General features: G+C 66.4%; 209 protein-coding genes and 3 pseudogenes. 87 read left to right on the top strand and 125 right to left on the bottom strand.

What is annotated here, in order from left to right; translation table 11 throughout:
- Nucleotides 1–157 precede the first annotated feature (157 nt).
- From AWC31_RS35155 to AWC31_RS35130, 6 genes are read left to right on the top strand one after another with little or no spacing between them, the layout of a single operon-like run.
- Entirely contained in the window at nt 158–1,180 is a 1,023-nt protein-coding gene (locus tag AWC31_RS35155; protein ID WP_085150285.1) for a ferredoxin--NADP reductase, read from the top strand.
- Nucleotides 1,177–1,920, top strand: a complete 744-nt coding sequence (locus AWC31_RS35150) for an SDR family NAD(P)-dependent oxidoreductase (RefSeq protein WP_085150283.1) — start codon at nt 1,177–1,179, stop codon at nt 1,918–1,920. Before AWC31_RS35155 ends, AWC31_RS35150 begins: the two co-directional genes overlap by 4 nt.
- Nucleotides 1,921–1,938: 18 nt before the next feature.
- Nucleotides 1,939–3,192: an aromatic ring-hydroxylating oxygenase subunit alpha gene (locus tag AWC31_RS35145; RefSeq protein ID WP_085150281.1), complete on the top strand. Its 1,254-nt coding sequence runs from the start codon at nt 1,939–1,941 to the stop codon at nt 3,190–3,192.
- Between the two features lies 1 nt (nt 3,193).
- Nucleotides 3,194–3,529, top strand: coding sequence for a hypothetical protein (locus AWC31_RS35140; protein ID WP_207626494.1), 336 nt, complete (start codon nt 3,194–3,196; stop codon nt 3,527–3,529).
- A gap of 22 nt (nt 3,530–3,551) precedes the next feature.
- Nucleotides 3,552–4,397: a TauD/TfdA dioxygenase family protein gene (locus AWC31_RS35135; protein WP_085150319.1), complete on the top strand. Its 846-nt coding sequence runs from the start codon at nt 3,552–3,554 to the stop codon at nt 4,395–4,397.
- 16 nt (nt 4,398–4,413) lie between these two features.
- Nucleotides 4,414–4,944, top strand: a complete 531-nt coding sequence (locus AWC31_RS35130) for a carboxymuconolactone decarboxylase family protein (RefSeq protein WP_085150321.1) — start codon at nt 4,414–4,416, stop codon at nt 4,942–4,944.
- Between the two features lie 81 nt (nt 4,945–5,025).
- Here the strand turns inward: AWC31_RS35130 and AWC31_RS35125 are convergent, their stop codons facing one another.
- The 5 genes from AWC31_RS35125 to AWC31_RS35105 form a co-directional block, all read right to left on the bottom strand.
- Nucleotides 5,026–6,444, bottom strand: coding sequence for a WS/DGAT/MGAT family O-acyltransferase (locus AWC31_RS35125; RefSeq protein ID WP_085150279.1), 1,419 nt, complete (start codon nt 6,442–6,444; stop codon nt 5,026–5,028).
- A 24-nt stretch (nt 6,445–6,468) separates the two neighbouring features.
- Nucleotides 6,469–7,692 (bottom strand): alpha/beta hydrolase, encoded by a 1,224-nt coding sequence (locus AWC31_RS35120; protein ID WP_085150277.1) that lies wholly within the window; start codon nt 7,690–7,692, stop codon nt 6,469–6,471.
- Between the two features lie 64 nt (nt 7,693–7,756).
- Entirely contained in the window at nt 7,757–8,929 is a 1,173-nt protein-coding gene (locus AWC31_RS35115; RefSeq protein WP_085150275.1) for an ABC transporter ATP-binding protein, read from the bottom strand.
- Between the two features lies 1 nt (nt 8,930).
- Entirely contained in the window at nt 8,931–9,611 is a 681-nt protein-coding gene (locus AWC31_RS35110) for a phosphonatase-like hydrolase (RefSeq protein ID WP_085150273.1), read from the bottom strand.
- A 13-nt stretch (nt 9,612–9,624) separates the two neighbouring features.
- Nucleotides 9,625–10,740 carry a TIGR03364 family FAD-dependent oxidoreductase gene (locus AWC31_RS35105; protein ID WP_085150271.1) on the bottom strand — a complete coding sequence of 372 codons (1,116 nt, stop codon included), beginning with the start codon at nt 10,738–10,740 and terminating at the stop codon, nt 9,625–9,627.
- A 109-nt stretch (nt 10,741–10,849) separates the two neighbouring features.
- Between AWC31_RS35105 and AWC31_RS35100 the strand changes: the two genes are divergently transcribed.
- The 3 genes from AWC31_RS35100 (at nt 10,850) to AWC31_RS35090 (ending at nt 13,019) form a co-directional block, all read left to right on the top strand.
- A complete protein-coding gene (locus AWC31_RS35100) occupies nt 10,850–11,365 on the top strand; it encodes an HD domain-containing protein (protein WP_085150269.1) in 516 nt (171 codons plus the stop codon).
- Nucleotides 11,362–12,057: a GntR family transcriptional regulator gene (locus AWC31_RS35095; RefSeq protein WP_085150267.1), complete on the top strand. Its 696-nt coding sequence runs from the start codon at nt 11,362–11,364 to the stop codon at nt 12,055–12,057. Before AWC31_RS35100 ends, AWC31_RS35095 begins: the two co-directional genes overlap by 4 nt.
- Before the next feature lie 65 nt (nt 12,058–12,122).
- Nucleotides 12,123–13,019: an alpha/beta hydrolase gene (locus AWC31_RS35090; RefSeq protein WP_085150265.1), complete on the top strand. Its 897-nt coding sequence runs from the start codon at nt 12,123–12,125 to the stop codon at nt 13,017–13,019.
- On the opposite strand, the gene AWC31_RS35085 is transcribed toward AWC31_RS35090, so the two are convergent.
- Complete coding sequence (locus AWC31_RS35085; RefSeq protein ID WP_085150263.1) at nt 12,999–13,253, bottom strand: hypothetical protein; 255 nt, start codon at nt 13,251–13,253, stop codon at nt 12,999–13,001. The genes AWC31_RS35090 and AWC31_RS35085 overlap by 21 nt on opposite strands.
- Nucleotides 13,253–14,788 carry an APC family permease gene (locus AWC31_RS35080; RefSeq protein WP_085150261.1) on the bottom strand — a complete coding sequence of 512 codons (1,536 nt, stop codon included), beginning with the start codon at nt 14,786–14,788 and terminating at the stop codon, nt 13,253–13,255. Before AWC31_RS35080 ends, AWC31_RS35085 begins: the two co-directional genes overlap by 1 nt.
- 184 nt (nt 14,789–14,972) lie before the next feature.
- On the opposite strand from AWC31_RS35080, the gene AWC31_RS35075 reads away from it, so the two are divergent.
- Genes AWC31_RS35075 through AWC31_RS35030 form a run of 10 tightly spaced genes read left to right on the top strand, consistent with a single transcriptional unit; the run spans nt 14,973 to nt 22,793 of the window.
- A complete protein-coding gene (locus tag AWC31_RS35075; protein WP_067848532.1) occupies nt 14,973–16,253 on the top strand; it encodes a class-III pyridoxal-phosphate-dependent aminotransferase in 1,281 nt (426 codons plus the stop codon).
- Nucleotides 16,250–17,809, top strand: a complete 1,560-nt coding sequence (locus AWC31_RS35070) for an aldehyde dehydrogenase family protein (RefSeq protein ID WP_085150258.1) — start codon at nt 16,250–16,252, stop codon at nt 17,807–17,809. Before AWC31_RS35075 ends, AWC31_RS35070 begins: the two co-directional genes overlap by 4 nt.
- Before the next feature lie 5 nt (nt 17,810–17,814).
- A complete protein-coding gene (locus tag AWC31_RS35065; protein ID WP_067848538.1) occupies nt 17,815–18,426 on the top strand; it encodes a BMC domain-containing protein in 612 nt (203 codons plus the stop codon).
- Nucleotides 18,423–18,911: a hypothetical protein gene (locus AWC31_RS35060; RefSeq protein ID WP_085150256.1), complete on the top strand. Its 489-nt coding sequence runs from the start codon at nt 18,423–18,425 to the stop codon at nt 18,909–18,911. Before AWC31_RS35065 ends, AWC31_RS35060 begins: the two co-directional genes overlap by 4 nt.
- Complete coding sequence (locus AWC31_RS35055; protein ID WP_067848544.1) at nt 18,908–19,159, top strand: EutN/CcmL family microcompartment protein; 252 nt, start codon at nt 18,908–18,910, stop codon at nt 19,157–19,159. The genes AWC31_RS35060 and AWC31_RS35055 overlap by 4 nt, the downstream gene beginning before the upstream one ends.
- A 10-nt stretch (nt 19,160–19,169) precedes the next feature.
- Nucleotides 19,170–19,451 carry a BMC domain-containing protein gene (locus AWC31_RS35050; RefSeq protein ID WP_085150254.1) on the top strand — a complete coding sequence of 94 codons (282 nt, stop codon included), beginning with the start codon at nt 19,170–19,172 and terminating at the stop codon, nt 19,449–19,451.
- Between the two features lie 2 nt (nt 19,452–19,453).
- The gene (locus AWC31_RS35045; RefSeq protein WP_085150252.1) at nt 19,454–20,131 is read left to right on the top strand and encodes a microcompartment protein; all 678 of its coding nucleotides are present in this window, start codon (nt 19,454–19,456) and stop codon (nt 20,129–20,131) included.
- 31 nt (nt 20,132–20,162) lie between these two features.
- Nucleotides 20,163–21,167 carry a phosphotransferase enzyme family protein gene (locus AWC31_RS35040; RefSeq protein ID WP_085150250.1) on the top strand — a complete coding sequence of 335 codons (1,005 nt, stop codon included), beginning with the start codon at nt 20,163–20,165 and terminating at the stop codon, nt 21,165–21,167.
- Between the two features lie 29 nt (nt 21,168–21,196).
- Nucleotides 21,197–21,976, top strand: coding sequence for a 3-oxoacyl-ACP reductase FabG (gene fabG, locus AWC31_RS35035; protein WP_085150248.1), 780 nt, complete (start codon nt 21,197–21,199; stop codon nt 21,974–21,976).
- A gap of 49 nt (nt 21,977–22,025) precedes the next feature.
- Nucleotides 22,026–22,793 carry a GntR family transcriptional regulator gene (locus AWC31_RS35030; protein ID WP_067848560.1) on the top strand — a complete coding sequence of 256 codons (768 nt, stop codon included), beginning with the start codon at nt 22,026–22,028 and terminating at the stop codon, nt 22,791–22,793.
- A 7-nt stretch (nt 22,794–22,800) separates the two neighbouring features.
- Here AWC31_RS35030 and AWC31_RS35025 read toward each other — a convergent pair whose 3' ends face one another.
- Genes AWC31_RS35025 through AWC31_RS35015 form a run of 3 tightly spaced genes read right to left on the bottom strand, consistent with a single transcriptional unit; the run spans nt 22,801 to nt 26,404 of the window.
- The gene (locus AWC31_RS35025; protein ID WP_085150246.1) at nt 22,801–23,163 is read right to left on the bottom strand and encodes a hypothetical protein; all 363 of its coding nucleotides are present in this window, start codon (nt 23,161–23,163) and stop codon (nt 22,801–22,803) included.
- Between the two features lie 45 nt (nt 23,164–23,208).
- On the bottom strand, nt 23,209–25,329 hold the full coding sequence (locus AWC31_RS35020; protein WP_085150245.1) for a catalase: 2,121 nt from the start codon (nt 25,327–25,329) through the stop codon (nt 23,209–23,211).
- A 16-nt stretch (nt 25,330–25,345) separates the two neighbouring features.
- A complete protein-coding gene (locus AWC31_RS35015; RefSeq protein WP_085150317.1) occupies nt 25,346–26,404 on the bottom strand; it encodes an alpha/beta hydrolase in 1,059 nt (352 codons plus the stop codon).
- A 78-nt stretch (nt 26,405–26,482) separates the two neighbouring features.
- On the opposite strand from AWC31_RS35015, the gene AWC31_RS35010 reads away from it, so the two are divergent.
- A complete protein-coding gene (locus tag AWC31_RS35010) occupies nt 26,483–27,127 on the top strand; it encodes a UdgX family uracil-DNA binding protein (RefSeq protein WP_085150244.1) in 645 nt (214 codons plus the stop codon).
- Between the two features lie 5 nt (nt 27,128–27,132).
- On the opposite strand, the gene AWC31_RS35005 is transcribed toward AWC31_RS35010, so the two are convergent.
- Complete coding sequence (locus AWC31_RS35005) at nt 27,133–27,675, bottom strand: MarR family winged helix-turn-helix transcriptional regulator (protein ID WP_085150242.1); 543 nt, start codon at nt 27,673–27,675, stop codon at nt 27,133–27,135.
- A 75-nt stretch (nt 27,676–27,750) separates the two neighbouring features.
- Here AWC31_RS35005 and AWC31_RS35000 point away from each other — a divergent pair, with 75 nt between their 5' ends.
- Nucleotides 27,751–28,476, top strand: coding sequence for an SDR family NAD(P)-dependent oxidoreductase (locus AWC31_RS35000; protein WP_085150315.1), 726 nt, complete (start codon nt 27,751–27,753; stop codon nt 28,474–28,476).
- A 5-nt stretch (nt 28,477–28,481) separates the two neighbouring features.
- Here AWC31_RS35000 and AWC31_RS34995 read toward each other — a convergent pair whose 3' ends face one another.
- From AWC31_RS34995 to AWC31_RS34970, 6 genes are read right to left on the bottom strand one after another with little or no spacing between them, the layout of a single operon-like run.
- A complete protein-coding gene (locus AWC31_RS34995) occupies nt 28,482–29,939 on the bottom strand; it encodes an aminotransferase class I/II-fold pyridoxal phosphate-dependent enzyme (protein ID WP_085150240.1) in 1,458 nt (485 codons plus the stop codon).
- Nucleotides 29,940–29,966: 27 nt separating this feature from the next.
- A complete protein-coding gene (locus AWC31_RS34990; RefSeq protein ID WP_308204513.1) occupies nt 29,967–31,088 on the bottom strand; it encodes an MFS transporter in 1,122 nt (373 codons plus the stop codon).
- Nucleotides 31,085–32,350 (bottom strand): amidohydrolase family protein, encoded by a 1,266-nt coding sequence (locus tag AWC31_RS34985; RefSeq protein WP_085150238.1) that lies wholly within the window; start codon nt 32,348–32,350, stop codon nt 31,085–31,087. The genes AWC31_RS34990 and AWC31_RS34985 overlap by 4 nt, the downstream gene beginning before the upstream one ends.
- Nucleotides 32,344–33,435 carry a CoA transferase gene (locus tag AWC31_RS34980; protein WP_085150236.1) on the bottom strand — a complete coding sequence of 364 codons (1,092 nt, stop codon included), beginning with the start codon at nt 33,433–33,435 and terminating at the stop codon, nt 32,344–32,346. The genes AWC31_RS34985 and AWC31_RS34980 overlap by 7 nt, the downstream gene beginning before the upstream one ends.
- A gap of 12 nt (nt 33,436–33,447) precedes the next feature.
- On the bottom strand, nt 33,448–34,431 hold the full coding sequence (locus AWC31_RS34975; protein ID WP_085150234.1) for a hotdog family protein: 984 nt from the start codon (nt 34,429–34,431) through the stop codon (nt 33,448–33,450).
- Nucleotides 34,432–34,446: 15 nt separating this feature from the next.
- Nucleotides 34,447–35,265: a helix-turn-helix domain-containing protein gene (locus tag AWC31_RS34970; protein WP_067848585.1), complete on the bottom strand. Its 819-nt coding sequence runs from the start codon at nt 35,263–35,265 to the stop codon at nt 34,447–34,449.
- Nucleotides 35,266–35,351: 86 nt separating this feature from the next.
- Between AWC31_RS34970 and AWC31_RS34965 the strand changes: the two genes are divergently transcribed.
- The gene (locus AWC31_RS34965; protein WP_067848588.1) at nt 35,352–36,062 is read left to right on the top strand and encodes an SDR family oxidoreductase; all 711 of its coding nucleotides are present in this window, start codon (nt 35,352–35,354) and stop codon (nt 36,060–36,062) included.
- On the opposite strand, the gene AWC31_RS34960 is transcribed toward AWC31_RS34965, so the two are convergent.
- Together AWC31_RS34960 and fadD4 are read right to left on the bottom strand one after the other, a co-directional pair.
- Nucleotides 36,040–36,933: an enoyl-CoA hydratase/isomerase family protein gene (locus tag AWC31_RS34960; RefSeq protein ID WP_085150311.1), complete on the bottom strand. Its 894-nt coding sequence runs from the start codon at nt 36,931–36,933 to the stop codon at nt 36,040–36,042. The genes AWC31_RS34965 and AWC31_RS34960 overlap by 23 nt on opposite strands.
- Before the next feature lie 4 nt (nt 36,934–36,937).
- The gene (gene fadD4, locus AWC31_RS34955) at nt 36,938–38,458 is read right to left on the bottom strand and encodes a fatty-acid--CoA ligase FadD4 (protein ID WP_085150232.1); all 1,521 of its coding nucleotides are present in this window, start codon (nt 38,456–38,458) and stop codon (nt 36,938–36,940) included.
- 62 nt (nt 38,459–38,520) lie between these two features.
- Here fadD4 and AWC31_RS34950 point away from each other — a divergent pair, with 62 nt between their 5' ends.
- Nucleotides 38,521–39,078, top strand: a complete 558-nt coding sequence (locus tag AWC31_RS34950) for a TenA family protein (RefSeq protein WP_085150230.1) — start codon at nt 38,521–38,523, stop codon at nt 39,076–39,078.
- 24 nt (nt 39,079–39,102) lie between these two features.
- On the opposite strand, the gene AWC31_RS34945 is transcribed toward AWC31_RS34950, so the two are convergent.
- From AWC31_RS34945 to AWC31_RS34935, 3 genes and pseudogenes are all read right to left on the bottom strand, one after another.
- Nucleotides 39,103–40,923: a phosphoenolpyruvate carboxykinase (GTP) gene (locus AWC31_RS34945; RefSeq protein WP_085150228.1), complete on the bottom strand. Its 1,821-nt coding sequence runs from the start codon at nt 40,921–40,923 to the stop codon at nt 39,103–39,105.
- Between the two features lie 174 nt (nt 40,924–41,097).
- Nucleotides 41,098–42,553, bottom strand: a pseudogene (locus AWC31_RS34940) (hypothetical protein).
- The gene (locus AWC31_RS34935; protein ID WP_085150226.1) at nt 42,550–43,479 is read right to left on the bottom strand and encodes a P-loop NTPase family protein; all 930 of its coding nucleotides are present in this window, start codon (nt 43,477–43,479) and stop codon (nt 42,550–42,552) included. The pseudogene AWC31_RS34940 and the gene AWC31_RS34935 overlap by 4 nt, the downstream one beginning before the upstream one ends.
- Before the next feature lie 197 nt (nt 43,480–43,676).
- Between AWC31_RS34935 and trmB the strand changes: the two genes are divergently transcribed.
- The 3 genes from trmB (at nt 43,677) to mmpL3 (ending at nt 48,181) form a co-directional block, all read left to right on the top strand.
- Nucleotides 43,677–44,459: a tRNA (guanosine(46)-N7)-methyltransferase TrmB gene (gene trmB, locus AWC31_RS34930; protein ID WP_165766109.1), complete on the top strand. Its 783-nt coding sequence runs from the start codon at nt 43,677–43,679 to the stop codon at nt 44,457–44,459.
- A 26-nt stretch (nt 44,460–44,485) separates the two neighbouring features.
- The gene (locus AWC31_RS34925) at nt 44,486–45,166 is read left to right on the top strand and encodes an NYN domain-containing protein (protein ID WP_234790830.1); all 681 of its coding nucleotides are present in this window, start codon (nt 44,486–44,488) and stop codon (nt 45,164–45,166) included.
- A gap of 66 nt (nt 45,167–45,232) precedes the next feature.
- Entirely contained in the window at nt 45,233–48,181 is a 2,949-nt protein-coding gene (gene mmpL3, locus AWC31_RS34920) for a trehalose monomycolate exporter MmpL3 (protein WP_085150222.1), read from the top strand.
- 6 nt (nt 48,182–48,187) lie between these two features.
- Here the strand turns inward: mmpL3 and AWC31_RS34915 are convergent, their stop codons facing one another.
- Nucleotides 48,188–49,327, bottom strand: a complete 1,140-nt coding sequence (locus AWC31_RS34915) for an AI-2E family transporter (RefSeq protein ID WP_067848612.1) — start codon at nt 49,325–49,327, stop codon at nt 48,188–48,190.
- 71 nt (nt 49,328–49,398) lie between these two features.
- Between AWC31_RS34915 and AWC31_RS34910 the strand changes: the two genes are divergently transcribed.
- The 3 genes from AWC31_RS34910 to AWC31_RS34900 are packed head-to-tail and all read left to right on the top strand — an operon-like array spanning nt 49,399 to nt 52,081.
- A complete protein-coding gene (locus tag AWC31_RS34910) occupies nt 49,399–50,508 on the top strand; it encodes a lysylphosphatidylglycerol synthase transmembrane domain-containing protein (protein ID WP_085150220.1) in 1,110 nt (369 codons plus the stop codon).
- A gap of 9 nt (nt 50,509–50,517) precedes the next feature.
- Nucleotides 50,518–51,726, top strand: coding sequence for a M23 family metallopeptidase (locus tag AWC31_RS34905; RefSeq protein ID WP_085150218.1), 1,209 nt, complete (start codon nt 50,518–50,520; stop codon nt 51,724–51,726).
- The gene (locus tag AWC31_RS34900) at nt 51,713–52,081 is read left to right on the top strand and encodes a DUF3054 domain-containing protein (protein WP_085150216.1); all 369 of its coding nucleotides are present in this window, start codon (nt 51,713–51,715) and stop codon (nt 52,079–52,081) included. Before AWC31_RS34905 ends, AWC31_RS34900 begins: the two co-directional genes overlap by 14 nt.
- Here the strand turns inward: AWC31_RS34900 and AWC31_RS34895 are convergent.
- The 4 genes from AWC31_RS34895 to AWC31_RS34880 all read right to left on the bottom strand — a co-directional run bounded on the left by AWC31_RS34895 (nt 52,069) and on the right by AWC31_RS34880 (nt 55,289).
- Nucleotides 52,069–53,409: a HAMP domain-containing sensor histidine kinase gene (locus AWC31_RS34895; protein ID WP_067848625.1), complete on the bottom strand. Its 1,341-nt coding sequence runs from the start codon at nt 53,407–53,409 to the stop codon at nt 52,069–52,071. The two genes, AWC31_RS34900 and AWC31_RS34895, sit on opposite strands and share 13 nt — an antisense overlap.
- Before the next feature lie 26 nt (nt 53,410–53,435).
- Nucleotides 53,436–54,104, bottom strand: a complete 669-nt coding sequence (locus AWC31_RS34890) for a response regulator transcription factor (RefSeq protein WP_198538857.1) — start codon at nt 54,102–54,104, stop codon at nt 53,436–53,438.
- Nucleotides 54,105–54,181: 77 nt separating this feature from the next.
- Nucleotides 54,182–54,562, bottom strand: coding sequence for a heme-binding protein (locus AWC31_RS34885; protein WP_085150212.1), 381 nt, complete (start codon nt 54,560–54,562; stop codon nt 54,182–54,184).
- Nucleotides 54,563–54,731: 169 nt separating this feature from the next.
- Nucleotides 54,732–55,289, bottom strand: coding sequence for a hemophore (locus tag AWC31_RS34880; protein ID WP_085150210.1), 558 nt, complete (start codon nt 55,287–55,289; stop codon nt 54,732–54,734).
- A gap of 283 nt (nt 55,290–55,572) precedes the next feature.
- Between AWC31_RS34880 and AWC31_RS34875 the strand changes: the two genes are divergently transcribed.
- From AWC31_RS34875 to AWC31_RS34865, 3 genes are read left to right on the top strand one after another with little or no spacing between them, the layout of a single operon-like run.
- Nucleotides 55,573–58,431 (top strand): MMPL family transporter, encoded by a 2,859-nt coding sequence (locus tag AWC31_RS34875; RefSeq protein WP_085150208.1) that lies wholly within the window; start codon nt 55,573–55,575, stop codon nt 58,429–58,431.
- Complete coding sequence (locus AWC31_RS34870; RefSeq protein WP_165766107.1) at nt 58,428–59,051, top strand: hypothetical protein; 624 nt, start codon at nt 58,428–58,430, stop codon at nt 59,049–59,051. The genes AWC31_RS34875 and AWC31_RS34870 overlap by 4 nt, the downstream gene beginning before the upstream one ends.
- A 1-nt stretch (nt 59,052) precedes the next feature.
- Nucleotides 59,053–59,835: a phosphotransferase family protein gene (locus tag AWC31_RS34865; RefSeq protein WP_085150206.1), complete on the top strand. Its 783-nt coding sequence runs from the start codon at nt 59,053–59,055 to the stop codon at nt 59,833–59,835.
- A 7-nt stretch (nt 59,836–59,842) separates the two neighbouring features.
- Here AWC31_RS34865 and AWC31_RS34860 read toward each other — a convergent pair whose 3' ends face one another.
- Both AWC31_RS34860 and AWC31_RS34855 read right to left on the bottom strand, forming a co-directional pair.
- The gene (locus AWC31_RS34860) at nt 59,843–60,532 is read right to left on the bottom strand and encodes a hypothetical protein (protein ID WP_085150204.1); all 690 of its coding nucleotides are present in this window, start codon (nt 60,530–60,532) and stop codon (nt 59,843–59,845) included.
- Nucleotides 60,529–61,137, bottom strand: a complete 609-nt coding sequence (locus AWC31_RS34855; RefSeq protein ID WP_085150308.1) for an Rv1363c family protein — start codon at nt 61,135–61,137, stop codon at nt 60,529–60,531. Before AWC31_RS34855 ends, AWC31_RS34860 begins: the two co-directional genes overlap by 4 nt.
- A gap of 66 nt (nt 61,138–61,203) precedes the next feature.
- On the opposite strand from AWC31_RS34855, the gene AWC31_RS34850 reads away from it, so the two are divergent.
- Nucleotides 61,204–63,180: a M13 family metallopeptidase gene (locus tag AWC31_RS34850; protein WP_085150202.1), complete on the top strand. Its 1,977-nt coding sequence runs from the start codon at nt 61,204–61,206 to the stop codon at nt 63,178–63,180.
- Between the two features lie 148 nt (nt 63,181–63,328).
- Here the strand turns inward: AWC31_RS34850 and AWC31_RS34845 are convergent, their stop codons facing one another.
- Entirely contained in the window at nt 63,329–64,336 is a 1,008-nt protein-coding gene (locus tag AWC31_RS34845; protein WP_085150200.1) for a L,D-transpeptidase, read from the bottom strand.
- Nucleotides 64,337–64,478: 142 nt separating this feature from the next.
- Nucleotides 64,479–65,702 carry an MFS transporter gene (locus AWC31_RS34840; RefSeq protein WP_085150198.1) on the bottom strand — a complete coding sequence of 408 codons (1,224 nt, stop codon included), beginning with the start codon at nt 65,700–65,702 and terminating at the stop codon, nt 64,479–64,481.
- Between the two features lie 42 nt (nt 65,703–65,744).
- On the opposite strand from AWC31_RS34840, the gene AWC31_RS34835 reads away from it, so the two are divergent.
- Nucleotides 65,745–66,044, top strand: a complete 300-nt coding sequence (locus AWC31_RS34835; RefSeq protein WP_085150196.1) for an MTH1187 family thiamine-binding protein — start codon at nt 65,745–65,747, stop codon at nt 66,042–66,044.
- Here the strand turns inward: AWC31_RS34835 and ricR are convergent.
- The gene (gene ricR, locus AWC31_RS34830) at nt 66,041–66,340 is read right to left on the bottom strand and encodes a copper-sensing transcriptional repressor RicR (RefSeq protein ID WP_067848655.1); all 300 of its coding nucleotides are present in this window, start codon (nt 66,338–66,340) and stop codon (nt 66,041–66,043) included. The two genes, AWC31_RS34835 and ricR, sit on opposite strands and share 4 nt — an antisense overlap.
- A gap of 112 nt (nt 66,341–66,452) precedes the next feature.
- Here ricR and ilvD point away from each other — a divergent pair, with 112 nt between their 5' ends.
- Nucleotides 66,453–68,165 (top strand): dihydroxy-acid dehydratase, encoded by a 1,713-nt coding sequence (gene ilvD / locus AWC31_RS34825; protein ID WP_067848657.1) that lies wholly within the window; start codon nt 66,453–66,455, stop codon nt 68,163–68,165.
- Nucleotides 68,166–68,395: 230 nt separating this feature from the next.
- Nucleotides 68,396–69,625: an ankyrin repeat domain-containing protein gene (locus AWC31_RS34820; RefSeq protein WP_085150194.1), complete on the top strand. Its 1,230-nt coding sequence runs from the start codon at nt 68,396–68,398 to the stop codon at nt 69,623–69,625.
- Between the two features lie 127 nt (nt 69,626–69,752).
- Here AWC31_RS34820 and AWC31_RS34815 read toward each other — a convergent pair whose 3' ends face one another.
- Nucleotides 69,753–70,334 (bottom strand): TetR/AcrR family transcriptional regulator, encoded by a 582-nt coding sequence (locus tag AWC31_RS34815; RefSeq protein ID WP_067848663.1) that lies wholly within the window; start codon nt 70,332–70,334, stop codon nt 69,753–69,755.
- A gap of 156 nt (nt 70,335–70,490) precedes the next feature.
- Here AWC31_RS34815 and AWC31_RS38070 point away from each other — a divergent pair, with 156 nt between their 5' ends.
- From AWC31_RS38070 to AWC31_RS34800, 3 genes are read left to right on the top strand one after another with little or no spacing between them, the layout of a single operon-like run.
- Complete coding sequence (locus AWC31_RS38070) at nt 70,491–71,177, top strand: class I SAM-dependent methyltransferase (RefSeq protein WP_234817106.1); 687 nt, start codon at nt 70,491–70,493, stop codon at nt 71,175–71,177.
- A complete protein-coding gene (locus AWC31_RS34805; RefSeq protein WP_234817105.1) occupies nt 71,092–71,478 on the top strand; it encodes an MmpS family transport accessory protein in 387 nt (128 codons plus the stop codon). The genes AWC31_RS38070 and AWC31_RS34805 overlap by 86 nt, the downstream gene beginning before the upstream one ends.
- The gene (locus AWC31_RS34800; protein WP_085150188.1) at nt 71,475–74,372 is read left to right on the top strand and encodes an MMPL/RND family transporter; all 2,898 of its coding nucleotides are present in this window, start codon (nt 71,475–71,477) and stop codon (nt 74,370–74,372) included. Before AWC31_RS34805 ends, AWC31_RS34800 begins: the two co-directional genes overlap by 4 nt.
- Here AWC31_RS34800 and AWC31_RS34795 read toward each other — a convergent pair.
- The 6 genes from AWC31_RS34795 to AWC31_RS34770 form a co-directional block, all read right to left on the bottom strand.
- Nucleotides 74,365–74,994: an O-methyltransferase gene (locus AWC31_RS34795; protein ID WP_067848882.1), complete on the bottom strand. Its 630-nt coding sequence runs from the start codon at nt 74,992–74,994 to the stop codon at nt 74,365–74,367. The genes AWC31_RS34800 and AWC31_RS34795 overlap by 8 nt on opposite strands.
- A gap of 37 nt (nt 74,995–75,031) precedes the next feature.
- Nucleotides 75,032–75,505, bottom strand: coding sequence for a TIGR04338 family metallohydrolase (locus AWC31_RS34790; RefSeq protein WP_085150186.1), 474 nt, complete (start codon nt 75,503–75,505; stop codon nt 75,032–75,034).
- Nucleotides 75,502–76,245 carry a DUF2786 domain-containing protein gene (locus tag AWC31_RS34785; protein WP_067848674.1) on the bottom strand — a complete coding sequence of 248 codons (744 nt, stop codon included), beginning with the start codon at nt 76,243–76,245 and terminating at the stop codon, nt 75,502–75,504. Before AWC31_RS34785 ends, AWC31_RS34790 begins: the two co-directional genes overlap by 4 nt.
- Nucleotides 76,246–76,307: 62 nt before the next feature.
- Nucleotides 76,308–77,285, bottom strand: coding sequence for an alpha/beta fold hydrolase (locus AWC31_RS34780; protein WP_067848681.1), 978 nt, complete (start codon nt 77,283–77,285; stop codon nt 76,308–76,310).
- The gene (locus AWC31_RS34775) at nt 77,282–78,121 is read right to left on the bottom strand and encodes an alpha/beta hydrolase (protein WP_067848687.1); all 840 of its coding nucleotides are present in this window, start codon (nt 78,119–78,121) and stop codon (nt 77,282–77,284) included. The genes AWC31_RS34780 and AWC31_RS34775 overlap by 4 nt, the downstream gene beginning before the upstream one ends.
- 24 nt (nt 78,122–78,145) lie before the next feature.
- On the bottom strand, nt 78,146–78,472 hold the full coding sequence (locus tag AWC31_RS34770) for a hypothetical protein (protein WP_067848689.1): 327 nt from the start codon (nt 78,470–78,472) through the stop codon (nt 78,146–78,148).
- 13 nt (nt 78,473–78,485) lie between these two features.
- Here AWC31_RS34770 and AWC31_RS34765 point away from each other — a divergent pair, with 13 nt between their 5' ends.
- Nucleotides 78,486–79,502 carry a sigma-70 family RNA polymerase sigma factor gene (locus tag AWC31_RS34765; RefSeq protein WP_085150184.1) on the top strand — a complete coding sequence of 339 codons (1,017 nt, stop codon included), beginning with the start codon at nt 78,486–78,488 and terminating at the stop codon, nt 79,500–79,502.
- A gap of 11 nt (nt 79,503–79,513) precedes the next feature.
- On the opposite strand, the gene AWC31_RS34760 is transcribed toward AWC31_RS34765, so the two are convergent.
- The 3 genes from AWC31_RS34760 to AWC31_RS34750 all read right to left on the bottom strand — a co-directional run bounded on the left by AWC31_RS34760 (nt 79,514) and on the right by AWC31_RS34750 (nt 81,213).
- Nucleotides 79,514–80,056, bottom strand: a complete 543-nt coding sequence (locus tag AWC31_RS34760; RefSeq protein ID WP_085150182.1) for a hypothetical protein — start codon at nt 80,054–80,056, stop codon at nt 79,514–79,516.
- Nucleotides 80,049–80,540, bottom strand: coding sequence for a hypothetical protein (locus AWC31_RS34755; RefSeq protein ID WP_133060245.1), 492 nt, complete (start codon nt 80,538–80,540; stop codon nt 80,049–80,051). The genes AWC31_RS34760 and AWC31_RS34755 overlap by 8 nt, the downstream gene beginning before the upstream one ends.
- Before the next feature lie 181 nt (nt 80,541–80,721).
- Nucleotides 80,722–81,213, bottom strand: coding sequence for a VOC family protein (locus AWC31_RS34750; RefSeq protein WP_085150306.1), 492 nt, complete (start codon nt 81,211–81,213; stop codon nt 80,722–80,724).
- Between the two features lie 174 nt (nt 81,214–81,387).
- Here AWC31_RS34750 and AWC31_RS34745 point away from each other — a divergent pair, with 174 nt between their 5' ends.
- Nucleotides 81,388–82,512, top strand: coding sequence for an NDMA-dependent alcohol dehydrogenase (locus AWC31_RS34745; RefSeq protein ID WP_085150178.1), 1,125 nt, complete (start codon nt 81,388–81,390; stop codon nt 82,510–82,512).
- 3 nt (nt 82,513–82,515) lie between these two features.
- Here the strand turns inward: AWC31_RS34745 and AWC31_RS34740 are convergent, their stop codons facing one another.
- Together AWC31_RS34740 and AWC31_RS34735 are read right to left on the bottom strand one after the other, a co-directional pair.
- Entirely contained in the window at nt 82,516–82,929 is a 414-nt protein-coding gene (locus AWC31_RS34740; protein ID WP_085150176.1) for a YkvA family protein, read from the bottom strand.
- A 36-nt stretch (nt 82,930–82,965) separates the two neighbouring features.
- Nucleotides 82,966–83,742 (bottom strand): SDR family NAD(P)-dependent oxidoreductase, encoded by a 777-nt coding sequence (locus tag AWC31_RS34735; protein ID WP_085150174.1) that lies wholly within the window; start codon nt 83,740–83,742, stop codon nt 82,966–82,968.
- A 62-nt stretch (nt 83,743–83,804) separates the two neighbouring features.
- Here AWC31_RS34735 and AWC31_RS34730 point away from each other — a divergent pair, with 62 nt between their 5' ends.
- The 7 genes from AWC31_RS34730 to AWC31_RS34705 all read left to right on the top strand — a co-directional run bounded on the left by AWC31_RS34730 (nt 83,805) and on the right by AWC31_RS34705 (nt 90,819).
- On the top strand, nt 83,805–84,518 hold the full coding sequence (locus AWC31_RS34730) for a pirin family protein (RefSeq protein WP_085150172.1): 714 nt from the start codon (nt 83,805–83,807) through the stop codon (nt 84,516–84,518).
- Nucleotides 84,496–85,761, top strand: a complete 1,266-nt coding sequence (locus AWC31_RS34725) for a PQQ-dependent sugar dehydrogenase (protein ID WP_085150170.1) — start codon at nt 84,496–84,498, stop codon at nt 85,759–85,761. Before AWC31_RS34730 ends, AWC31_RS34725 begins: the two co-directional genes overlap by 23 nt.
- 19 nt (nt 85,762–85,780) lie before the next feature.
- On the top strand, nt 85,781–86,401 hold the full coding sequence (locus AWC31_RS34720) for a DUF6461 domain-containing protein (protein WP_133060244.1): 621 nt from the start codon (nt 85,781–85,783) through the stop codon (nt 86,399–86,401).
- A gap of 7 nt (nt 86,402–86,408) precedes the next feature.
- Nucleotides 86,409–86,852, top strand: a complete 444-nt coding sequence (locus tag AWC31_RS34715; RefSeq protein WP_110775416.1) for a helix-turn-helix transcriptional regulator — start codon at nt 86,409–86,411, stop codon at nt 86,850–86,852.
- A 5-nt stretch (nt 86,853–86,857) separates the two neighbouring features.
- Nucleotides 86,858–87,268, top strand: a complete 411-nt coding sequence (locus tag AWC31_RS37025) for a VOC family protein (RefSeq protein ID WP_110775422.1) — start codon at nt 86,858–86,860, stop codon at nt 87,266–87,268.
- Nucleotides 87,269–89,635, top strand: coding sequence for an ATP-binding cassette domain-containing protein (locus AWC31_RS34710; RefSeq protein ID WP_110775415.1), 2,367 nt, complete (start codon nt 87,269–87,271; stop codon nt 89,633–89,635). It abuts the gene before it with no gap.
- Nucleotides 89,636–89,739: 104 nt separating this feature from the next.
- Nucleotides 89,740–90,819: a phosphodiester glycosidase family protein gene (locus tag AWC31_RS34705; RefSeq protein ID WP_207626492.1), complete on the top strand. Its 1,080-nt coding sequence runs from the start codon at nt 89,740–89,742 to the stop codon at nt 90,817–90,819.
- A 12-nt stretch (nt 90,820–90,831) separates the two neighbouring features.
- Here AWC31_RS34705 and AWC31_RS34700 read toward each other — a convergent pair whose 3' ends face one another.
- The 3 genes from AWC31_RS34700 to AWC31_RS34690 all read right to left on the bottom strand — a co-directional run bounded on the left by AWC31_RS34700 (nt 90,832) and on the right by AWC31_RS34690 (nt 92,256).
- Nucleotides 90,832–91,359 carry a LuxR family transcriptional regulator gene (locus AWC31_RS34700; protein WP_234817104.1) on the bottom strand — a complete coding sequence of 176 codons (528 nt, stop codon included), beginning with the start codon at nt 91,357–91,359 and terminating at the stop codon, nt 90,832–90,834.
- A 238-nt stretch (nt 91,360–91,597) separates the two neighbouring features.
- Nucleotides 91,598–91,876 (bottom strand): barstar family protein, encoded by a 279-nt coding sequence (locus AWC31_RS34695; protein ID WP_067848751.1) that lies wholly within the window; start codon nt 91,874–91,876, stop codon nt 91,598–91,600.
- On the bottom strand, nt 91,873–92,256 hold the full coding sequence (locus AWC31_RS34690; RefSeq protein ID WP_067848754.1) for a guanyl-specific ribonuclease: 384 nt from the start codon (nt 92,254–92,256) through the stop codon (nt 91,873–91,875). The genes AWC31_RS34695 and AWC31_RS34690 overlap by 4 nt, the downstream gene beginning before the upstream one ends.
- Nucleotides 92,257–92,370: 114 nt before the next feature.
- Between AWC31_RS34690 and AWC31_RS34685 the strand changes: the two genes are divergently transcribed.
- On the top strand, nt 92,371–94,467 hold the full coding sequence (locus AWC31_RS34685; protein WP_085150163.1) for an acyltransferase family protein: 2,097 nt from the start codon (nt 92,371–92,373) through the stop codon (nt 94,465–94,467).
- A 25-nt stretch (nt 94,468–94,492) separates the two neighbouring features.
- Here the strand turns inward: AWC31_RS34685 and AWC31_RS34680 are convergent, their stop codons facing one another.
- The 4 genes from AWC31_RS34680 to AWC31_RS34665 all read right to left on the bottom strand — a co-directional run bounded on the left by AWC31_RS34680 (nt 94,493) and on the right by AWC31_RS34665 (nt 101,276).
- Nucleotides 94,493–96,622 (bottom strand): PE-PPE domain-containing protein, encoded by a 2,130-nt coding sequence (locus AWC31_RS34680; protein ID WP_165766106.1) that lies wholly within the window; start codon nt 96,620–96,622, stop codon nt 94,493–94,495.
- Between the two features lie 537 nt (nt 96,623–97,159).
- The gene (locus AWC31_RS34675) at nt 97,160–99,397 is read right to left on the bottom strand and encodes an AAA family ATPase (RefSeq protein ID WP_133060243.1); all 2,238 of its coding nucleotides are present in this window, start codon (nt 99,395–99,397) and stop codon (nt 97,160–97,162) included.
- A gap of 272 nt (nt 99,398–99,669) precedes the next feature.
- Nucleotides 99,670–100,437, bottom strand: coding sequence for a fructosamine kinase family protein (locus AWC31_RS34670; protein ID WP_085150157.1), 768 nt, complete (start codon nt 100,435–100,437; stop codon nt 99,670–99,672).
- Nucleotides 100,437–101,276, bottom strand: coding sequence for an SDR family NAD(P)-dependent oxidoreductase (locus AWC31_RS34665; protein WP_085150155.1), 840 nt, complete (start codon nt 101,274–101,276; stop codon nt 100,437–100,439). The genes AWC31_RS34670 and AWC31_RS34665 overlap by 1 nt, the downstream gene beginning before the upstream one ends.
- 108 nt (nt 101,277–101,384) lie before the next feature.
- Between AWC31_RS34665 and AWC31_RS34660 the strand changes: the two genes are divergently transcribed.
- Nucleotides 101,385–102,899, top strand: coding sequence for an HNH endonuclease signature motif containing protein (locus AWC31_RS34660; RefSeq protein WP_085150152.1), 1,515 nt, complete (start codon nt 101,385–101,387; stop codon nt 102,897–102,899).
- Here the strand turns inward: AWC31_RS34660 and AWC31_RS34655 are convergent.
- From AWC31_RS34655 to AWC31_RS34600, 12 genes and pseudogenes are all read right to left on the bottom strand, one after another.
- The gene (locus AWC31_RS34655) at nt 102,896–103,435 is read right to left on the bottom strand and encodes a TetR/AcrR family transcriptional regulator (protein ID WP_207626491.1); all 540 of its coding nucleotides are present in this window, start codon (nt 103,433–103,435) and stop codon (nt 102,896–102,898) included. The two genes, AWC31_RS34660 and AWC31_RS34655, sit on opposite strands and share 4 nt — an antisense overlap.
- A 58-nt stretch (nt 103,436–103,493) precedes the next feature.
- Entirely contained in the window at nt 103,494–104,555 is a 1,062-nt protein-coding gene (locus AWC31_RS34650; protein WP_085150149.1) for an alcohol dehydrogenase catalytic domain-containing protein, read from the bottom strand.
- A gap of 76 nt (nt 104,556–104,631) precedes the next feature.
- Nucleotides 104,632–105,300, bottom strand: a complete 669-nt coding sequence (locus AWC31_RS34645; RefSeq protein WP_085150147.1) for a YoaK family protein — start codon at nt 105,298–105,300, stop codon at nt 104,632–104,634.
- A 16-nt stretch (nt 105,301–105,316) separates the two neighbouring features.
- A complete protein-coding gene (locus AWC31_RS34640) occupies nt 105,317–106,132 on the bottom strand; it encodes a mammalian cell entry protein (RefSeq protein WP_085150302.1) in 816 nt (271 codons plus the stop codon).
- The gene (locus AWC31_RS34635; protein WP_085150145.1) at nt 106,099–106,650 is read right to left on the bottom strand and encodes an Rv1363c family protein; all 552 of its coding nucleotides are present in this window, start codon (nt 106,648–106,650) and stop codon (nt 106,099–106,101) included. The genes AWC31_RS34640 and AWC31_RS34635 overlap by 34 nt, the downstream gene beginning before the upstream one ends.
- Nucleotides 106,647–107,615 (bottom strand): RDD family protein, encoded by a 969-nt coding sequence (locus AWC31_RS34630; RefSeq protein ID WP_085150144.1) that lies wholly within the window; start codon nt 107,613–107,615, stop codon nt 106,647–106,649. Before AWC31_RS34630 ends, AWC31_RS34635 begins: the two co-directional genes overlap by 4 nt.
- Nucleotides 107,612–108,235, bottom strand: a complete 624-nt coding sequence (locus AWC31_RS34625) for an Rv1363c family protein (RefSeq protein ID WP_085150143.1) — start codon at nt 108,233–108,235, stop codon at nt 107,612–107,614. The genes AWC31_RS34630 and AWC31_RS34625 overlap by 4 nt, the downstream gene beginning before the upstream one ends.
- Nucleotides 108,205–109,761, bottom strand: a complete 1,557-nt coding sequence (locus AWC31_RS34620; protein ID WP_085150142.1) for an MCE family protein — start codon at nt 109,759–109,761, stop codon at nt 108,205–108,207. Before AWC31_RS34620 ends, AWC31_RS34625 begins: the two co-directional genes overlap by 31 nt.
- Nucleotides 109,762–109,764: 3 nt before the next feature.
- Nucleotides 109,765–110,916, bottom strand: coding sequence for a virulence factor Mce family protein (locus AWC31_RS34615; RefSeq protein ID WP_067848802.1), 1,152 nt, complete (start codon nt 110,914–110,916; stop codon nt 109,765–109,767).
- On the bottom strand, nt 110,916–112,553 hold the full coding sequence (locus AWC31_RS34610; RefSeq protein WP_067848805.1) for a virulence factor Mce family protein: 1,638 nt from the start codon (nt 112,551–112,553) through the stop codon (nt 110,916–110,918). Before AWC31_RS34610 ends, AWC31_RS34615 begins: the two co-directional genes overlap by 1 nt.
- Before the next feature lie 9 nt (nt 112,554–112,562).
- Nucleotides 112,563–114,137, bottom strand: a complete 1,575-nt coding sequence (locus tag AWC31_RS34605) for a virulence factor Mce family protein (RefSeq protein WP_085150300.1) — start codon at nt 114,135–114,137, stop codon at nt 112,563–112,565.
- Nucleotides 114,134–114,901 (bottom strand): annotated as a pseudogene (locus AWC31_RS34600) (MCE family protein); the annotation flags it as partial. The gene AWC31_RS34605 and the pseudogene AWC31_RS34600, both read right to left, overlap by 4 nt.
- Before the next feature lie 14 nt (nt 114,902–114,915).
- Here AWC31_RS34600 and AWC31_RS34595 point away from each other — a divergent pair.
- Complete coding sequence (locus tag AWC31_RS34595; RefSeq protein WP_085150141.1) at nt 114,916–115,584, top strand: GntR family transcriptional regulator; 669 nt, start codon at nt 114,916–114,918, stop codon at nt 115,582–115,584.
- A gap of 7 nt (nt 115,585–115,591) precedes the next feature.
- On the opposite strand, the gene AWC31_RS34590 is transcribed toward AWC31_RS34595, so the two are convergent.
- Nucleotides 115,592–116,029 carry an SRPBCC family protein gene (locus AWC31_RS34590; RefSeq protein WP_085150140.1) on the bottom strand — a complete coding sequence of 146 codons (438 nt, stop codon included), beginning with the start codon at nt 116,027–116,029 and terminating at the stop codon, nt 115,592–115,594.
- Nucleotides 116,013–116,459, bottom strand: a complete 447-nt coding sequence (locus AWC31_RS34585) for an acyl-CoA thioesterase (RefSeq protein ID WP_085150298.1) — start codon at nt 116,457–116,459, stop codon at nt 116,013–116,015. The genes AWC31_RS34590 and AWC31_RS34585 overlap by 17 nt, the downstream gene beginning before the upstream one ends.
- A 35-nt stretch (nt 116,460–116,494) precedes the next feature.
- On the opposite strand from AWC31_RS34585, the gene AWC31_RS34580 reads away from it, so the two are divergent.
- From AWC31_RS34580 to AWC31_RS34570, 3 genes are read left to right on the top strand one after another with little or no spacing between them, the layout of a single operon-like run.
- The gene (locus tag AWC31_RS34580; protein WP_085150139.1) at nt 116,495–117,580 is read left to right on the top strand and encodes an alcohol dehydrogenase catalytic domain-containing protein; all 1,086 of its coding nucleotides are present in this window, start codon (nt 116,495–116,497) and stop codon (nt 117,578–117,580) included.
- Between the two features lie 39 nt (nt 117,581–117,619).
- Nucleotides 117,620–118,738, top strand: coding sequence for an L-talarate/galactarate dehydratase (locus tag AWC31_RS34575; RefSeq protein ID WP_085150138.1), 1,119 nt, complete (start codon nt 117,620–117,622; stop codon nt 118,736–118,738).
- Nucleotides 118,735–119,415: a FadR/GntR family transcriptional regulator gene (locus AWC31_RS34570; protein WP_085150136.1), complete on the top strand. Its 681-nt coding sequence runs from the start codon at nt 118,735–118,737 to the stop codon at nt 119,413–119,415. The genes AWC31_RS34575 and AWC31_RS34570 overlap by 4 nt, the downstream gene beginning before the upstream one ends.
- Here the strand turns inward: AWC31_RS34570 and AWC31_RS34565 are convergent.
- Genes AWC31_RS34565 through AWC31_RS34555 form a run of 3 tightly spaced genes read right to left on the bottom strand, consistent with a single transcriptional unit; the run spans nt 119,368 to nt 122,454 of the window.
- Nucleotides 119,368–120,891, bottom strand: a complete 1,524-nt coding sequence (locus AWC31_RS34565) for a tripartite tricarboxylate transporter permease (RefSeq protein ID WP_085150134.1) — start codon at nt 120,889–120,891, stop codon at nt 119,368–119,370. The genes AWC31_RS34570 and AWC31_RS34565 overlap by 48 nt on opposite strands.
- 4 nt (nt 120,892–120,895) lie before the next feature.
- Nucleotides 120,896–121,429 (bottom strand): tripartite tricarboxylate transporter TctB family protein, encoded by a 534-nt coding sequence (locus AWC31_RS34560; protein ID WP_085150132.1) that lies wholly within the window; start codon nt 121,427–121,429, stop codon nt 120,896–120,898.
- Nucleotides 121,429–122,454: a tripartite tricarboxylate transporter substrate binding protein gene (locus AWC31_RS34555; protein WP_085150130.1), complete on the bottom strand. Its 1,026-nt coding sequence runs from the start codon at nt 122,452–122,454 to the stop codon at nt 121,429–121,431. The genes AWC31_RS34560 and AWC31_RS34555 overlap by 1 nt, the downstream gene beginning before the upstream one ends.
- 131 nt (nt 122,455–122,585) lie before the next feature.
- Here AWC31_RS34555 and AWC31_RS34550 point away from each other — a divergent pair, with 131 nt between their 5' ends.
- A complete protein-coding gene (locus AWC31_RS34550; RefSeq protein ID WP_085150128.1) occupies nt 122,586–123,524 on the top strand; it encodes a LysR family transcriptional regulator in 939 nt (312 codons plus the stop codon).
- Between the two features lie 3 nt (nt 123,525–123,527).
- On the opposite strand, the gene AWC31_RS34545 is transcribed toward AWC31_RS34550, so the two are convergent.
- Nucleotides 123,528–124,301 carry an SDR family oxidoreductase gene (locus AWC31_RS34545; RefSeq protein ID WP_085150126.1) on the bottom strand — a complete coding sequence of 258 codons (774 nt, stop codon included), beginning with the start codon at nt 124,299–124,301 and terminating at the stop codon, nt 123,528–123,530.
- Nucleotides 124,298–124,981 (bottom strand): TetR/AcrR family transcriptional regulator, encoded by a 684-nt coding sequence (locus AWC31_RS34540; protein WP_067849675.1) that lies wholly within the window; start codon nt 124,979–124,981, stop codon nt 124,298–124,300. The genes AWC31_RS34545 and AWC31_RS34540 overlap by 4 nt, the downstream gene beginning before the upstream one ends.
- A 114-nt stretch (nt 124,982–125,095) precedes the next feature.
- Between AWC31_RS34540 and AWC31_RS37020 the strand changes: the two genes are divergently transcribed.
- Nucleotides 125,096–125,206 (top strand): hypothetical protein, encoded by a 111-nt coding sequence (locus tag AWC31_RS37020; RefSeq protein WP_110775414.1) that lies wholly within the window; start codon nt 125,096–125,098, stop codon nt 125,204–125,206.
- Here AWC31_RS37020 and AWC31_RS34535 read toward each other — a convergent pair.
- Entirely contained in the window at nt 125,191–125,721 is a 531-nt protein-coding gene (locus AWC31_RS34535) for a CGNR zinc finger domain-containing protein (protein WP_067849677.1), read from the bottom strand. The two genes, AWC31_RS37020 and AWC31_RS34535, sit on opposite strands and share 16 nt — an antisense overlap.
- Nucleotides 125,722–125,807: 86 nt before the next feature.
- Here AWC31_RS34535 and AWC31_RS34530 point away from each other — a divergent pair, with 86 nt between their 5' ends.
- From AWC31_RS34530 to AWC31_RS34515, 4 genes are read left to right on the top strand one after another with little or no spacing between them, the layout of a single operon-like run.
- On the top strand, nt 125,808–126,671 hold the full coding sequence (locus AWC31_RS34530) for an alpha/beta fold hydrolase (RefSeq protein WP_085150124.1): 864 nt from the start codon (nt 125,808–125,810) through the stop codon (nt 126,669–126,671).
- On the top strand, nt 126,668–127,345 hold the full coding sequence (locus tag AWC31_RS34525; protein WP_085150122.1) for a haloacid dehalogenase type II: 678 nt from the start codon (nt 126,668–126,670) through the stop codon (nt 127,343–127,345). Before AWC31_RS34530 ends, AWC31_RS34525 begins: the two co-directional genes overlap by 4 nt.
- Nucleotides 127,342–128,334 (top strand): zinc-binding alcohol dehydrogenase family protein, encoded by a 993-nt coding sequence (locus AWC31_RS34520; RefSeq protein ID WP_110775413.1) that lies wholly within the window; start codon nt 127,342–127,344, stop codon nt 128,332–128,334. The genes AWC31_RS34525 and AWC31_RS34520 overlap by 4 nt, the downstream gene beginning before the upstream one ends.
- 21 nt (nt 128,335–128,355) lie before the next feature.
- Nucleotides 128,356–128,547, top strand: coding sequence for a hypothetical protein (locus tag AWC31_RS34515; RefSeq protein WP_133060242.1), 192 nt, complete (start codon nt 128,356–128,358; stop codon nt 128,545–128,547).
- A 38-nt stretch (nt 128,548–128,585) separates the two neighbouring features.
- Here the strand turns inward: AWC31_RS34515 and AWC31_RS34510 are convergent, their stop codons facing one another.
- From AWC31_RS34510 to AWC31_RS34495, 4 genes are all read right to left on the bottom strand, one after another.
- Entirely contained in the window at nt 128,586–129,374 is a 789-nt protein-coding gene (locus AWC31_RS34510) for an ABC transporter ATP-binding protein (protein ID WP_067849686.1), read from the bottom strand.
- Nucleotides 129,355–130,386 carry a taurine ABC transporter substrate-binding protein gene (locus tag AWC31_RS34505; RefSeq protein ID WP_085150118.1) on the bottom strand — a complete coding sequence of 344 codons (1,032 nt, stop codon included), beginning with the start codon at nt 130,384–130,386 and terminating at the stop codon, nt 129,355–129,357. Before AWC31_RS34505 ends, AWC31_RS34510 begins: the two co-directional genes overlap by 20 nt.
- Nucleotides 130,383–131,243, bottom strand: coding sequence for an ABC transporter permease (locus tag AWC31_RS34500; RefSeq protein WP_085150116.1), 861 nt, complete (start codon nt 131,241–131,243; stop codon nt 130,383–130,385). Before AWC31_RS34500 ends, AWC31_RS34505 begins: the two co-directional genes overlap by 4 nt.
- Before the next feature lie 141 nt (nt 131,244–131,384).
- Nucleotides 131,385–131,999 (bottom strand): DUF3159 domain-containing protein, encoded by a 615-nt coding sequence (locus AWC31_RS34495; RefSeq protein ID WP_110775412.1) that lies wholly within the window; start codon nt 131,997–131,999, stop codon nt 131,385–131,387.
- A gap of 174 nt (nt 132,000–132,173) precedes the next feature.
- On the opposite strand from AWC31_RS34495, the gene AWC31_RS34490 reads away from it, so the two are divergent.
- From AWC31_RS34490 to pntB, 3 genes are all read left to right on the top strand, one after another.
- Nucleotides 132,174–133,181, top strand: coding sequence for a magnesium transporter CorA family protein (locus AWC31_RS34490; RefSeq protein WP_085150112.1), 1,008 nt, complete (start codon nt 132,174–132,176; stop codon nt 133,179–133,181).
- A gap of 109 nt (nt 133,182–133,290) precedes the next feature.
- The gene (locus tag AWC31_RS34485; protein WP_085150110.1) at nt 133,291–134,826 is read left to right on the top strand and encodes a Re/Si-specific NAD(P)(+) transhydrogenase subunit alpha; all 1,536 of its coding nucleotides are present in this window, start codon (nt 133,291–133,293) and stop codon (nt 134,824–134,826) included.
- Between the two features lie 4 nt (nt 134,827–134,830).
- Entirely contained in the window at nt 134,831–136,267 is a 1,437-nt protein-coding gene (gene pntB / locus AWC31_RS34480; protein WP_067849703.1) for a Re/Si-specific NAD(P)(+) transhydrogenase subunit beta, read from the top strand.
- A gap of 74 nt (nt 136,268–136,341) precedes the next feature.
- Here the strand turns inward: pntB and AWC31_RS34475 are convergent, their stop codons facing one another.
- Entirely contained in the window at nt 136,342–139,131 is a 2,790-nt protein-coding gene (locus AWC31_RS34475) for a cadherin-like domain-containing protein (protein WP_085150108.1), read from the bottom strand.
- A gap of 123 nt (nt 139,132–139,254) precedes the next feature.
- Here AWC31_RS34475 and AWC31_RS34470 point away from each other — a divergent pair, with 123 nt between their 5' ends.
- The 4 genes from AWC31_RS34470 to AWC31_RS34455 all read left to right on the top strand — a co-directional run bounded on the left by AWC31_RS34470 (nt 139,255) and on the right by AWC31_RS34455 (nt 143,672).
- Nucleotides 139,255–140,415 (top strand): ROK family transcriptional regulator, encoded by a 1,161-nt coding sequence (locus AWC31_RS34470; RefSeq protein ID WP_085150106.1) that lies wholly within the window; start codon nt 139,255–139,257, stop codon nt 140,413–140,415.
- A gap of 30 nt (nt 140,416–140,445) precedes the next feature.
- Nucleotides 140,446–141,585: an acyl-CoA dehydrogenase family protein gene (locus AWC31_RS34465; protein WP_085150104.1), complete on the top strand. Its 1,140-nt coding sequence runs from the start codon at nt 140,446–140,448 to the stop codon at nt 141,583–141,585.
- 142 nt (nt 141,586–141,727) lie between these two features.
- Nucleotides 141,728–142,561 carry a mycofactocin-coupled SDR family oxidoreductase gene (locus AWC31_RS34460; RefSeq protein ID WP_085150102.1) on the top strand — a complete coding sequence of 278 codons (834 nt, stop codon included), beginning with the start codon at nt 141,728–141,730 and terminating at the stop codon, nt 142,559–142,561.
- Nucleotides 142,562–142,601: 40 nt separating this feature from the next.
- Entirely contained in the window at nt 142,602–143,672 is a 1,071-nt protein-coding gene (locus AWC31_RS34455; RefSeq protein ID WP_085150100.1) for a LacI family DNA-binding transcriptional regulator, read from the top strand.
- Between the two features lie 27 nt (nt 143,673–143,699).
- On the opposite strand, the gene AWC31_RS34450 is transcribed toward AWC31_RS34455, so the two are convergent.
- From AWC31_RS34450 to AWC31_RS34410, 9 genes are all read right to left on the bottom strand, one after another.
- Nucleotides 143,700–145,328 (bottom strand): APC family permease, encoded by a 1,629-nt coding sequence (locus AWC31_RS34450; protein ID WP_085150098.1) that lies wholly within the window; start codon nt 145,326–145,328, stop codon nt 143,700–143,702.
- 328 nt (nt 145,329–145,656) lie between these two features.
- Nucleotides 145,657–146,316 carry a ThuA domain-containing protein gene (locus AWC31_RS34445; protein WP_085150096.1) on the bottom strand — a complete coding sequence of 220 codons (660 nt, stop codon included), beginning with the start codon at nt 146,314–146,316 and terminating at the stop codon, nt 145,657–145,659.
- A 31-nt stretch (nt 146,317–146,347) separates the two neighbouring features.
- The gene (locus tag AWC31_RS34440) at nt 146,348–147,739 is read right to left on the bottom strand and encodes an aspartate ammonia-lyase (RefSeq protein WP_085150294.1); all 1,392 of its coding nucleotides are present in this window, start codon (nt 147,737–147,739) and stop codon (nt 146,348–146,350) included.
- A complete protein-coding gene (locus AWC31_RS34435) occupies nt 147,736–148,287 on the bottom strand; it encodes a VOC family protein (protein WP_085150094.1) in 552 nt (183 codons plus the stop codon). Before AWC31_RS34435 ends, AWC31_RS34440 begins: the two co-directional genes overlap by 4 nt.
- A 15-nt stretch (nt 148,288–148,302) precedes the next feature.
- Complete coding sequence (gene hisD / locus AWC31_RS34430; RefSeq protein ID WP_085150092.1) at nt 148,303–149,640, bottom strand: histidinol dehydrogenase; 1,338 nt, start codon at nt 149,638–149,640, stop codon at nt 148,303–148,305.
- A gap of 141 nt (nt 149,641–149,781) precedes the next feature.
- Nucleotides 149,782–150,951 carry an MFS transporter gene (locus AWC31_RS34425; protein ID WP_085150090.1) on the bottom strand — a complete coding sequence of 390 codons (1,170 nt, stop codon included), beginning with the start codon at nt 150,949–150,951 and terminating at the stop codon, nt 149,782–149,784.
- 2 nt (nt 150,952–150,953) lie between these two features.
- On the bottom strand, nt 150,954–152,966 hold the full coding sequence (locus tag AWC31_RS34420) for an oxidoreductase (RefSeq protein ID WP_085150088.1): 2,013 nt from the start codon (nt 152,964–152,966) through the stop codon (nt 150,954–150,956).
- A gap of 40 nt (nt 152,967–153,006) precedes the next feature.
- Nucleotides 153,007–154,572: an FAD-dependent oxidoreductase gene (locus AWC31_RS34415; protein WP_085150086.1), complete on the bottom strand. Its 1,566-nt coding sequence runs from the start codon at nt 154,570–154,572 to the stop codon at nt 153,007–153,009.
- A gap of 145 nt (nt 154,573–154,717) precedes the next feature.
- Nucleotides 154,718–156,274 carry a PucR family transcriptional regulator gene (locus AWC31_RS34410; RefSeq protein WP_207626490.1) on the bottom strand — a complete coding sequence of 519 codons (1,557 nt, stop codon included), beginning with the start codon at nt 156,272–156,274 and terminating at the stop codon, nt 154,718–154,720.
- A 146-nt stretch (nt 156,275–156,420) separates the two neighbouring features.
- On the opposite strand from AWC31_RS34410, the gene AWC31_RS34405 reads away from it, so the two are divergent.
- Nucleotides 156,421–158,205 (top strand): thiamine pyrophosphate-binding protein, encoded by a 1,785-nt coding sequence (locus AWC31_RS34405; protein ID WP_085150082.1) that lies wholly within the window; start codon nt 156,421–156,423, stop codon nt 158,203–158,205.
- Between the two features lie 96 nt (nt 158,206–158,301).
- Nucleotides 158,302–159,174 carry a mycofactocin-coupled SDR family oxidoreductase gene (locus AWC31_RS34400; RefSeq protein WP_085150080.1) on the top strand — a complete coding sequence of 291 codons (873 nt, stop codon included), beginning with the start codon at nt 158,302–158,304 and terminating at the stop codon, nt 159,172–159,174.
- Here AWC31_RS34400 and AWC31_RS34395 read toward each other — a convergent pair whose 3' ends face one another.
- Nucleotides 159,175–160,191: an aldo/keto reductase gene (locus AWC31_RS34395; RefSeq protein WP_085150078.1), complete on the bottom strand. Its 1,017-nt coding sequence runs from the start codon at nt 160,189–160,191 to the stop codon at nt 159,175–159,177.
- 261 nt (nt 160,192–160,452) lie between these two features.
- Between AWC31_RS34395 and AWC31_RS34390 the strand changes: the two genes are divergently transcribed.
- Nucleotides 160,453–162,048 carry an LCP family protein gene (locus tag AWC31_RS34390; RefSeq protein WP_085150292.1) on the top strand — a complete coding sequence of 532 codons (1,596 nt, stop codon included), beginning with the start codon at nt 160,453–160,455 and terminating at the stop codon, nt 162,046–162,048.
- A 3-nt stretch (nt 162,049–162,051) separates the two neighbouring features.
- On the opposite strand, the gene AWC31_RS34385 is transcribed toward AWC31_RS34390, so the two are convergent.
- Nucleotides 162,052–163,212: a sensor histidine kinase gene (locus AWC31_RS34385; RefSeq protein WP_085150076.1), complete on the bottom strand. Its 1,161-nt coding sequence runs from the start codon at nt 163,210–163,212 to the stop codon at nt 162,052–162,054.
- Between the two features lies 1 nt (nt 163,213).
- Complete coding sequence (locus tag AWC31_RS34380; protein WP_234817103.1) at nt 163,214–163,852, bottom strand: response regulator; 639 nt, start codon at nt 163,850–163,852, stop codon at nt 163,214–163,216.
- 121 nt (nt 163,853–163,973) lie between these two features.
- Between AWC31_RS34380 and AWC31_RS34375 the strand changes: the two genes are divergently transcribed.
- From AWC31_RS34375 to AWC31_RS34360, 4 genes are read left to right on the top strand one after another with little or no spacing between them, the layout of a single operon-like run.
- Nucleotides 163,974–164,855, top strand: a complete 882-nt coding sequence (locus AWC31_RS34375) for a LysR family transcriptional regulator (protein WP_085150072.1) — start codon at nt 163,974–163,976, stop codon at nt 164,853–164,855.
- A 46-nt stretch (nt 164,856–164,901) separates the two neighbouring features.
- Nucleotides 164,902–166,098 carry an MFS transporter gene (locus AWC31_RS34370; protein WP_085150070.1) on the top strand — a complete coding sequence of 399 codons (1,197 nt, stop codon included), beginning with the start codon at nt 164,902–164,904 and terminating at the stop codon, nt 166,096–166,098.
- Nucleotides 166,099–166,130: 32 nt separating this feature from the next.
- A complete protein-coding gene (locus tag AWC31_RS34365) occupies nt 166,131–167,357 on the top strand; it encodes an acyl-CoA dehydrogenase family protein (RefSeq protein WP_085150068.1) in 1,227 nt (408 codons plus the stop codon).
- A gap of 23 nt (nt 167,358–167,380) precedes the next feature.
- On the top strand, nt 167,381–168,166 hold the full coding sequence (locus AWC31_RS34360; protein ID WP_374214035.1) for a tyrosine-protein phosphatase: 786 nt from the start codon (nt 167,381–167,383) through the stop codon (nt 168,164–168,166).
- 65 nt (nt 168,167–168,231) lie between these two features.
- On the opposite strand, the gene AWC31_RS34355 is transcribed toward AWC31_RS34360, so the two are convergent.
- The gene (locus tag AWC31_RS34355; protein WP_085150064.1) at nt 168,232–168,504 is read right to left on the bottom strand and encodes a hypothetical protein; all 273 of its coding nucleotides are present in this window, start codon (nt 168,502–168,504) and stop codon (nt 168,232–168,234) included.
- Nucleotides 168,505–168,518: 14 nt separating this feature from the next.
- Nucleotides 168,519–172,979 (bottom strand): cation-translocating P-type ATPase, encoded by a 4,461-nt coding sequence (locus AWC31_RS38365; RefSeq protein WP_234817102.1) that lies wholly within the window; start codon nt 172,977–172,979, stop codon nt 168,519–168,521.
- Nucleotides 172,980–172,985: 6 nt separating this feature from the next.
- Here AWC31_RS38365 and AWC31_RS37580 point away from each other — a divergent pair, with 6 nt between their 5' ends.
- Nucleotides 172,986–173,294 carry a hypothetical protein gene (locus tag AWC31_RS37580; RefSeq protein ID WP_067849724.1) on the top strand — a complete coding sequence of 103 codons (309 nt, stop codon included), beginning with the start codon at nt 172,986–172,988 and terminating at the stop codon, nt 173,292–173,294.
- Between the two features lie 273 nt (nt 173,295–173,567).
- Here AWC31_RS37580 and AWC31_RS34340 read toward each other — a convergent pair whose 3' ends face one another.
- The 6 genes from AWC31_RS34340 to AWC31_RS34315 are packed head-to-tail and all read right to left on the bottom strand — an operon-like array spanning nt 173,568 to nt 177,856.
- Nucleotides 173,568–174,125, bottom strand: coding sequence for a YceI family protein (locus AWC31_RS34340; protein ID WP_085150063.1), 558 nt, complete (start codon nt 174,123–174,125; stop codon nt 173,568–173,570).
- Nucleotides 174,122–174,607: a DUF456 domain-containing protein gene (locus AWC31_RS34335; RefSeq protein WP_085150288.1), complete on the bottom strand. Its 486-nt coding sequence runs from the start codon at nt 174,605–174,607 to the stop codon at nt 174,122–174,124. Before AWC31_RS34335 ends, AWC31_RS34340 begins: the two co-directional genes overlap by 4 nt.
- Nucleotides 174,604–175,326, bottom strand: coding sequence for a methyltransferase domain-containing protein (locus AWC31_RS34330; protein ID WP_085150061.1), 723 nt, complete (start codon nt 175,324–175,326; stop codon nt 174,604–174,606). The genes AWC31_RS34335 and AWC31_RS34330 overlap by 4 nt, the downstream gene beginning before the upstream one ends.
- A gap of 9 nt (nt 175,327–175,335) precedes the next feature.
- Nucleotides 175,336–176,031 carry a haloacid dehalogenase type II gene (locus AWC31_RS34325; protein ID WP_085150059.1) on the bottom strand — a complete coding sequence of 232 codons (696 nt, stop codon included), beginning with the start codon at nt 176,029–176,031 and terminating at the stop codon, nt 175,336–175,338.
- A complete protein-coding gene (locus tag AWC31_RS34320; RefSeq protein WP_085150056.1) occupies nt 176,031–176,993 on the bottom strand; it encodes an NADPH:quinone oxidoreductase family protein in 963 nt (320 codons plus the stop codon). Before AWC31_RS34320 ends, AWC31_RS34325 begins: the two co-directional genes overlap by 1 nt.
- The gene (locus tag AWC31_RS34315; protein ID WP_067849730.1) at nt 176,990–177,856 is read right to left on the bottom strand and encodes an SDR family oxidoreductase; all 867 of its coding nucleotides are present in this window, start codon (nt 177,854–177,856) and stop codon (nt 176,990–176,992) included. Before AWC31_RS34315 ends, AWC31_RS34320 begins: the two co-directional genes overlap by 4 nt.
- A gap of 190 nt (nt 177,857–178,046) precedes the next feature.
- Here AWC31_RS34315 and AWC31_RS37575 point away from each other — a divergent pair, with 190 nt between their 5' ends.
- A complete protein-coding gene (locus AWC31_RS37575; protein ID WP_165766104.1) occupies nt 178,047–178,214 on the top strand; it encodes a hypothetical protein in 168 nt (55 codons plus the stop codon).
- A gap of 57 nt (nt 178,215–178,271) precedes the next feature.
- On the opposite strand, the gene AWC31_RS34310 is transcribed toward AWC31_RS37575, so the two are convergent.
- From AWC31_RS34310 to AWC31_RS34300, 3 genes are read right to left on the bottom strand one after another with little or no spacing between them, the layout of a single operon-like run.
- Nucleotides 178,272–179,207 carry a class I SAM-dependent methyltransferase gene (locus AWC31_RS34310; protein ID WP_085150054.1) on the bottom strand — a complete coding sequence of 312 codons (936 nt, stop codon included), beginning with the start codon at nt 179,205–179,207 and terminating at the stop codon, nt 178,272–178,274.
- On the bottom strand, nt 179,204–180,166 hold the full coding sequence (locus tag AWC31_RS34305) for a class I SAM-dependent methyltransferase (protein WP_085150052.1): 963 nt from the start codon (nt 180,164–180,166) through the stop codon (nt 179,204–179,206). The genes AWC31_RS34310 and AWC31_RS34305 overlap by 4 nt, the downstream gene beginning before the upstream one ends.
- 60 nt (nt 180,167–180,226) lie before the next feature.
- Nucleotides 180,227–180,862 (bottom strand): TetR/AcrR family transcriptional regulator, encoded by a 636-nt coding sequence (locus AWC31_RS34300; protein ID WP_067850061.1) that lies wholly within the window; start codon nt 180,860–180,862, stop codon nt 180,227–180,229.
- 124 nt (nt 180,863–180,986) lie between these two features.
- Here AWC31_RS34300 and AWC31_RS34295 point away from each other — a divergent pair, with 124 nt between their 5' ends.
- Both AWC31_RS34295 and AWC31_RS34290 read left to right on the top strand, forming a co-directional pair.
- A complete protein-coding gene (locus tag AWC31_RS34295) occupies nt 180,987–181,553 on the top strand; it encodes a TetR/AcrR family transcriptional regulator (RefSeq protein ID WP_085150051.1) in 567 nt (188 codons plus the stop codon).
- Nucleotides 181,554–181,574: 21 nt separating this feature from the next.
- Nucleotides 181,575–183,722 carry an FUSC family protein gene (locus AWC31_RS34290; RefSeq protein WP_085150049.1) on the top strand — a complete coding sequence of 716 codons (2,148 nt, stop codon included), beginning with the start codon at nt 181,575–181,577 and terminating at the stop codon, nt 183,720–183,722.
- Between the two features lie 7 nt (nt 183,723–183,729).
- Here AWC31_RS34290 and AWC31_RS34285 read toward each other — a convergent pair whose 3' ends face one another.
- Both AWC31_RS34285 and ptsP read right to left on the bottom strand, forming a co-directional pair.
- Nucleotides 183,730–184,704 carry a pirin family protein gene (locus AWC31_RS34285; protein WP_085150047.1) on the bottom strand — a complete coding sequence of 325 codons (975 nt, stop codon included), beginning with the start codon at nt 184,702–184,704 and terminating at the stop codon, nt 183,730–183,732.
- A 55-nt stretch (nt 184,705–184,759) separates the two neighbouring features.
- Nucleotides 184,760–186,448 (bottom strand): phosphoenolpyruvate--protein phosphotransferase, encoded by a 1,689-nt coding sequence (gene ptsP, locus AWC31_RS34280; protein ID WP_234817101.1) that lies wholly within the window; start codon nt 186,446–186,448, stop codon nt 184,760–184,762.
- A 102-nt stretch (nt 186,449–186,550) separates the two neighbouring features.
- On the opposite strand from ptsP, the gene AWC31_RS34275 reads away from it, so the two are divergent.
- From AWC31_RS34275 to AWC31_RS34260, 4 genes are read left to right on the top strand one after another with little or no spacing between them, the layout of a single operon-like run.
- Complete coding sequence (locus AWC31_RS34275; protein WP_067849746.1) at nt 186,551–187,318, top strand: DeoR/GlpR family DNA-binding transcription regulator; 768 nt, start codon at nt 186,551–186,553, stop codon at nt 187,316–187,318.
- Complete coding sequence (locus tag AWC31_RS34270; RefSeq protein WP_085150043.1) at nt 187,315–188,298, top strand: 1-phosphofructokinase family hexose kinase; 984 nt, start codon at nt 187,315–187,317, stop codon at nt 188,296–188,298. The genes AWC31_RS34275 and AWC31_RS34270 overlap by 4 nt, the downstream gene beginning before the upstream one ends.
- Nucleotides 188,295–190,319 carry a PTS fructose transporter subunit IIABC gene (locus tag AWC31_RS34265; RefSeq protein WP_085150041.1) on the top strand — a complete coding sequence of 675 codons (2,025 nt, stop codon included), beginning with the start codon at nt 188,295–188,297 and terminating at the stop codon, nt 190,317–190,319. The genes AWC31_RS34270 and AWC31_RS34265 overlap by 4 nt, the downstream gene beginning before the upstream one ends.
- A gap of 8 nt (nt 190,320–190,327) precedes the next feature.
- Entirely contained in the window at nt 190,328–190,585 is a 258-nt protein-coding gene (locus AWC31_RS34260; protein ID WP_067849752.1) for an HPr family phosphocarrier protein, read from the top strand.
- A 75-nt stretch (nt 190,586–190,660) separates the two neighbouring features.
- On the opposite strand, the gene AWC31_RS34255 is transcribed toward AWC31_RS34260, so the two are convergent.
- The 7 genes from AWC31_RS34255 to AWC31_RS34225 all read right to left on the bottom strand — a co-directional run bounded on the left by AWC31_RS34255 (nt 190,661) and on the right by AWC31_RS34225 (nt 199,217).
- Nucleotides 190,661–191,008, bottom strand: a complete 348-nt coding sequence (locus AWC31_RS34255) for a hypothetical protein (protein ID WP_085150039.1) — start codon at nt 191,006–191,008, stop codon at nt 190,661–190,663.
- A gap of 68 nt (nt 191,009–191,076) precedes the next feature.
- Nucleotides 191,077–191,823 (bottom strand): hypothetical protein, encoded by a 747-nt coding sequence (locus tag AWC31_RS34250; protein WP_085150037.1) that lies wholly within the window; start codon nt 191,821–191,823, stop codon nt 191,077–191,079.
- 63 nt (nt 191,824–191,886) lie between these two features.
- Nucleotides 191,887–192,987: an IQM protein middle domain-containing protein gene (locus AWC31_RS34245; protein WP_133060241.1), complete on the bottom strand. Its 1,101-nt coding sequence runs from the start codon at nt 192,985–192,987 to the stop codon at nt 191,887–191,889.
- A 13-nt stretch (nt 192,988–193,000) separates the two neighbouring features.
- Nucleotides 193,001–193,291 (bottom strand): hypothetical protein, encoded by a 291-nt coding sequence (locus tag AWC31_RS34240; RefSeq protein ID WP_085150033.1) that lies wholly within the window; start codon nt 193,289–193,291, stop codon nt 193,001–193,003.
- Between the two features lie 34 nt (nt 193,292–193,325).
- Nucleotides 193,326–198,137, bottom strand: coding sequence for a toxin glutamine deamidase domain-containing protein (locus tag AWC31_RS34235; protein ID WP_085150031.1), 4,812 nt, complete (start codon nt 198,135–198,137; stop codon nt 193,326–193,328).
- Nucleotides 198,125–198,409, bottom strand: coding sequence for a WXG100 family type VII secretion target (locus AWC31_RS34230; RefSeq protein WP_085150029.1), 285 nt, complete (start codon nt 198,407–198,409; stop codon nt 198,125–198,127). Before AWC31_RS34230 ends, AWC31_RS34235 begins: the two co-directional genes overlap by 13 nt.
- Nucleotides 198,396–199,217 (bottom strand): WXG100 family type VII secretion target, encoded by an 822-nt coding sequence (locus AWC31_RS34225; RefSeq protein WP_085150028.1) that lies wholly within the window; start codon nt 199,215–199,217, stop codon nt 198,396–198,398. The genes AWC31_RS34230 and AWC31_RS34225 overlap by 14 nt, the downstream gene beginning before the upstream one ends.
- A gap of 429 nt (nt 199,218–199,646) precedes the next feature.
- Between AWC31_RS34225 and mycP the strand changes: the two genes are divergently transcribed.
- From mycP to AWC31_RS34205, 4 genes are read left to right on the top strand one after another with little or no spacing between them, the layout of a single operon-like run.
- Nucleotides 199,647–200,996 carry a type VII secretion-associated serine protease mycosin gene (gene mycP, locus AWC31_RS34220; RefSeq protein WP_085150026.1) on the top strand — a complete coding sequence of 450 codons (1,350 nt, stop codon included), beginning with the start codon at nt 199,647–199,649 and terminating at the stop codon, nt 200,994–200,996.
- Entirely contained in the window at nt 200,993–202,387 is a 1,395-nt protein-coding gene (gene eccE / locus AWC31_RS34215; RefSeq protein ID WP_085150024.1) for a type VII secretion protein EccE, read from the top strand. Before mycP ends, eccE begins: the two co-directional genes overlap by 4 nt.
- An 8-nt stretch (nt 202,388–202,395) precedes the next feature.
- On the top strand, nt 202,396–203,997 hold the full coding sequence (locus AWC31_RS38195; protein WP_085150022.1) for a PPE domain-containing protein: 1,602 nt from the start codon (nt 202,396–202,398) through the stop codon (nt 203,995–203,997).
- On the top strand, nt 203,997–204,326 hold the full coding sequence (locus AWC31_RS34205; RefSeq protein ID WP_085150020.1) for a YbaB/EbfC family nucleoid-associated protein: 330 nt from the start codon (nt 203,997–203,999) through the stop codon (nt 204,324–204,326). Before AWC31_RS38195 ends, AWC31_RS34205 begins: the two co-directional genes overlap by 1 nt.
- 54 nt (nt 204,327–204,380) lie before the next feature.
- Here AWC31_RS34205 and AWC31_RS34200 read toward each other — a convergent pair whose 3' ends face one another.
- From AWC31_RS34200 to AWC31_RS34115, 17 genes are all read right to left on the bottom strand, one after another.
- Entirely contained in the window at nt 204,381–205,151 is a 771-nt protein-coding gene (locus tag AWC31_RS34200; protein WP_234817100.1) for an EspK C-terminal domain-containing protein, read from the bottom strand.
- Between the two features lie 1,545 nt (nt 205,152–206,696).
- Nucleotides 206,697–207,653 carry an ESX-1 system-associated protein gene (locus AWC31_RS34190; RefSeq protein WP_234817099.1) on the bottom strand — a complete coding sequence of 319 codons (957 nt, stop codon included), beginning with the start codon at nt 207,651–207,653 and terminating at the stop codon, nt 206,697–206,699.
- 244 nt (nt 207,654–207,897) lie between these two features.
- Nucleotides 207,898–208,674: a hypothetical protein gene (locus tag AWC31_RS34185; RefSeq protein WP_133060240.1), complete on the bottom strand. Its 777-nt coding sequence runs from the start codon at nt 208,672–208,674 to the stop codon at nt 207,898–207,900.
- A 104-nt stretch (nt 208,675–208,778) separates the two neighbouring features.
- Nucleotides 208,779–210,314, bottom strand: coding sequence for a type VII secretion integral membrane protein EccD (gene eccD / locus AWC31_RS34180; RefSeq protein WP_085150010.1), 1,536 nt, complete (start codon nt 210,312–210,314; stop codon nt 208,779–208,781).
- Nucleotides 210,311–211,741 carry an ESX-1 associated ATP-binding protein EpsI N-terminal domain-containing protein gene (locus AWC31_RS34175; protein WP_085150008.1) on the bottom strand — a complete coding sequence of 477 codons (1,431 nt, stop codon included), beginning with the start codon at nt 211,739–211,741 and terminating at the stop codon, nt 210,311–210,313. Before AWC31_RS34175 ends, eccD begins: the two co-directional genes overlap by 4 nt.
- A 116-nt stretch (nt 211,742–211,857) precedes the next feature.
- A complete protein-coding gene (locus tag AWC31_RS34170; protein ID WP_067849771.1) occupies nt 211,858–212,145 on the bottom strand; it encodes a WXG100 family type VII secretion target in 288 nt (95 codons plus the stop codon).
- 31 nt (nt 212,146–212,176) lie between these two features.
- Nucleotides 212,177–212,476 carry a WXG100 family type VII secretion target gene (locus AWC31_RS34165; protein ID WP_067849773.1) on the bottom strand — a complete coding sequence of 100 codons (300 nt, stop codon included), beginning with the start codon at nt 212,474–212,476 and terminating at the stop codon, nt 212,177–212,179.
- Nucleotides 212,477–212,565: 89 nt separating this feature from the next.
- Nucleotides 212,566–213,894, bottom strand: a complete 1,329-nt coding sequence (locus AWC31_RS34160; protein ID WP_085150006.1) for a PPE family protein — start codon at nt 213,892–213,894, stop codon at nt 212,566–212,568.
- Between the two features lie 41 nt (nt 213,895–213,935).
- The gene (locus AWC31_RS34155; protein ID WP_085150004.1) at nt 213,936–214,229 is read right to left on the bottom strand and encodes a PE family protein; all 294 of its coding nucleotides are present in this window, start codon (nt 214,227–214,229) and stop codon (nt 213,936–213,938) included.
- 149 nt (nt 214,230–214,378) lie between these two features.
- Nucleotides 214,379–216,160, bottom strand: coding sequence for a type VII secretion protein EccCb (gene eccCb, locus AWC31_RS34150; protein WP_067849779.1), 1,782 nt, complete (start codon nt 216,158–216,160; stop codon nt 214,379–214,381).
- Nucleotides 216,160–218,388 carry a type VII secretion protein EccCa gene (gene eccCa, locus AWC31_RS34145; RefSeq protein WP_067849781.1) on the bottom strand — a complete coding sequence of 743 codons (2,229 nt, stop codon included), beginning with the start codon at nt 218,386–218,388 and terminating at the stop codon, nt 216,160–216,162. Before eccCa ends, eccCb begins: the two co-directional genes overlap by 1 nt.
- A complete protein-coding gene (gene eccB, locus AWC31_RS34140) occupies nt 218,385–219,827 on the bottom strand; it encodes a type VII secretion protein EccB (protein ID WP_085150002.1) in 1,443 nt (480 codons plus the stop codon). Before eccB ends, eccCa begins: the two co-directional genes overlap by 4 nt.
- Nucleotides 219,828–219,830: 3 nt before the next feature.
- Entirely contained in the window at nt 219,831–221,555 is a 1,725-nt protein-coding gene (gene eccA / locus AWC31_RS34135; RefSeq protein ID WP_085150287.1) for a type VII secretion AAA-ATPase EccA, read from the bottom strand.
- Nucleotides 221,548–222,090, bottom strand: a complete 543-nt coding sequence (locus AWC31_RS34130; RefSeq protein ID WP_085150000.1) for a secretion protein EspD — start codon at nt 222,088–222,090, stop codon at nt 221,548–221,550. Before AWC31_RS34130 ends, eccA begins: the two co-directional genes overlap by 8 nt.
- Before the next feature lie 14 nt (nt 222,091–222,104).
- Nucleotides 222,105–222,953: an ESX secretion-associated protein EspG gene (locus AWC31_RS34125; RefSeq protein ID WP_067849788.1), complete on the bottom strand. Its 849-nt coding sequence runs from the start codon at nt 222,951–222,953 to the stop codon at nt 222,105–222,107.
- Nucleotides 222,954–222,956: 3 nt separating this feature from the next.
- Nucleotides 222,957–223,274 (bottom strand): ESX-1 secretion-associated protein, encoded by a 318-nt coding sequence (locus AWC31_RS34120; RefSeq protein ID WP_085149998.1) that lies wholly within the window; start codon nt 223,272–223,274, stop codon nt 222,957–222,959.
- Nucleotides 223,275–223,307: 33 nt separating this feature from the next.
- Nucleotides 223,308–224,822: an EspA/EspE family type VII secretion system effector gene (locus AWC31_RS34115; RefSeq protein WP_085149996.1), complete on the bottom strand. Its 1,515-nt coding sequence runs from the start codon at nt 224,820–224,822 to the stop codon at nt 223,308–223,310.
- 388 nt (nt 224,823–225,210) lie between these two features.
- Between AWC31_RS34115 and AWC31_RS34110 the strand changes: the two are divergent.
- Nucleotides 225,211–225,559, top strand: a pseudogene (locus AWC31_RS34110) (MinD/ParA family ATP-binding protein); the annotation flags it as partial.

Raw genomic sequence — 225,559 nt, 5'->3', positions numbered from 1 at the left:
CACCCCCGCCGAAGAACTCCACCGACTACTGTCAGACCCGTCCACATTCGTTGCAGCCACCGCTTGAATCCAAGCCGACGCACCCGTATGAGGCCGCACAATCGACAACGTATCTAGTACTTGATACTAATGACAAGTAGTTGATACTCTGGCCGGGATGCTTGAACCAGCCACCACCCGGGCCGAGGGCTTCGTACCACTGCGCGTAAAGCAAGTGGTTCGCGAGACCTCCGATGCGGTGTCGCTCGTCTTCGACCGCCCACCCGGTGGCGCAGCGGAATTCCGGTACCTTCCCGGCCAATTCCTCACCCTGCTGGTCCACGTCGACGGCCAGGAACACCGGCGCTGCTATTCGATGTCGTCGTCCCCCGCGCTCGACGAAAATCTGCAGATCACCGTCAAACGCGACCGCGACGGCGTCGTGTCCAACTGGCTGAACAACACCGCGGCACCCGGTGACGAGTTGCATGCCGCGCCTCCGCAAGGCCGGTTCGTGATGCGCGAGCAGGAGCGCGACCTCGTGGCCTTCGCCGGCGGAAGCGGGATCACCCCGGTGTATTCACTGTTACGGTCGGCGCTCGAAACGACCGGCCGCTGCGCGCGCCTCTTCTACGCCAACCGCAGCCGCGATTCGATCATCTTCGAGAAGTCGTTGGCCGCGCTGCGGGAGGGCCACCCGGACCGTTTCACGTTATGTCATCACCTCGATGACGAAAAGGGTTTGGTCACGGCCGAACAGGTCGAAACATTCATCGCCGAGGTCACCGACGCCGACTTCTACGTCTGCGGGCCTGGGCCGTTCATGGACACGGTCGAGAAGGCACTGCTTTCAGCCGGGGTATCGGCGGACCGGCTCCACCTGGAGCGGTTCACCATCGCGCCGGCTCCTGTCGAAACCGCCACGGTGACCGAGGAAGTCACGATCGAACTCGACCGCCGCTCGGTCACACTTGCGTACCGCCCCGGACACACGTTGCTGCAGACCGCTCGGATGGGCGGGCTGCGCGCGCCCTCGTCATGTGAAACCGGTTCGTGCGGGACGTGTATCGCGCAGATCACCGAAGGTAGTGCTCGCATGCTCAACAACGACGCGCTCGATGACGACGAGGTGGCCGACGGCTTGGTGGTGACGTGTCAGGCATTGCCGACGAGTCGCACGGTGAAGGTCGTGTACGAATGAGCAGGGTCGCGGTGGTTACCGGCGGCGCCTCGGGCATGGGGGAATCGACCTGTCACGAGCTCGGCAGACGGGGCTTCAAGGTCGGCGTCGTCGACATGAATGAAGATGCAGCTCAACGGGTTACCGATGATCTGCGCGCCGCCGGCTGCACTGCCATGGCCATCGGAGCCGATGTTACCGACAGCCGGGCCGTCGACCAGGGGTTTGCGAAGGTCCGCGGCGAGCTCGGACCGGTAAGCGCGTTGGTAACCAGCGCGGGCGTGTTCGGATACTCACCGTTCCTGGACATCAGCGACGACGCGTGGGCGCGGATCATCGACGTCAACCTGACCGGCACGTTCTACAGCTGCCGTGCCGCACTGCCGGACATGATCGACGCCAAATGGGGCCGCATCGTGATGATCTCGTCGTCCAGCGCCCAGCGCGGGTCGCCGTTCGCCGCCCATTACGCGGCGTCGAAGGGCGCCGTGATCACGCTGACGAAGTCGCTGGCCCGCGAATACGCGGAGTACGGCATCACAGTGAACAACATCCCGCCCTCGGGCATCGAGACGCCGATGCAGCATCAGTCACAGGCCGCCGGCTATCTGCCGCCCAACGAGCAGATCGCCGGAAACATCCCGCTGGGCCGCTTGGGTACTGGCGCGGATATCGCCGCAGCCGTGGGGTTTCTGTGCTCGGACGAGGCCGGGTTCATCACCGGTCAGGTGCTCGGTGTCAACGGTGGAGCGGTGATGTGACCAGACAGGGAGGTACCGATGAAGCGATGGCCTAAACCGGCAGAAGGCTCCTGGACCGAGCATTACCCGGAACTGGGCACCGGTCCGGTGTCGTTTCGTGACTCGACCTCGCCGGAGTTCTACGAGGTGGAACGTGAGGCGGTGTTCAAACGGGCCTGGCTCAACGTCGCACGCGTCGAGGAGGTCCCAGCCGCCGGACACTACGCGACCAAGGAGATCGAGGCCGCCCGCGCCTCGGTGATCCTGGTCCGAGGTGCCGACGACCAACTCAGGGCGTTTCACAAGACCTGCCGACATCGCGGAAACAAGCTGCTATGGAACGACTTCCCCGAGCGGGAGACTGCTGGCTCCGCCGAGTTCTTCGAGTGCAGGCAATGCGGCTGGCGCTATGGCCTCGACGGGACGCTGACATATGTTCCCGAACCATTCGCGGTCGACACCGCGGACTACGGCCTGGTTCCGGTGCACTGCGATGTGTGGAACGGCTTCGTGTTCATCAACTTCGACGCGACACCGCGGCAGAGTTTGCGAGAATTCCTCGGGCCGATGATCACGGATCTCGACGACTATCCGTTCCACAAACTCACCGAACGCTACGACTGGGTTGCCCACAACAACAGCAACTGGAAGATCTTCGCCGACGCGTTCCAGGAGTACTACCACGTGCCGTCGCTGCACACCCAACAGGTGCCGCCCGAGGTGCGCGACCCCAACGCGGGTTTCACCTGTGGCCACTTCCAGCTCGACGGGCCTCACCGGCTGGTGTCGACCGCAGGCACGCGCCGCTGGCTGCTGGCCCCGGAGTACATGTACCCGATCGAGCGGGCCACCCGCAGCGGCCTGGTGGGTCCGTGGCGGACGCCCGACATCGGCGAGCTGCCACAGGGTTTGAATCCGGGCGGCATCGAACCGTGGGGCATCAGCAACTTCCAGATCTTTCCCAACACCGAGATCCTCATCTACGGCGGCTGGTATCTGCTGTACCGGTACTGGCCCACATCTCACAACACCCACCGCTTCGAGGCATACACGTACTTCCACCCGGCGCGAAACGTGCGTGAACGCATCGAACACGAGGTTGCCGCCGTGGTACTCAAGGAATTCGCGCTGCAGGACGCCGGCATGCTCGGCGGCACCCAGGCCGCGCTGGAGTACGGCATCGTCGACGACTACCCGCTCAACGACCAGGAAATCCTGGTCCGCCACCTGCACAAGGTCGTTGTCGACTGGGTCGACGAGTACCAACGCGACCGCACTCCGGCGGGGGTGTGAGATGTCAGAACCCATGCTGCCCAGCGCGTTCGCCGAACTCGAGCCGTACGCCGAGACCTGGTGTCTGGCCACCGAAACCGAACGCTGGAACGCCCGTCTGTCGTCCACCATGCCGCAGATGGAGCAGTTCTACGACGCCTTCTTCCCGCGTCTCGAAGAGGCGATCGACTACTGCGACAAGTTCCCGCTCGACGGATTGCCCGACGATGCACTCAATCTTCTGCACCTGATCTATTCGCTCATCATGGTGGCGATGTCGGTGGAGATCATGCATCAGCCCGCCCCGGTCGACGCGGCCGATGCCGTGATGATCCGCACCGGTGAACCGGTGCCATGACCGCACCCGAAAGGACACTCCGATGAGCGTGCTCACGATCAACAAACTGACGACGTCGGTAGGCGCCGAGGTCTGCGGCGTCGACCCCGACCGCCTCGCAAGCGACAGTGGTCTTGGCGCCGCGATCCTCGACGCACTCGAAGACAACGGCGTGTTGGTGTTCCACGATCTGCATCTGGAACCCGAAGCACAGGTGGCATTTTCGCAACGGCTCGGCGAGATCGACCGGTCCGCCGACGGCCATCACCCGGTCTCGGGCATCTACCCGATCACGTTGGACCAGTCGAAGAACAAGGCCGCCGAATACCTCAAGGCGACGTTCGACTGGCACATCGACGGCTGCACACCGCTCCACGACGAGTGCCCGCAGAAGGCGACAGTGCTCTCGGCGCTGCAAGTCGCCGCGCGAGGCGGTGAAACAGAATTCGCGAACTCGTATGCCGCATACGACACGCTCGAGGACTCCGAGAAGGAACGCTACCAAGGTCTTCGGGTGGTCCACTCGCTTGAGGCCTCCCAACGACGGGTCTATCCCGACCCCACCCCGGAACAGTTGCAGCGGTGGCAATCCCGGCCGACACACGAGAACCCGCTGGTGTGGACACATCGCAGCGGCCGCAAGTCGCTGGTGCTCGGCGCCTCCGCGGATTACATCGTCGGTATGGATCGCGACGAAGGCCGCGCGCTGCTCGCCGAGCTCCTCGAGCACGCCACCACGCCCGACAAGGTGTACAGCCACAAATGGTCCGTCGGTGACACCGTCATCTGGGACAACCAGGGTGTGCTGCATCGTGCCGCCCCCTACGAGCCCAACTCACCCCGCCACATGCTGCGCACCACGGTGCTCGGCGACGAACCGATCCAGTAGATTGCACCCGCTACGGTTGACCCCATTGCCATTTGAGCAATGGGACGACAACACGCGCGCGGCCCTGGCCTCCCTCATCCCGGCCGAACGAGCGAACCCCGAAGGCGCGGGCAACGTCCTGTCGACGTTGGTGCGCAATCCGGACCTGACGCGCGCTTACCTGCCGTTCAACGCCTACCTGCTGCGCGGATCGCGGCTGTCCCCACGTATTCGGGAAGTGGCGCTACTGCGAATCGTGCTGCGCAGCGACTGCGACTACCTGTGGACACACCACTTGCCCATCGCACGGCAGGCCGGCCTGACCGACGACGACATCGACGGCATCCTGTCGGGTCACTGCTCGGACACCCATGATGACGTGATCGTGTGTGCGGTCGACGATCTCGTCGCTTTCCACACCATCACGCAGTCGACGTGGGACCGCCTCGCCGAGTTCCTCGACGAGAACCAACGCATGGACCTCGTGTTCCTCATCGGTGGATACCAACTGCTGGCGCTGGCCGTCAACGCCTTCGGCGTAGAGAGCGAATCCGACCACTCACCGTGAGCGGGTGTCGAATGGCCAGTTGTGACACGTTGTTCAGCGAGAACCGTGACATAACTGGCCGCTCGGCGTCCAGGGCCTCACCTACTGCGGCATCGCGGTCTCGACGACCGTGAGTTTGTCGGGAAGCCCTGCGCACCTTCGGATGTCGCGGAACTCGTCGAGCATCGCGTCGGTCACCTCATGCGGATCGTCGACAGTGGCGTCGTCGGCGATCACCGAGATGTTGAGTTGATCGACATAGCTCCACACCGTGATGTTCAACCCGCTGCCCGCGGTGATCGGACCGACGGAGTAGATCTCGGTGACCGTGGCCCCACCGACCTTGCCCCGCTCACGCGGACCGGGAACGTTGGAGATGTTGAGGTTGAGAACCTTGTTCTGGCCGTCCTTGCCAGAGAGCCATTTGAACGCCGCTTCGACCGGGGCCGGCGGGATGTAGGCGGCCCAGCGTGCGATGAGCTCGGGCCCGATGAGTTGGTGACTCTCTTTGGCGAGGCCGGCCGCCTCGCGCGCCTTGCGGACCCGTTCGGCGGTGTCGGCCTCATCGACCGGCAACGCCACGAGCACGCCGCTGAATCGATTGCCCGAGATCCGGTCGGGTGAGAAGTCGAAGCTCATCGGCACCGAGGCCAACAGTGGATGGTCGGCCTTGCCGTCGTACTTGAGTAACAGGGTGCGCAACGCCCCCGAGGACATGGACAGCACCAGGTCGTTGATCGTGATGCCGAGCTTTTTGCTCGTCTCCTTGACATCGGACAGCGCGAGCGTCGCCGTCGCGAACAGCCGTCTGGGCGTCAGCACGTGGTTCATGAAGCTCGGCGGCGGCGTGAACGGACGGGTCAGCTCAGGCGAGAGCTTGCGGCTGCTACGTCGTACCCGTCCGACGCCCTCCGCGGTGTAACGGATGGTCCCCGGCAACCGGCCGATCTGCCGCAGGTGATCGCGGAATGCCGAACGCACCAACTCGCTCTTGGATGGTGCCGGATCCGTCGCGTAGGAATCGCGATCGCGTTGCGGCCCCTCCTGCAGGTCCATCCCGCGGGCCAGCAGGTTCGCCGACGCGATGCCGTCGGCCAGTGCATGGTGGATCTTGCCGACCACCGCGATGCGGTCATTGGCCAGCCCTTCGACGAAGTACATCTCCCACAGCGGGCGGCTGCGATCCAGCGGCGTGCTGGCTATCGCACCGATGGCCTCGTCGAGTTCGCGCCGGCCGCCGGGAGCGGGCAGCCGCCACGGCCGGACGTGGTAGTCCAGGTCGACGTCGCAGTTCTCGCGCCACATCGGGTGGTGGAACTTGAACGGGATGTCGATGAGCTGATACCGGAACGGGTCGAGCTTGTAGAGCCGGCCGTGCAGCACTTTACGAAAGTCGTCGACACCGAAGGTGCGGTCGCCGATCCCCTCAAGATCGATGACGGCGATCTTCAATGTATGCATGTGGACGTTGGGCGTCTCGGTGTACAGCAGGAACGCGTCCCACCCACTCAACCGCTTCACGGTGTACCTCCCCTGTGGAGGCGTCTATATAACCGCTTTAGTCCGGTCAATCGTCCGGTTTCGGTGAATTTCATTGAGGAACAAGCCAATTGCCGTGGCCATCGCTCCGGTCCTGGCCCCGTCGGTCATGTCGAAGGCGTGGCCCGCGCCAGGCAGTTCCACATAGCCGACCGGGGCATGCGACACCGCTTTGAGACGGTCGACGAAGCTGCGCGCCTGCGCGACCGGGATGACGGTGTCGGCCGTACCGTGAACCACCAGGAACGGTGGAGCGTCCGGATGGATCTGGGCTATCGGCGAAGCGAGCCGGAAGATTTCCGGGTGCCGGTCGATCTTGCGTTTGACCACAACGCGTTCCAGGAAATCGACGAACCGCACCCGTTCGGCGGTCGAGCGATCCTCCCAGTCGTAGCGGCCGTAGATGCCCACGACGGCATCGACCGTGGTGTCCGAACTTTCGGACAGATCACCCTGCAGATCAGGGTGGTTGGGGGTCAGGCCGGCAAGGGCGGCCAGGTGTCCGCCCGCCGAACACCCGGCAATCGCAACGAAATTTCGGTCCCCGCCGAACTTGTCGACATTCGCGCGCGCCCAGGCGATTGCGGCCTTGACGTCGGTGATGTGACGCGGCCAGCGATGGTGCGGCGCCACGCGGTAGTCGATCGACAGACACACCCATCCCTGCTGCGCGAGGTGCGACATCAACGCGTAACCCTGCAGCATGCGACTGCCGTGGACCCACGCGCCACCGGGCACGAAGATCAGCACTGGCGCCGGTTCGGTCGGCAGATCCTTTGGCCGCCACACATCGAGCAACTGCGACGGACTGTCGCCGTAGCGTACGGAAGTCCGGTAAACGCTGCGCCGGTGCGCGATCGTGTTCCACAGCGGCGGCATGCTCTGCGGCGCGGGCCAGTCGATCGCCAAATCAGCGGCGGCCACGAGGTTTTGCAGTGCCTGCCGAGCAACGGAATTGGTCTTGTCCCGATCTGCCTTACGCAGCCCGGCCGGATCCGGGGCCAGCCAGGACCTCGCGGATGCGGCGACGAAGTCGGGCATGTGGCGGAAACCCCACACACTCATGGCCGCCATCGCACCGAGCGGTTCCAGGTGCTTGCCGACGACGGGCAGCGAAGCCGATGCGACGCTCAATGCCAGCATGTGATCGGCAGGCTTGGCGTGTAGCAACCACCGGGCGCGGCTGGCCAAGCTCGGTCCGGAGTACCGGGTATCCGGTCGTGCCGTCATTTTTCGAGCCTACCGCGCGGCACGGCCCATCAGTCGACAACTTCGCGAAGTTGTTCACTGCGAATTACCCCGCCCGCACGAGCACACCGGCCGGTTCGGGGATGCGCACGCCGACCTCACTGCCCACCTCGAAGCGGGCATGGCCAGGTACGTCGACCTCGATCGAGTGGTCGGGCAACTGGTTGACCGAGGCCACCAGCCGCGTCGTCGCACCGCGCCATATCGCGGCATTCACGGTGGCGCGCAGGGCGTCCCGATTGCCGAGCGACACGACCTGCAAGGCGTGCGGACGGATACACAGCAGTGCGGCCGAACCCGGCGCCCAGTCGATCCGGCCCACCGCCGGTTGCGGCGCCTCGGCGCTGACCGTGCGATTCGCGACCGTCACCAACGCCGAGGTGCCGATCACCCGGCCGACGGTGCATGGCAGCAGGTTGGCTCCGCCGAGGAACGTGGCGGTGTAGGTGGTGGGCGGACGCTTCCAGAGGATTTCAGCCTTGTCGACGTCCACGAGCCGACCATCGGCCATCACCGCGATGCGGTCGGCCAGCGCGAGCGCCTCTGCCGGGTCATGGGTGACATAGAGCATCGCGATGTCCGGCAACGTCTTCTTCAGCTGTTGCAGCTCGACCAGAACGGACTGCCGCAGTTGGACATCCAGCGCGGCCAGTGGTTCATCCAGCAACAGCACCGTGGGCCGGATGGCCAGCGCCCTGGCGACCGAGGCGCGCAGCTGCTGGACGTCGGAAAGCTCACGCGGAAAACATCTTCCGTAAGACGTCATGCCGACGGTCTCGAGCGCATCGGTGACACGGCCCTCGATCTCTCGCCGCGGGACACGCTGGGCCCGCAGACCGAACGCGACGTTGTCGGCCACCCGCATATGCGGGAAAAGCGAACCGGACTGCAGCACCACCCCGATGCCCCGCTTGACGGCTGGCAGGCCGGTGACGTCACGACCGGCCGCCCAGAGCGTGCCCGAGCTGGGCCGCACGACTCCGGCAAGGGCGCGAAGCGCAGTCGACTTCCCCGCTCCGCTCGGTCCCAGCAGTGCGACCGTCTCCCCTCGGGCCACGCGCAGGCTGAAGTCGATCAGCGCAGGCGTCGCACGCGCGCCGCGGCCGTACGACACGCCGACACGGTCGAAGACGACAGCCGGGGTCGCCGGTTCCTTCGCGACGAACCGCCGCCGGGCCAGGCCGGCAACGCTGACGTCGCCCAGTCCGGTATCGGTCATCTCAGCGCAGCAGAAGATCTGCGAAGTCGGTGATCGACCCCACGACATGGGTGGCGCCGGCGGCCCGCAACTGCTCCTCGACATGCGCGCCGGTGAGCGCACCCGCGGCAATGGCGACGCCCGCACGGCGAGCACTTTCGACATCGTTGGCGGTATCACCGAGGGCGGCGACATTGGCGACGCCGTCGGCCTGCAGACGGATGAGCGCGGTCAGGATGAGATCGGGGTACGGGCGGCCACGCACGCCGTCATCCGGGGCGAGCACGAGGTCTGCCACGTCCTGCCAACCCAGCGCGGCGAGCAGCTTTTCCTGGGTGGGGCCGCTGAATCCCGTCGTCAGGGCAACCTTGATGCCGGCGTCACGCAGCTCCGTGATCGCCTCTGCCGCACCGTCTATCGCGTGAGCCTGACCGTTGTCGATCAGCTCGGCGTAGGTGCGCTCGAATTCGGCGTTCGCGAGCTGCGCGAGTTCCTCGGTGTCGAGCAATGCGCGGAACACGACGATCTTCGACTGCCCCATGGTGTCGAGTACGTATTGACGCGCGTTCTCCCGCTCCTCCCCTTCCGCGGGGATCCCGGCCGCGGTGGCGGCGGCCTCGAAGGCGCTGTTCACCAGACCGTCGTCGGCCACGGTGGTTCCGGCCATGTCGATGACAGCGAGCTGGATATCGTCGTTCGGCATTTTCTTTCCTTACTCAGAGACCGATCAGGTCTGCGGTCTGCTCGGCGATGGCCGGGCCCAGCGTCATGCCCCGGCCGCCCGGGCCGGTGATCACCCACACGTCGTCCTCGGGTGCGGCGCGGCACACCAACTGGTGTGGATCCAGGCATTGGCTGTAGACGCCGGCCCAGCGCTGCCGGATCGGCGGAAGTGCCCGGCCGAGGAATTCTTCGACGACGTCGACGAGGTAGGCGTATGGCGCTTCGTGCACGTCGAAGCCGAACGGCTCGTCGTATTCGTGCGTGTCGCCGATCGTCAGACCACCGTGCAGCCGCTGGACGCACAGCAGTTGCATGTGCTGCTCCTCGGCGACCGGATGCTGGGTTTCGCTGCTACGCAGGGTATCCAGCGCGGGCCCGGCGAACCCCGGGTAATAGCGGAAGCTGTCGGCGTCGGCGATCGCGGTGGTCAATTGTTCGTCGAGCGGTTCGGTCTGCATCATCTGCAACCGCACCCGGCGCACGGGAAGCTCGCCGGCGAGGTCGCGCACCAGCCCGCCGTGGGCGGCTCCGGCGCACACCAGCACGAGGTCGGCTTCGTACCGGTTGCCGCGGTCGTCGCGCACGGTCCGGTTGTCCACCGCGCGCGCTTCGGAACCCGCGATGAAATCGTAACGCCTACTGGCAGTGAGGTATTCACGAATGGCAGGCAATGCCTGGCGGGATTCGACCGCGGCATCCAGCGAGCAGTGCAGGCCACCGACGTAACGCCCACGCAGCGCGGGATTGAGCGCGCGCACCTGCTCGGGGTCCAGCAGGGTGAAACCGCGATGTCCGGCGTCGGCGCGGGCCGCGGCCTCTTCGGCAACCGCGAACTCGGCTTCCGTTCGCAGCAGGGTGATGGATCCCGCAGGGCGGAAACCGATTCCGGGTATGTCCGCGCCGAGTTTCTCCCACAGTTCGCGGGAACGCAGCGCAGCTTCGAGCTCAGCGGTGGACCGGCCCGACACCCAGATCAGACCGAAGTTGCGTACCGTGGCGCCCCGCGCCTCCCGTTCGCGTTCCAGGTGCACCACCCGGTGCCCGCGATGCACCGCTTCGAGTGCGTGGGCTGTGCCGAGGATGCCGCCACCGATGATCGTCACCCGCATAACCGTTGACCCTCTCGACTGATCAAGTCCGTCCCGCCACCTGCGGGTGTTGTGTCGCCGAACAGCAGGTTAAGAACTGGTATAGACCAAATCCGGGTACGCTGTCATCATGCAACACGTCGAGGAAGTCGGCCGGGTACTGCGCTCGCTGCGTGGGATATGGGACGAGGAAGCCGTCGACGAACTGGATCACGCCCTGCAGTCGGCGGCCCGCGCCCGCGACGACGGCGCCGACGACGAACTGGTGCTGGCCGCCGCGCTGCACGATCTCGCCCACAGCCCGTTGTTCCACGGGCCCCATGCCGAGCACCACGACCTGTTCGCGCGCGAATGGCTGTCCCCGAGATTCGGCGAACGAGTGGGCTGGCTGGCCGGTGCGCATGTCGCGGCCAAGCGGTATCTCGCCGCGACCGATCCGGGCTACGCGCTGTCGGACACGTCTGCGGTATCGCTGCGCCACCAGGGTGGTCCGGGTGTCGACGCCGAATTCGTCGACCATCCGTGGTTTTCCGACGCGTTGCGCCTGCGCCGCTACGACGACGCCGCCAAAGATCCGTACGCTGACGGGATGACGATCGACGATGTGCTTGCCGTCGCCGAACGCGTTGCCCGGCACGCGATATGAAGCCTCTTCCCAAGCCCTACGTCATTCGGACCGCACTCGACACGATGCTCGCCGATCTCGCCGAGGGCGACCCGGTGCCCGCCGAGCGCGAACTCGCCGTGCGATTCGGGGTGGCGAGGGAAACCGTGCGCCAGGCGCTGCACGAGCTGCTGGTCGCCGGACGGATCGAGCGGCGCGGGCGAGGCACCGTGGTGTCGCGGCCCAAGCTCACCCAACCGCTCGGCCTGCAGTCCTACACCGAGGGCGCGCTCGCGATGGGGCGGCGGCCGGGCCGTCTACTCGTGACGTGGGAAACCGTCGAGGCCACCACCGAACTCGCCGCCGGGCTCGACATTGCGCCGGGCGCGCCGGTCATGCACCTCGAACGCATACTGCTCGCCGACGATCAGCGCATCGGCCTGGAGAGCACATACCTGTCCTCGGCCCGGTTCGGACACTTGCACGACAGCTTCGATCCGTCGACGTCGCTTTACGCCGCGATCCGCGCCGGCGGCGTCGACTTCGGCTCGGCCACCGAACGCATCGAGACCGCCCTGGCCTCACCCAGGGAGGCCACGCTGCTCGAGTCGTCGACAGCCATGCCGATGTTGCTGCTCAACCGCCGAACGGTGGACACCGATGGCTTGCCGGTCGAGATCGTGCGGGCGCTGTACCGCGGCGACCGGGTGGCGTTCGAAACCCTGCTGACGTGACAAATTCTGGCGAGACCGGTGACCTCGTCCGACGCTACTGAACGCCACACGGTAGAACGGACGGTGTGACGTCAGCCGCTGAGACCACCGCGTTTCATCCCGATCTGGAACGCATCGCCCGCTTCATCCCGCGCCAACTGGTCACACGCCGTACGCTGCCGATCTTTCAGCGCCTGACCGGACTGCAGGGCCGTCGCACCCCGAAGGATGTCGAGGTGTTGACGCTGACCTCGGGCGCCGGGGTCCGGTTGTTCCGGCCGGCCGGCCGCGCGACACCCGGTCCGGCGCTGCTGTGGATGCACGGCGGCGGATATGTGCTCGGGAGCCCGGCCCAGGACGACGCGCTGTGCCGGCGCTTCGCCAACGAGCTCGGCGCCACGGTGGCCGCCGTGAAATACCGGCTCGCACCCCAGAACCCATATCCGGCTGCGCTTGAGGACTGCTACTCCGCGCTGACCTGGCTGGCCGCGTTGCCCACGGTCGATCCGGCACGCGTCGCGATCGGCGGGGCAAGCGCGGGCGGTGGCCTGGCCGCTGCGCTGGCCATCCTGGCCCGCGACCGTGGGGTAACACTGGCCGCACAACTGCTGGTCTATCCGATGCTCGACGATCGCAGCACGGGACGGGAACTCGATTCGCCGGGACACCGGCTCTGGACCCAGGGCAGCAACAAGTTCGGGTGGTCGGCGTATCTCGGCGACGCCGACCCGGCACTCGCGGTGCCTGCCCGCCACGAGGATCTGTCGGGCCTCGCGCCGGCATGGATCGGCGTTGGCACGCTCGACCTGTTCCACGCCGAGGACCTCGCGTACGCGGAGCGGCTCCGGGCAGCGGGGGTGCCCTGCGAGGTCGAAGTGGTCGACGGGGCCTTCCACGGCTTCGACCAGATCGCACCGAAGACGCCGGTGTCACGCGACTTCTTGGCCAGCCAGTTCACAAACCTACGGGCGGCGTTCGCCTGACCGGGCCACCATCCGCTGCTTGCGCAGGTACACACAGGCTTGCTCAAGCAGACACCGGTCGGGCGTGGGGAGCGACCGGACCCGGGGCAGCAGGCCCGTGACGACGCGGGCGAACCGGCCGCACAACTGATCGGCCGTCATGCCGAACTCAAGCCAGACATCGTCCTCGCGTGGACCCCCGTAGGGAGCCCACGCGAGGACGAACCTCAGTAGGTCACGCTCGTACGAGTCCATCAATCCCGTATTTCGGCGTCCTCGTACACGATTCGGCCGATCAACTCGTAGCGGCGCGGATCGCGCAGCTTGAAGTAGGTGGCCATGGCAGCGCCGAAGATGAACAGCCCAACCACGATCCACGGCGTCAGCTGGAACAGCAGCGTGCCCGACGCGGTTCCCGCGGCAGTGTCGCGGTGCTGCCACAGCAGGTAGACGACATAGAGCATGCCGATCCCGCCGAGTCCGGGGGCGACGAGCGTCTTGAACCAATGCTTGGACACCGGGTGGTTCTTGCGGATGTGGAAGTAACTGATCACCGAGAACGCACACAGCGACTGCACGATCAGGATCGCCATCGTTCCGAGGATCGCCAGCAGCGTGTACATGTGCACGTAGGGGTCCATGCCGGCGAACAGGAAGGCCAGGACGATCACGAGCGTGATGCCGCTCTGCACGAACGACGCGATGTAGGGCGAGCCATGCTTGGGATGCGTTGCGCCGATGGTCTTTTGCAACCCCACGGACAGACCCTCACGCCCCAGCGCGTACAGATAGCGCGACGCGCAGTTGTGGAAGGCCATGCCGCACGCGAACGACCCGGTGACCAGCAGGATGTTGAACACGGTGATCGCCCACTCGCCGTATGTGCCGCGCACCGGGCCGAAGAAGATCTCCGACGACGTCGCCGCGTCCTGCGCGAGTTCGACCGACTGCTGCGGACCGGTGCCCGCGATCGCCATCCACGACACGAAGACGTAGAACAGGCCGACACCCAGAACGCTCAGCATCGTCGCGCGCGGGATGATGCGCTTGGGATCGCGGGACTCCTCGCCGTACATCGCCGTCGACTCGAAGCCGACCCATGACCAGAACGCGAAGAACAAGCCGAGACCCGCACTGGCACCGGCGATTCCCGCCGCTGGCGTGAAGGCGCCGATCGGGTTGAGCGTCTCGGCGACGGCGAAGCCGTCGGGACCGCCGCCCTTGAACAGCACCGCGAGCGCGCCGAGAGCCAGCATCACGATCTCGGTCACCAGGAACACACCGAGCACCTTGGCGGTCAGGTTGACGTCGAAGTACGTGAGGATTGCGTTGGCCGCCAACATGAGTAGCGCGGGCACGATCCAGTGGATGTGGATCCCGAGTTGGGACAGGAACAGGTTCTGGAAGAAGAACGCGAAGATGCCGATCAGCGAAGCCTCGAACACGACATAGGCCATCGTGATGAGGGCGCCGCTCGCCATGCCGACGATTCGGCCCAGACCGTGGGAGATGAAGCCATAGAACGCCCCCGTGGCGGTGATGTGCTTGGCCATGGTCGCGTAACCGATGGCAAACAGTCCGAGCACGATCGTAGCCACGATGTACCCGGCTGGCGCGTGTGAACCATTTCCGAAGCCGACCGCGATCGGGACGTTGCCGACCATTGCCGTGATAGGCGCAGCGGTGGCTACTGCCATGAAGATGACGCCGACGGTGCCGACGGCGTTGCGTTTCAGTCTCTGGACATCATGAGCTGCATTTTCGCTACCAGCGACAGCTTGATCGGTCATCTAGCGGAGTACCTTCCAGGTTACAGTGGACGTTCGGTGTGGCCTGCGCCACAGTGCGAACCCTACGTATATTGGCACTACCAAATGCCTATGGCAAGGCCCTTTCTGAACCATTGACATAAATGGTTGCAACCGTTTACGGTGAGGGCCATCACAGCTACCGGGTAGCTCAAGAGGGAGCCGCATGTACGACTACGGCACGTTCGCATTCGCGTCCAAGGCCGAGGTACTGGAACAAGCCAAAACGTTCTGGAATCCGGACAAGACACAGTTCTGGACCGACTCCGGCGTCGATCTGGTGATCGACCGCCGCGAGGGGTACTTCCTGTGGGATATGAGTGGCCGCCGCCTGATCGACATGCATCTCAACGGCGGCACCTACAACCTGGGCCACCGCAATCCCGAAGTGATGCAGGCGATCTCGGAGGGCATGTCGCACTTCGACGTCGGTAACCACCACTTCCCGTCGGTGGCCCGCACGGCACTGGCACAGCGACTGGTGGCTACGGCTCCGGCGTCGATCAGCAAGGTGGCCTTCGGATCCGGCGGCGGCGAGGCCATCGACATCGCGCTCAAGAGCGCGCGGCATGCCACCAAGCGCCGCAAGATCGTCTCGATCATCAAGGCCTATCACGGTCACACCGGCCTGGCCGTCGCGACCGGCGACGACCGGTTCGCCAAGATGTTCCTCGCCGATCTGCCCGAGGAGTTCATCCAGGTGCCGTTCGGCGACGTGGCCGCCATGGAACAGGCGCTTGCCGGCAACGACGTCGCCGCCGTCATCATGGAGACCATCCCGGCCACTTACGGATTCCCGCTTCCTCCACCGGGTTACCTGGAAGCCGTCAAGGCCGCGACCGAGAAGCACGGCACGCTCTACATCGCCGACGAGGTACAGACCGGGCTCATGCGCACCGGCGAGCTGTGGGGCATCACCAAGCACGGCATCGACCCCGACATCCTGGTGACGGGCAAGGGCTTGTCCGGCGGTATGTATCCGATCACCGCGGCGCTGCTGAGCGAGCGCGCCGCGCAGTGGCTCGACGAGGACGGCTTCGGCCACATCTCGACGTTCGGCGGCGCGGAACTCGGCTGCGTCGCGGCGATCAAGACGCTGGAGATCTGCACCCGCCCAGAGGTGCGGTCGATGGTGCATTACATCGCCGACCTGTTCGACCAAGGGCTGCGCCGCATCCAGGACGACCACCCCGACTGGTTCGTCGGCGTCCGGCAGAACGGCGTGGTGATCGGGCTGGAGTTCGATCATCCCGAAGGCGCCAAGTTCGTGATGCGCGAGCTCTACGAGAACGGGGTGTGGGCGATCTTCTCGACGCTGGATCCCCGTGTGCTGCAGTTCAAACCGGGTCTTCTCCTCTCACGTGAACTGTGTGAGGACGTCCTGGACCGCCTCGAAGTCGCGGTGTCCCGGGCCAAGACCGCTGCGAAGGGACGAAAAGCATCATGACAAACGTTGCGCAGGCCGGCCACATGCTCGAACGGGCCCGCTGGGCCGCCGCAGCCTATGCCGAATATGACGCCGCGACCGTGGCCGACATCGTCAACGCCGTGGCCGACGCGGGCTATGCGCAGGCCGAGCGGTTCGCCGCCGAGGCCGTCGCCGAGACCGGTATGGGAGTTGTCGCCGACAAGGTGATGAAGAACCGGGCGTGCTCGCGCGGCATCGTCGACTTCTACCGTGGAGAAGACTTCGTGTCCCCACGGATCGACGAAGCCCGCAAGATCGTCGAACTGCCCCGGCCGGCGGGTGTGGTGCTGGCCCTGACGCCGACGACCAATCCCGTTGCGACGGTGTACTTCAAGGTGATCCTCGCGCTGATGACACGTAACGCCGTCGTCGTCGCACCGCACCCGCGGGCCAAGCAGTGCTCGGCCGACGCCGCGCGGGTGCTGGCCGAGGCCGCGGTGGCGGCGGGTGCGCCCGACGGCGTCGTGCAGGTCATCGAGGAACCGTCGATTCCCCTCGTGCAGGCGCTCATGGCCGACGAGCGCACGGACGTCATCGTCGCGACCGGCGGCACCGGCGTCGTCCGCGCCGCATACGCGTCGGGCAACCCCGCGCTGGGTGTCGGTCCCGGCAATGTGCCGGTGTTCGTCGACGCGAGCGCCGATGTCGCCGCGGCCGCCAAACGCATCGTCGACAGCAAGGCCTTCGACAACTCGGTGTTGTGCACGAACGAATCGGTGTTGATCGCCGAGGATTCGATCGCCGACAAGCTGCGCGGGGCGTTGACCCGGGCCGGCGCCCACATACTCGACGAGGACGGTGCGCGCCGGCTGCGGGCCTACATGTTCGCCGACGGACACCTCAACACCGACGTGGTCGGCCGCGATGCGGCATGGATCGCGGGACAGGCCGGTTTGCGGGTCACGCCCAAGACCCGTGTGCTCGTCGCGCCGTTCACCGATGTGGTCGCCGAAGAGATGCTCGCCCACGAGAAGCTGTCCCCGGTACTCGGCATGACCACCGCGGCCGACGCCGCCCGCGGTATCCGGGCCGCGCGTGCGGTGGTGCGCATCGGCGGGGCCGGCCACTCGGCGGCCATCCATAGCGAAAACCCCGCTGTCATCACCGATTTCGCCGCGCAGGTGCCGGTGTTGCGAGTGTCGGTCAACGTCGGCAATAGCACGGGCAGCTCGGGCCTGGACACCAACCTGGCGCCGTCGATGACGATCGGCACCGGCTTCGTCGGCCGCAGCTCGATCGGCGAGAACCTGCAGCCCCACAACCTCGTCAACTGGGCCCGGGTCGCCTACAACAGCGAACCCGGCGTGGTGATGGGCAATTTCGCGGGCATCAACCCCTGGCGTTCGCCGGCCGGCCCGGTTCCGGAGTATCCGCGTGCCTCCAACGACCGCGACGGTGCGCCGTCCCGGACAAGCATCGCGGCGCGCCGCTCGTACCCGACCGTCAACCGGCCCGGCGACCCCGGACTCGATGCGCTGCGTGCCGAGTTGCGGGCGCTGGTCGTCGAAGAACTCGCTCAACTGATCAAGAGGTGACAGCTGTGGCCCAACTGCGTTCCTTCATCTTCATCGACCGGCTGCAGCCGCAGACCATGTCGTATCTGGGTACCTGGATCAAAGGTGCGTTGCCGCGCGCCGACATGGCCGCCCAGATCATCGAGGTGGCCCCTGGCCTCGACATCGAAGGGGTCACTGACGTCGCGCTCAAGCACGCCGAGGTGAAGGCCGGGATCCTGGTCGTGGAACGACAATTCGGGTATCTGGAGTTCCACGGCGAAACGGGTGCGGTCAAGGCCGCTGCCGACGCCGCCCTGGATTTCCTCGGCGGTGACCCCGACGCCGCGGTGCGCCCGACGGTGCTCGCGTCCCGGATCATCTCCAGCATCGATCACCAGCACGCGTTCCTGATCAACCGCAACAAGATCGGATCGATGGTGCTGCCGGGCGAATCCCTGTTCGTGCTGGAGGTCCAGCCTGCGTCGTATGCGATCCTGGCGACCAACGAGGCCGAGAAAGCCGCCGACATCAAAGTCGTCGACTTCCGGATGATCGGCGCCACGGGCCGGGTGTACCTGTCGGGCGCCGAGGCCGACGTCCGACAGGCCGCCGAGGCCGCACAGGACGCGCTGGCCGTACTGCAGGGTGTGCGATGACCTATCCCCGCGAGGAACTGCGCGCGCTGGTGCGCGAGGTGGTCCGCGAAGCCGTGGCAGGTCTCAAGACCGCGCCGCCGGCACGCAACGAGCCGGCCCCGCCACCGCCGCAGACAGTCGCCGAGCAGATGGGTCTGGAACCCACCGGACCGCGAGCCGTCGACGGACGCAACCGCACCGAAGAGGTGCGGTTGGCCAACGACAAGGACCTCGACTCGTTCGTACGGAAACTGTTGCGGCTCTTCGAAAGCCCGAAGTCCCGCGCGGACCTCAAAGCCGGACGGTTGACTTTCCGGCTCGCCGGCGCGCCGCGCACGTCCGGCGGTCCGGTCACCCACCGGATCGAGAGCGGTGCGGTGACCGAACGGCACATCGCCGACATGGCGGGCGGCACGCTCGTGCTGGGCCGCCGGGCGGTACTGACCCCGCTGGCGCGGGAGAAGGCTAGGGCTCTGGGGATCACGATCGAGAAGGAGCGCAAATGATTTCAGCGACAGTCACCGGCAACGTGTGGTCGACGCGCCGGATCGACGGCGTCCCGGCCGGCGCGTTCCTCGAGGTCGAGATCGACGGATCGGGCTCGCGGATGATCGCCTTCGACGTCCTGGGCAGCGGGGTCGGTGAACACGTCCTCATCGCCCAGGGTTCGGTGGCCGCGAGCTGGTTCACCGGCACCCCGCCCCCGATCGACGCCCTCATCATCGGATCCATCGACAACAACCCCAACCAATAAGGAGAAACCAATGTCCAGCAACGCAATCGGACTGATCGAGACCAAGGGTTACGTGGCCGCGCTGGCAGCCGCCGATGCCATGGTGAAGGCCGCGAACGTCACCATCACCGACCGTCAGCAGGTCGGCGACGGGCTGGTCGCCGTGATCGTCACCGGCGAGGTCGGTGCCGTCAAGGCCGCCACCGAGGCCGGCGCCGAGACCGCATCGCAGGTCGGCGAACTGGTCAGCGTGCATGTCATTCCGCGTCCGCACAACGAGCTCGGCGCGCACTTCTCGGTGTCCAGCAAGTAGCCATGGCTCCGCCCGACACCGTGACCGAGACGGCGCGGGAACCTGGGATCCGCACCCAGATCCGCGTCTACCTCCTGGTCGAGGATCTCCAACGCCAGTTCGCCGCCTATCTGGGGACACCGACCCGGGCCCGGGGATACCCGCCGTACGAAGGCGAACACGCGCTGATCGTCGAGGTCTCCCCGGCCTTGGCGATCGAGCGGGTGATCGATCTGGCGTTGCGCGAGGTCCCCGGCGTGCAGCCCGGAATCCTCTATGTCGAACGGCAATTCGGCGTCCTGGAGATCCATTCGGCCAACCTGGACGATGTCCGCCGGGCCGGCGAGGCGATCCTGGCCGGTACCGGCAACAAGGCAGCCGACCAGCTGCGGCCCCGGGTGCTCTACCACGACATCATCGAGGACATCACCGACCAGCACGCGGTGATCCTCAACCGCAACCGGCAGGCCTCGATGATCCTGCCGGGCCAGTCGCTGCTGGTGTACGAGATGACGCCGGCGTTGTTCGCCGCGGTGGCGGCCAACGAGGCCGAGCGGGCCGCGCCGGGGCTTACGGTGGTGGACGTGCAGATGATCGGGGCGGCCGGCCGGCTGTACATCGGCGGCAGTACGGCCGATGTCACGATGGCCCGTGACCGCATAACGGTGGTGTTGGCGGGGATCGAAGGACGGGAGCACTGATGAGCGCTTGCGCGAAGAAGCGAGGGCACTGATGGGGGTGATCTCGGACGACCGGGTCGTCGCGCAGCTTGCGCTGGCCGAGTACGACATCTCGCCCGACGCGTCGCTGCGGCTGCTGAACTTGTCGGAGAACGCCACCTATCTCGTCGAAGACGGCGGCACGCAGTCGATCCTGCGGGTGCACCGGCAGAACTATCACCGCCCGCACGAAATCGAATCGGAACTGGACTGGCTGGCGGCGCTGCGCGCTGACAGCGATGTCACGGTGCCGACGGTGCTGCCCGCACGTGACGGCCGCCGTCTCGTCAGCGTGAAGAGCGATGACCCGGCCGGGACCACCCGCCACGTCGTGCATTTCGACATGGTGGGTGGTGTCGAGCCCGACGAGAGTTCGCTCACCGTCCAGGATTTCCACACGCTGGGCTGTATCACCGCTGCGCTGCACGAGCATTCGCAGCGGTGGACCAGGCCTGCGGGTTTCGGTCGGTTCTCGTGGGACTGGGAGCACAGCCTCGGAGCCCAGCCGCGGTGGGGCCGTTGGCAGGACGCGGAAGGCGTCGGGCCGACCGAGACGCGTCTGTTGGAACGGGCCCAGACGCTGTTGCGGCAACGCCTGGAGAAGTACGGCACGACACCCGACCGGTACGGCCTGATTCACGCCGACCTGCGGTTGGCCAACTTGCTGGTCGCTCCGGGTGACGGGGAATCGCAGATCACCGTCATCGATTTCGATGACTGTGGATTCGGCTGGTATTTCTACGATTTCGGCACCGCGGTGTCATTCATCGAGGATGACCCGGCGTTGCCGGATTGGCAGGCGGCCTGGGTCGAGGGTTACCGCACCCGCCGCGAACTACCTGCGGCCGACGAGGAGATGCTGGCCTCGTTCGTGCTGCTGCGCAGACTGCTGTTGCTGGCCTGGATGGGCAGCCACAGCCACTCCAGAGAATCGGCCACCAAGGCGATCAGCTACGCGGCGGGAAGCTGCGAACTGGCCGAGCGTTACCTCAGTTCCGACGGCCTGAGCCTCACCTGAGCCCATCACAAATCCCGAAGGACACAGCCATGTTCACTTCTCTGCAGGGCCGCTCGGCCATAGTCACCGGCGGCAGTAAAGGCATCGGCCGCGGCATCGCCCAGACGTTCGCCAACGCGGGCGTCGACGTGTTGATCACCGGGCGCAATCAAGCCGACCTCGAAGCCGCGGTCACCGATCTGGCCGACGCGCCGGGCCGCGTCAGCGCGCTGAGCGCCGATGTCTCCAGCCCCGAGGACGCGCAGCGTGCGGTGGCAGAGGCGGTGCAGCGGCACGGCGGTCTCGACATCGTCTGCGCCAACGCCGGAATCTTCCCGTCGGGCCGGTTGGAGGAGCTCACGCCCGAAGACATCGAGCAGGTGCTCGGCGTCAACTTCAAGGGCACGGTCTACATCGTGCAGGCCGCCCTGCAGGCGCTGACCGCCAGCGGTCACGGCCGCGTGGTGATCACGTCGTCGATCACGGGCCCGATCACCGGTTATCCGGGCTGGTCGCACTACGGGGCCAGCAAGGCCGCGCAGCTCGGCTTCCTGCGGACCGCCGCGATGGAACTCGCGCCCAAGAAGATCACGATCAACGCGGTGCTGCCCGGCAACATCATCACCGAGGGTCTCGGTGAAATGGGCCAGGATTACCTCGACCAAATGGCCTCCGCAGTGCCCGCCGGCCGGCTCGGTTCGGTCGCCGACATCGGCAATGCGGCACTGTTCTTCGCCACCGACGAGGCGGCCTACATCACCGGCCAATCGCTGGTCGTCGACGGTGGGCAGATTCTGCCGGAATCGCATCTGGCCATCGCCGAACTCTGAGGCACCTCCGGCTAGAATTGGCTGGACCAATACACGGTGAGGGGGCCGGGTGGCAATCCAGAGCGAGGAGTTGCGGCGTCGCATAGTCGCCGACATCAACGCGGGTGCCCCCGGCGCGAAACTCGGCAGTGAACGTGATCTCGCCGACCGGTACGGCACCAGCCGGTCCAGCCTGCGCCAGGTTCTGGCCGCCTTGGAGGAGGCGGGGCTGGTGCACCGGGTCATCGGCCGGGCCGGCGGCATCTTCATCAGCCACGGGCAGGTCGAACGCAACCTTTCCGACGTCGTCGGGGTGCCTGCCTTCCTGGCCAACCAGGGCTATATCGCCGGCACTCGCGTCCTGTCCACGCGGATCACGACACCGGACCAGGCCACCCGGACCGCGTTACGCCTCGGACCGGGCGACTACGTCGTCGAGATTCAGCGGGTCCGCCTGGCCGACGGCTCGCCCATCTCGCTCGAGCACGCCCAGTTCCCGGCCGACGCCTTTCCCGGCCTGCTCGAACAACAACTGGGCGGGTCCCTCTACGAAATCCTCGAATCCCAGTACGGCAAGGTCGCCGGCCGCGCCGACGAGCGCATCGAGGCCGTCAACGCCACCAGCAGTGAAGCAACCCTGCTCGGCATCAAACCAAAAGCCGCGCTGCTGCTGATCACTCGCGTCACATACGACCAGGACGGGTCACCGTGCGAGTTCTCGCGCGACCTGTTCCGCGGGGACCGCACCGCGCTGGCGGTCACCGCGAAAGGCCAAGGGATCGCCGCGCAGGCCGACGCGAACACCGCGTCGGTCACGCTGCAGCGCCAGGCCGGCTGACCTTCGGTCACCGAACCACCGGGAAGAGGGACTCCTCTCCGTCATCCGGCCTGTCATCGGGCCGGTCCTCGCGCCGGTCGTCGGGGTGCACGATTTCGACGTCTCTCGGCTCGGCCGCGGTTTCGTCGATGTCACGTGGCGCGGGCTCCTGCGCGGAAACATCCGGTTCTTCGGCTTCGAGCTTGCGGTCGAGCGACTCCTCGGGTTCCGTCTCATCGGCGGCCTGCCAATCCTCCGGCGGATCGACGACCTCGTCACCGTCGGCGTTGGCCACCTCGTCCGAATCCGTTGCCTCACTTGGCGACAGCGTGTCGTCCGGACCGCCTTCCTCGGGGGTCTCGGACGTCACGTCGCTGCGTTCGTCAGTCATCTCAGTTGGGTGCCCACGGCACCGGCCGGGGAAACACGTCGATCATCACGCCGGCACCGCGTCGGTTTCGCGGTCCCACACCCGGTGTAGGGCCAAGGCGTCGACAACCGCGTCGACGAAATCGGCCGAGACCTCACCGGTGGCGGCCGTCGTCACGACGCCGCGCTCGGCGGTGACGTCGCCGCTTTCGGACACCTGCTCACCCACTCCCGCGGTACGCAGCATCTCGCAACCGTCGCCGAAAGCCGCGACGACCTTGAGGTGCTTGTAGGCCTCCCGCACGAAGTGCACCGCATAGCCGTCACCGGTCAGCCCACTGACCGATTCGGCGCCGCCCGGCACCACAACGGCGTCGTAGAGCACCGAGGCCATCGTGGTCATGCCGCGATCGACCGCCAGCTCACCGCCGGACGCACCCTGCAACGTGCCGCCACCCGCGGGTGCGAGCACCTCGACCGTCGCTCCGCGTTCATCCATTGCGGCGCGGAACTGCTCGACGGCCGCCACGTCGACTCCGTTGTCGGCCAACAGTGCGATCTTGCGCGTCTCGATGCCGCCGCTGACCAGATTGAGCTGGGACAACGCCGGTGATTCCGGCAGGTCCAGCTCGATCGACACCGCGCTCGGCGCAGGCAGACCGAGCTTGGCGGCGACCTGCGTAGCGAGATCGTTGTCCACCAGGTTGAGCTGCTCGACGACCCTGGGCCGGATACCGGTCGACTCGTGGACCTTGCCCAGCTCGAATGCGAACGCCGCGACGATGTGCCGGGCTTCCACCGGCGACATGCTCTTCCAGAACAGTCGGGCCTGACTGTAGAAGTCCTTGAAGCTCTCGGCGCGTTGCCGGATCGTGTGGCCGTCGACCTTCTGCGTGTAATGCCGGAAGACGTCCTCGTCGGCGAGCGCCGGGCAGCCGCCCCCGAGGCTGTTCTTGAAGTAGCTCGTCTTGCCCCGCGGAATGGTGTGCTGGCTGTATCCGTCGTGCTGGTTGTTACGCACCTCGGCGATCGGCCGGTTGACCGGAAGCTGGGCGAAATTCGGCCCGCCCAGGCGAATGAGCTGCGTGTCGAGGTAGGAGAAGTTCCGGAACTGCAACAGCGGATCATTCGTGAAGTCGATACCCGGCACGACGTTTGCGGTGTGGAAGGCCACCTGCTCGGTCTCGGCGAAGAAATTGTCCGGATTCCGGTTGAGCACCATCCGCCCCACGGGCCGTACCGGGACCATCTCCTCGGGAATGATCTTCGTCGAGTCCAACAGATCGAACGGGAAGTTGAACTCGTCCGACTCGTCGACCAGCTGCACGCCGAGTTCCCACTCCGGGTACTGACCGGATTCGATGGAATCCCACAGATCTCGCCGGTTGTAGTCGGGATCGGTACCGGCGATCTTCTGGCATTCCTCCCACAGCAGAGAATGCACGCCGAGCCGCGGTTTCCAGTGGAACTTGACGAAAACGCCTTTACCGGAGGCGTTTACGAACCGGAACGTGTGCACGCCGAAACCCTGCATCATCCGGTAGCTGCGCGGCAACGCGCGGTCGGACATCAGCCACATGATGGCGTGCAGGGTTTCCGGCTGCAGCGATACGAAATCCCAAAGCGTGTCATGGGCGGACGCCGCCTGCGGAATCTCGTTGTGCGGCTCGGGTTTTACCGCGTGCACGAAATCCGGGAACTTGATGCCGTCCTGGATGAAGAACACCGGGAAGTTGTTGCCCACCAGATCGTAATTGCCCTGCTCGGTGTAGAACTTCGTGGCGAAACCGCGGACGTCGCGCACGGTGTCGGCCGATCCACGTGAACCGGCGACCGTGGAGAACCGGACGAACACCGGAGTCTGCAGACCGGGTGTCGTGAGGAACTTCGCGGCCGTGTACTCGGCCAGCGAATCGTCGTAGGGCTCGAAGAACCCGTAAGCTCCTGCGCCACGCGCATGCACCACCCGCTCCGGTATGCGTTCGTGGTCGAAATGGGTGATCTTCTCCCTGGCGTGGAAGTCCTCCAGCAGCGTCGGGCCGCGCTCCCCGACGGTCAGCGCATCGTCGGTGTGGTCGACCCGGACACCCTGCTGTGTCGTGAGATATCCGGTCGCCCGGTCCACCCGGTTCTCGTCGAGCTGATCTTGTTTCGGATTTGCCTTGCCATCGTTTACGTCGGCCACCATGTACTCCCTCGTCGCATCAGGCACCAGGCGCCGAATACCCCTGGCCCCGACCCGACAAACTCGATGCGACGCGGCCTCCGGTACGGGTGACCTCCCTGACGAAATCGCCGAGATACCGGATAGCCCGGCGGCCTTCCGGCAACACATCCGCGGCCAACGGGAAGTCGTGAATCTGCCCGTTCCACACATGCAGATCACACCGGACGTTCGCGTCGGCGAGCCGGTCCGCCAACAGCTCCGAATCCGCCAACAGCGATTCGTCACCGCTGACGTGCACCGCCACCGGCGGCATGTTCGACAGATCGACGGCGGCCGGGTTCACCACGGCCTGCGCATCGCGGTCACGGACGAGCCCCTGTTCACACTGGTGCAGGTACCTTGCGAAGGCCGACAGCGCCGCGCCGGTGAACATCGAGCACCGGCGTGCGTTGCGGTGCGCGAGCTTGCGGGCCGGGTCCAGATCGGTCAACGGCGAGATCGCCGCGACGCCGGCAGCGGGCTCGACACCCCGCGCGATGAGGCGCAGCGCCGTGGCGAGTGCCAGATAGCCGCCCGCCGAATCGCCTGCGATGACCACCTGTCGCGAGTCGTAGCCGCGACGCCGCAACCACCGAAGACCCGCGAGCGCGTCGTCGATCGCCTCGGCCAACCCCCACGCGGGCAGCATCCGGTAGCCGACGTTGAGCACGGCCGCATCGGCGGCCTTCGACAGCCGCGCCACCAGGCCTCGGTGAGTGTTGAGCCCGCACGTCATGAACGCGCCGCCGTGCAGGTAGAGGATCGCGCGCCGGTCCGATGCACCGGATGCGCGCACGAATTCGGCTCGACACATGGGTAAGGCCACCGGCTCGACTGTCGCACCGATGCGCCGCGGGATCAGGCCCACCATGCGGTCGATCGAAGCCAACGGCCAGCCCAGACCGGGCTGCAAGGCCCACATCCGGACGGCGTTGCGCACCACGACCCGACAGCCCGTGGCCAGAGCAATCGCTTCAACACTTCGCCGGCGATGTTCGATGCGCTTGCCGGTCGACGTGCCCAGGCTGTCGTCAACCGAGACTGCGGCCGTGGTCATGGTTACCTTCTCCTGTTTGCTGATGGCGGCATACCCCGGCGAAAGCTGTTGAAACGGCAAAGTGGGTATCCAGTCGGTATGGCCGGAGCAGAGGTATTCGTCCCGGACTCCCGGGACCTGGAAGTGCTGACCACCGCGGCCCGGGGTTGCCGTGGCTGCGATTTGTACCGCGACGCCAGTCAGACGGTGTTCGGGGCGGGCGCGCGGGATGCGCGCATGATGCTGATCGGTGAACAGCCCGGCGACCGGGAGGACCGAGCGGGCGCACCGTTCGTCGGCCCGGCCGGCCGGGTCCTCGACGACGCGTTGCACGCGGCGGGCATCGAGCGCGATTCGGTGTATTTGACCAACGCGGTCAAGCATTTCAAGTTCACCCAGGCGGAGCGCGGTAAACGGCGCATCCACAAGACACCGAGCCGCACCGAGGTCGTCGCGTGCCGGCCGTGGCTCGTGGCCGAACTGGATGCCGTCGAGCCCGAGGTCGTCGTGCTCCTCGGCGCCACGGCGGCGAAATCGGTGCTGGGCAACGATTTCCGAGTCACCCAGCACCGCGGCGAGGTGCTGCACCTACCGAGCGGGATCGCCACGGGCGAACCCGAACTCGTGGCGACCGTGCACCCGTCGTCGTTGTTGCGCGGACCGAAAGAGGACCGAGACATCGCCTTTGACGGGTTGGTCGACGACCTCCGGTTGGCGGCTTCGCTCTGCCACGCGCCGGCTTAGCGGTGCTACTCGGCGATGTCGCCGACCTGGCTGATCTTCTGGTTCCCGAGCTTGCGGTCGAGACCGTCCAACAGCCGGCGCAGAAGCTCGGCGAGTTGTCGTTGTTGATCGGCGTCGAGATGATCGATCAACTCGGCCTCTCGGCCCAGCACCCGGTCGACGAGCTCCTCGACGAGCGCGTGGCCCGCGGCCGTGAGCTCGACATCGACCTTGCGTGAGCCGTCCACCCGGGCGGTGCGCGTGACCAGGCCGTCACGTTCGGCCCGCGCGATCCGTTGCGAGATCGCGCCTGCGGTGATCATGGTCGCCTCCGCCAGTTCGCGGGTGGTCAACCGGTACGGTTCGCCGCTGCGGCGCAGCACCGACAACAAGTCGAGCACCGCGGCATCCGCGCCGGCCGCGGCCAGGGTGCGGCGACGGTCCTCGCCGAGAAGCTTCGCGGCGTGCCAGACGCGCGTGACGATGCCGATCGATCCGACCGCGGTGCCTGGCCGTTCGTTGGCCCACGCCAACGCGATCGCATCGACGGGGTCGTGCGGATCAAGCATGCCATCTCCTCGTTTAGCACTAAACGATCTGCTACGTTTAGCTCTAAACAACCTACCCGAAGCAGAGGAGTGATCATGGGACGCACCGTCGTGGTGACCGGCGGCGGCACCGGAATAGGCCGGGCCATCGCGCAACGATTTGCCGCATCCGGAGACTCGGTCGTCATCACCGGCCGCCGCAAGGCTGTGCTCGAAGAGACGACAGCCACATTGCCGGGCAACGTCGTATCCGCCTGCTTCGACGCCACCGATCCCGATGCCGTCGGCGGGTTCGTGGAATCGCTTGGCGCCGTGGACGTCCTGGTCAACAACGCGGGTGGCAACCGCGACTTCGACGCCGACTCCCCCGGCCAGACCCTGCGCGAGGTCGCCGACGCCTGGCTGTCGAACTTCACCGCCAACGTGCTGTCCGCGGTCATCATGACCACCGCGTGTCGCGACAAGCTCGCGAGCGGCGGGGCGGTCATCACGCTCGGTTCGATCGCCGCCGACCAGGGCTCAGGCTCCTACGGGGCGGCGAAAGCCGCTGTCGCATCGTGGAACATCGAGCTGTCCAGAGCGCTCGGACCACTGGGGGTGACCGCAAACGTCGTATCGCCCGGCTACATCGCCGACACCGAGTTCTTCCGCGACAAGCTGTCCGGTGAACGCACATCAGAGCTCATCGCTGCCACCGCGACGGGACGGGCAGGCACGCCACAGGACATCGCTGCCACCGTGGAGTTCCTTGCGTCGCCGGGCGCGCGTCACCTCACCGGTCAGGTGCTGGCCGTCAACGGTGGTGCGTGGGCGACGCGTTGACCCGGCTAGGCCGTCACACGGACCGTGCGCAGCTGGGGATCCGCCGGATCCGGCAGATTCATGCCGGCCTCCAAACCCGTTCGGAGATAGTCGAGTACGGCCTGATTGAGACGTTCGCCGGGGACCACTGCTGGGATGCCCGGCGGATAGGGGGTGATCTGCTCGGCGGATATCCGGCCCGCCGCCTCCTCGACCGGAACCTTCTCGACCCGACCGAAGAATGCGTCGCGCGGTGACGTGACGGTCGTCAGCTGGATCTCCTCGGGTGACGGCAGATCGACGCGCGGTGGCCGGTCGAAGTCGTCGGCGGCTTTGCGCCACAGGGTCAATGCGTCGATCAACCGGCCCGCGGTGTCGGCGCCGTCGGCGAACGACATGGTCGCCAGGATCCTGCGGTGGTCGGTCATCCCCATGTCCACCTGGCAGTACTCGCGCAGCCAGTCGGCGGCCTGGTAACCCGACGTCCCGGTTTCCGCGACGTCGATCAGTACCTGCAGCCGGTCGAGGTCGTGCGAGGCCTGCACTCCGAGAAGCTCGTCGTCGAGAACCTCGATATCGGGGATCTTCTCGATCTGGTGCCTGGTCTGCTCGGCCAGTTCGAGCGCAGCGCCCATCAACTCGTGCCCGCGCTGCACCATCTGCCGGCGCCATCCGTCGATCGCGGTGTACAGCAACACGTTCGGGCTGGTCGTCATCAGCAGATCGGCACACTGCGACAGCCGGTCCTGGTCGACGAGATCGCCCTGTAGGTGGAATACGGAACCCTGTTCGAATCCGGCACCCATCTTGTGCACGCTCACCACGCACACATCCGCACCGGCATTCATCGCCCATGTCGGCAGGTCCTCGTGGAACGGCAGATGCGCACCCCACGCCTCGTCGACGATCAGCGGCTTGCCGCGCGCGTGACACACCTCGGCGATGCCCTCCAGATCCGCGCAGGTGCCGTACGGGCTCGGGCTGACGATCAACGCCCCGGCGGCGTCGGGATAGCGCTGCCACGTTTCTTCGACCTGCTGTGGCGACGGTGGATGGGACATGTGCCGTTCGGCGTCCCAGCGCGGCGTGATCCAGCGCGGTGTCACCCCGGAGAAGATCAGCCCGGCCACGACCGACTTGTGACTGTCCCGGCTCAGCAGCAGGCTGCCGTCACCACCGGCGACGGCCATCATCGCGGCCTTCACCGACAACGAACTGCCGCACGTGGAAAACCAGGCCACGTCGGCGCCCACGGCCTCTGCCATGAGATCTTCGGCGCGCGTCAGATAGCCGTTGCTGCTACGCCGATCGTCGAGTCCGCCGCTCGCCAGCACATCGCTCAGGAACGGCTCGCGGCCGAGGACCCGCAGAACCCGCTCGTCCACACCACGGCCCTGCCGGTGCCCGGGCGGCGAGAAACCGTACCGGTTTGACGCGTGGTAGGAGTTCAAGGCGTCGAGGAGAGGTGCTTCGGACTGGTTCATCCAGACGGTTTACCCGTCGCTGGGCACTTACAATCGGCGCCCGACGGTCCAGCAGGCCCCGACCACGACGCATCCGATGGCCATCGCCGCGAACGCCGACGGAAACGAATTCGACGTGGCCAATGCACCGACGGCCAGCGCGCCAAGGCCCGTGCCCGCATCGAACCCGACATTCCAGGCCACACTGACGGCGCGGCGGGCGTGTTCGCCGGACGCCGCGAACGCCTGGACCAGCGTGACGTTCTGCAACGACCCGTAGGCCACGCCGACCAGCACCGCGCCCGCGACGACGAGCAAGCCGTGAGCGCCGATCCCGAACGCGACCGTAACCAGGCCGATCGCACCCACATACAGCATCGGATCGATGAACTTTGCCGGGCCGAATCGGTCGGCCACACCGCCGACCAGCCACCGCGTCAACGCCGCCGCACCGGTCAGACCCAGCAGTGCACCGAATGCCACCTCCGCACTGCCGAATTGCGGTGCGAAGGTGAGGATCGCGCCACCCGACGCGGTGATCACGACGAGCGCCGCGATGGACCCCACCAGGCCACGGCTCACCGAGATTCGGTCCTCGGTGGTGCGCGGCGGCGTCGGCACCGAGCGGGTGAACGCCAGTGCCAGCGGCACCGCCAGCAGCGGGGCGGCGGCGAGCACGAACACCAGCTCGAAACCGACGTGCTCGGCCAGCCACGGCCCGGCCGGGGTGAGGACGAATTGCGGTGCGGCGAGGGCCAATCCGTATGCCCCGACCGCGCGGCCCCGATACTCCTGCGGTACCAGACCGGCGATGCCGTCGACACCGGTCACCGTGAGAATCCCGAAACCGAAACCTCGCAGCGCCGCGAGCAGCAGCACCGCCCACAACGAGCCCGCGGCCATGTGCGCCAGTGCAGGCGCGCCCAACAACACCAGTCCGATCGCCAGGGTCACCGGCGCGCCGACACGCTTGAGCAGCCGTCCGACCAGCAGCTGCGCCAGCACCGTGCATCCCATCAGCACGCTGTTGACCAGGCCGGCCCCGAGATTGTCGGCGCCGATGTGCACAGCCCACATCGGCGCGACCGGCAACAGCAATGCGAACCCGGTGAATCCGAGTGCGGCCGATGCCAACAGGGCCGGCATGCCCGGCGTGCGCCATACGTTCACCGGGCGAACACCACGACACCGCCGACGATGGTGGCCGCTACCAAATCCGCGTCCAATTGGTCGAGCACCTGCGCCGGCCCCGCCGACAGCACGCACAGATCGCCGGGCTGGCCCGGCGCGATCGTCCGCGGGACTGCCGGACGTTCGGCCGCACCGCAGAACATCTCAAGGGCCGTGCGCGCCGACACGCGTTCGGCCGGATTCAGCACCACGCCCCGCGGCGTTCGGCGATGCACCGCGGCGCGCATCGCCGCCCACGGGTCCGCGTCACCGAACGGGGCATCGGTGGACAACGCGACGGGGATGCCTGCGGCCGACAACGTCGCCAGGCGCCACAGTTGATCCTGTTCGGTTTCAGCGACGTCGGTGCGATATTGGTCGCCGCGTTCGGCGACGAAGTTCGGCTGCGTCACCACGGTCACCCCGAGGTCGACGAGGTCGGCGATGCAGTCGTCGGGAACCATCGCCGCATGTTCGATGCGGTCGGCGGGGTGGATTCCGGCGACGCGCAGCGCCGCGATCGTCACGATGAGTTGGGCCGCGGTGACGCAATGGATCGCGACGGGGTTGCCGTCGTCGTGGCGGCGGCCGATCCACGCGGTCAGGGCGTCCAGGTCGAGATCGTCGTCGTGCAGTATGCGTTTGCCCGGTGCGAGCCGGTGCACCCGTTGACGTAGGCCGGTCGGCAGGGCGTCGAGGTCGGGCGTGGCGTCGGTGACACCGGTGACGCCGTAGCGGGCCAGGCGCTCGCTGAACTGCCCCACCTGAATTTGTCTGCGTTGCAACGGCTCAGCCCAGGTCGGATCGGCGCTGCGCAATCTGCCGTCAGGATGATCGGGGCGCCCGACGGCCTCCAGCCCGGCCGAGTTGAGGATCCACAGGACGCCGCTGCGATGCTGTACCCGCACCGGCACGGTCGACGTGAGCTCGTCGAGCCGATGCCGGTCCAGCGGTCCGGCCACCACTTCGTGATAGCCGACCGCCCTGATCCAACCGTCACCGCCCGGCTGTGCGCTCGTCAGCGCGCGCCGCAGCTGTGCGGCATCCCGCACATAGTTCGGCCCGACCCGGATCGAATCCTGTTCGGCGGCGGCCGAGTACACGTGCAGGTGATGGTCGTGCAGGCCAGGGATGACGGTGCCGAAGGCCGCGTCGAGCACCGGTTCGCTCTCCGGCAACGACGCCGCGACCTCTTCGATCCGCTCACCGACCCGGATGTCGACCACTGCCCCGTCGATCAGGCTCGCACGCCGAATCAGCATGCCTGCGCCTCACGTTCGGCTATCAGCCGCCGCACTTCGGCGTCGTCGGCGCCCAGCGCGGGCCCGGACGGCGACAGCGGCGGCGCGACCACGCCGACCGCGTCGCCGTCGCCGGCAAGCGGCGCGTACTCGGCGGCAACCGCGGCCATCGCGAACTCGATGAGCTCGCCGCCCCCACGTGCGCAGGACTCCACGACGGCGTGCGCGGCATGCAGACCGGTGAGTGGGTCGGCGATCGCGTCACCGGTGAAAGCCGGTGCCCCGGCGCGGTATTCGACCAGACCTCCGGACACCGCGGCGTCGTCGCCGAATGCCACCCAGTCTGCCCGCTCGCCGGCCGCGCCGTGTCCGGTGATGCGCAGCCACACCCGCCCGTCGCGGGCACTCGCCGATTCCGGGCCGAGTCCGCGGCGCGTGAGCGCGGTGGGGCGCGACGCTTCGATCACGACGTCGGCTGTTTTGAGCAGCGGGCCGATGTCATCGAAAGTCGCTGCGTACGAGAGCTTTCCGTGGTTCATCCAGTCGAAGAACGCCGTGGATCCGGCGCGGGTGCCGTCCGGCCGTCCCGGGTTTTCGACCTTCACCACGGTGGCGCCCGCACGCATGAGCAGTTGGCCGCACAGCGGCCCGGCCCACATCGACGACAGATCGGCGACCAGCAGGCCGGTCAGCGGCCGGGCCGTACTCCGATCGCCGACTCGGGCGATCCGTGGTGGGGCCGCAGCGGTTTCGCCGAGGACGGCGGCGGGCAGGCCGAGAAGCCGGGCCCGCTCGGCGAACTGCGCGGCATCGCGGCGGGCGGCCCACTGTTCGACGGCCGGCCATGGGTCGCTGTTCACCGTGTCGGCGCCGACCAGTGCGGGTACCGCGGCGACGTCATCCGGGCGCGACAACGTCAACGCGACCCAGCCGTCGCCGGTCTTCAGCAGACGTGTGGCCCCGCCCGCCGAGATGCGGCTGCGCGGCGCCAAGCCGAGCAGTGCTGCACGTCCGGTCAGGATTTCGGCGGCATCGACGGCGACACCGGTGGAGGCGGCAAACGCGTCCGCCACCTGTTGCGCCCGGCCGAGCACCGCCGAATTCATCACACGTGTCTCTCAGAACAACAACGCACTGAACCGCCAGTCGAGCACCTGGCGGTCCGCTGCGTCGTCGGGACCGGCGGCGGCGAACACGAGCGAGCGCAGCCGCAGCACACCTGCTTCGGCCGACTCCACGTGCAGTTCGCTGAACAGCGTGTCGTTCTCGTGCACCGGCCCGGTGTGATCGCACGATTCCCAGCCCAGCACCGTGACCAGGTTCGGCAACAGCCGGCAGGCTTGCGCCAACGCCAGCCCGATGGTGTGACCGCCGTACACGAGCCGCTTGCCGCCGGCACGCCAATCGTGGTGTGTGGCAGCGATATTCAGTGTCAATCGAGCGAGCTCGGGTGCGCTCGAGACCACGTCGGCGGTGCTGTGCAAGACGCTACCTACCAATGCCGCGTCGAAATGCGGGCCGGGAACCCTCGCCCGGTAGGCGTCGGCGTCCCACCCTGCGGTCGGGTCGGGGGTCGCGTCGGTACCGATCGCGGTCAGGTCGTCGGTATGGCCGGTGTCTCCCGCGCCGTCGGACAGCGGCAACATGGCGCACCGGTAGAAATCCAGCACGAGTCGTTGGTCCTGGTCGACGGTCGTCATGCGCAACGCGGCCAAGCCGGTCGGCGCACGCCCGGGCTTGTTCGAGTTCTGTTTGAGGCCAACCACTTCGGTGCACGTGAACAACGTGTCACCGATGACTGGATAGCGGTGGAATGCCAGCCCGCGATAGAAGAGGTTGGCTTTCACCCGCTGCGTGACGAGCGTGCTCTGGCCGATCGCGACGTCGCATACGAGCGCCGGGTGGGCGAGCGGGCCGGAGGCGCCGGTGACCGCGGCGGCCAGTTCGGCGTCGAGCGCCAACCGCAGCCGGTCTCCGATGATCGCCTGGTGGGCGGCTGCGGCACCGGCCGTCAGCGTCATCGACGGCGCGGTGTCGAATACCTGGCCCACTTCCAGGTCGTCGAAGTACGGACCCCCGGAAAACTGGCCATGAGCAGTCACGAATTCACATGCTATTCACATGCCGATCGAGGCGGTGAGGCTGCCCAGAAGCTTCAGCGCATCGGCGCTCGTCGTGGCCGGCTCGGCCTGGTAGACCACCAATTCCTGGCCGGGCGCCGACCGCACGTCGAACGTCTGCATCTCCAAGGTCAGCGTGCCGACATCGGGATGGCGAAAGGTCTTGGCCGCGATGGATTTTCCCCGGACCTCATGCCTGGCCCACAGGTCGGTGAACTCCGTGCTGCGGGCGAGCAGTTCGTTGAGCACGGCCGCGACGCGCGGATCATGTGGCGCCAGGCCATGGTTGCGACGAAATCCGGCCACCGCATTGGCTGCGATGTCGTGCCAGTCGACATAGAAATCGCGGGCCCTCGGCTCGGTGAACACCAACAGGATCAGGTTCCCGTCCGCGCCGAAGTCGCCGAACAGCGCCTCGGCCAGCGGGTTCGCGGCCAGCACGTCGAACGCCCGGTTGTAGATCAGCGCCGGATTGTCGGGCCAGGCCGTCATGAGCCGCAGGAGCGCGGGATCGACCCGGTCGGCCGTCCGGACGCTACGCGGGCGCGGCGCCAGCCCGGCCACCCGGAACAGGTGACCGCGGCCGTCGTCGTCGAGCCGCAACGCGGCCGCGAGGGCATCGAGCACCTGCGCCGACGGCGACCGCTCGCGGCCCTGTTCCAGCCGCACGTAGTAGTCGACGCTGACCCCGGCGAGCAGCGCCACCTCCTCACGCCGCAGCCCGGGCACGCGCCGGTGCCCCACGCTCGTCAAGCCGACCTCGGCCGGCCCGACCAGCGCGCGCATGCTGCGCAGGTAATCCCCGAGCTCGGTCATACCGCCACATTATGCGCGGCCCGGCTGCCGTGCCTGGGTGCGCTGCACCCTGGTTCATGATGGCGCGGCGCGGCAGCCTGGCTGGCATGAGCGAATCCAAGATCATTCTCGTCACCGGAGTCACCAGCGGTATCGGCGCGGCCATCGCGACCCGACTGGCCGCCGAAGGCCACCACGTCATCGGCGGTGCCCGCCGCGAAGACCGCCTCGCCGCGCTGGCGCGCGACAACTTGGCCGTGCGCCGCCTGGACGTCACCGATCGCGCCGACGTGGTGTCGTTCGTCGACTGGGCGGTGTCGGAGCACGGGCGCATCGACGTGATCGTCAACAACGCCGGTGTGATGCCGCTGTCGCGACTCGACGCACTGCTGGTCGACGATTGGGACACCATGATCGACGTCAACGTCCGCGGCCTGCTCAACGGCATCGCCGCCGCGCTACCGCATTTCCAGCGGCAAGGTCACGGCCACTTCGTCACCATGGCGTCGATCGGTGCCCATGAAGTGGCGCCGACCGGCGCGGTGTACTGCGCGACGAAGTACGCCGCCTGGGCCATCACCGAGGGGCTGCGGTTGGAGCTCGACCCCGCCATCCGTGTCACGACCATCTCGCCCGGTGTCGTGGAATCCGAACTCGCCGATACCATCACCGATCCGACGGCAGCGGAAGCGATGCGCACGTACCGGGCCGATTCGATCCCGCCCGATGCGATCGCCCGTGCGGTGTCCTACGCCGTGAACGAGTCGCCAGAGGTCGACGTCAACGAGATGATCATCAGGCCGGCCCGCCAACGCTGACGATCTCGTCGACCAGTCCCCACGCCAGTGCGGTCGCAGCGTCGATGGTACGGCCGGACAACACGAGAAAGGCCGTGCGCCAGCGGCCGATTCGGCGAGTGATGCTGACCGTGCCGCCGGCACCGGGGATCAGGCCCAGTGCGAGTTCGGGCAGTCCGAGCGTGGCGTGGGGGTCACAGCTCACCCAGCCGCAGTAGGCGGCCATCTCCAGTCCGCTGCCGAGCACCTGCCCGTGCACGTGCGCACGGCAGCGACGGCCCAAGCGCGCGGTGAGTTCGTCGAGCACCAGCGCGGGGCTGTGCCGGGTGCGGGCGAGGTGCGCGCTCGCCGGATCGGCGAACGAGCCGAATTCGGCGAGATCGCCTCCGCTGCAGAAGGATCGGCCGTTGCCGCCGAGCACGACCTCGTCGACGGACGGATCGAGCCGCGCCACCTCGAGCGCCTCGAGCAGCGCGGCCCTCGCGTCGGTGGAGAACGCGTTGTGTCGCCGCGGCCGGTTGAACCGCACGTGCAGGGTGTTGCCGTCGCGGCGGGCCTGCACCGGATCGGGCAGTTCCGGCACGGTCGCCGGTCCACGTTCGGCCAGCCAGCGGGCGAACTCCGGCCCGGACTGCAGAGTCGAGTACGCGAGCGACTCGGTGATCACGCCACCGAATGCGGGTGCGGCGACGTCGATACTGCGCAACACGTCGTCGCACACCGCGGCGGCTTGCGGCCAGCGTCCGCATCGCTCGGTGAGTTCGGCGAGCGTGTGCTCCACCGAGTCCACGGTGACCGTCATGCGATCGTCGGCCGCGGACTCGGTGAGCGTGAACGTGGCGCCCTCGTCCGGAGTTTCGACACTGACGCGGATACCACCCGGCAGCTCGATCACGTCATGAATACTTCTTGATCAGCTCCTGCTTGTACAGCTTGCCGGTGTCGGTGCGGGGCAGCTGCTCCTCGAACGATATGGATCGCGGACACTTGTAGTGCGACAGGCGCTCCCGCAGCCAGCTCAGCAGTTCCTCGGCGAATTCCGGCGTGGCGTCGGAGGGGTCGACAGTCTGTACGACACCTTTGACGCTCTGGCCCATCTCGTCGTCCGGCACGCCGAACACCGCGGCATCCATCACCTTCGGGTGGACCACGAGCATGTTCTCGGCTTCCTGCGGGTAGATGTTGACCCCGCCCGAGATGATCATGTGGTGGCGCCGGTCGGTCAGGTAGAGGTACCCGTCCTCATCGACGTATCCGATGTCGCCCACCGTCTTCCAGCCGTGCGAGTCGCGTGACGATGCCGTCTTCTCGGCGTCGTTGAGGTACTCGAAGTCCTGGCCGCCCTCGAAGTAGATCTCCCCGGCCTGGCCCGGCGGCAGCTCGTTGCCGTCCTCGTCGAGGATGTGCACGACGCTCGTCATCGCCTTGCCCACCGAACCGGGATGCGTCAGCCACTCTTCGGCGGTGATCAGCGTTGCGCCAATGGCTTCCGAGGACGCGTAGTACTCGTCGACGATCGGCCCCCACCAGTCGATCATCTGTTTCTTGATCTCCACCGGGCACGGCGCCGCGGCGTGCATGACGCGCTGCAGGCTCGACAGGTCATACGAATTACGTACGGATTCCGGCAGTTTCAGCATGCGCGTGAACATGACGGGGACGAACTGGCCGTGCGTCACACCGTGCTTCTGGATCGCGTCGAGCGCGCCTTCGGCGTCGAACTTCTCCAGCACCACGGTCGTGATGCCGCCGGCCTGCACCTGCATCGACCACACCGACGGCGCGGTGTGATACAGCGGCGCCGGGCTCAGATACACCGCATCGGGATGCATCCAGAAGCCGACGAGCGCGGCCATCATGCCGGGGGTTTCCGACGGGGGCACATGCGGCAGTTCGCGTTTGATGCCCTTGGGCCGGCCCGTGGTGCCCGACGAGTACTGCAGCAGATCGCCGTCCATCTCGTCGTCGATCGGGGTATCGGGCTGATCGGCGACGGCCTGCGGATAACGCTGCCAGCCGTCGAGGTCCCCGTCGGCGATCAGCAGGATGTCGGGCAGCCCGTTCGGCAGGTCGCTTTCGAGACCGCTCAGGACGTCGGTGAGCGCGGCCGAGCCGACGATCGCCTTGGCGCCGCTGTTGTCGACGATGTATGCCGCCTCGGCGGGTGTCAGATGCGTGTTGATGGGCACGTAGTACAGCCCGCTGCGGCGCGCCGCCCACATCACGGCGTGGATGTGCTCGTTGTTCTCCATGAGGATCGCGACCACGTCACCCTCCCGCAGCCCGTGCTCACGGAAGTAGTGGGCCAGCCGGTTGGCACGGGCCTCCAACTCACCGAACGTGACGACGGTTCCCGACGGGTACAGGATGATGGCCGGCTTGTCCGGGCTGGCCTTGGCGTGCTCACGGATCTGCATGAGCCGACTGTAATCGGCGCCACTTGACGGGTGTCAAGTGGCTGGTCGCTATTGTTCGTGGCGTGTCAGATGAGCTTTGGACGACCGCGACCCGACACCCGTTTCTCGACGCCGTGCGTGACGGCACCATCACCGATGCGGCGTTCGACCGCTGGTTGTGCCAGGACGCGATCTTCGTCGCCGACCTGCTGACGTTTCAGGCCCGGTTGCTGGCGCGGGCGCCGCGGCGGGCGCAGACCACGCTCGCGGCCGGGTGCGCGGCACTGGTCGCCGAACTGGACTGGTTCGACGAGCAGGCGCGGCGACGCGGCCTGCAGATGACGCAGGAAGCGCTGCCGGCCACGCTGGCCTACCGGAAGCTGCTGGACCGCCTCGACGCCGAGCCGTTCGATACCGCCGTGACCGCGTTGTGGGTCGTGGAACGCGTCTACTTACTGGCCTGGACGTATGCCGCATCGGAGACGTCGAAGTTCCGCGATTTCGTCGAGCATTGGACCACACCGGAATTCGGCGATTACGTCGATGCGCTCGGCGAGCTCGCCGTCACACACGGCAACGACGATGTGGTGCGCGAGGTACTCGAGCACGAGGTGGCGTTCTGGGACATGGCGCAGCGTTGACCCGCGCCGAGCAGACGCCGAAAGCTACTCGGCCAGCCGGTGCTTGAGGGCGTCGAACTCGTCCTTGATGCCGGTCGGCAGTTTCTCGCCGACGAACTCGAACCACTCCTCGATGAGCGGAAGCTCGGCACGCCATTCCTCGGCGTTGACGGCGAGCGCCTCGTCGACATCGGCGGGGTCGACGTCGAGACCGCTCAGGTCGAGGTCCATGGCCGACGGCACGATGCCGATCGGGGTGGAACGGCCCTCGGCCTTGTGCTCGATGCGCTCGATGGCCCACTTGAGCACGCGGCTGTTCTCGCCGAATCCCGGCCAGAGGAACCGGCCGTCGTCGCCACGGCGGAACCAGTTGACGAAGAAGACCTTCGGCAGCTTGGACTCGTCGGCGTTCTTGCCGATGTTGATCCAGTGCTGGAAGTAGTCACCGACGTTGTAGCCGAGGAACGGCAGCATCGCCATCGGGTCGCGGCGCACGGTGCCGACCTTGCCCTCGGCGGCAGCGGTCTGCTCGGAGCCGAGCGTCGCGCCGATGAACACGCCGTGCTGCCAGTCGCGCGCCTCGGTGATCAGCGGAACCGTGGTCTTGCGGCGGCCGCCGAACAGGATCGCCGAGATCGGAACGCCCTGCGGGTCGTCCCACTCCGGCGCCAGCGTCGGGCACTGGGCGATCGGGGTGCAGTAGCGCGAGTTCGGGTGCGCCGCCTTGTCCTCCGACTCGCGGTACCAGTCGTTGCCCTTCCAGTCGATCAGGTGGTCGGGGTCGCCCTCAAGGCCCTCCCACCACACGTCGCCGTCGTCGGTCTTGGCCACGTTGGTGAAGACCGTGTTGCCCTTGGCGATGGTCTTCATCGCGTTGGGGTTGGAGTCCCAGTTGGTGCCCGGCGCGACGCCGAAGAAACCGAACTCGGGGTTGGTCGCGTAGAGCCGGCCGTCCTTGCCGAAGCGCATCCACGCGATGTCGTCGCCGACGGTCTCGGCGCGCCAGCCCGGGATGGTGGGCTGCAGCATCGCGAGGTTGGTCTTGCCGCAGGCCGACGGGAACGCGGCCGCGATGTAGTAGGCCTTGTTCTCCGGCGAGATCAGCTTGACGATCAGCATGTGCTCGGCGAGCCAGCCCTCGTCGTGGGCCATGGCCGAGGCGATGCGCAGCGAGTAGCACTTCTTGCCGAGCAGCGCGTTGCCGCCGTAGCCCGAGCCGTAGCTCCAGATCTCGCGGGTCTCGGGGAAGTGGGTGATGTACTTGGTGTCGTTGCACGGCCACGGCACGTCGGCCTGGCCGGGCTCCAGCGGAGCACCGATCGAGTGCAGCGCCTTGACGAAGAATCCGTCGTCACCCATCTTCTCCAGGGCGGCCTTGCCCATGCGCGTCATGGTGCGCATGGAGACGACGACGTACTCGGAGTCGGTGATCTCGACACCCAGCTTCGGGTCCTCGGCGTCCAGCGGACCCATGCAGAACGGCACCACCCACATGGTGCGGCCACGCATCGAGCCCCGGTACAGGCCGGTCATGATCTCGCGCATCTCGGCCGGGTCCATCCAGTTGTTGGTCGGGCCTGCGTCGATCTCGCGCTGCGAGCAGATGAAGGTCCGCGATTCCACGCGCGCGACATCGGAGGGATCGGAGAGGGCGAGGAACGAATTCGGCTGCTTCTCGTCGTTGAGCTTCTGGAAGGTGCCTACCTCGACAAGGTGCGCGGTGAGCCGGTCGTACTCCTCTTCGGAGCCGTCGGCGAACACCACCCGGTCGGGTTGTGTCAGCTCTGCGACCTCCTGAACCCAGGCCAGCAGTCCTTCGTGTTTGGTCGGTGCGGTGTCCAGACCCGGAATGGTCGCTGAGGTCATCGAATTCTCCTGCGTAGGATTTTTTTGTCGAACGTGAGTGGATACCCAAGCCACGTCACGACGCGGTCACGGCTGCCCCTTTGGGTAGAGGTTAACGCGGGTGACATACCCAGAGTGAACCAGTGCTATGTCCGATGACTCACAGGAACGATTCAGTTTTACGTAAGAAGCCGGTTACTCGTCAGTAGCGCCCGAATCGGCATAAAGTTCGGCCCGAACAGCCTCCAGTGCACGCCGCAGCGGCGGGATCCGCCGGTCGCGTTGGGCAGCCGCGCGGGCCGTCGCGACCGCGTGCTCACGCAACTCGGCATCGATCGCGGCGATCTGTTCGGCCGCGGTCGCGCTCTCGCTCTCGTCGCGTCCGGCCAGTTCGGTGGTGAGCGCGGTTTCGGCCGCGAGCACCCGGGTCGCGACGAGCTCCTCAACGCTGGACCGCAGGTCGGTCGTGGCGTCGTTGACCCAACGGTCCAGCACCGCCCGGTCGTGCAGCAGGCCCCGTGTACTGACCACCCACCCCGCCAGCAGCAGGCCAACGACGGCACCGACGACCAGGCCGGCGACGGCCAACCGGGGCGCCGCACCCGCCAAGAGGCGGCTCACCGCCAACGCGACACCAAGGCCGAAGCCGACGCCGAGCACCATCATCAGCCGCGTCTCCAGGTTGCGGGACTTCAGCGGCGGCGCGGCGATGTCCGGTTGCCGCGGCATCGATGCGGGCGCGGGCGGCGTCAGACCGAGCTCGGCCGCGACATCGCCGAGGTGTTTGGTGACGCCCTCGTCGACCTCGGTCACCACCTCGCCGGCCCGCTGCCGCGCGTACGCCTCGAAGCCCGAAATACGGCGTCTGCCGATGCCTGCGATGTCCTCCTGCAATTCGGTACGTACCGTTGCACCGGTTCCTGGCGAAATACCCGAGCTGAACCCGGGCCTGCTGCAGTTGGCTGCGCAGCGCGATGCTGCGTTCGGTCTTGGCGAGCCTGCGGCTGCGGTTGATCTCGTCACGCCGCTCGCGCAGCGCATCCACGCGCGCCTTGCGGTCGGCGCCCGACCCGTCGGCCTCGTACCGGCCGATCACGGCCTCCAGTCGAGTTTCCCAGGCCCGCAATCTGTTTCGACGCAACAGATCAGGATCGGCCAGGCGCTGCGACAACAGCTCGACAAGGTCGTCGAGCTGGGGTTCGCCGAGGTCGGGCGCCGCCGCGACCCCGACCCACGGCATCCGCTCATAGCGCGATGCCCGCTCGGCGAGAACGGCCGCGTCGGCGTCGCGCACCTCGCGCCAGTTGCGGTGCGCGTCGATCTTCGACAGCACCCCGACCACCAGGTCGGTGTATCGGGACACCAGATCGACCAGGGCGCAGTCGGATTCGGTGACGACAGCGGCGGCGGACACGACGAACACCACTGCCATCGGTGCTTCCCCGGCGAGCAGATCGGTGGACTCGACGAACGTGTAGTCCGGCATCCGGTCGCGCAGCGCCGCCAGCACGCTGCTCGCGCCCGCGAGCCACGGACCGGCTACCAGCACGACGTCACGGGATTCCACCCCCGGCGAGTTGAGCCCAGGGTCGATCGCCGCCACCACAGCATCTGCGGCGTCCGCGGCTCCGACCGGATGCGGCCCAGTCACCGCCCGATGACCCGGTGGTCTGGCGAACTGTCGAGGAGCCGCAGCGAGCCCCGCGCGATGTCGGCACCGCAGCTGCGATGCAGCGCGTTGACCGGGCCTCGGCTGTAGCGCCGCCAGTAGTGGGCGCGGTGCAGGTGCGACTTCCGGTCGTCACCCCGGTCGACCGCGACCCCGTCCGCCTCCACGACGTCGACGGCGGCCCCCATAATCGCGAACACGGTCTCATCGGCGGCCAGGAAACGCGCGGCAGGCTCGCTGCGCAGGGCGCGAAGTTCGGCAAGCGCGCGACGCATCCGGCGATACCGGACCGGTGCGGCGACCGCTGACAGCGCAGCAAGCACCTGGTCGACCTCGCTGAGACGATGCAACAGCGTGGGCAGCCCGTCGGCGTCGGCGCCGCGACTCAGCGCCAGGGCCGCGTGCGCGATGCCGAACCGGTCCAATGCGTCCAACAACTCGACGCGCACCTCGACCGGCAAACCGTGCGGCGCGCGCAGGAACGCGTCGGGCGAGGTCAGATCCGCGGGCTCGGCCGCCACCACCCGCAGCGCCCGCACCAGATGCGGCGCGGGATCGGCACCCGCGAGCAACGCCACCATCGGGACCACCGGAACCCCGGCCAGGCGCCGCAGCTGATCGGCCCGCCCACGGGCGGTGGCCATCGGGCCACCCGGACCCGACCCGGCGAGATCGGCCTTGTTGAGCACGATCAGCACCGGGGTGCCGTCCTGTCGCAGCCGGGCCAGACTCGCGCGATCCTCGGGTTTGAGTACCTCGGCGATCACCAGAACGGAGATTTCGCCGGAGTCGCGCACCGCCACCCCGCAGCCGGCCAGTGCACCGGCGACAGTGCTGACACCGACCCCGCGACGACCGTGAACGGCAACGGTCACATCGGCCGACACGCGCGCGCTGATCTGGGCCAACCGCCGATCGCCGTCGCGGTCGGCAAAGCGCTTGAGCTCGTCTGCGAAAATCTGGCGGCCTTCCCTGTGAGCTCCCCGGTCCTCCGAGAAAATCGTGGCACGTCCCGGGCAGGCTCGCGAACGGATGTTTGGGACCTAACAGTTCAAGGCAACTGTTGGGTATCAATCTGTACCACGATGCGGGCACTTCGCCGCCGATAGGCGACGATGGACGGATGCACGCGCCGAAGTCTGATGTCGTCGGCGAACCGACCCCGACATCCGATGTCGCAGGCGACCCGGCCGGGACCCACCGCCTTCCGCGGGTGACGAGCTTTCGCACCCGCCGCTCGACGCTGTCCGGCGGCCAGCAGAACACGTGGGACCGGCGCTGGCCGGACCTGGGCATCCAGGCCCGCGACGACGACGGCAACCCGGTCACCGACCTCGACATCGAAGCCTGGTTCGGCCGCTCCGCACCGCTGGTCCTCGAGATCGGTTCGGGCACCGGCACGTCGACATTGGCAATGGCCCAGGCCGAGCCGGACATCGACGTGATCGCCGTGGAGGTGTACCGCAAAGGGCTGGCCCAACTGCTCACCGCCATCGACCGCGAGGGCGTGACGAACATCCGCATGATCCGCGGCGATGGTGTCGACGTGCTCGAACACGTGCTCAAGAGCGAGTCGCTCACGGGCGTGCGCGTGTTCTTCCCCGACCCATGGCCGAAGTCCCGCCACCACAAGCGCCGGCTGCTGCAGCCCGCGACGGTCGCGCTGATCGCCGACCGGCTGCGCCCCGGCGGCATCCTGCATGCGGCCACCGACCACATGGGATATGCCGAGCACATCGCCGAGGTCGGCGATGCCGAGCCGCTCCTGCGCCGCGTCGACCTGGACTCGACGCTGCCCATCTCGGTGCGACGGCCCGTCACCAAGTACGAGCGCAAAGCCCTGGCCGGCACCGACGTCGCCGAACTGGTCTGGGAGAAGCGACCGTGACTGTGAGCCCCGACATCGAACAGGGCCTGAGCCAGGATGTCTCACCCGCGGACACGTCCGCGCGCACCGGCGTCCGGCGGGTGCTCTTGGTCTGGGACGCACCGAATCTCGACATGGGGCTGGGTTCGATCCTCGGGGGCCGCCCGACCGCCGCGCACCGGCCGCGTTTCGACGCGTTGGGCCGGTGGCTGTTGGCATACACCGCCGACCTTTCGGCCGCCTCCGCGGCCGAGGGCGAACCGACGATTTCCCTCGAGCCCGAAGCCACCGTCTTCACCAACATCGCCCCAGGTAGCGCGGATGTCGTCCGCCCATGGGTGGAGGCGTTGCGTAACGTGGGTTTCGCAGTCTTCGCAAAACCGAAGATCGATGACGACAGCGACGTCGACAGCGACATGCTCAACCACATCGCCCTGCGGAGGAGTGAGGGGCTGGCGGCGGTGTTGGTTGCCTCGGCGGATGGTCAGGCATTCCGGGAACCGCTTGAGGAAATCGCCCGTGAGGGCACACCCGTGCAGGTGCTTGGATTTCGCGAACATGCAAGCTGGGCGCTAGCGTCGGATACCTTGGAGTTTGTCGATCTGGAGGACATTCCTGGTGTTTTCCGGGAACCGCTGCCACGGATCGGCCTGGACTCGCTACCCGAGCAGGGCGCGTGGCTGCAGCCATTCCGGCCGTTGTCATCGCTACTGACCTCGCGTGTGTAACAACTGCAAATGACCGGTTTCAAGTGCGATATGCGGGTCACACAAGTTTTTTAGTTAGGAGCGTAAGTGTTCGCCTGGTGGGGTCGAACGGTGTACCGATTCAGGTACATCGTCATCGGTGTCATGGTGGCGCTATGCCTCGGTGGCGGCGTCTATGGGATAAGTCTGGGCGACAACGTCACCCAGAGCGGCTTCTACGACGAGGGCAGCCAGTCCGTCAAGGCCTCGCTCTTGGCCGACGAGGTGTACGGCCGTGACCGGACCAGCCACATCGTGGCGATCCTCACCCCGCCGGACGACAAGAAGGTCACCGACAAGGCCTGGCAGAAATCGGTCACCGAAGAGCTGGACAAATTCGTCGAGGACAACCCGGACCAGGTCGTCGGGTGGGTCGGGTGGCTGAAGGCGCCCGACACCACCGACCCGACGGTCAGCCAGATGAAGACGCAGGATTTGCGTCACACCTTCATCAGCGTGCCGCTCAACGGTGAGAACGACGACGAAATCCTCAAGAACTACCAGGCCATCGAGCCCGAGCTGCGGCAGGTCAACGGCGGCGACATCAAACTGGCGGGCCTCAACCCGCTCGCGAGCGAACTGACCGGAACCATCGGCACCGACCAGAAGCGTGCCGAGATCGCCATCATCCCGCTGGTGGCCGTCGTGCTGTTCTTCGTGTTCGGCGGCGCGGTCGCCGCGGCCCTGCCTGCGATCATCGGCGGCCTGACCATCGCAGGCGCATTGGGCATTCTGCGGCTCACCGCCGAATTCGGGCCCGTGCACTTCTTCGCCCAGCCGGTGGTGACGATGATGGGCCTAGGTATCGCGATCGACTACGGCCTGTTCATCGTGAGCCGGTTCCGGGAGGAACTCGCCGAAGGCTATGACACCGAGGCGGCCGTACGAAGATCTGTGATGACCTCCGGCCGAACGGTGGCGTTCTCCGCGGTGATCATCGTCGCGTCATCGATGCCGCTGCTGCTGATCCCGCTCGGCTTCCTGAAATCGATCACTTACGCGATCATCGCGTCGGTCATGTTGGCCGCGATCCTGTCGATCTCGGTGCTGCCTGCGGTTCTGGGCATTCTCGGCGCCCGTGTCGACGCACTGGGGGTTCGCACCCTGCTCAAGGTGCCGTTCCTGGCCAACTGGCCGTTCTCGCGCCGCATCATCGACTGGTTCGCGGAGAAGACCCAGAAGACCAAGACCCGCGAAGAAGTCGAGAGGGGCTTCTGGGGCAAGCTGGTCAACGTCGTGATGAAACGGCCCGTCGCGTTCGCCACGCCGATCCTCGTCGTGATGACTCTGCTCGTCATACCGATCGGTTCGCTCACGCTCGCGGGCATCAGCGAGAAGTATCTGCCGCCGGACAACTCGGTGCGGCAGTCCCAGGAGGAGTTCGACAAGCTCTTCCCCGGCTTCCGCACCGAACAGATCACGATGGTGATGCAGCGCGAGGACGGCGAACCGATCACCGACTCGCAGATCGCCGACATGCGGGCGAAGGCGCTGACCGTCCCCGGGTTCACCGATCCTGACAACGATCCCGATGCCATGTGGAAGGAACGCCCGGCCACCGACAGCGGATCGAAGGACCCGTCGGTGCGGGTGATCCAGAACGGCCTGGTGAACCGCGGCGACGCGGCGACGAATATCGAGGGGTTGCGCGCGCTGCAGCCGCCACACGGCATCACCGTTTATGTCGGTGGTACACCCGCGCTGGAGCAGGACAGTATCCACAGCCTGTTCTCCCGGCTGCCGTTGATGGTGACGATCCTGGTCATCACCACGACCGTCCTGATGTTCCTGGCCTTCGGGTCGATCGTGCTGCCCATCAAGGCCGCGTTGATGAGCGCGCTCACGCTTGGCTCGACGATGGGCATCCTTACCTGGATGTTCGTCGACGGCCATGGATCTGGCCTGTTGAACTACACACCACAGCCGCTCATGGCACCGATGATCGGGTTGATCATCGCGGTGATCTGGGGCCTGTCGACGGACTACGAGGTATTTCTGGTGTCCCGCATGGTGGAGGCCCGCGAACGCGGCATGTCCACCGCCGAGGCAATTCGGATCGGTACCGCGACCACGGGTCGGCTGATCACCGGCGCCGCCCTGGTCCTGGCCGTCGTCGCCGGCCCGTTCGCGTTCTCCGACCTGGTGATGATGAAATACCTTGCGTTCGGTCTGCTCATCGCACTTCTGTTGGACGCCACCGTCATTCGTATGTTCCTGGTGCCCGCGATCATGAAGCTGCTCGGCGACGATTGCTGGTGGGCGCCGCGCTGGATGAAGCGGATCCAGGAAAAGATCGGCCTCGGCGAGACCGAACTGCCCGACGAGCGCAAGCGTCCGACCGTGCGCGAGCCGGCCGACGACGAGCGTGCACTGGTGGGTGTCGGTGCCCCGCCACCACCACCCCGGCCGCACGATCCCACGCACCCGGGCGTCGATCCAAGCCGCCAGGCACCGCCGATGCGGACCAACGCGCCGTCGGCCGCAGGCACGGTACGGATCGGGCCGCCGCCGCAGCAGGCCGACGAGCCCGCGACAACGCGGTTCGCCATGGCGCGCAACGCCGTCCGTAACGCGGTCAACAGCGCGGTAAACACCGCGACCGGCAATGCCAACGCGCCGACGGCCCGCACGCCGCGACCCGGGGCCCAACCGGCTCCGCCGCCGCCCCCGCCGCCACCTGGCACTCCGCGCGAGGAACGCGAGATCGAGTCGTGGTTGGGTGCACTGCGTGGCGGGCCGGCGAACGGCCCGGCGAAGAGCACCCCGCCGCCACCTCCCCCGCCGGCACGCCCGTCGGCCGATGCGACGCGCGCGATGCCGCAGTCGCGGCAGGCGCCCGGCGACAACGCACCCACGACGGCGTTCAGCGCGCAGCGCCCGCCCGCGGGTGCCGATCCGGCGACCGAGAAGCTCAACACCCGCGAGACCGACGAGCCCAAGCGGCGCGGTGGCGGAATGAGCGCACAGGACCTGCTGCGGCGCGAGGGCCGGCTCTAGCCGCGGCTACTCGCGTTCGGACAGGTCGTCCGAGGGCGCTTCCAGGATGGTTTCGCCTTCGGTTTCCTGTCTGGCCTCTTCGGCGGCGGGATCTCGGGCCAGCAGCACGCGTGCCGAGCTGTTGAGGAACGCGACGGCCGGGACGGCGAGCAGCGCGCCGACGATTCCGGCGAGCACGCCGCCACCGGCGATCGCGAGCACCACGGCCAAGGGGTGGATCGACACGGCGCGGCCCATCACGAGCGGCTGCAACACGTGTCCTTCCAGCTGCTGGACCGCGATGATCAGCCCCAGGGTGATCAGCGCGTAGACGAAACCCTTGGACAGCAGCGCGACCACCACCGCGAAGAACCCGGCGACCACCGCGCCGACCAGCGGCACGAACGCGCCGAGGAACACCAGCGAGGCGAGCGGCAGCGCCAGCGGGATGCCCATGATCGCAAGGCCCGTGCCGATCCCGACCGCGTCGACGAGCGCGACGAGGAACGTCGCCCGCACATAGCCGACGAGTGAGTGAAAGCCGGCACGCCCGGCGTCGCGCACGCGTTCGCGAACGTGGTCGGGGAAGATCTTCGTCACGAACGCGAAGATGTTGCGCCCGCCCTGCAGCAGGAAGATCAGCGTGAACAACATCAGCAGCGCACCGGTCACGAGTTCGGTGAGCGTGCCCGCGGTGGACAGCGCACCCGTGGTCAGCTGCTCCTGGTTGCGCTGCAGCGCCTCGATCGCGGTGTTGCCCGCCTGGTCGATCTGCTCCCTGCTCAGGTGCAGCGGGCCCTCGATCAGCCAGTTGCGGACGCCGTCGATGCTGCGCGTCATCTGCTCCACGAGATCGGGCGCACCCTCGATGAACTGCGACACGACGAACGTCAGGATGCCGCCGACGATCGCGATGCCGGCCAGCAGCACGAGCGCCACCGCGGATCCGCGCGGCGCACCGCGGCGGTCCATGAAGTCGACGGCAGGCAGGAGCAACGCGGTGACCATGGTGGCCAGCGCCACCGGCACCACGAGCAGCTCGAGCCGTTTGACCAACCACAGCAACGCCACGACGGCGCCAAGGATGACCAACAGGCGCCATGACCAGGCTGCAGTCTTGCGAACGAGGGGCGTCACCGACTCATCGGCAACGGAATCCGAAAGCATGTCGGTAGCGTAGCCGCGGCGCGCCCGCCGAGCGGCGATGTCGGCACGACCTGCACGGCTACCCTTAGGGCGTGTCACACGACGCGCCGGCGGACACTGCCCGCGACCGGGCCGGCTCCACGCGCGGCAAGTACTGGTGGGTCCGCTGGGTGATCATCGCGATCGCGGTCACCGTGCTGGCGGTCGAGATCACGCTCGTGTGGGACCAGTTGGCGAAGGCGTGGAAGAGCCTGATCTCGGCGAACTGGTGGTGGGTGCTGGCCGCGGTGGTCGCCGCCCTTGCCTCGATCCACAGCTTCGCGCAGATCCAGCGGACGCTGCTGCGCTCGGCCGGCGTGAAGGTCAAGCAGTGGCGCTCGGAGGCCGCGTACTACGCGGCCAACGCGCTGTCGACCACCATGCCGGGCGGCCCGGTGCTGTCGGCGACCTTCACCTACCGCCAGCAGCGCATCTGGGGCGCCACTCCCCTGATCGCCTCGTGGCAGCTCGTGATGTCGGGCGTACTGCAGATCGTGGGGCTGGCGCTACTGGGGCTCGGCGGGGCGTTCCTGCTGGGAGCCAGCAAAAACCCACTGTCGCTTATCTTTTCGCTGGGCGGTCTGCTGGCCATCGTGCTGCTCGGTCAAGCTGTGGCGACCAAACCCGAACTGATCGACGGCATCGGCGCGAAAGTGCTGTCGTGGGCGAACTCGTTGCGCGGCAAGCCAACAGATACCGGGCTGGCGAAATGGCGAGAGATCCTGCAGCAACTGGAATCGGTCAGCCTCGGCCGGCGCGATCTGGGCTTGGCGTTCAGCTGGTCGATGTTCAACTGGATCGCCGACGTCGCCTGCCTGGCGTTCGCCTGCTATGCGACGGGCGGGCATCCGTCGCTGGCCGGCGTCACCGTGGCCTACGCGGCCGCCCGCGCGGTGGGCACGATCCCGTTGATGCCGGGCGGTCTGCTCGTGGTCGAGGCCGTGCTGGTACCCGGTCTGGTGTCGTCGGGCATGACGTTGGCCTCGGCCATCTCCGCGATGCTCATCTATCGGCTGGTCAGCTGGATCTTCATCTCCGCCATCGGTTGGGTGGTGTTCTTCTTCATGTTCCGGACCGAGAAGGACATCGACCCCGACGAGCCTGACGAGCCCGAGGCGGAGCCAAATCTGGACACGGCAGCCGAAAACGAAACCGAACGCTAGGAGACAGCCATGCGGGTCCGAACCCTCGCGTCCGGTACGGCGCTGCTCGCGCTCGCGCTGACGTCGTGTTCGTCGGCGGAGACGTCGCAGTCGGAGCCGACGACGACCACCACGCCTCCTCCGGTCGCGACTCCGGTGATCGGATCGGTTCTGGCAGCCCCGGTTCCGGTGCCCGCCACCGATGGCCGGACGCACCTGGCCTATGAGTTGATGCTGACCAACACGATGGCGAGCAACGTCACCCTGACGTCGGTGAGTGCACTGGCCGGCGATCGCAAGCTGCTCACGCTGTCCGGTGACAGCCTCAAATACTGGACTCGCCTCGTGGGAAGCCCGGCCGCCGGTGCGAATGTGCTCGGGCCGGGTCAGAGCGCATACGTGTGGCTCGACGTGGTCGCCGACGACCCCGCACAGGTTCCGACCGAACTCACCCACGCCGTCGGCGTCAAGGTCGCAAAACCCATGCCGCCGCTCATCCCGCCGGATCTGACCGAGACGGTCGCGCCGGTGTCGGTGCAGACGCGCAAACCGGTGTCGATCTCGCCACCGCTGGCCGGCGAGGATTGGGTGGACGCCAACAGCTGCTGCGACATGACCCCGCACCGGATGGCGCTCAACCCGATCAACGGAAAGGTCTGGGCCGCCGAGCGATTCGCGATCGACTACGTCCAGCTCGGCGCCGACCGCACGCTGTTCTCCGGCGACAAGGCCAAGGTCGAGAGCTACCCGTACTTCGGTGCCGAGATCCACGCGGTCGCCGACGGTCCGGTGGTCGCGGTGCTCGACGGCCTGCCGGAGCAGACCCCGGGCACGGCGCCCAGCGGGCTCGCGCTCAACGAATACGGCGGCAACCACATCGTGCAGGACATCGGCGACGGCAACTACGCGTTCTATGCCCACCTGCAACCGCACAGCCTCAAGGTCAAGGCGGGCGATCAGCTCAGCACCGGGCAGGTCATCGCCGCGCTGGGCAACTCCGGGAACTCCGATGCGCCGCACCTGCACTTCCACGTGATGGACGGCCCGGACCCGTTGGCGTCCAACGGCTTACCGTTCGTCCTCAAAGCATTCCGGCTCGACTCCCGGCTGGCCGGTATGGGGGCACTCGATCCGTTGATCGACGGCAGGCCCGTTACGCTGCAGCCAGGCTTCGCAGCCCGCGACCAATCCGAAGTCAGCCCACTGGTACTGGACGTGATGACCTATGCGACGAACTAGCACCCTTTCGCTCCTCACCGACGTGGTCTGCGTGGTGGTGTTCTGCACCATCGGACGGCGCAGCCACGACGAGGGCATCACCTTGGCGGGCGTCGCCGAGACCGCGTGGCCGTTCCTGGTGGGCACGGGCGTCGGCTGGCTGGTGTCCCGTGGTTGGCAGCGCCCGACCTCGTTGGCGCCCACCGGAATTGCGGTGTGGGTGTGCACGGTGGTGATCGGGATGCTGCTGCGCAAGCTCACGTCGGCCGGGGTGGCGGCGAGTTTCATCGTCGTCGCCTCGCTTGTCACCGGAGTGCTGCTGCTCGGGTGGCGCGCGGCGCTGACGGGCGTGCGCCGTCGCGCTCAGTCCGGCTGACCGGGTTCGGCCGCGGGCGACATCGAGATCGTCAGGGTGGCGCGCAAACCCCCGAGCGGCCCGTCGGACAACTGGATCTCACCGCCGTGCAGCTGAGCCTGCTGCGCGACGAGCGCGAGGCCCAGACCTGATCCCCCGCTGACGGCGGTGCTGCCGCGGCGGAACCGGCCGAGCACGGTTTCGTGCTCCTCGACCGGCAGACCCCGGCCGTTGTCGTCGACGACGATCGTCAGCATCTGCCCGCTGCGGTGGGCGGCCAGCACGATGCGGGTGGCCTCGCCGTGCGTGATGGCATTGCGCACCAGGTTGTCGACGGCGATCCGCAGGCCGCCCGGCCAGCCCAGCACGAGGCCGACGTCGTCGGCGACCTGAACGTCGATGCTCACCGGGCCGCCCGGTCGGCTGTTCTCTCTCGCAACCCGGTCGAGCATGTCGGTGATGTCGATGAGCTCGCGGTCCTCGGCCTGCGCCAACTGACCGGAGGCCAGCTGCCCCAACGCGGTGATGATGGCCTCCACGCGCCGCTGGGCGCGCGACAGGTCGGCGACCACCTCGTCACGCTCGTCCTCGGGCAGGTTGTGGATCCGCAGGGTGTCGAGGTCGGCCCGCATCGCGGTCAGCGGGGTGCGCAGCTCGTGGGCGGCGTTGGCGGCGAAATCCTGCGCTGCCTGAAGGGAATTCGTCGTTGCCCGCTGTGCGGCCGCCAGCCGGGTCAGCATCCCGGCCATCGCCTCGGAGAGGTCTTCGGCCTCACGGACGCCGCGCACCTCGGGCATCGTCTCGGTGCCGCTGCCGAGCTTGGAGGTGTGCTCGGTCAGCTTGCGCAGCGGCCGTATCGCCGGGCCGGCGAGCAGCCAGCCGAGCCCACCCGCGACGAGCACGGTGACCAACCCGACCGCGGCGTACAGCGGAATTCGGTTGGCGCTCAACAGGATACTGTCGGCGCGAATGCCGATCGACATCAGCACGCCGCCCTGCTGGTCGACCTGGATGGTGCGGACGCGATAGTCAACGCCGTTGACCTGGACGGTCTCGGTGCCCGGCGGCAGTGCAGGCAACTGGAAGCCGCGCTGGAACACCACCTGCCCCGTCGACCTGGACCGGCCCGTGGTGAGCACGCCGCGGCGCGGATCCTGCAGGTGTTCAGGGTTGATGCTGGCATCGACGATCGAGTCGAGCCTGCGGTCGAGTTGCGCCGCGTCGTTGTTGACGAGCACGAGCGAGGTCAGGATCGTGAACGCCGCGACGACCGCGGCAGCCGCTGCCGCGGACGCGACGGCCACCCTGGTACGCAGCGACGCAGAACGGATGAAGCGAAAGAGCCGCACCTAGTCGCGCGTCCCGGGCTCGATCGTCACGTTTCTTCCCTCAGCACGTACCCGATGCCGCGCACGGTGTGGATGACGCGGGGCACGCCCTCACGTTCGAGCTTGCGCCGCAGGTAGGAGATGAACACGTCGGCCACGTTGGTGTCGACGTCGAAGTCGTAGCCCCACACGAGTTCCAGCAGCCGCTGCCGGGACAACACCACCCCGGCGTTCTCGGCGAGAACCGCCAGCAGGTCGAACTCCCGCTTGGTCAGGTCTGCGCGTTCACCGCCGACGAACACGAGACGCCGGGCGGTGTCGATGGTCAGCGGCCCGACGGTCATCGTGTCGGAGGGCCGGTCGGAATGGCTGGCACGGCGCAGCAGCGCGTGCAGTCGCGCCACGAGCTCGCCGAGATCGAACGGTTTGGTCAGATAGTCGTCGGCGCCCGCCTCCAGGCCGGCGATGCGGTCGTTGACCGTGTCGCGGGCCGACAGCACGCAGATGGGTATGTCATTGCCCAGCGCACGCAGCGCGGTGACCACGGCAACCCCGTCCAGTTCGGGCATCTGGACGTCCAGAACGAGCGCGTCATGCGACTCGTTCGACAGCAGCCGCAACGCTTCCTTGCCGGACGCCGCGACCCGAACGTCGAAACCCGAATGCCGCAATCCGCGGGCAACCGAGGTCCTGACGTCCGGGTCGTCGTCGACCATCAGCACCGTTCGATTCACGCCGTCGGGCGTGTGTGGTCCTTCGCCGCCGGCGGGGATGGTTTCCGCCCGCACTCGGACTACGGGGTTTCAGGCGCCGGAGCGGTACCGCAGCGGTTCTTCAGGTCGACGAGCGGCTGACGGATGCCGGTCAGCTCGGCCTTCACCTGCTGGTTCTGCTCCAGGTAGTCGTGGACCTTGGTACGGACCTCTTCGCGGGGCAGGCCCTCGAGGCTCGTGAAGAAGTTGTTCACATCGGGATGGGTGAACAGGTAGGCCGAGGTCGACGCCGACACCCCGGCGGCCACACCGGCCAGATCGGCGGCCGTGCAGTTCGGGGGATTGGGCGCCGGTTCGGCCAGGGCCGACGGGACAGCACCGAACAGCATCGCACCGGCGACTGCGCCGGCGCCGGCCGCGCCAGCTACTACACGCCGGGCATTTCGGGCCGAGAGCAACATGGTCAAGCTCCTTCATCGGATGTGGATGGCCGTAACGCCAAACGGTTACCGGCTTAGGAAAGCTAAGCAGAATCTGTGGAGAGTTTCTTGCCTTGTGCTCAACCAATCGTGAGAACGTCGGAACCCGCAGTTCAGAACGACTGCTGTCGACGACGCGACGGGTCCGTTTTCAGCGACCGATGACGCTCGCGGGTCCGGGGAGCGGGCCCGCGCCCTGGGTCACCGCCGACGCGGGCGACGACTGGGCCGGCACCGAAGCGCTCGGCACCCCGACGGTCTGTGCCGACGGAAGCCCTCCTGGCAAACCTCCGGGAAGCGTGGCACCCTGCTGCTGGGCGGCCTGCATCAACCCGAGCAGTTGCGGGAGCGTGACCGGCAGCTTGCACTTCGTGCCGAGGCTCTGCAACGGCTGCTGCAGTTGCTGCATGTCCTTGGCCACCTGCGGGTTGGCATCGAAGTAGGCCTTCAGGGAAGCGAGCGTCTGCGGCCCGGCCTGCTGCTGCAGGATCGTGGTCAGCGCCTGGTTGGTCTGCGGATGCGAGTCGAGGTAGTCACCGGTGTTGGTGGCCACCTTGCCGACCGTCCTCGACACCTCACTCGCCGCGCACGGATCGGATGCGGCGGTAGCCGATGGCCCCAAGAGCGCGGCGACGGCGGCGCCTCCAGCCGCGGTGGCCGCGAACGCGACGGCCAGTTTGCGACGCAGTTCACCCTTGGTCGGTTTCATGGAAGTGCTCCTTCGAGTTTGCGAACGTTTACTTCCTCGCAAACGCTGCGATCGGCGGCATGACAGAACTCGGGCCCCCGACGCTCATCTAGATCGAGGGCCATCTTGCCATCTATGTCGCCGGGCCAACCACTTCCGTTAGCAACTCCACAGGTAACGGAAAGCACGTCTCGGAGCGATCTCAGATGCGGAGAGCGGCGGGCCACCATACTCCCGTGGAGGTACGCTCACGCTGACGCAACGCCGCCGGGGGAGAAAGAAGGGGCCTCGCATCCAGCAGTTCATGATGCGCTTGAGCAGCAGCCTGCGCAGATTCCGCTGGGCGGTGTTCGCGACGTGGCTGCTGCTACTGGTGCCCTCGATCTACCTGGCACTCAATCAGTCGTCGAATCTGACCGGTGGCGGGGCCGAGGTCGAGGGTTCGCAGTCGCTGCAGGTACAGCGGCAACTCGAGGAACACTTTCCCGATCAGGGGTCGTCACCTCTCGCGCTGGTCGCCGCCCCGCGAGCGGATGCGTCGTTCGACGACATGAACGCCGCGGTGGTGCGACTGGAGCGGGTCGCATCCGAGGTGCCGAGCGTCAAGATCGTGCCCAATCCGCAGCAGCCCGCGCCACAGCCCGACCGGCCCTATGTCATCACCCTGCAACTGGACTTCGACAACACCGGAGCCACCGACGTCGCCAAGCAGCTGCGCCAGAAGGTCGGGATACACGGCGAGGAACCCGGCGAGAGCGAGAACGGCAAGGTCAAGTACTACGTCATCGGTCAGGGCGCGCTGAGCGCGGCCGCCTCGGGGGCGATCAAGACCGACATCGCCCAGGCCGAGAAGTGGAACCTGCCGATCGTCCTGATCGTGCTGCTCGCCGTGTTCGGCTCGCTGGCCGCCGCCGCGCTGCCGCTCGTGCTCGGCATCTGCACGGTCGTGGTGACGATGGGCTTGGTCTATCTGCTGTCGATGTACACCACCATGAGCGTGTTCGTGACATCGACGGTGTCGATGTTCGGCATCGCCCTCGCCATCGACTATTCGCTGTTCATCCTGATGCGGTTCCGCGAGGAACTGCGCGCGGGCCGCGAGCCCGCCGATGCCGTCGACGCGGCGATGGCCACGTCGGGACTCGCGGTTGCGCTGTCCGGCCTGACGGTCATCGCCTCGGTCACCGGCATCTACCTCATCAACACCCCGGTGCTCGTGTCGATGGCAACCGGCGCGATCCTCGCGGTCGCGGTCGCGGTGTTGACCTCGACGACGCTGACACCCGCGGTACTCGCGACGTTCGGCCGCGCGGCCGCCAAACGTTCGTCGTACCTGCACTGGTCGCGGCGCGCCGAAGCCACGCAGTCGCGGTTCTGGACCCGCTGGACCGGCGCGGTGATGCGCCGCCCGTGGGCATCGGCGCTGGGTGCCGTCGTGCTGCTGCTGGCGCTCGCCGCCCCGGCCTTCGGGATGGTGCTCGGCAACAGCATGCAGCGTCAGTTCGAACCGACCCACGAGATCCGCGGCGGGGTCAACGCCGCGGCCGACGCGCTCGGGCCCGGCGCGCTCGGGCCCGTGCGCGTGCTCGTGACGTTCCCCGACGGGAACGCGTCGGGGCCTGCGGGTACCGCGACGCTCGACGCGGTACGCCAGCAGATGACCAAGGCGCCGAGCGTCGTGACGGTGCAGCCGCCGGTGTTCGCCGACAACGACGACAGCGCCCTGCTGTCGGCGGTGCTGTCGGTGGATCCCGAGGACATGGCCGCCCGTGAGGCGGTCGACTGGATGCGGGCCGAGCTCCCCGCGGCCGCCGGGCCCGACGTGTCCGTGGCCGTCGGCGGCCCCACCGCACTGATCAAAGACTTCGACGACCGGGTGTCCGCCACGCAGCCGCTGGTGTTCGCGTTCGTCGCGATGATTGCGTTCGTCATGCTGCTGGTGTCGATCCGGTCGGTGTTCCTTGCGCTCAAGGGCGTGCTGATGACGGTGCTGTCGGTGGCCGCGGCCTACGGCAGCCTGGTGGCCGTCTTCCAGTGGGGCTGGTTCGAGAAGCTGGGCTTTGAGAAGATCAGCTCGCTCGACAGCACCATCCCGCCCCTGGTCCTGGCCATGACGTTCGGCCTGTCGATGGACTACGAGATCTTCCTGCTCACCCGGATCCGGGAACGGTTCCTGCAAACCAACAACACTCGCGACGCCGTCGCATACGGCGTCAGCACGAGCGCGCGCACCATCACAAGCGCGGCACTGATCATGATCGCGGTTTTCATCGGCTTCGCATTTGCCGGCATGCCGCTCGTGGCACAGCTGGGCGTGGCCTGTGCGGTCGCGATCGCCGTCGACGCCACAGTCGTGCGGCTGGTCCTCGTGCCCGCGTTGATGGCGATGTTCGATGAGTGGAACTGGTGGCTGCCGCGCTGGCTGGACAAGTTGCTGCCCGAGGTCGACTTCGAGAAGCCGCTGCCCAAGGTCGAGGTCACCGATCTGGTCATCATCCCCGACGACATCTCGGCCCTCGGCCCGTCGGGCGCCGATCTGCGCATGATGGTACGAACCGCCGCGCGCATGAAAAGCCTTGCACCGCAGACCATCATCGTCACCGATCCGTTGGCGTTCAGCGGCTGCCACCAGCCGACCACGCGACTTTCACAGCGTCCCGGCAAGGCCAAACCGTGCCCGCCCGGTGTGCATCCGGTGACGATGTGGCGCGGCCGGCTCTCGGTTGCCGTGGATGCGCTCGAAACCGAGGCCGACGCGGAACGGGCGCCCGTCGAACGCCGCGGCCCGGTCGAGACGACCAACGTCCAGCTGCCCACCGGGGACCGGCTGCAGATCCCGACCGGCGCGGAAACGCTGCGGTTGAAGGGCTATCTGATCATGTGCCGGAACAGCACCCGCGACTATGCCGAGTTTGCCGATCTTGTCGAGTCGATGGAAACTGAAACTGCAGCTCTGGTGTTGTCGGGCATGGACCGGTATTACTGTGGGCAGCACCCACGGAATCGATGGGTGTCCACCCAGTTGGTACGCCGGTTGGCCGACCCACAGCCGTCCGACGAGCACGACGTGAGAATGTCGGGACCCGACGCGGCTGCAGACTGGGCAAAGGTCAGGCAGCGTTGCCTGTCGGTTGCGGTAGCAATGCTGGAGGAGGCGAAGTGACGTTGGCCCCCGACGTTCGGGTTGCGCGGGATGCGCGTCGCGAAGGCGTTCCGCCGAGTCAACAGTCTTCGGGCCGGTCTTCGGGCCAACGCTCCCAGGCTCTGCGCCCGCAGGGACAGCGCCCGCAGAACGCCCGGCAGCGGCCGGCGCAGGGCGCCCAGCAGCAGCCGCCGCGACAGCCCCCGTTCGACGACCGCCCGGTCGAGTACTGGCCCACCGCCGCGATCCGCGCCGCGCTGGAAACCGACGACATGACGGTGTGGCAGCGGATCGTGGCCGCGGTCAAGCGCGACCCCTATGGCCGCACCGCGCGCCAGGTCGAGGAAGTGCTCGAAACCGCGCGCCCGTACGGCGTTTCCAAGGCTTTGTCGGAGGTGCTCGTGCGCACCCGCGAGCATCTTGAGGCGACCGAGCGCGCCGAGGTGGCCCGCCAGATCCAGGCGATGCTGCGGCGCTCCAAGCTCGAACCGCAGGAGTTCGCGTCGCGCATAGGGGTTTCCAACGAGTCGTTCGCGACGTACCTGGAGGGCAAGACCAGCCCGCCGGCGTCGCTGCTGCTGCGGATGCAGCGGCTCTCGGACCGGTTCGCCAAGATCGCCGCGCAGCGCGCCGCGAAGTAGCATTCCGGATCTTCCCGACGCCGAGGTCCGCGAGGGCCAGTTCTATCGCGTCGTTCTCGGTGCCGAGCGGGTGGTCTGCTATCCGCGCACGCCGGCGGCCGCTGCTCGTCTCGGCGACCGAGCCAAGCGACTGCGCATCGTGTCGGCCCTCGATCTCGGTGTCGATGTGCCCGAGCCCATCGCGGAATCTGCCCCGGGCGAGCCCCCGTATCTGGTGTTGAGCCGCATCGCGGGTGAACCCCTGCAACCGGCCTTCTTCGACGAGCCGCGAGTCGCCGAACAGTGCGGCCGGTTACTCGCCCGACTGCAGCGCGCCGGCGCCGACCCGGCGGTCCGTGCGGCGTTGCCGGTCGCGGGCGCCGACCGGTGGCGGCAGTTCGCGGACGCGGTGCGCGCCGAGCTCTACCCGCGCATGTCGACGGCCGGTCGTGACCGCGCCGAGGACGAGTTGGCGGCCGCGGCCACGCTGCCGCACCTCACCGCGGCCGTCGTGCACGGTGATCTCGGTGGCGAGAATCTGCTGTGGCGGCACGACGCCGACGGCCCTCGCCTGTCCGGCGTAATCGACTGGGATTCGGTGATGTTGGGCGATCCCGCCGAAGATATTGCCGCACTTGCGGCGAGCTTCGGCCCGCCGGTGCTCGAGCACCTCGCGGGTTCCGATCCGTCGCTGCTGGGTCGGGTGGCCGCAATACGCGCGACGTTCGCCCTGCAGCAAGCGCTCGACGGACACCTCGACGGCGACGAGGCGGAACTCGCTGCCGGGCTCGCCGGTTACGTCTGACGCCGGCTCACCGCGAGTGCAGCGGCGTCACGTTGTCGACGAGCCAGCGGCCGTCGGACTTGCTCAACGTGACCCGCAGCGCCAGCACCGCATTGTCGGTCGGTTTGCCCGGCACACTCTGCGTACCGCGCAGCACCACGGCCACGCTGGCGGCCTGCGGTCCGAGGGCCTCGACACCCGCCGATATGGTGCTGGCCTGCGCCGAGACGTTGCGGCTCGTCAAATCCTTTGCGACCGTGGCGAACTCGTTCTTGAACGCCTCGGCGCGCTCGGGTGACATCTGACCGGCCGCGCGGTCGATCGACGCCGTCGGACTCTGCGGGGTGAACGTCGCGGTGGCCTCCGAGACGCTGCTGGCGATCCGCACGACCTCGCCCCGGTCCTGCTCGAAGGTCCGGTCGGGCACGGTCCAGCGCAGGTAGCCCACGACCACCGCGGCGATCAGCGCGGCGGTGGCCACGCCGACCACCGCGAGCCGCAAACCCGGTCCGTCGTCGTCGGTGCCGACCGTGACGCCGTCGCGCCGGGCCAACACGACGTTGACGACGACGCCCTGCACGATCAGCACACACAGCACCGAGCACACCGAGACCCACCACAGCGGCCAGGCCAGGGCGACGCCCAGGAAGACGAGTGCGGCGATCGCGGCGAGTGGTGCGGCGATGTCGAAGGCCAGTACCCGAAGTCGGTTTCTCATCGGATCGGCTCCAGTCGCGAGATCATCAGCGCTCCGTCGACGTCCGAGACGTCCAACCGCAGTGTCCATCGCACGGTTTGAGGCTTGTCCGTGCCTGCGTTCTCGGTGACCGACGTGGCGACCACGAGCACGGTGTCCACTCGCGACACCATGCCGCTCAATCCGGGCGGCGGCCCGGGCTGCGCGGCGCCGTCCGGACCGGTGGGCGGGTGGTAGAGGGATTCGATGGACACCGAGTCGATCTGCCCGGAGGTCCTCGACTTGAGCCGCTGCACCAGGTCCCGGTACGGCTGCACGGCGGAATCGAAGTCGGTGTTGAGCTGCCCGACGGTGCCCTCGTGCAGTTTCTGCATGTCGGTTTCGACGGTGTCGGCGTTCATGTTGATCAGCACGCCGGTCCAATCGGCCGCGGCCTGCAGCACGCGCGTCTGATAGTTGCGCTCGGCGACGTCGCTGCGATGCCCGGACCAGATCATCGCCGCGAGCACGACGGCGGCCACCGCGATGACGCCCAGCACTGCCGACGCGACCCCGTAAGCAGTGAACATTCCGTCACCGCGGTCGGGGGCCTCGTCGGGTCCGTCCTTGCTGGGCGCGTCTGGCATGGCCGTGAGGGTACCGGTGCGCCGCAAGCCCCCGGCCACCGCCGAGGCGTCTGGAAGAATGTCGGGGTGACGGTAGAAGCCATCAAGTCGGGTATCGACCTGAGCCATGTCGACCCGCAATCCCGCCCTCAAGACGATCTGTTCGGCCACGTCAACGGCCGCTGGTTGACCGACTACGAGATTCCCGCCGACCGGGCCACCGATGGCGCGTTCCGCTCGCTCTACGACCGCGCCGAGGAGCAGATCCGCGATCTGATCACCGAAGCAGCTGAGTCCGGGGCCGAGAAAGGCACCGATGAACAGCGCATCGGCGATCTCTATGCCAGCTTCATGGACGAGCAGACGATCGCCGAGCGTGGTCTGCAGCCCTTGCTCGACGAACTCGCGTTGATCGACGACGCCCCGGACGCGGCCGCGCTCGCCGTCGTAATGGGCGGGTTGCAGCGCACCGGCGTCGGAGGTGGTACCGGCGTGTACGTCGACACCGATTCCAAGGATTCGACGCGCTACCTGCTGCACATGGGCCAGTCGGGCATCGGCCTGCCCGACGAGTCGTACTACCGCGACGAACAGCACGCCGAGATCCTGGCCGGCTATCCGCAGCACATCGCCCGCATGTTCGGGCTGGTGTACGGCGGGGACCAGGCCGAGACGGCGGCGCGCATCGTGGCGCTGGAATCCAAGATCGCCGCAGCCCACTGGGACGTGGTCAAGCGCCGCGACGCCGATCTCACCTACAACCTGCGGCGGTTCGCCGAGCTCTCCGACGACGCCCCGGGCTTCGACTGGTCGGGTTGGGTGCAGGCCCTCGGCGCGACGCCGGACAAGGTCGCCGAGCTGGTCGTGCGTCAGCCCGATTTCCTGACGGCATTCGCCGCGCTGTGGTCCTCGGAAGATCTAGAGGACTGGAAAGCGTGGGCGCGCTGGCGGGTGATCCACTCGCGTGCCGCGCTGCTCACCGACGATCTCGTCGCCGAGGACTTCTCGTTCTACGGCCGCACGCTGAGCGGCACCGAGCAGATCCGCGACCGGTGGAAGCGCGCGGTGTCGGTGGTGGAGAACCTCATGGGCGACGCACTGGGCAAGCTCTATGTGCAGCAGCACTTTCCGCCCGAGGCCAAGGCCCGTATGGACGAGCTGGTGGCCAACCTGCGTGAGGCGTACCGGGTCAGCATCAACGAGCTCGAGTGGATGACCCCGGAGACCAGGGCCAAGGCGCTGGCCAAGCTCGACAAGTTCACCCCGAAGATCGGCTATCCGGCCCGCTGGCGCGACTACTCGGCGCTGGTGATCGAGCGCGACGACCTGTACGGGAACTACCGCCGCGGCTACGTCGTGAGCTCCGACCGCGAGCTCGCCAAGCTGGGCGGACCGGTGGATCGCGACGAGTGGTTCATGACGCCGCAGACGGTCAACGCCTACTACAACCCCGGCATGAACGAGATCGTCTTTCCCGCAGCCATTCTGCAGCCGCCGTTCTTCGACGCGCAAGCCGACGACGCCGCGAACTACGGCGGCATCGGCGCGGTGATCGGTCACGAGATCGGTCATGGCTTTGACGATCAGGGCGCCAAGTACGACGGTGACGGCAATCTGGTCGACTGGTGGACCGACGCCGACCGGGCCGAATTCGGTGCGCGCACAAAGGCTCTCATCGAGCAGTACGAGCAGTTCACGCCTCGTGGCCTTGACCCCGCACACCATGTGAATGGCGCCTTCACGGTCGGCGAGAACATCGGCGATCTCGGCGGGCTGTCGATCGCGCTGCTGGCCTACCAGCTCTCGCTCAAGGGCGAGCCGGCCCCGGTTATCGACGGGCTCACCGGCGTGCAGCGCGTGTTCTTCGGCTGGGCTCAGGTGTGGCGCACCAAATCCCGTGACGCCGAGGCGATCCGGCGCTTGGCGGTGGATCCGCATTCCCCGCCGGAGTTCCGGTGCAACGGCGTCATCCGCAACATCGACTCGTTCTACGAGGCGTTCGACGTGAGCGAGTCCGACGAGCTCTACCTGGAGCCCGCCGCGCGCGTTCGCATCTGGAACTGACCGCCGCCGCACTCTCCTCGCGCGAGCAGACGTGAACGTACCCTGGAATGCGCGTTCCCGGGTACCTGCGCGTCTGCTCGGCGAGGGAACTCAACGGTAACGAAAAAGCGCCCGACCCAACAGGATCGGACGCTTTTCACGGCTCGTTCTAGAACATCTGCCAGTCGGATGCGCCGTCGGGCAGGTCGTAGAGGGCGCCCTTGCTGTTTTTGATCACCACGGGGTCACCGCTACCGAACTGGTCGTAGAACCACTGGGCATTGGCCGGGCTGAGGTTGATACAGCCGTGGCTGACGTTGCGCTTGCCCTGGTCACCCACCGACCACGGGGCGCTGTGCACGAAGATGCCGCTGTTGTCGATGCGAACGGCATCCTGCACCTTGAGCTTGTAACCCTCGGCGGAGTCGACCGGCACACCGTAGGTGGACGAATCCATCACGATGTCGGGGAACTTCTCGAGCACGTAGTACGTGCCGTTCCTGGTCTCATGCTTGCCGTCGCTCTTGCCCATCGACACCGGGAAGGTCTTCTCCAGCTTCCCGTTCCGCATGATCTCCATCTGGTGGGTGCTGTCGTCGACCGTCGCCACCAGGTAGTCACCGACGCGGAAGCTCGACTTGGTGCCCGCGGCATCGATGTTCACCACGGTGTTGGCCGGCCAGAAGTCCTGTGGGCGCCACCGCAGCTGCGTGTCGGTGACCCAGTAGAACCGGCCCGGCACCGGCGGATTCGACGTGATGCGGATGGCGTCCTGGGCCATCTGCCGATCCGCGATGGGCCGCTGGAAGTTGATGTAGATCGGCTTCGCGACGCCCACCATCGAGCCGTTGACCGGGTTGAACGACGGCGGCAGGAACGGCGGCTGGCCGGTGAACGGCTCCGGGTTCTGGCCGGCAGGCGTGCCCTCGATCGGGACGGCCGGTGCGCCATAGTTGTTGACGGGCTCGGGCACGGCCGGGTCGGCCGCCGTCACGGGCGCCAACGGATCCGTCGGTGGCGGGACGACCGGCGCGGGCGCGGCGGCCGGATCGATCGGTGCCGGCGGTGGCGGCGGCGGGACGGGCTCTGCGAGTGCGGACGGGGCCGTGACCAGTCCGCCGACCAAACCCGCTGCCATGAGTGCGGTGATCAGTCTGCGTTTTGCCGAATTCGGCATGCGTTACCTCCAGACAGCACAACTCGCTCCAGTGTCGCACAGCGCGGAGACCAGCTACTGCCGCGCGAGGCCGTTTCACCCCGACACCGACCGAGCCCACGGCGCTGAACTGCGGTGTTGATCGTCGCGAACGTGTCGGGCGTTACTTGTCGCTGGTCGCGTAGGGAACTCGGAACAGGCCTCGCGTTGCCAGCACACCGCTCATCGCGACGATGATCAGCGCTGCGGCCGTGCCAACCATGGCAGCCAAGCCGCCATGGTCATAGATCCCGCCACCGATGAGCGCGCCGCCCATGATGCCGACCTGGAATGCGGCCACATACAAACCGGAAGCACCGTCGGGGTCGTCGGGGGCAGATCGCATCGCCGACGCCTGCAGCATCGGTGGCAGCGCTGTCGAGGCCGCACCCCACAGCACGACCGCCAGCGCGCCCACCAGCACCGTCGCCAGGCCCGGGCGTTGATCGACGGCCAGCCCCGTCAACGCCGTCAGCGCGGCCGCCAGCGCTGCCAGACACCCGACCACCGATGCCTTGGGCCAGTGATCGAGCGGCCGGGCCATCGCGGCCATCGCAAGCAGGCCCGCGACGCCGTAACCCGCCAACAGCCAGGCGAGGTGCGCGCCGTGCACACCGACCACGTCGCGGATGATGACGACGATGAACGTGTAGGCGATGAAGTGGCCCGTGACGCCGACGAGCGTCAGCGCCGACAGCGTGATCAGCCGCCGGTTGCGCCGGTGCTTGCGCGGTGCGGCAGCGACGTCCTGCGTCGACGGCATGGCGGGCAACGTCGCCCACGCCGCAAGCGTCACCGCGAACGCGGTCACGGCCACCGCTCCCACCGCAAGGCGCCACCCCCACAGCGCACTCAGCGCCGCGGTCAGCGGATTGCCCACCACCAACGCCAGGGCCGTGCCGACATAGACGGCGGCAGTCGCCCGCCCGGCATGGCTCGGCGGCACCAGCCTCGCACCGATCGGTGCGATCACCGACCACATGAGGCCATGGGTCAGAGCACACAACACGCGCCCGCCGGCCAGCACCGCGAAGTTCGGTGCGAGCGCCGAAATGATCTGGGAGACAGTCAGACACACGAGGGTGAGCAAGAGCGTGCGGCGGCGCGGCCAGTGCGAGGTCACGCGGACGAGCAGCACCGTGGTGAGTGCGGCGACCAACGCGTAGGTGGCCATGAGCGTGCCGACCAGGCCTTCGCTGACATCGAGATCGGCCGCGATCGCGGGTAGCGCGCCGACCGGCAGGATCTCGGCGGTGACGTAGACGAAGGCGGCCGCCGCGAGCACCGTGAGCTGCACGGTGACGCGCAGCGTCCACGGGCTTGCCGTCGTCGGCGATTCCACGGTCATCTGGGTGTCACGGTAATGCCTCGACCGCGCAGAATCGACGATGTGATTGTTGCTTTCAGTGTCAGCCCCACGGGTGGTGACGACTCCGGCAGTGTCGGCGCGGCGGTGGCCGAAGCCGTGCGGGTGGTGCGTGAGTCGGGCCTGCCGAACGAGACCAATGCGATGTTCACGAACATCGAAGGCGAATGGGACGAGGTGATGGCGGTGGTCAAGCGGGCGGTGGAGGCCGTCGCGGCCGTGTCCTCACGGGTGAGCCTGGTGCTCAAGGCCGACATCCGCCCCGGCTACACCGGCCAGCTCACCGCGAAGGTCGAACGGATCGAGCGCGAGCTCGGCACCTAAGACCGCACGAGCCGCGCGATGGCGGCCGACGCTTCGGCCAGTTTGGCGTCGGCCTGATCGCCGCCCTCGGCGACGGCCTGGGTGACACAGTGCCCGAGGTGCTCATCGAGCAGGCCAAGGGCGACCGACTGCAGCGCACTGTTGACGGCGCTGATCTGGGTCAGCACGTCGATGCAGTACTTGTCCTCGTCGATCATCTTGGCGATGCCACGGACCTGACCCTCGATGCGGCGCAGCCGCTTCGCGTAGTTTTCCTTCTGCGGCGAGTAGCCATGCAGTACCGACTCGTCAGCCACGTTCCACCATCCGCCTCATTGTCGTCGCGTTATCACACCAGCATACCGGTACCCCACCGGGGTATGCATATCGGTTTGGTCAGGGTAAACGCCCGGGGGCATACTTGCAGCTATGTCTTCTGCGCCCTCAGATGCGAAACCCGATATCAAGCCCCGTAGTCGCGACGTCACCGACGGCCTGGAAAAGGCCGCGGCCCGCGGGATGCTGCGCGCGGTGGGCATGGGTGACGAGGACTTCGCCAAACCGCAGATCGGGGTCGCGTCCTCGTGGAACGAGATCACGCCGTGCAACCTCTCCCTCGACCGGCTCGCCAAGGCCGTCAAGGAAGGCGTGTTCGAGGCCGGTGGCTTCCCGATGGAGTTCGGCACCATCTCGGTGTCCGACGGCATCTCGATGGGCCACGAAGGCATGCACTTCTCACTGGTGAGCCGCGAGGTCATCGCCGACAGCGTGGAGACCGTCATGCAGGCCGAGCGCCTGGACGGCTCGGTGCTGCTGGCCGGCTGCGACAAGTCGCTGCCGGGCATGTTGATGGCCGCCGCGCGACTCGACCTGGCCAGCGTCTTCCTCTACGCCGGTTCGATCCTGCCCGGCAAGGCCAAGTTGTCCGACGGCACCGAGCGCGACGTCACGATCATCGACGCGTTCGAGGCGGTCGGCGCATGTGCCCGCGGCCTGATGTCGCGCGAGGACGTCGACACCATCGAACGCGCCATCTGTCCCGGCGAAGGCGCGTGCGGCGGTATGTACACCGCCAACACCATGGCCTCGGCCGCCGAGGCGCTCGGCATGTCGCTGCCCGGTAGCGCAGCTCCCCCGGCCACCGACCGCCGCCGTGACGGTTACGCCCGCAAGAGCGGCATGGCCGTCGTCGAGTTGCTGCGCCGCGGGATCACCGCACGCGACATCCTGACCAAGGAGGCCTTCGAGAACGCCATCGCGGTCGTGATGGCGTTCGGCGGTTCCACCAACGCCGTGCTGCACCTGCTGGCCATCGCCTACGAGGCCGGTGTCAAGCTCACGCTCGACGACTTCATCCGCGTCGGCGCCAAGGTGCCGCACCTGGCCGACGTCAAACCGTTCGGCAAACACGTGATGTTCGACGTCGACCGCATCGGCGGCGTTCCCGTGGTGATGAAGGCGCTGCTGGATGCCGGTCTGCTGCACGGCGATTGCCTGACCGTGACGGGCAAGACCATGGCCGAGAACCTCGAGCACATCGCCCCGCCGGATCCCGACGGCAAGGTGCTGCGCGCGCTCGCCGACCCGATCCACCCGACCGGCGGCATCACGATCCTCGGCGGATCGCTCGCCCCCGAGGGCGCCGTCGTCAAGTCCGCCGGCTTCGACTCCGACGTGTTCGAAGGCACCGCAAGGGTTTTCGACCGCGAACGGGCCGCGATGGACGCGCTCGAAGACGGCACCATCACCGCGGGCGATGTCGTCGTCATCCGCTACGAAGGTCCCAAGGGCGGCCCGGGCATGCGCGAGATGCTGGCCATCACCGGCGCGATCAAGGGCGCCGGCCTCGGCAAGGACGTGCTGCTGATGACCGACGGCCGGTTCTCCGGTGGCACCACCGGTCTGTGCGTCGGCCACGTGGCACCCGAGGCCGTCGACGGCGGCCCGATCGCGTTCCTGCGCGACGGTGACCGCATCCGTCTCGACGTCGCCAAGGGCACGCTCGACGTTCTCGTCGATCCGGCCGAATTCGAAGCCCGCAAGGCCGGTTTCGAGCCACTCCCGCCGCGCTACACCACCGGCGTGCTGGCCAAGTACACCAAGCTCGTCGGCTCGGCCGCCGTCGGCGCCGTCTGCACGTAGCAGCCCCCTGTCCCCTGCCCCTCACACCGCGAGCGACCGTCTCTGTACGCCGACACACCGCAAATTTGCGTACTTCAGCGGTCGCTCGCGGGCCGGTAGGGTGACGTTCGGGCGCGCAGGATCGCCCGACGTCCGCTCGAAGAGGCTCAGCCTCCCCTGCTGGTTAGTTGCTTGTGACCGACCTCTTCTCAGCCCGATTCGCGGACGCGGGCACATGAGAGGAGGCCGTCATGGCCAGCACCCTGCCCAACAATCCTTCCCTCGACCGTCTGCGCGACGAGGCCCGCAAGCTGCAACGCGGCGTCATCGCGGGCGATCCCCAGTCCACCGGACTCGTCCATCGGCATCACCCGCGACCCGACATCGCGCTCGCGAAGGACCGTCTCCCGCTTCACGACGCCCACGTGACCGTCGCCCGGGCCTACGGGTTCACCGGCTGGCCGGCCCTGGTGCGCTATCTTGAGGCGGCCGCCGACCTCAGCGTCGATCCAGGCGCACTCGACGAAGACTCAATCGACCCGCCGGACCGATTCTGTGCGTGGGCGTCCTTGCGTTACAACGAATCCGACGCGCCACCGCGCCGGCAGGCCGCCGCCGAGCTGTTGGCCGCCGACCCCGGCATGGTCGACCGGCATGTGTGGGCGGCTGCCTCGGCGGCGGATCCTGGCGCGCTGGCCCGTCATCTCGATGCCCGCCCCGAATCGGCCAGCATCGGAGGCGGCCCGTTCGGCTGGGCTCCGCTGATGTACCTGAGTTACTCACGGGCACCGCTGAATCGCAGCCGTGACGACGTGCTCTCCGCGACGCGGCTGCTGCTCGACGCCGGCGCGGACCCGAACGCCGGATACCTGTGGTGTGGCATGTCGACACCGTTCACGGTGCTGACCGGAGTCTTCGGCGAAGGCGAGCAGGGACCGCGTCGACAGCCCCGGCACCCGTTCGCCACCGAGCTCGCGACGCTGTTGCTGCAACGTGGCGCGCATCCGGTCGACCAGCAGACGTTGTACAACCGGATGTTCCGCGCCGACGATTCGCACCTCGAATTGCTGTTCGCATACCGTCTCGCCGACGCCGGGCCGAGCCCGTGGGAGCTTCGCCTCGGGGAGGCGATGGAGACCCGCAGCCAGATGTGGCAGCGCCAAATCGATTGGGCCGCAACGCATGGTTTCACCAATCGACTCGAGCTGCTCGCGCGGCACGGAATCGACGTCGCCGGCGCCGAAGTGGTCGAGCCCACCACGCCGGACGACCTCAATGCGCGAGACCAGGAAGGCGCGACGCCACTGCACCACGCGGCATGGGAAGGCGATCTCACATTGATCCAGCGCCTGCTCGACGCGGGGGCCGACCCATCCGTGACCGACTCACGGTTCGAAAGCACGCCGCTGGGCTGGGCCGAACATGCCTACCAGACCGAGGCCGCGGAGTTGCTTCGTGCGTATACGCGCAAAGCCCGGTAAGCGACTGACTCCGATCGCCCCTGGCGTTGAGTTCGACACCAGGGCTGTGAATTGCGGCCCTCAAGCGATGATCAGCAGCCCTCTGGTCAAAGTCAATGCCAGGGGACCTCAGCCCGTCGCACCGCGCCTAGCTCTGAACCACCGGCCTCGCCGGTTCGCGCAACAACCTTTGCGTGCAGTCCAGCAGGACCCGGTGCAGGTCGTCGTCGTTGACGTCGTTGAGCTCGGGGTCGGTCGCGCTGCCATAGACGCCCGACATCAGCATCGACATCACGATCCTGCTCGCGGTGTCGGGGTCGGGCCCGAGGAGAATCGCGGTGAGCCGTTCGATCGTGGACTGAAGCTCGGCGCGGGTGTGGACGAGGCTGTCGATGACAGGATCGCCGTGGAAGATCGCGGTGACGCGGCGGTGCCGCACGGACAGTTCGACCATGCCGCTCACGGCAGCCTCACGCCGTGCCTCGGGCGTCGACATCGCCTCGGCGATCCGGACCAACCGGATCATGTCGTCGAAAACCGGCTGGACGACCGCCAGCACGATGTCGTCCTTGGAATGGAATTGGTAGTAGACCGCCGCTTTACTGACCCCGAGGCGGTCGGCGATCATTTGCAGCGAGGTTCCGTTGACACCATGCTCAGCAAACAGGCCGAGCGCTGCCTCGAGCACCCGCTCGCGCGCAAACCCGCGCGGCGACACCGTCTTCGCCACACCTGTCCCTTCGTCGCGCTGAGCGTACCCAAGCGCGGGCTAGATCACACCGTCAATTGACCGAGCGACTTGATCGCAGTTAGCCGACTGTATAGGTTTCATTTGACATGCGGCAAGGACATCTGCGGGGAGGAGCCACCGTTGCCAATTTCGTGCGTGGCGAGCCCCGCCGCACCTCCCCTCCTCGATAAATACCTGATCAAAGCCGTTGAATCCGGCATCCGCCAAGTGATCTTCCTCGCGTCGGATCTGGACCCGCGCCCATATGTCCTTCCCTGGCCCGCCGGCACCACCGTCTACGTGGTCGACGAGCCCGCGATCCTCGACGTCAAGACCGAGGCACTCGCCGACGCACGTCCGACGGCGGACCTGCGGCCGGTGCCCGCCGATCTCGATCGGGGCTGGACGACGGAACTCGTCAAGGCCGGCTACCGCGCCGACCAGCCGACGATTTGGAGCGTCGAGGGTCTGCTGCCCTACCTTCCATTCGATGAGCAACGGCGAATGGTCGTTGACATCACTGCGCTCAGTGCCGCGGGCAGCAGGCTGGTGACCGAGATGTCGGCGAACCCGTTCACGGGCTTCGAGCAGTGCCGCGCGGATAAGGATTGGCGCGATTTCGCCGACGTCGACATGATCGTGAAGTGGCAGTGGCGCTTCGCAGCCGGCCAGTACGTGACTGCACACCTCCCATCCGAAAGGCCCACGAGCGAACATGAGGCTGTTGAAGCGGTTCTGGATTCCGTTGCTCATTACCGTGGTGGTGGTCGTCGGGGCATTCACCGTCATGCGGGTACGCACCTTCTTCGGCGCCGGCGATGGGACCGGGATCGCCAGCGCTAAGGTCGATGACACCAAGCCGTTCGATCCCAAGGTCGTGGTCTATGAGATCTACGGCGAGCCGGGCGCGATCGCTGACGTGAACTACCTCGATCTCGACGCGCAGCCGCAGCGGATCGACGGGGTCACGCTGCCGTGGTCGCTGCGGCTGGAATCGACTGCCCCTTCGGTCTTTCCCAACATCGTGGCCCAGGGCAACGGGAGTTCTATCAGCTGCCGCATCACCGTCGATGACGAACTCAAAGACGAGAGAACCTCCAACGGCGTGAACGCCCAGACCTTCTGCTTGGTGAAATCTGCATGAGCAACCACGACGCCCCCACCGACGCCTTCCCGACCGCAGGCGCCAAGCACAGCAAGCACGGCGGCATCGCCAAGCTGATCCGGTCTTTCGCGATCCCGATCATCCTGGTCTGGGTCGCCATCGTCGCGTTCCTCAACGTGAGCGTCCCGCAGCTCGAAGAGGTCGGCAAGCTGCGGACGGTGTCGATGACGCCCGACGATGCACCGTCGATGATCGCGATGAAGCGCGTCGGCGAGGTCTTCCAGGAGTTCAAGTCCAACAGCTCGGTGATGATCGTGCTCGAGGGCGACGAGCCGCTCGGCGACGCCGCGCACAAGTACTACGACGAGATCATCGACAAGCTCGAGGCCGACAAGAAGCACGTCGAGCACGTCCAGGACTTCTGGGGCGACCCGCTGACCGCGTCGGGCGCCCAGAGCTCCGACAGCAAAGCGTCGTACGTGCAGGTCTACACCGCGGGCAACCAGGGTGAGGCACTGGCCAACGAGTCCGTCGAAGCCGTGATGGACATCGTCGACAGCGTGCAGGCCCCGCCGGGCGTCAAGGCCTACGTGACGGGCCCGGCCGCGATGTCGGCCGATCAGCAGATCGCCGGTGACCGCAGCATGCGGATGATCGAAATGCTGACCTTCACGGTCATCATCATCATGCTGCTGATGGTCTACCGATCCATCATCACGGTGATTCTCTCGCTGGTCATGGTGGTGTTCAGCCTGACGGCCGCGCGCGGCGTGGTGGCGTTTCTCGGCTATTACGAGATCATCGGGCTGTCGACGTTCGCCACGAACCTGTTGGTGACGCTGGCGATCGCCGCGGCGACCGACTACGCGATCTTCCTGATCGGCCGATATCAAGAGGCCCGAGGTGCCGGTGAAGACCGGGAACAGGCCTACTACACCATGTTTCACAGCACCGCCCACGTGGTGCTGGGCTCGGGTCTGACGATCGCCGGCGCCACGCTGTGCCTGCACTTCACCCGGCTGCCGTACTTCCAGACCCTGGGCATTCCGCTCGCGATCGGCATGACGGTCGTCGTCTTCACCGCCCTCGCGGTCGGGCCGGCGATCATCACGGTGGCAAGCCGGTTCGGCAAGGTGCTCGAGCCCAAGCGGGCCATGCGTACCCGCGGGTGGCGCAAAGTCGGTGCGGCCGTGGTGCGTTGGCCCGGTCCGATCCTCATCGGCGCGACCGCGATCTCCCTGATCGGCCTGCTGACCCTGCCGGGGTACCGGACCAACTACAACGACCGTCATTACCTGCCGCAGGATCTGCCGGCCAACTCCGGTTATGCGGCCGCCGACCGGCACTTCTCGCCGGCACGCATGAACCCCGAGCTGTTGCTGATCGAGACCGACCACGACCTGCGCAACTCAGCTGACTTCCTCGTCATCGAGCGCATCGCCAAACGTGTGGTCGGGGTGCCGGGTATCTCTCGGGTGCAAGCGATCACGCGCCCGCAGGGCACGCCGATCGAGCACACCTCGATCCCGTTCAACATCAGCATGCAGGGCACCACGCAGACCATGAATCAGAAGTACATGCAGGACCGCATGGACGACATGCTGATCCAGGCCGATTCGATGCAGGTCACGATCGACACGATGACCAAGATGATCGCGCTCATGGAGCAGATGCAGGTCACCATGAACAGCATGGTCGGCAAGATGCACGACATGGTCAAAGACATCCGCGAATTGCGGGACCACATATCGGATTTCGACGATTTCTTCCGTCCGATCCGCAACTATCTGTACTGGGAACCGCACTGCTACAACATCCCGATGTGTTACGCGATGCGGTCGGTCTTCGATGCGCTCGACGGGGTCGACACCATGACCGCCGACTTCGAGCAGATCCTCCCCGACATGGATCGCATGAACGCGTTGATCCCGCAGATGCTCGCGACCATGCCGCCCATGATCGCGACGATGAAGACGATGAAGACCATGATGCTGACGATGCAGGCCACCAACGGTGGTTTGCAGGATCAGATGGCGGCCATGCAGGAGAACTCCACCGCCATGGGCGAGGCGTTCGACAAGGCCAAGAACGACGATTCGTTCTACCTGCCGCCCGAGACCTTCGAGAACCCAGAGTTCAAGCGCGGCATGAAGATGTTCCTGTCCCCCGACGGACACGCGGTGCGGTTCATCATCAGCCACGAGGGCGACCCGATGAGCCCAGAAGGCATCAAGCACATCGACGCGATCAAGTTGGCCGCCAAGGAAGCCATCAAGGGCACGCCGCTCGAAGGCTCCAAGATCTACCTCGGCGGTACCGCGGCCACCTTCAAAGACATGCAGGAAGGCGCCAACTACGACCTGCTCATCGCCGGAATCGCCTCGCTGTGCCTGATTTTCATCATCATGCTGATCATCACCCGCAGCGTCGTGGCGGCCGCGGTGATCGTCGGCACCGTGGTGATCTCGCTCGGTAGCGCCTTCGGCCTGTCCGTGCTGATCTGGCAGCACTTCATCGGCCTGGAGCTGCACTGGATGGTGCTGGCGATGTCGGTCATCGTGTTGCTGGCCGTCGGCGCCGACTACAACCTGCTACTCGTATCCCGCCTCAAAGAGGAGATACACGCGGGTCTCAACACCGGCATGATCCGCGCCATGGGTGGCAGTGGTTCGGTGGTGACGGCGGCCGGCCTGGTGTTCGCGTTCACCATGATGTCCATGGCCGTGAGCGAATTGGCCATCATCGGTCAGGTCGGCACCACGATCGGCCTGGGTCTGCTGTTCGACACCCTGGTCATCCGGTCCTTCATGACACCGTCGATCGCGGCGCTGCTCGGCAAGTGGTTCTGGTGGCCGCAGATGGTCCGTCAGCGGCCGAAGCCGCAGCCGTGGCCCCAACCGGTCCAGAAGGATCCGCAGGACGCGCTCACCTGACGAGCGCGACGGCGAAGCCGTCCCAGCCCTTGGCGCCGACTGTCTGAATGGCCGCGGCGTCGAGGCGGGGATGGTTTCCCATGAGCTCGAGCATGTCGTGCACCGCGAGCGCCTGCGGGTCGTCGGCGGCCGGCTCGAGCACGCGGCCGAACCGGGTCACGTTGTCCACCACGATGACTGAGCCGGGCCGGCCGAGTTTGATCGCCCATTCGACATAGGAGACGTTGTTCTCCTTGTCGGCGTCGATGAAGATGAAGTCGAACACATCGCCCCGCTCGGCCAGCGTGGGAAGCGTGTCCAGCGCGGCGCCGACGATGATCTCGACGCGGTCGGCGACGCCGGCCCGCTGCAGGTTCGCGCGGGCCACCTCGGCGTGGCGGGGTTCGTATTCGAGGGTTACGACGTGGCCGTCGGCGCCGATGCCGCGCGCGAGGTTGATGGTGCTGTAGCCGGCCAGAGTGCCGATTTCGAGGACTCGCCGCGCCCCGGAGATCGTCGCCAGCAGCGACAGCAGTTTCCCGTACTGCGCCGACACCTCGATCGGCGGCATGTCCGCGGCGGGTGCGGATTCGCGCGCCGCGATCAGCGCTTCGTCCTCCGTGCGTAGCAGCTGATCGAACATGACATCGACATCACGGGGCTCGGCCACGTCCGCCAGGTTAGATGACACCTTCTTTGGCGTACACCATGCGCAGTACGAGACCCACTTCCGGACCCATCACGGTCGCGCACAGCTCGCAGTACGTCGCGACGAATGCCGGACCATGTGGTGGCTCTTCGCTGCACAGGTGATGTGCGAGCTCGTGCAGCACCACGAGCTCACGCAGCGCCCAGGTCGTGTCGCGTTCGGGGACCGCGATCACCGCCGCACCGTCGACCAGTTCGTAGTGCGCGGCGGTCGTGCCACGGCGGGCCCGTACGGTGACGGGCGCCGCGCCGACACGTGCGAGCACGTCGTCGACGTAGCGCTGTACGGACTCCACCGAGGCGAACCTGGCCTCCGGCGGCAGGGTCAGCGACGTACCGAAGAAGTCAATGGCACGTGAACTGTGTTGCGCCGCACGGTCGAACACCGTTCGCACGAACTGTTCCGCGGCGTACACCCGCGCCCGCTGGGCGTCCTTGGCCGTCACTTCTCCAATGCGCCGCGGGCGCCCGACAACTCCTGGCTCGGCCCCAGCCGTGCGCGTTTGCCGGCCCGGTCCCCGGCCCGCCGCGCGGCCGACGAGTATCCGGCCGACGCACTCGTGGCGCGCCACGTGCCGCGCGCCTGCGACGCCTCGCGGTAGAAACTCCTCAGCTCGATATCCTTGTCCCGCAACGCGATTGCCGTACCCGGGCGGTGCGCCTCGTCGACTTCCCGCTTTGCTTCCTCGCGCGCCTCCGACAGGCGCTGGCCGATGCGCGCACCGAAAGCCAACTGGAAGTTCAGGCGCGCCGTGATGGTCGGGGTGGGCCGGTGTGCGCCGGACGCGATGTACGCCTCGGACGCCTTGACCATCTGCAACACCAGGCTGGCGTACAGCGCGTGGGTGGCGTCGATGTCCTCGGCGAAGCCGTACGCGTAGACGAACGTCGAATTGGACGCCACATCGCATTTCACGTCGTTGGCCAGCCCGATCACCACGAACAGCTGCACGTAGGTCCGCAGGCCCTTGGTGCCGGCCTGGCCGATCGTGATGGTGCGCTGCACGGGCATCTGCGACTTGGTGCGCTCCGCCGAGTGCGCGCGGGCCAGCGCCAGGTCGATCGACGTCGCAGTCGCCAGACGCTGCGCGGCGGCCATGAACGCCTCGGCCTCGTGCTGATTGTCGGTACCCTCGGCCTGGCGCAACAGCGCGGCGATGCGCGCGAGCATCTTGTCGTCAGCCATAGCGCGATCCGCTCCGCTTCTCGCTGAAACTCATGAAGACAACCTAGTCAAAACCACTGACATCACTTCGACACGAAACCTGCCAGCGCATCGACGACCTGGGGTGAGAGCGGCGCGGGCTTGCTGTAGTTGGCGATGCTGTCGGTGGGGTCATCACGCAAGATGTGGTTGACGCCTTTGAGTTCGACGACGGTCAGCGCGGTGTGGCCGAGCGCGTCGATGAGCGGACGTTCGGCTTCACAGGTCGCCTGCTTGTCGACATCGGAACAGGTCAGCAGCACCGGCATCCCGTCGGGGAGCTTCGCGGCGAGCTCCAGCGGGTCGATCTTGTCGGCTTCCACGACCGCGCTGAGGTTGCCCGGATTGACGATGGCGCTCAAACCCTGGGGAAGATTGGGCGGCAGCGTGCCTTTCGTGCGGATCTGCTCGACGGCTGCCAGCCACGTCGTCAACGCCTCCGGGTTGCCGTCGGTGCGCACGCGGTTGGTGATGATGTCCAGATAGCGGCCGGGCAGTGGTTGAAAAAGGCCGAGGGAATGGACTTTCGGGTCACCCGCACCGGCCAGGGTCATGGCGTGGATGGCGCCCTCCCCCACCGCGTAGACCGACAGCCTGCCGTCGTCGGTGTCGGGTTGATCGGCCAGATAGCGCAGGGCCGCGGCCGCGCCCGTGGTGTAGACCGCGCTCGTGACGTCGGTGGGCTTCTGCTCGTAGGGGCCAAGCCCGGTCTTGCCGGTGCCGACCTTGTCGTAGCGCAGGCTCGCAACACCTTTGTCCGACAAGGTTTCAGCGAGTTGGCGCATGTTGCCGATGGGTCCGACGACCTTGTTGTCGCCGTTGCGGTCGGTCGGCCCGCTCTCGGAGATCAGCAGCGCGGCGGGACCTTGCTTGCCCTCGTGCCGGTAGGTGCCGTGGATCGTGAGACCGTCGGCATCGAAGCTGACGTCGTTGTCGGACCAGCCGGCGGGCTTCTCGGCCTCCTGCGATCCACAGGCAGCGAGAACGAGCACTGAAAACAGTGCTACCGCAATCTTTTTCACAGGTGCGTCTCGATCCAGGAGGTGACGTCATCGAGGACAACGGCCTTCTCGGGCTCGTTGAAGACCTCGTGGAACAAGCCGGGGTACACCTTGAGATGCACGTCCTCGACGGCGACACATTCGACGAGCAGCCGGCTACCCGCGACCGGGATCAGCCGGTCCTTCTCGCCGTGCACGACCAACAGCGGCACGCCCAGTGCCGACGCGCGCTGCGGCATGGTCTGCCCGACGCCGATCAGTGCCCGCGCGATACCGGCGGGGAGTCGGCCTTGGTAGACCAGCGGGTCGGCCTTGTAGGCGGCCACCACTTCCGGGTCGCGCGACACCGCGTCGGCGTCGAGTTTCTCGACCGGCAACCCCGGCGCGATCTTGCCCAGCACCTTGGCGGCGACCACGAGCACCGGCGACAGACCGTCCTGCGCATGGACGGCGGGCCCGGACAGCACCATCGCGGCGTACTCGTCGGGGTATTCGACGCCGTAGGCGAACACGATGCCGCCGCCCATGCTGTGGCCGAGCACGAAGCGCTTGAGGGCGGGATGTTCGGCGGCGGCGATGCCGACCAGCGTGCGGAAGTCGCCGACGAACTCGGACATGTCCCGCAGGTACACGCGCTTACCGCCGGACCGCCCGTGCCCGCGATGGTCGAGTGCGTAGACGATCAGGCCCGCCGCGCCGAAGCGCTGGGCGACGTGGTGGTAACGGCCCGCGTGCTCGGCGTAGCCGTGGGACAGCACGACCACCCCGCGCGGTTCGACGTCGGGGGTCCAGACGTCGTAGACGATGCGTACCCCACCGACACCGTCGAAGGTCTGTTCACTGCGCGTGCTGGTCACCCTGGCGAGCGTAGTGGCGGCGGGTCAGTGCAGCACCGCCCGACCGATGAGGAAGACGACGAAGAGACCGAACAGCCCGAAGAACGGGGTTCCGAAGACGTTCTTGTCGCGCATCGCGCCGTAGACCATCGCTCCGCCGGTGGTCAGCAGTACGACGACGATGCCGATGACCACGGTGAGGATGGCGGCTTCTTCGTGGTAGCTCGCGTCGCACGCCTCGTCATGGCACGCGTCGGTGGACATCCCGAACGCGAGCGCAGCGATCATGAACTCGATGTACGCAACGGGCAGGAGCAGCACAAACAGCACGAAACCCGCGATGTTCCAGCCGCTCACCGATCGCTCGGACATTTATCGATCGTAGTTGTCGGTGGTGCTGCGTAAGCTCACGAATGTGACCGTCCTCGCACACCGCCTCGACGACGACAGTCCGGCCGATGCCTTCCTGGCCGACGCCCAGCGCTACCGGCGTGAGCTGCTTGCCCACTGCTATCGGATGACCGGTTCGCTGCACGACGCCGAGGATCTGGTGCAGGAGACGTACCTGCGCGCATGGAAGTCGTACAAGGGCTTTCAGGGCAAGTCCTCGGTGCGCACGTGGCTGTACCGCATCGCCACCAACACCTGCCTGACCTCGCTCGAGGGCCGTCAACGCCGGCCCTTGCCGTCCGGCCTTGGCACGCCGAGTTCGGCGGGCGCCGACGAGATCGCCGAGCACCACGAGGTGCCTTGGCTGGAGCCCCTCCCCGACGACTCGACCGATCCCTCCAACATCGTCGGGTCGCGCGAATCGGTGCGGCTCGCGTTCGTGGCCGCATTGCAGCACCTGTCACCGCGGCAACGCGCGGTTCTGGTGATGCGCGAGGTGCTGCAGTGGAAGGCCGCCGAGGTCGGCGACGCGATCGGTGCGTCGACGGCCGCGGTCAACAGCCTCTTACAGCGGGCGCGGGCCCAACTCGACGCGGTCGGCCCCACCGAGGACGACAAGATCGAGCCACCGGACTCGGCCGAGGCGCAGGATCTGCTGAGCCGCTACATCTCGGCGTTCGAGGCCTACGACGTCGACAGGCTGGTCGAGTTGTTCACCGCGGAGGCGATCTGGGAGATGCCGCCGTTCGACACGTGGTACCGCGGCCCGCAGGCCATCGGCGATCTGACCCGCCACAAGTGCCCGGCCGAGAAGGCCGGCGACATGCGGTTCATCCGGACGACGGCCAACGGGCAGCCCGCGGCGGCGCTCTACATGCTCAACCGGGAGACCGGCACGCACGAGGCCTTCCAGATCCACGTCCTCGACATCACGCCCGACGGCATCTCCCACGTGGTGGCGTTCATGGAGCAGTCGCTGTTCGAGAAGTTCGGGTTGCCTGCCGCGCTCTGACGGGCAGTGGGCTAGCCGCGGGCGAGCGCAGCACCGAATTCCATCAGCCGCTCCATCTGAGCGAGGCCGTGTTCGTGACGTGACTTGTTGAACGTCAGGTACGAGTACCGGGGTTCGCTTTCTGTCACGGTGGTCTGAATCGTCTTCTTGAGCCGCGAGATCTGCATGTTCACATCCACGTGGCTCAGTGCCCGGGTCCCGTCATCTTCGACGATGTACTCCGCATAGACGGTCTGATCGCGCAGTTCTGACAGGTGCACAGTCCGTACCGACGATTCGAATGTCAGGTGCGGCGGAAGATCCTCGGTACCGGGACAGTGCGCGTCACAGCCGTGCCACATGATCAGGCGTTGCCCATCGGTCACTGCCACCTCTTGCCAGAGTGACGTGCCCCAGTCATATTCCATGCGGTTGTCGCTGAGGACGAACGACGTGACCGCGTCGAGGTCGACGAACGACTCCAGCCTGGCGAGCGCGACATCGGCGTCACGCGTTCCGATCATCACCGCGTCGCGAAGGCGCGAGTAGCTTGCCCAGTCGAATTCGTCAGACATGTGTGGCCATCAACTTTCCGAACTGCATGAGCCGCTGCGCCTGGGCGACGCCGCCATCACTGTGCGATTTGCTGAACACAAAGTCCTCAGAATGGAACTCCGTTTTCTCCGGTGTCCTTGCCTTGGTGTAGTCGGTGCTTCCCACGTAAATCCTGAGTTCCACACTGTGCAGGGCTCTGCGCTGGCCATCGACGCGATAGTTCGCATCGAGCGACACGTCGTAGATCCAAGACAACGGGATGACGCGGATCGCGGACTCGAACAACGTCGCTGCCGGCTCGTCGTCATCATCGTCGTCAAAGCCGTCGCCATCGTCGTCAGCAAACAGGTCATCACCCATCCACAGGATCAGGCGGCGGCCGTCGGTGATCGCGATCTCCTGATAGAGCACCTCTCGGCCGTCGCGCTGCTTGGTGAACCGGTCCATCGTGAAACCCTGTATGGCGTCGAGGTCAACGACGCCACGCAGGGCTTCCATCGCCATCTGGGGGTCCCGCAGGTAGACCGCGGCCGCTTCCTGGAGTTGCTGATACGGCGCCCAGTCGCCACCTGACTCGGCCACCTAGCCCGCCCCGCCCCGCGACGGCGTCAGAGATTTGCCCAACATGGCCGTAGTGTCTATCACACAGGACCAAACATCCAAATCGGGGTTTGCTCGGCGACCGTCAGCCGTTGTTGTACGCAGCCTGCAGTTTGGCGATGTCGAACTTGCCCATGGTGGACATCACTGCGGCCATCAACCGCTCCTCGCCCGCGGCGTCACCCTTGCCGAGCAAGTCGTAGTACTCGGTCGGAGTGATCTGCCACGACAACCCGAACTTGTCCTTGAGCCAGCCGCACGGTTGTTCCTGCCCACCCTCGACGAGGGCGGCCCAGAGCCGGTCGAGCTCATCCTGTCCGGTCACCCGCACCTCCAGCGAAACCGCCTCGGTGAATTTGAACTGCGGGCCACCGTTGATACCGACGAACCGCTGCCCGGCGAGTTCGAACTCGACGACCAACGGCACATCCTGCGGGGACGGCGAATTGGGTTGTGCGGCGATCGTGTTGGTGATCCGGCCGTTTCCACCGAAGGCGGCGATGTAGTGCTCGGCGGCTTGTTCGGCCTCACGGTCGAACCACAGATTGGGGACGATGCTGGCGTTGATTTCGGTCATGGTGGATAGACCGAGCGCGGTCGCATTATTCATCGCCGAGTGCCCAGTGATGCCACGCGAACCAACTTCCACTTATCATCACAGCCCACTCGACAGAAGAACAGCAAGCAAACAAACTCGCAGGTAGATGACCGGCCCTAGACAATTTTGCAACGTGTTCTATTATCGCAATCCATGAAGACCAAGGGCGCCCTGCTGTGGGAACTCAATTCGCCGTTCAAGGTCGACGAGATCGATCTCGGTGACCCCGTCGCCGACGAGGTGCAGATCCGGATGCATGCCGCGGGCATGTGCCACTCCGACTACCACATCACCACAGGCGCCACGCCCATCGGCTTGCCCGCACTGGGCGGCCATGAAGGTGCGGGCGTGGTCACGAAGGTCGGCAAGAACGTCACGGGCATCGAGGAGGGCGACCACGTCATCCTCGCGTTCATCCCGGCATGCGGCGTGTGTCCGCCGTGTCTGAAGGGCTTCCGTTCGCTGTGTGACCGGGGCGCGGTCCTGCTCGGCGGCAAGGCGATCGCCGACGGCAGGAGCCGCATCCACGCCGGCAGCCATGAAGTCTCGCCGATGAACCTGCTCGGCACGTTCGCGCCGTACATGACCGTGCACAAGGACTCGGTCGTCAAGATCGACAAGGATGTGCCGTTTGAGACCGCGGCGATCATGGGCTGTGCGGTGCCGACCGGATTCGGTTCGGCCACCAACGTCGCCGATGTGAAGCCCGGCGAGACGGTCATCATCGTCGGCGTCGGCGGCATCGGCATGAGCGCGCTGCAGGGCGCGGTCATCTCGGGCGCCAAGCACGTCATTGCGATCGACCCGAACGAATGGAAGCGCGAGCAGGCCCTCAAGTTCGGCGCGACGCACGTCTACCCGTCGATGGCCGAGGCCATCGCGCCGATCATCGACGTCACCTACGGCTTGATGGGCGACAAGGTGATCATCGCGGTCGGTGAGATGAAGGGCGAGTACATCGAAGAGGCCCTGATCCTGACCGCCAAGACCGGCACCTGCGTGGTGACGGGCATGGGGTCGATGATGGACGCCGACGTCAAGCTCAACCTGTTCCTGTTCACGATGTTGCAGAAGACGTTGAAGGGCAACATCTTCGGCGGCGGCAGCAGCCACGTCGAGACTCCGCGCCTGGTCGCGCTCTACAAGTCGGGCCTGCTCAACATCGACGACATGATCACCCGGACCTACAAGCTCGAGGACATCAACCAGGGCTACCAGGACATGTTGGACGGCAACAACATTCGCGGTGTGATCCGCTTCGACGAGTCGGACTGGTAAGTCTCAGCGCGACAGACCCGTCAGCCGGGCCATGGCATCGAATCCGTCGTCGGTGCCCGGCCAGTGCGCTCGGACCGCGTCGACCCCGGCGTGGCGCACGACGCTGCGCAGCACCCAGGTGACGATGATGGCGTCGTCGGCGTACCCGAGGACGGGGATGAAATCGGGGATCAGGTCGATCGGCACCGCCAGATAGACAACCAACAGCGCCAGCCGGATCCGCACGCCGCGAGGTAGCGACTTGTCGGCCGCGAGGCGCGGGATGAGGCGCAGCAGGTCGGGCAGTAGCCGCACCGCTTCGGTGAGCAGATTGCCGCGTGGGCGCATGAGGAGTAGGGCAATGACCAGAACCACCCAGCTCAGCAGCAGGGCGACGGCCAAGCCGATCAGCGCGTCGACCCACCAGGCATCGGCCATGTGACGATCATGGCCGATACCCGGCGGGTGCACGAATTACTTGGGTGGCATCCGAATGCCGCCGTCGACGCGGACGACCTCGGCATTCATGTACGAGTTGGTGATCAGCTCGATGACCATCGACGCGAGTTCCTCGGGCTTGCCGAGGCGGTGCGGGAAGAGCACGGACTCGCCGAGCTTGGCCTTGAACGCTTCGGACGCCTCGCCCTCGCCGTAGATCGGGGTGTCGATGAGTCCGGGGGCCACGGTGTTGACCCGGATGCCGACCGCCGACAGATCGCGGGCAACGGGGAGCGTCAGGCCGACGACGCCGCCCTTGGACGACGAGTAGGCGGCCTGACCGATCTGGCCGTCGAAGGCCGCTACGCTGGTCATGTTGACGATCGCGCCCCGCTCGCCGGTGTCGGTGAGCTCGTTGCGGCTCATCGCGGTCGCCGCCAGCCGGATGCAGTCGAAGGTGCCGACCAGGTTGATCGCGAGCACCTTCTTGTAGGCGTCCAGGTTGTGCGCCGACGCGAATTCGCCGTCCTTGCCGATGGTGCGCTGGGCCCAGCCGATGCCTGCCGAGTTCACCAGGGCACGCAGCGGACCGAGTTCGGTGGCCTTATTGACCGCGGCCTCGATCTGGGCGGTGTCGGTGACGTCGACGCTGACGAACGCGCCGCCGATCTCCTTGGCGAGGGCCTCGCCCTTTTCCGCCTGCAGGTCAGCCACGACGACGCGGGCTCCCTTGGCAGCCAACTGGCGGGCGGATGCCGCGCCGATACCTGACGCGCCACCGGTGACGATTGCGCTAGCTCCATTGATATCCACGACGACAGATTAGGCGTCAATCGACCGGTTGGTCAGCCCACCCCGTCGGTAGGCTGGGCGGCATGACCCCGACCGTCGATATCCGACGCGCCGACGACCGCGGTGTCACCACCACAGACTGGCTACAGTCACGGCATTCCTTCTCGTTCGGCGACTACTACGATCCGGCCAACACCCATCACGGCCTGCTCCTGGTCAACAACGACGACATCGTCTCGCCCGCCGCGGGCTTCGACACCCACCCGCACCGTGACATGGAGATCGTCACGTGGGTGCTGGACGGCGAACTGGCGCACAAAGATTCGATGGGCAACTCGGGGGTGATCTATCCCGGCCTGGCGCAGCGGATGTCGGCGGGCACCGGGGTGCAGCATTCGGAGAAGAACGGGTCGTCAAGCGAGCCGGTGCATTTCGTGCAGATGTGGGTGCTGCCCGATCAGGCCGGGGTGACGCCGGGCTACCAGCAGCAGGAGATCGACCTCGGTAATACCCTGACTCCGATCGCGTCGGGCGCCGTCGACGCGGCCGTGACACTGCACAACCGCAACGCCACGCTGCACGGCGCACGCCTGCAGCCGGGCGACTCCGTGGAACTGCCGCACGCCCGCTTCGTGCACCTCTTCGTCGCCCGCGGCGACGTGACTCTCGAGGGCTCCGGTGCGCTCTCGGGTGGCGATGCCGCCCGGCTCACCGACTCGGGCGGCCAACGGATCGTCGCCGACGACAACGCCGAGATCTTGGTCTGGGAGATGCATGCGAGTCTCGCTGGGGCGTAGAGCATTTGCCGTGGCTGCCGCGGTTGCGCTGACCGCGTGCGGTACGAACACCGGCAATCCACCCCCGCCGGCACCGCCGACCACGACGACGACGGCGGCACAGCCCCCGACGGGCTTGGCTCCGGCCACCGTGCGGGTACCCGCCGAACTGGCCGAGGCACCGCTCGACGAACCGCGCCAGGCGCTGATCCCCACCGGCTGGACGATCGAGGTCATCGCCCGCATCCCGAAGGCGAGGATGCTGACGTGGGCACCCGACGGCGCGCTGCTGGTATCCGTCCCGAGCACCGGGCAGGTCCTGAAAGTGCGCCCCGAACAGCAGACAGTGCTGGAGGGGCTCGACCAACCGCACGGGCTGCTGTTCGCGGGCTCGACGCTGTACGTCGCCGAGAGCGATCAGATCGACGCGTACGACTATGTCGACGGCAGGGCCGTGAACCGCCGCACCATCGCGGGCGATCTCCCCGACGCCAAGAGCCCCGACTTACACGGCGCGTATGCCCACGCCCTCAAGAGCGTGGTGGTGGGAAGCGATGGCGCGGTGTACTTCTCGATCGGCTCGACGGGCAACATCTCCGCCGAGGATCGCACGGCCGATCCGCCGCGCGCGACGATCATGCGGGTGCCGCCGGGCGGCGGGCCGCCGGAGCCGTTCGCCACGGGCGTGCGTAACGGAACCGGCCTGGCGTTCGCCCCGGACGGCTCGCTGTGGACCGCGGTCAACAACCGGGACAACGTCGCCGACCCGGAGGGCCGCGTCGTGCAGTCTTACGTCGACGAACATCCGCCGGAATCGATCGCGAGACTGACCCTGGGACGCGAATTGGGCTGGCCGTACTGCAATCCCGACGGCGCACCGCCCGCCGCCTTCATCCGCGACGTGCAGACCAACCCCGACGGCAGCCGCATGGACTGTGCCGCACTGGAACCGGTCGAGCAGACCCTCGGTGCCCACTCGGCTCCGCTGGGTATGGCTTTCGGCGAGCTACCGGAGCCGTTCGGCCGCGGCGCGCTCGTCGGGGTGCACGGCTCGTGGAACCGTGAGTCACCGCGCGAGCCCGAGGTGTCGTTCTTCGCTTGGCGCGACGGCACATTGGGCCCACAGCAGACATTGGTCGGCGGCTTCCAAGCCGACAACGGCCTGCGTTGGGGCCGCCCGGTCGCGGCAGTCACCGGCCCGGACGGCGCGGTGTACATCAGCGACGACTTCGCCGGCGCGGTGTATCGGCTCGCACCGCCGTGATGAGGAGGAATGACGAACTGTGTCTGCTACGGTCGACGACTACTCGTGGTGGAGCTCCTGGCGTCCGGCGTGGGCGGAAGCGCACTGTGTGACGCTGGTCAGTGACATCACGCCGGATCACCTAGTCGGCGCACTGGCCGCTGATCGGCTGACCGAAGTGCCTGGCATCGACGCCCTCTACGCGCATGTTGTCGAGGGTTGGCCCGACGACTATGACCCGTCGCGGGCCATGGTCGGCATCGCCGGTATCGATGGCGGATGGTCCTTGATCGCCGAGATCAACGGCTACGCCGGCGTCACGGAGAGCGTGATCGAGCCCGTGTCCGGTAACAGAACCGTCGTCTCGCACTTCCGCAATGTCAACGCTGTGCACCGGTTTCACTGGTGGCGCGATGGCCGGTTGCTGGTCGATTTCGATCTGCTGTTTCCGACCGAGCGGTTCGGAGCCGAGCCCGACGCGCTGCTCGACGACATCCGTGGCGTCGGGATACCGCTGGATGCCGATCCGGCTCACATCGCCGACGTCGACCTCAGCGCGGCAGGCTTCGCGCTCGCGCAGCGGATCACCGGCGTCGCCTGTACACCCACGCTGTTCGAGAACAGCCGCTTCGTCGTCGCGACCGTGGCCATAACCGAGTAGACGTACGATCGCCGATGTGGCCGACCAACAGCTGCGTGATCTGAAGCTGCTGCGCCGGGTACGCGACCGGATCGACCGGGAGTACGCGCAGCCGTTGAATCTCGAAGCGCTCGCGCGCGGGGTGAACATGTCAGCCGGACACCTGTCGCGCCAGTTCAAGGCCGCCTATGGCGAATCGCCGTATTCCTATTTGATGACCCGCCGTATCGAGCGGGCGATGGCCCTGCTGCGGCGCGGCGACATGTCGGTCACCGAGGTGTGCTTCGCGGTCGGCTGTTCGTCGTTGGGCACGTTCAGCACGCGCTTCACCGAACTCGTCGGCGTGCCGCCGAGCGTGTACCGCCGCGACGCCACCGATGTGACCGCAGGCATCCCGTCCTGCCTCGCCAAACAGGTCACCAGACCGATCAGGAATCGAGAAGCCTCGGTCTCCGGCTCGCCGCTAGCGTGACCGGCATGGAAATCACGATCAACGCAAGCTTCCTGCCCCACACCGACCCTGAGGAGTCCCTGGCGTTCTATCGCGATGCCCTCGGCTTCGAGGTCCGCAAGGACGTCGGCTACGAGGACACGCGCTGGATCACCGTCGGACCCGCGGGCCGCCCCGACATGAACATCGTCCTGACTCCACCCGCCGCCGACCCCGGCATCACCGACGACGAGCGCCGCGTGATCGCCGAGATGATGGCCAAGGGAACCTACGCGAGCATCATGCTCGCGACCAGCGATGTCGACGGCCTGTTCGAGAAAGTTCAGGCCAGCGGCGCCGAAGTGATGCAGGAGCCGACCGACCAGCCGTGGGGCGCCCGCGACTGCGCGTTTCGCGACCCCGCGGGCAACACCGTCCGAATCCAGGAGCTGCCCTGAATGACGCATGCCGCCGACAGTCACGATCTGATCCGGGTCACCGGAGCCCGCGAGAACAACCTCAAAGACGTCAGCATCGAGCTGCCGAAGCGTCGGCTGACGGTGTTCACCGGGGTGTCCGGCTCCGGTAAGAGCTCACTGGTGTTCGACACGATCGCCGCGGAATCCCAACGGCTCATCAACGAGACCTACAGCGCGTTCGTGCAGGGCTTCATGCCGAACCTGGCGCGTCCCGAGGTGGACGTGCTGGAGGGGCTGACGACGGCGATCATCGTGGACCAGCAGCGCATGGGCGCCGACCCGCGGTCGACCGTCGGCACCGCGACCGACACCGGCGCGATGTTGCGAATCCTGTTCAGCCGCTTGGGGAAACCTCATATCGGTTCGCCGCAGGCATTCTCGTTCAACGTCGCATCGGTCAGCGGAGCCGGCGCCGTTTCGTTCGAGAAGGGCGGACGCACGGTCAAGGAGCGCCGCGAGTTCAACGTCGTCGGCGGGATGTGCCCGCGGTGTGAAGGCCGCGGCGCGGTCAACGACATCGACCTGACCGCGCTGTACGACGACACGAAGTCGCTCAACGAGGGTGCGTTGACCATCCCGGGTTTCAGCATGGAGGGCTGGTACGGCCGGATCTTCAACGGCTGCGGGTTCTTCGATCCGGACAAACCGATCAACAAGTTCACGAAGAAGGAACTGGACGCGCTTCTGTACAAGGAGGCGACGAAACTCAAGATCGACGGCGTCAACCTGACCTATCTGGGGTTGATCCCGCAGATCCAGAAGTCGTTCCTGTCCAAGGACGTCGAGGCCATGCAGCCGCATATTCGCGCCTTCGTGGAGCGTGCCGTCACGTTCACGACGTGCCCGGAATGCGACGGCACTCGGCTGTCGGAGACCGCGAGATCGTCGAAGATCAAGGGCGTCAACATCGCCGATGCATGCGCCATGCAGATCACCGACCTCGCGCAGTGGATCGGAAGCCTCGACAAGAAGGCCGAGGCGAAGTCCGTCGCGCCGCTGCTGACCGCCCTGCAGCACACCCTCGACTCGTTCGTCGAAATCGGGCTCGGTTACCTGTCTCTCGACCGGCCGGCCGGCACGCTGTCCGGCGGTGAAGCGCAGCGCGTCAAGATGATCCGTCATCTCGGGTCCGCGCTCACCGATGTCACCTACGTCTTCGACGAGCCGACGATCGGTCTGCATCCCCATGACATCGCGCGGATGAACAACCTGCTGCTGCAACTGCGCGACAAGGGCAATACGGTCCTGGTCGTCGAGCACAAGCCCGAGACCATCGCCATCGCCGATCACGTCGTCGACCTCGGACCGGGCGCGGGCACGGCAGGCGGTGAGGTCGTGTTCGAAGGCACCGTGGCCGGTCTGCGGGAGAGCGACACGGTCACCGGCCGCCATCTGGGCTACCGGGCGACACTCAAGGATTCGGTGCGGGAAAGCAACGGCGCGTTGGAGGTTCGCGGCGCGGGCACGCACAACCTGCGAAACGTCGACGTCGACATCCCGCTCGGCGTGCTGGTCGTCATCACGGGCGTGGCAGGTTCCGGCAAGAGCTCGTTGATCGACGGCTCGGTGGCCGGACGCGACGGCGTGGTGTCGATCGACCAGAGCCCGATCCGCGGTTCCCGGCGCAGCAATCCGGCCACCTACACCGGGCTGCTCGACCCGATCCGCAAGGCGTTCGCGAAGGCCAACGGCGTCAAACCCGCTCTCTTCAGCTCGAATTCGGAAGGCGCCTGCCCGGCCTGCAACGGCGCCGGGATCATCTACACCGAACTGGGTGTCATGGCCACGGTGGAATCCACGTGCGAGGAGTGCGAAGGCAAACGATTCCAGCCGTCGGTGCTGGAGTACACGCTCGGCGGCCGCAACATCGCCGAAGTGCTCGCCATGCCGGTTCACGAAGCGACGGGATTCTTCGCCGACGGGGATGCGAAAGTACCTGCCGCGCAGAAGATTCTGGAACGCATGGCCGACGTCGGGCTCGGCTACCTGACTCTCGGCCAGCCGCTCACCACGCTGTCGGGCGGCGAACGGCAACGCCTCAAACTGGCGGCGCAGATGGCAGACAAGGGGGAAATCTACATCCTCGACGAGCCCACCACGGGATTGCATCTCGCCGATGTCGACCAGCTACTCGCACTACTGGACCGGCTCGTGGACTCCGGAAAATCGGTCATCGTCATCGAGCATCATCAAGCGGTGATGGCGCACGCCGACTGGATCATCGATCTCGGGCCGGGCGCCGGGCACGACGGTGGGCGGGTCGTGTTCGAGGGCACCCCTGCTCAGCTCGTCGACAAACGCGCGACACTCACCGGTGAACATCTGGCTGAATACGTCGGCAGCTAACTGCGTTTCGCACGGTCGGCAAAGTCGGGACCACCCCGATGCGCAACCGTGACTGCTCTGTTACGTATGTTGACAGAGTTACCTGTGTGGTTATTGTGTAATCCGTGCCTGGGCTGGCAAAGCTGCTGCGACGTGTGATAGCGGGTACCGCTATCTTCTCGTTGTGTGCCGCCGTCGGTACGAGCGGACCGCCGGCAGCCAAGGCGGAGGATGCCAAAGCCCTGCTGCTGGGTGCGATCGCCAACACCAAGGGTTCCTACCTCGTCTACAACTTCGGCGGTCAGTTCGCCGCACCCTTTCTGACCGCCGACGGCCGCGCGTACACCCTCAACGGCGGCGGTCATCTGATGACCATCAAGAACGCTTCGACCCGGCTGAATCCGCGACTGCTGGTCGACACTCACCAGGGTTATCAGTCGCGCTGTGAGCGCACCCCTGGTGCGCGCACCGGTGAGGGCCTCTGGCAAGCGTCGGAAACCTATGCGCCCCTTGCCGCTTGGCAGGTTCTGGGGCAACCGATCATGGCGGTCAATGCCAACTTCTTCGATGTGCGCGGCCAACGGGGCGGGTCGTGGCGCGACACGAAATGCAGTTCGCCGCTGGGCGCTTATGTCGACAACACCCGTGGCCAGGGCCGTGCCAACGTCGCGGTGACCGGCACGCTGGCCTACGCGGGCAAGCAGGGCCTGTCCGGAGGTAATGAACACTGGTCGGCGCTGGCCACCATGATCCTTCCGGTGGGCGGCGCACCGTACGTGATAATGCCCAAGGGCGACAACGACTATGACGCGGCCTCGCCGGAGATTCAGCGGCTCCTCGATCGCGGTGCCAGGTTCGTCGCAGTGGCCGGGATCGGTTTGTTGGCGCCGGGTGAAACCGGTCAACTCAACGACAACGGCCCGAGCGCTGCCCGCACCGCAGTCGGCTACAACCGGGGCAACGATCAGCTCTACGTCTTCCAGGGCGGCAGTTACACACCCGACAACATGCAGGATCTGTTCCGCGGACTGGGCGCCGACAACGCGGTGTTGCTCGACGGCGGCGGCTCGTCGGCGATCGTGCTACGCCGCGACACCGGCGGCATGTGGAGCGGCGCGGGCTCGCCACGCGGTAATTGCGACACGCGTCAGGTGTTGTGCGATTCCGGTGAGCGCGCGTTGCCCAGCTGGCTCGCCTTCACCTGACGCCGCCCGGCATCAGTTCAGGAGGTCGTGGGCGAGCACGGCCTGGGGTACGTCCAAGAGCTGGATGCGCTTGGGGAGACCGGGGTGACGCAGCTCGAAGAGCCGCTCCTGCCATTGCGGATCGTCCAGGCGATGACTGCCAAGGTGCGTCAACGTCGCACCGGCCGGTAGACCGCCGAACCCCGATGACACCGTGGTGCCCGATATCAGGGTCTGGCCACCGTGGGCGACATCGCACAGCTTCGCGGCTCCATCCGCGACACTGTGCACGCCGATGCACAACGAAAACGGGTCTGTCGGTGCCAATTGCAGGGCCAGGGCGCAGGACAGCGCGTCCGACGCGCAGCCGAAGGTCGCGACGAAACCCTCGGTATTGTCGAGGCCTGAGCGAAGGATGCCGTCGTTCAGCGCGATGAGGTGGACCGCGGTCGTACGCAACCACGGGAGCGCGGCCGCCATGTCGTCCGGCTGCGTTTGCCACAGCCGGGCCGAACCCTCGGCACCCGCCATCAACGTCACCGCTCCGGTTGGCAGCTTCACGGTCACACCCAGGTCGCTTCAGTCATTTTCGTCGGTCCACGAGTTCAGCTAACACATTGCAGAACGCCAGCGTAACCGCTTCGGAGATGGCCCGCGGCCGCCGTCACACCTTTGGGCTGAACTGTCAACCCCGTTGCGACACAGGCAGGTTGCTAACTCACGGACACCCTGCCGTTATCGGCTTGAATGCCCACGTGACACCCTGGGCCGGAATTTGCTAATAACGCTTGGCATTCACTCAGGCTTCAAGCCACAGGTCGACACCCTCGGCGGTGAAGATGTACAACAACGTGCTCCACGTGTCGTCTCCGAGGGCGGTCTTGACCTGTTTGTAGGAGGTCATGACGAATCTGAACCCGCCATCGTCGGGAGTCCCGAAGCCACCGCGCAGGCAGTCCGCGAGCGCATCCAGGTTGGAGCCGAAGTAGCCGCCGTCACCGTTGACCGCCCGGCCGATCTCGGTGAAGAAATCCGCCTTCGATGCGACCTTCGCCCCGTCGATCCGATACGTCTTCACATGCCTCCGATCAGGCAGAACGACTCGTAATGATCCCCGGTGTAGTAGTACTCCGCCGGATCGTCCAACGGCTTGCCCCCGGTGACGATCCGGCGCTTGCCACGGTGGCTCAGCCCGGGCGTCGGAACGGTGTACTCGCGGTAGTAGCCCCGCTCATGCGCGGGCAACCGGCCTTCGAAGTTGCCGAACACCACGCCGTCGTTGCGTGGGTACGGGAATGGGCCACCGGCTTCGATGAGCTCGACCGTTTCGGCGGCCTGCGGTGGCAAGGTGTCGAGGCTGCAGGTCCCGTCTGCCGCGGCGGTGTCCGTCCCGGACTCACAGCCGACGACGACCGCGCACAGCACCGCTGCCAGGCCGGTGCCGATCCTTCGCCGCATCGCCACGACGCTAGCAACAAATGCCCGGGATCCACAGAGTCCCGTGGGACCATCGGTACTTGAGTGAATAGAGTTACCACATCCTCGGACGTCACCTCCCGCCGCGACAGCACCGTGAGTGGACGGGAGTACCTGTCTCGCAAACAGTTTCGGCCCGACATCGAAGGTCTGCGGGCGGTGGCCGTGGTGGCCGTCGTACTTTTCCATGCGGGGGTGCCGGGGCTGCACGGCGGCTTCATCGGCGTCGACGTGTTCTTCGTCGTATCGGGCTTTCTCATCACCGGACTGCTGTGGCGCGAAGCGTCGCGCACCGGAACGATAAAACTGACGAAGTTCTATGCCGCGCGCGCCCGACGCCTGCTACCGGCTGCGGCTGTCGTCCTCGTCGCGACATCGGTCGCGGCAGCCGTGCTGCTGCCGCCGTTGCAGGCACGCAGTGTCTTGGGCGACACCATCGCCAGCGCGCTCTACGTCGGCAACTACCGATTCGCCGCCGAGGGCACCGACTACCTCGCAGCGGACACCCCGCCATCACCGCTGCAGCACTACTGGTCGCTCGGGGTGGAAGAGCAGTTCTACCTGCTGTGGCCGGCGTTGATTCTCGGTATCGCCTGGCTGTTGACCCGCCGCGGCCGCGACGCGGGGTCCGCACTGCCCTACGTCGGGGTGCTGGCAGTCGTCGCGGGCGCCTCGTTGGTCCTGTCGCTGACGTGGACGCGCACCATGCCGGCGTGGGCGTTCTTCTCCCTGCCTACCCGGGCGTGGGAGCTGGCCGTGGGTGGTCTGATCGCGTTGACCGCCGCAAACTGGCGCACGCTGCCACCGGTCTGCGCCGCCGTCATCGGCTGGGGCGGCTTGGCGTTGATCGTCGTGACATGCACCCAGATCGGCGAGTCGACGCCGTACCCGGGCACCGCGGCGCTGTTGCCGGTCCTCGGTACCGCACTGGTGATCGGCGCCGGGTGCGCGACGCCCGACCTCGGCGTGGGCCGACTGCTGGCAAAACCCCTGATGCGCTCGATCGGCCGCGTGTCGTATTCGTGGTACCTATGGCATTGGCCCGCCTTGTTGTTGGCCCCGGCGCTGTTTCGCACCGAGCTCGGCGTGGCCGGCCGCTTGGCGATGGTGGTGATGGCCCTCGGGCTGGCGATCCTGACGCTGCATCTGATCGAGAACCCGGCCCGGTTCGCGGCCGCGCTGCGGGCGTCGGCCTGGCGCAGCCTGGCGGTGGGAGCCACCGCGACGGCGGCGGCGGTGTGTGCCGGCCTGGTGTTGTTGGCGATTCGTCCGGTGCCGACCGGTTCGGGTCCGGCCGCGGTGCCCGTGGCCGCGGTCGCGGCGCCGGCGTCGCCTCAACAGCGGGTGCTTACGCCGCAGGAGCAGTTGCGTGCCGCGGTCGCGGCATCAGCGGATCTGCGGGCCGTTCCCTCGAATCTGTCGCCACCGCTTGACAACATCACGAAACCTGAGCCATTCGTCGACGGGTGCGTGGTGTCGTGGAAAGACGTCGCACAGCCGGAATGTGTGTCCGGCGATGCCGATTCGACGACGACGGTTGCGCTGATCGGAGATTCGCACGCCGCGATGTGGCAGCCGGCGCTGGAACCGGTTGCGCAGCAGAACGGTTGGCGGCTGGAGACCATGGCCAAGGTCACGTGCCCATTGATGAAGTTGCCGATCTTCAGTCCCTACCTCGGCCGGGAGTTCACCGAGTGCAAGCAGTGGCGGGCTGCGGTACTCGCCCGAATCCAGAAGGAGCGTCCCGCACTGGTCGTGCTGGACATGGTGCGCCGCTACGGGGCCGACTTCGGCTTCGTGAGTTACGACCGAGCCTGGCTGGACGGGTTGACGGCGCTGGTGTCACAGCTGCGCGGAACGGGCGCCCGGGTTCTGGTGCTCGGCCCGGTCCCGGACCCGCACTCGACGGTGCCGACGTGCCTGTCCGCCCACATGGACGACGCCGCCTTCTGTACGCCGGATCGCGCGAAGGCCATGACCGACAATGGCATTGCCGCCGAGGAGGCGGCCGTGCGGGCAGGCGGCGGCCAGTATGCGAATCTGAGCGAGTTCTTCTGTACGGACACCCGCTGCCCGGTGATCGTCGGCAACACGCTGGTGTTCTTTGACGACAACCACATCACGGCCGAGTACGCGCAACTGATGACGCCGATCATCGACCAGCTCGTGCAGGGTGCGCTCGCACGCAACTAGAGCGTGGTGACGGTCTTGGCGCGGACTACTCCGGGCCATCGCTCTCGCTAGCCGAGTCCTGACTCTCGTTCTTGTCCTTCTTGTTCACGCCGAGCTTTTTCTTGACGTCCGCGCCGACCTTGTCGACAGCTTTCTTGAGATTGTCGCCGGCCTTCTTGACCGCGTCACGCACGGGCGCCTTGCGCTTCGATTCGGTGTCGGAAGTTGTTGTGCTGCCGGGCCGCTCGGGAGCACCGTCACGCACCTCCGCCAAGAACTTGCCGACACTGCGCTGCACGTTGCCCAGATGTTCCTGCGTGACCTCCGGTTCATCCGGAAGTTGCGATTCGACGGCCGTCAACACCTGGGACACCCCGTCACCGACGTCACGGCTTACGTTTCTTATCGTGGTGCCCGGCGCCGTCAAGACCTGCTCCACAGCGTCGTCCTGCTCTTCGGTGAGTTCGATGTCAAACGTCTCGACAACGTCGTTCTTCACCCGGATCAGGCTGTCGCTCAGTTCATCTCCGAAGCCAGCACCCAGCGCGGCGATGAGATCGCCCGGCAGCAGGGCCCTCTGCTCGCGGGTGAGCGTGCGGGTGCCGAACAGCGTTGGCTCGCCGAACTCGTCGAGCGTGCGGGTGTACGTACCATCCGGATTGCGCACCACGTCCGGGTAAGCGATCTTGACGAGCATGTCCAGCGCCGGTTCGAGTGCGTCGGCCAACGGTGTGTTGATGTCGGTGTTGCCCGTCGCCAGGCCGATCAATTGCGCGGGTAACCGCATGGGCGTCAAGAGCGGCAATTCATCGACCGGAAGGGTGTAGTAGACAGTGCCATCTTCGCCCACGTAGCCGCCCGCACCGAGGTTCTCGAAGTCGACGCCGGTGAGAAGGTTCGTCAGGAACACCGCGGATGCCACCGAGTTCGCCCATGCGATCGGGTTCGCTGTCGCGGGAGCGTCGGACAACAGGTCATATTGCCAGCCGATGTCGGCCTTGAGGGTTATGACGATCGGCTCCCCATCGGCATTCTCGATCACCGTCTGCAGATTGCCGAGTTGGTCGATGCTGATGTCGCCGCCGGTCAGCAGATCGCGGATCAGATCCGGGTCCACACCTACCGGCAACACATCCTGACGTTCGGGACTCACCGGATCGACGCCCGTGAGTTCTTCGTAGATCGGCGCGAATCGCGCATACAGTCCGCCGTTGGCCCGGCCCGGATTCCGCACCAGCACAAGCGACAGCACCGTGATGTCGATGACGCCGCCGGGCTGCGTCACCTCGTACTCGGGAGGTTGGCCGGGCTGCGGGTACTGCGGCGTGGGCAACGGGGTCGGAAGGTTCTGGGTGGTGACCGTGACGAGGGTGACCTGACCGTTCGGTCCGACGATGGCGATCTGGCGCGGCCCGGTCAGCGGCGCGCCGACCTCGTAAGGGTCATAACCCTCGTGTGTGGCGCCCTGAACGCTGTCGATAAATGCTCGGTAGGCCGTCCCTGCCGCGATGGCGCCGTCGCCGTATGCGATCAGATTGACGTTGGTCAGGTAGGCGGTCCAGTTGAGGATCGGGGCGAGTGCGCCTGCGTCACCGTGTTCGAGAGCGTAGGCGAGGTAGGCGAGTTGGCCCGCCGTCGGCAAGGTGCCGAGGTCACTGGGCGACACCCACTGCCCCGCGGTCTGCGTGGTCCAGAAGCCCGGTTCGACGATCCCGAAGTCGGGCACCGTGATGGTCTGCGGAATGTTGGCGACGGCAGCGAGCGCCTTGTTGGTGGCGCACTGTGCGCGGTTGGACAGGCCGCGACAACCGCCGAGGAACGACGGCAAGTTGTACGCGACGTCGTAAGCGGCGTCATAGGCCGGTTGGTAGGCGGGGTTCGGTTCGGTGTGGGAACCGGTCTGCCCCACGACCGGGAGCGTGTAGGACGGCACCCCGTCGATCCATGTCACCCAGACGGGTTGGAGATCGACTTCGCCGATGCCCCAGGCGATCAGGGGGTTGTCGTCTTTCGCCCCGACGATGGCGTTGTTGATCGCCCGCGGATCCGATGGCAACGTCGATCCGCCCACCGGCAACCAATCCGGAAACCCGATGAAGTACGTCTCACTGTTTGCGGCATTTGCGAACGCGGGGGTGAGTCCCACCGCGAGCGCACTGGCGGCGATCCCACCCATGAGACCCAGCTTCTTTGCCTTCGCTCGATCCAGGCGACGTCGGCGGGTCCGCGAAGGTTCGTGGATCGCTCGTAGTTTACGCATTTCATCGCCCCGCTCTCAGGTTTCTCTCAGGTGGCGATCGGGACGCTACTACCGCCTACATCGTTTGCCGTAAATTTTCGCCGGTGTCAAACTGCGGTATTTCAGTGGGCAAATACATGCCGCGACGCAGCTACGGATTCATTGCTACATATCGTTCGCGCCGTGCCGAATTCGCTCGACTCGCGGGCATGCCGAAAACTTGTCGCAAATGTCCGAAACCAGCCATCGCTTGGGGTTTCGCTTATCCAACGTTGCCATTGACAAATGGCATGGCCGTGCACTTCTAGCAAATGCTCCGGTGATTGCAGCGTGATTCCGGAGAGCTGTTGCCGCATATGGGAGTTAACGACACGCTGTGGCGTCATTACCGGAAAGTAATGACAGCGAAGGCCTCTCACGACCTACGGATTCCATACGGCAAATCCGCGGTGCAGCCTTCGGGCGGCCTCGTCGCTAGGCGGCATCCTTCTCCGTCTTGTCCCGTTGCTTGTCGGTCGCGTTCTTGACGGCCTTCTCGACACCTTCGGTCACGGCCTTGATCTGCTTGCGGCCGTTCTCGGCGACTTTGTTGATGCGGTCCTGCGCGTCCTGCACAGCTTTCTGCGTACGCTCGCGAGCCTTTTCGGCGGATGCCTTGGCCCGGTCACTCGCGTCCTTGACCGTCGTCTGGAGTTGCTCACGGGCGTCGTCAGCGGCATTGCTCAGGCTCTTCGGGGCGGTGGCCTCGGCATCGTCTGCATCTACCGTGGCATCCAGATTCAGCGCCTTCTTGTCCGGCGCACCGATCCCGGTATCCGTAATGCCCGGTGGCTCAAAGTTGGTCGTCGTGACCTCGGGTGCGTCGGCAGTGTCGAGCGCTCCGTTGGTGAGATTCTCCAACGCCTGTGGCAGGCCGGAGACGTCAAATCCGTTGCCGGCGTTGGGCAGCGCGTCGTCGAGGCCGAGAAGTCCGAGGACTGTGGCGATCACGTTGGGTACCGGGCCATCACGGTTGACGAGCCCGTCGGCGATGGCCTTCTGAACGCCGATCGCGAGCGCATTCACGAGGTGACCCGGCACCTGGCCCCAATCAAGATCGGGCAGTGTGCCGAAGGCGGTCGGCACGTCGGCTTCGTCGAGCGTGCGGTCGTATTCGCCGGTCGCCTCGTTGTAGTACACGTCGGTGTAGCCGAGATTCACCAGGCTTGTGAGCAAGGGGCTCAACGCCGTTCCGATTGGATTGTTGAGATTCGCACCGGTCAGCAGGTTGATGACATCGAACGCCAGATAGGTCGGTTCGAGCAGCGGCAGGCTGCGCGCCGGGATGGTGATGTAGATGTTGAGTTTCGGTCCCTTGGTGGGATCGTCTCCGGGATTGGCCAGGTAATCGGTGACGTCCTCGCCGAGCTGCTGGGCAATCTGGTCCAGCACGACGTCGGTGAGGATGCCGTCAAGGGTCTGGCCCCTGAGGATGTACGTCGGGAGCAGTCCCGCCGCAACGTTATTGGCCATGGTGAACGGGTTGGGCCAGGCCGCGAAGTCCGAGAGCGGCAGATACTCCGCCGTCGCATCGATCTTGATCGGGATGAGGTTGGCCCCGCCAAGAGTCAGGCCGAAGATCTGGATGTCGTTCAGCAATCCGTCCCCGTCGGTGCTGCTCTGGACTTGGGTGTCCGGCGTGACGGTGTCGATCCCGACCAACCGGAACAGCGGATACATCCGGGCCAGGATGCCGCCGTTGGCACGCCCGGGGTTGTCGATGAGGACCATCGGCAGCAGGGTGAAGCTACCGAGGAGCGGATCGGTGCCCGAATAGTTCTCTCCGCCAGGCTGATTCGGGAGATCGTCGACGACTTGCTGATACGCCGCCCCTGCGGCGAAGGCACCCAGTCCCATGCCGACGACGATCGGTACACGCAGGTCGACCACGCTCGGGAAGTGGTTCAGCTCGTCTTCGATCTTCTTGAGGATTTCCTTCACCAGAATGTGGTTCAACCCGCCGGTCGGCACCAACGAATTCAGTAGCTGGTCCACCTCGGCCGACGTGACCGAGAGGTACTCCGTGCCGTTGATCTCGTCGGCCACCGAGTTGGGGAACGACGGCACCCAGCCGAGGTCGACGCCGAACAACTTGAGAAGAGTGAAGATCGGCCCTGCCGTGATGACGTTGATGCCTGCGGTGTCTGGGACCTCGGCGAGGTTCAACGGGTCACTGAGGTCGAGGCCGAGAGGCTTGAGCAACTCGGTCAGTGTCGTGGTGGTGTCGAGTCCGGGCAGGCCAACTGCCGCGAGAGCGTCGTTCAGCTCGGTGAGCAGACCACCGAGAGCTAGCGCATCGAACACCGGGTCAAGATCCACCGGCACGTCCCCGAGCGCACCGGTCAGTACGCGGGCCAGCGCCTGGTTGAGGACTCCGGCCGCCAAGGTCTCCAAGTCGATGCCCAGAGCCTCGGCGGCCGCCGCGAGATCGACGTTGTTGACCAACGCCGTCATCAGCTCGTCGCCGATCGCCTGGGACAGGTCGTACACCTGGGGGCCAAGCCCGTTGGTGAGATCGTCGATCTGGTCCGGCGGCGGGAAGACGTGCACGCCGGCCTGCAGGTCGACATCTCGCTTGACCGCGGCCGCGTTCGCTTCGGGCAGCGGGGCTATTCCGGCAGTCAGGGCGGTCACCGTTGCGGTCGCTGCGCCGATAGTCGCGATCTTCTTCACACGTTGCCGACACATACGGTGTTTGACGCCCATACGAGCTGTCCTTTCGACCGATTTCTCAGGTTGTTCTCAGGCACCGTACACCGTCGTGATGGCGATCACTATGGTTGCTGAGGAAATTTTCATGCCGCGGCAATTGACCCTTGAGCAAACGAACGCCTTCGTATCATTCAGCGCGTATGAGCTGGATGATGCGTATCAACCTTGCGTTCTCCGCCATTTCAGCGATGGTCCATATCTACGCGCGCGTCAGTTGCTACGTAGAAGCGTTGCTAGAAATCTTTGACCAGCCGGCCGGCGATGGCGTCCACCTCGCGCGCATAACCCCCGCCGAACAACACCACGTGTGCGAGCAGCGGGTACAGCTGATGCAGACCGATACGGTCTCGCCAACCGTCGCGTAATCGCCGGATCGATTGATAGCCCGCAAGTATCTCGCCGATATGCGGACAACCGAACAGGTCCAGCATCGCCAGGTCTGTCTCACGATGTCCGGCGTGCGCGGCCGGGTCGATCAACACGACACCGCTCGGCGTCCACATCACGTTGCCGCTCCACAGGTCACCGTGCAGGCGGCATGGCGCGTCATCGTCGTCGAATCTCCCAGTGCTGCAGAGTTCGATCACCGCGTCGACGGCCTTGCGCGTCGCATCGCTCATCGACGGCGCGGCCAGCCGGGCCATCGGCCGCAACCGTTCCTCGGCGTAGAACTCACCCCAGGAATCGCGCCCGGCCAATGACATCGGCAACGGATGCGCCATCGGCCCGAAGAAACCTTGACCGTCGTATCCGTCGGGGCCAACGCCAAACGTTGGCGCACCCGCGTCATGGGTGACGGCGAGTCGCCGGCCGAAGTCGCGGGCGGCCTCAGCCGACGGCGCAACGGATTTCAGGCGCTGCAACCTCAACGAAGTGGCGTCGTGGGCCAACACGCGTACGCACTCGGCTCCACCATCGACAGCGAGCCAGCGCAGGCCTGCCGCCTCGGCAGCGAAGAACCCCGGCGGCGCAGCCGGATTGCGCTTGACGAACTCGTCCACTATCGCCGGCGCGGCACGCCGGCGATCTGGGCGAGCATGCGATCACGAAGCGCTGCAGGGATATTCGTCACGAACGCGACCTGGAGCTTGTTGCCCAAGCCGACGATGTAGCGGGTGCGCGGGCGACGCGCTGTCAACGCCTCCTCCACAACGGCGACCACCTTGGAGGTGGGCACCGCCATCTTCCGCGCCATCGGGATGAACTTCTTCATCCCCGCCACGTGTTGGGCGTACAGGACACGATGCTCGGTCGACATCGCCGCTTCCGTCTGGATCACCATGTCATCGGCGGTCCGCCACATGTCCGTGTCGGTCTGCGCCGGCTCGACCACCACAACGGGAACACCCCACGGCCGCAACTCGACCCGCAGCGCATCCGCGCCCGCCTCCAAGGCGAACTTCGACGCCGAGTATGCGCCGAGCATGGGCAACGACAGCTGTCCGTTCACGCTGGAGATGAACACCACCCGGCCACGCGATTCCCGAAGCTTCGGCAAAACCGCGCGGGTGACCGCGAACTGACCGATCACGTTGACGTCCAGTTGTTTACGCCAGTCCTCGGCGGTGAGCGCCTCCACCGCACCGGCCACCACGATTCCGGCATTGTTGACGACGGCATCCAACCGCTGCGGTAACACATCGGGCAGTGCCGCGATGTGGCCGGCATCGGTGACGTCGAGGATGACGGTCGAGATGCGGTCCGGGTTCACCGATGCCACCGCCGCGGCATCGGCCTCGGTACGGACGCCGGCGACCACGGTCCATCCGGACGCAGCCAGATGTTCGACGATGGCTCTGCCGATGCCACGCGCCGCGCCGGTGACGAGAACTGTAGGCATAGCCGCGAGAGTACTGCCCGATCTCCGAGTTATCCCCAACCTGTACTTCATCCACAGGCGGCCGATTTGGTGCGCGGCGGGCCGGCCGGAATAGGTAGATTCGAATACATGTTCGATGGATCGCTCGTTGAAATCGCCGAGCTGGCGGGCTTGGATGACGCCACGCTCAACGACACCGCGGCCGGGTGGGCACAGGTCGAGGCCGCCGCGGCCGCCCGCAAACTCGCCACGATGGCCGAGAGCTTCACCCGCCGCACCGACACCCCGACCGCCGAGGATCGCGAGCTGTGGTGGGTGGATCCGAGCGCCGCGGTCGGAGCCGAACTCGGTGCGTCCCAAGGAGTCAGTTCCTGGAATGCCCTGTCGCAGGCCCGGATCGGCGTGGTGGTGCGTGACCGGCTACCCGCGGTGGGCGCGTTGTTCGCTGCCGGTCTGGTCGACGAGGACTTGGTGCGCGCCATCGTCTGGTGCACCCATCTCATACAAGACACCGACGCACTCGCCCGCGTAGATGCCGACCTGGCCGCCCGAATCACCAGGTGGGGCGCGTGGTCTGACCGCGCGATCCGCAAGGCCATCGACGCGTTGGTCATTGAGCACGATCCGGGTGCGCTGCGCCGCGGCAAGGCCGCCGTGCGGGCCCGCTATATCGACTTCGGTTCGCCCGGGGACGAACCCGGGACGACAAGCATGTCCGGTCGGTTGCAGTCGCACAACGCGGAGTTGGTGGACAGCGTCATCGACGAGATGGCCAGATCGGTGTGCGCCCACGATCCCCGCACACTCGATCAACGCCGCTCGGACGCCATGGGCGCGCTGGCGGCCCGCACCGACCTGGCGTGTCTGTGCGGCCGAGACGACTGCACCGCGGGCACATCGGATCCGTCGACGAACAACGTCGTGGTGCATGTGGTGGCCGACCGGGCCACCGTCGAGGCTGCGGCCGCCACGCCGGACGAGTCAGCCGACGAGACCAGCGAGGAGATCGCGCCCCCTCCCCCGGAAGCGACAGCCGACGATGTCGCGCCCGCGTTCGTTCTGGGCGGCGGAGTCCTGCCTGCCTACGCCTTGGCCGAGATCCTGCCGTTCGCGACCGTGCGGCCGGTGATCCACCCCGGCGACGCGCCCCCTGAGCGCGGATACGTCCCCTCACGGGCATTGGCCGACTTCGTGCGCTGCCGCGATCTCACGTGTCGCTTTCCCTACTGCGACAAACCGGCGGACCGATGCGACATCGACCACACGGTGCCTCATCCGTGGGGGTGTACACATGCGTCGAACTTGAAGTGCCTGTGCCGTTTTCATCACCTGCTGAAAACGTTCTGGATTGGCGAAGGCGGCTGGAAAGACCGCCAACTGCCTGACGGCACAGTCATCTGGACCGCGCCCACCGGACACGAGTACACCACCGTGCCCGGGAGCCGCCTCCACGTTCCCGCTCTTGCTGCGCCGACCGGCACCCTGGTGTTGCCCGACTCTGTGCCGACGCAATCCGGCGACCGAAGTGTGAAGATGCCCAGACGGACCCACACCCGAGCCGAGAACACCCTGCGCGCCATCGCCGCCGAACGACGTCTCAACGACGCCTTCGTCGCCGAGTGCAATGCGCCCCCGCCGTTCTAGCGCAGCGGAAGCGCCGCGATCGCGGGCTCGATGACAGCGCGTAACCGCCTTGGCGATACGCCGTCTCGGGCCTGAACCGATAGGCCGTTCAGCACGGTTGCGAAGTAGTCACCCAATTGCTGGACGTCGGCGTCTGTGCGCAGTTCACCTGATTTCTTGGCGGCCCGGACGGCCGCGGTGATGGATTGCGCTCTCTCGTGTCTGTGCTTCTCGAGCCACTCACGAATCTCGTCGTGCCCGGGCGTGCAGTTGGTTGCCGCAGCCACGACCATGCAGCCGCGCGGATGTGGTTTGGCATAGACGTCGACAGCATCGCGCAGCATGCGACGCACGGCGTCCGCCAGGGTGGGCTCCTCGGCGAATGCCCGGTCGGCGAACCCGCCATCGGTTTGCATGTAGAGCTCGACGGCTTCGCGGAACATCTGCTCCTTGGGTCCGAATGCCGCGTACAGACGTGCGGAGGCCAATCCGGTCGCGGCCACCAGGTCGGCCATCGATACGCCCTCGAATCCGTGTCGCCAGAACAGCTCCTGCATTGTCCGCAGGGCAGCGTCGCGGTCGAATTCCCTTGGACGTCCAGCCATCACGCAGCTCTCAGAATCGGTCGATGACGACCACACCGGTTGTACCGTAGGCCGCCATCGACTCTAGTACGCCGCCCACACCGTCGAGACCGACGGTTGACGAGACGACTTTCGCAGGGTCAAGCGTGCCGGCATTGACCATCGACAACATCGAGGGGAACCGGTGTGCCGCCATCCCGAAGGCGGAGAGGAATTCCAGTTCCTTGACCATCATGACGTCGATCGGCAGCGCGATGCTGCCGCGCTCGGCGGGTGTGGTGTGGCCCAGCTGGACATGTCTGCCGCGGATACGCAACGACTCCACCGATGCCCGGCAGGAGGCCGCAATTCCGACGGCGTCGACCGACACATGCGCACCGCCACTGGTGAGTTCGCGCACGGCGCCGGCGGCGTCCTCCTTGGCGGCGTTGACCGTGTGCACAGCACCGAGTGCGCGGGCGGTTTCGAGCTTCTCATCGAAAATATCGACGGCGATCACATTCGCCCCGACTGCGGCCGCGATCTGCACCACGGCCAGTCCCATGCCGCCACCCGCCCCGTGTACGGCCACCCATTCGCCGCCGCGCGTCCTGGCCTGCTCGACGATGCCGTGAAACGCCGCCATGTACCGGCAGCCGAGGCTCGCTGCGGCCGTCGAGCTCAGCGTCTCCGGCAACTCGACCAAGTTCACGTCGGCGAACCGCACCGCGACGTACTCGGCGTAGCCGCCCCAATAGGAAACGCCAGGCACCAATTCGTCGAAGTGTTCACATACCTGCTGGTTTCCCGTTCGGCACGTCTGGCAGGTCCCGTCGCCCGGGTTCATCGGGAACGTCACTCTGGCGCCGGGCTTCCAGTTCCGGACGTCAGCGCCGACTTCGACAATCGTTCCGGCGAACTCGTGCCCGAGGACGAACGGCGCCGTGAGAACCGGTCCGCCGGACCAGAACTGGCCCGACCACAACGCCCAGTCCGTACGGCAGATGCCGTTGGCTTCGACGCGCAGGATCGCGCCGTCGGCCGGGCATACCGGATCGGGCACTTCGACCACGGCCGGCGGTGTTCCGAGTTGTTCTATGACGGATGCGCGCATCGACTGTCCTATTCTTTGTTGATCGACAAAGAATAGGATGCGGCAGTCACCGCCCAAACGCAAGCGCACCGCCGCTCTAGTGGCCGAACCTGAAGATGAGCGCGCTGATCGCCACCACAACCGCAGCCAGCGCGATCACGGGTGCGACAGTGACCCGCGACAGCGTCGCGCCGATCACCGCGCCACCGCACATCGTGGCGACCACTGCGTAGCGCAGCTTCTCCCGCTGCCCGGTACCTCCGGCCAGGCGGCTGTCGAAACCTATGCCGACGATCGTCGACGTGAGCACCGTGGTGCTGAGCTCTTGTATCCCGAACTGACGGGCCGTGGCGTTCTGGATGCCGAAGGTCAGAGCGAGTCCGGCGATCAGGAACAGTTTGGAGTTGTCGTGATACCGCAACACTCCGGTGCCGGCAAGGACCGAAAGTGCGGTCAATATAACGACTTCCACGCCGAGGGCGACCGTGAGCCAGGTCCGCACATGGCTGTCGATGTGCCTCGCCAACCTTCCGCCCAGCACAGTGCCCGCCACGAAACCGGCGAATGCGACGACGGCGGCAGTCAGGTCCACCCCCGAATGGGGCACGAACCAGAAGCCCAGGAAGATCACATTGCCGGTCATGTTCGCGACGAACACGTGACCGAGTACCAGCACGCTGATCGCATCGACGATTCCGGTGGCCAATGTCAGCAGCAGAAGCGCAGTGACAGTTAGTCGTTCGGATACCGGCGACGCGATGGCCATGCCCAGATCCTCGAGGCTAGAGCTGCGGCGACAGATCTAATTGAGTCAGCGCGGGCATCTGCGTGATGCGCCAATCTCCGCCGTCACGAACGAGAGTCAACCGATACGACAGGTACCGCAACGACGGAACGTTCTTGGTCACCGGGCTGGTCGACACCGAGTTGGTGTAGACGATCGCCGTGGCCTCCGTCGGGCTGATGCTCTCCACCGCCGTGCCGACCACCTGCGTGTTGTTGGTGATCTGGGCCTGCTTGTTGGAGGGCACGATGGAATCGATGAACTGCCGGTACTGATTGGCGAAGTCATTCGACAAGTACCGCGACGCCCGGTCGGGCAACGACTCGATGTTGTCGGGCGTGTAGGTCCACAGCGTGGTGATCGCATCGGCCGACGTCTGTGCCACTTGGAGTTTGGTGTCCACCAGGGCGCGATCGGACAGGTACGGCTGCACCATCGCCCCCGCGAATGCGCCAGCGGCGACGAACACCGCCGCCGCACCCACCGCGGCATAGGTGAGCCGCTTCCCGGCGGGGCGATGCGGGACGAGGACAGGCTCCGGTTTTTCCTCCGCGGCGGGCTCGGGCTCTTCAGGCTCCGCGGCCTCCGTCTCGGGCTCCGGCTCCGGTTCCGCCTGGGGTTCCGGCTCCACCGCGGCTGCGCGCCGCCCTTTGCCCACCGGCGTACGTTTGGGCCGTGCCTCCGGGGATGGCTCGTTGCGGTCCGTCTCCTCGGCGGGCTGCTCCGCGTTGCGTTTGCGTCCGAAACCCCAACGGCGGCGTGGCTTCTGGTCGTCGGACGTCAGATCACCTGGATCAGCTGGCTGATCTTCCACTGTTGTCCTTCCAGAATAGTCGTTGCCACCCAACGGTTTCCGCTCTCGATGTTGGTCTTCCCATCCGGCGACCGGGTGTTGATCTTGGTCGCGACCAGCACGTCAGCGCTGCCGTTGTCGTTCCAGCGTTGAATACCGGCCTCCAGGACGGTGCCTGCGGTCGGTTCGGCGCGGGCCACCTGGATGATGATCTCGTTCTGCTTCTCTTTGAACATCTTCTGGAAGTCGCCGGTGGCCTGCGTCAGGATGCGGTCCGCGTAGTCGTTGGCGTGGAACGGATCGAGCGTCGTGTAGACGGTCATGAACTCGCGCACGTAGCTCAGCGCTGCCGCGTTCTTGATCTCGGTGCGACGATCGGTCTCGTGCCGCACGAGTATGAACGTGCTGCCCGCGACGGCCGCGGCGATCAACAGTCCGGACAACATCGCGACGATCGGCAGCCCCCACCGAATGGGCGGCTTGGGCTCGACCGCGAAGTAGTCGCGTTCGTCGGGCTCGATGCGGCGGCGCGGGCTCACTGACCGCCCCCGTTCATCTGAGGCTTCTTGAGCACCGTGAGGTTGTCGACCTGCCACGCATCGCCGGTTTTGCGGAAGTCGGCCCGCACGGTCGCGGTGATGAACTTCAGGTCCTGCGGGTTGGTTCCGCGCTGGCCCTGCATCGCCAAGAGCATCGACGCTTCGGACTTGGTGGCCGAAAGCACGGCGCTGCTCACCGCCCAGTACTCGTTGGTGGTCGGGCCGGCCTTGCGGACGGCGTCCTGCTGCGCGATCACCTGGGGGCGGTAGTTGTCGGTCGCGAGGCTCTGGGCGCGCGCGAAATCCTGGTCGAACGAATCGACGCCGTAGCTCAGCAGCTGCTCGACGATCCGCGGGCCGTCGTTGGCGATCTGCTCGTGCGCTTGGCGCACCGCCTGGTCCTGGCGGTACACGGCCAGGTAGCCCACACCCGCCGCGACCACACACACGAGGGCCGCGGACACCAAAAGCACGCCGGCGCGGCGACGGGCGTCGTGCTCAGGGGTTTCGACGCGGTGCACTTCGGTGCGGGTCAGCAGATCGGCGAACGTGCGCTTGCGCTTGTCCCACAACGGCCACAGCCAACCGATGAACACCGCGGCGGTATCGAGCAGATGGGCGACATCGCGCAGCAACAGCCGGACCGAACCGGCCTTGCCGGCGTCGCGCGTCACGACCCTGATGCCGAACACCGCGCGGCCCACCGACCAGCCCTTGGTCGCGGGCCACAACACGCGGTTGGCCAGGACGGCGATCGTCACCAGGATGGCCGCGACGAAGGAGCCCCACCACAACCAGCCGTACAGCGGAGCCGCGAAGGCCAGCAACGCCAGCGTCGCGATCCCCGCCAATCCCGGAACCACGTCGATCGCGAACGCCCCGGCCCGCGACCACCACGACGCCGACGGCACGTCCGGAGTGTCGTTCACGGTTTCCACGTCGGTGGAGTCGAGCACGGCAGTCACGACGTGACCTGATCCAGTCTCGCGACCTTGTAGTTGCCGTCCTCGGCGCGCGCCATCTTCACCCGCAGCCGATAGCCCTGTTCCTCATCCGACTTCTCGGTGTTGGTCACCAGCACGCGCACCGCGACGAGCAGGTCCATCGACCCGTCGTCGTTGTGCTTCTCCACAGCGGCCCGCAGATCCGACACCTTCACCTGGACGTTGGCCGCCTGATAGGCGTCGAGCAACATCCCGCTGTACAGGCCGGCCTGCGTCTCGAAGTCACCGGTCGCACATTCGATGATCTTGGTCTGGGCCTCGATCATGGCCTGGGTGTCCGGCGCCTGAGTCGCCGTCACACAGTCCTTGGCCGCCTGCAGGGCCGCGGCCTCGTCACGCGCGATCTGCTCACTGGCCGAATGCGCGCGCAGCGCGAGGTAGCCACCGACACCTGCGGCGGCGGCCAGGACGACCAGCCCCGCGCAGATGGCCGACATCCAGCCCCGACCGAGCCGGGACGGCCGGCGCTCATCGACGGCCTCGGTGGTGTCCTCTGCGGTCTCCTCGGCTTGAGGTTCGGTGTGCTCCGGTTCCTGCTGATCGGTGAGGTTCAGCTGGCTGGCGCCAGCATCTCCTTCCATCCGTCATCTCCTGGGTTATTCGAGTTGGTGACGGAGTACTTCACACCGCCGGGACCGACCACCTCACCGCTGGATGGGCTATAGGTAGCGGTCGAGCCTGCTCCCGGAGTGTAGATGCAGGGGTTGGGTTGTTGTCCACTGCAAGTGACACTGCCGCCACGGGGCGCGGTGAGCGGATCGCTCGTCGGTCCGGAAGCCACCTCGGGAGGAGGCAGCTGGCTCGCCGGCAACGGGTTGAGCCCGTTGTTGATCGAGGGCGCCGGGATCACGCGGCCCGGGTCGACCGGCTGATCGCAGCGCGCGGCAGGAGCCGGGCAGTTCCGGATCTGGTTCGGGTCGCCGTACCACGGGTTGGTACCCAACGGCACGTACGGCTCCTCGCTGCGGCACTCCCGCGGGGTGGCTGCCCGCTTTCCGGGCACGTCGGCGCACGGATAGTTGCGGGCACCGCGTACCGCGTTGGGCGCGTCCTTCGGGATCTTGCAGTACAGGCCGTCGGGCAACGGACGCGTGGAAGTGTCTGCGGGCGAACGCCATTCGGAGGCGGGCAGGAAGCCCGTCAGGCACGGCGGCGGCGAGTTGATGCCAAGGCCGAAGTGCAGCAGACCCTCGGGCGCGAAGATCGTCGCGGTCTGTGCGATCGCGCCGCCCTGCGGCAGCACCACCAGCACCTGCTCGACGTTCTTGTTGTAGCGCTTGAGCATGTCGATGACGATCTCGAGGTTCGCCAGCGTCTGCGGCAGCGATTCCCGTACGTCACTGAACACCGCGTTGAGCTGATCGGCGGTCGGCGCGGCCTGCTGCAGACCACTGCGCAGCGCGGCGTCGTTCTGCGCGCTCTGTGCGGCGAGCGTGTTCAGGTTCGCCGCCCACTGCGAGATCGCGTCGCCCGAGTTCACCTGACTGTCGATGATCGGCCCGGAGTTCTCGATGATGTCGTTGACCGGATCGATGTTCTGCTTGAAGTCGCCCGCGATGGCCTGCGTCGAGTCGACGAGGCGTTGCAGCGACGGGCCGAGACCGCCGAAGGCCTTGGACGCCTCGTCGAGCAGCGTGCCGATCTTCTCCTTGGGCAGCACCGCGAGGCCGTGTTCGGCGGCGTCGAGCGCCGGGCCGACCTCGGCGGGCACGGTGCCCTTCGTGATGGTCTGCCCCTCGCTGAAGTACTGCTTGGGGTCGCCCTCGGAGATCAGGTCGATGAACTGCTCACCGACCGCCGACACCGAGTGCACGTTGGCGCTCGCGTCGACCGGGATCTTGTACTGGTCGTAGATCTCCATCTCGACCCGGGCGCCCCGCTCGGTGGGCTCCACCGACGTGACCTTGCCGATGGTCGTGCCGCGGTAGGTCACGTTGGCCGTCTCGTACAAGCCGGCCGAGTTCGGAAGCTCGGCGTTGAGCTTGTACATCCCGATCCCGGCCCACGTGGGCAGCCGCAGGTAGAACAACGCCAGCACCACCAGCGCGACCAGCGTCAGCGTCAGGAAGATGACGAGCTGCATCTTGATGAAGCGGGTCAGCAGCATGCCTCACTCCCCCCTTTCCACCAGCGGGCCACCGGGTGCATTGTGCGGGTTCGGCGTGAACCGCACATCCGGGATCATCGTGTTCGGGTCGCGGCCCCAGGCCTGTTCCAGCGCCCGCAGCATGCCCGAGACGCCGGTTCCGGACAGGAACGCGTTGTCGACCGAGCTCAGTGTGAGGTCCAACTTCAACGACACGTTGATGAAGTCGCCACGAATGGCTTTCGGGATGTTGTCGATGTTGAACGGCACGGTCAGGAGCAGCTTGAGCGCGCCCACCAGATACGGAGCCGCCCGGCTGAGCTGCTTGAGCGGCCGTTGCAGGTTCTGCAGGTTGGTGTGCAGATTCGCGTTGGTGTTCGACAGCGTCTCGTCGGCGGCCGCCGACAACCGGCCCAGCGCAGTCACCGCGTCGGCGAACAGATCCCGGGTCTCGGCGAAATGCTGGATCAGCGGCGGGAATTCGGTCAGCACCCGGTCCAGCGTGTCGTTGCGCTGCGACACGATGTTCAGCAACCGGTTCGTCGAGTCGATCGCGCGGTTGATCTCCTGGCGCTGCTGGTTGAGCTCGTCGGTGAACGTGTCGAGCCGGTTGAGGAATTCGCGAACCTGATCGGCACGGCCGTTGAGGATGTTGAACACCTCGGTCTGGATGACCTCGATGTTCGGGATGCCGCCACCGGTCAGGATGCCGGAGATACCCGCCAGCGTCCGCTCGATGGTCGGGTAGGCCGACGACTGGGCAAGCGGAATGGTGTCGCCGCTCTTGAGCATCTCCCGCGACGGGTCCTCGGGCGGATTGAGCTCGACGTGCTGCGAACCCAGAAGGCTGGTCTGACCGATCTTGGCCAGCGTGTTCTTGGGCAGCTCGATGCCCGGCTGAAGATCGATCGTCAGCGTGGGCACCCAGTTGATGAGCTCGATCTTGCGAACCCGGCCCACAAAGACGTCGCGCACCCGGACCCGGCTGTTGGCGTTGAGGGCCAACGTTTCCGGCATCTGCACATACAGCGTCGTCGACCCCGACTCGGTGCCGGGCCCGCCCGGCAGCGGCACGTTGGCCACGCCGCGCCACTGACCGCACGAGGTCAGCACGAGCGCCGCCGCGGCGAGCACCGCGATGCGGCGGCCGATGCGACTCACCTTTCGAATCTTCATCACGGGGCTCCTGCTTCGGCGGGCAGCGGCGGGCCGGCCGGTGCCGGGGCAGCGGGTGCGGCCGGGGCCGCGGGCGCGGACAACGGATCACCCGGGATAACTCCGGGAGCCGGGGCCGGCGGCGGGCCGGGCTGCGGATACCACGGCGGCGGCAACGGATTTCGCTCGTCGTACGCATTCGGCGGACCGGGCAGGTTGCCGCCCGGCGGCACGCCGAACGCCGGCGGGGCAGGCGGCGGCACGATGTCCGGGCCACCCATCAGCTCGGCCAGCGACTCCGGGGTCAGCATGTTCTGGGTGAACGGCTGCACCTGGACACCCTGCATGCCCGGCGCCACGATCCAGCCCGGCTCGTGGTTGCCGTGCGAGAACAACGTGTCGCGCGACCAGATACCCGGAACGGTGGTGTCCTTGTATCCCGGCGGCGGCTGCAGCCGCTTCTCGGAGTACGCGATCTGCTTGGGCAGCGTCATCGCCGTGCTGGCCAGGTTCTGGCCGAACGGCAGGTAGTTGAACTTGATCGCATCGAGGATCGGGGCCAGGTACTGCGCGCACAGCTCCGCGGAATCCTGGTAGCCCAACCGGCTTCCGGCCTGGATCGAGCTGCAGATGAACTGCAGCGGGTTCGAGAAGTTGGTCAGGCCGGGCAGAACGGGAAGGCCCACGATGCCGCCCTGGTTGGGCGCCACGATGTTGACGACGTTGGCGGCCAGGTTCGGATAGGCGTGCAGACCGGTTTCCAGGCCGTTGCGCGGTTCCGGCTGCAGGATCGCCGTGGTCGCCTGCTCGAGGTTGTTGATGTCGTGCGTGAGCACTCCACCGTTCTCGTCCAGGAACTCACGTGTGGTCTTGAGGACCCGCTCCAGATCTTGCAGCGCCGTCGCCAACTCCTGATCGGTGTTGGTGAACGAATTCGTGAACTGCGCCAGATCGTTGTTGAGCGCCACGAACTGCTGATCGCTTCGGTGCAGCGCATTGACGAACAACGCCAGGCTCTTGACCACCGCGAAGAAGTCGCCGCGGCCCTCGTTGAGCGTCGTCAACGCCTCGGACAGGCCGTTGAGCGTCCGGTTGACCTGATCGCCCTTGCCCGCGAACCCGTCCGCGAACGATTCGATGATGTCGCCGAACGGGCCCTTGGGTTGTTCGGGCGTCGGACCCAGGTCGGCGAGCAGGCGCGTGACCTGGTTGCGCAGTTCGTCGTACTCGATGGGGATCTGGGTGCGTTCGATCGGGATGACCGCGCCGTCCTCCATCACCGGTCCGCCGGTGTAGGGCGGCGACATCTGGATGACGCGCGAGGCCACCAGGCTCGGGTTGAGCACCGAAGCCGTCGCGTCCGCGGGCACCTTGTACTTGTTGTTGAAGTGGAAGACCACTTTCATCTTGTCGCCTGCGGTCTCGATCGAATCGATCGCGCCGACCTTGACGCCCATGATGAGCACCTTGTCGCCGGGATAGAGCGCGAGCACCTCGGGGAAGTACGCGGTGACCGTGGTCGTGGTCAGTCGCTTGTACAGGTTGATACCGAGGAACCCCGCCACCAACGCCGCGGCCACCAGAAGCGCGCCGACGATCACAGCTGCCCGGGAAACGCTGGGCAACTTGATGTTTCGGATGTTGAAGATCGTTGACATGACGTTCGCCTAACCCTCTTGCGACCCTGGCGGCAGGAACGGCGGATTGCCGGGAAGCGGTGGCGTACCCGCAGGCGGCAATTGCTGGCCGGGTCCTGGTGGTGGCGGCGGACCGACGATCGCCGGGGGCGGCGGTGCGATACCCGGAGTGAAGTCGGGCGGCCCGGGCTGCGGGCTCACCGGAACCGTGCGGGCTCCCGGCGGACCGGGGGCCAGCTCGACAGGTGCACCCGGCTGGTCCGGAGGCATCTGCCCGGGGATGGCAGCGCTCGGCACACCGGGCGAATGCGCGATCCCACCCGGATTCGGTGCCGACGTGGCGACATCGGGCGGACCGTAGCCACCCGGCACCGGCCCGTACGGACCCTGCGTCAGATGGGCACACGGCAGCGGGTTGCCCGGAGACGGAATGCCGTCTGCCGGTGGCGTATACGAGCACGGCGATCCCGGCGGCACCGCGGGACCCGGATGCTCAGGGGTGCCTTCCAGCGGCGTCGGGGCCGCGGGCGGCGCACCGTTCTCGAAGCGCTCGCCGTTCGGATCCGGGAAGCGGAAGGCCGGCAGGCCCGCGTTGCGCCAGAACTCTTCCGGGTCGATGCCACGCTTCTTGAACGCCGCGTCGACGAACGGCTGCAGGATCGTCGGCGGGATCAGGTTCACCAGCATGACCTTGAAGTACGGACCGGACGCGAGCGCCTCGGCCAGCGAGGTGATGAACTTGCCCGCGATCGTCAGGGTGTCGGCCAGATCCTGTTTACGTTCGACGAGGATGTCGCTGACGGTGCGCAACTGCTCCAAAACGTGGTTCAGGTTCGGGTTGTCATTGATGAGGCCCTCAACCTGATTCGACACAGACGACACACGCTCGAGGAGCATGCTCACGGCCTGACCGCGTTCGTTGACCGCCGCAAGTAGGGTCTGCGCGTTCACCAGCAGCTGGTTGACCTGCGTGCTGCGGTCGCCGAGCACCGTGGCGATCTTGTTCGCGTTGGCCAGCAGCTTCTTGACGTCGTCATCGCGCTTGCCGATGGTCTCGGAGAACTTTGCGACCCCGTCCAGTGCGGCACTCAGGTGCGGCGAGGTCTGATCGACGGTCTCGGACAACACATTCAGCGACTGCTTGACCGACTGGGTGTCCCAGCCCTGCGAGGCGCGCGTGACGTCGAGGAACGCGTCGTAGATCTGGTACGGCGTCGTCGTCTGCCCCAGCGGCAGCATGCCGCGCGGCTTCAGCGTCTCGTCGCCACGCGGCTGGATCTCGATGTTCTTGCGGCCCAGGATCGTATCGGTACGGATCGCGGCGCGGCTGTCGGTGCCGATCGTGCGGCCGCCCAGCGTAAAGCCGATCTCGACCTTGTCGCCGTTGATGTCCATGCTCCGCACGGTGCCGACGTCCATACCGGCGATGCGCACCTTGTCACCGATGTTCAGCCCGCCGGTGTCGGCGAACTGCCCGTAGTAGGTCGGCACCGCGAACAGCATCGGCACGCTGGTCAGCGTCGAGCCGACGCCGATGATGAGCGCGACGATCACGACGCCCATCAGGCCCTTACGGAACCGGTCGGAACCCTGAAGTGTCCTCATTTCGGCGTGCACCTACCCGACGGCTGCGACGTGACCCTGACGGTTCGGACCGGACCGCCCGGCTGCAACCCGTTGAGCTTCAACGTCAGGTCACAGGCGTAGAAATTGAAGAAGTCACCGTAGATTCCACCGGCACGACCGATGATCTTCAACGCCGCGGGAATCTGCACCAGGATGTCGTTGACCTCCTGCCGCTGGTCGACCAGCGGCTTCTGGATGACGTCGAGGTAGCCCACGGTGTCCTTGAGCAACGGCCGGTTGTCCGACAGCAGATCGGCCAGCGAGCCCGCCGCGTTGCTGATGTTGGCCACCGAAGCGCCGATCGGGTCGGCCCGGTCCTTCAGGCCGGTGATCAGCGTTTCGAAGTTCACCAGGGTCTCGTCGAATTGCTTCTGGTGCTTGACCGTCGTGTCGAGCACCGTGTTGAGGTTCTTGATGACCTCGCCGATCGCCTGGTCACGCTCGGCGATGGACTCGGTCAGCTGGGCCGTCTGGTCCAGGATGTCGTTGATGGTGCCGCCCTGGCCCTGGAAGATCGTGATGATCGACTTGGCGATCGTGTTGACCTTCTCGGGATCCAGCGACCGGAACAGCGGCCGGAATCCACCGACGAGGGCGTCGAGATCCAGTGCGGGCTCGGTGCGCTCGAGCGGAATCGTGCTGCCCGGCGGGATGATCTTGTTGCTCTCACCGCGCTTAAGTTCCAGGTAGCGGTTGCCGATCAGGTCCTGGTAGCGAATCGCGGCAGTGGTCTGGTCGAACAGGTGTCAGAACAGCCGTGCAACGCCGCCGCGGAGTGCGCCGTGAGCAGCTCTCCGACGAGGTGGCCGCGCATCTGCGGGCCGAGATCATGACCGGCGTGCTGCGGCCGGGCACCTTCATCCGGCTCGACGAGACGGCCGCCGCGCTCGGGGTCAGCATCACCCCGGTGCGGGAGGCGCTGCGGACGTTGCGCGGCGAGGGCATGGTGCAGCTCGAGCCGCACCGCGGCCACGTCGTCGTACCGCTCAGCCGCACCGACGTCGAAGACATCTTCTGGCTGCAGGCGACAATTGCGCGCGAGTTGGCCGCGACGACCACCGAGCGCATCACCGACGCCGAGATCGACGAACTCGAACGGCTCAACGCCGAACTCGCGGCCGCGGTCGACCGGCACGATCCCGAGGAGATCTCGGCCGCGGAGTTCGCCTTCCACCGCGCGTTCAACCGCGCGAGCGGCCGCATCAAACTGGCGTGGTTCCTACTGCACGTCGCGCGTTACCTGCCCGCGCTCATCTATTCGACCGATCCCCGGTGGGGACACGAGGCCGTCGAGAGCCACCGGCGGCTGATCGACGCGCTGCGCAGGCGCGACACCCGCACGGCCGTCGAACTCAACGGCGGGCAGTTCACCGACGGCGCCCAGCGGTTGATCGCACGTCTCGACGAGATCGGGATGTGGGACTAGGGGCGCGTCAGCCGGCCAACTGCTGAACCCGGGCGATCAGGCTGTTGGCCAGATGGTCCAGGGTGTCGCCGATGGCCTTTTTCACCATCGGTCCGGGAATCGCGAGCTTGGTCTCGACCTCCAGGTCGACCGTCAGCAGGGACGTGGCGCCGATGGGAACCACCGAGAACTTCTGTTCCTGCTTTTTGAAGTGGTCGCCCTGCTGCAGCATCGTGAAGATCTGGTTCTCGCCCGGGTAGTACACCGCGGTGATGAAGACGCCCGACTGGCCCTGGATCTCGACGTCCAACCGGAGCTGGCTGGGCCTGCCGTCGTCGTAGCGGGCCAGGATCCAGCAGCCCTTGATCTCGGGGTTCCACTGCGGATAGGCCTCGAAGTCGGCGACGATCGACATGATCTTCTCGGCCGGGGCCTCGATCTCGACGGTTTTACTCACGAGCGGCATCGGCAGAGCATATCGACTGCAGCAGCGCGCGGATCGCGTCGGGAATCGGCACCGGCCTGCGGGAGGTCCGGTCGACGTACACGTGCACCCAGTGCCCGACCGCGGCGACCGGCCCGTCGGGTTCGAACAACCCCAATTGATAGGTGACGCTGCTGTTGCCCAATCGGGCCACCGACAGCCCTACGACCAATGGGTCGGGGAACTTCAGCTCGGCGAAGTAGCGGCAGCCCGACTCGGCGACGACGCCGAGCCACGGCGCGTTGACCGGATCGATGTCGCAGTTGGTGTTGATCCACCCGTTGATCGCCGTATCGAACAACTCGTAGTAGACGGCGTTGTTGAGGTGGCCGAACATGTCGTTGTCGGTCCACCGGGTCAGCACCGGCCAGTGCAGCGGGAAATCGCCAGGAGTGAGTTCGGTACCCGTCATGGCTGAAGTCTTGCAGTCGGGGCAGGCTGGTCCTCATGAAGATCCGTGGAGCCGTCCTCGAGGCCATCGGCCTGCCCCGCCCCTATGCCGAATCCCGGCCGCTGAGCGTGGGCGAACTCGACCTGGCCGAGCCCGGCCCGGGCGAACTGCTGGTCCGCATCGAAGCGGCCGGGCTGTGCCACTCCGACCTGTCGGTCGTCGACGGCAACCGGGTGCGGCCCGTCCCGATGCTGCTCGGTCATGAGGCGGCCGGGATTGTCGAAGCCGGTGACCTGCCGGAGGGTCAGCGCGTCGTGATGACGTTCCTTCCGCGGTGCGGTCACTGTCCGGCCTGCGCGACCGACGGGCTGACCCCGTGCGGCCCGGGCTCGGTCGCGAACGGCGCGGGCACGTTGATGGAAGGCGATATTCGGCTGAGCCGCAACGGTGAACGGGTGTTTCACCACTTGGGAGTCTCGGGGTTCGCGACCCACGCGGTCGTCGACCGGCGCTCGGTGGTGCCCGTTCCCGCCGATGTTCCCGCGGTGGTGGCGTCACTGTTGGGCTGCGCGGTGCTGACGGGCGGAGGTGCGGTTCTCAACGTCGGCAAGCCGCGGCCCGGCCAGACCGTGGCGATCGTGGGTCTGGGCGGTGTCGGAATGGCGGCGGCCCTGACCGCGCTCGCGCACGATGACGTGCGGGTGATCGGCGTGGACCAGTTGTCGGACAAGTTGGCGCGGGCGCGCGAACTCGGCGTGCACGAGGCCTACACACCCGAGCAGGCCGCCGACCTCAAGGCCGAGGTGGTGATCGAGGCGGCGGGCCATCCGGCCGCGCTGGAGACCGCGATCGCCCTCACCGGTCCGGGTGGGCGCACCATCACGGTCGGCCTGCCCCGGCCGGATGCCCGAATCTCGGTATCGCCGTTGGGCTTTGTCGCCGAGGGCCGGTCCCTGATCGGTAGCTACCTCGGCTCGGCGGTGCCGGCGCGCGACATTCCCCGCTTTGTCGAGTTGTGGCGGGCGGGCCGGCTGCCGGTGGAATCCCTGGTGTCGTCGTCGATCTCGCTCGACGACATCAACGCGGGCATGGACGAGCTTGCCGACGGCCGGGCGGTGCGCCAGATCATCGATTTCGACTGACCCTTGTTCAACTTGTATGACAAGTTCTAGACTTGTCATATGTCTGATCGCATTCGTCATCTCACGCTCTCGCACGTCGTCCTGCCGCTGCCCAATCCCGTCAGCGACGCCAAGGTCCTGACGGGCCGGCAGAAACCACTGACCGAAACCGTCCTGCTGTTCGTGGAGGTCGCGACCGAAGACGGCCACGAGGGCATGGGGTTCAGCTACTCCAAGCGCGCCGGTGGACCCGCTCAATACACCCACCTGGCCGAAATCGCCGAGGTCGCGATCGGCCATGACCCCTCCGACATCGACCGCATCTACCAGTCCCTGTTGTGGGCCGGCGCGTCCGTCGGCCGGTCGGGCGTGGCCGCCCAGGCCATCGCCGCGCTCGACGTCGCGCTGTGGGATCTCAAGGCCCGGCGCGCCGGCCTGCCGCTCGCCAAACTCCTCGGCGCCCACCGGGATTCGTGCCGGGTGTACAACACGTCGGGCGGCTTCCTGCAGGCCTCGGTCGACGAGATCAAGGACAAGGCCACCGCGTCGCTGGAGTCCGGCATCGGCGGCATCAAAATCAAGGTCGGGCAACCGGATTGGAAGACGGACCTGGAGCGGGTCGCCGCGCTGCGCGAGCACCTGGGCGACAACCCGCTCATGGTCGACGCCAATCAGCAGTGGGACCGCGCGCGGGCCCGGCGGATGTGTCGCGAGCTCGAGCAGTACGACCTGATCTGGATCGAGGAACCGCTCGACGCGTGGGACGCCGTCGGTCACGCCGATCTCAGCCGCGCCTTCGACACCCCCATCGCCACGGGCGAGATGCTCACCTCGGTGCCCGAGCACATGGCGCTGATCGACGCGGGCTACCGCGGAATCGTTCAGCCCGACGCGCCCCGTATCGGCGGGATCACGCCGTTCCTGCGGTTCGCGACGCTGGCATCGCACGCCGGGCTCGCGCTGGCCCCGCACTACGCGATGGAGATTCACCTGCACCTCGCCGCGGCCTACCCGACCGAGCCGTGGGTCGAGCACTTCGAGTGGCTCAACCCGCTGTTCAACGAGCGCATCGAGATTCGCGACGGCCGGATGTGGCTGCCCGAGCGGGCCGGACTGGGCTTCACGCTCAGTGACCAGATGCGGGCGCTCACCAAAGAGCGGGCAGAATTTCGCTCGTGAGTGCATCGCAACGGGTGGTCGCCGGTCTGAAGGACAAGATCTTCGCCGGCGACCTCCCGCCCGGGCAGAAACTGCCTTCGGAAGCCGAACTGATCGAGGAGTTCGGGGTTTCCCGGACCGTGGTGCGCGAGGCCGTGACGCGGCTTCGCGCCGAAGGCCTGGTCGAAACATTCCAGGGCCGTGGATCATTCGTGCTCGCGGTGCCGGAGCCGACGTCGTTCACGGTGGAGTCGGCAGCCATCCGGACCCATCACGATGTACTCGACATGATCGACTTCCGGCTCGGGATCGAATGTGAGGCAGCCGCTCTGGCAGCCGCCCGCGTCGACGACAAGGGCGGCGAAGCCGTCCGCACCGCACTCGCCGAATTCGTCGACGCGGCCCCGGAGGATGCCGTCGAGGCCGACTTCCGCTTTCACCGGGCGGTGGCGGCGGTCAGCGGTAACCGTTTCTATCTCGACCTGCTGGATTCGCTGGGTCCGATGATGATCATGCTTCCGCGCACCCGGCTCGGCGATACGCATTCCATCACCGACGCCGCGCACGCCGAACGCGTCCGGCGGGAGCACGGCGACGTCGCGGCCGCGGTGATCGCAGGCGACCCGGATCTGGCCCGGGCCGCCATGCGCCTACACCTTGGTAACACTCGTCGGCGGCTCGACGCCGGCCGGCTCTGAGCGGCGCCTGTGCACCTGCCGGAAGACCGGCAGCAGCGCCACCACGACGAAGATCGCCAGGATCGCACCCGAGATCGGCCGCGTCACAAAGCCGGTCGGGTCGCCGTCGAAGATCAACAGCGAACGGCGCGTGCTCGACTCGATGATGGTGCCCAGCACGAATGCCAGCACCATCGAGCCGGGATCGAATCCGAACTTCTTCATCAGGTAGCCGATGACACCGAACACGATCATCAGGAAGATGTCGAAGACCGAATTGTTGATCGTGTACACGCCCAGGATCGTGATCAGCGCGGTGATCGGCGCCAGGATGGCGGGGCGAACCCGCAGGATCTTCACGAAGATGCCGACCAGCGGAATGCTGAGCAGAAGCAGCAACAGGTTGCCGATGTACATCGAGTTGATGACGCCCCAGAACACGTCCGGGTGCTCGTCGACGAGTTGCGGGCCGGGTGAGATCCCGAGGATCAACAGCGCGCCGAACAGCATTGCCATCGACGCGTTGGCGGGCAGGCCGATCGTCAGCAGCGGGATGAATGACGACGTCGCCGCCGCGTTGTTGGCCGTCTCCGGCGCGGCCACGCCCTCAACAGCCCCGCGCCCGAACCGTTCCGGCGTCTTCGACCGCTTCTTTTCGGTGGCGTAGGCGACGATCGACGACAGCGTGGCTCCGCCGCCGGGCAGCACGCCGAGCACGAAGCCGATGATCGAACCACGACCGATGGCACCCGACGACTGCTTGAGGTCCTTGCGGGACGGCCAGACGTTGCCGACCTTGGCCGGGACGTGCGGCTTGCCGTGCCGCTGCTCGAGGTTGTAGAGGATCTCGCCCACGCCGAACAGACCCATCGCCACGACAACGAAGTCGATGCCGTCGGCGAGTTGCAGACTGTCGAACGTGAATCGGGACGCGCCGCTGAAACTGTCGCGCCCCACGGTCGCCAGCAGCAGGCCCACCGCGCCGGCGATCAACGCCTTGAGCTTGTTGCCGCTGCCGATCGTGGCGACCAGCAGCACACCGAGCAGCGCCAGCGCGGCGTACTCGGGCGGCCCGAAATCGAGGGCGACGCTGGCCACCACCGGGGCGAGCAGGGTGAGACCGATGATCGAAATCGTCGCGCCGACAAAGGAACCGATCGCCGCGATGCCGAGCGCTGTGCCGGCCTTGCCTTGTTTGGCGAGGGCGAAGCCATCGAAAACCGTGACGACCGACGATGCTTCACCCGGTAGCCGCAACAGCACCGAGGTGATCGTGCCGCCGTACTGCGCGCCGTAATAGATGCCGGCCAGCATGATGATGGCCGACACCGGATCGATCGTGTAGGTGATGGGCAGCAGGATCGCGATGGTGGCGGCCGGGCCGAGGCCGGGCAGCACGCCGATGATCATGCCGATCAGTACGCCGATCAGGCAGTAGAGCAGGTTGTGCGGCTCCGCGACGAGTGCGAAGCCGTCCAGGAATGCGCTGAAATCCATGGTGTCAGAAGGCGATCAGGTGTGGCAGCGGGATCCGCAGGCCGTAGAGGAACAGGAAGTAGAAGACCGCGGTCGTGACAACGCTGACCACGATCGTGCTGCGCCAGCTCTCGCCGCCCAGGAACCGCAGCCAGATCACGCACAGCAGCACGGCCGGGATCTCGAACCCGATCAACGGCATCAGCAGGCCGAACGCCACGAACGTCACGCCCCCGGCGACCGCCAAAAGGCTGCTGCGGGTGAATTTTTCGCTGTCGGTCAGTCCACGGCCGACAACGAGCAGCAGCACCGACAGCAGCGCGATCACGACGCTGACGACGAATGGCCACAGGCCCGGGCCCGGCTCGGCCAGCGAGCCGAGCCCGTACCCGTAGGCCAGCACCGTGCCGACGACACCGATCGCCAGGCCGGCCAGCGCCCCGATCACCTGGTAGGCGGTCCCGCCTGCGGGCGGGCGCTCGTCCTCCAGTTCGTGGGCGACCTCGGCTTCGATCTCGGCGAGGACGTCGCGGGCGTGCGGTTCTTGCACGGCGGTCATCAGCCCTCGTCCCGCAGGTTGATGCCGTACTGGGCGACCAGATCCGCGTAGCGCTGCTTGTCCTTGTTGAGTTGTGCGGTCACCTCGTCACCGGAGATCTCCATGGGCGTGAGGCTGTTCTGCTCGTTGAACTTCTTGTACTCGTCGGTCGCATAGGTCGCCTTCAAGCCTTCGATGAGCTTGTCCTTGACTTCCTGCGGCGTGCCCTTCGGCACCGTCATGAACCGGTACTGCGTGACCTCGACGTCGAGCCCCTGCTCTTTGGCCGTCGGGACCTCGGGCAGATAGTCGATGCGGTCGGGGCCGAAGACCGCGAGCGGTGTCAGCTTGCCCGACTGGATGTTCTCGATCGCCTCACCCACCTGGATCGACGCGACGTCGACCTGGTTGCCCAGCACCGCGGCCAGCGCGGGGGCGCCGCCGTCGAACGGAACCGCCTGGGAATCCACGCCGCTGGTCTTGAACAGCAGGGCCGCCGAGAGCTGCGCGCCGGTGCCGACGCCGGTGGTGCCGTATTTCACGAGGCGGTTGGCGTTCTTGATGTCCTCGAGCGTCTTGAATCCGCTCGCCGGATTGGTGACGAGTACGTAGTCGTCTCGGGAGACGCCGTAGACGACGTCGAAGTCGTCGAGGTTGGTGACCTCGTCGGGGCTGACGGCCAGCGGGGTGATGGTGAACAGCGACGCGTTCTGGATCGCGATCACCGAACCGTCCGCCGGAGCCTTCGCGACCTCGGCGGCCGCGAGCGCGCCGTTGGCGCCTTCGCGGTTGATGACCGGGAACGAGGCTCCGAGATCGTCGGACAGGCCCTTCGACACCGCGCGGCTGATGAGATCGCTCGATCCGCCGGCCGATGCGCCGACGTACATCTCGATGCTGCCCGAGGGCCATCCTGCGTCGGATCCGCCACCGCCGGTTGTGGTCTCGACTCCCCCACACGCGGTGAGGGCGAGACCCGCGGCTGCCGCCGCGGCAAGGATGGTGCGGGTGCGCCCGCGTCGTGAGCGAGCGGTTGAGATCGCCATTACGTGTACTCCTGTGGGGGATGTGAAGTGCTGCGCAATACGCCCGTCATGTGGCGGCCATCACTACACGGTAGGGAGCGTGGACGATACCTGTCCAAGCCTCTTTTAGCATCGCTTGATACCTTCAATGCATGGCGATCACGCTGGACCAGGTGCGTTGCTTCATCGCGGTTGCCGAGGAGCTGCACTTCGGCCGGGCCGCCGACCGGCTCGCGATGAGCCAGCCGCCGCTGAGCCGGCAGATTCAGAAGCTTGAGCGTTCGGTCGGGGCGGTTTTGCTGGACCGCGACAACCGGCGTGTCCTGCTGACGCCGGCCGGGGCGGCCTTCCTCGAGGATTGCTACCGGATGCTCAACACCCTCGACGCCGCGACCGAACAGGCGCAACGGGTGGAGCGCGGTTCGGCGGGCACCGTGCACCTGGGCTTCACCGCGGTGTCGGCGATCGGCATCCTGGGTCCGCTGCTGGGTCTGCTCGGCAGCGAGCTGCCCGACATCGAGGTCGTGTTGCACGAGCGCGTGACGGGCGCGCAGGTCGACGGCATCCGGCGCGGCGAGCTCGATCTTGGGTTGGCCCGCCCGCCGTTCGACACCGCGGCGCTGTCTTCGATCGTCGTCGCGCGCGAGCCGCTGCGCGCGGTCGTGCCGATGAACCACCCGCTGGCGGGCGCGACGGGGCCGCTCGGTCCCGAGGACTTCGACGGGCTGCCGGTGATCAGCTACCACCCGGTGCAGGCCAGGTACTTCCACGAGCTGACGGTCCGCTTCCTGTTCAACGGACATCCGCGGATCAAGCAGCGCGTGCAGCAGATCCTCACCGCGGTACTGCTCGTGGCGGCCGGTGAGGGAGTTGCGCTCGTGCCGGCGAGCGCGACGGCGCTGCACGTCGACGGCGTGGTCTACAAACCGTTGGTCGACGTCGGCGGCGGGCATCCCGAAAGCGACCCGTCGCGTCCCGTCGAACTCCACGCGATCTGGGCGCGCCGCGGTCTCACACCGCTGCTGCAGCAGGTGCTGCAACTGGTGCAGCGGTCAGCCGAACACCTCGACGACCTCATCGCCCTCGGCTAGGAATCAGCGAATGGTGCTGACGCCGCCGTCGACCGGGATCACCGCACCGGTGATGTAGGTGCTGGCCCGGCTCGCGAGAAACACCGCGATGCCCGCGATGTCGTCCGGCTTGCCGATGCGCCCGAGCGGCAATGCCGACCCGACCGCGTCTGAGCCGGCCCGCAGCAGCTCCTTCGTCATACGCGACTCGAACAGGCCCGGCGCGATCGCGTTCACGAGGATTCTCGGGGCGAGCTCACCGGCCAGGTGGCGGGTCAGCATGTGCACGGCGGCCTTGCTGGCGCTGTAGGAGAAGTTGTCGCGTCCGCGCTCGGGCGCGACGATGCCGTCGATGCTGCCGGTGTTGATCACTCGCGCCGGATCCTCTTCGGTCGCACCGGCATTCAGCAGCGGCGTGAGCGCCCGGGTGAGCAGGAAGACGCCTTTGACGTTGACGTTGTAGACCTTGTCGAAGCCGGACTCCGGGAACTCGTCATAGGGTGCGCCCCACGCGGCACCGGCGTTGTTGAACAACGCGTGGATCGCGTCCTCGCGCCCGGTGACCGCCGCGGTCAACGCGGCGACCCCTTCGGCGGTCCCGAGATCGGCCGGCACCGCGGCGACGCGGCCGAGCGGCGAAAGTTCGGTCACGGCGGCATCGAGTTCGGCCTCCTTGCGGCCCGACAGGTAGACACTCGCACCGGCCTGCAGCAGCCCACGGGCCATCATGAGCCCGATGCCGCGGCCGCCGCCGGTGACCACCGCGACCTTGCCGTCGAGGCGGAACAGATCGCTCACGAACGCTGCCCGGTCTCGATGTCGATGCCGAGCGGCGAGTCCGTACGGACGGCTTCGTCGCGGATCAGCCCGCGCAACAGTGCGGTGCTGAACTCGACGGCGATCTCCTCGGCGGTGCGCCTGCCGTGCGGCCGCAGCCAGCGGTAGGCGCCCAGGGTCATCCCGATGTAGCCCAGTGCCAGGACGTGCGAATCGCAGTCGTGGAACTCGCCGCTGGCGATGCCGCGGTCGATGACGTCACGTACGTGCTCGTAGACCGTGGTCTCGGCGCGGCGGATGTAGGCGACCTGTTCCTCGGTGAACCACTCGGCGATGTAGGGGCCTTCCTGGAAGTACACCGCGGCGCGCTCCAGGTCGTTGGCGATGCCGACCAACAACCGGCGGGTGAAGTGGTAGATCGTCTCGCGGGCGGTCGCCGTCGGATCGTCGTGCAGTGCTTCGACCGTGAAGTCCGCGGCGCTCTTGTAGATGTCGTAGAGGATCAACGACTTACTGGAGTAGTAGTGATAGACGGTGGCCTTGTTCAGGCCGACGGCTTCTGCGACGTCGTCCATCCGGGTGCCGTGGTAGCCGCGCGCGGCGAACAACTTGGCGGCGACGGTCAGCAGTTCGTCGCGTCGGGACGTTCCGTTGTTCGCGGCCGCGGTGCGGCCCCGACCGGCGTCTGCATCGGATGACATAGGACACTCGCTATCGGCCTCGCCCGGCCATGCCGGGGCTATCAATCAACTGGCTGGTTGAACAGTGTAGGCAATCCCTGTTCTGATCTTGCCCAGTCGGTCTAGACTGCCGGAATGGATCCGAATCCTGACTACGACATCAGCGACGAGGGCGATTTCTTCTTCTCGTGGCTGCCGTGGGCTCTGCGCGGTGTCTACCCGCCGCCAGCCTATCCGCCGGTCTGATCCGGCTCTGTCGTCTTGGCGCGCTGGTAGTGCCTGCGCGCCTTCATGCGATTTCCGCAAATCGCCATCGAACACCATCGTGCGGTGTTCGGCTTGCTTCGGTCGATCAGAAACAGCCTGCATTCGTCGTTCGCGCACGGCCGTAACCGACCTGGGCTGTTGATTCGCAGCGCGTCCCAGGCCAGTACCGCGCGCACCGCGCCCGGTGCGACGCCGCCGGCCGCCAGTTCCCACGTCACCCCGTCAGCCGTCATCGTCGGTTGCAGTGCGACCGCGGTGAGAAACGGCTTCAGTGCCCGCGGCGACTGCGTACCGCGCACCACGGCCTGAAGAACATTGCGGGCCGAGATGAGGTCCGCCAACTCGCTGTGCGTCAGGCCGTGATCTCTCAACCAGGCGGCAGCCGTTTTCGGCTCGTCGAGCAGGTCGTGCTGCACACTCTCCATCACCGGCGTGGTGTTGAGGAGATCGAGCAGCAGCGTCTCGTCCTCCGGGCTCACCGCCACCAGATCCATATCTAACCTCCAAATTCCTATTGACAGGTTACCCGGGATCGGCGTTGAATATCGCTAACCGGTAAAAATAACCAAAGGAGTTAGACATGACCGTGCATCACCGCTACGCCACCGTCGACGGACAGCGCCTGCACTACCGCGAAGCCGGCTCCCCCGACGCCCCCACGATCGTGCTGCTCCACGGATTCCCCACCAGCTCGTTCATGTTCCGCGACCTCATCCCGCGGCTGGCTGAGCGCTACCACGTCATCGCCCCCGACCACCTGGGCTTCGGACACTCCGACGCCCCGACGGTCAGCGAGTTCGACTACACCTTCGACGCGCTCGCCGATCTCACCGAGGGCCTGCTCGATCAGTTGGGTGTCAGCCGCTACGCGATCTACGTCCAGGACTACGGCGCTCCCATCGGCTGGCGGCTGGCGCTGCGCCGGCCGCAAGCCATCACCGCGATCGTGACGCAGAACGGCAACGGCTACGACGAAGGCTTCGTCGAGAGTTTCTGGACCGTCGTGTGGGACTACCAGCGCGAGCAGACGCCGCAGACCGAGGCCGGCGTCCGCACCGCCCTCGATGTCGATGGCATCAAATGGCAATACCTGACCGGGGTTTCGGACGAGACCCTCGTCAGCCCGGACACCTGGACCCACGACGCCGCGCAGCTTGCCCGCCCCGGCAACGACGAAGTTCAGCTCAAGCTGTTCCGTGACTACGCGACGAACGCCCCGCTGTACCCGGCACTGCACGAATACCTGCGCAACAGCAAGGTTCCCGTCCTCGCGGTCTGGGGCCAGGGCGATCCGATCTTCGGGCCCGACGGTGCACGGGCGTTCGGCAAGGACGCGGTCGACGCCGAGATCCACCTGCTCGACGGCGGACACTTCCTGCTGGAGACGCACGTCGAGGAAGTCGCCGACCTGATCGATGCGTTCCTGCAGCGGCGGGTCCGATGAGGCCAGAGGTGCTGGTGTTCGATGTCAACGAGACACTCATCGACATCGATTCGCTGCAGCCACATTTCGACCGGATCTTCGGCGACCCCGCAGTGCTGCGCGAATGGTTCGGCCAGTTGGTCATGTATTCGATGGCCGTCACGTTGTCGGGTGGTTACACCGATTTCTTCTCACTCGGGCAAGCAGTGCTGCGCATGACCGCCGACATTCGCGGCGTCGCCATCGACGACGACGATCTGCGTGGCCTTGCCAACGGCATGCGCACCATGCCGGCCCATCCCGACGTCGCCGAGGGGCTCCAGCGCCTCCGCGACAACGGCTTTCGCCTCGCGACGCTGACCAATTCACCGCATCAGGACGGCCCGACACCGTTGGAGCACGCCGGCTTGGCCGGCTTCTTCGAGCATCAGTTCAGTGTCGACGAACACCGCGTCTACAAGCCGTCGACGGTGTTGTACACCAGCGCGGCCAACGCTCTGGGTGTCGCACCGTCAAACTGCATGATGGTGGCCGCGCACATGTGGGACACCCTCGGCGCACAGGCGGCCGGCTTCAGCGGGGCCCTGATCACCCGGCCGGGCAACGCGCCGTTGCCTGCGCCCGGGGTAGCGCAACCGACCGTGGTGGCCACAGATCTGTTACAGCTCAACGCAATTCTGGAGGGTCAGTCATGACCGGCACATCAACCATGCGTGCCATTGTCCTGGACGGCTTCGGCGGCCTCGACCGCCTGGTCCATACCGACATCCCGAAGCCTGAACCGAGAGCGGGCGAAGTCGTCATCCAGGTCAAGGGTTTCGGTATCAACCACGCCGAGATGCACATGCGGCGCGGTGAATGGGCCGAGGCGGCCAAGGTCAGCGGTATCGAATGCGTCGGCATCGTCGACTCGTGTCCGGGCGGTGAGTTCCCCGTCGGCGCAAGGGTTGCCGCACTCATGGGCGGGTTGGGCCGCACCATCAACGGCAGCTACGCCGAGTACACCAGGGTCCGAGCAGCCAACGTGGCACTCATCGAGTCCGACCTGCCGTGGGCGGCTCTCGCCGCATTGCCCGAAACCTACGCAACCGCTTGGACATGCCTGTTTCGCAACATCGATCTTCGATCAGGGCAGACGCTGGTAGTCAGGGGGGCAACCTCGTCATTCGGGCAGGCCGCGGTCAAGCTCGCCGTCGGCGCCGGTGCCCACGTCATCGCGACCACGCGTAATCCCGATCGGTTCGCCATGCTCGAGAACCTCGGCGCCGCGCGCGCCGAAAAGGAGATGCCTGACCTAAGCGCCCACATCGCCGAATCGGGTGAGATCGACGCCGTACTCGATCTCGTCGGCAACAGCACGATCCTCGACTCGCTGGACATGCTGCGGAGGGGCGGAACCGCATGCCTGGCAGGCTGGTTGGGCGGCCTCGATCCCATACCCGACTTCAACCCGCTGCTTCGGATGGCCAGCGGCGTGAACCTGAGCTTCTTCGGCAGCTTCGTGTTCGGCTCCCCCGGCTTCCCGTTGTCCGACGTGCCGTTGGGCGACATCGCCCGCCAGGTCGCCGACGGCCGACTGGAGGCGGCACCATCGCGCGTGTTCTCGTTCGACGAGATCCGGGAGGCTCACCGCGTCATGGAAGCCGGCGAGGCCGGCGGGAAAATGGTCGTCGTCCTCGACTGAGGCCGCATGTACTGTGAACTCATGGCCAGGCGGGAGAAGGACATCACCGCGTCCGACCTCACCTCTGACGAGGCGCTGTTCAGGGGACCTCTCGGGCCCATCGTGTGCGGGATCCTGGACGCCACGAGGCGTGCGCCCGAACCGATCCGGCGCATCCTCTGGGGTGTGCGCACCGAACCCACGCCGCACGAGCCCGGGGCTACGCCGCCCTAGGCTGATGCGCGGCTACGCCGCCCTGGCCTGATTCGCGGCTACGCCGCGGCCGCCTTCACCGCCTCCCCCACCTCAGCCCGAAGCCTGAGGTATTCGGGCGAGCGCCGCAGCTCGTGCGGGTCGACGCCGGTGCGGGGCAGGTCGACCGGCAGATCGAGGGCGACCTTGCCGGGGCGCCGGGTCAGCACCACGATCCGGGATCCGAGAAACGCCGCCTCGTCGGCGCTGTGGGTGACGAAAACCGTTGTGCGCCCGGATTCCGCGCTCACCTGACGGACATCCTCCTGCAGCCGCTCACGCGTGAGCGCATCGAGGGCCGCGAACGGCTCATCGAGCAGGAACAGCGGGGTCTCGGCGGCCAGCGCCCGCGCGATCGCCACGCGCTGCTGCTGGCCGCCGCTGATCTCCCAGATCTTGCGGCGCGCAGTGCCTTCCAGCCCCACGCGCTCGAGAAGCTGGTCACGTCGTTCGGCTCGCCGCTCGCGCGGCACCTTCGCGTACTTGAGCGCGAGTTCGACGTTGCCGCCCACGGTGCGCCACGGGAACAGCCGCGGCTGCTGGAACACCACACCCGACGTGACGCCCGGCGTCGGTTGCGTGCCCGCGACCTGAACCTCACCCTCGGACGGGGTTTCGAAACCGGCGATCAATCGCAGCAACGTGCTCTTGCCGCACCCCGACGCGCCGACGAGGACCAGGAACGCCCCCGGCTCGACTTCGAGGTTCACCGGCCCGAGCGCGGTCACTTCACTGGCGCCGCGGCCGTACCGGTGCGCGACGTTGCGGATCTGCAGCGCGCCGCCGGCATCACTGCTTGGTGATGGCACCCGGCAATCCCTTCGTATAGATCGCGTCCTGGAATGTCGGCAGCGGTGCCGCTGCCGGAATCTGCTTCTGGTCGGCCAGGAACTGCGATGCGCTCTGCAGGTTGGCGGAGATGTTGCCCGGCGCACCCTCCGACCCGAGCCACTGCTCGGACGCCACCTCGGCCGGCGTCAGGTACACGCCCTGTTTGAGTTGTCCCTCGACGTCTTGCGGAGGCAGGCCGATCTCCGCCGCGATGGCCTTGGCCGCGGCGGCTGGGTCGTTCTTGATGACGTCGAGCGCGCGGGCCTCCTGCTCACGCCAGGTGTCGACCACATCAGGATGCGCCGCGGCGAACTCGTCGGAGACGACACCCAGGTCAAGGGTCGGCTTGCCGTCCTTGGCGAGCTGCCTGCTGGTGATCAGGTCCTTGCCGGTCTTGCGCAGCTGGTCCAGCGTCGGCAGCCAGGTGTAAGCGGCGGCGATGTCACCGCGGTCCCAGGCCGCAAGGATTGCCTGCGGCTGGAGATCGATGAGCTGAACATCGCTGGGCGACAAGCCGTTCTGCGCCAACGCGGCGAGCAGGCTGTAATGCGCGGTCGACGCGAACGGTGTCGCGACGCGCTTGCCCCGCAGATCGGCGATGGTGTTGATGCCGCTGTCGTTGCGTGCGACCAACGCCTCGTTGTCACCGGCCACGTCGAGGACGAACGCCACCTTGTACGGAATGTTGAGCGGGGCCGACAGCCCGCGGGCGACGGGGCTGGACCCCAGCGCGCCGAAGTCCAGCTCCTTGGCGATGAACGCCGTGTTGACGTCGGCGCCGGAGTCGAACTTGGTCCACTTGATGTTGTAATCAGGCAGCGCCTCTTCGAGCCACCTGTTGTTCTTGACGATCAGGTCGCCACTCGGAAAGGACTGGTAGCCAAGGCGAATCGTCGGCTTCTGCGAGTCGTTTCCGGAGTTGTCGACCGCGCAACCCGCCAGCGTCAGCATCGCGGCGGCCGCCGTCGCCAGAAGTGCCTTCAGGTTCATATCTTTCCTCTCCATGGGACAGCGCGCCGTTCCACGGCACGTAGGGCTCCATCGATCACCAGGCCCGAGATCCCGATGGCGAAGATGCCGACCAGCACGACCGGCGTGTTGTTGTAATTGCTTGCGTCCTTGACCAATCCGCCGATGCCGGGAATGCCGTTGAACAGTTCGGCGGCGACCACCGACGAGTACGCCATGCCGACCGCCAGCCGGATGCCGGTGAAGGTTTCGGGCAGGGCGGACGGCACCACGACGTCGCGGATGACCTGAGCGCGCGAGGCACCGAGGGCGCGCGCCGCTTCCTGCAACCCGACCGGTGCGGCGACGACGGCCGCGGTCGTGGCGACGGCGGCCGGCGGAAGCGCGGCCAGGGCCAGCAGCGTGATCTTCGGGGCCTCGTCGATACCGAGCCAGATGACGAGCAAGAAGAAATACGCCAGCGGTGGCAGGGCACGCAGGAACGTCAGCCACGGCTCCAGCACGCTGCGCAGCCAACCGACCGAGCCCATGAGCAGGCCGAGCAGGACCCCCGCGACCACGCCGATGACCACACCGGCCAACACGCGGCGCAGCGTCATGTAGAGGTGCTCGACCAACAGGTAGCCGCCGTAGCCGCGAACGCCGTCATGAGTTGTCGACACGTCGAGAAACGCGCGCCACACCGTGCTGGGGTACGGCACGAAGGTCTGATTCCAGATGCCGGCCAGCGCGACGAGCTGCCACACCACGAAGAACACGACCACCGAGAGCAACGGCAGCACGGCTTTCGTGAGCAACGCGCGCCACCTACCGGGCGTGGCGGCAGGTCGCGAGTCGGTGTGCGACTCACTGGGGACGATATCGACGAAGACAGACACGGACGGCCGACTTTCTGTTGCTGAAGCGACGGTGGCGGTTCGGCTTCAGCGACAGCAGGAGTCGGCGGACTGCGTCGTGTTCACCCGCGTATTAGTACCGGCGGCGGGGACCGGGATGAAGGTCTGGAATCGCGGTGAGTTTTATGTCGCGGACTGCGCCAGCGTCCGGATCGCATATCGGACGACCAGCAGGATCGCTGCGGTGGTCACCAGGAACAGCGGCCATCCCATCGCGATCCGGGCGATCGCGAGCAGGCTCTCCTGGTCGGTGTCGTAGAGGTAGTACTGGACCAGGAACCGCGACCAGGACACGGTCGCCATCACGGCGGTCACCACGTCAAAGGCCAGCCGTACGCGGGGAATTCGTCGCCAGGTGCCGTCGCGCCCGGTGACCCAGGCCCAGACGACGCCGACGAGCGGACGCCGGACGACGATCGACACGGTGAACAGCGTCGCCGTCAAGAAGTACATCCAGATGCCGGGCAGGTAGAAGTCCTTTGCCTGACCGGTGACCAGCGCAAGCCCCGCACACACCGCCACACCGGCGAACCCCCACAGCGCCGGCCGAGTGGACTCCCGGCGAAACAGCTGCCACCCGAGCACGAGCGCGGCTGTGGTCAAGGCGGCGATGGTCGCCGGGATGCGTCCGAACACTGCAGAAGTCAGCGCGAACGTCGTCACGGGCAATCCCGAATAGACCAGGCCGCGAACGCCGCCCGCGCGGGCCAGCAGTCCGTCGAGCGGAGAGTCCGTCATGCTCACCGAGCGTACCTAGCTCAGCGAAACAGTTCGGCAGCCTCGACGCGGGGCGTTGTATCGCGCCGCTCGTTACGATTCATGTCACACCGCATACGAGAATCAAGCTCGCGACGATCGAGGACACACCCGCGACTATGTCCGCACCTACCTACTGCCGATGGTGACGGTCGGATGACGCAGGTGCAGGGCCGGATCTGGCGAGCCGGTGAACCCGACGACGAACACTTCAGCTTCTCGGCGATCTCGGACTGCCTCGCCGACGACGACACCCTGCTGTGGGCCGACATCTACGACCCTGACCACGACACGCTGCGCGGTCTGGCCGACGAGCTCGGACTCAATGTCTGGGCCGTCGAGGATGCCATCGCCCCGAACGAGCGCACGAAAGCGTCTGTGTACCACACACATACGTTCTTCACGGTGTACGCCGTCGAGACGCGCGTACCGAACGGCGACGCGGTGTCGGCTCTCGTCAAACACCGCATCTCGGCGTTCGTGCTGCCGCGCGGGCTCATCACTGTCCGGCTCCCGAGCGTGGAGGCTTCGACCACCGAGTTCGACATCGGTGAGGTGTCACGGCGGTTCGACGAGCTCGGCGGGCAGCGCTACGGCGTCGGCGCGCTCCTGCACGGCCTGCTCGATGTCGTCGTGGACGGGCATTTCGAAGCCGTCCAGGCCCTCGACGACGCAATCGAATCGCTCGAGGACGAACTGTTCGCCGACGACGGTCCCAGGCACGGGCTGCAGCGGCGCACGTTCCGGTTGCGTAAGGACCTCGTCGAGCTGCGCCGGGTGGTGCTGCCGATGCGTGAGGTGGTCAGCACCATCCAGCACCGGCGGCTGGACGCCAAGATGTCGCCCGAGCTCGACCCGCTCTACGCCGATCTGTACGACCACGTGCTGCGCGCGTCCGAGTGGACCGAATCCCTGCGGGACATGGTGACGACGGTGTTCGAGACCAACCTGTCGCTGCAGGACGCCCGGTTGAACACCGTGATGAAGAAGCTCACCGGCTGGGCCGCGATCATCGCGGTGCCAACGGCCATCACCGGTTTCTACGGCCAGAACGTCACCTATCCCGGAATCAACACCGTCGTCGGCTTCATCGCCAGTTCAGCGTTGATCGTCGTACTGGTCATCCTGCTGTACGTGATGTTCAAACGGCGCGACTGGCTGTAGCGATTCAGTTGGTAAGCGCGTCGCTTACCGCCCTAGGGGGCACGCGCAATATCGCGAAGCAAATGCAAGACTCTTCAATGCCCAACCAACTAGATCGGACCGAAAATCGATGATCATCGGGATACCCCGCGAGTCTCTGCCTGGTGAGACACGCGTCGCCGCCACCCCACAGACCGTCGGCCAACTCATCAAGCTCGGCTACACGGTCGTCGTCGAATCCGGCGCAGGGGCAGCCTCCAGTTTCGCCGACGGCGCCTACGTCGACGCCGGCGCCGACATCGGCACGTCCGATCAGACCTGGGCCTCCGATGTCGTACTGAAGGTGAATGCACCCGACGACAACGAGATCAAGAGCCTGCGCGACGGTGCGACACTCGTTGGCCTGATCTCGCCCGCGCTCAAGCCCGAACTGGTCGAGAAGCTGTCGACCCGCCCGATCACGGTGCTGGCCATGGACGCGGTGCCGCGTATCTCCCGGGCCCAGTCGTTGGACGTCTTGTCGTCGATGGCCAACATCGCGGGCTACCGCGCCGTGGTCGAGGCCGCCCACACGTTCGGCCGGTTCTTCACCGGCCAGGTGACCGCGGCGGGCAAGGTGCCGCCGGCCAAGGTGCTCGTCGTCGGTGCCGGCGTGGCCGGGCTCGCGGCGATCGGCGCCGCTGGCAGCCTGGGCGCGATCGTGAAGGCCACCGACCCGCGGCCCGAGGTGGCCGACCAGGTCGCCTCGCTGGGCGGGGAGTACGTGTCGGTCGATCCGGCGGCAGCCGAGGTGTCGGCCACCGGCTACGCCAAGGAGATGGGCGAGGACTACAAGGCCCGCGAGGCGCAGCTGTATGCCGAGTTGGCCAAGGACGTCGACATCATCATCACCACCGCGCTGATCCCCGGTAAGCCCGCGCCCCGGATCATCACGGCCGAGATGGTTGCGTCGATGAAGCCGGGCAGCGTGATCGTCGATATGGCCGCGGCCAACGGCGGCAACGTCGAGGGCACTGTCAAGGATCAGGCGATCGTCACCGACAACGGCGTGACGATCATCGGTTACACCGACCTGGCCGGCCGCCTGCCCGCACAAGCGTCGCAGCTGTACGGCACCAACCTGGTGAACCTGCTCAAGCTGCTGACGCCGGAGAAGGACGGGCAGCTCACGCTCGATTTCGACGACGTGGTGCAACGGTCGGTGACCGTCGTGCGCGACGGCCAGACCACCTGGCCGCCGCCACCGGTCCAGGTCTCGGCCGCACCGGCCGCTCAGCCGGCTGCCGCCGCGCCGGCCGTCAAAGAAGAGAAGCCGCCGATGTCGACCGGGCGCCGCCTCGGCATCACCTTCGCGGTCGCCGCCGCGATCTTCGCGCTCATCGCGATCTCGCCTGCCGCGCTGCAGGTGCACCTGACGGTGTTCGCACTGGCGATCGTGATCGGCTACTACGTCATCGGCAATGTGCACCATGCGCTGCACACCCCGCTGATGTCGGTGACCAACGCGATCTCGGGAATCATCGTCGTGGGTGCGCTGCTGCAGATCGGCCACGGCGACATCGCTATCACCTCACTGGCCTTCGTGGCGATCCTGCTGGCCTCCATCAACGTCTTCGGCGGATTCGCGGTGACGCGACGCATGCTCGCCATGTTCTCGAGGAGCTAAGAACGTGTTCACCCTAGAAAACATCGCCACGGCCGCCTACGTCGTCGCGGCCCTGCTGTTCATTCTCGCGCTGGCCGGGCTCTCCAAGCACGAAACATCCAGGGCGGGCAACACATTCGGCATCGCCGGCATGGCGGTCGCACTGGTCGCGACGGTCGCCCTGGCGCTGGAGCGCAAGATCGAGCCGCTGGGTCTGGCGCTGCTGATCGTCGCCATGATCGTCGGCGCCGCGATCGGCCTGTGGCGCGCCAAGGTCGTCGAGATGACCGGCATGCCCGAGCTGATCGCGCTGCTGCACAGCTTCGTGGGCCTGGCCGCGGTGCTCGTCGGCTGGAACGGCTACCTGCACGTCGAGGGTGATCCCGCCGGCGCCGAGGCCGCCCACCTGGCCGGCGAGGGCATGATCGGCATCCACTCGGCCGAGGTGTTCGTCGGTGTCTTCATCGGCGCCGTGACGTTCACCGGCTCGATAGTCGCCAACCTGAAGCTCTCGGCCCGCATCAAGTCCGCACCGCTCATGCTGCCCGGCAAGAACATCCTCAACGTCGGGGCGCTCGTGGCCTTCTTCGTACTCACCGTGTGGTTCGTGATCGACCCGCAGCTGTGGCTGCTCGTGGTCGTGACCGTGCTGGCCCTGCTACTCGGCTGGCATCTCGTCGCCTCGATCGGCGGCGGGGACATGCCCGTGGTGGTGTCGATGCTCAACAGCTACTCGGGTTGGGCCGCGGCGGCATCGGGCTTCCTGCTCGGCAACGACCTGCTGATCATCACCGGCGCGCTCGTCGGCTCCTCGGGTGCCTACCTGTCCTACATCATGTGCAAGGCGATGAACCGCTCGTTCATCTCCGTGATCGCGGGCGGCTTCGGCATCGAGGCCGGGCCGGCCGACGACAAGGACTACGGCGAGCACCGCGAGATCACCGCCGAGGGCGCCGCCGAGCTGCTGAGCTCGGCCAGCTCGGTCGTCATCACACCCGGCTACGGCATGGCCGTGGCCCAGGCCCAGTACGGCGTCGCCGAGCTGACCCGCAAGCTGCGCGATCGCGGCGTCAACGTCCGCTTCGGCATCCACCCCGTCGCGGGCCGCCTGCCCGGCCACATGAACGTTCTGCTGGCCGAGGCCAAGGTGCCCTACGACATCGTGCTCGAAATGGACGAGATCAACGACGACTTCGCCGACACCGACGTCGTCCTCGTCATCGGCGCCAACGACACCGTCAACCCGGCTGCCGCCGAAGATCCCGGCAGCCCGATCGCCGGCATGCCGGTGCTCACGGTGTGGAACGCCGCCAACGTCATCGTGTTCAAACGGTCCATGGCCTCGGGTTACGCCGGCGTGCAGAACCCGCTGTTCTTCCGCGAGAACACCCAGATGCTGTTCGGCGACGCCAAGGACCGCGTCGACGCGATCAACAACGCGCTGTCCGCCGTGCACGCGTAGTTTCCTCTGCCGAGCAGACGTGAAAGCCCCCCATTTCGGGTGAAATGGGGGGCTTTCGCGTCTGTTCACGGGAGTTACATGTTGGCTCGGTCCTCGTCGATCCTGTCCTGGTCGTTGACGCTCAGCACATCGCCGTCGACATCGGAGGTGATGTAGCCGGTCATCATCCGCTGGAGCTTGTCGATGTTGGCGTCCGCCTTGAGGTATCCGGTGTGCTCACCCGTCACGGTGATGTTGGCGGTGTAACGAACGTTGGACTGGCTGGCGGTGGTAACCGTTGACTCGGTGCCGTTGAGGATCATCCCCTCCTCATTGACATAGTCGGTGTAGGTGACGGTGCGGGTGATGTGCCCCGTCTCGTCGGTGACCTCGGAGACCAACGCGCTGCCGCCGCCCGCGCCGGCATACGTTCCCGTGGGCGGCAGCGGCGCCGCGCTTGGAACATAGGTCTTGAGTTCGGGGGCCCACGTCGGCTCGGGGGTGATCCGGTCACCCTCGACCGGACCGACGCTCGTCGTGTATTTCACATTGGCGATCACCAACCGGGTGTCCGTCTCATCAGCCCCGCTAGCCTCCCAGAATGCCACCGCGTCTCCGGTGTTGTTCCAGCTCGCCATGCTCCTGGCGGTATACCCGTCGCCATCGACGAACACCGGAATCCCGTCCTCGCCCTTGAGGTCGTCCTCAATTGCGACGATCCATTCCTGGTTCGTGATATTGGTGGAATCCCCGGTTCCCCGGTACTTCTCGTACACCGCACCTTGGATGTCCGCCGGCAGGAACGCCGGGCGCACGATCCGCGACATCGGCGTCAGCGCGTCATAGCCACGCGTGCTGCCGACCGCGATCCACTGCCCATTGGGCGACATGTCGATGTCCTCGTCGTAATCGAGGTTGCCGGTCAGCCGGGTGACCTCGCCGGTCTCCAGGTCGACCACGATGTCATCAACGTTGCCCGCCTCGTAGCGACCGCCGAGGATGATGACGCCTTTGCCGTCAGGCGTCCACTGCTTGCCCTCGCCGACCGGGTAAACCACACGGGCGTCGGCGATTTCGTAGCCGGCGTCCGTGCGCTCCAGCCGGCCCACCACCGGCACCGCCGTGATCAGACCTGTCGAGGTCATCTGGATCTGACTGAACAACACGTGGGTCCCATCGGGCGAGATCCTCATCTCACGTTGCGGATCGATGGCGCGTGCACCGGAAGGCGGCGTGATGACCGGAATCAGTTGTTTGCCTTCTGCGGTCTCTTCGTAGACGACGTAGGAGTTCGGGCTGGTCCTGACTTGGATCATCAGTCGCCCCGTCCCGTCGTCGAACGGATCGACTCTCCCCAGCCCACCGGTGATCTCCGTGGACACGCCGCAGGTGATGCACTGAACGTCCGCGCCGTCGACGCTGATCCGGTAGATCTCCTCGCGACCGCCTCCGGCCGGGGTAGCCGCGAAGTAGAGCGTCTGTCCGTCTCCGGCGAAGCGCGGAGTGTTCGGGTTTGTGATTCCGTCGGGCAGGTCCAGGATCACCCGCTCGAGGGTTGGGTTGAGGACGGTGACATCGACGTCCTTCTGCGCGGTGCGCGGCTTGAACAGGCTCATCAAGTTGATCCGGTGGCCGTCGGTGACCGACACCGTGAATGAATCCATCTGCGCCGCATCGTAATCGATGTCGTCAGGAGTGTAGGTGAACTCACCGGTCTCCTGATCGATCGTCACCGTGCCGTACTTCGGCTTCTCGGTGACGGTATAGGTCAGCTCATCACCCTCGGCATCGCTGACCCCGATGTTGCCCGTCACGGTCTGACCGGCCTGCACCGTTGTGGTTGGGCTACTGACCACCGGAGCCTGGTTGAACAGATTGCGGCGAACCCAAGCCAACACCGCCCAAGACGCCGGGTTCACCGGCTCCGGGTTCGACGGATCGGATCCCAGGAACGGATTGAGAATGCCGGTGACGATGCCTGCGAGGACTCCCGCCGCACCATCGGCAACAGGAGCGGGCGAAACGACCCGGTCCGAAGGTTTGGCGACGGGCGCAGCCGTCACCTCAGCGGTCGCCCGCACATCGCTTGCCGCAGAAGCAATCACGGCCTTGGCGTCATCCGAGCCGGCGGCCGCATCCACCTCCGCGACCTGCTCGGAGATCTTCTCGGCCAACCGCTCGACAGACCGCTTGACCGTTTCACTGATGCCGACTGCTCGGGCCGGGGCCTCCGGCGGCGGAGAATCCGAGGAGTGCGACGGCGCGGTATCGGAAGCGCGCGGAGTCGCGAGATCCGGCAGTGACAATGCGGGCTTGTCAAAGACGTCGGACAGCTGCCGCACCGTTTCTCTGACCCTGTCCGGTATCGACGACACGGCCTCCAAGGGTGCGCGAGTTGTCTCCGTAGGCGGAGTCGTACTGCTCGTGTCCTTATGCGCCGCGTCGGTGTGGGCGTCTGTGTCGGGTGCCTGTTGCTCGGTCGACTGTTTGGTCGATGCGGTCTTCCGCTCGCGCTTGGGCTTGGGCTCGGTGCCCTTTGTGTCGCGGCCATTACCGACGCTGGCTGAAGGGGAACCGGTCCTGGCCGACGTCGACACCGACCCGTCGGTCTCATCGTTGGATGTCGCACCCGACGACTCGGCAGACGACTCCGAGTCCACAGACGCCGACGCCGAGCGGTCCGACGACGTCTCACCGGTCGAGTCCGCGGCAGCGACCCCGTGGCCCGTGGCCAGCGCCGCGACCAGCCAACCCGTCACCACGACGGCGCTGCATGCGCCGATCCGCGCGGTAGTTTGGACTGTTCGACGCGAGGGTGCCGGACTTGCCGGCGCACTGAACTGCGCGACGAACAGGGGGTTGAAGAGCGGATTACTAGCGGTCATAGCGCGGCTCCGATGCCCTAGAGGTTTATTTAATTTGTGTGACGAATTTAATAGCAGCATATTGTTGATGCCGTCAAGGAGGGTCTGCTGAAGCGGTCAGAATCGGCGCGCCAGGAAACACAGGTGCTTCACCTGCTCCATCGCCAGCGCGTCGTTCACTTGTTGCGAACCGAGGGTCCCCTCGCCCGTGCCGACCTGGCGGACCGACTCGGTCTGAGCCGTCCATCCATCACGGCGATCGTTGGTGAGCTGATCGATGACGGCACGCTGGTCGAACTGGATTCACGCGTCGAGGGTCCCGGTTACCGCGGTCGCCCCCGCAAACTTCTGGGCTGCAACCCGCGCGCACGGCGGGTACTCGGGATCTGGATCGACGAACGTCGGGCACGCGTCGTCGTCGCCGATGCGACGGGCACTATCACCAGCGAAAGTGAGACACCGACGGCCGGCCGAAGCTCGGCCTCGGTCATCCGCTCGATCATCGGGATAGCTCGGCAGCTCATCGACGATGCCGCTGTCGGACCGATTGCCGCTGCGGGCGTCTGCTTGCCCGGATTCATCGATACGGCAACAGGTTCCGTCGTCGATTCGAAGGTACTCGGATGGTCGGACGTGGACCTGGGTGGGTCGATCTCCGACGCTCTCGGCATACCCACCACGGTGCAAGATTCGACGCAGGCGATGACGCTCGCCGAAACCATTGCCGGCGAGGCCCGAGAGGTGCGTTCTGCGCTGGTGCTCGACTGCGGAGGCCATGTCAACATCGGCTTGATCATCGGCGGACGGCCGTACTCCGGAGCGACCGGCGTCGCCGGGGCGATCGGGCACATATCCGTGCCCGGCAGCGCCGTGAAGTGCTCGTGCGGGCGCGTGGGCTGTGTCGACGCGAACATGTCGCTGCACGCCATGCAAGCCGTTGCCCCGCACACCGAGAATGTGCCGCTGAAGGACATCGACCTCAATGCGGTGGCCCAAGACACAAGCCGAAATCCGCACTCGCAGAAGATCATCAGCGACGTCATCGACCAGATTGCGCGCACGGCGATCCTGCTCGAAGCGGTCCTCGATCCAGAGATCCTCATCCTCACTGGACTCATCGTGGAATTCGGCCCACTGATCGACGCGCTAGAAGCGCGCATCGACGAAATCCGGCCGCCGGAGCGACGTGGCCGCACGACGACCGTGCGGTCACAAATCGGCCGCGACTATCGGGTGGCGGTCATCGTCGCGCTGCAGCAGCTCGACCCCGACATCGCGGGCTTGCTGCAGACTTCTACTTCGTAGATCGGGCGGATAAAACTAGGATGTCCAACTATGCCGGTGGACCGCCTACTGCCCTCTGACGAAGCTCATGAGCTCATCGCGCTGACTCGCGACATCGCCGACAAGGTGCTGGACCCGATCGTCGACCAGCACGAGAAGGCCGAGACCTATCCCGAGGGTGTGTTCGCCCAGCTCGGGGCGGCCGGGCTGCTGAGCCTGCCGCAGCCCGAGCAGTGGGGCGGCGGCGGGCAGCCCTATGAGGTGTACCTACAGGTCCTCGAGGAGATCGCCGCTCGGTGGGCGGCTGTCGCGGTCGCGGTGAGCGTGCACAGCCTGTCGTCGCATCCGCTGTTGACGTTCGGCACCGAGGAGCAGAAGGCGCGCTGGCTACCCGGCATGCTGTCCGGTGAGCAGATCGGGGCATACAGCCTGTCCGAACCGCAAGCCGGCTCTGACGCCGCGGCGCTGCGGTGTGCCGCCAAACGCAGCGACGACGGATACGTGATCAACGGGTCGAAATCCTGGATCACCCACGGCGGGCGCGCGGACTTCTACACCCTGTTCGCGCGGACCGGTGAAGGGTCTCGCGGAATCTCCTGCTTCCTGGTGCCGGGGAACCTCGACGGCCTGAGCTTCGGTAAGCCCGAGGAGAAGATGGGTCTGCACGCCGTACCGACCACGTCGGCGTTCTACGACAATGCCGTGATCGACGCCGACCGGTTGATCGGCGCCGAAGGCCAGGGTTTGTCAATCGCGTTCTCCGCGTTGGATTCCGGCCGTCTCGGCATCGCCGCGGTCGCTGTCGGCATAGCCCAGGCCGCCCTCGACGAGGCCGTCCGCTACGCCAACGAGCGAACGACTTTCGGCCGCAAGATCATCGATCATCAAGGCCTCGGTTTCCTGTTGGCCGACATGGCCGCCGCGGTCGTGAGCGCCCGCGCCACCTACCTGGACGCCGCGCGCAGACGGGATCAAGGCCTGCCGTACTCGACACAGGCCAGCGTGGCCAAACTCGTGGCGACCGACGCCGCGATGAAGGTCACCACCGATGCGGTGCAGGTACTCGGCGGAGTCGGCTACACCCGCGACTTCCGCGTCGAGCGCTACATGCGCGAAGCCAAGATCACCCAGATCTTCGAGGGCACCAACCAGATTCAGCGCCTCGTCATCTCGCGCGGTCTGGGTTCGTAACGATCGGGCTGCTCCCCCCGGCCCGGCCGCCGCTTCCTGGTGAACCGTATCACCGCAGCTAGATTGGCTCAACTTCGCTTCGATCCGTATATCAGGTGATACGATTCACCAAACTAACGCCGTTCGAACAAGGAGCTGCCAAATGGGTCAACTCGACGGAAAAGTCGCTTTCATCACCGGAATCGCCCGTGGCCAGGGACGCTCACACGCCCTGACGCTGGCGCGCGAGGGCGCCGACATCATCGGTCTCGACTTGTGTGCGAAACCATCGACAACGGCCTACCCCGGCACCACCGAAGATGACCTTCAGGAGACCGTCCGGCAGGTGAAGGAGGCCGGCCGCCAGATCGTCGCCGAAGTCGCCGACACCCGCGACTACGAACAGGTCAAAGCCGTATTCGACCGTGGCATCGAGCAATTCGGCCGCGTGGACATCGTCATACCGAACGCGGGCATCTGCTCGGGCGCCAAAACCTGGGAGATCAGCCCGCAGGACTGGCGGGAAATGGTCGACATCAACCTCAACGGGGTGTTCCACACGGTCAAGGCCGCCATACCCACCATGATCGCCCAGAATGAAGGCGGCTCAATCGTCTTCATCGGCTCCACCGAGGCCATCAAGGGTGCCGAGAACATCTCGTCGTACGCGGCGGCCAAGCACGGTGTCACCGGGTTGATGACGTCGCTCGCGCGCGAACTCGGCCAGTACAACATCCGGGTCAACTCGGTGAATCCGACGTGCGTGGACACCCACATGATCAACAACGATTTCGTATACGGTCTCTTCCGGCCCGACCTCGAGAAGCCCACTCGCGACGACGTCATCGACACATTTAGCGGCACCCACATCCTCCCGGTGCCGTGGATTCAGCCGCAGGACGTCAGCAACGCAATCCTCTATCTCGTGACCGAGCCCGGCCGCTACATCACGGCGACGCCGCTGGTCATCGACGCGGGCTTCGTCGTGAAGTCCTGACCGAACGGCACTGCGGCCCAACCGGGCTAGTCTTTGCCAAATGGTCACGATGAAGGATGTCGCGAAGGCGGCCGGTGTTTCGCAGGCCGCCGTGTCCTACGCCTACAGCGGGTCACCGCGGGTTTCGGCGAGACAACGCGAACAGATCTTTTCCGTGGCCGCACAGCTGGGTTATACCGGCCCCAACATCGCCGGAAGCAGCCTGCGACTGGGCCGGATCGGGACCGTGGGTGTCCTGGTGCCCGGATCACTCGCCAGTGCAGTGGAGGACCCATCCACCACGCTGCTGCTCAAGGGCATCGTCGAGGTTGGCGAACTTGCCGACGTTGCGCTGACGCTGTTGCCGGTCGACCGAACCGGCATCACATCCGGACCGTCTCAACCGGTCCAATCGGCCGCGCTGCGGGGATTGGTCGACGGTGTGGTCATGCACTGCCTGCCCAATGAGCACCCCGTCGTCGAGGCGATCATCGCCCGGCGAATCCCCGCGGTGGCAATCGATTCCCCGCGGCTCCCCGCCATTCCCTACGTCACAGTCGACCATCGTCAGGCCGGCGCAGAGCAGATGAAACACGTTCTGGCACTTGGTCATCGTCGCGTCGGGATCGTGACCGACCGGCTGGGGCCGGCCGCGGAGCCGGGCCGCCGTCAGTTCTCCGACATCGAAGCCGTCACCGAGACGTACCTTCAGCAACGCTTGGCCGGATACCGCGATGCGATCGCCGCGGGCGGTCGAGGCGGGATCGACGCCACGCTCGTGGAAGCCACCGATATCGACATGTCCAGCGGCATGCTGGCCGTTGAGCAGTTGATCGACGGCCCCGAGCCGCCGACGGCCATCGTGGCGACCTCTGATGTGCATGCCGTCGCGGCCATGAAAGTTCTTGAGCAAAGGCAACTTTCCGTACCCGAACAGGTGTCGGTGATCGGATTCGACGACGCGCCGATTGCCGATCTGGTCGGTCTGACGACAATCCGCCAGCCGCTGTGCGACAAGGGCAAGACCGCGGCGTCCATGCTGCTGGATTTGATCGATGGTCGTAGCCGGCGCCGCTCGGTCAAGCCGACTGAGCTGATCCTGCGCTCGAGCACCGGACCCGCCAGGAAGTGATCCCGGCGGGTCCGCTGGCGCCATCGGCTAATCGGTTGCGGTGACCGTCTCGCGCTCATCGGCGTTGCGGCGATGTGGCCGACCCACGGGCGGGGCAGGCTCGGCGAGCGGAACGTCCTCGGCGATCTCCGAGATGTCGCCGGCGGCCCGGTGTTCCCTCAGCAGGTCGGCGATCTCGATGGCATCGCCCTCCGGTGCGGTGGAATGCCGGTACGGTTTGGCGATCACCATGTAGATCAACCCCACCGCGGTCACCACGACGAACCCGGTGAGCGCGATCCAGCGGTCGAAGAAGTGCAGGCTGGGATCGCCGTTGGGGCGGGCCAGCACGATCATCGACAGCACGCCGTAGATCAACGCACCGATGCTCACGGGCCAGCCCCACCGGCCAAGGGTCCAGCGTCCGCCGGGTTGCCAGCCCTTTGCGCGGGCCCGCAACGATGCGAACACCACCATTTGGAAGGCGAAGTAGCCGGCCAACATCTGGAAGGCGGCCACCCGGAACAGTGCGTCAGGCAGGAAGTACAACAAGACGAACAGGGAGATGCACAGCGAGACAACGAGAATCGTCGCGTTGACGGGGACCTTGCGGCTGGAGATCTTCTTGAAGATGTTGCTGCCGGGGAACATGTCGTCGCGCGCGAACGAGAAGATCAATCTGCTGCCCGCCGCCTGTTGCCCCATCACACAGGCCAGGAACGACGTCAGCGCGATGACGAGGAAGACCTTGGTGCCGGCCTCGCCGAAGGTACCCGTGAGGATGGCCGTGATCGGGTTGGCCACCTCACCGTTGACGACCTCCTGCAAGTTCGGCGCAGCCAAGATGTAGCCGATGAACGAGAACAGCGCCGCGGCGCCGCCGAGGATGACCGTCAGCATCATCGATCTCGGAATGGTTCGGCTGGGGTTCGGCGTCTCCTCGGCCACCTCGCCGCAGGCCTCGAATCCGTAGTACAACACGAGCCCGATGATGGCGGCCGTGGCGAAGGCACTCAGATAATCACCGTTGCCCGCGGTGCCCATCGTGTCGAACAGAACCGAGAAGCTGTTCTTGCGCGAGAAGATCAGCAGGTACAGCCCGACCACCACGATGCCGGCCACTTCGGCTGCGAGGCCCACTTTGGCGATCGTGGCCAGCGTCTTCGAACCCGTTGAGTTCAGCGCCAGACAGGTCAGCACAACTGCCGTGGCGATGAGGAGCTTCTGCAGCGGCGTCGAGGAGATGTCGGAATCCGAATGGAAGAGGGCCAGAACGAAATCCGCGCTGAACATCGCGGTTGTGGTGCAGCCGACGACGATGCCGGCGATGTAGATCCAGGACATGATCCAGGCGTAGGGCCCGTTCCACAGTCGGCGAGCCCACTGGTAGAGGCCACCGGCGATGGGGAACTGCGACACTATCTCGCCGAACACCATGGCGACGAGGAGTTGCCCGGCCGCGGCGATTACGAGCCACAGGATCGACGGTGGGCCGGCGGTCGTGAGCGCCTGGGTGAACATCGAGAGCACACCCACCATCGGCGACAGGTAGAGGAACCCGAGCGCGAAGTTCGACCACATGCCGATCTTGCGCTCAAACTTCTCTTCGTATCCGAGCACGCGCAGATGGGCGTCATCACCGCTGAGCGACCCACCTCCACCTTTTGTGACTGTCATGGCGATCTCCTCGACTTACGTTGCGGAATGGGAAGTTACGGTCGGCGAGTCGGTCGGGCTGAGCATCGATGCGTTGCACTCGAAACCCGGGGCCATGTGACTGCGACCACACATGAAGTGTCGTCGCCACCGCCTGTCGCAGGCAGACCCAATACGTGCAAGGAACGGACGCTGAATTTCTCATTACGAGTAGCGAATTCGCGGCGCAAACTAGCCGTAACCGGCACTGAACATGCAGGTCAAACGGCGAATGATGAGCACGGTGCAACTCACCGAGTCGTCGTTTCACATGCTGCGCATGTTCGAGCGCCGGGGTTTACCGCTCCGGCTAGCGGCGGGCCGCCCAGGCGATGCCCTGCTTGGTGAGCCGGCGGACGTCCTCGCCGGCCAGGTCCTCCGGTGCGTGCCCGATCGAGTGATAGAACACCCGCCCCCGACCCCAGTGCCGCACCCAGGCGACCGGGCTCGTCAGCCCGTCGAACCACGCGAAATGCTCACCACTGAAGGTGGTTTCGGCCAGCACCACGTTGTTCGGATCAACGCTCATGTAGTACTGCTCAGAAGCCACATGGAAGTCGCCGACACCTCGAGTCACCTCGTGGTCGCAGTCCAGGATCGACACCTCATACGGTTGCGGGTAGCCCTCGCCGGCCGGGTGTGCCAGGAAGTCGCCGCCAAGCATGAGGTGATAACGCAGGCTGGACCGGAACGCCGCGGCGGCACCGTGCCAGGCCGCGACTCCGGTGCCGGATTCGACCGCGGCCAACAGATGGTCTTCCTGCGAATCCGACAGATCCTCGGTCGTCAATGCGTTGTTCCAACCCAGGATGATCAGGTCGTAGCCGGTGAGGTCGCGGTCGAGCGTGAAGACGTCCTGTGATTCTTCGATGTCGAAGCCGAGCTCGCCGACCAGACCTCGCGTCCATTCTGCGATGTTGTAAGGGCTGTGCCCGGGCCATCCGCCGTACAGGTACAAGACATTCGTCATGAGCGTGGGTCCTTCTGTGCGTAAGGGTGATTCATTGCAGGCCGACGAGCGACTCGGGTGTCAACAACTCGGCGACCCGGTCCGCGCTCAGCAGCCCTTCTGCCACCACGATGTCGGGAATGGGGCGGCCACTTTCCAGCGCCGTCTTCGCGATCCGCGCGGCGGTGGCATAACCGATGTAAGGGTTCAGCGCGGTGATGACCCCGATCGAGTTCGTCACCGACTCGTACAGCCGCTCGCGGTTGGCGGTGATTCCGACTACGCAGCGGTCGAGCAAGGTCCGGCACGCCGCGGTGAGGTGCCCGATGGACTGAAACAGACAATGGGCGATGATCGGCTCGAAAGCGTTGAGCTGCAACTGGCCGGCCTCGGCGGCCATGCTGATTGTGACGTCGTTGCCCACCACCTCGAAGGCCACCTGGTTGACCGCCTCGGGGATCACCGGGTTGACCTTGCCCGGCATGATGCTCGAACCCGCCTGTACGGCAGGAAGATTGATCTCGTTCAAGCCCGAACGCGGCCCGGACGACAACAGCCGCAGATCGCTGCAGATCTTCGACAGCTTCAACGCCGTGCGTTTGAGCACCCCCGACACCTGCACGAACGCGCCGACGTCCTGGGTGGCCTCCACCAGATTTCCGGCTGTGCTGAGCTGAAATCCAGTGATGGCACTCAGCTTTTCGCACACCAATGCCGCATACCTGGGATGTGCGTTGAGGCCGGTACCGATCGCGGTACCACCCAGGTTGATCTCGGTGACCAACAGCGCGGCCTCGCGCAGCCGTTCGGCGTCCTCGGTCAACATGACCGCGTACGTGCTGAACTCCTGCCCCAACGTCATCGGGACCGCGTCCTGCAATTGGGTGCGGCCCATCTTCAACACAGTCGCGAATTCGTCGGCCTTTGCGGCGAATCCCGCGACCAGATCCGTCAGCGCAGTGCGCAGCGTGGCGATCTGCCCCTGCAGGGCCACCTTGATCGCCGTCGGGTACACGTCATTGGTGCTCTGGCTGCGGTTAACGTGCTCGAGGGGGTGCAGCCGTTCGTAGTCACCGCGGTGTGAACTGAGTAACTCCAGGGCACGGTTGGCGATCACCTCGTTGGCGTTCATGTTGGTCGACGTTCCGGCCCCGCCCTGAATCACGTCGACGACGAACTGATCGTGCAACTCCCCCGCGGCGATCTCCCGGCATGCGGCCGTGATGACGTCGGCCCGTTCGTGATCGAGCAGGCCGAGCTCCCGGTTCGCCTCGGCCGCTGCGTGCTTCACCGCGGCGAGGGCCGTGACGAAATGCGGATACGTCGAGAGCGCGATACCCGATATCGGAAAGTTCGCCAAGGCTCGGGCCGTGTGTACGCCGTAATAGGCGGACACCGGTACCTCGTGGCTGCCCAGCGAGTCCTGCTCGATACGCGTTGTCATCGCCATATCGGGCTGGGGCCCGCCATGCGCGCACCGGGCAATCCGTCGTAGAAGCCTTCGGTTGCGCACGTGGTGAGTTCCAGCTGCATGCCCCACGGCGTCTGGAAGTAGAACCACCGTTGCCCGGCGACGGGAGCCGACGGGTCGACACCGTTGGGCCCCTCCTGACACACGACGCCCGGGATGGCCGACACGTAGTCGTAGGCCGCGTCGATGTCGTCGACATAGAACGCGAGATGATGCCCTCCGATGTCACTGTTGCGTGGCAACGTCGTGCGCTGGTCCGGAGCCTGGTACTCGAAGAGCTCGACATTGTGGTGCATGCCGATGCGCAGCATCGCGATCATGCATTTCGCCGAGCGGTCGACGTTCAGCCGGCGGCGCATACCGTCGGACTCCGCGTCGGCGAACGGCCCGTCGAAGAACACCAGCTCGGCACCGAAATGGTCCACGAAGAACCGCACGGCCTCGTCCAGGTTCGGGACGGTATACGCAACGTGGTCGACCGCCCGCAGGCTGGGGATCTTGGGAGCACCAGTGTCCGTCATCTTCGTGTCCTCCCGTCAGCTCGGCACCGCGGCGGAGTCCTCGATGAACCGATGCTCGGTCCACTCCAGCACATCGCCACCGTATTTCGCCGCCCGTACGTCGGCCGAGCGGGCGTGGCCCTCGAAGTTCTCCAACCGTGCAGCGCGCCCACAGATCCGCGCGAGCTCGGCGCTGGAGTCGGCATTGTCGATCTCCTGGTACGTCACGGTCTTGAGGAACTTGCCCACCCACAGCCCACCGGTGTAGCGGGCGGCCCCGAGGGTCGGGAGCACATGGTTGGTTCCGATCGCCTTGTCGCCGAAGGACACACACGTTTTCTCACCGAGGAACAGGGCGCCGTAGTCACGCATCTCGGTGAGGGCCCGCCGCGGCTCGGCCGTGAGGATCTGCACGTGCTCGCTGGCATAGCGGTCCCCGAGTGCGAATGCTTCGGCCAGGTCGACCACCAGGTGGACTTCGCCGTGGTTTTCCCACGACACGGCTGCGACCGGCTTCGTGGGCAGGTTCTCGAGCTGCCGTTCCACCTCGGCGATGGTGTCGCGTCCCACCCGCTCCGATGTCGTTATCAGCACACACGGAGAGTCCGGGCCGTGCTCGGCCTGGCTCAACAGGTCCGCGGCAACGATGAACGGGTCCGCGGTGTCGTCGGCGATGATCAGCACCTCGGTGGGGCCGGCGAACAAGTCGATACCGACTTCACCGAACAACTGCCGTTTGGCCTCGGCAACGTACGCGTTGCCCGGGCCGGTGAGAAGGTTCACCGGAGGGATCGTCTCTGTTCCCAGGGCGAGTGCGCCGATGGCCTGAACACCACCGAGCACGTAGATCTCGTCGGCGCCGGCAAGGTGCATCGCCGCGACGCTGATCGCCGGCGGCGTGCCCTGGTTGGGCGGAGTGGTGGCGGCAACGCGCTCGACGCCGGCCACCTTGGCGGTCACCACAGTCATGTGTGCCGACGCGGTGAGCGGGTAGCGCCCGCCGGGCACATAGGCGCCTGATGCGGCAACCGGAACGTGCTTGTGGCCCAGCCGGATTCCGGGCAGTGTCTCGACCTCGACGTCGAGCATCGCGTCGCGTTGGGCTTGCGCGAAGTTGCGCACCTGCCGCTGCACGAAGGTCAGGTCCTCGATCACGGTGCCGGGCAGATCCGACATGATCTTGGCAACCTCATCCGCGCCGAGCCGAAACGACTCGGGCGTCCAGCGGTCGAACCGCTCCGAATAGCGGCGCACCGCGCCGTCGCCGTTGGCCCTGATGTCGTCGAGTACGGCCGCAACCGTGTCGACGACCTGGGGGTCGCTCTTGTGCGGTGTGCCGACGTGCGCGGCAGGCGCCTTGAGGATGACCGACACCAATCTCTCCTTGAGCTGTGGCTGGGATGTCGCCGGCGGGATCCGCTCTGGCGTGCCTCCAGTCTCTGGCCAGGATCATGCCGCGGGGAGACTCAAGGTGTGCAGTAGATCGCGTGACCGCTGCACCAGTTGCTCACATGGTCAGCGTGCGCGTGGCGTCACTGTCGACGCCGCGGCCGCGCAGGCGAGCACCGCGCACAGCGGAATCGCAAACGCGGCATTGAGCGACGTCGCCTCGCCCAGCCATCCGATCACCGCGGGGCCGGCCAAGATCGCAAGGTAGCCGACGCCGACGACCCGCGAGAGGATCCGCCCCGACGCGCTGTCGAGGTTGCCCGCGGCAGTGAACACCGAAGGCACACCACCGGATAGTCCCAGTCCGAACAGGATCCACCCGAGCACGGCCACTGCCAGGTTGGGTGCCGCGATCACGGTCGCGATGCCGCAGGCGGCCAGCAGACATCCATATCGGACGACGGCCACCGGCCCGACGCGCTGGGAGATGCGGTCGACGGCGAATCGGCTGACCGTCATCGTGGTGACGAACGCGCCGAAAGCCAGGGTGCCCAGTGCCGGTGCGGCGTCGAGGTGGTGTTGGGCGTGCACACTCGCCCAATCCATGGCCGAGCCCTCCGACAACAGCAAGAGGAAGGCCAACAAGCCGAGGACGAGGATCTTGCGCGTCCGACCGGCCGGCCTGGCCTCGGCTGCCGACGGCGCGCCAGGATCCATCGGGGTATCCGCCCAGCTCCGCAACATCAGCCAGGAGGTTCCGACGAGCACGACACAGGCCCCGCCTACGAAGGCCGACGCAGCCGGTGTCGGCGTCCCGATCGCGAATCCCGCTGCGCCGAACACCGAACCGATGACCGTGCCGATCGAGAACACCGCATGAAATGACGCCATGATGGCACGGCCGTAGCCGCGCTCGACGCTGACCGCGGCAGCGTTCATCGACACGTCAGCGCTTCCGGTGGCCAACCCGAACACGAAGGCGCCCGTACCGACAGAAATCGGTGCGGTCATGGCAAGCGGCACCGTGACGGCCGCGGCCATCGCCGCGCCGGACACCGCTGCCACTGTGGCGCAACCGAACCGGGCGGTGAGCGGCCCGCAGAGTTGCATACTGCCAAGCGCGCCGACACCGACGATGAACAGTACGGTGCCGAGCGACGAGGTCGACAGATCGGCGGCCCGCTGAAGAGCGGGCAGGTGCACGGCCCAGGTCGCCAGGATGATCCCGAACGAGACAAACAGCCCGAACACCGCCACGCGTGCTCGCACGAGGCGGCGTTCGTCCACTTGGGTCATGGTCAAACGGTGACGGCAATTCGGCGCGCCGCACGTTCCCCTTCGTGTACCGCCTCCATCATGGTGCGGCTGGCGACAGCGTCACCGATCCGCTCGACCGCCACCCCGCGATTCTTCAGTGCGAAATAGAGCTCCGTGACCGGACGGTGCCAGCCGGCCAGAATCACAGTGTCGGCGCCCGTGACCATGGCGGGTACTCCCTTCTCGACAATATGCACGGTTGGGCCGTCGATCGCGGTCACCGTCGTGAACGGTCGAGTAGTCATGCCGGACTTGTGAATTCGCGGCACTGCGAGGTTGGCGCTGAACGGGCCGAGCTTGGCGCCGACATACGGCAGTGGCGTGACGAACTCGACATGATGGCCGGTCTCGGTCAGTTGCAGCGCAAGGCCGATACCTTTCCAGCCGCCCTCGCCGTCGTCGACAATCACTACGTGATGGCCGACGGGCTTGTCCTCGTCGAGCACATCCCACACCGACAGGACGTGCTCTTGATCGAGACCGGGTGTGAAGGTGATGCCCTGCGCGAGGTTGCCGACGATGTCGTCGCCCGGCGCCGACCCGGTGGCGACGATGATGTGGTCGGGTTGCAGCGCCATCACCTCGTCGGCGGTGGGCGACCATCCGAGCCGAAGGTCGACTCCGTACTTGCGGGTCATCACGTCGAGATGGTCGATGACCCCGCCGATTTCGGCACGCCCCTTGATCTTTGCCGCGATGCGCAGCTGTCCCCCGGTGCGGTGGCGCCGCTCGATGAGGATCACCTCGTGGCCCTGGCGGGCAGCCGTCTCGGACGCCTTCATGCCGGCGGGCCCTGCGCCGATCACGACGACGCGACGGCGGGTCGTGACCGGGATCAGCGTGCCGATGCCGAGCTCACGCTCGTAGCCGGCGGCGGGGTTGTGAACGCACGACGAGTGGGTGACCGCGAACAGCCGGTCGATACAGCCCTGGTTGCAGCCGATGCACCGGCGGATCTCGTCGAGCCGTCCGTCCCGCATCTTGTTGACGGTCTCCGGGTCGGCGATCTGCTGACGCGTCATCGCGACCATGTCGGCGTGTCCGAGGTGCAGGATGTCGGCGGCGTCCATCGGGTCGTTGATGCGCCCGACCGCGATGACCGGGATGTCGACGACCGATTTGACCGCTGCGGCAAGGTTTTCCCAGATCCGTTTGGGATGTTGCATGTCGGGAACGTTCTGATGGGCCTCGTTGTACGTCGCGGCTTTGACACAGATGTAGTCGATCTTGCCGGTCTCCGCGATCGCCTTGGCGATCTGCTGCGCGTCGCCGACCTCGAGGCCGCCGGGGCTGAAGTCGTCGCCCTGCAAGTTGATCCCGACCAGGAAGTCGGGCCCGACCTCGTCGCGGACCGCGTCGATGACGCGCATGACGATACGTAGCCGGTTCTCCAGCGAGCCGCCATAAGCATCGTCGCGGTGATTGGAGAACGGGGACAGGAACGATGCGAGGAGATAGCCGCCGTAGCCCGAGTGGATTTCGACACCGTCCATACCGCCCTGCTTGGCGTGACGGGCACCGATCGCGTGGGCCGCGACGATCTCGTCGATGTCCTCGATCTCCATGGCCTTCGGCATTTCCAGGTTGAACGGGCATGGTGTGTTCGACGGACCCCACAGAGCACGTTCGGTGAAAGTCGAATGACCTTGGCGGCCACCGTGTCCGAGCTGCATGACGATTCGGGCGCCGTGTTCGTGGACCGCGTCGGCGATCTCACGCAGGCCAGGCACGATCTCGGGCAGCCAGGCCCGAGGCTCGCCGGGGACGTCCTGTGATGTCGGGTGGATCTGGGGAAATGCCATGCCGATGAGCCCCGCGCCGCCGATCGCGCGCTCGCGGTAGTAGGCGACGTGTTGGTCGGTGGGCAGGTAATCCTTGGCCATGCCGGTGCCGTGCCCGGTCATCACCACGCGGTTGCGGATCTCGACGTTGCCGAGGGTGATCGGTTCGAACAGGGGCGCGAGCACCGGGTCGGTGCCGACGGTAGCGGTCATCGCTTGAAGTCCTTAGCTGAATGTGAAGTAACGCAGGCGATTACGCGGTGAGCGAGCCGGAGTGTCCGAGCCGCAGCGACAGCGCGGCGGCGGTGATCGCGGGGTTGACCGCGGCCGACGACGGGAACGTCGAGGTGTCGGCGATCCAGAGATTGTCGACGTCGTGCGCGCGAAGATCGGCGGCGACGACGCTCGTCGCCGGATCATCGCCCATGACCGCGGTGCCGCACTGGTGCGACGTCGCCTCGACACCCAGGCTGCGGGTGAGCACGACGGGGAAGCCGGCCTTGCGAACCACCTTCTTCATGTTCGAGATCAGTTCACGGTGGGCGGCCACGTTGGTTTCGCGCCGCGACAGGGTGATCTGCCCCTTGGCGTTGAGCGTGACACGGTTCTCCGGCAGCGGCAGGTCCTCGGTCTGGATGAACAGGTCGAGGGTGTACTTCGTGACCTCGTCGAGGATCGGCATGGGCACGCGTGGTTGGCCCATCTTCGCCTGGGGGCCACGCAGTTTACCGAGACCTTGGACGTTTCCGAGTGGGTACTTGTTCGTCGGGCCTGCCGTGTACCAGTCGTTGATCCCGATGGTCTTCTGATACACGGCGTCATTCTTGCGCCGCGGGTCGATCGCGAGGAAGAACGTGGTGACGTGCGCCATGTAGTTGCGGCCCACCTGATCCGACGAGTTGGCGAGACCACGCGGGTGCTGCCCGGATGCGGACCGCAACAACAGAGCCGCGGTGTTGATCGCACCGCACGCGACCACGAACCGGTCGGCGCGCACTTGAATAGGCCGGCCGCGGTGCATGATTCGGGCGGCGGTCACCTGACGGCCGGTGGCGTCGGTGTCCAGCCGCGTCACCTCGGAGTTGGTCAGCAGGCGCACGTTCTTCGACGCGGCATGGAGCGCGGGCCGCACCGCGGCGATGTCGGCGTCACCCTTGGCGTCGACCATGCATGCGAATGAGTCGCACGTGTAGCACAGCACGCACGCCCCACCGGGGTGCCGGTCGAGTGCTTGCGGAGCCGAGAAAGGATGCAGTCCTTGCTTTCTCGCGCTCTCGACCAGCCGGGCCATCGCCCCTTCATGTGGCACTCCGGGAAAGGGGTAGTCCGTCGAGCGCCAGGGGTCGGTCGGGTCCTCGCCCTTGTTGCTGTGGACCCAGAACATGTGCTCGGCCTCGCCGTAGAACGGCTCGAGGTCCGCGTACTCGATGGGCCACGCCGGAGAAACGCCGTCGACGTGTTCGATCGCGCCGAAATCGCACTCCCGGAACCTGGGCAGGGTGGCCCCGTATAGTTTGGTGCTGCCTCCGACGTAGTGGTAGTTGCCGGGGACGAAGTCGTTGCCCGTCGTAGCGTCGTGCCAAGCCGCGGAGTTCTTGTAGCGACCCCGGGTGTGGACCGCGTCGAACGACCAGTTCTCGCGTTCGACCGGCAAGAAGTCGCCCTGTTCGATGATGAGCACCCGGGCGCCGGAATCGCGCAGGGCGTAGGCGAGCGTGCCGCCACCCATACCGGATCCGATGATCGCGATGTCGGTCTCGAGGATGTCGGGAGGGTCGACGACGACCTGTGATCGCACAGCTGCCGTGGGAATGGCCATGTGGAAAAGCTCCTCTGGGCTGAGAGGACGTGGGTGAGCGTCGCCTGGCGACTCAACCAACGCTAGAGACGCACGTCAGCGTCCGCGAGCCCCACAATGCGAAGAGCTATGCCGCGTCGATGCACAGGATGTGAAGGCAAACGGCTCACGGTTGGTTCTGCCGTTGCAGGAGGTCGTGCCCGCGGACGGCGAAGATCAGGGCTTGCCGGGTATCGGGGTCGTCGAGTGAGCGGCCGAGCAGGCTTGTGATGCGTTCCAGCCGGTAGTACAGCGTGCGGCGCTGCACGAACAAGGCTTGGGCGGCTTGGGATTTGTTGCCGTCACACGACAAGTAGGTCCGTAGCGTCGGCAGCAGCGGATTCGTGGCCTTGGCGTCATGTTTCAGTATCGGGCCGAGCTCGTCTTCGATGTAGCGCGCGAGTTCGGGGCCGCCGGCCAGCGAGGCCAACAGGCGCAGGACCCCGAGGTCATCGAACCGATGCACCGCCTTGTCTGGTCGCGCAGCCGCCACCGATGCCGCACTGCGTGCCTGTTCGACCGCGGTGGGCAGCTGACTGGCGCTGACCGGCCTGCTGATCCCGGCCCGCACGTTCAAGCCGGTCAATCGCTGCACCACCTGCTTCTCCGAACTCGTTCGCGACAGGCCCATGATCGCGAGGGTGTGCTCGCCGAGGTCGGCGACCACCGCGGGCACATGCAGTGCGCGGCACAGTTCCTCGATGGCCTCGTCGCCGGAGTTGCCCGTCGGGGTCTCACGGCATACGAAGACCGCGAGCAAGGCGCGCTCACGCAGGTCCCGACCGATGCGCAAGGCTCGGCTCACGAAGGCGTCTCCGGAGATATCGCCCAACAGCAGCCGGCTGACCAATGCGTTCTGCCGTTGAGCCGAGCGAGCGCCGCTCTCGCGCGCACCCAGGAGTGCGATTGCGATCGCATCGGTGGCGCGATCGACGGCGTAGGCGGCGGTCCCGGTGACCGACGTGCCCCCGTGCAGTACGTGCAGCCAGCCCCACCGTTCCCCGCGCAGCACCACCGCGCGGCGCGTGCAGTTGTGTGCCTCGTTGACGTTGCCATCGGTGGTCAGCGAGTCGTGGTCGATGCGGGAGTGGTGTTCCCACTCGGTGAGGACCTCATCGCCAGATGAAGTTCCGCCCGAGTAGGCGACGATCTGGCGGGTCGCGTCCTCGAGAACCGCCGGATGGCCGACCTCGGCACTCAGCGCATCGGTGAACGCGCCAGGGTCACCGCCGGCGAGCAGAAGCTGCATGAAGCTCGCATTGAGGCGCTCGTAGGCGCTCAGGTCGAGCACTCGTTGGTCGATGATCGACTCATGGACCTGGGCTGACACCTCGACGAACGGCAGCTCACCGTCGAGCCCGACCAAGGGGAAGCCCCGTTCTTCTGCGGCCTCGATCAACGGTTGCGGCATGGCGTCGAACGCCCGCCCGCTCAGCTCGATGATGAGTACCGCCGCTTGAGCATCGGCAACCTGCCTGATGTAGTCACGTTGGCCCTGCGGGCTGTCGCCGATGCCCAGTCCGGCGGTGAGCAACATTTCCCCGCCGCTGAGAAACTTTGCGATGTCCGGGATTTCGGTTGGATGGACCCATCGGATGGTGCGGCCCAGGTTGTCGGCACCGGCATAGATTTTCATGGGGACGCGGGTGAAGACTTCGAGATCCAACGCGGTACGTACCGTCATCGCCATAATCGTCACCACTCCCTGGTGGACAGTTTGTGCAGCAATCTTCTTATCTGCTGCTCAGTTTGAGTCTACGAGATCTGCGTCACGCTGGGCAGACTGATCGGCAAGTTCGCAGCTCTCGCATATGACCGAAAGGACAGTAAATGCCCAGGCTCAACGGCGGGCAAGTCATCGCCCGCATCCTCAAGGAGTACGGAGTCCCTTACGTGGCAGGCATTCCGGGCCACGGTATCTGGGGCCTGATGGACGCCTTCAACGAGGACGAATCCAAGATTCCGTTCATCCAGACCTATCACGAGCAGAGTGCGGTGCATCTGGCCGACGGCTACTACCGCGTATCGGGCAAGCCGATGTGCGCGGTGACATCGATCGGCGCGGGCGCCTCCAACACCGTCCTCGGCCTGGCGACCGCCTACAGTGATTCGACCAGCGTGCTGGTGATCACCGGCGGCCCACCACGCCACATGCGGGGCCGCGGCGTGCTGCAGGAGCTGGAACGCCAGAAGGACAACGGCTTTCCGCAGGTGGCCGAGGCGGTGTCCAAGCGCAGCTGGGTGGCCAACAGCATCGAGGATCTGCCGTTCATCATGCATCGGGCGTTCTCGACGATGCTGACCGGCCGCCGCGGCCCCGCGCACATCGAGGTGCCGTGGGACCTGCATGCCGAGACCGCGGAGGTGAACTTCCACGACCTCGCGCGGCGGCTTCCGGTCGGCCTGCAATACCCCGATCCGGAAGCAATCCAGCGTGCGGTCGACCTGCTCGCCACCGCGAAAAGGCCGATGATCGTCGTCGGCGGCGGCGCGATCAGTGCCTACGCGACCGACGAAGTGCGGGCGCTCGCAGAGGGATTCGACATCCCCGTTGTCACGACATGGAACGGCAAGAGCGCGTTCCCCGAAGATCACGAGCTGTTCGTCGGAAGTGTCGGGCAGACCGGCACGATCCACGGAAACTACCTCGCCGCCAATGCCGACGTTGTCGTCTCGATCGGATGCCGGTTCACCGACTGGTCGGCGTCGAGCTACGCGCAGGGCAAGTCATTCTCGTTCCCGCCCGCCAAATTGATCCACATCGACATCGACCCGCACGAGATCGGCAAGATCTATCCGGCCGAGGTCGGGATCCTCGCCGACGCCAAGCCCGCGGTGGCGGCCATCGTCGACTCACTGCCCGCGAAGCCGGATCGCAACGAGTACCTCGCCGAGGTTGCCGAGCGAAAAGCCCAGTGGGAGAACGAACTCGCCACCCGTCGCGACACCGACCGGTTCCCGTTCACGTTGCAGCGGCCGCTGGCAGCCCTTCGAAATGTGATGGACCGCAGCGGCATCGTGCTGGTGGGCTCGGGTAACACCCAGGGGGCGGTCAAGCAAACCTTCCCGGTCTATGAACCACGCACTCACCTGACCACCGGCGGCTTCTCCTCGATGGGGTGGCCGGTGCCCGCCGCGCTGGGCGCGAAGCTGGCCGCACCGGAGCGTCAGGTCGCGACCATAACCGGTGACGGCGATTTCCTGATGACGGCACAGGAGATCGGGGTCGCGATCCAACATGACATCCCGGTGGTGTTCATCGTGCAGGACAACTCGGGTTACATTTCGATCCGCGGCGGCCAACGCAACGCCACCGACCGCATCATCGGCACCGAGTTCAACCGGCCTGACGGCACGCCGTACAGCCCGAGCTTCAAGGCCCTCGGCGAGTCGTTCGGACTGGAATCGTTCCGGGTGGACTCCGCCACCGATCTGGAGCCGACGTTCAAGCGCGCGTTCGACGCAAAGGCCCCGGTGCTGGTGGAAATCCCGACCGACCGTGACCTGGCCAGCCCGTTCGTCCCCGGTTGGCTCGACTTCCCGCCGCTGCCGCACATCACCGGTGAGCGAGCCGACGAATACCGCGAGCTGCGCGCCCGCGAACAGCACCAATAGCAGTTCCCCACAACACCATTCACTCATCGGTCCGTCACTGCCACTGCTCCGTGCAGTCGGCAGTGACGGACCTTGTCATATCACCGAGGAGTACACATGCCCAGGTTGGACGGGAAGGTCGCCCTGATCACCGGCGCCGCGCGCGGACAGGGCCGCTCACACGCACTACGCCTGGCCGAGGAGGGCGCCGACATCATCGCGCTCGACATCTGCCGACAGATCGACACCGTGCCCTATCCGATGGCCGACTCCGACGACCTGGTGACCACCGTCGACCTGGTCAGGAGCCGGGGCAGGAGAATCTTCGCCGCAGAGGCCGACGTCCGCGATCTGTCCGCCCTGGAAGCCGCGGTCGATCATGGAGTGTCCGAGCTGGGACGCCTCGACATCGTCGTCGCGAACGCCGGCACCCTCAACGACACCGCACCGCTGTGGGAACTCTCCGAACAGCAGTTCCAGGATCAGCTCGACGTCAATCTGACCGGGGTGTGGAAGACCATCAAGGCCACCGTGCCCACGCTGCTGCGTCAGAACGAGGGTGGCGCCGTGATCCTGATCAGCTCCATCTCCGGGCTGACCGTCGAGCTCAATGTCGGTCACTACGCGGCCTCCAAACACGGTGTCAATGGCCTGATGCGCACGCTCTCAGGCGAACTGGCGCCCTACGGCATCCGGGTGAACTCGATCAACCCGACCAACGTGAACACCTCGATGATCAACAACCCGCGCTATAACCGGCTGTTCGCCGGCGGCAAAGACGGTGCCACGCAGGAGGATGCGCTGCCCGCATTGACCGCCATGCATGCGCTCCCGGTACCGTTCCTGGACCCGATCGACGTGAGCAATGCAGTCGTGTACCTGGCCGGCGAGGACGGCCGTTACATCACCGGTACGGCCCACACGATCGATGCCGGTGCCTTGAACCCGTTCAAGGCACCGCATCTGCTCATGGACACCGCGGTCCGGTGATCAGGCCGGGGTCGGCGCGTCTTCGCGGATGAGCTGCGCCGACCGCAGATCTTCCCAGAATGCCTGCGGGACATCGGATTCGAACAGTTCCACATTACGTTGCTGCTGATCTGCGTTGCGGGCGCCGATGCAGATACTCGCCACAACCGGATGCGCGGCTGCGAACTGCAGTGCCGCCGCGGGCAACGAGACATCGTGGCGACGGCAGATCTCGTCGATCCGCGCCACCTTCTCCACAACGTCCCGCGGTGCGGGACCGTAGTTGAAGCGGGCGCCGTCGATCGGGCCGGTCGCCAGTACGCCACTGTTGTACACGCCGCCGAGTACCAACCCGATGCCGCGCTCCTCGCAGATGGGCAACAGCGCGTCGAGCGGGTCCTGTTCGAGCAGCGTGTATCGGCCCGCAAGCAGGCACAGATCGGAATCAGTCGCTTTGACGGCCTCCGTCATGACGTCCGTTTCATTCACGCCGAACCCGATCGCCTTCACCACCCCCTGATCGCGCAACGACTCCAGGCCCGGGAACGCGCTGACGATCGCCTGGCGGAAATGGTCGGGTTGCGCCGCGCCGTGGGTGTAGCGGTCACAGTCGTGGATGAACAGAACGTCGAACCGGTCGGTCAGCATGCGCTGCATGCTCTGCTCGACCGCCCGCATAACACCGTCGTAGCTGTAGTCGAAGTCTGCGACGAACGGTGGGATGCCCTGATACTGACCGTTGTCGGCGGGTGCTCCCATCGTCGGAGTCAACACCCGGCCGACTTTGGTCGACAACACCATCTCGGTGCGGTCATATTTCCGCAACGCATGGCCGAGCCGGTATTCGCTGAGGCCGTTGCCGTACCCCGGAGCCGTGTCGAAGTGGCGGACGCCCTGCTGCCAAGCCTGAGACACCATGTCGTAAGCGGCTTCGTCGGTAAAACGGCCGTTGAAGTTCCCAATCGGGGCGCCGCCGTACCCCATGGCGGTGAACACCAGCCCGGTCCGCTCGTGCAGTCTGACATCAGACACCTTCATAATCTGCGCATCGCCCTTCTGATCATCGAAAAACGTTCTCCTGCACGTTTTTTGACGACGTTAGTGCCAGTACGGCTCCCTGAAGTGACACAGTTCGGGCAGTATCGCGTGCTCGCGCTGCACGTTCTGAGCAATTACTTCGCGACCAACGGCCGGGTGTAGCGCTCCCCGGGGCGCCACCGACGCCCTGACCAGCACCGCAAGGGCCGCAATTTCCTGACCGGTCAATTTCGCGCGATCGACCCCATAATGGCAGGTGACATGAATTCACCAGCCCATGCGCGGAAACACCGCGGGCGCCGAGGGCGGCGCCCGCGCGTGCGAACCGCATCGCGAGCCGCGGCCGGCCTGGCCGCGGTCGTTGCGCTGGTCGTCACCGGAACCGGCTGGATGACCTACCGCGGCGCGCTGGACGGCATCACAACCTCCAACGCCCTCGACGGTGACCCCGGCTCGACCGGGGACACCGAGAACATCCTGATCATGGGGATCGACAGCAGGCTCGATCAGTACGGCAACCCGCTGCCGCAGGACATCTACGACGCGATGCATGCCGGCGACGAGTCAGCGGGTGACTACACGGCCGACGTGCTGATCGTGGTTCACCTACCCGGTGATGGCAGCCCCGCGACCGCGTTCTCCATTCCGCGCGACGACTACGTCGACCTGGCCGGCTGTCCGAACGACATCTGTGAGGGCAAGGTCAAGCAGGCCTACGGCTATGCGTACGACGCCGCGATGAATTCGTCGGATTCCTCGGAAGACGCACCTCAACCGACCGAGCAGGAAGCCCGAGAGGCCGGGCGGAAGGCCCAGATCGCCACGGTGCGAAATCTTCTCGAGATTCCGATCGACCACTTCGTCGAGATCACCCTCGGCGCATTCTTCGAGATCGCCAAGGCGGTCGCGCCGATCACGGTGTGTCTCAACGAGGAGACGTCAGATCCCTACTCCGGAGCGAACTTTCACAAAGGCGAGCAGCAGATCGACGCCGCACAGGCCATGGCGTTCGTGCGGCAGCGCCGCGATGTGAACGACGCGAGCTTCACCGACCTGGACCGCACCCGCCGACAGCAGGCCTTCATCGCCGCACTGGTATCGGCGCTCAGCAAGAACGGCGCGCTGAGCAGCCCGACGACGCTGCGTGACCTCTTGGACGTCACCAAGCAGAACGTGGCGCTGGACGCCGACTTCGACCTGGCGAGCTTCGCCAAGCGGGCCTCGGACCTGACCGAGGAGCCGCCTACGCTCTACACCCTGCCGATCGTGGAGTTCACCCAGAACGAGTATGGCGAGGACATCAACATCATCGACGTCCCGACCGTGCGCAAGATCGTGCACGACCTGGTGTCCGAGACGGACCCCGCCGCGTCATCCGCGTCGTCCATCCCGACCACTCCGGCCCTCGACGGCCAAGGCGCGATCCTCGACGTCGTCAACGCCTCCACCTATATCGGGTTGGCCGCGAAACTCGAAACAATCTTCGGCGCAAGCGGTTTCACGCAAGGCCAGATCGGAGACGCCGAGGCGCTGGCCGCCACCACCACGATCGCCTACGGACCGGGCGCCGAGGCCGCGGCCCAAGCGCTGGCCACCGAACTCGACGTGACGGCCATGCCGTCGCAACAGATACTCGCCGATACGGTGCAGCTGACGATCGGCACCGATTTTCCCGGCGACGACTATCTCAACATGAGCCTTGCCGACGAGACCGCCGATTCCACGAGCACAACCGAATCCAGCACGACTCCCAGCACACCGGTCACCACTGTCGCCGCCACGGCCAGCGGCACATACACCCCCGCACCCACCGACCTCAGTCAGATGACCGTATCCGGGGTGCCGTGCGTCAAGTGACGACTACAGCGTCACCGTCACCTGCGTCCCATATCCGGTCTCTGAGCTGATGGTCATGGCCCCGCCCATCGCCTCGACGCGGACCTGCAGCGAGGCCAGGCCGATGTGCCCGTCCGCGACCGCCTGGGCCACCGTGTTCGGATCGAATCCGGCACCGTCATCGGTCACGGTCAACACCGTTCGGTCGCCGGTCCGGCGCAGGCCGACCGAAACCGTGCTCGCGCGAGCGTGCTTGTTCACGTTGGCCAGCAGTTCGCGCGCCGCGCGGTAGAGCAGCGCCTGGCCGTCCGGATGCCCGACTTCGCCGAGGTCGGCACGCACGGTGAGATCGCCGCGGTTCTCGTACTGCCGCAACAACTCCCGCACCGCAGCCGTGAGACCGAGTTGCGCGAGCACCTGGGGGTGCAGTGCGGTCACGGTGGACCGGAGCCCGCTCGCCGTCTCCTGCAGTGCCGCGTGCACCATGTCCAGCGCCGGATCGGGGTTGCGTTCGCGTATCTCGTCGAGTTCGAGCCGCGCTGCGAGCAGGGTCTGCAGCGGCCCGTCATGCAGGTGCTCGGCGAGTTCGGCGTTGCGGAGATCGTCGGCTCGCGTCGACTCCGACACCAGCCGGCGACGCACGTCGAGCAGTGCGCGCACCCGTGCCGAACGGCGGGCCAGCACAAGCGACAACGCGGTGGTGGCCACCGCGAGCCACACCAGGAAACCGACCTGCATGTACACGACGTTCGGCAGGCCGACGTTGTCGTCGCGTTTCGAATAGAAGATCCACACCGCCAGATATGCCGCCGCGGTGGTGGTTCCCAGAATCGCGGTCAAGACCGGGCGATCCTGGAACGCAACCGAGATCGGCAGCAGGAAGAACACCGGCAGCAGTGCGGCCGTCGCGCCCCCGGACACCGCGCACAGTGCCACCAGAACCAGGACGTCGACCCCGGTGGACGCCCACTCGGCCCATGGCGGCATCGGCCCGCGCAACACCACCACCAACCACAGCACCGCGGCGGCCGCATAGAGACCCAAGATGACCGCGTAGAGGACCGGCAGCCAGTGGTCGACCTCCCACACCGAGACCAGCACCATGATCAAGCCGATCAGCGGCAACCGCAGTACCGCAGAGACCCGGACTGGTTGCGCGGCAAAGAATTCGACGCCGGACGCCATGTCAGTCCAGGAGCCGGCGGCGCATGGCCTCGGCGACCGCCGCGCCGCGATCGCTGACGCCCAGTTTCTCGTACAGCCGCTGCACGTGGGTTTTCACCGTCGACGGTGCCAGGTACAGCTCCTTGGCCATCGCCGGGATGCTGCGGCCTTTGGCGATCAGATCGAGTACCTCACGTTCCCGCGGGCTGAGCGCAGGAGCGTCGGGTTCGTTGCGGCGACGGATCTCACCGGCCAACCCGGCGGCCAGGTTGGGGTCGATGACGTCACGGCCCTTCGCGCACGACAGCACCGCGTTGACGAGCTCACTGCGCGTGGACTCCTTCGACAGGAACCCGGCCGCCCCCTGCTGCAGTGCGGTGTAGACGATCGCCGACTCGTCGTGCGCCGACACCAGCAGAACCCGGGTGGGCAGCTCGTCACGCGTCACGGCAGCCGCAACCTGCGCACCGTCCAGCTGCGGCATCCGGTAGTCCAGCAGAGCCACCTGCGGCCGATGAGTCTTGATGAGTTCCAGTGCGTCGGCGCCGTTGTCGGCCTCGGCCACCACCTCGATCTCGCCGCTCGAGGCCAGGGCGCGGACCACGCCCTCACGGAACATCGGGTGGTCGTCGCCCACCACGACCCGCACCTTCTCGGCCATGCGGCACAGCATCGCACAGCAATGCGTATGGGTTTCCCCGATTGGTGAGCTGTCACAAACTCCCTCGACACGCCGAGCGAAAGGGCAAGTTTGTGCCTGCCCGGCAGGGAAAGTCACCACCATGCACACAGACGAGCTGAGCTGGTTCGTCGTTCTCGCCGAAACCGAGCACGTCACCGACGCCGCGACCGAACTCGGCATCAGCCAGCCGACCTTGTCGCGGGCGCTGGCACGTATCGAGGAGCAGGTGGGCGTCCCGCTGTTCGACCGGGTGAACCGGCGGCTGCGGCTCAACGGATATGGCGAGATCCTGCTCGAGCATGCCCGGCGTTCGATCGCCGAAATGCGTTCGGCCACTAAGCGGATCGCAGCATTACGCGACCCGGACAGCGGCACCGTGCGGTTGGCGTTCCTTCATTCGCAAGCCAGTTGGTTCGTCCCGGATCTGCTGCGAAGGTTCCGTGCGGAGGCGCCACGGGTGCAGTTCGGACTGGTTCAGGGTGCCGCGCACGAGATCGTCGAGCGACTGGCCGGCGGCCAGGCCGATCTGGCGATCACCTCACCGCGCCCCGAGGGTTATCGCTGGCGCGGCCTGTACATGGAACGACTGTGCCTCGCGGTACCGCGCGGCCATCGCCTGGCGTCGCGGACCCGCGTCAAGCTGGCCGATGCCGGCAACGAACCGTTCGTCGCGCTGGCACCCGGCTTCGGGCTTCGCCAGCTCACCGACGAACTGTGTGCCGAGGCCGATATCGACCCCGACGTGGTGTTCGAAGCCATGGAGATCCCCACCATGGAGGGTCTCGTCGCAGCGGGCTTCGGGGTGGCCGTCGTGCCGGTGCCCCGCCCCGAGCGGGCCGAGCCCGGGGCCGTCTACCTGCCGCTTTCCCAGGCCTCGGCCAAACGTCAACTCGGCCTGGCCTGGTCTGCCGACCGGTCACTGCCGCCTGCGGCCGAGCGGTTCGCGGACTTTGTCATACGCACTACGCATGATGTTGAGTAACTCAATGCATTGGACACATTGACAGGCACTGCCTAGCCTCGTTTCAGTGACTGCCCCACCGACCACTGTTGTCTGGCAAGGGCATCCGCGCGGCTCCAGCGACTACCGGCGCCTGCTCGCCGCCCTGTTCTGCGCCGGAGTCGCGACGTTCGCCCAGCTGTATTCGCCGCAGGCCGTGCTGCCGCTGATCGCCCGGGACCTCGGCACCGGAGCCGCCGACACCGCCCTGGCCGTATCGACGGCGACCATCGGTCTCGCCGTCGGCGTCATCCCGTGGGCCGCACTTGCCGACCGCATTGGGCGCGTGCAGGTGATGACGATATCCGTCGCGGCGGCAACGGTTCTCGGGCTTCTCGTGCCGTTCTCGCCGAGCTACCAGCTGCTGTTGTGCGGCCGCTTCCTCGAGGGCCTCGTGCTCGCCGGGGTCCCGGCGGTCGCGGTCGCCTACCTCACCGAGGAGATCAACGCCGGGCATGCCGCCCGCGCCGCGGGAACCTACGTCGCAGGCACGACGATCGGCGGTTTGGCGGGCCGGCTCGTCACCGGACCCGTGGCGGAATACGCCGGCTGGCGCGTCGGCGTCCTGATCGTGGCGGTGCTGTGCGGGCTGGCCGCGCTGGCGTTCGTCAAACTCGCGCCGCCGGCACAGGGCTTCACCCCGACGCGCAACCAACGCGACCTCGGCAGACGATTGCTGGTCAACCTGCGCTCGCCCCGCCAACTGGTGCTGTTCAGTCAGGCTTTCCTGCTGATGGGCGGCTTTGTCGCGATCTACAACTTCCTCGGTTTCCGGCTCATGGCGGCGCCGTTCCACCTCCCACAGACCGTGGTGAGCCTGGTGTTCCTGGCCTATCTGGCCGGCACCTGGGCGTCCGCGCGGGCCGGCGCGGAGGCCACCCGGTTCGGGCGCCGGACCGTCATGGTGGCCTCGATCGTCACGATGATCGCCGGTGTCGCGATCACGCTGAGCAACAACATCGTCGCCGTGCTGGTGGGACTCGTGGTCGCGACCGCCGGTTTCTTCGGCGCCCACGCGATCGCCTCTGGTTGGGTCGGCGTGGCGGCCGGCAACAGCAAGGCCCAGGCGTCATCGCTGTACAACCTCTTCTATTACGGCGGCTCCAGTGCCGTGGGCTGGTTCGGCGGCCTCGCGTTCGATGCCGCGGGCTGGCCCGCGGTCGCAGGCACCGTGATGGGTCTGGCCGCGCTGGCCGGGATATTGGCGCTCACCCTGCGGCGCTGACCCCCTTTGACGCGTGTCATATCGTGACGGGCATGGACTTCGCGATGTCGGCCAAAGCGGCTGATTACCACAAGCGGCTCACCGACTTCATGACCGAACACGTGTTCCCGGCCGAGGCGTCCTACCACGCCTATCGCGAGGAGAAAGGCCCCAAGGACCACACGGTCCCCCCGATCGTCGAGGAGCTCAAGGCCAAAGCCCGCGAGCTGGGGCTGTGGAACCTGTTCCTGCCATCGGAATCGGGTCTGACCAACCTGGAGTACTCGCCGCTGGCCGAGATCTCGGGGTGGAGCCTGGAGATCGCTCCCGAGGTGCTCAACTGCGCCGCACCCGACACCGGCAACATGGAGACGCTGCACCTGTTCGCGACCGAGGCCCAACGCAAGCAGTGGCTTGAGCCGCTGCTTGCCGGTGAGATCCGCAGCGCCTTCGCGATGACCGAGCCCGCCGTCGCGTCCTCGGACGCGCGCAACATCGAGACGACGATGCTGCGCGACGGTGCCGACTACGTCATCAACGGCCGCAAGTGGTGGATCACCGGTGCCGCCGATCCGCGTTGCAAGCTCCTGATCGTCATGGGCCGCACCAATCCCGACGCCGCCTCACACCAACAGCAGTCGATGATCCTGGTGCCCGTGGATACCCCCGGTGTGGATATTCAGCGCTCGCTGCCGGTGTTCGGCTGGCAGGACCAGCACGGCCACTGCGAGATCGTGTTCGACAACGTCCGGGTTCCCGCCGAGAACCTGCTGCACGAGGAGGGCAGCGGATTCGCCATCGCGCAGGCGCGGCTGGGCCCGGGCCGCATCCATCACTGCATGCGCGCGCTGGGTGCGGCCGAGCGTGCGCTGGCGTTGATGGTCGACCGCGTGCAGAAGCGCGTCGCGTTCGGCAAGCCGCTTGCCGAGCAGGGTGTGGTGCGGGAATCGATTGCCAAGTCCCGCAACGAGATCGACCAGGCCCGCCTGCTGTGCGAGAAGGCCGCCTGGACCATCGACCAGGAGGGCAACAAAGCCGCGCACGTGCTCGTATCGCAGATCAAGTCGGTGGCCCCGCAGATCGCCTGCAACGTCATCGACCGCGCAATCCAGGTGCACGGCGCGGCAGGCGTCAGCGACGACACGCCGCTCGCCCGGCTCTACAGCTGGCACCGCGCCATGCGCCTGTTCGACGGGCCCGACGAGGTCCACATGCGCACGATCGCACGTGCCGAGTTGGGCCGCGAGAAATCGCCTCTTGCTTCGGCGGTAACGGGATAGTGACCGAAAGCAACGGAGCCTCAGTGCAATTGGGCGGCGCGTGGAATTTCCGCGACGTCGCAGCCGAGACCGGGATCCGGCCCGGGGTGCTCTACCGCTCCAGTGAACTCAGCCGGCTCTCCGATGACGGCCGTGCGGTGTTCCGCCGCCTCGGCATCACCGACGTCGCCGATCTGCGGTCGCATCAGGAGGTGAACCGGCGCGGCCCGGGCCAGGTGCCCGACGGTGTGTCGGTCCACCTGCTGCCGTTCCACCCCGACGACGACTCCAACCAGGACGCACCGCACGAGAGCACCTTTCAGCGCGTGATGTCGGAGTCCCCGGGCGACGAGGACGTCTCCGAGGCGGCTCGGCGCTACATGACCGAGGTGTACGAGGAGTTCCCGACGCTGCCGGGCGCCCACAACGCGGTGCGCCAGGTCATCACCCTGCTGGCCGACGGCAAGCCGGTGATCGCGCACTGCTTTGCGGGCAAGGACCGCACGGGCTTCACGGTCGCGACCGTGCTGGCGACGGTCGGTATCGATCGTGACCGCGTCATCGCCGATTTCCTCCGCAGCAATGACGCGATCCCCGCACTGCGCACCCGCATAATGGATTCGGTGCGCGCACGTGCCGACGATGCGCCCGAGGTGGTCACGTTCGCCGAAGCCCGGCTGACCGACGAAGTGCTCGGCGTGCGGGAGGACTACCTCGCGGCCGCTTGGAGCAAGCTCGACGACGCTTACGGCTCGGTCACGGGGTTCGTCGAAGCGGCCGGGGTCTCTGCCGACGAGATCGAGGCGTTGCGTAAGACGCTGCTCGGCTGACGGGGCGGCGGGTTGGCATGGTGTCCCTGCGCCCGCCCGGACCCAGCCAACGGGGATCCCGGCCATCACGCATCTTCGAGCGCCTCACCCACCTCTTGTGCGATGCGGCTGTGTTCGTTCTGCATCAGTAGGTGCCCGGCCCCGAGCACCAGCGCGACGGGCCATTCGATGATCTCCGTTGCCGCCAGCAAACCCAATGCGCCGTAGTAAGCGAGCTGTTCCGGGCGCGGAACGCTGACCTTGCCCACCACGGGCAGCGTCACGGCGAAGCCCCGGGCCTCACGCACCCGCTGCACCGCTGCGCGGTGGCCGGTTGCTTTCTGTGAGTCTTCGGCCATTCGTTGCCTTTCCGTCATGTCGTTTTCGATTTCTCGACGCTTGACCTTCGCACCGTGTGAGTCGTGAGTGCGGATCCATTGACCGACGTCGTGACGCGCGCATTGGCCATCCCGTTGCGGGAGCTGTATGCGGTGTTGTGGCGTTGCGGCGTCGTCGAGATCGACGACTGAAATCTGGCGACCAACCGCGGCGCCACGGCAGCCGCCGCGGTCGCCACACCTGCTGCCGCGAGCGCGTTCGTCCACCCGACCGGACCGAGCGGCGTGCAACCGAGCAATTGGCTGACACCCGGTGTGCTGATCAACGCACCCAGCAAGAGCAATGAACCCGCCGCGGTGGTGACCACCAACGGGCTGTGGGAGTCGATCAGCGTCTGGGCGAGCTGGGTGGAGACCAGCGCCACGAGCGCGACGGTCGACGCGCGACGCGGCGTCAACGTGAAGCCCGCCAGCAGCCAGGCGCCCGTCGCCGCACCCGCGGTCGTCGCCCCGCGGATCGCGACCGTACGCCACAGCGCGGCCTGATCCGGACCATGCCCGGCACCATCGACCGAGCGGGTCGCCGGACTCACGGCGAGGGCCGCGGCCGGCAGCGCGTCCGTCATCATGTTCACCAACAGCAGTTGGCGGGTGTTGAGCGGTGACCGCCCGGTCAGTGCACTGCCGATGATCGAGAACACCACTTCACCGGCGTTCCCGCCGAGCAGGACCGACACCGCGGCCTGGACCCGCCGCCACAGATGGCGACCCTCGTCGAGCGCGTCGACCAACGCGCCGATCCGTCCGTCGAGCAGTAGGACATCGGCCGAGCTGCGCGCCGGATCGCTGCCGCGCGATGCGACGCCGATGCCGACGGTGGCGGCTCTGATGGCCGCGGCGTCGTTGGCGCCGTCGCCGACCATCGCACACACCTGGCCGGTGCGTTCCAGCGTCTGGACGATCTGGACCTTGTGTTCGGGCGACATCCGGGCGAACACGCGCTTTTCGGCGACCGCACGCTCCTGGCTGCGGCGTGGCATCGCGACCCATTCCTCGCCGCTCATGACCTGATCGGCGGTCACCGGCATGCCCAGCTCTGCCGCGATGGCTTTGGCTGTCACCGGATGGTCGCCCGTGATGAGCCGCACGCCGATGCCCTGGTGCCGCAACGACTTCAGCAACGCTGCCGACTCCGAGCGCGGGGTATCGGACAGCCCCAACAGCCCGACGAGCTCGAGCTCTTCGCGGCACAAGTCGGCGAAGTCGTCGGTTTCGGCGCGGGCGCGCTCGGCCTGCGCCGGCGTCAGCACGCGCCGCGCGACCGCGATGACCCGCAGTCCACTGCGCGCCATCTCGTCGACCTTGCCCGCCATGGCGTCGGCACCGCACGCAGCCAGCACCACCTCGGGCGCACCCTTGATCGAGAGCACCTCGCCGATCACGGAGGCCGAGAACTTACGGCCGGACCGGAACGGCAGGTACGCGACATTGCCGTCGATCGTGCCGAAGTCGAATCTGCCTGCTTCCGCGACCGCGGCGTCGGTCGCGTGCTCATGGTGGTCGCCGTTCTTGGGCGGGGTGGCACGGGCCCCACAGTCGAGCACCTCCTCGCGCGACAACTTGCCCGCCGGTTGCACCTCCGATACCCGCAGCCGGTTCTCGCTGAGGGTGCCGGTCTTGTCGAAGCACACGACGTCGACGCGACCGAGCGCCTCGACTGATCGGGGGCTTCGCACGAGCGCGCCGGCACGGGTCAACCGCCGGGCCGACGCCTGCTGGGCGAGCGTGGCCACGAGCGGCAGCCCTTCGGGCACGGCCGCGACAGCGACTGCCACGCCGCTGGCCACCGCGCTGCGCAACGGCAGCTTGCGCAGGACGCCCAAGCCGCTGACGAGCGCGCCGCCCGCGAGGCTGTAGGGCAGTGCACGGTTGGTCAGCTCGCGAAGCTGGGATTGCAGCCCGACCGCCTGACCTTCGCGGCGTCCGATGTCGGCCGCACGCCGGGCCTGGGTCTGCGCGCCGACCTCGGTCACCACGGCCACCGCGGTGCCGGTCACGAGCGTCGTGGCGGCGTGAATCATGCAGTGCCGCTCGGCAAGAACCGCACCCGGTGTCGCGTCGACCTGTTTGGCCACCGGCAGCGACTCACCGGTGAGCGCCGCCTCGTCGGCTTCGACATCGACCGCCGAGATGATCCGCGCATCGGCAGGCACCACTTCACCCGCGCGCACTTCGATCACATCACCGGGCCGTAACCGCGCGGCCGGAACGTTCTGGTACCCGTCACCGACGACCCGGCGGGCCGGCGGATCCTGAACCGCCAGCAGCCGTCGCAGCAGCCGCTCGGCCCGAACCTGTTGGGTGGCAGCGAGTACGGCGTTTCCGGTCAGCACCGACCCGACGAGAACGGCGTCGACCGGTGAGCCCAGTAATGCGCTCGCGGCGGAGCCGACCGCGAGCACGGGGGTCAAGGGATCCGACAGTTCACCACGCAGCGCGGTGGCGAGTTCGGACACCTGTTGGCGGACAGAGCCGCCGATCCGGCGTACCACCGCCGGTCCGATCGGTGAAACCTCCTGCGGTTGAGCACGTTCCGAAACAGCGAGATGCCGCTGCACCTGATCGGGTGTCATGGCGTGCCAGTCCTCCACCGGGGCCGGCGCAGGAGCCGGATCGAGCAGTACCCCGCGGGCAAGCATGAACCCGGTGGCCAGACCGGCGGCAGCACCGGCCGTCACCGGACCGGGACCCACGCCACGAACACCTGGAATCATCAGCAGCGCACCGAGCAACGAGCCGCTCGTCGCGAGTTCGACGCCACGTTCACTGGCCCGGCGTGCCGCGGGCATCGCGTGCAGGATGCGCCACACGGCCTCCAGGTCGCCCGCGAGAAGATCGGCGTGCCAAGGTGTTCCACCGTGCGGACTGAGCAGTCCGACCCCGAGGTCGGCGGCCCGAAGCGCACGCGCCGAATCCACCGACAGCACGGCCACGGTGCGGTCGTTGCGCTGCAGGGCGTCGACGGCCCCGGCGAGCGCGGCATCGATACCGCCGTCGGGTGGGTACAGATCGTCGAACGACGAACGCAGATCGCCGAGCTCGTCGAGATCCAGGGACACGGCATGCGCACCGGCCCGACGGATCTCGCCGAGCAGACTCTGGGCCAGGGGATCATGCGCGTGACGGACGAGCACCTTGCCGTGAGCCCGGCCATTGCGTGCTGCCCCACCCAAATCCGGTGTGTGCCAGCCCGCCGACAGCGCACCCTCGTCGAGTTTGTCCTGTGCCCACTGCCAGACCGCGGCGCGGTCGCGTTCGGCGACGTCACGGAACTGACCGACTCGCAGTTCGTCCGTCACGAGCACCCGCGGATCGACGACAACGGCGTCGATGCGGTCGAGCATCCGCAACGCGCGCGGCCGGACCGGCAATACATCGAACCGCTCGGCCAGTCCGCGACCGAGCGAGCTCGCGAACGCCTCGCGGGCGTTGCGGCCGGCCTTGGGCGCCGTGACCACCGCGGCAGTCGCCGCGGTGTTGAGGTTGCGGGCGAGCACGCCGGCAGATGCGGCGGCGACAGCTTGTGCCCGCGCGCACTTCTCGGCGTGCCGTTCGACCGCACCGGCGGGCAGTGGATGCGGTCGGGGCGGTGCCGGAATCGTGTCAGCGCACTCGGCCTCGGAGGCCAGCGCGGGTTCGTGAACTTGCCAGGCGTTGGATGCCGCGACGGCTTCTGCAACCTGTGAGAGGTGGCGGACGAATTCGACGGCGACCGCCGCAGGCGACTGCGTGAGGGCGTAGACCGTCGCGGCCGCGATGGCGAGCGTCGCGTCGGCCGCCTGTGGGCCCAGCCGAGATTCGAGCAGCGACCGCACCCGCGGCTGATAGTCGACGAGCGTCACGGCAGCGGTCAGGCCGGCGGGCAGTCGCGGCAGCATCAACGCCCGGCCGGCCGTCGCCACGCAGACGCCCGCACCGTTCGCGGCGGCCGCAATCACCTTTCCGGCCAACGCGATGCCGTCGCCGGGGAGTTCGGCGGCCGAAGCCGCGTGCTCGTCGGAGCCGCACGTTTCGGCGGCAGCGACGATCTCGCTGAGTTGCCGCACATCCGGCGTTTCGGAGGAGTCGTCGAATTCGACCACGATGCGTGACAGCGGATAGTTGAGTTTCGCCGAGCGGATACCGGGTTGCGCGCGGACCGCACGTGCCACGGCAGCGCCGATCTCGCTTCCGTGCTCTGACTGCAGCCCGCGAACCTCGATCCAGCACCGCTCATCCCCGCGCCAATAGCGGCGCCCCGGCCTGCCGCCGACGAATTCGGTGGCCGCCGTGCGCGCGGACTGGAGCGTCTCGAGTGATGTGAGGCGGGTGGCCAATCCAACGGATCCGGACGCCAGGCGCATACCGGTTCCGACTGTCAGCACGACGGGTGTCGCGGCCACCGTCGTGGCCACGGTCGCCGCGCGCTGGATTGCCCGTCCGATGCCGGCGATCACTTAGCGGTGCGCCGGGTTGACGAACCAGCTGAAGCCCGGCGGGCCGATGCCTTCGCAGCCTTGGCCGGCGACGAACGCTTGGAGGGCGATCGTGACGACGTCGACCGTGAGGTTGACCGTGCCGACGCCGACCTGGTTGACGTGCCCGACGATCCTGACGATGCGCTGCCCTCATCGGTGTGCCCGTCGCGCGCACGCTCGTTGAGCTGGTGCACCAGAAGCGCCGCGCCGCCCACCGTGAGCAACACGGGCCATTCGATGAGTCCCGCGGTGCCGACCGCGGCCATCGTGACGGCCGCCGCCGCCGTCGAGTGACTGCCTCGACTCAACCCTTCGCGGATTCCCGTTCCGGTACCTTTGATCCCACCTACGACGCCGTTGATGGCCGCACCTCCGACTGCTCCCGCTGCGGCGGTGGCGACGTCCGCAGTCCGGCCCACGGTTTGAACGACACCTGAGACGATGTTCATGATCGGACTCCTCACGTTCATCCTGTGGTCGATACCCGTTAACGCCGTGATCTACACATGCGTCAACGAATTTCTCGGATGTCGTCAAGAACCGTTGCAGCGCAAAGCTATTCGTCCTCTAGGCGGTCGCCTTCAGGTGCCCGGCCGCGAACGTCACGCGGACCTCGTCGGCCACTTTCATGGCGCCCATCATCATCGAGTACTGCTTGATGCCGAAGTCGGTGTGCGCGACGACGGCCGCGCCGGAAATTCGCCACGAATCCGCGTCATCCTCGACCCGGATGTCCACGGTCTGCTCGCCGGAGCGGCCGTTGAGTTCGAGGGTGCCGATCAGGCGGATGACGTCGGTGTCGCGTTCGATGGCGGTCGACCGGAATCGGGCGTGTGGAAACTTGCCGGTCCGCAGCGACTTAGTCGCGTTGGCACGCACCAGCTTCTTCTCGGCGCCCGACAACGGCGTCACGCCACCTTCGCCGCGGATGACGTCGAGCGATTCGAGGTCGACCGTAACCGCGACCTCGACGGGATCGTCACCCGTCCACTGCACGGTCGCCTGCCACGACCGCATCGCAATCGTCAGCCGATGACCCATGCGTGCCGCGGTCCCGGTGACACCGGTGTGCAGCAGCAATTCACCGTCCGAGGCGTCCAGCGTCCACTGCCCGTTGGCGGTCAATTTGTCGCGAACACCCCCGCAACCCAGGCCATCGTCGCCAACAGTGCTCCGACCAACTCGACACCAACCGACAACGCAACACCCTTGAGCGCGTGCACGGTCGATGCCCAGGCCCGCCGGTAGTCCCGGCGGGCGCCCAACTCGGTCAGATAGACCCCGGCCACGAAGCCGATCACCAATCCGATCACCGGAATCACGAAGAAGCCGACGACGCCGAGCACCGCGCCCACCACGAGACTGAGCGTTCGGACCTCGGCCGCGCGCATCCGCCGCACCGGCCAGAGATATTTGATGACCTCGGCGGCGACGAACAGCACGGTCGCCACACCGAGCGTGATCCACGACGCGGTGTTGTGCTCAACGACGGCCCATACCGCGATCGCGGCGAACACCAGCAGCCCGCCCGGCAGGATGGGCACCACGATGCCGATCAAGCCGATTGCGATCGCCAGCGCGACGAGAACGATCCCTAGCGTGCTCACGGCTTGGCCCCGCGGACCCACTGGATGAACCCATGGGTCTTGGTCCGTACGCCGACCAGGCCGAGATCTTCGAACACATCCCCGAGCTCGTCTTCGGCGAACAGCCGCGCGCCGCCCCTCGACAAGAACCGCAACGCCGCGCCGTGCCCGGCCGTCGGCACCATGACCGCCATGCGCCTGCCCGGCCGCAATACGCGAGCCATCTCCGACAGCGCCGCGACGGGATCGGGAATCAGCTGCAGCACCGCGAGCGAGACGACCGCGTCGAAGCTCTCGTCGCGGAACGGCAGCCGCTGCGCATCGGCCCGCAGAAAGGCGACCTGGCGCCCGGCCTCCGCTTCGACAGCACGTGCCAGCATCGGTTCGGAGATGTCGACGCCCAGGGCCACGCCGTCCAGGCCGGCCGCCCGCGCCAACGCCGCGGTGATGTTGCCTGGCCCGCTGCCGACATCGAGTGCGGTGCCGCCGCTGGGAATGTTCAACCAGTCGATGGGCGGCCGCGATGCCGCCACGATCCGGCGGTTCAGCAACTGGGCTTGGTCATAGAGCATCGAACCGAGTGGCGATGCCCACGCTTTCTGGATGAAACCCGTGTTCTTCGGGGCGTCACTGCCCGTTCCGAGCAGATCGAGATAGCCGTGGCTGAGATCGGGTTCGGCCGGCGGATCGATCAGCAGATCGAGCGCCTTGCGCAAGGCCTGGCTCGAAGCGGTGTCCATGGTTCTACGCTACGCACCGAGCTGGTCGGCGAGGTCGCCAAAATCCGTCGCGACGATGTCGAACTCACCTTGCGCGACCGAATGCGGCGCGCGGCCGGGCCCGAACTCGAGCGGCCGCGCGACATACGCGGTTCCGAGGCCCGCCGCGCGCGCCGCGCGGAGGTCGGAGGGGTGAGCCGCGACCAACGTCAGCTCGTGCGGTGCGACGTCGAGCAGTTCGGCACACCCCAGGTATGCCTCGGGGTCGGGCTTGTAATGCCGGAACAACTCCGCCGAGATCACGCAATCCCATGGCAGTCCCGCATGTTTGGCCATGTTGGTCAGCAGCGACACGTTGCCGTTGGACAGCGTGGTGATGACGAAGCGTTCCTTGAGCCGAGTGAGACCTGCCACCGAGTCCGGCCACGGGTCGAGCCGATGCCAGGCTCGGTTGAGGTGATCGATCTCGCCGTCGGCGATTCGGATGCCCGCGCCGTCGAGCAGGTCGACCAGGATCGCGCGGTGCAGATCGTCGATCCTGGTCCACGGCAGCTCGCCGCGGCGCACGCGGTCCATCGCCGGGGCGTAGCCGGCCCGCCAGCTGTCGGCGAAGGCAGGCCAATCCCGTTGCAGCCCTTGACTTTTACCGAACGTTTCGAGCTCGGCGATGATCGAGGACCGCCAGTCGACGACGGTCCCGAACACGTCGAACGCCAGGGCCTTCATTACGGCTCCAGGACCAGCTTGCCGCGCACCTGCCCGCCGGCCAGGGCGTCGAGCGCGGCCACCCCGTCGGACAGCGGGTAGCGCACGGGCGGCGGGGGCCGAAGCCCGTCGGCCACCAACTTGCCGAGCTGGGCGCCGACGTCGGCCTGTGCGCCGGGCGTGCGGTTGACGAACTCGCCCCAGCCGACGCCGACGACGCTGACGTTGCGCAGCAGCAGCCGGTTCACCTTGACGGTCGGGATGCCTCCGGCGGCGAACCCGATGACCAACAACCGGCCCTCGGTGGCCAAGACACGAACGGCGTCGTCGAACGCCTCGCCGCCGATCGGGTCCACGACCATGTCGACACCGCGGCCGTCGGTGGCATCGAGCACGGCCTGGCGCCAACCGTCGGTCAGCGGCAACACCACGTCGGCACCGAGCCCCGAGACGAACTCCTCGGCGCCCGGCCGGTGCACCATCGCGATGACGCGTGCGCCCAGCGCCTTGGCGAGCTGTATCGAGGCCGTACCGATCCCGCCTGCCGCGCCGAGCACCAGCACGGTCTCGCCCGGCTGCAGCGCGCCACGGCGGGCCAACGCGAACTGCATCGTGTAGTAGTTGCCGAGCAGTGAGGCCGCAGCCCCGTCGTCGAGACCGTCCGGCGTCGGAATCACGCCGGACGGGTTGACCGCGACCTGCTCGGCGTAGCCGCCGAGCATCGTGAACGCCGACACCCGCTGGCCCGGCGTGAAGCCCGACCCCTCGGGCGCCGATCGCACCGTCCCGGCCACTTCCATGCCCGGGATGAACGGCGGTTCCAGCCGCAGCTGGTACTCACCGCGCAACAACAGCAGATCCGGGAAGCAGACGCCGGCGGCGCCGACGTCCACGATCACCGCGTCATGCGACTCGGGTTCGGGGACGTCGGCGTACGCCAGCCCGGCGGTGCCGGTAAGTGCCTGCGCTACAAGCGCTTTCATCCCAGCTTGAAGCTTGCCTGCTGGGCCGCGGACAGGTCGGTGATCTCGCCCCACTTGGCGGCGACATCGTCGACCGACGGCACGCCGTCGGAGAAGGTGACGCCTTCGTTCTGGAACAGTGCCGTGCGCTGAACCTTGCCGCCGCCGACGATGAAGACCGAATCGGTGTCCTGCAGTTCCTCGGTCATCAGGTAGGCGACCACCGGTGCGACGTACTCGGGCGTGAGCTTCTCGAACACCTCGGGAGGCAGGATGTCCTGCGTCATGCGAGTAGCCGCGATCGGGGCGACCGCGTTGGTCTTGATGTTGTACTTGGCGCCTTCCTGGGCCAGCGTGTTGATGAGGCCGACCAGGCCGAGCTTGGCGGCGCCGTAGTTGGCCTGGCCGAAGTTGCCGAACAGACCGCTCGTGGACGTCGCGACGACGACGCGGCCGAAGCTCTGCTCACGGAAGTGCGGCCAGGCCGCGCGGATGACGTTGTAGCCGCCGTACAGATGCACCTTGAGCACGGCGTCCCAGTTCTCGAACGTCATCTTGTGGAACGTGCCGTCGCGCAGGATGCCCGCGTTGCTGACGACGCCGTCGACCTTGCCGAACTCGTCGATCGCGGTCTTGATGATGTTCTCGGCGCCCTCGGGCTCGGCGACGCTGTCGTAGTTGGCGACGGCCCGGCCGCCGGCTTCCTTGATCTCGTTGACCACCTGATCGGCCATGTTGTGGCCGGCGCCGGTGCCGTCGCGGGCGCCGCCGAGATCGTTGACGACGACGCTGGCGCCCTCACGGGCCAACGTCAGGGCATATTCACGTCCGAGACCACCACCGGCTCCGGTGACGACGACGACGCGGTCCTGCACTCCTGGCATGGGATTCCTCTCCTCCGACGGGCCGTAATGGCTGTCACAGCTGCGTGGCTTTCCATCCCTGTATACGGCGGACCCATCGGCGGCGATGCACCGGGTCGGCTCCGTAAGCGACGTCACACGTCACGTGGAATTAACACCGCCCTTCTTAAGTTGAATGAGTCAAGAAAAGAGTACGGAAGGGGACACGAAAATGAAGAAGCTCGGATTCACCGCAATGGTCGCCAGCGGACTGGCAGCAGCAGTGCTCGGCCTCGCCGGACCGGCGTCGGCCGACATCGGCCACCACGACTGGGTGCAGGACACCCAGCAGCGCGCCACCGTCAGCCAGACCGCCCCGGTTTTCGGCAACGGCCGCTGACACGCCATCACCGAACGCAAAAGGGCGCCCCGATCGGGGCGCCCTTTTTGTTGTGGATCAGCGCTTTTCGGCGGTGACGAACGTCGAGAACGCGTTGCGGTCGTGCTCCTGCGTCATCTCGACGAGACGGTCGAGCCTGCTCATCTCGTCCAGCGAGTGCTGCCCTTGCGCCTGCCAGCCGTGAGCGTTGAGCCAGTCCGCGACATCGGCGCGGTCCGGGTCCTCGTAGATGAGTTCCTGAATGTCGAGTGCCGAACCCAGGTTGAACTGGTCGGCGAACTTCTGGAAGCGCTCCCGCATCTCCTCGCGGCGCTCACTGGAGCTGACGCCCGCGGTTTCCGCAGCGATGCGGCTGGCCGGCGCCGACAACTCCGTCACGAGCTCGAACAGCCGATCCTGGGCGTCGGCAGGCAGGTACATCAACAGGCCCTCGGCCAGCCACGCGGTGGGCTTGCTGTCGTCAAAACCCGCGTCCCGCAATGCCTTCGGCCAATCGAACCGCAGGTCCACCGGGACCTCGCGGCGCTGAGCGGCCGGCTGCACCCCATGCTCGGCCAGCGTGGCGGCCTTGTACTCCAGCACCTTCGGCTGGTCGATCTCGTACACCGTGGTGCCCGCGGGCCAGTCCAGCCGGTACGCGCGGGAATCGAGGCCCGACGCCAGGATCACGATCTGGCGGATTCCGGCGTCGACCGCCTTGGCGAAGTAGTCGTCGAAGAAGTGGGTGCGGACCGCCTGATAGTTGCCCATGTGCTCGAAGATCGCCGCGGCCTCCGGGTCGGCGTCCTCGATCTTGCTGGCGAATTCGGCGTCCAGCAACGACTCCCACACACCCGTACCGGCACCGGCGACCAGGATCTTCGCGTACGGATCGTTGATCAGCGCGTCGTCGCGCGCGGTTTCACCGGCACGCGCGGCCGCGACCATGACGGCCGTCGCTCCCACGCTCGTGGCGATGTCCCAGGTGTCGTCATGAGTGCGCAGTGAGCTCATCGCGTTTCTCCGTCCAGTCGAGCGCGCAGCAGCACGCTGTCCATGCCGAGTTCAGCCAGGTCGGCTTCTCGGGCCGGTCGGCCCAGCCGGGCCATCTCGTCAATGCTTGCCACCGCGTCGACCTCCCAGCCGTGTGCGGCCAGCCATTCGGCCGCGTCGGCCCGGTCGGCATCGGCGTACATCAGGGAGTCGACGTCGATGTCGAGATCGAGTTGGGTGCACATGTGCGCGCCACGAGCTCGGCGCTCGGCACGCCGCTCCTCGGTGTAGCGCTCGGGATCGAGATTGAAAGCCTCGACGGCGATCCGGCTTCCGGGTGCACTGTGCGCGCCGACCAATTCGAAGAGCCGGTCCTGGGCATCGGCCGGCAGGTACGGCAGTAGTCCTTCCGCGAGCCAGGCCGTGGGCTGTAGCGGGTCGAACCCGTTCTCGATGAGGGCCGCGGGCCAGTCGTCGCGCAGATCGACGGGAACCGCAACGTAGCGCGACCGGGCGACGGCGCCGTGCGCATCGAGCGTTGCGGTCTTGTACTGCAGCACCTTCGGCTGGTCGATCTCGAACACCGTCGTGCCCGCTGGCCAGTCCAGCCGGTATGCCCGCGAATCGAGGCCGGCGGCCAGAATCACGACCTGCCGGATCCCGGCGTGCGCGACCTCGGCGAAATAATCGTCGAAATAATGCGTCCGCACGGCCTGATAGTTGCGCACCATCTCGTGGATACGACGCGCGTCCTCGTCGTCGCCGATCCAGTATGGGTCGCTGCTCGCGAGCTGGGCCCAGGCCGGGCCCGCCGCCGACACCAGCAGGAACGCGAACTCGTCGCGGATCAGCGGGTCGGGTTGTGCGGTCTCGGCGGCGCGCGACGCCGCGACGCCCAGCGCAGTTGCCCCAACGCTCTCGGTGATGTCCCAGCTGTCCCCGGCAGCCCGTACGGACTGCGCTTCGCTCAGATCAGTCATTTAGTAGCAATGCTACTAAAACTTAGCCAGGCTATTGGGTGGCGTGCGTCACGCCCCCACTCAATCGCGAAGTTGCCAGAGCTTGTTGGCCATGAGCATTTCGAACTTGTCGACGATGATGCCGAGTTCGCCCTGTCTGCCGACATACCCCGCGTAAAACCCCATGCCCCACATCACCGCGACCAGCATTTCGACGATCGCCGGGATGTCGGTGTCGGTATTGAGTTCGCCGCGCTCGATCGCGTCGTTGACGGCCCACTCCACGAACTCACGCGAATTCTTGAGCGCGTCGTGCTCTTCGGACACGAGCTCGGGATGACGCTGCGACTCCAGCACCGAGGTGACCAGGAACGCGGCCGCCGACCGATCCGCCGATTCGGCGTCCATCGCGGCTGCGAAGAATGCCGAGAGCCTGCCGAGAAGTGTGGTGGCTTCCCGCGCTCGGGCGATGCCCGCGGCAATCACGGTCGTATTCGTCTGTTCGACCACCTCGCGGTACAACACGCGTTTGCTACCGAAATAGTGGTTGATCGCAGGCCTGGTGAGATCGGCTCTGATCGCGATCGCCTGGAATGTTGCGGCGTCATAGCCGAGTTCGCTGAACACCTCGCGCGCCGCATGCAATATGCGCTCGCGTGTCTCCGCTGCCTTAGCTGCCGGAGGACGACCCGGTCCTCGGCTCGCAATGTGCGCCACGGTCAAATTGTGCCACACGTCACCTCGGCGCTCGCACAGAGTGTCTATTCGGAGTTTCGCGCGCGGATTTGCCAGCAAATACCCCCGGAAATTGAGGCTTGACCGACGAACTAGGGTGACCTGGATGGCAGGCGTCGTTTCACGGGAGTCGTACTTCGACACCGGTCTGGACGTGTTGTCCGATCTGGGCTACGGCGGCCTGAAACTCGCCGAAGTGTGTAACCGGCTTGGCGTCACAACCGGGTCGTTCTACCACTACTTCCCCAACTGGTCCGCGTACACCAAAGAGCTCATCGCACACTGGCGGCAGGCGCGGACACTGCGGGTTGTGGAGGCCGTGCGCGCCGACCCCGATCCGCACCGGCGCATCGAAACCCTCATCGAGGAGGCGCTCGCGCTGCCGCACGGCGCCGAGGCGGCGATCCGGGTCTGGAGTTCGCTCGACCCGGACGTCTACACCGTTCAGGCCGTCGTCGATCAACTGCGGTTCGACATCATCTACGAGTCGGCGCGCGAGATCATCGGTGACGATCTCAACGCCCGTTATTTCGCGGCATGGGGTGTCTACCTGATCGTCGGTTACGAGCAGAGCACGCTGCCGCGCGACACCGAGGCACTGAAGTGGATTTCGTTCCAGTTGCGCGACGCGCTGGAGTCGGGCCGCTTCACTCCGACACCGGAAACCAGCTAGAGACGCCTACGATCGAGTCTCATGCTGACCCCGGCCGACATGTGGCACCGGGCAGCAGACCGGCTGCGGGATCGCGACCCCGAGTACGACGCGCTGCGACGCGCGGCGCGCGCGGGCATCGTGTTGCCGATCGCGGCCGCGATCGCCTTCGCCGTCGGCGCCGGGTCCCAGACCCCGTTGTTCAGTATCTTCGGCGCGGTTTCGCTGCTGATCACTGCGGACTTCCCAGGCAACCGGCCGGCCCGCGCGCTCGCGTACTGCGGCTTGGCGTTCAACGGGGCCGTGCTGATCGTGTTGGGCACCCTGATCGCGCCGCACGTCTGGTTGAGCGTGCTGTCGATGTTCGTCATCGGTGTGGTCGTGGCGTTCTCCGGGGTACTCAGCGAGATCGTCGCCGCCGGTCAGCGCGCAACCCTGCTCTTGTTCGTGCTGCCGCTGTGCACACCCGTCGGGCCCATCCCGGACCGGCTCCTCGGCTGGCTGATCGCGCTCGTGGTCTGCGTCCCCGCGGCGCTGTTCCTCTTTCCTCCGCGCCACCACGACGAACTGCGCCGGTACGCGGCCCGCGTCTGCCGCAAGCTGGCCGACCGGTTGGAAGGCAAGGCATCCGCACGCGACGTCACGCGCGCGATGAATGAGTTGTACGCCAGCTTCCTCGGCGCTGACTATCGTCCCGTCGCCCTCACCGCGGGAAGCCGCGCCCTGGTCCGGGTGGTCGACGACCTGGGCTGGATATCCGACCGGATCACCGACGAGACGGGTGAATTGCTTGGTGCGATGCGCGACCCCGCGGTGCGCGTCCTGCGCGACAGTGCCGCGGTGCTGCGCATCCACGACGCCGCCGAACGCGCAAGGCGGGGAGCGGACCTGTGGGCCGCGCTCGCCGAGCAGCGCACGGTCGCGCAAGGCACCTACCGCGACGACATCGCCGCGATCCTCGGCAGCGCCGACGACGCGGCCGCCGTCGAGGTCGGTCGCACGCTGCTCGTCCGCCGCACCATCTCGGCGACCATCGCGGTGACCGGGCGTGTCATCGGCAACGCCGCCCTGGCCGATGCCCGGCCGGTCTGGGCGCGCGTGCTCGGCCGGCGCCTGCCCGAGACGGGAACCGCGGACTGGGTGATGCCCGAGACCGTTGCGATCGCGGCCATCGCCAAGGGGTTTCTGGCGACCCGGGCGGTGGTGTTGCGCAACAGTCTGCGCACGGGCCTTGGGCTTGCGCTGGCGGTCGCCGTGACTCACGTGTTTCCGGTCGAGCACGGCTTCTGGGTCGTGCTCGGCGCGATGTCGGTGCTACGGAGCAGCGCGCTCACCACGGGGACACGGGTGTTGCGGGCCGTGGCCGGGACGGCGATCGGATTCGTGCTCGGCGCGGTGCTCATCGAACTGGTCGGGGTGGATCCGGTGGTGCTTTGGATCCTCCTGCCGATCGTCGCGTTCGGTTCGGCGTACGTGCCCGAGGTCGCGTCATTCATCGCCGGGCAGGCCGCGTTCACGATGATGGTGCTGATCAACTTCAACCTGATCGCCCCGACCGGTTGGCAGGTGGGCTTGATCCGCGTGGAGGACGTTGTGGTGGGCGCCCTCGTCGGCATCGTGGTGTCGGTCCTGCTGTGGCCGCGCGGCGCGAAGGCCTCGGTGGCGAATGCGATCGACCAGGCCCGCGCCGTCGGCGCGGAATTCCTCAAGGCCGCCGTGCTGCGCGTGACCCGTGGTGCCTCCGAGGAGGCCACCGACCGGGTGATCGCGCTCAGCCACGCCGGCCTCGAAGCGTCGCGGACGCTGGATGATGCTGTGCGCCAGTATCTTTCGGAGAACGGCGGGCCCACCGACCAGCGCGCGCCGGTGGTCCGGGCGGCCAACCGGGCCACCCGGGTACGGGCGGCGGCCGAGCTCATCGCCGACGTCGTGCCGCCACCGCTCGGCGTCTACCAGACGACGCGCGAGTCGATCGAGACCCACGCCAAGGCCATCTGCGACCGGCTCACCGGCGTGGACACCACTTCGGCGCTCGTGCCGATCGGCGACACGTTCGTGCTGGCGTTGCGCGCCGAGGCCAACGACGGTGACGGCCTCGCGGTATCGGCGGCCCTGCCGCTGGTGACCGTCGCGGCCAATCTCGGCGAGCTGGAGTTGCTGTACCCGCAGCCCGCCGAATCGGTCAACTAGCGCGGCATCACCGCAATGGCCGGTGCGGCATCAACGCGTTCGGCGGGATCTGACCGAACTTGCCTGCGTTGTAATCCTCCAGCGCCTGGATCAACTCCGACTTCGAGTTCATCACGAACGGCCCGTAGTGGAAGACGGGCTCGCGAATCGGCTTGCCGCCCAGAATCAAAACCTCTAGCGCGGGCCGGTTCGAGTCCTGCGTTCCCTCGGCGGCCACGGTGATCCGGTCACCCGGGCCGAACACCGCGAGCTGGCCCTGGTGAATCGGATGTGCGACCGGGCCGACGCTGCCGCGCCCGGACAGTACGTAGACGAGCGCGTTGAAGTCGCGGTTCCACGGCAGGTTGAGCTGAGCACCCGGCTCGATCGTGGCGTGCGCCATGGTGATCGGCGTGTGCGTGCTTCCCGGCCCCTGGTTGCCGTCGATCTCGCCGGCGATGATCCGGACCAGCGCGCCACCGTCGTCCGACGACAGCAGCTTGACCTCATTGCCTTCGATCGCCTGGTAACGCGGGCTGGCGAACTTGTCCTTACCGGGCAGGTTGACCCACAGCTGGATGCCGTGGAACGTTCCGCCGCTCTCGACGAGCTCGGCCGGCGGCGTCTCGATGTGCAGGATGCCCGAACCCGCTGTCATCCACTGGGTGGCGCCGTCGGTGATCAGGCCACCGCCACCGTGGGAGTCCTGGTGGGCGAAACGCCCGTCGATCATGTAGGTGACGGTTTCGAATCCGCGGTGCGGGTGCCAGTCGGTCCCCCGGGGTTCGCCCGGCTCGTATTCGACTTCACCCATCTGGTCCATGTGGACGAACGGATCGAGATCGGCGGCACTCACACCAGCGAATGCGCGCACGACCGGGAAGCCCTCGCCCTCGTAACCACGCGGTCCGGTCGTGATGGACCGCACCGGGCGTTCGGTGTCGGACGCCTGAGCTGCCGCGATACGGGGCAAGGTCAAGGTGTCCGCAGTGATGGCTGGCATCGGTACCTCCTAGGGGTATCTGAGCTGATACTCCTATAACCGGACCACGGTCCGATTATTCCCCCGCGAGAATACCCAGCGCAGCGGCCCGCGCGTCGGCCGCCGTGGCCGTTGCGAGCACCGCGTCGGCGGCGTCGCGACACCGCTGCAATGTCACCTGCGCGAGCTTCGCGCCCACGCCGGGGATCGCAGCCGCGGCGGCCGATAACGACGTCACGCCGAGCCCGGTGAGCACGCACGCCAGCAGCGGGTCGGCGGCCGCCTCGCCACACACCCCGACCGGCTTGCCCGCCGCGGCACCGGCCCGCACCGCCATGGCCACGAGCGCCAGCACCGCGGGCTGCCAGGGATCGGTCAGGGTGGCGAGCTCAGCCGACATGCGGTCGGCGGCCATCGTGTACTGCGCGAGGTCGTTCGTGCCGATGGACAGGAAGTCGACGTGCTCGAGGATCTTGTCGGCCAGCAGCGCCGCGGCAGGTACCTCGATCATCACGCCCGGCGTGAGTCCGTGAGAACGCACCTGCGCGGCAAAGGTTTTCGCTTCGGCAGCGGTGGCGATCATGGGCGCCATCACCCACGGCTGGTTACCCGTCGTCTTCGCCGCCGCGGCGATGGCCTCGAGTTGGCGGTCCAGCAGGCCGGGGTTGCCCTCCGCGATCCGGATGCCGCGCACGCCGAGCGCCGGATTGGCCTCATCGGGATGCCCCGCGAATTTCAGCGGCTTGTCCGAACCCGCATCCAGGGTGCGGATCACGACTTTATGACCGGCGAACGCCTGCAACACCTCACCGTAGATCTGGGCCTGCTCGGCGACGGTCGGTTCCTTGTCCCGGTTGAGAAAGCACAGCTCGGTACGGAACAGCCCGACGCCTTCGGCCGGCGTCTCGCGCGCTGCCCGAGCGGCGGCGCCGTCCTGCACGTTGGCCAGGATCGCGATCGCGTGGCCGTCGGCCGTGGCGCCCGGCCCCGCCCACTGCCGGGCCGCGGCCGCCGCGCGCTGCGCGGTGGCGAGCGCGGCGGCGGCTTCGGAAGGATCAGGATCGGCCGTGACGGTGCCCGCCGTGCCGTCGAGCAGCACCATCGTGCCTGCCGCGATGTCGTCGAGACCCGCAACCGCGACCACGCACGGGATGCCCAGCTGGCGCGCGATGATCGCGGTGTGGCTGGTCGGCCCGCCGAGAGTCGTTGCCAATCCGACTACGAGCCGTGGGTCCAGGCCGGCGGTGTCGGCGGGCGCAAGATCCTCGGCACACAGGATCGACGGCACGTCGGGAAGCGGCACGCCCGGCTCCGGCAGGCCGGACAGTTCGGCGATAACCCGGTCCCGGATATCCCGCAGGTCGGTGACACGTTCCGCCATGAGACCGCCGAGCTGGGTGAACAATTCGACGAACTGGTCGACGGCCTCGGTGACCGCACGCACCGCGGGGGCTCCGGCGGCGATACGTTTCTCGGCGGCACCCAGCCATGCCCGGTCCTGGGCGAGCGTGGCGGTGGCGGCCAGCACCTCGGACGCGGCGCCCGTCGCGTGCGCCGCGCGATCGCGCAGGCGGGTCGCGACCGCCGTCGCGGCAGCGTTGAATCGGCCGGCTTCGGCAGCCCGGTCCGCCGCGTCGATATCAGTGTCGGGAACCTCGACTTGCGGGAGCCGTCCCGGCCGGATCACCGGTGCGTACTGCACGCCCGACACCACCGGGACCCCGTGGAGAACGTGCCGTGACGTGGCCGGAGATGAAGTGCTCATGTGAGACAGATTACAAGAAACCATTGACAAGTCAACACAGCCAAGCGTAAAACAACACATATCAACATTCATGCGCGGCTCAAACCACATAAACGGAGACACATGTACGCCGAAGAGCGCCAGCAGGCCATCGCCGAACTGGTGATGAGCCGCGGCCGAGCCTCGGTCGCGGAGCTGGCGCAGACCTACGACGTGACCACCGAGACCGTCCGTCGCGATCTCGCGGTCCTCGACAAGGCCGGTGTCCTGCGCCGCGTGCACGGCGGCGCGGTACCCGTCCGCAACTTGCATCTCGTGGAGGCCGGGGTCGGCGAACGCGACACCACCCGAGCCGAGCAGAAAGATGCCATCGCCGCCGCGGCCATCGACTTCTTTCCCCTGAGCGGCGCCACCGTCCTCCTGGATGCCGGGACCACGACGGCGCGGGTGGCCGCCGAGATCCCGTCCGACCGGGAGTTGACCGTCGTCACCAACTCCGTGCCGATCGCGGGCCGCCTGGCCGCCATGCCGACGGTGACCCTTCAACTGCTGGGTGGGCGGGTGCGCGGCCTCACCCAGGCGGCGGTCGGCGAGCAGGTGCTGCGGGCACTCGACACCATGCGGGTCGACATCGCCTTCATCGGCACCAATGCGATCAGCGTCCGTCACGGTTTGTCCACCCCGGACACCGAGGAGGCCGCCGTCAAGCGTGCGATGGTGCGAGCCGCGAACTATGTGGTGGTCGTTGCCGATTCGTCGAAGGTCGGCCAGGAGGACTTCGTGAGCTTCGCCCCACTCGACAGCGTGGACACGCTGATCACGGACGCGGAGATCGACGAAACCGATCGCAAGCAGCTCACCGAGCAAGGCGTCGAGGTGGTGATCGCATGATCGTCACCGTCACGCCCAACCCGAGTTTGGACCGCACGGTCACGCTCGCCACCGCACTCACGCGGGGCGCGGTACAACGCGTCGACTCGGTCACCGTCGAACCGGGCGGCAAAGGCATCAACGTAGCGCGCGCCCTGACCCTGGCCGGGGTCGACGCTGTCGCGGCGTTGCCCGCAGCCGACACCGATCCGCTGCTGGTCGCGCTGCGGGCCCAAGGTGTTCCGTTCACCGGAGTCCCGATCACAGAGCCCGTGCGCACCAACCTGGCGATCACCGAAACAGACGGCACCACAACCAAACTCAACGAGCGCGGAGCCCGTCTCGACGCGGCCGCGCTGGACGCGCTGACTCAATGTGTGGTCGCCAAGGCCGAGCAGGCCTCCTGGGTGGTGTTGTCCGGTTCACTGCCGCCGGGGGTCCCGGACGACTGGTACGCACACGTGGTGCGACTGCTTGCGCCCATGCCGTGCCGCGTCGCCGTCGACACCTCCGAGAAGCCGCTCGCGGAACTGGCGGCCGGGTTCGGGGTGGCTGCGCCCGATCTGATCAAGCCCAACGGCGAAGAGCTGGCCAGCATCGTCGGCGCGTCGCCCACGGCACTGGAAACCGCTGCTGCACAAGGAGATCTGTCGCCCGTGGTGAGCGCTGCCGAACGACTCGTGGCCCGCGGAGTCGGCTCGGTGCTCGCGACCCTGGGCGCCGCAGGCGCGGTGTTGGTGAACACCACCGGGGCGTGGCTGGCCACCCCGCCGCCGATCGTGCCGCGCAGTACGGTCGGCGCGGGCGATGCGTCCCTCGCCGGTTACCTGCGTGCAGCCGTCGGCGGCGTCGAACCGCCACGCCGGCTGCGGATGGCCGTCGCCTACGGTAGTGCGGCCGCGGCACTCCCCGGCTCGGCACTGCCCGCCCCCGCACAACTCGACCTCGACGCCGTACGCGTAACCCCGCTCGTCACCACCAACCCGGAAGTACTGCAATGACTCAACCGATCATCACCACCGATCTGGTCCTGCTCGACGTCGACGCCGGCGGTGACAAGCAGGCGGTCATCACCCGCCTGGTCGACGCGCTCGCCGGGGCCGGACGGACCAGCGACACCGAGGGCCTGGTCGGTGCCGCGATGGCCCGTGAAGCGCAGTCCGCCACCGGGCTGCCGGGCGGCATCGCGATTCCACACTGCCGGTCCCCCTACGTCGACAGTCCGACGATCGGTTTCGCTCGGCTGTCCCCCAAGGTCGACTTCGGCGCCCCCGACGGTCCAGCCGACCTCACGTTCCTGATCGCCGCTCCGGAATCCGGTGGCGCCGAGCACATGAAGCTGCTGTCGAGCCTGGCGCGCGCCCTCGTTCGAAAGGACTTCGTCGAATCGCTGCGGGCCGCGTCGAGCGCCGATGAGGTGGTGTCGTTGGTGGACGGTGTGGTGAACCCGGCGCCTGCTCCTCCTCCTGCTCCTGCTGCGCAACCGGAATCGGAACCGGCCAAGCCCGTGTCGATCGTCGCAATCACCGCCTGCCCCACCGGAATCGCCCATACCTACATGGCGGCCGATTCTCTCAAGCAGGCCGCGGAGAAGGCCGGCGTGAACTTCACGGTGGAAACCCAGGGATCGTCAGGCAGCACCCCGCTTTCGGCGGCGACCATCGCCGCGGCCGATGCGGTCATCTTCGCCACCGATGTCGGTGTAAAGGACCGCCAGCGTTTCGCGGGCAAGCCCGTCATCGCCTCCGGCGTCAAACGCGCCATCAACGAACCCGACCGGATGGTCGCCGAAGCCATAAGCGCAGCAAGCGATCCCGACGCGCCACGCGTCGCCGGCTCTGCTGAACCGGCAGCCGCGGCGCCGGCAGGTGACGTCGGCTGGGGTACCCGGTTGCGCCAGATCCTGCTGACCGGCGTGAGCTACATGATCCCGTTCGTGGCGGCCGGCGGTCTGCTGATCGCGCTCGGATTCCTGTTCGCGGGCTACGAGATCGGCAATCCACCGGACGGCGCAGAACCGCTGTCCTACGGGATGAACTCACTCGGCCACCACATCGCCGTCACCAATACCCTCGCCGACCTTCCGCCGGGCGGTCTGGTGCAGTACCTCGGGGCAGTGCTGTTCACGCTCGGCGGACTGGCCTTCATGTTCCTGGTTCCCGCGCTGGCGGGCTACATCTCATTCGCGATCGCCGACCGCCCCGGTATCGCACCGGGTTTCACCGCCGGAGCCGTGGCAGTGTTCGTCGGCGGCGGCTTCATCGGCGGCATCGTGGGCGGACTGATCGCTGGGTTCGCGGCGCTTTGGATCAGCCGCATCAGCGTCCCGCAGTGGTTCCGCGGCCTCATGCCCGTCGTGATCATCCCGCTGTTCGCATCGTTGATCGTCGGCCTGCTCATGTTCCTGCTTCTCGGCCGTCCGCTGGCCGCGCTGACCACCGGACTGACCAACTGGCTGAGCGGCATGACCGGAACATCGGTGATCATTCTCGGTGTCATCCTCGGCCTGATGATGTGCTTCGACCTCGGCGGGCCGGTCAACAAGGCCGCCTACGCATTCGCCACGGCCGGGCTCAACATCGCCGACCCCGCCACGCTACGGATCATGGCGGCCGTGATGGCCGCCGGAATGGTCCCGCCGCTGGCGATGGCATTGGCGTCGACCATCCGGCCAGGGTTGTTCACCGAGCCGGAGCGCGAGAACGGCCGGGCAGCTTGGCTACTCGGCGCGTCGTTCATCACCGAGGGCGCCATTCCGTTCGCCGCGGCCGACCCGCTGCGGGTGATCCCGTCGATGATGTTCGGCGGTGCCGTCACCGGCGCACTGGTCATGACGTTCGACGTGACGCTGAAGGCACCGCACGGCGGCATCTTCGTGTTCTTCGCGATCGGCAACCTGTTGTGGTTCCTCATCGCCCTCGCCATCGGCACCGTCGTCAGCGCCGTCGCCGTCATCACCGCCAAACAATTCGCCAAACCGTCCGTCACCACGCCGGAAACACCGGCGCTGGCCACCACCTGAGGAGAATCATGCCCAGCAAGACCGTTACCGTCGGCTCAGCGATCGGGCTCCACGCCCGCCCGGCCGCGATCATCGCCGAAGCCGTCGTCAATGCCGGAGTTCCGGTCACCTTGTCCGTCGACGGCGGCGAACCGGTAGACGCCGGTTCAGCCCTCATGATCATGACGCTCGGTGCCGGCAACGGTGCTCAGGTGACCGTCACATCCGACGACGCCGAAACCCTGAAGAAAGTCGCCGAACTCATCGAACAGGATCTCGACGCTTAACTGATGCTCGGCGGCGTTGCTACGCAGGGACCGGGCCCGGCCCTACACCGGGCCGTCATTCCAGACGATCGCCGGTTATCGATTCGATGTACCGAATGTGGGTTTTGGCCTCACGACGGCCTCATACCCGGCTGCCGCGATGCCATCGATCAACTCTGCCCGCAGTCGCGTGAGCACTTCAGGGCCGACATCGGCTGTTCTGGTACTGGCATCAAGGATCCAAGACCCGTCGAACTGTCGATACAAGCCAACGTTGATGCGCTGCCCCGCTCCGATTTCGATTTTCCGGTAGCCGAACCCCTGGTCATAATCGTCGCTCAACCGCCCTTGTTTCGCGAGGCCAAGGTGACTTCGTAAACGTTCCAGTCCGGTTTGGTCAATGGTGCCGTGTATATCGATAACCAGGATCAGATTCGTCGTCACTCCAGTACCTTTTCAACGATGTTGAAAGCTCGAACTACGGAGCGACACGATCGCCCGAGTAAGCACGCTCATATTTCATCGCGACCAAGGAGTATCCAGTCGTCATTGTCATTGACCACCCGGACTCCAGGCATTTCCTCATTGTTCTTGATAATCTTCACCAGTTGCTCCCACACAATTCTTCCGTACCGAACCCCGGGGCGCGTGCGCGTTGTGTAAGTGAGGATCCAGCCGGGACGGCCGGCAGCTGCAGACGTTCGGATAGAGGGTTGCCCGTTAGGCGACACACCATTCGTCAGATGGAGATAGAGTTCCCGTCCGCGCAGTCGTAGCAATGCTGGCTCGTACCAAGCTCCGGGATCACTATGTACCGCATCTGAAATCACCTTCTCCAAGTCGTCGGCTGCGGCCTGCATCTCGATGTGCTTAGCCTTCCATTCGTTTAAGTAGGCAGCGATGCCGGCTAACTGGTCTTGCGGGATTCCGACCGTGTCGTTGTTACGATTTACGATTACCAGCCAGTCTGGGCGCACCGCTTCGTGTGCGATCCTCAGCAGTTCGGCCCATTCCGCGCCGGCGAATCGTTCTGGCAAATCCGAATGTCGCCTCGATGTGTAGACCATCATCGCGGAGCTGCCGTCGTCGAGTCTGCGGAGCGGGGTTGACAGCATCCGCCGTCCGTCTATTTCACGTTCGCTTGCGTCGTAGAACAGGGTGACGCCGTCTAGGGCACGGAACAGCTCGACCCGCGGGGCGCCGGTGGAATTCTTAGCAGCGACGGTCACCAGACGCTCTATCTCTTTAGGAGTCCTCATTTCGGCTTCGCTCCTGAACCTGTGTCGTAGTTATGTCGCCAGACCGTGGCCGATATGGGTGCCTCATTCCCATCGGTTCGCTGTCGCGGCGAAGTCGAATGCCACATCCGTCGTCCGTACTCCCCGCCGCTGCAGTTCTCCTAAGACAATTTGGTTGTCCGACTTGGTCGGCGGGTAGTGGCCGCTGTGGTCGGTCATCGCCAACAAGCGCCCATCACGGACACGAAGCTCGCCGGCTACGGTAACCGGCCCGCCTCCGGAGAGCGTGGAGTGATGGACGCGTGAGATGACTCGCCTCAAGGAGACATAGAAGTTGCCATGTGGGTCCATGACGAATAGAGCGAGCTCGGCGTTCGGCCGCCACGATGCCGACGCCATTCGAGTGTCCAAGACGCCACCGTCGATGGTCCTGAATCTTCCCTCTTCATCGATCACGACCCGATGCCGAGCGATTCGTTGCGGTGACCATCGTTCGACCCCGGAGGCTTGCGGCGTCAGATCCGGGAGAAGACTCCGCGATCGCGACCCATCGCGTCCAGATGGGGACGATTGGCCATCAATTCTGCGCGCAAATATCTCGATATCGGTGGGCTGCAGTGCCGCGGCGAGAATAATCTCATCCCGGACCCGAGATACATCAGCTTCAGGAACAGTGAATATGGTGATGCCCGAGTCGGCGACACTCGTGGGCGCCGCTAGCCCCACAACCACACCCGAACGTAGCCGAAGCAGAAGTCCGGGTTCCCGTCGGCCACCGACCTCGCCGAATTCGATTCCTAATCGTTGACTGACATCGAGCTGACGCAAATCAATCTTACCTATGGGTTCGGCGCCTGCCATCAGCTGTCCCCAATTGTCCAGACTCAGCTCCAGAACCGACGGAACCTGCCACGGATAGAGGTACCGCAACTCCTTGGCCAGCTGTTGCAGAAAGAGCCTAATGTCGTTTTCCATATGCGGCGTTGGGACCACACGTACTGATTCGCGCTGCGCTAGCGCAGCCTCTGCCGCATCAAGGTAGAACTGGGGACCATTTGCAAGACACCGTCGTGCAACCATCGCATGTGACATCTCGAACGCACCTCGGCTGTCCAAAATGGGTACGTACTGAAGTCCATAAAGAATCTGACTAATCGCACCGTGCCACCACACGATTGCTGTCACCGCCTCTCAAATGTCACGCGCCGGGCTTTGGCGGCCAGGGCTGGCGTCGGATCAAATCCTCAGCCACATGCGCCAAGAACTGCCGAACTTCCTGCTCGGTGTGCCGGAGATCTTCTCGTCCGTACGGCGGCTCAGCCCATTCTTCGGTCATAATTACAGCGTCTGAAGCGAGCGCGGCGTTGATTGCGTCCAAGTAGAACTGCGGTCCATCATCAAAAGTGTTGTACCCGATGATGGCGTCGGCAGTAACCGCTGCAGTAACTTGGTCGAGTTTTGTTGTGAATTGTATGCCGTACAGAATCATATTTACCCCGCCACGCCATGATTCTCCAACCACTTCATGTTCCTTCCAACGCACTCAAAAGTACAGATACCGCATCCATATCGATTCCCTGGTTGGCAAGCTCATCAATAACGTTCTGCGTATTGGAACGAAGTGGCCTGTAGTGTCCACTGTTGTCCGTTAATTCGATCAAGCGGCCATCGACTACCGTCAGTTCTCCTGCGCCCGTAACAGGCTTGCCACTCGACAGGGTCGAATGGTGAATTCGACCTCGCGCGTGTTCAAGCGACACATATAGATTCCCGTGTGGGTCCATGGTAAAGATGGCTCGACCGCCACCGCTGGACCACAACGACTTCGCACCACGGGTATCGACCAGCCGACCATCGATATGGCGCAAAAGTCCATGCTGATCCACGACCACGCGGTGCGCCTCGACTTTCTCGGGAGGCCAGCGCTCGACGCTTTTTCCTGGGAAAGGATTCTGAGGATGGTTGGGGTCCGTTTCGTTCGAGTACATGCCCGGCATGTACTTCACGGGATAGGGGTTCTCCCGGTGCAGAGGGGGGTGCAAGTCCGCGAAGTTGGCGGGAGCGTCGTTGCTGCCTGTGGTTTCAGGTGAACCTTCCGATTCCGATCCGACGCTTGTCTCGCCCGAGGCGGCTGGCGGATCTCCGTGTCCGCTCTGCTCCAGTGAGGATTGTTGCCTCTCTGGAGCGCCTGCGGGAGAGGGTGATTCGTAACGCTGGCCCGACGGCTCCGCCAGGTTATCGCTGCTTACAGCTTTGTAGTGGATTGTTCCGGCGTCGTGGCCCGTTCCGGTTGTTTGTCGATGGTCAAAGTCGCTATCGCCGGACCCCGTCCTCAGATCTTCTCCGGAGAAATGCTCGTCCCGCCCCGGCTTCTCGTCGCCCCGCGTCTCCATCGGCGAACTGGAGGCAGAGACCTCATCGGCGTGGCGGCCAGTTACACCTGGGTGGTGTCCGTCTCCGGCCACACGCCCTGGTTCTGACGGCTCGCCCAGCGCGCGTGGACTGCCGCCGTCGCCGACAGTGGATCCCGCGGATCCCAAGTATGCGTGTGCTTCTCGATCGTCAACGGATGTTCTTGGGTCGGTTGCGGCGGGTCGGTCAGCGACTCCGCTTTCAGCTGATACACGATAGTCTGGTCGTCCTCCCGGATTCGCCGCAGCGTGATGGTCCATTGATACGGATATATCTGCTGAGCCACTCGGTTGACGCCCGTCTGTTTGAACGTCGTGTGAACCTCCGCCACTCTCATCGTCGACCAACTCGGGTACAGATAGACGATCGCGGTCTCCGAATCGATCACCAGTCGAGCCAAACCCACCGCCGCTCCAGAGTTCATCTGCTCCGGCGTCAGCACTTTCGTCGCCACCCATCCATGGTCGAACGGAACCACGTGGTATTTCTCGGTCGGCGACATCTGCGCCAGGTATGCCAGGGCTTCTTCCGTCGTTTTCAGTTGTGCCATGGTGCGCTCCTTGACCAGATTCGACAGGCGTGAAATGTAAGTACGTCGACTGTTCGACCATCCAAGCTGGAGGCCGGTCGGAGGTAGACCCGTCTTGCGGGTCCCACCACACCGGCCCGTCGGCTCCCTCTGGATATACGACGACCGTCGCATGCGACCCGTCCGTAATCGGTGAGCCGTCGGGATGGTTCAGAAATTGAAGGGTATGTGGATCAATCGCATGCCAACCGTTGACGACCAGTGCGGCCGATCCGGGTCCGGCGTTGGCAATGTACTCATGCAAAGCGTCGAAGTGGTTCGCGAGGGGCTTTCTAGGGAACTGAAACTCCAGCAACTCGCGACCGATCCACTCGGCCGCCCGGCGCAGGCCGCTGTGTTCCCCTGTCACCCTGTCGATCTCACCGGTCGGCAACTCGTCGCGATGCCGGGGCGCCGATACGGTCGGGTCTCCCAGGAATGATGACAAAGCCGCCAGACAGCAGTCGAGGCAGTTGTTGGATCGTCCGATTACCGACGGACCGCCATCGTTGATCAACTGCCCATAATCATTCATCCGCGGGTCAGCATGCACGAGGTACCCGCCCCCCGTGCTCCTAAGTGCATCCTCTACCGCCGCCTGGTATGCAGGGTCTTCCACGGGGTCCAGTTCGTGCGGCCCGTACACCCGCGCATCCGCTGGGTTGCCCACTGGGCCGGGTCGGTCCTTTTGCTCGTCACGCAGGCCGCTTCCGGTCTCGGGGGTCGCGCGAGGTTGAGACGGATCAGCTTGGTTTCCAGGCCGATCGGCGCTTTGGGCGGCCGGCGTTTCATGCGTGACACGTGCTGGCGCCAAGGCGTCATCCCGCACATTGTCCCGCGAGCGCGACGTGCGCGCCTCCGACTCGGAGCGGATCGCCCCGTCCGATGCGTCCGACACAGTGTGTGAGGCAGCAGGTTTCACCGGCGCCGTTGGCGAATGCGCCGCAGCAGCACCGGTCGTGGAAGATGGTTGGGAGCGCGCGTTTCCCAGTGAACCACCCTGCTGCGCTTTCGATTCAGCGTTACGTGTGGGGGTCTCCGGCGTCTGTGCTCTACCGGCCGCAGTCTGTCCGTCGCCCGGACTGTGCATGGGGCCGTGCTGCCCCATCGGTCCGCCGATCATGGGCATCATGCCCGGCGCAACCCCGCCAGAATCCTGACGGAAGCTGTTGCCATCACCGGGTGTCTGTTCTCGGCTAGTACCGTTGTCCAGATTCGCGCGGTCGTCGCCGCCATGTGAAGCTGGCTCTGCCACATGGGCACGCTGATGATCAGCCGGCGTGTGGGTCCGCTCATCGGGGCGCCCGTTGTAGTCGCTGGAACCCGTACGGTGATTGTCGCCGAGCATGTCGTTGTCGGTGCCTCGGTGCCCCGCATTGTCGACAGCTCCATCTCCGGCGGCGTAGCCGTGCTGCTCGGGCGTATGCCCGGCCCCTTGCGTCTCGGGTGTGCTCGGTTCGTTGCTGGCGGGGGTATCACCGTCGGCACGGGACCCGGGATCGTGTTGACCTGTGGGACTTGGTGTTTCGGGTGCATCGTGAGCACCGGATGGTGCCTGACCGCCAGAGGAAGTGGGTTCGCCGGGTGATGGCGCAGGCGGCTCGGCCGAAGGCGGCGAGTGACTGGGCTGACCCGGACCAGAGGTAGCCGGTGGTTGCGCAGACGGTCCCTCCGCACGGCCCGGTCCAGCCTCCGAAGGACCGACTGGCCGGCCTGGCGGATCAGGCGGTGGGCCGTCGCCGCCGTAGTCCCGACCTGACGTACCCGCCGGGCCCGGGGGGTCAGGTGGCCCGGCCGGATTCTCGAAGCCACGAGGGGCTGTCGGCCCATCAAAGCCACTGGGAGGGTTCGGATTAATGACGGACTCGGGAATGGCTGGGGTGAACTCCTGGACATCGGGAGCCTTGGACCCGAGCCCGGCCAGATCGTCCAGTTCATCCAGGTTGTGGTTGCCGGACTTCAATCCGGGCAGATCCGAAAGACTCGGAAGCTTTCCGCCTTTCAATGCACCGTGAGCGGCCTTGACTCCCTTGACCACGGTGCCTGACTTCGAAAGCGGCCCGCCAGCAGGGTTGAACAACGAGGCAATGTTGAACACTGCCTCCCCCGCCCCTCTGCCCGGGTGGTCGCCGGTCCACTGGTCGTAGGCAATGAACTCCTTGCCCATGGTCATGAGCACGTCGTCCAATGTCGATGGGTCCTTCGCCACCGACATCGCCAACTCGGCCATGCCCTTCCATGTGTCGATGTCGGCCATCGCCACTGTGCCCGACACCGTGTTGATCAACCCTGACCACACACCCACGGAGAAGTCGGTGTAGGTAGTCACCAGCGCAGCGAGGTGGCCGCCCACTTCCTCACCAAAAGTGGCCACCAAGATGGGGGTGATCCATTTCTGGAAAGCTGTCGCGGCGTCGCCGATGGCGGTTTTGAGCGCCTCCAGGAGACCGACCACACCCTTGACCTGGCTCTGGAAGTTGTCCAGGATTTCACCGACGTCGCGGGCGATCTCTCGCAGGATGTCGTCGGCTTCGCCAGTGAATATGCCCTTCAAGGTGTCTACGACACCGTCGATGGACGTCAGTCTGTCCAACAGCCGGCGGATGGCGTCTTGCGCCTGCTGCACGTCGCCGGCGAACGTGTCGGCCTTCTCGGCGATGTCCGCAGCGGTATCCGCCAGCGCAGAGATGCCCTCACCGAGGTCGAAGAGAGCCGTGTTGATCTGGCCGATCTCCGGGATGTTCTGAACGGAGACAGCAGTTTTCACTGCGGCCAACTCGCCCTCGAAGATCGCCATACCTTGGGCGAGATTGCGCCATTGCGCGGCCGTCAACCTCATCATCGCCGGATCTCCCGACGGCCACATCGCCGCCCCGGGACCAATGGCAACTACGAGGAAAGGCAGGATCAAGGGCCACCGGAGTGGAGGAAGCACCACACTCGCGCTCGGACCTAATGCGGCGTCAGCCGCCGTTGTCGTACTCGGCACTTCGCCGAGGCCACCGGTCGGTCCCGCCCCACCGATGGTCGACGCCGCATCAGCGCTCCTGTAGTTGTGACCCGTTGCCTCCAACTTGTAGCCCACGGATTTGAACGAATTCGCGCCATTCGCCAAGCCATCGGCGAACTCCTGCGCCCGTCGGCCATACTCCAGCGCGAAACTGAGCCCGGCTGGGTCCAGACCAGAGGCAATCCCACTCGATATGACCGCACCCAGTGCGTCCGAGAGCATGCCCAGCTGCGCCCCGAGCGATCCCATCCGCTGACCCGCCCGGATCAGTACTTCGGGATCGACCTCGATGCGGTCCCCGGAAGTGCCCGAGCCTGCACCGCTTGTGCCGGCTACGGCGCCCACATCTCGCCGTTCTTCTTCTTTGCCTCGGTGTAGTTCTTGTGCGCTGCCTCAGCGGCCTTTTGTAGCTGTGACAACGCCGCTCGCATCTGTTCGGCGCCGTCCTCCCATTGCTGCTGCGCCTGCGCCTGCGCATCCGACCCTGAACCATGCCAATGCTGACGCAACGCAGCCATCGCTTGATCGATGTCTTCGAGGGACGCTTCGACGTCGCGCTGAAACGCCACCATGTGCGTGATGGCTGACTGCAGTTGAGGAAAATCAAAGACCAACATCAGAACCGTCCGACCGACCAACGGCACGCGTCGGCGTGCGAGGTTCGACTGGCGGAGCCTGTACCGGAGCCGTGGATGCGGAGTCATCCGCGGCCGCAGCGCCGCCGTGGCCCTCGGCGTCGTGACCACGTTCGTCGGACTCATCGGCGCGCTCCTCGCGGTCGTCGCCTTCGTCTCGCTTCGCTTTCTCAGCTTTCTCGCCCGGTGTCGCTTCACCGTTCGGTTGCGCATGCGCCGCCTGCTGCGCCAAGCCGACGACGCCCTGCGCGATCCCGGTGGCGACCTGAACAAGTCCTGCGGCGGCCTGTGCCAAACCGCCTGCCACTTGCCCGGTTGTTTGTCCCAGCCCTTGCGCTACCTGACCTCCCGCCTCCGCCGCAGGCTGTGTCAGATTCATCGACGCAGCAGTTTCGGCGACACCGCGATTACTCATGGCGTCGACTGCGGTCTGGCCAGTCGGACTCGGACCAGCCGGGCTGCTGCCCGGCCCGGCCGCATCGCCGGGCTGGAAAGACGACCCGACCGCATCGGCGGACTGCTGATCGGTCCGGGCGTATTCGTCGGCCGCTCTTCTCAACAACTCCGACATCGTCTGCAAGCCCCGGACAACCTGTCCCGCGCCGGTGTGCCACTTGTCCCATTCCGTCTCATAGGCAGACGCTGCGCGGCCCTTCCAGCCCGAGCCCAACAACTGTCCGACTTCCAGATCGACACTCGACAACCCGTCTTGAAGACGCTGCCCAGCGTCAGCCAGGCGCGTCGCAGCCGAATGCAGCTCGGACGTAACAACTTCGACCGGTTGTCCCACCTGACCCCCTTCCGCAGCCTGGCTCACCCGAATACCGCGCCAGCCCGCGACTCCTCTCAGCGCCGCCGAGATTCATGACGTCAAGCATCACGGCGCCATTGACTTTGCCGATAGAGCACGCGTTGCTTCCTTCTTTGCTGTGTGAATGCTATCCCGCACCGCCTGCCCTCCTGGACGCAAAATTCGAGAGGCGAGACGGGTGAAGAGCTACCCCTTTCGGCGAGGATGACCACCCTGGAATGCCCGCCAGGCCCGGTCAAAGGCAAGAAGCGTCATCGCACTTCTCTGCGTCCCCTTATGATTGCCCCCGTGCCATTAGCCAGTCGGCTTGACGTGAGAAGATGCATTTCAGAGCGGACATTGGCTTGTTTGCCAGATGTGCATCAGCACACTGCAGGCGGGTCGAATTTCATCGGGGGAGTGTGAGGCGTGCGTCGCATAGCCGTAATGCTGCTGGCTTTGTTGCTGGCTTTCTTCAGTGCTCCTCCGGCGTGGGCGATCGACCCGCCCATGATCGATGCCGCAGCGGTCCCACCTGACGAAACGGGCCCGGATCAGCCGATGGAGCAGCGCAAGATCTGCGCCGCTCCGACGGTTCTGCCCAACACGAATTTCGCGGACAAGCCATGGGCGAATGACTACCTTCGGATCGCAGAGGCCCAGAAGTTCGCAACCGGCGCCGGAGTAACTGTGGCTGTGATCGACACGGGCGTGCAGGGATCACCTCGCGTTCCCGCGGAGCCGGGTGGCGACTTTGTCGACGCAGCAGGCAACGGTATGTCCGACTGTGATGCCCACGGGACGATGACTGCCGCGATCATTGCCGGGCGGCCCGCGCCCACCGACGGCTTCGTCGGCGTCGCGCCGGATGCCCGCCTGCTTTCGCTGCGCCAGACGTCCGTCGCGTTCCAGCCCAAGGGTTCGCGGCAGGATCCCAACGACCCGAACACCACCCAGACGGCAGGTTCCATCCGCAGCCTCGCCCGCGCCGTCGTCCATGCGGCCAACCTCGGTGCGCAGGTGATCAACATCAGCGAGGCGGCCTGCTACAAGGTGACCCGCCGTATCGACGAGACCAGCCTGGGTGCGGCCATCAACTACGCCGTGAACGTGAAGAACGCAGTCATCGTCGTGGCGGCCGGCAACACCGGCCAGGACTGCACGCAGAACCCGCCACCCGATCCGTCCATCCCAGCCGATCCGCGGGGCTGGAAGCAGGTGCAGACGATCGTCAGCCCGGCCTGGTATGACCCGCTGGTGCTGACAGTCGGCAGCATCGGACAGAACGGGCAGCCCAGCAATTTCTCGATGTCGGGCCCATGGGTCGGCGCAGCGGCTCCCGGCGAGAACCTCATCTCGCTCGGCTACGACGGCCAGCCCGTCAACGCCACGCCCGGTGAGGACGGTCCGGTTCCGCTCAACGGCACGTCCTTCTCGGCGGCCTATGTGTCCGGCTTGGCCGCGCTGCTCAAACAGCGCTTCCCAGATCTGAGTCCGGCACAAATCATCAACCGCATCACCGCAACCGCGCGCCACCCGGGCGGAGGCGTCGACAACTATGTCGGTGCCGGCGTCGTCGACCCGGTCGCCGCGCTGACGTGGGAGGTGCCCGACGGGCCGGAGAAGGCTCCGTTCCGGGTGAAGGAAGTTCCGCCTCCGGTCTACATTCCGCCGCCAGACCGCGGCCCGATCACCGCCGTCGTGGTCGCCGGGGTGTCGCTGGCCCTGATCCTGGGCATCGGCGCCATGGCACGGCGCGCGCTGAGGCGCCGGCGATGAACTTCTTGCGACAGTTCGGCTTTCGGTTCACCACCGGCCACGCGATCTGGACGGCGGCGCTCATCCCGGCGTGCATCGCGGTGTGCCTGCACTTCAACCTCATGTGGTTGGGGATCACGCTGTCGGTGCTCATCGCGATCTTCTCGGTGCTCACCATCCGTGGGCGCCGGCTCACCGGCTGGGTGGTCGCGATCTTCTCGTGGCGTCGCCGCCACCGCAGCACACCCGATGTGGCTTCCGAGCCGGCGGTCGGGTCCACCGTCATGCCCGGCGATCATGTCGCGGTCCGCTGGCAGGGCGATTATCTGATCGCCGTGATCGAGCTGGTGCCAAGGCCTTTCACACCGACCGTGATCGTCAACGGCAACGCGGTGTCGGATGACATCGTGAGCACGAAGCTCGTCGAGGAGCTGCTCGAAGCTCATTGCCCCGACTTGGAGGCCGACGTGGTGTCGGCGGGCTACCGGGTCGGCAAGACGGCCCCGGCCAGCCTCGTGGCGCTCTACGAGCAGGTCGTCGGCCCGTATCCCGCGCCGGCGAACCGGCGCACATGGATTGTGCTTCGGGCGGACCCGGAGAAAACCCGGCGGTCGGCACTGCGCCGCGATGCCGGGGTCTCGGGCCTGGCGCGCTACCTCGTGGCATCGACGACGCGTATCGCGGACCAGTTGGCCAGCAACGGTATCGACGCGCGATGCTCACGCAGCTTCGACGACTACGACAAGGCCACCGAGATCAGCTTCGAGCGCGAGACGTGGTCGGCGATCAAGGGCCGCAGCACGTTCACCGCGGCCTACAACGCACCGGGCGGGCCCGATGTGTGGTGGTCGGCACGGGCCGATCACACCACGACCCGGGTGCGCATACGCCCGGGTGCGGCACCTACCAGCACCGTTCTGCTGACAACTCTGGCGAATCCCACTACCCCGCGCGGCTTTTCGTGCCTGTTCGGTGGCCAGCGAGCGGCCTTGCAAGGCCTCACCCCGGTCACCGACAAGCACTATGACCTGCCGATCGGTTCGGCGGGCGTGCTCGTCGGCGAGACATCCGACCGCTACCCCGTGTACATGCCATTCGACGACGTCGATGTCAGCATCAACCTCGGCGACGCAAGGCTCTTTACACAGTTCGTGATTCGAGCAGCGGCGTCCGGCGCCGTAATCACCTTGGGACCGCAATTTCGCGAGTTCGCCACGATGATCAACGGGCGCGTCGGCCGAACGCCTCGAGTCGCATGGCCGAATGCGACGACCTATCTCGGGCCCCACCAAGGTGTTGGCCGAGTGATCTTGCGGCCCAACTTCATCGATACGCCACGGCACCGGCAACTGCCGATCCGGCTGATCAATCCACGCGAAGAGAGCCGCTATCAGATGGCGTTGGAGCAGTAGGGGGAACCATGGGAGAAGAATTACGGGTAGAAGAGAGTGATCTCAACGCGAAGGCGACCCAGCTTCGCGAGGAGAAACTCGACAACCTTCCATTGCCCACAGCGCCATGCGGACTGATCTTCGTTCAAGCCGCGACCGCTCAGCTTCGGGCGACCGCCAACACTCTTAAAAGCCATGTGGCAGCGGGCAATAGTGAAGCTCTGCGACTGGCGTCCGTTCTCACGGAAGCGGCCGTCGTTTACCGAAAGATCGACGACCGGGCCCGCGAGCAACTGGCTCATCCCGATCAGCACATTCCGTCCGAACCTATACCGGTGAATCCGGCGTTGCCGGCAGCGGTTCCAGCCACCGTTGCAACTCCGCTCATGCCGGCGATGCCGGGCGGCGATACCGGCCCGTATGTCGACATGAAGCTCGCCGCACGGGCGTTGGAGGGCGGCGATTCATCATCGATGCGCACATACGCAGCCGACGCCCGCCGATTGAAGAACGATCTGCGTACGCATTCCGACAACTTTTCCCTCGGCGGCGTCAGCTGGGACGGTACTTCAGCCGAAGCCGCCGGGGACGCCCTTGTGGCGCACAAGAACTGGCTGTTCGACCTTGGTGACTACTACGAGTATGCAGCGAATCACGCAGAGAAGTTCGCCGACGCGCACGACGAAGCCAAGCGCGCCCATCCGACTGTGCAGGAGATCGAAGCTGCCGAGAAGGCGATGGAGGACGCGAAGAGGGCCGGTGATCGCGTGGCCTGGAGGTCTGCTCAATCCACGTACAGCGACCTGTTCGAGCGCTCCAAGAACGCACTCGTAGCCTACAGCGCCGCCATCGCGAACCCACCGCTATCGGACATTCCGAATCCACCTTCTGGAGCTGCGAAGGTGAGCCCCGTCAAGAGTAACGGCGATCCGCGTAAGGCTAAGAAGCCCAACGAAGGTGACGAGAAGGCGCCCGGCGGACCCGAACAGAATGGTGGCGGCGGCGGAGGAGGAGGCGCACCATCCGGCGCGCCATCGAGTGAACCGACAATGTCACCGGCAAGTGCGGCCGGTGCTGAGAAGTCTCCATCTGGATCGCCCGCCGGTGGCGGCGGTTCTCCTTCGGGCGGTGGAGGCTCACCATCAGGCGGCGGCTCTCCCTCCGGTTCAGGGGGTGGCGCCCCCAGCGGTGGAATGCCGAGCGGGCCTAGCGGCACGCCGAGTATGCCTGGGCTCGAAGATCCAAGCCTCAAGCCGGCAGGCCTCGGAGGTGGCGGAGGCGGCGGCGCCGGATCGGGTGGTGGCGGCGGCGGAGGCGGGGGGATCCCGTCGGCACCGCTGGGTCCCGCTGTGGGCGCTGAAACTGTCGCTCCCACAGGGCCTTCAAATGCGCGCGGCGGCGGACCAGTCGCTCCCGCTGCTTCAGGAGGCGGTATGGGCGGTGGCATGGGCATGGGTGGCATGGGCGGCATGGGGCATGGCGCCGGCGGTCAGAATCAGGGCAAGGACAAGCGCCGCGATCCGAATCTCAGTCCCGACGAGGATCTCTACGTCGAAGACCGCGCACACACTGAGGCGATGATCGGCCATCAGGACCCGCGGCGTCGGCGCCCGCAGAAAGGCAACGACTAGTGACTGACGATGTACACCCACAAGTTGCTGCTGTGCTGCGGCAAGCGCAGCAGCTTCAGTCGCTCATGGATGACCAATTGCACCGCATGAGCAGTCAAACGTTTACCGCCTCAGACGAAACCGACACGGTCGAGGTGTCTCTCAATGGCCACCACCACCTGACGTCGGTGTTCATCGAGGACGGGCTGCTCAGGCTCGGGGCCAGCACCGTCGAACAGCGTCTCAACGAGGCACTGCAGAAGGCGACAGCGGCGGCGACAGCGTCGATTGACGCTGACCGCGCACGACTCGACGAGGCCGTCGCGCGTTTGACTGCGGAAGAGCCCTAGGCGGTTTCGAGGGCTGAGATGATTTTTCGCGTCTCAGCCCACGTAGCCGTCGGCTCACCCCTTCGGCGCCGAGCCCACTAATCCGTCGCTAACCAGAACGCTGACGTGCTGCCAATACACCCAGTCAGCGATAGCCGCGCGCTGCGCGACAGCATCAGGCGCGGTGTGTGCGCGATGAAGAGCCAACTCGTATTCATTGTTCGCGTAGGCGACGAACGCCTCAAGATGCGCGATCTCGGTGCCCGTCCCGGACTGCATGAGGGGTTTGAGCATGTCGAACCACAGTGCGTCGGTGTTGTCAGCGGGCGGAGTATCGTCAGCGGGCCGCAGCGGCAGCAAGTTAGTTAGATCGGCGTCCCTGACCGAAGCCAGGCGCGCCGCCGCCTCTGGCGCAACCACTTCTAGTCGACTGCGGCCCTGCATCGTGCCATCCGGAGGAATGTCCTGTTCCAGCAGAATGATTTTCGGAGCGCCCGGGTCTATGCCCTGCAGTTGATCGTCGGTGCCGAACACCGCCCGCAGTGAGGTGCCCGTATGCTGCGCCCAACCCTGCAGGGCGAGATACGGGTAGGCCGCCCACTTGGCACGCTCGCCCGGCGGTATCGACTCGTCTGCCGTGGCCATGCGAACTTGGGTCGGCAGATTGACGCCCGCCGGAATATAGGCGAGGCCATAGGAATTGGCCACGACGATCGTGCCATCTACGGTCAGAGCCGTGGCCCAAACGAAATTCCAATCGAAATCAGGGACAGACGGAGGCGCATTGAGGGCCGCGGCAATTCGCCTCGCGATCTGGACCGGGTCAGTGCCCGACTGACGACGCATCGCTGCGGCTGCCGCATCTCGTTGGGCGCGTGCAGCCGTCACCGGAACCGGTGCTGCGCCAATAGCGGCAGTGTTCGCCGCTGCGCCGGCCGCGGCCGGTGGCGGTGCGACTGGCGCCGCGGGAGCCGTCGGCGCGACAGGGCCCGACGGTGGCGCTGTTGGTGGCGGCCCCAGTGGCATTGGAGTGCCCGTGGGAGCACCTGCACCGGCTGGCGGACCAACGGGAGCGGGCCCGGCACCCGACATTCCGCCAGTGGCCGCCGCCGGTGCGGCTTGCGGCCCGGCGGGCGAAGGGGGCGCGGCCGCAGTTGGCGGCGGCTGTGCAGTAAGCGGCTGCGAGGTCGGCGGCGCACCGAGAGGCTGCGATGGGGTGGTCGGCCCCGACGACTGCGGCGCCCCACCTGCCTTGGCTGCCTCCGCCATGCCCTTCTGGAACTGATCCATCGGCGTCGCGGGACCCGCGGCTGCTGCAGCCGGATTCCCCTGCTGCCCAGTCGCACTCATTGGCGAGGTGCTGTCCATACCGGAGCCACCCGATGAAGGGCGGGACGTCTGTGGAGTCTGCGATCCACCACCGGGTGATGGTGGCGGAGCACCCAGTCCTGGGGTGCCAGAAGGCAGACCTACCGAAGGTTCGTTTACGCTTGGGGAGGGGTCCTCCACTGCCGGTAACGTCGGCTTTGGTGTGTTTGTACCCGTACCCTCGGCAGCACCCGCCCCGTCGTGTCCGCCTACCGCTGGGGGTTGCGCTGGCGCTGATTGAGCTGGCTTCGGAGCCTGTGTACCTTTGCCATCTGCTGATCCTCCACCGCCGCGCCATGTCGATAGGACTGGAGGTGTCGGTGCAGGCAAAGGTGGTGGCGGCGGCGTCCCCGTGGCCTGGCCCTCAGCGTCATCTCCACCTCCTTGCCCTCCTCCGGCCGGGTCAGAGCCTCCGGGAGCGCCGGCCGGCACCTTGCCGTCGGCTCCAGGTGTGTCTGGCGGAATCCCCAATTCTTCCGCTAGATGCTTAGTTACATCGGCGACCATACGGACGTTTTCGTTGTAGCCGTCGACGATTCGCTCTGCCACCCGTGATTCGCGAGTGTCCTTCTCTCCCTCGGGGGGATCGTCCTCGTTTTTGATCGCCTCGCAATCTTTCTGGACTTGTTCCGCCGTCTGATTTGCCAACGCCTTCGCAACAGCGACGGCGAGTTCCATCTTTCGCAGTGCGCGACTCGTCGCTTGCGCTTCCGTTTCGTTGGCTTCATGTTCGCCAATGATTGCGTCGGCCTCACCTAAGGCGGACTGCGATCCGGTGCCCTCCCACGAATCAGACAAAGTTACCTTTTGTCTCCCTGCGGCAGGCACAACTACGTCCCGTAAATGCGTTCTCAGGCTCTCAAACGAAGCTGCAACGGAGGCAATGACATCCTCATCGACTCGAGGCCAGCCGGCACCGGTGACTGTTTGACCACCGTACTCACTGTCATCAGGCTGGATTGCCATTGTCTATCTCACCCCCGAGAAGCTGGCTATGCCGCGTGGTACATATACGTGCTTTGGTCACTGACTGACTGACTGGCATGCGACATTGACCAGGCCACCCAACTTCAGCGCGGTCGTCACAAGATAGTGGTCGGCTGGTGTGTAGCTGGGCAGCGCCGCCGCATAAGCCCGTCGATACTGCGCTGATAGCTGAGCGAAGTCACGCAAAGTCGGGTTCGCGCTACGTTCGCCCAAGACTTGCAATTGATTGGCAAGTCTCCGCATTACCGGCGCAACCCCATCGTTGAGCGATCTCTGTTCAGGAGTCCATTGTGCAGCGGGTACGTTAGGATCAGTCGATTCCCACTCCGATGTTTCGTTGTAGAACTGCGTTAATGCGCTATCCCATTCTCCGCAAATCGGGTTCGATTCCGTCAGAAACATTTGTGGATTCGTCGGGTCCCCTACCGGCGCCACCTCGGAAGGCTCTGAGAGCGCAGTCACCAACGGCGCGCGCGCAGCGGCAGATCCGTAGCTAATCGCCGCGCACACATTGCCGATAGCATCGCTTGCGAGATTCGCCACACGTACGAAGTAATCGTCACGTGGGCCATACGTGGGTATACTTTCTGCATATGCGCGGGCATACGCAATAAATTGCTCGTAGAGTTCTCGCATTACTCTGTGCGGCGTGAGTTTAGCAAGAGGGGCGAGCTGATCGGCGGCGCCGCGCATCGCTTCGCCGAAGGCTACGTATTTGGCACGCAATTCCGGCGTCCACTCTGTCGCAGGCGTCGTCGGATCCCGATCAGGCCAACCATTGTTTGTTTTTTCAGCGAGCGTTATGAGAACTGGGCTTTGGGCTGCACATGACGGGTCTTCAGTAATGATCCCAACGGGCCCAGTGTCGTTGGCACTAGCGATATCCGAATTCGCGGCGCTACGGGAAGGTGGCGACGCCGTCGGAGAACCATCACCGTTTCCGCCACCCGCCACGGACAACGTGACCGCAGCGGTCACGCCGATGATGGCCAACAAAGCGACACCACCCAATGCCCACTTCCAACCGTTGCCACGCTTAGGTGGCTGAGGCTGCATCGGCTGCTGCCACTGCTGGGGGTATCCGGGCCCTGGATATCCGCCCGGGCCGCCACCTTGCGGTGGGTAAGGCCCTCCAGGTGGAGGCACTGAACCCGGCGGGGGCGGCGGAGGCAAGCTCACCAATTCATCCCTTCATCGCTGGATGGAGCACTTGAATCCACTACTTCAACAGTGCAATTCACAGCGCAACCTCCGGCGGAGTATCGGTCGGCCGTCTGTGTTCCGGCAAGACTCGAGAAGGCGAGGCTTGCTGCGGTTCACCAACCGGAGCTCGCTGCGCGCTATCAGAACGAGCCTCAGCCGTTGAGTCGTCCTTCTTCGCTTCAGATTTCTCGTCGGTGTATTCGTCAGGCTTCTCGTCAGCAGCTTCAGGCTGCCCCTCCGTAGACCCGGGGCGCCCAGCGCCACTTTGGGAGGCGGCGCCATCGGCCCCAGGTCCACCCTTCTCGGATCCCTGACCTGCCTGCTGGGTCAAGCCCTGCACGCCTTGCATAACTGTCTGTGGAATTTGTCCAGCCATACCCATCGCCTGCATGGGGGCTTGCACAGCTTGCTGTCCGATTTGCATGGCCATACCCATCAGCTGGCTGAGTTGACCGAATCCGCCATCACCAGCAGCGGACGCAGACGCCGCGGGGTTTGCGCCAGACGCAGCGGCGGGACTAGCCGAGTCCGACAGTCCACTCGCGGCTGAACTGATCTGCTGCTCTCCGGCACCATCTGTCCCCTGGTAGGCAGATTTCGCCCGAGAAAGATTCGCTGCGAACAGTTCCTCGCGGGCGCGCGTCGCAGCGACCTTCGTCGTGACGTCAGTCGCCACGGTCGGCATCACGGCAGAGATCATTGTGCTCAAAGGGTCACTTCCTGCTTCAACCGCAGGGACTTCCGGCACCGTCACCTCGGCAGGGTCCCAACCAAGCGCCGCCTCGTCGACCCGAAATTCGGGATGTCCCATCAGCTACCCCTCACGAAACCCGCCGCTCCGCGCCACAAATCAGCGACACCGGCCAGCAACCAGCTTAACGACCAATCAGCGGGCACGAATGCGCCATTCTCCGACTAATGCAGCCGCAGGTTGCGAAGGAGGTCGTACACGCCGGCGATCCAGAGAAGGAGCGGAATGACCGCGGCGATGGATGCGCCGTCGAGAAGCTCGAGAATGCGTTTGGTGACGGGTGAGACGCGTCGGACGCTGTCGGTGGCACCGACGACGATCAACGCGACCAGACCGAGTGCCATGTAGATCGCCATGATCAGCCACGCACTGTCGGGCCACCACAGGCACAGGCGGATCATCACCCCGGTCGGCACCGTGATAGCGGCAGCCAGTAGCGCCCAGGCGCACCATCTTTCGGCGTAGAGCCGGGACCGGAAGCCACAGATGACGGCGACGAGCGCCGCCACGATCATGCTGTGGACGAAGAAGTGTCCTCGCACGACAACCGCGATCGCACCGACCGCGAGGATCAGCGCACCGGCGGACAGGAAGCCGATCAGGAGCTGGCGGGTCAGCTGGCTGCGTTCCTGCAGCCTTGCCGCGGATTCGGGCACCGACGCGATGATCGCCTGCCAGGTAGGTGATTCTTCGTCGACCATGTCGGGTGTGACGACCGGGTCGAGCAGTTCGTCGTTGGACACCGTCTCGCCGGGCGCCGGGATGGGCGGCAGGGCGATACGCGCAACGGCCACAGTGAGTTTCGCGGCGTTGGTCACCACGATGAGGCCGAATGCGATGGCGCCGGCAGGCACCCACGCGTTCCAGCCGTAGCCGTATGCGACGCCGGCCGCAGTCACCGCGATCGCGAGTATCGCCATGAACGACGCCACTTCGGCGCGACCCCTCGGTCCACCGCGGGTGGCGAGCGTCAACAGCAGCAGAACGGCCGCGGCGCCGGCAACCTGCGGTGCGCCGGGTCCGTCGAACCCGCGGGGCAACGGAACCGCGAGTGCCGCGGCACCGGCGAGAACCGGCGCGCACGCGATCAGCAGGCTTTCGGAGATGTCGATGTTGTCGTAGCGGCCCTTGGCGAGCATGTTGCCGCCGAGGAGCGCCAAACCGAACACCGCCAGTGCGACCGGCCACCACCAATCGTGACCGGTGCGGTTCCAATTGATCACCGCCATGACCGTGACGAATACGGCGATAACCGGAATCGCCAGCCCGACAAAGCGATTCAGCGCGCTGCGGTCAAAGATCGGTGATTCGTCGAGCACCGCGATCGCGTCGATCACGTCCTCGACCAACGGCCGGTAGCGTTCGGTGCGGCTGACCGATACCAACGTCAGCAGTGAACCGTCGACAACGCCTGCGTCATCGAGCGATTCGCTGGCCTTCAACGGCGGGGCACCCGGACGCGCGAACGCCCACACACCCTGCTGCGAGAAGTCGAACCCGGCGAGGACGTCTTTGGGAGTGTCTTCGAGCAGCTCGCCGAGGACGCTGACCGTCTCGTCGATGTAGGACTCGATCGGGGCTGCCGCCGGCAGCACCAAGTCCGTCAGGCGCTTACCGGTGAGGACAGTGACCCTGGTCGTCGACGGTCGGCCGGGCGTCGCGCTCGACGCGTCAGCAGCTGCGGTGGCGGTGGAGGTCAACGCCGTTCAAGCCTGTCGAAATCGTCGGACAGCGCCGCCGCCAACTCGGTGATCCGACGCTCGAACGTGTCGCTGAGCAGATCGAGCTGAATTTCGGTGCCTGCCGCGATGTGCTTGTCCCACGGCAACACGATGACGCGGCCGGGCGGCACGTGGCGTTCGAACTGCTGCACCAGATCCTCGACGTCGACATTCGGCTTGCCCGGTGTCACATGGTTGATCACCACGCAGGAACGGCCAAGCAGGTCCTGATAGCCGTTCTGGCGCAACCAGTCCATCGTGACCGCGGCCTGCCGGGCCCCGTCGATCGATGCGCTCGCGACGATCACCATGCCCGAAATGCTCGACAGCACACCGCGAGACGCTTTCTGGAACAACCCGGCACCGCAGTCGGCGAGCACGAGGTTGTAGTAGCGCGACACCACGGCGGTGGCGCCCTTCCAGTCGTCGTCGTTGAACTCACGCTGCGCACCGCTGTAGTCCTCCGAGGACAGCACCTCGAGGTTCGACGAGTTCATGCTCGTGTAAGCGCGAATGTCGTTGTAACGCGACAGTTCTTGATCGGCGAGCAGATCCGAGATGGTCGCTGCGGACTGCCGTCCGGCGCGGTCGGCGAGGTTGCCGCCGTCGGGATCGGCGTCGATCGCCAGGATCCGGTCGCCACGAATCTTGGCCATCGCCGATCCGAGTGCGACGGTCACCGCAGTCTTGCCGACACCGCCCTTCAGACCGAAGACGCCGATCTGGTAAGAATCGCGGGCATTTCGGCGGATCCGGTTGTGCAGATCCAGCTCGTAGACCTCATCGGGCGAGAGCCCGAGATTGATGCGCGTCATCACGTAGAGCCAGTGCCGCCAGCCGCGCTGCGACGGCATCTTGACGGCGGTCTTCACGCCGACGTGCGACAGCGCATCGATCGCGCGGTGGTTGCCCATGGATGCGGCCGACGTCGGACCGGGCTGTGCGGGCGCCGGAATCGCCTGGCCGGCACGCCATGCCCCGCTGATCTCGGGATCGATGTCGGTGAATTGCGACGGGGCCGGCCCCGGCGCGACGCGCTGCGGCGGGCCGGGCAACGTCCGGGGCTGCTCGTGGCGCGCACCCGTGCCGAACTGCTGCTGCGGTGCGCGCAGCATCGAATTCTGCGGCCACTGCGGCGCGGTCGCCGGCGGCGGCGGCATCGGCGGCGGGACCTGCGGCGCGGTCTCGGCGTGGCGCGAAGGCGCGGCAGCAGACTGCGACTGGGTCGGCGCGACGGGCATCGAGCCCGACGGTGCGTCGGCGGTGGGTTTCTCCCCCGTCGGCATCGGCGGCGGTGCCGCGGCGGTGGCCTTCAGGATGGCATCTCTGTCCACGGTGATCGTGGCGTCATCGACCGGTTTACCCGGTTCGGACGAATGAAAGAGCCGGTCATAGTCGGCCGACATGGGGACCCCTCAATACTCAAAGCAGATAAACAGATCTTTACACCCATGCGCACGTGATGGGCGGGTTCGGCCACCTAGCTTGTCGGCCGACCCGCCCATCATCGTGCACGCGTCGATCAGGCAAACATCCCCGTGACGCCGTTCTCGGTCTGCAGCATGTTCGCGCCCGACTGGCTGATGGTCTGGGCGAGGTTCTGCAGCGCCATGTTCAGCTCGTTGGAGGTCTGGTCCCAACGCATCTGAACGGCCTGGTAGGCCTCCGAACCCTGGCCGCCCCACGCCGCGGCGAGCGCAGCCAGCGAACCCTTGCCCTCGTCGAGCAGTCCGTTGGTGGTACCGACGGCGCCGACGACCTCGCTCGAGCCGGCCTCGATACCGGCGAAATTCCATACCTGTTCAGTCATGTCTGTTCTCCGTTTTCTCGCGGTCTGGTGGTCAGAGGTTCATCGCCGAGGACAGCGTGCCGGCCTCGTCGTCGTCGGTCGAGGTGTACTGCGTGCCCGAGGTGTGGATGTTCGCCGAGATCTCGTCGAGCATCTGAACCTGCTTGGTGGCGGCCTCCTGGTAGCGGAGGAACGCGGCCTGGGCGGCGGTGCCGGCCTGGCCCTGCCACTGCGAGACGAGAGTGCCCGCGGTGGACTCGACCTGTCCGATGACGCTCTTCAGCTCGCCCGAGATGCGCTCGAAATTAGCAGCCTCCTTGGCGAGGACGGCGGCATCTGTATTCATTGCCATGTTGGATTCCCCTTATTTTCCTTTGTCCTCACCAACATTGATGGCGAGTCCTCCGGCCGGGCGGCCGGAAAGTCTTGTGGTGTGACGACTTACCAGTCGTCGTCATCATCTTCTGAAAGGTCGTACGTCAGTGGTGTCGGAGCGACGAGCCCGTCCTTGGACCCGCCCTCCTTCTTTCGCTGGCCGGCCTGGGTCATCGGCCCACCGCCGCCCGCACCGCTGCCCACCGGTGCCAACGGACCGCTCGAGCCGGAGCCTGCGCCGGCCAGTCCAGGCGACTTGATCTCACCGCTGATGCCGAGCAGGTTGGACAGAATCGGCGTACGCGGTGCCGTTCCACCCGCCCCCGGCAGTGACGCCGCACGCACCAGGCCGGCACCCGTACTCGGACCTGACCCGCCGAGCATCGGATGGTTCGAGAACGGGCTGGCGCCCATCAAACCGATCTGCGCGCCCTTGTCGGCGCCCATGCTGCTGAACTGGCTGACCATCTGGGTGGCCACCTGCTGCAGCGGCTGCGTGAACTGCTGCACCTGGCTCTGGAACAGCTGCCCCAGCTGCGCCGGGATCTGCGCGGCCTGTCCGCCCATCTGCATGGCCATCTGCATGCCCTGCTGCAGGAGCTGCTGGCCCGGCTGTTCCTGTTGCTGACCCTGCTGCGCGGCATTGTCACCCTTGTTCGCCGCGCTCACTGCGCGCTGCTCGGCGTGGTTGACCTGCGCAGCGGCGTTGCCCATCAGCAAGGCCGAATTCTCGATCATCGCCTGGGCGCCGACCTTTTCGATCACCAGGTTGCGGGCCGCGCCCTGGGCGGCGCGCGGAGCAGCCTCGGCAAGGGCCGACCCCGCAACTGCAGCGGAGACACCGGGCAGCACGATCGGCTTCATCGGCATGATCGGTTCGAACAGCAGGTTGACGGTCGTTTCGGCGTGATAGGCATCCATCGCGCCGGCCGCCTGGTTCCACATCCGGACGAAGTAGTCCATCTCGTTCAGCCCGATCGGCACCGTGTTGATGCCGAGGAAGTTGGTCGCGTTCAGGACCGCGTTCGTGATGTGGTTCTGTTCGATCTCCGGCAACGGCGGCGTGGTTGCCATGGCCAGGCTGTAGGAACTCGCCTGTGCCGTTGCCTGCAGAGCTCGCTTCTGCGCCTGCGCGGCCGTGGTTTGCAGCCACATGATCATCGGCATCGTGGCGGCGATGGCACGTTCACTGGCAGTGCCACTCCACAGGCCCGTCAGGTTGCTGAGCGCCCCGGCCAATTCCGCCGCCTGGGTTTCCAGCAGAATCGCGAGGCCTTCCCATCCGGTGGCCGCCTGGAGCATCGGTGCCGGGCCGGCACCGCACATCAAACGTGCGGTGTTGATCTCCGGTGGGAATGCGATCCAGACCGGCGGAATGGGCGGCGCCGCGACCATTGGTGGATGACCCTATCTGCTCGAAAGTTGCCTGCGATCTGCTACAGCGTGCTGGCGTTGGCGGCGTCGACCGCGTTGTAGATGCCCGCGATCTCGGCGAACGCAGCGCCCGCCCGGGTCAGCTCTTCCTGGGCGAACGCGTTCGCCGCAATTGCCTCGACACCCTCGCTGGCGAACGCGACGGCCGCCATGGCCGAGACCTCGTCAGCGCCGGCCGGGGCGAGCGCGGAGACGGCGGCGGACGCGGTGGTGCCACCGGCCAGCCCACGTGCGGCATTTGCGATCACCTGTGCCGCAATAGCCTCGGCACCCGGATTGTGCATCAACGGTTGCATTTGCTTAATCCCCTTTTCGATTCGGATTAGTCAAGGACAAGCACTCACGGGCGGCATGGCAGCAATTTGCCAAGTCGTCAAGGAATCTGTCCCCCGATCCCTTTGCTGGCGGGCCGCCGCCAGCGTTGCTGAGTGCGTTGGAATAAATACTAACTGCCCTGTAGTGGTGGTGCTAACACTTCTTCTTCGGGTGGATCGACGTACGCGGCCTGGATGACTTCCTTGCCATCCGGCGCAACCAGAAACGCCTGGCCAGGGGGCCTCTTCTTAACTGTGATCTCCCGTGACGGGAAATCGTTCTTCTCGCCGGACAGGAACAAAGTGGGCGAACCGGCCCCATAGGCGGCCCCGACGAACTTGTCCATCGTCGCCCGATGGGCCTGGCTCATCTGACACGTAACCACCAGATGCAGGCCGATGTCGGCGGCGGCGGGCAACAACGGCGCCAGCGGAGCCATCGGCGACATCATGCCGGAGGCCGCCACGATCATGTGCCAGTCGTCGACGAGCAGCACCACGTCCGGACCACTCCACCACGACCGCGCCCGCAGCTGCGCCGTCGTCAGATCGGGCGGTGGCAGCCGCTTCTTGAGGTTGACCGCCAGCGCCTTGATGGCCTCTTCCAGCGTCGCGCTGTTGCGGTTGATCGCGCCGGCATCGAGCAGGTGGCTCTGCGGCACCGCGTCGAGCAGGCCCGACCGGTAGTCGGCGAGCATGAACCGGACCTGCTGCGGGCTGTTGCGCTTGCAGATGGCCTGCGCGATGGCATGCGCGATCCGCGTCTTGCCGGACTTCGGCGCACCGAATATCAGCAGATGCGGCGTCATGTGCATCTGGTTGTAGGCCACCGTGAGGTCCGACTCGCGCACACCCATCGGCACCGTCCACCGCGTGCGGTAATCAGCGTCGGGTCCCGGCGGATTCGGATCCAGCTGATGCAGGTAGATCCGATCGGGCAGCACCCGCACCTGCGGAGCCTCGTCGGTGTGGCGGGCGGCGATCTGCGACACGGCCGACGAGATGGCGTCGACGATGTTGTCGGCGCTGTGCACCCCGTCGAGTCGCGGGACGCCCATCATGAGGTGATGCTTTTCGAGTGAGATCGCCCGACCCGGCCGGTTCGACGGGATCTCCCTCGTGATGCGGTCGATCTGGGTCTCGTTGACGTCACCGAGCCGGAACTCGACCTTGGTGCCGAGGTAGTCCCGGACGCGCGACTTCAGTTCCGTCCACCGCGGGGTGGAGATGATGACGTGCACGCCGAACGCCAGACCCTGACCGGCGAGGTCCTGCACGGCCGGCTCGAGGTCGGGGAACTCCGCGACGAACGCCGGCCAGCCGTCGATCACCAGGAACACATCGCCGAACGGGTCCTGCGCGGCGGGATTGTTGGGGTCCTGCCGCATCTGCCGGTAGGCCGCGATGGAGCCGACGCGGTACTGCTTGAAGACCTGCTCACGCGCTCGCAACACCGCCTTGACCTCGGCGACGACGCGGTTGACCCGGTCCGGCTCGGCGCGCGTGGCCACGCCGCCGACATGCGGCAGGTCTTCCATGTACATCAGGCCGCCACCGCCGAGATCGACGCAGTAGAACTGCACGTCGCGCGGCGTGTGCGTGGCAGCGGCCGACAGGATGAGCGTCTGCAGGAACATCGACTTGCCGGTCTGCGGCGCCCCGCCGACCGCGATGTTGCCGCCGGCGGCCGAAACGTCGACGCCCCAGACCTCTTGGCGGTGACGGCGCGGCTCGTCCATGATTCCGAGCCCGAAACGCAGCGGTTGCCGTTGGTAGTCACGCTCGACGAGTTCGTTGACGGGCGTGGGGTCGGTGAGCGGCGGCAGCCACATCTTGTAGGCGCGCGATTCGCCGGTGCCCAGCTGCTCGAGCACCACCTCGCGCAGGACTCTCGGTTCAGCCTCTGTGCTCATCAGTTCACCGCCGTATCGAAGATCGGGGCCGTCGTGAACTGGTGGATCCGCACGCGGGCCTGCCGTTGCGACCGCGGCTTGACCTCACCGTCCACGTCATCGTCGTCGGCAGGCACGTAGTTGTTGCCGGTGTAGACGCTGCGGAACTTCACCGGGTCCTCCATGCCGACCCGCAGGAACCCGACGCCGCTTTCCTTGTTCGTGATGTACTGCGCCTCCGGCGTTCCGATCACGGCCTTGGATTCCGCGGAGCTGGTGGTACGCAAGGCGATTCGATACGTCAGGTTGGGCTCGAGCTTGTCGATACGGACACCGCCGGTGTTCAGCGACTGCGTGGCCAACAGCAGGTGCACGCGCAGTGACCGGCCGACACGGCAGATGCGGTCGAACAGGTTGATGAAGTCCGGATGGTTCTGCAGCAGCTCGGCGAACTCGTCGACGACGACGAAAAGCGTTGGCAGCGGCGGCAGATCAGCGCCGCGTTCGCGGTGCTTCTCGTACTCGGCCACACCGGACAGCGCGCCCGCGGCACCGACCTGCATACCGGCCTGACGCAGGATCGACTGGCGACGGTCGAGCTCGCCGGTCAGCACCTCGCCCATGCGGCTGACGAGTTCGGCTTCCTCTTCCATGTTGGTGACGACGGCCGCGGTGTGCGGCAGCTTCTCCATACCGAGGAACGTCGAGCCGCCCTTGAAGTCGGTGAGCAGCAGGTTGATCTGGTCGGGATGGTGCGTGGCGACCAACGACAGGATCAGCGTCCGCAGGAACTCGGACTTACCGGAACCGGTTGTGCCGATGAGCATCCCGTGCGGACCGGCGCCGAACTCCGCGCCCTCCTTGATGTCGAGATACATGATCTCGCCGGTCTTGAGTTCGTGGCCGAACGGGATCTTGAGCCGGTCCCGATCGGTGTCGGTGTACATCCGCCACCGCGCCGGAGTGACCTCCGCGACCGACTGTGCGCCGACGAGGTGGTGCCATTCGTTGGACACCTTCTTCTGTACGCGCACGTTCTTGTCGATGATAGTGCCGGTGATCGACCACCCGGCGAGCTTGCGGGCGACGCGGTTCGCCTGCCCTGGCGTCATCCGGTCCGAGACCCGGGTCACCTCACGCCAATTCTGGTTCGGCAAGCGGTCGTCGGCGGTGCCGTCGGCGTCCACGCGCAGCCGGTACGCCGAGCCGCGATGGTTTCCGAGGGTGAGAACGGTGACGCCGGCCCGGCCGTCGACCGGGAATCCGGCCTTGCCGCCGGTCAGGTCGACCACGACGACGTACGGGCCGCCCGGCGCCGCGTCGGCGGTGTGCGGACCGCGCGCGGTCAGATCACTGAGCCCGTCGGGCCGCGTGTAGACGAGGCGGGTGGCACCCGCGGCGTCGGTGTCGGTCTGGTGCTGGGTGTGCGGCAGCCACTTCAGCCACGACCAGTTCGGGTCTTCGGGATTGTCGGTCAGCACCCGGATCTGCAGCAGGTCCGGCGGATGGAACACCGCGAGATGGCACACCATCGCGGTCAGCAGCCCCGCGGCGCCGTCTGGGTCGCCGCCCACCGCGATCGTCGGGAACGTCCGCAGCTGAACGAGTTTCGGGCAGTCGTGGATCAGGCCGTGGGTCCGGAGGAACTTCGTCACCCACATGTGGCTGACCGGCTCGAGGTGCGGTGCCGGTGCGCCCTGCGGGCCGGCGAGTTCACCGCTCGTGTTCGGCTTGAGCAACCGGTCGACCGCGATCTCGGCACCGATCCCGATACGGGCCGCGGCGAAGAACTCGGAGCTGCCCTGCCGCGCCCACTGACGGTGGGTGCCGATGATCGACAGCAGATCCTCGGGATGCGGTGCGTGATAACTGAAGAACGACACCTGCGCCGACGCCGACGACGTCACGCGGGTGCGCAGCCCGGCGAGGTACCGCAGGTACTCCTTGCGGTCGGCGTTGATCTCGGGAACCTTCTTGCCGCCGGGCCCGCCGCCGGCCATGAAACCGACCGTCGCCATGACCATCATCAGCGGCATCATCAGCATGTACGGGGACAGCTGCCGGATACCCGTGAAGATCATGATCGCGATCATCCCGAGCATGCCGCCGCCCATGACCCACGGCAGCGCCTTCTGGATGCCCGACGGCGGGATCTCGACCCCGAGGTCGTCGGGCGGGGTCACGTTGATCTCGCCCGGAGTCAGCCGTGGGCCGCGCTTGACGGTCGGCGTGAATTTCTTCGTCGTCATGAGCCTTGCCCGCCTTCGACTTTGCGCGGATTCGGATCGGCAGGCAGCGTGTCGTGCTCGAGCAGCGCCGCCTCCTTCGACAGCACCGGCCCCTCGACGAGCAGGCCCACCACCTGCCATGGCGCGTTCACCGCACCCGACAGACCGAGAGTCTTCGCGGCATCGTCGTTGGCGACGCCGTACCGCACACCCTGCGGATCGATGTAGTAGAGGCTCTCGCCCACCCGCGGGTCCGGTGACTGCAGCCGGACGAACTGGCCACCCTCGATGTAAACCACTGCGTCACCGTCGATCTGATCGATGCCAGAGCCGATCGCCGTGGACGGGATGGGCAGCCGGCGGCCGGCGATCACAGTCGCCTTGGGTGCCTGGTCGCCGGGCTCACGCTGCCAGGACCAGCACAGCACCGGTGAATCCTGGCGCAACATGACCTCGAGCGGCTTGTCCGGCAACGGTGAGACGTACACCTGCTCGGCGATCTTGGCGACCACGCTCGCTTCGACCGAAGGCGGCTCGAGCAGACCGTAGGAGTTGGTGGCCCGCAGTGCGGCCGCCGTCGTGTCGTTGACCCGTGCCACGCCGTCCGGCAGCACCACATAGTGCTGAGGATCGGATTCCGTGGCGGTCTGGAACACCGAACCGATGACCAGATTCGCCGGCAGCCCAAGGGTATTCGGCGCACCCGCGGCCGCGATCTGCGGCAGCTGCCACGGACCCATGTTCGGCAGTGCGTTGAACAAGCCCTCGGAAATCGGGGTCGCCTTGGCGGTGACGGGGATACCGACCGCCGACGTCACCGCGCGGTCGGCCAGGTTGATGGAGTGCCGGCCGCCCTCGGTGACCAACCAGTTGGCCCCTTCGAACGCGACCAGCATGCCCTGATCGGCGCGCATCGGGCCGACCGACATGTCGGTGGACAACGACCGGATGAGGATCGACGGTTCGACTTCCGGTGCGGCACTGTCGGGTTTGGCGACGGTGTCACACAGCGACCACCGCGACGCGGGCGCACCCGTCGGCGTCGCGTACGGCGCGCCGGGGATGCCGATCGACTGGCCCTTGGGGAGTCGGTTGAGCTCCTCGGACTTCACCGCGACGGGCTCGCTGGCGTTGCCCAGCGCCAACCGCGCCGAGGTCAGGTTGTACACCGGGCGCAGTTGCGAGCTGCCCGGCAGCATGACGTAGAGCTGGTTGGTGTTGCGATCGACCAAAAGCGTGTCACTGCCCTGCTTGCCGAGCGGCTTGAAGTACGCCATCAGCGCTGCACCCAGGCAGATCAGCACTGCGATGACGATTCCGGCGAACACCGCACGGCTGTAGAACTGCAGCGGATCGTCGAACATCCGGGTGTCCCGGCGCACGATCGCATGCTCGACGCGGCGCAGCAGAAAACGCCAGCCGCTGACCTGAACCTTGGTGGTGAGCCGGAAGCCTGCCATCGCTTATTCGCCGATGTTCAGGCGGCCGTGCACCGCCGCGATCGCCGCCGCCATGTCTTCTCCGTTGACCTCGCTGAGCTGTTCGACGCCGAGGCTGTCGAAGTCCAGCGAGCGGGCCAGCCGCATGTCCCTGTTCTGTTCACCGGCTTCGACCAGCTGCCGGGCGTAACGGCCGTTGCCTGCGATGTCGAGGGCCGGTTTGCCGTTGAGCCTGCGCTGGCTGAGCAGGGTCGCCGCCTCATGCACGCGCTTGGCCGCGGTGTCGTCGAGCTGTGAATCATTGGCATTGGCAATGACTTTCGCGATCTCGACGATGTCGTCGGGCGAGTAGGAATCGAACTCGATGCGGGTCGCGAACCGCGAGCGCAGACCGTCGTTGGCCTCGAGCAGCCGATCGATGTCATTGCTGTAGCCGGCGATGATCACCACGAGCCGGTCGCGGTCGTTCTCCATCCGCGCCAGCAGCGTGTCCAATGCCTCGGTACCGAACGGGTCGGCGCGGCCGTCACGTTCCTGCACGAGGGTGTACGCCTCATCGATGAACAGCACCCCGCCCAGCGCGCGGTCGATCGTCTTGGCCGTCTTGACCGCGGACTGTCCCTCGTACTCGGCGACGAAGTCTTTACGCGAGGTCTCGATGAGCTTGGGTTCGCCGATGACGCCGAGGCCGGCCAGGATGTTGGCGACGACGCGCGCGATCGTCGTCTTACCGGTGCCCGGCGGCCCGGCGAAGATCATGTGCTTGGACGCCTGGGCCACCTTCATGCCGCGCGCGGCGCGGATCCTGGCCATCTGCGTGGCCGCGCGGTACGCCTCGATCTGCTCCTTGACCCGATTCAGGCCGATCTGCCGGTCGAGTTCGGCCTGGGCTTCCGACAGCAGTTTGTCGCGCGCCGAGGTGTCGGCGACGACGCTGTTCGGATCCCACGGATCCTTGCGGGCGGCGATCTTCTCGGCCGTGGTGGTTTCCAGCCGGTAGGCCGGATCACGCAGTGCGGCAGTCACTTTCGGCTCGGGGAAGTTCGCCTGCAGCCATTCCAGGAGCACCTGTGCCGACTCTTCGTTGCCCTGGCTGCGACGCGCCATCGCCAGGAACCAGGCGATCGCCGGGGCGCAGGCCTGGCCGGCCGGGGTGTCGTTGGCCTCGGTCAGACGCCGGTCGGCCTCGGTGAACAACCCGAGATTGGCCGCCGCGACGCCGTGGGCGACTCCTGCCGCGGCGGCGAGGAACTTGTCCGGCCAGCGGTCAGCCCCGCGCACCTCGTCGATGACATCCGTCCAGCGTTGCGCCGCACCGTAGATCACCGCCTTGATCCATGACACCAGGTGTTCGGCACCACCCGACGGGGCATCCTCCAACGCTTCCATGGCGTCGGCGTAATTGCCTTCGGTCGCCTCCTGGACCGCGAATCCCATCGTGATCGCCAACGGCGAGTTGATCGGATACGTGATGTCTTTGCCGTAGATGCCGCCGATCGGGATGCGGGCGTTCAACCCGTTCATCGAGATCTCGGCGGCGCCGGCCAGCTGGCCGAAATTCGACCGCGAGTACCAGGCCCGGAAGAGCGTCACACGATCGGTGTCGCCGCACCGGATGCGGCCGACCCACGCGTCACACGCCGACTCGTCGTAATTCGTTATCTCGGTGAAGATCTCGAGCGAACGGGCCGGCGAGCTGGGCAGCATGCCGACCGCGCTGCCGAACATCCCGGCGAGGTGGTCAACCATGGTCACCTCCATAACGGGTCGAGAAGACCTGGGCCCGGGCCGTATCGGCCTGTTCGGGTGTCGGCAGGTTCAGGTCACGGGTCAGGAAATCGCGCGTCGCGACGTCGTCATGGCCGTGCTCGCGCATGCCCTCGAGCATGAACGAGTACTGAGCGGACCTGGCCTGCTGGCCGGCCAGGTCCGCGATGACGAGAATCTCGTCCGCGAGATCGGATTCGGTCATATTGGTGACTTTCGGCGATAGATCGATCTGATGAACTCGTCCGTCCAGGTATGCACTGACCGTCACGGTCCCCGGCGGGTTGGTGACGGTGAAAAGCGGCACCGGTAGGTCCGCGTCCTCGTTGCCGGCCTCGCCCGGTGCGCCGAGGCCGTCCCAGTATTCACCGTCGCCGGCCTGACCGACGGTGTCGTAGGTGTCCAACGCGGCCAGGCCCAGATCGTCCGAATCGTCGTCAGGGTAGGAGAAATCCAGAGCGGCGAGACTGTCGTAATCACCGTCGTCATCCGGATCGTGTGGCGGAAAGTCACCCACCGTGGCGGCCTTTCTCAGTGCAGATTGGAGCTGTCCGAGTCGGACTTGTCGAACCATGCCTTCGACGGCAGGAACTCGACCAGACCGTCCAGAGCACGTTGCAGATTGTCTTTGGTGCCCGACAGGAAGCTGCCGTACAGCTCGCCGTTGACGCGACGCGGTATCGACACGATGCGGCCCTGCTTGGAATCCAACACGCCCGCCGCGACATCGACCTGGGACGTGGTGCCGCCGGGATGGCGCTCGGTCGCGACGATCTCCACCCAGCTGTCGGGCTCGGAGATGATCCCGGCATAGGCCCGCGCCGAAGTCGGCGGGATCCCGTAGCCGGTGAGTTCCTCGGCGGTGCGGCAATTCGCGAGCGTTTCGGCGACACCGGTCAGCGGTTCGACGTTGGCGGGTGTTCCCTCGCCGAGCACGGTCATCACCATGCCTGCCGTACCGATCTGGGGAGCGACCCGCTGCAGAACCAGCATGTCGTTGTCACGAGCTGCGACGACATGCCGAGCCCCCTTGCGGCACACCACGAACCGGATCATCTTCCCGCCGACGTCACGGCGCCACCACCGGCCCTCGAGCGTGCGGTCGGGCCGGCTCAGGGTGTCGAGCATCGCGGCCACCTCGGGGTGCGGCGTCCCGAAGACGTCGAGCACACCCTGCGCCGTGAGGTCACGCTCGACCTGCTCCCATACGATCTTGCGGAGATCGGGCTGCGGAATGTTCAGCCGGATGCCCATCGACGGCGGGAAGTCGGTGAGCTCGAGTTTGTCGGCGATCACCAGCATCCCGTCGATGGTGACCTCGACGCCGACGACGTCGTCGATGTGCGTTGCGCCCGAATCGGCGCCGTACGGAGCAGTCATGGCCTACCTCGCTCCGACAGTGCCGTCGAGGGCCTCGGCCGCGGTCGTGTCGGTGTTGTCGTACCGGCCCGCGGCACTCGTCAACTTCTCGCCCAGGTGCTGCGAGACGCTCGCCATCCCGGTGCCCGCGATGCGCCGCGCGTTCTGGGCGGCCTCGACCGCCGCGGCGGTCGACCACGAGATCGGCCCGTGCGTCCAGCGCACCGCGGAGTCGACGCCGTCGACCGCGGCGGTCGCCGAAGTCAGAACGGCAGCGGCCTCCCCTTGCTTGGCCGATAACTCGCGCAAATGAGCGGTGGTAACCCGCAAATCACCCGACATGAATCCCCTCGATCCCTGATATTTCCTGAACCATCACGTGTCGATCGCGGACGCAGATCCAGGAATACCGCGCTCTAATGTAGCTGCCGCCGGCATACGTAGCTGGCTCTGCTCGAAATCCGCACTGATATGCACCGGCGCCGGACCGACTCCGGTGATCTCCGCCGAAGCTTCGGCGAGGTCGGGCGGCAAGGTCTTGGCTGCGCCTTCCTCACCTTCTCCAGCGGTGTTACCGCCGGGACCGGCCTCGTCGGGCCCTTCGGCGTCACTCTCGCCGTCGGTCTGAGCGGCCTCGCGGTCCCGGCCGTCGTCGCGAGGCTTCTCCTCTTTGCCCTCGCGGTGGTCCTCGGAATTTTCGTCGCGTTTGTCGTCCGTTTCGGCAAGTGCGGCCGGATCCGGCGATTGGCCTGCGGCCTGGCTCGCCACTTGAGCCGCTTGCGTCGCGGCCTGCGTGGCGGCCTGTGCGGCTTGACCCGCCGCCTGCATCACGCCGCCGAGCAACCCACCGATGGGACCCATCACCGAACCGAGCACGGCGCCGAACACCCCGGCGACGTCACCACCCATCGCGCCAGGGGGCGCCACCGCTCCTGCACCCGCCGGCATGCCTGCCGGCACCGACGGCGTCGCCCGCATGGATGCCTGCTGCGGCGCTGGAGCACCCCCGCCGCCGGCACCGGTGGGCGGTCCGGCGGTGGGTACGGCCGCCGAGCCCGCAGCGGCATCGGCTTCGGTGCGCGCCTCGGGACTGGCCTCGTCGTCATCGGTGGGCTCGAACTCTTCATCGCCACCGGTCGGCTTCGCCGCATCGGCGATCGCCTCGTACTTGCTCACCGCGCCGCGGACCTCCGCGGCATTCGCGCTCGCGTTGTCCTGCATCGACATGAGCTGGTTCGTCGACTCGCCCACGGCCTTGCTCACCATCGCCACCTCGGCCGCGATCTGCGCCGCCTTACCGACATACGGAATGCAGCCGGTGGCCATCGTGATCAGACTCATGTCGCCCAACCAGTCGGACTGGCTGTCCAGGTTGTCGCGCGTCGCGGCGATCTGCTGGGCCTCCCGCGAAAGCACCAAGGCCACCAACTGATCGGCGCCGATCATCGTCTGGGTGCGGCTCACCTGCTCGTTGTTCCTGCCGGTGTAGGTGTTCGACCCGCTGCTGTCCCAATCGGCGGACGGGAAGGCCGCGGTGAGAGTTTGACCGGCATCGCCCAGCCGCTCGGCCCCCTGACCGAACCGGCTGCCGCTTTCCGGGTCGCCCAACCCGGTGGTCAATTTCATGCCGTCAATGACGTGCTGGCCGGCCGCCAGGATCGGCGACTTGGCGGCGTTGACCAGCCGGTTTCCCAGCCGCGACTCGAAGAAGTCGGTGAACTTCTTGCTGAAGTCGGCGAGTTTGCGGCCGGCTTTCGCCACCCGTTCCAGCTTGTCGCCCTTTGCGTTGCGCTCGATGAAGTCGCCGACCTTCTTGAATCGGTCCGCCCACTTTTCCCGGTCATCGATGACATCTTTGCCGAAATCGGCCACATCGCTCAGCATTCCCATGCCTGCATCCCCTCCGCCGGATCAGAGATTACCAGCGCATCACCTACTTCTCTTGCACCAATTTCGGTCGACCGTGGACCGCTTGAGTGCTGGTTCAGCGTGGCCACAACGGCACCATAACTGCAGCTAGCGATGCCTATGGCCGCTTGACGCCTGGCGCGGAGACCACGTGTCGCACAATGCGGTCACCAGCATCCGCCCGCCGGGTCACACGGTGCGCACAACGTCGCCCGCGGTATCGCCCCCGGGACGCGGAAATCCGGACGACGGTGCCAAAATCTGTTTGCTGGCGGTGAACCCAGCATGGCTACTGCGGCCAAAAGGAGTTGTAGTCGATACTTGAGAGCGGTCGAGATTCTCGTCGTCTACTTCCGGAGGAGATTTTGTCGTGACCGACCCCGACGACACCCTGCGTAGAGAGCTTGGCTGGACGGGGCCGGAGGAAAGCGATTTCGAACCGGATACGAGCCCGACCAAGAGGCCGCGTAAGGCCCCCGAGCCGCCGTCCATACCGGGGCGACCGCCCGTCGACCCGACGGTGCCGAAGTCGCCCAACAACGCCGAACCAGACGATCCGCACGGCGTTCCGACCGACCCCGACGCCGAACGGGCGCGCACGTCGTTCCGGGAGCCGCCGGCCCAACCTCCGCAAGCCCCGCCGCAGCAGCCCCCGCCGCCACAGCCGCCCGCTCCCCATCCGCCGCAGCAGCCGCCGCAACCTGCGCACGACCCGCGGC

The sequence above is a fragment of the Mycolicibacterium wolinskyi genome, assembly GCF_002101965.1.
Classification (GTDB): Bacteria; Actinomycetota; Actinomycetes; order Mycobacteriales; family Mycobacteriaceae; genus Mycobacterium; species Mycobacterium wolinskyi.
Note: the sequence above shows the minus strand (reverse complement) of the source record. Positions and strands in the feature narration are given on the sequence as shown.

Bases quoted from the DNA above. Each gene is read 5' to 3' on its own strand.
- AWC31_RS35155 (WP_085150285.1), top strand. From the start codon at position 158: ATGCTTGAACCAGCCACCACCCGGGCCGAGGGCTTCGTACCACTGCGC.
- AWC31_RS35150 (WP_085150283.1), top strand. From the start codon at position 1,177: ATGAGCAGGGTCGCGGTGGTTACCGGCGGCGCCTCGGGCATGGGGGAA.
- AWC31_RS35145 (WP_085150281.1), top strand. From the start codon at position 1,939: ATGAAGCGATGGCCTAAACCGGCAGAAGGCTCCTGGACCGAGCATTAC.
- AWC31_RS35140 (WP_207626494.1), top strand. From the start codon at position 3,194: ATGTCAGAACCCATGCTGCCCAGCGCGTTCGCCGAACTCGAGCCGTAC.
- AWC31_RS35135 (WP_085150319.1), top strand. From the start codon at position 3,552: ATGAGCGTGCTCACGATCAACAAACTGACGACGTCGGTAGGCGCCGAG.
- AWC31_RS35120 (WP_085150277.1), bottom strand. From the start codon at position 7,692: ATGACGGCACGACCGGATACCCGGTACTCCGGACCGAGCTTGGCCAGC.
- AWC31_RS35115 (WP_085150275.1), bottom strand. From the start codon at position 8,929: ATGACCGATACCGGACTGGGCGACGTCAGCGTTGCCGGCCTGGCCCGG.
- AWC31_RS35110 (WP_085150273.1), bottom strand. From the start codon at position 9,611: ATGCCGAACGACGATATCCAGCTCGCTGTCATCGACATGGCCGGAACC.
- AWC31_RS35105 (WP_085150271.1), bottom strand. From the start codon at position 10,740: ATGCGGGTGACGATCATCGGTGGCGGCATCCTCGGCACAGCCCACGCA.
- AWC31_RS35100 (WP_085150269.1), top strand. From the start codon at position 10,850: ATGCAACACGTCGAGGAAGTCGGCCGGGTACTGCGCTCGCTGCGTGGG.
- AWC31_RS35095 (WP_085150267.1), top strand. From the start codon at position 11,362: ATGAAGCCTCTTCCCAAGCCCTACGTCATTCGGACCGCACTCGACACG.
- AWC31_RS35085 (WP_085150263.1), bottom strand. From the start codon at position 13,253: ATGGACTCGTACGAGCGTGACCTACTGAGGTTCGTCCTCGCGTGGGCT.
- AWC31_RS35080 (WP_085150261.1), bottom strand. From the start codon at position 14,788: ATGACCGATCAAGCTGTCGCTGGTAGCGAAAATGCAGCTCATGATGTC.
- AWC31_RS35075 (WP_067848532.1), top strand. From the start codon at position 14,973: ATGTACGACTACGGCACGTTCGCATTCGCGTCCAAGGCCGAGGTACTG.
- AWC31_RS35070 (WP_085150258.1), top strand. From the start codon at position 16,250: ATGACAAACGTTGCGCAGGCCGGCCACATGCTCGAACGGGCCCGCTGG.
- AWC31_RS35060 (WP_085150256.1), top strand. From the start codon at position 18,423: ATGACCTATCCCCGCGAGGAACTGCGCGCGCTGGTGCGCGAGGTGGTC.
- AWC31_RS35055 (WP_067848544.1), top strand. From the start codon at position 18,908: ATGATTTCAGCGACAGTCACCGGCAACGTGTGGTCGACGCGCCGGATC.
- AWC31_RS35050 (WP_085150254.1), top strand. From the start codon at position 19,170: ATGTCCAGCAACGCAATCGGACTGATCGAGACCAAGGGTTACGTGGCC.
- AWC31_RS35045 (WP_085150252.1), top strand. From the start codon at position 19,454: ATGGCTCCGCCCGACACCGTGACCGAGACGGCGCGGGAACCTGGGATC.
- AWC31_RS35040 (WP_085150250.1), top strand. From the start codon at position 20,163: ATGGGGGTGATCTCGGACGACCGGGTCGTCGCGCAGCTTGCGCTGGCC.
- fabG (WP_085150248.1), top strand. From the start codon at position 21,197: ATGTTCACTTCTCTGCAGGGCCGCTCGGCCATAGTCACCGGCGGCAGT.
- AWC31_RS35025 (WP_085150246.1), bottom strand. From the start codon at position 23,163: ATGACTGACGAACGCAGCGACGTGACGTCCGAGACCCCCGAGGAAGGC.
- AWC31_RS35020 (WP_085150245.1), bottom strand. From the start codon at position 25,329: ATGGTGGCCGACGTAAACGATGGCAAGGCAAATCCGAAACAAGATCAG.
- AWC31_RS35015 (WP_085150317.1), bottom strand. From the start codon at position 26,404: ATGACCACGGCCGCAGTCTCGGTTGACGACAGCCTGGGCACGTCGACC.
- AWC31_RS35010 (WP_085150244.1), top strand. From the start codon at position 26,483: ATGGCCGGAGCAGAGGTATTCGTCCCGGACTCCCGGGACCTGGAAGTG.
- AWC31_RS35005 (WP_085150242.1), bottom strand. From the start codon at position 27,675: ATGCTTGATCCGCACGACCCCGTCGATGCGATCGCGTTGGCGTGGGCC.
- AWC31_RS35000 (WP_085150315.1), top strand. From the start codon at position 27,751: ATGGGACGCACCGTCGTGGTGACCGGCGGCGGCACCGGAATAGGCCGG.
- AWC31_RS34995 (WP_085150240.1), bottom strand. From the start codon at position 29,939: ATGAACCAGTCCGAAGCACCTCTCCTCGACGCCTTGAACTCCTACCAC.
- AWC31_RS34985 (WP_085150238.1), bottom strand. From the start codon at position 32,350: ATGCTGATTCGGCGTGCGAGCCTGATCGACGGGGCAGTGGTCGACATC.
- AWC31_RS34980 (WP_085150236.1), bottom strand. From the start codon at position 33,435: ATGAATTCGGCGGTGCTCGGCCGGGCGCAACAGGTGGCGGACGCGTTT.
- AWC31_RS34970 (WP_067848585.1), bottom strand. From the start codon at position 35,265: ATGACCGAGCTCGGGGATTACCTGCGCAGCATGCGCGCGCTGGTCGGG.
- AWC31_RS34965 (WP_067848588.1), top strand. From the start codon at position 35,352: ATGAGCGAATCCAAGATCATTCTCGTCACCGGAGTCACCAGCGGTATC.
- fadD4 (WP_085150232.1), bottom strand. From the start codon at position 38,458: ATGCAGATCCGTGAGCACGCCAAGGCCAGCCCGGACAAGCCGGCCATC.
- AWC31_RS34945 (WP_085150228.1), bottom strand. From the start codon at position 40,923: ATGACCTCAGCGACCATTCCGGGTCTGGACACCGCACCGACCAAACAC.
- AWC31_RS34915 (WP_067848612.1), bottom strand. From the start codon at position 49,327: ATGCTTTCGGATTCCGTTGCCGATGAGTCGGTGACGCCCCTCGTTCGC.
- AWC31_RS34905 (WP_085150218.1), top strand. From the start codon at position 50,518: ATGCGGGTCCGAACCCTCGCGTCCGGTACGGCGCTGCTCGCGCTCGCG.
- AWC31_RS34900 (WP_085150216.1), top strand. From the start codon at position 51,713: ATGCGACGAACTAGCACCCTTTCGCTCCTCACCGACGTGGTCTGCGTG.
- AWC31_RS34890 (WP_198538857.1), bottom strand. From the start codon at position 54,104: ATGGTCGACGACGACCCGGACGTCAGGACCTCGGTTGCCCGCGGATTG.
- AWC31_RS34885 (WP_085150212.1), bottom strand. From the start codon at position 54,562: ATGTTGCTCTCGGCCCGAAATGCCCGGCGTGTAGTAGCTGGCGCGGCC.
- AWC31_RS34880 (WP_085150210.1), bottom strand. From the start codon at position 55,289: ATGAAACCGACCAAGGGTGAACTGCGTCGCAAACTGGCCGTCGCGTTC.
- AWC31_RS34875 (WP_085150208.1), top strand. From the start codon at position 55,573: ATGATGCGCTTGAGCAGCAGCCTGCGCAGATTCCGCTGGGCGGTGTTC.
- AWC31_RS34860 (WP_085150204.1), bottom strand. From the start codon at position 60,532: ATGAGAAACCGACTTCGGGTACTGGCCTTCGACATCGCCGCACCACTC.
- AWC31_RS34855 (WP_085150308.1), bottom strand. From the start codon at position 61,137: ATGCCAGACGCGCCCAGCAAGGACGGACCCGACGAGGCCCCCGACCGC.
- AWC31_RS34845 (WP_085150200.1), bottom strand. From the start codon at position 64,336: ATGCCGAATTCGGCAAAACGCAGACTGATCACCGCACTCATGGCAGCG.
- AWC31_RS34840 (WP_085150198.1), bottom strand. From the start codon at position 65,702: ATGACCGTGGAATCGCCGACGACGGCAAGCCCGTGGACGCTGCGCGTC.
- ilvD (WP_067848657.1), top strand. From the start codon at position 66,453: ATGTCTTCTGCGCCCTCAGATGCGAAACCCGATATCAAGCCCCGTAGT.
- AWC31_RS34820 (WP_085150194.1), top strand. From the start codon at position 68,396: ATGGCCAGCACCCTGCCCAACAATCCTTCCCTCGACCGTCTGCGCGAC.
- AWC31_RS34800 (WP_085150188.1), top strand. From the start codon at position 71,475: ATGAGCAACCACGACGCCCCCACCGACGCCTTCCCGACCGCAGGCGCC.
- AWC31_RS34795 (WP_067848882.1), bottom strand. From the start codon at position 74,994: ATGTTCGATCAGCTGCTACGCACGGAGGACGAAGCGCTGATCGCGGCG.
- AWC31_RS34785 (WP_067848674.1), bottom strand. From the start codon at position 76,245: ATGGCTGACGACAAGATGCTCGCGCGCATCGCCGCGCTGTTGCGCCAG.
- AWC31_RS34770 (WP_067848689.1), bottom strand. From the start codon at position 78,472: ATGTCCGAGCGATCGGTGAGCGGCTGGAACATCGCGGGTTTCGTGCTG.
- AWC31_RS34760 (WP_085150182.1), bottom strand. From the start codon at position 80,056: ATGTCTGACGAATTCGACTGGGCAAGCTACTCGCGCCTTCGCGACGCG.
- AWC31_RS34755 (WP_133060245.1), bottom strand. From the start codon at position 80,540: ATGGCGATGGAAGCCCTGCGTGGCGTCGTTGACCTCGACGCCATACAG.
- AWC31_RS34750 (WP_085150306.1), bottom strand. From the start codon at position 81,213: ATGACCGAAATCAACGCCAGCATCGTCCCCAATCTGTGGTTCGACCGT.
- AWC31_RS34745 (WP_085150178.1), top strand. From the start codon at position 81,388: ATGAAGACCAAGGGCGCCCTGCTGTGGGAACTCAATTCGCCGTTCAAG.
- AWC31_RS34740 (WP_085150176.1), bottom strand. From the start codon at position 82,929: ATGGCCGATGCCTGGTGGGTCGACGCGCTGATCGGCTTGGCCGTCGCC.
- AWC31_RS34730 (WP_085150172.1), top strand. From the start codon at position 83,805: ATGACCCCGACCGTCGATATCCGACGCGCCGACGACCGCGGTGTCACC.
- AWC31_RS34725 (WP_085150170.1), top strand. From the start codon at position 84,496: ATGCGAGTCTCGCTGGGGCGTAGAGCATTTGCCGTGGCTGCCGCGGTT.
- AWC31_RS37025 (WP_110775422.1), top strand. From the start codon at position 86,858: ATGGAAATCACGATCAACGCAAGCTTCCTGCCCCACACCGACCCTGAG.
- AWC31_RS34710 (WP_110775415.1), top strand. From the start codon at position 87,269: ATGACGCATGCCGCCGACAGTCACGATCTGATCCGGGTCACCGGAGCC.
- AWC31_RS34690 (WP_067848754.1), bottom strand. From the start codon at position 92,256: ATGCGGCGAAGGATCGGCACCGGCCTGGCAGCGGTGCTGTGCGCGGTC.
- AWC31_RS34680 (WP_165766106.1), bottom strand. From the start codon at position 96,622: ATGGGTGGGATCGCCGCCAGTGCGCTCGCGGTGGGACTCACCCCCGCG.
- AWC31_RS34665 (WP_085150155.1), bottom strand. From the start codon at position 101,276: ATGCCTACAGTTCTCGTCACCGGCGCGGCGCGTGGCATCGGCAGAGCC.
- AWC31_RS34660 (WP_085150152.1), top strand. From the start codon at position 101,385: ATGTTCGATGGATCGCTCGTTGAAATCGCCGAGCTGGCGGGCTTGGAT.
- AWC31_RS34655 (WP_207626491.1), bottom strand. From the start codon at position 103,435: ATGCAGGAGCTGTTCTGGCGACACGGATTCGAGGGCGTATCGATGGCC.
- AWC31_RS34650 (WP_085150149.1), bottom strand. From the start codon at position 104,555: ATGCGCGCATCCGTCATAGAACAACTCGGAACACCGCCGGCCGTGGTC.
- AWC31_RS34645 (WP_085150147.1), bottom strand. From the start codon at position 105,300: ATGGCCATCGCGTCGCCGGTATCCGAACGACTAACTGTCACTGCGCTT.
- AWC31_RS34625 (WP_085150143.1), bottom strand. From the start codon at position 108,235: ATGGAAGGAGATGCTGGCGCCAGCCAGCTGAACCTCACCGATCAGCAG.
- AWC31_RS34620 (WP_085150142.1), bottom strand. From the start codon at position 109,761: ATGCTGCTGACCCGCTTCATCAAGATGCAGCTCGTCATCTTCCTGACG.
- AWC31_RS34615 (WP_067848802.1), bottom strand. From the start codon at position 110,916: ATGAAGATTCGAAAGGTGAGTCGCATCGGCCGCCGCATCGCGGTGCTC.
- AWC31_RS34610 (WP_067848805.1), bottom strand. From the start codon at position 112,553: ATGTCAACGATCTTCAACATCCGAAACATCAAGTTGCCCAGCGTTTCC.
- AWC31_RS34605 (WP_085150300.1), bottom strand. From the start codon at position 114,137: ATGAGGACACTTCAGGGTTCCGACCGGTTCCGTAAGGGCCTGATGGGC.
- AWC31_RS34590 (WP_085150140.1), bottom strand. From the start codon at position 116,029: ATGCCGCTCGTGAGTAAAACCGTCGAGATCGAGGCCCCGGCCGAGAAG.
- AWC31_RS34585 (WP_085150298.1), bottom strand. From the start codon at position 116,459: ATGACGGGTACCGAACTCACTCCTGGCGATTTCCCGCTGCACTGGCCG.
- AWC31_RS34580 (WP_085150139.1), top strand. From the start codon at position 116,495: ATGAAGATCCGTGGAGCCGTCCTCGAGGCCATCGGCCTGCCCCGCCCC.
- AWC31_RS34575 (WP_085150138.1), top strand. From the start codon at position 117,620: ATGTCTGATCGCATTCGTCATCTCACGCTCTCGCACGTCGTCCTGCCG.
- AWC31_RS34565 (WP_085150134.1), bottom strand. From the start codon at position 120,891: ATGGATTTCAGCGCATTCCTGGACGGCTTCGCACTCGTCGCGGAGCCG.
- AWC31_RS34560 (WP_085150132.1), bottom strand. From the start codon at position 121,429: ATGACCGCCGTGCAAGAACCGCACGCCCGCGACGTCCTCGCCGAGATC.
- AWC31_RS34555 (WP_085150130.1), bottom strand. From the start codon at position 122,454: ATGGCGATCTCAACCGCTCGCTCACGACGCGGGCGCACCCGCACCATC.
- AWC31_RS34550 (WP_085150128.1), top strand. From the start codon at position 122,586: ATGGCGATCACGCTGGACCAGGTGCGTTGCTTCATCGCGGTTGCCGAG.
- AWC31_RS34540 (WP_067849675.1), bottom strand. From the start codon at position 124,981: ATGTCATCCGATGCAGACGCCGGTCGGGGCCGCACCGCGGCCGCGAAC.
- AWC31_RS37020 (WP_110775414.1), top strand. From the start codon at position 125,096: ATGGATCCGAATCCTGACTACGACATCAGCGACGAGGGCGATTTCTTC.
- AWC31_RS34535 (WP_067849677.1), bottom strand. From the start codon at position 125,721: ATGGATCTGGTGGCGGTGAGCCCGGAGGACGAGACGCTGCTGCTCGAT.
- AWC31_RS34530 (WP_085150124.1), top strand. From the start codon at position 125,808: ATGACCGTGCATCACCGCTACGCCACCGTCGACGGACAGCGCCTGCAC.
- AWC31_RS34525 (WP_085150122.1), top strand. From the start codon at position 126,668: ATGAGGCCAGAGGTGCTGGTGTTCGATGTCAACGAGACACTCATCGAC.
- AWC31_RS34520 (WP_110775413.1), top strand. From the start codon at position 127,342: ATGACCGGCACATCAACCATGCGTGCCATTGTCCTGGACGGCTTCGGC.
- AWC31_RS34515 (WP_133060242.1), top strand. From the start codon at position 128,356: ATGGCCAGGCGGGAGAAGGACATCACCGCGTCCGACCTCACCTCTGAC.
- AWC31_RS34505 (WP_085150118.1), bottom strand. From the start codon at position 130,386: ATGAACCTGAAGGCACTTCTGGCGACGGCGGCCGCCGCGATGCTGACG.
- AWC31_RS34495 (WP_110775412.1), bottom strand. From the start codon at position 131,999: ATGACGGACTCTCCGCTCGACGGACTGCTGGCCCGCGCGGGCGGCGTT.
- AWC31_RS34490 (WP_085150112.1), top strand. From the start codon at position 132,174: ATGACGCAGGTGCAGGGCCGGATCTGGCGAGCCGGTGAACCCGACGAC.
- AWC31_RS34485 (WP_085150110.1), top strand. From the start codon at position 133,291: ATGATCATCGGGATACCCCGCGAGTCTCTGCCTGGTGAGACACGCGTC.
- AWC31_RS34475 (WP_085150108.1), bottom strand. From the start codon at position 139,131: ATGACCGCTAGTAATCCGCTCTTCAACCCCCTGTTCGTCGCGCAGTTC.
- AWC31_RS34465 (WP_085150104.1), top strand. From the start codon at position 140,446: ATGCCGGTGGACCGCCTACTGCCCTCTGACGAAGCTCATGAGCTCATC.
- AWC31_RS34460 (WP_085150102.1), top strand. From the start codon at position 141,728: ATGGGTCAACTCGACGGAAAAGTCGCTTTCATCACCGGAATCGCCCGT.
- AWC31_RS34455 (WP_085150100.1), top strand. From the start codon at position 142,602: ATGGTCACGATGAAGGATGTCGCGAAGGCGGCCGGTGTTTCGCAGGCC.
- AWC31_RS34450 (WP_085150098.1), bottom strand. From the start codon at position 145,328: ATGACAGTCACAAAAGGTGGAGGTGGGTCGCTCAGCGGTGATGACGCC.
- AWC31_RS34445 (WP_085150096.1), bottom strand. From the start codon at position 146,316: ATGACGAATGTCTTGTACCTGTACGGCGGATGGCCCGGGCACAGCCCT.
- AWC31_RS34440 (WP_085150294.1), bottom strand. From the start codon at position 147,739: ATGACAACGCGTATCGAGCAGGACTCGCTGGGCAGCCACGAGGTACCG.
- AWC31_RS34435 (WP_085150094.1), bottom strand. From the start codon at position 148,287: ATGACGGACACTGGTGCTCCCAAGATCCCCAGCCTGCGGGCGGTCGAC.
- AWC31_RS34425 (WP_085150090.1), bottom strand. From the start codon at position 150,951: ATGACCCAAGTGGACGAACGCCGCCTCGTGCGAGCACGCGTGGCGGTG.
- AWC31_RS34420 (WP_085150088.1), bottom strand. From the start codon at position 152,966: ATGACCGCTACCGTCGGCACCGACCCGGTGCTCGCGCCCCTGTTCGAA.
- AWC31_RS34415 (WP_085150086.1), bottom strand. From the start codon at position 154,572: ATGGCCATTCCCACGGCAGCTGTGCGATCACAGGTCGTCGTCGACCCT.
- AWC31_RS34410 (WP_207626490.1), bottom strand. From the start codon at position 156,274: ATGACGGTACGTACCGCGTTGGATCTCGAAGTCTTCACCCGCGTCCCC.
- AWC31_RS34405 (WP_085150082.1), top strand. From the start codon at position 156,421: ATGCCCAGGCTCAACGGCGGGCAAGTCATCGCCCGCATCCTCAAGGAG.
- AWC31_RS34400 (WP_085150080.1), top strand. From the start codon at position 158,302: ATGCCCAGGTTGGACGGGAAGGTCGCCCTGATCACCGGCGCCGCGCGC.
- AWC31_RS34395 (WP_085150078.1), bottom strand. From the start codon at position 160,191: ATGAAGGTGTCTGATGTCAGACTGCACGAGCGGACCGGGCTGGTGTTC.
- AWC31_RS34390 (WP_085150292.1), top strand. From the start codon at position 160,453: ATGAATTCACCAGCCCATGCGCGGAAACACCGCGGGCGCCGAGGGCGG.
- AWC31_RS34385 (WP_085150076.1), bottom strand. From the start codon at position 163,212: ATGGCGTCCGGCGTCGAATTCTTTGCCGCGCAACCAGTCCGGGTCTCT.
- AWC31_RS34380 (WP_234817103.1), bottom strand. From the start codon at position 163,852: ATGGCCGAGAAGGTGCGGGTCGTGGTGGGCGACGACCACCCGATGTTC.
- AWC31_RS34375 (WP_085150072.1), top strand. From the start codon at position 163,974: ATGCACACAGACGAGCTGAGCTGGTTCGTCGTTCTCGCCGAAACCGAG.
- AWC31_RS34365 (WP_085150068.1), top strand. From the start codon at position 166,131: ATGGACTTCGCGATGTCGGCCAAAGCGGCTGATTACCACAAGCGGCTC.
- AWC31_RS34355 (WP_085150064.1), bottom strand. From the start codon at position 168,504: ATGGCCGAAGACTCACAGAAAGCAACCGGCCACCGCGCAGCGGTGCAG.
- AWC31_RS34330 (WP_085150061.1), bottom strand. From the start codon at position 175,326: ATGGACACCGCTTCGAGCCAGGCCTTGCGCAAGGCGCTCGATCTGCTG.
- AWC31_RS34325 (WP_085150059.1), bottom strand. From the start codon at position 176,031: ATGAAGGCCCTGGCGTTCGACGTGTTCGGGACCGTCGTCGACTGGCGG.
- AWC31_RS34320 (WP_085150056.1), bottom strand. From the start codon at position 176,993: ATGAAAGCGCTTGTAGCGCAGGCACTTACCGGCACCGCCGGGCTGGCG.
- AWC31_RS34315 (WP_067849730.1), bottom strand. From the start codon at position 177,856: ATGCCAGGAGTGCAGGACCGCGTCGTCGTCGTCACCGGAGCCGGTGGT.
- AWC31_RS37575 (WP_165766104.1), top strand. From the start codon at position 178,047: ATGAAGAAGCTCGGATTCACCGCAATGGTCGCCAGCGGACTGGCAGCA.
- AWC31_RS34310 (WP_085150054.1), bottom strand. From the start codon at position 179,207: ATGAGCTCACTGCGCACTCATGACGACACCTGGGACATCGCCACGAGC.
- AWC31_RS34305 (WP_085150052.1), bottom strand. From the start codon at position 180,166: ATGACTGATCTGAGCGAAGCGCAGTCCGTACGGGCTGCCGGGGACAGC.
- AWC31_RS34295 (WP_085150051.1), top strand. From the start codon at position 180,987: ATGGCAGGCGTCGTTTCACGGGAGTCGTACTTCGACACCGGTCTGGAC.
- AWC31_RS34290 (WP_085150049.1), top strand. From the start codon at position 181,575: ATGCTGACCCCGGCCGACATGTGGCACCGGGCAGCAGACCGGCTGCGG.
- AWC31_RS34285 (WP_085150047.1), bottom strand. From the start codon at position 184,704: ATGCCAGCCATCACTGCGGACACCTTGACCTTGCCCCGTATCGCGGCA.
- ptsP (WP_234817101.1), bottom strand. From the start codon at position 186,448: ATGAGCACTTCATCTCCGGCCACGTCACGGCACGTTCTCCACGGGGTC.
- AWC31_RS34275 (WP_067849746.1), top strand. From the start codon at position 186,551: ATGTACGCCGAAGAGCGCCAGCAGGCCATCGCCGAACTGGTGATGAGC.
- AWC31_RS34270 (WP_085150043.1), top strand. From the start codon at position 187,315: ATGATCGTCACCGTCACGCCCAACCCGAGTTTGGACCGCACGGTCACG.
- AWC31_RS34265 (WP_085150041.1), top strand. From the start codon at position 188,295: ATGACTCAACCGATCATCACCACCGATCTGGTCCTGCTCGACGTCGAC.
- AWC31_RS34260 (WP_067849752.1), top strand. From the start codon at position 190,328: ATGCCCAGCAAGACCGTTACCGTCGGCTCAGCGATCGGGCTCCACGCC.
- AWC31_RS34250 (WP_085150037.1), bottom strand. From the start codon at position 191,823: ATGAGGACTCCTAAAGAGATAGAGCGTCTGGTGACCGTCGCTGCTAAG.
- AWC31_RS34240 (WP_085150033.1), bottom strand. From the start codon at position 193,291: ATGATTCTGTACGGCATACAATTCACAACAAAACTCGACCAAGTTACT.
- AWC31_RS34230 (WP_085150029.1), bottom strand. From the start codon at position 198,409: ATGTTGGTCTTTGATTTTCCTCAACTGCAGTCAGCCATCACGCACATG.
- eccE (WP_085150024.1), top strand. From the start codon at position 200,993: ATGAACTTCTTGCGACAGTTCGGCTTTCGGTTCACCACCGGCCACGCG.
- AWC31_RS38195 (WP_085150022.1), top strand. From the start codon at position 202,396: ATGGGAGAAGAATTACGGGTAGAAGAGAGTGATCTCAACGCGAAGGCG.
- AWC31_RS34200 (WP_234817100.1), bottom strand. From the start codon at position 205,151: ATGCGTCGTCAGTCGGGCACTGACCCGGTCCAGATCGCGAGGCGAATT.
- AWC31_RS34185 (WP_133060240.1), bottom strand. From the start codon at position 208,674: ATGGGACATCCCGAATTTCGGGTCGACGAGGCGGCGCTTGGTTGGGAC.
- AWC31_RS34175 (WP_085150008.1), bottom strand. From the start codon at position 211,741: ATGTCGGCCGACTATGACCGGCTCTTTCATTCGTCCGAACCGGGTAAA.
- AWC31_RS34170 (WP_067849771.1), bottom strand. From the start codon at position 212,145: ATGACTGAACAGGTATGGAATTTCGCCGGTATCGAGGCCGGCTCGAGC.
- AWC31_RS34165 (WP_067849773.1), bottom strand. From the start codon at position 212,476: ATGGCAATGAATACAGATGCCGCCGTCCTCGCCAAGGAGGCTGCTAAT.
- AWC31_RS34160 (WP_085150006.1), bottom strand. From the start codon at position 213,894: ATGGTCGCGGCGCCGCCCATTCCGCCGGTCTGGATCGCATTCCCACCG.
- AWC31_RS34155 (WP_085150004.1), bottom strand. From the start codon at position 214,229: ATGCAACCGTTGATGCACAATCCGGGTGCCGAGGCTATTGCGGCACAG.
- eccCb (WP_067849779.1), bottom strand. From the start codon at position 216,160: ATGAGCACAGAGGCTGAACCGAGAGTCCTGCGCGAGGTGGTGCTCGAG.
- eccCa (WP_067849781.1), bottom strand. From the start codon at position 218,388: ATGACGACGAAGAAATTCACGCCGACCGTCAAGCGCGGCCCACGGCTG.
- eccB (WP_085150002.1), bottom strand. From the start codon at position 219,827: ATGGCAGGCTTCCGGCTCACCACCAAGGTTCAGGTCAGCGGCTGGCGT.
- eccA (WP_085150287.1), bottom strand. From the start codon at position 221,555: ATGGTTGACCACCTCGCCGGGATGTTCGGCAGCGCGGTCGGCATGCTG.
- AWC31_RS34125 (WP_067849788.1), bottom strand. From the start codon at position 222,953: ATGACTGCTCCGTACGGCGCCGATTCGGGCGCAACGCACATCGACGAC.
- AWC31_RS34120 (WP_085149998.1), bottom strand. From the start codon at position 223,274: ATGTCGGGTGATTTGCGGGTTACCACCGCTCATTTGCGCGAGTTATCG.
- AWC31_RS34115 (WP_085149996.1), bottom strand. From the start codon at position 224,822: ATGGGAATGCTGAGCGATGTGGCCGATTTCGGCAAAGATGTCATCGAT.